The sequence below is a fragment of the Mesorhizobium sp. IMUNJ 23033 genome, from assembly GCF_044778005.1.
GTDB lineage: Bacteria > Pseudomonadota > Alphaproteobacteria > Rhizobiales > Rhizobiaceae > Mesorhizobium > Mesorhizobium amorphae_A.
Genome location: NZ_JBJACT010000007.1, coordinates 1 through 227560, shown reverse-complemented (window position 1 = coordinate 227560; position 227560 = coordinate 1). Strand labels below are relative to the sequence as shown.

207 protein-coding genes, 2 tRNA genes and 3 pseudogenes (1 of these 212 cut by a window edge) are annotated in these 227560 nt (G+C 62.3%); 85 read left to right on the top strand and 127 right to left on the bottom strand.

Annotation, left to right across the window (positions count from 1 at the left end; translation table 11 throughout):
• Positions 1-369, bottom strand: the beginning of a protein-coding gene (locus tag ACFX5Q_RS11660; RefSeq protein WP_404277842.1) for a GumC family protein. It extends 1806 nt beyond the left edge of the window; 369 of the gene's 2175 nt are visible here — the first part of the coding sequence; it begins with the start codon at positions 367-369; its stop codon lies beyond the left edge, outside the window.
• A gap of 271 nt (positions 370-640) precedes the next feature.
• Here ACFX5Q_RS11660 and ACFX5Q_RS11655 point away from each other — a divergent pair, with 271 nt between their 5' ends.
• The 4 genes from ACFX5Q_RS11655 to ACFX5Q_RS11640 all read left to right on the top strand — a co-directional run bounded on the left by ACFX5Q_RS11655 (position 641) and on the right by ACFX5Q_RS11640 (position 5255).
• A complete protein-coding gene (locus ACFX5Q_RS11655; protein ID WP_006201875.1) occupies positions 641-1204 on the top strand; it encodes a polysaccharide biosynthesis/export family protein in 564 nt (187 codons plus the stop codon).
• Positions 1205-1212: 8 nt separating this feature from the next.
• The gene (locus ACFX5Q_RS11650) at positions 1213-2343 is read left to right on the top strand and encodes a glycosyltransferase (RefSeq protein ID WP_404277839.1); all 1131 of its coding nucleotides are present in this window, start codon (positions 1213-1215) and stop codon (positions 2341-2343) included.
• Positions 2344-2451: 108 nt separating this feature from the next.
• Positions 2452-3987: an undecaprenyl-phosphate glucose phosphotransferase gene (locus tag ACFX5Q_RS11645; RefSeq protein ID WP_404277837.1), complete on the top strand. Its 1536-nt coding sequence runs from the start codon at positions 2452-2454 to the stop codon at positions 3985-3987.
• The gene (locus ACFX5Q_RS11640; protein ID WP_404277835.1) at positions 3984-5255 is read left to right on the top strand and encodes an O-antigen ligase family protein; all 1272 of its coding nucleotides are present in this window, start codon (positions 3984-3986) and stop codon (positions 5253-5255) included. Before ACFX5Q_RS11645 ends, ACFX5Q_RS11640 begins: the two co-directional genes overlap by 4 nt.
• A 103-nt stretch (positions 5256-5358) precedes the next feature.
• On the opposite strand, the gene ACFX5Q_RS11635 is transcribed toward ACFX5Q_RS11640, so the two are convergent.
• The 7 genes from ACFX5Q_RS11635 to ACFX5Q_RS11605 form a co-directional block, all read right to left on the bottom strand.
• The gene (locus tag ACFX5Q_RS11635) at positions 5359-6471 is read right to left on the bottom strand and encodes a tyrosine-type recombinase/integrase (protein WP_404277833.1); all 1113 of its coding nucleotides are present in this window, start codon (positions 6469-6471) and stop codon (positions 5359-5361) included.
• A complete protein-coding gene (locus ACFX5Q_RS11630; RefSeq protein ID WP_404277831.1) occupies positions 6354-6656 on the bottom strand; it encodes a helix-turn-helix domain-containing protein in 303 nt (100 codons plus the stop codon). The genes ACFX5Q_RS11635 and ACFX5Q_RS11630 overlap by 118 nt, the downstream gene beginning before the upstream one ends.
• 187 nt (positions 6657-6843) lie before the next feature.
• Complete coding sequence (locus ACFX5Q_RS11625) at positions 6844-8610, bottom strand: tetratricopeptide repeat protein (RefSeq protein WP_404277829.1); 1767 nt, start codon at positions 8608-8610, stop codon at positions 6844-6846.
• Between the two features lie 458 nt (positions 8611-9068).
• Complete coding sequence (locus tag ACFX5Q_RS11620) at positions 9069-9797, bottom strand: hypothetical protein (RefSeq protein WP_167480742.1); 729 nt, start codon at positions 9795-9797, stop codon at positions 9069-9071.
• A gap of 419 nt (positions 9798-10216) precedes the next feature.
• Entirely contained in the window at positions 10217-11431 is a 1215-nt protein-coding gene (locus ACFX5Q_RS11615; protein WP_404277826.1) for a hypothetical protein, read from the bottom strand.
• Between the two features lie 220 nt (positions 11432-11651).
• Positions 11652-12983 (bottom strand): TfuA-like protein, encoded by a 1332-nt coding sequence (locus ACFX5Q_RS11610; protein WP_404277824.1) that lies wholly within the window; start codon positions 12981-12983, stop codon positions 11652-11654.
• Positions 12980-14203 carry a YcaO-like family protein gene (locus ACFX5Q_RS11605; RefSeq protein WP_404277822.1) on the bottom strand — a complete coding sequence of 408 codons (1224 nt, stop codon included), beginning with the start codon at positions 14201-14203 and terminating at the stop codon, positions 12980-12982. Before ACFX5Q_RS11605 ends, ACFX5Q_RS11610 begins: the two co-directional genes overlap by 4 nt.
• Before the next feature lie 455 nt (positions 14204-14658).
• Here ACFX5Q_RS11605 and ACFX5Q_RS11600 point away from each other — a divergent pair, with 455 nt between their 5' ends.
• Complete coding sequence (locus ACFX5Q_RS11600) at positions 14659-14931, top strand: hypothetical protein (protein WP_404277960.1); 273 nt, start codon at positions 14659-14661, stop codon at positions 14929-14931.
• A 165-nt stretch (positions 14932-15096) separates the two neighbouring features.
• On the opposite strand, the gene ACFX5Q_RS11595 is transcribed toward ACFX5Q_RS11600, so the two are convergent.
• Complete coding sequence (locus ACFX5Q_RS11595; RefSeq protein WP_404277820.1) at positions 15097-15570, bottom strand: DUF995 domain-containing protein; 474 nt, start codon at positions 15568-15570, stop codon at positions 15097-15099.
• Positions 15571-16305: 735 nt separating this feature from the next.
• Here ACFX5Q_RS11595 and ACFX5Q_RS11590 point away from each other — a divergent pair.
• Positions 16306-16569 (top strand): hypothetical protein, encoded by a 264-nt coding sequence (locus ACFX5Q_RS11590; RefSeq protein WP_404277958.1) that lies wholly within the window; start codon positions 16306-16308, stop codon positions 16567-16569.
• Between the two features lie 354 nt (positions 16570-16923).
• The gene (locus ACFX5Q_RS11585) at positions 16924-17460 is read left to right on the top strand and encodes a cytochrome b (RefSeq protein WP_404277817.1); all 537 of its coding nucleotides are present in this window, start codon (positions 16924-16926) and stop codon (positions 17458-17460) included.
• A gap of 236 nt (positions 17461-17696) precedes the next feature.
• Here ACFX5Q_RS11585 and ACFX5Q_RS11580 read toward each other — a convergent pair whose 3' ends face one another.
• Entirely contained in the window at positions 17697-18155 is a 459-nt protein-coding gene (locus ACFX5Q_RS11580; protein WP_404277815.1) for a YybH family protein, read from the bottom strand.
• A gap of 563 nt (positions 18156-18718) precedes the next feature.
• On the opposite strand from ACFX5Q_RS11580, the pseudogene ACFX5Q_RS11575 reads away from it, so the two are divergent.
• Positions 18719-19045 (top strand): annotated as a pseudogene (locus tag ACFX5Q_RS11575) (thermonuclease family protein); the annotation flags it as partial.
• A gap of 109 nt (positions 19046-19154) precedes the next feature.
• On the opposite strand, the gene ACFX5Q_RS11570 reads toward ACFX5Q_RS11575, so the two are convergent.
• A complete protein-coding gene (locus ACFX5Q_RS11570; RefSeq protein WP_404277813.1) occupies positions 19155-19550 on the bottom strand; it encodes a hypothetical protein in 396 nt (131 codons plus the stop codon).
• Between the two features lie 261 nt (positions 19551-19811).
• On the opposite strand from ACFX5Q_RS11570, the gene ACFX5Q_RS11565 reads away from it, so the two are divergent.
• The gene (locus tag ACFX5Q_RS11565; RefSeq protein WP_404277811.1) at positions 19812-20096 is read left to right on the top strand and encodes a hypothetical protein; all 285 of its coding nucleotides are present in this window, start codon (positions 19812-19814) and stop codon (positions 20094-20096) included.
• 531 nt (positions 20097-20627) lie between these two features.
• Here the strand turns inward: ACFX5Q_RS11565 and ACFX5Q_RS11560 are convergent.
• The 3 genes from ACFX5Q_RS11560 to ACFX5Q_RS11550 all read right to left on the bottom strand — a co-directional run bounded on the left by ACFX5Q_RS11560 (position 20628) and on the right by ACFX5Q_RS11550 (position 23020).
• Positions 20628-21023, bottom strand: a complete 396-nt coding sequence (locus ACFX5Q_RS11560; protein WP_404277809.1) for a hypothetical protein — start codon at positions 21021-21023, stop codon at positions 20628-20630.
• A gap of 11 nt (positions 21024-21034) precedes the next feature.
• Complete coding sequence (locus tag ACFX5Q_RS11555) at positions 21035-21928, bottom strand: thermonuclease family protein (protein WP_404277807.1); 894 nt, start codon at positions 21926-21928, stop codon at positions 21035-21037.
• 684 nt (positions 21929-22612) lie between these two features.
• Complete coding sequence (locus ACFX5Q_RS11550; protein ID WP_404277805.1) at positions 22613-23020, bottom strand: nuclear transport factor 2 family protein; 408 nt, start codon at positions 23018-23020, stop codon at positions 22613-22615.
• A gap of 136 nt (positions 23021-23156) precedes the next feature.
• Here ACFX5Q_RS11550 and ACFX5Q_RS11545 point away from each other — a divergent pair, with 136 nt between their 5' ends.
• On the top strand, positions 23157-24014 hold the full coding sequence (locus ACFX5Q_RS11545; protein ID WP_404277803.1) for an RNA ligase family protein: 858 nt from the start codon (positions 23157-23159) through the stop codon (positions 24012-24014).
• Positions 24015-24117: 103 nt separating this feature from the next.
• Here ACFX5Q_RS11545 and ACFX5Q_RS11540 read toward each other — a convergent pair whose 3' ends face one another.
• Together ACFX5Q_RS11540 and ACFX5Q_RS11535 are read right to left on the bottom strand one after the other, a co-directional pair.
• On the bottom strand, positions 24118-25869 hold the full coding sequence (locus ACFX5Q_RS11540; protein WP_404277801.1) for an adenylate/guanylate cyclase domain-containing protein: 1752 nt from the start codon (positions 25867-25869) through the stop codon (positions 24118-24120).
• 443 nt (positions 25870-26312) lie between these two features.
• On the bottom strand, positions 26313-26606 hold the full coding sequence (locus tag ACFX5Q_RS11535; protein ID WP_404277799.1) for a hypothetical protein: 294 nt from the start codon (positions 26604-26606) through the stop codon (positions 26313-26315).
• A gap of 290 nt (positions 26607-26896) precedes the next feature.
• Here ACFX5Q_RS11535 and ACFX5Q_RS11530 point away from each other — a divergent pair, with 290 nt between their 5' ends.
• The 5 genes from ACFX5Q_RS11530 (at position 26897) to ACFX5Q_RS11510 (ending at position 32774) form a co-directional block, all read left to right on the top strand.
• Positions 26897-27391 carry a hypothetical protein gene (locus ACFX5Q_RS11530; protein ID WP_404277797.1) on the top strand — a complete coding sequence of 165 codons (495 nt, stop codon included), beginning with the start codon at positions 26897-26899 and terminating at the stop codon, positions 27389-27391.
• A gap of 204 nt (positions 27392-27595) precedes the next feature.
• Positions 27596-28777, top strand: coding sequence for a hypothetical protein (locus ACFX5Q_RS11525; RefSeq protein WP_404277795.1), 1182 nt, complete (start codon positions 27596-27598; stop codon positions 28775-28777).
• 1166 nt (positions 28778-29943) lie between these two features.
• Positions 29944-31401: a hypothetical protein gene (locus ACFX5Q_RS11520; RefSeq protein WP_404277793.1), complete on the top strand. Its 1458-nt coding sequence runs from the start codon at positions 29944-29946 to the stop codon at positions 31399-31401.
• Positions 31402-31472: 71 nt separating this feature from the next.
• Positions 31473-31985 (top strand): hypothetical protein, encoded by a 513-nt coding sequence (locus tag ACFX5Q_RS11515; RefSeq protein WP_404277791.1) that lies wholly within the window; start codon positions 31473-31475, stop codon positions 31983-31985.
• A 438-nt stretch (positions 31986-32423) separates the two neighbouring features.
• Positions 32424-32774, top strand: a complete 351-nt coding sequence (locus ACFX5Q_RS11510; protein ID WP_404277789.1) for a hypothetical protein — start codon at positions 32424-32426, stop codon at positions 32772-32774.
• On the opposite strand, the gene ACFX5Q_RS11505 is transcribed toward ACFX5Q_RS11510, so the two are convergent.
• The 10 genes from ACFX5Q_RS11505 to ACFX5Q_RS11460 all read right to left on the bottom strand — a co-directional run bounded on the left by ACFX5Q_RS11505 (position 32771) and on the right by ACFX5Q_RS11460 (position 51559).
• Positions 32771-33520, bottom strand: coding sequence for an NYN domain-containing protein (locus ACFX5Q_RS11505; RefSeq protein WP_404277787.1), 750 nt, complete (start codon positions 33518-33520; stop codon positions 32771-32773). The genes ACFX5Q_RS11510 and ACFX5Q_RS11505 overlap by 4 nt on opposite strands.
• Positions 33521-33606: 86 nt before the next feature.
• Complete coding sequence (locus tag ACFX5Q_RS11500) at positions 33607-35514, bottom strand: DUF262 domain-containing protein (RefSeq protein ID WP_404277785.1); 1908 nt, start codon at positions 35512-35514, stop codon at positions 33607-33609.
• Between the two features lie 39 nt (positions 35515-35553).
• Positions 35554-36060, bottom strand: a complete 507-nt coding sequence (locus tag ACFX5Q_RS11495) for a hypothetical protein (RefSeq protein WP_404277783.1) — start codon at positions 36058-36060, stop codon at positions 35554-35556.
• 21 nt (positions 36061-36081) lie between these two features.
• The gene (locus tag ACFX5Q_RS11490; protein ID WP_404277781.1) at positions 36082-37260 is read right to left on the bottom strand and encodes an HNH endonuclease; all 1179 of its coding nucleotides are present in this window, start codon (positions 37258-37260) and stop codon (positions 36082-36084) included.
• Positions 37261-37301: 41 nt separating this feature from the next.
• The gene (locus tag ACFX5Q_RS11485; protein WP_404277779.1) at positions 37302-41324 is read right to left on the bottom strand and encodes an Eco57I restriction-modification methylase domain-containing protein; all 4023 of its coding nucleotides are present in this window, start codon (positions 41322-41324) and stop codon (positions 37302-37304) included.
• On the bottom strand, positions 41324-44086 hold the full coding sequence (locus ACFX5Q_RS11480; protein WP_404277777.1) for a helicase-related protein: 2763 nt from the start codon (positions 44084-44086) through the stop codon (positions 41324-41326). The genes ACFX5Q_RS11485 and ACFX5Q_RS11480 overlap by 1 nt, the downstream gene beginning before the upstream one ends.
• The gene (locus ACFX5Q_RS11475; protein ID WP_404277775.1) at positions 44083-49263 is read right to left on the bottom strand and encodes a DEAD/DEAH box helicase; all 5181 of its coding nucleotides are present in this window, start codon (positions 49261-49263) and stop codon (positions 44083-44085) included. The genes ACFX5Q_RS11480 and ACFX5Q_RS11475 overlap by 4 nt, the downstream gene beginning before the upstream one ends.
• 187 nt (positions 49264-49450) lie before the next feature.
• Positions 49451-49882, bottom strand: a complete 432-nt coding sequence (locus ACFX5Q_RS11470; protein WP_404277773.1) for a hypothetical protein — start codon at positions 49880-49882, stop codon at positions 49451-49453.
• A gap of 257 nt (positions 49883-50139) precedes the next feature.
• Positions 50140-50379 (bottom strand): hypothetical protein, encoded by a 240-nt coding sequence (locus tag ACFX5Q_RS11465; RefSeq protein ID WP_404277771.1) that lies wholly within the window; start codon positions 50377-50379, stop codon positions 50140-50142.
• A 166-nt stretch (positions 50380-50545) separates the two neighbouring features.
• Positions 50546-51559 (bottom strand): hypothetical protein, encoded by a 1014-nt coding sequence (locus ACFX5Q_RS11460; protein WP_404277769.1) that lies wholly within the window; start codon positions 51557-51559, stop codon positions 50546-50548.
• 224 nt (positions 51560-51783) lie between these two features.
• Between ACFX5Q_RS11460 and ACFX5Q_RS11455 the strand changes: the two genes are divergently transcribed.
• Positions 51784-52485: a hypothetical protein gene (locus tag ACFX5Q_RS11455; RefSeq protein WP_404277767.1), complete on the top strand. Its 702-nt coding sequence runs from the start codon at positions 51784-51786 to the stop codon at positions 52483-52485.
• A gap of 350 nt (positions 52486-52835) precedes the next feature.
• Positions 52836-53159, top strand: a complete 324-nt coding sequence (locus ACFX5Q_RS11450; RefSeq protein ID WP_404277765.1) for a hypothetical protein — start codon at positions 52836-52838, stop codon at positions 53157-53159.
• A gap of 959 nt (positions 53160-54118) precedes the next feature.
• On the opposite strand, the gene ACFX5Q_RS11445 is transcribed toward ACFX5Q_RS11450, so the two are convergent.
• Positions 54119-54748 (bottom strand): hypothetical protein, encoded by a 630-nt coding sequence (locus tag ACFX5Q_RS11445; RefSeq protein WP_404277763.1) that lies wholly within the window; start codon positions 54746-54748, stop codon positions 54119-54121.
• 96 nt (positions 54749-54844) lie between these two features.
• On the opposite strand from ACFX5Q_RS11445, the gene ACFX5Q_RS11440 reads away from it, so the two are divergent.
• The 6 genes from ACFX5Q_RS11440 to ACFX5Q_RS11415 all read left to right on the top strand — a co-directional run bounded on the left by ACFX5Q_RS11440 (position 54845) and on the right by ACFX5Q_RS11415 (position 61214).
• A complete protein-coding gene (locus ACFX5Q_RS11440; protein ID WP_404277761.1) occupies positions 54845-56287 on the top strand; it encodes an ADP-ribosylglycohydrolase family protein in 1443 nt (480 codons plus the stop codon).
• A gap of 61 nt (positions 56288-56348) precedes the next feature.
• A complete protein-coding gene (locus ACFX5Q_RS11435) occupies positions 56349-56651 on the top strand; it encodes a hypothetical protein (protein ID WP_404277759.1) in 303 nt (100 codons plus the stop codon).
• 341 nt (positions 56652-56992) lie between these two features.
• On the top strand, positions 56993-57952 hold the full coding sequence (locus tag ACFX5Q_RS11430; RefSeq protein ID WP_404277757.1) for a helix-turn-helix domain-containing protein: 960 nt from the start codon (positions 56993-56995) through the stop codon (positions 57950-57952).
• Positions 57949-58302, top strand: a complete 354-nt coding sequence (locus ACFX5Q_RS11425; RefSeq protein WP_404277755.1) for a hypothetical protein — start codon at positions 57949-57951, stop codon at positions 58300-58302. The genes ACFX5Q_RS11430 and ACFX5Q_RS11425 overlap by 4 nt, the downstream gene beginning before the upstream one ends.
• Positions 58303-58313: 11 nt before the next feature.
• Positions 58314-59264, top strand: a complete 951-nt coding sequence (locus ACFX5Q_RS11420; RefSeq protein ID WP_404277753.1) for a hypothetical protein — start codon at positions 58314-58316, stop codon at positions 59262-59264.
• Positions 59265-59780: 516 nt separating this feature from the next.
• Positions 59781-61214: an exonuclease domain-containing protein gene (locus ACFX5Q_RS11415; RefSeq protein WP_404277751.1), complete on the top strand. Its 1434-nt coding sequence runs from the start codon at positions 59781-59783 to the stop codon at positions 61212-61214.
• Between the two features lie 180 nt (positions 61215-61394).
• On the opposite strand, the gene ACFX5Q_RS11410 is transcribed toward ACFX5Q_RS11415, so the two are convergent.
• The 4 genes from ACFX5Q_RS11410 to ACFX5Q_RS11395 all read right to left on the bottom strand — a co-directional run bounded on the left by ACFX5Q_RS11410 (position 61395) and on the right by ACFX5Q_RS11395 (position 64600).
• Positions 61395-61775: a cupin gene (locus tag ACFX5Q_RS11410; protein WP_404277750.1), complete on the bottom strand. Its 381-nt coding sequence runs from the start codon at positions 61773-61775 to the stop codon at positions 61395-61397.
• Positions 61776-61782: 7 nt separating this feature from the next.
• Positions 61783-63270 (bottom strand): 4-hydroxyphenylacetate 3-hydroxylase family protein, encoded by a 1488-nt coding sequence (locus tag ACFX5Q_RS11405; RefSeq protein WP_404277748.1) that lies wholly within the window; start codon positions 63268-63270, stop codon positions 61783-61785.
• A 14-nt stretch (positions 63271-63284) separates the two neighbouring features.
• Complete coding sequence (locus ACFX5Q_RS11400; protein WP_404277746.1) at positions 63285-63815, bottom strand: flavin reductase family protein; 531 nt, start codon at positions 63813-63815, stop codon at positions 63285-63287.
• A gap of 125 nt (positions 63816-63940) precedes the next feature.
• Positions 63941-64600: a GntR family transcriptional regulator gene (locus tag ACFX5Q_RS11395; protein WP_404277744.1), complete on the bottom strand. Its 660-nt coding sequence runs from the start codon at positions 64598-64600 to the stop codon at positions 63941-63943.
• A gap of 448 nt (positions 64601-65048) precedes the next feature.
• On the opposite strand from ACFX5Q_RS11395, the gene ACFX5Q_RS11390 reads away from it, so the two are divergent.
• Positions 65049-65660 carry a cell envelope biogenesis protein TolA gene (locus ACFX5Q_RS11390; protein WP_404277742.1) on the top strand — a complete coding sequence of 204 codons (612 nt, stop codon included), beginning with the start codon at positions 65049-65051 and terminating at the stop codon, positions 65658-65660.
• A gap of 449 nt (positions 65661-66109) precedes the next feature.
• Here the strand turns inward: ACFX5Q_RS11390 and ACFX5Q_RS11385 are convergent, their stop codons facing one another.
• The 3 genes from ACFX5Q_RS11385 to ACFX5Q_RS11375 all read right to left on the bottom strand — a co-directional run bounded on the left by ACFX5Q_RS11385 (position 66110) and on the right by ACFX5Q_RS11375 (position 68312).
• Complete coding sequence (locus tag ACFX5Q_RS11385; RefSeq protein ID WP_404277740.1) at positions 66110-66463, bottom strand: DUF2293 domain-containing protein; 354 nt, start codon at positions 66461-66463, stop codon at positions 66110-66112.
• A 267-nt stretch (positions 66464-66730) separates the two neighbouring features.
• The gene (locus tag ACFX5Q_RS11380) at positions 66731-67144 is read right to left on the bottom strand and encodes an XRE family transcriptional regulator (protein ID WP_404277738.1); all 414 of its coding nucleotides are present in this window, start codon (positions 67142-67144) and stop codon (positions 66731-66733) included.
• A 277-nt stretch (positions 67145-67421) separates the two neighbouring features.
• Complete coding sequence (locus ACFX5Q_RS11375) at positions 67422-68312, bottom strand: DUF1194 domain-containing protein (RefSeq protein WP_404277736.1); 891 nt, start codon at positions 68310-68312, stop codon at positions 67422-67424.
• Positions 68313-68425: 113 nt separating this feature from the next.
• Here ACFX5Q_RS11375 and ACFX5Q_RS11370 point away from each other — a divergent pair, with 113 nt between their 5' ends.
• Positions 68426-69529: a helix-turn-helix transcriptional regulator gene (locus ACFX5Q_RS11370; RefSeq protein WP_404277734.1), complete on the top strand. Its 1104-nt coding sequence runs from the start codon at positions 68426-68428 to the stop codon at positions 69527-69529.
• Positions 69530-69931: 402 nt separating this feature from the next.
• Positions 69932-70008, top strand: a tRNA-Pro gene (locus ACFX5Q_RS11365).
• Between the two features lie 728 nt (positions 70009-70736).
• Here the strand turns inward: ACFX5Q_RS11365 and ACFX5Q_RS11360 are convergent.
• Complete coding sequence (locus ACFX5Q_RS11360; RefSeq protein ID WP_404277732.1) at positions 70737-71000, bottom strand: helix-turn-helix domain-containing protein; 264 nt, start codon at positions 70998-71000, stop codon at positions 70737-70739.
• 308 nt (positions 71001-71308) lie between these two features.
• Between ACFX5Q_RS11360 and ACFX5Q_RS11355 the strand changes: the two genes are divergently transcribed.
• From ACFX5Q_RS11355 to ACFX5Q_RS11345, 3 genes are all read left to right on the top strand, one after another.
• The gene (locus ACFX5Q_RS11355; RefSeq protein ID WP_404277956.1) at positions 71309-71917 is read left to right on the top strand and encodes a hypothetical protein; all 609 of its coding nucleotides are present in this window, start codon (positions 71309-71311) and stop codon (positions 71915-71917) included.
• A gap of 172 nt (positions 71918-72089) precedes the next feature.
• Positions 72090-72281 (top strand): hypothetical protein, encoded by a 192-nt coding sequence (locus tag ACFX5Q_RS11350; protein WP_192182604.1) that lies wholly within the window; start codon positions 72090-72092, stop codon positions 72279-72281.
• Positions 72282-72843: 562 nt separating this feature from the next.
• On the top strand, positions 72844-73119 hold the full coding sequence (locus tag ACFX5Q_RS11345; protein ID WP_006201888.1) for a hypothetical protein: 276 nt from the start codon (positions 72844-72846) through the stop codon (positions 73117-73119).
• A gap of 72 nt (positions 73120-73191) precedes the next feature.
• On the opposite strand, the gene ACFX5Q_RS11340 is transcribed toward ACFX5Q_RS11345, so the two are convergent.
• The 7 genes from ACFX5Q_RS11340 to ACFX5Q_RS11310 all read right to left on the bottom strand — a co-directional run bounded on the left by ACFX5Q_RS11340 (position 73192) and on the right by ACFX5Q_RS11310 (position 78215).
• Positions 73192-73494: a hypothetical protein gene (locus tag ACFX5Q_RS11340; RefSeq protein WP_120015908.1), complete on the bottom strand. Its 303-nt coding sequence runs from the start codon at positions 73492-73494 to the stop codon at positions 73192-73194.
• A gap of 200 nt (positions 73495-73694) precedes the next feature.
• The gene (locus ACFX5Q_RS11335; RefSeq protein WP_120015907.1) at positions 73695-74237 is read right to left on the bottom strand and encodes a MerR family transcriptional regulator; all 543 of its coding nucleotides are present in this window, start codon (positions 74235-74237) and stop codon (positions 73695-73697) included.
• Positions 74238-74502: 265 nt separating this feature from the next.
• On the bottom strand, positions 74503-74826 hold the full coding sequence (locus ACFX5Q_RS11330) for an integration host factor subunit alpha (protein ID WP_006201891.1): 324 nt from the start codon (positions 74824-74826) through the stop codon (positions 74503-74505).
• A 102-nt stretch (positions 74827-74928) separates the two neighbouring features.
• Positions 74929-75900 (bottom strand): beta-ketoacyl-ACP synthase III, encoded by a 972-nt coding sequence (locus tag ACFX5Q_RS11325; RefSeq protein ID WP_404277728.1) that lies wholly within the window; start codon positions 75898-75900, stop codon positions 74929-74931.
• 9 nt (positions 75901-75909) lie between these two features.
• Entirely contained in the window at positions 75910-76980 is a 1071-nt protein-coding gene (plsX, locus tag ACFX5Q_RS11320; RefSeq protein WP_404277726.1) for a phosphate acyltransferase PlsX, read from the bottom strand.
• Between the two features lie 132 nt (positions 76981-77112).
• On the bottom strand, positions 77113-77661 hold the full coding sequence (locus tag ACFX5Q_RS11315; protein ID WP_404277723.1) for a YceD family protein: 549 nt from the start codon (positions 77659-77661) through the stop codon (positions 77113-77115).
• 11 nt (positions 77662-77672) lie between these two features.
• A complete protein-coding gene (locus tag ACFX5Q_RS11310) occupies positions 77673-78215 on the bottom strand; it encodes a ubiquinol-cytochrome C chaperone family protein (RefSeq protein ID WP_404277721.1) in 543 nt (180 codons plus the stop codon).
• A 115-nt stretch (positions 78216-78330) separates the two neighbouring features.
• On the opposite strand from ACFX5Q_RS11310, the gene ACFX5Q_RS11305 reads away from it, so the two are divergent.
• Entirely contained in the window at positions 78331-78846 is a 516-nt protein-coding gene (locus ACFX5Q_RS11305) for an outer membrane protein assembly factor BamE (RefSeq protein ID WP_404277719.1), read from the top strand.
• Between the two features lie 172 nt (positions 78847-79018).
• Here ACFX5Q_RS11305 and ACFX5Q_RS11300 read toward each other — a convergent pair whose 3' ends face one another.
• The 21 genes from ACFX5Q_RS11300 to ACFX5Q_RS11200 all read right to left on the bottom strand — a co-directional run bounded on the left by ACFX5Q_RS11300 (position 79019) and on the right by ACFX5Q_RS11200 (position 99466).
• Positions 79019-81160 (bottom strand): sodium-translocating pyrophosphatase, encoded by a 2142-nt coding sequence (locus tag ACFX5Q_RS11300; protein WP_404277717.1) that lies wholly within the window; start codon positions 81158-81160, stop codon positions 79019-79021.
• Positions 81161-81435: 275 nt separating this feature from the next.
• On the bottom strand, positions 81436-82185 hold the full coding sequence (locus tag ACFX5Q_RS11295) for an ABC transporter permease (RefSeq protein ID WP_404277715.1): 750 nt from the start codon (positions 82183-82185) through the stop codon (positions 81436-81438).
• Positions 82182-83120 (bottom strand): ABC transporter ATP-binding protein, encoded by a 939-nt coding sequence (locus tag ACFX5Q_RS11290; protein WP_404277713.1) that lies wholly within the window; start codon positions 83118-83120, stop codon positions 82182-82184. Before ACFX5Q_RS11290 ends, ACFX5Q_RS11295 begins: the two co-directional genes overlap by 4 nt.
• The gene (locus tag ACFX5Q_RS11285; RefSeq protein ID WP_404277711.1) at positions 83117-84292 is read right to left on the bottom strand and encodes an ABC transporter permease; all 1176 of its coding nucleotides are present in this window, start codon (positions 84290-84292) and stop codon (positions 83117-83119) included. The genes ACFX5Q_RS11290 and ACFX5Q_RS11285 overlap by 4 nt, the downstream gene beginning before the upstream one ends.
• Positions 84293-84335: 43 nt before the next feature.
• Positions 84336-85247 (bottom strand): ABC transporter substrate-binding protein, encoded by a 912-nt coding sequence (locus tag ACFX5Q_RS11280; protein WP_404277709.1) that lies wholly within the window; start codon positions 85245-85247, stop codon positions 84336-84338.
• A 157-nt stretch (positions 85248-85404) separates the two neighbouring features.
• The gene (locus ACFX5Q_RS11275) at positions 85405-86625 is read right to left on the bottom strand and encodes an MFS transporter (RefSeq protein WP_404277707.1); all 1221 of its coding nucleotides are present in this window, start codon (positions 86623-86625) and stop codon (positions 85405-85407) included.
• Positions 86622-87122 carry a transcription antitermination factor NusB gene (gene nusB / locus ACFX5Q_RS11270; RefSeq protein ID WP_404277706.1) on the bottom strand — a complete coding sequence of 167 codons (501 nt, stop codon included), beginning with the start codon at positions 87120-87122 and terminating at the stop codon, positions 86622-86624. The genes ACFX5Q_RS11275 and nusB overlap by 4 nt, the downstream gene beginning before the upstream one ends.
• A complete protein-coding gene (gene ribH / locus ACFX5Q_RS11265) occupies positions 87119-87613 on the bottom strand; it encodes a 6,7-dimethyl-8-ribityllumazine synthase (RefSeq protein WP_006201904.1) in 495 nt (164 codons plus the stop codon). The genes nusB and ribH overlap by 4 nt, the downstream gene beginning before the upstream one ends.
• Before the next feature lie 95 nt (positions 87614-87708).
• Positions 87709-88326 (bottom strand): riboflavin synthase, encoded by a 618-nt coding sequence (locus ACFX5Q_RS11260; protein ID WP_404277703.1) that lies wholly within the window; start codon positions 88324-88326, stop codon positions 87709-87711.
• Positions 88326-89456 (bottom strand): bifunctional diaminohydroxyphosphoribosylaminopyrimidine deaminase/5-amino-6-(5-phosphoribosylamino)uracil reductase RibD, encoded by a 1131-nt coding sequence (gene ribD / locus ACFX5Q_RS11255; protein WP_404277701.1) that lies wholly within the window; start codon positions 89454-89456, stop codon positions 88326-88328. The genes ACFX5Q_RS11260 and ribD overlap by 1 nt, the downstream gene beginning before the upstream one ends.
• 2 nt (positions 89457-89458) lie before the next feature.
• The gene (nrdR, locus tag ACFX5Q_RS11250; protein WP_006201907.1) at positions 89459-89938 is read right to left on the bottom strand and encodes a transcriptional regulator NrdR; all 480 of its coding nucleotides are present in this window, start codon (positions 89936-89938) and stop codon (positions 89459-89461) included.
• 86 nt (positions 89939-90024) lie between these two features.
• Complete coding sequence (locus tag ACFX5Q_RS11245; protein ID WP_404277699.1) at positions 90025-90354, bottom strand: GlpM family protein; 330 nt, start codon at positions 90352-90354, stop codon at positions 90025-90027.
• Between the two features lie 27 nt (positions 90355-90381).
• Entirely contained in the window at positions 90382-90984 is a 603-nt protein-coding gene (locus tag ACFX5Q_RS11240) for a hypothetical protein (RefSeq protein WP_404277954.1), read from the bottom strand.
• Positions 90985-91068: 84 nt separating this feature from the next.
• The gene (glyA, locus tag ACFX5Q_RS11235; RefSeq protein WP_006201910.1) at positions 91069-92382 is read right to left on the bottom strand and encodes a serine hydroxymethyltransferase; all 1314 of its coding nucleotides are present in this window, start codon (positions 92380-92382) and stop codon (positions 91069-91071) included.
• 175 nt (positions 92383-92557) lie between these two features.
• A complete protein-coding gene (locus tag ACFX5Q_RS11230) occupies positions 92558-94198 on the bottom strand; it encodes a Na+/H+ antiporter (protein WP_404277697.1) in 1641 nt (546 codons plus the stop codon).
• A 140-nt stretch (positions 94199-94338) separates the two neighbouring features.
• Complete coding sequence (locus ACFX5Q_RS11225) at positions 94339-95592, bottom strand: murein L,D-transpeptidase (RefSeq protein WP_404277693.1); 1254 nt, start codon at positions 95590-95592, stop codon at positions 94339-94341.
• Positions 95593-95975: 383 nt separating this feature from the next.
• Entirely contained in the window at positions 95976-96362 is a 387-nt protein-coding gene (locus ACFX5Q_RS11220) for a hypothetical protein (RefSeq protein WP_404277691.1), read from the bottom strand.
• Between the two features lie 199 nt (positions 96363-96561).
• Positions 96562-97077 (bottom strand): transcriptional regulator LdtR, encoded by a 516-nt coding sequence (gene ldtR, locus ACFX5Q_RS11215; RefSeq protein WP_006201915.1) that lies wholly within the window; start codon positions 97075-97077, stop codon positions 96562-96564.
• Between the two features lie 237 nt (positions 97078-97314).
• Positions 97315-97737 (bottom strand): DUF6163 family protein, encoded by a 423-nt coding sequence (locus ACFX5Q_RS11210; protein WP_404277689.1) that lies wholly within the window; start codon positions 97735-97737, stop codon positions 97315-97317.
• Positions 97734-98777 carry an enoyl-CoA hydratase/isomerase family protein gene (locus ACFX5Q_RS11205; RefSeq protein WP_404277687.1) on the bottom strand — a complete coding sequence of 348 codons (1044 nt, stop codon included), beginning with the start codon at positions 98775-98777 and terminating at the stop codon, positions 97734-97736. The genes ACFX5Q_RS11210 and ACFX5Q_RS11205 overlap by 4 nt, the downstream gene beginning before the upstream one ends.
• A gap of 131 nt (positions 98778-98908) precedes the next feature.
• Positions 98909-99466, bottom strand: coding sequence for a methyltransferase family protein (locus tag ACFX5Q_RS11200; RefSeq protein ID WP_404277686.1), 558 nt, complete (start codon positions 99464-99466; stop codon positions 98909-98911).
• Positions 99467-99650: 184 nt separating this feature from the next.
• On the opposite strand from ACFX5Q_RS11200, the gene ACFX5Q_RS11195 reads away from it, so the two are divergent.
• From ACFX5Q_RS11195 to ACFX5Q_RS11185, 3 genes are all read left to right on the top strand, one after another.
• Positions 99651-100475 (top strand): DUF2066 domain-containing protein, encoded by an 825-nt coding sequence (locus ACFX5Q_RS11195; protein WP_404277684.1) that lies wholly within the window; start codon positions 99651-99653, stop codon positions 100473-100475.
• A 75-nt stretch (positions 100476-100550) separates the two neighbouring features.
• Entirely contained in the window at positions 100551-101582 is a 1032-nt protein-coding gene (hemB, locus tag ACFX5Q_RS11190; RefSeq protein WP_404277682.1) for a porphobilinogen synthase, read from the top strand.
• Between the two features lie 186 nt (positions 101583-101768).
• Complete coding sequence (locus tag ACFX5Q_RS11185) at positions 101769-102413, top strand: dihydrofolate reductase family protein (RefSeq protein ID WP_404277680.1); 645 nt, start codon at positions 101769-101771, stop codon at positions 102411-102413.
• A gap of 213 nt (positions 102414-102626) precedes the next feature.
• Here the strand turns inward: ACFX5Q_RS11185 and ppk2 are convergent, their stop codons facing one another.
• Positions 102627-103547, bottom strand: a complete 921-nt coding sequence (gene ppk2, locus ACFX5Q_RS11180) for a polyphosphate kinase 2 (protein ID WP_404277678.1) — start codon at positions 103545-103547, stop codon at positions 102627-102629.
• Between the two features lie 268 nt (positions 103548-103815).
• Between ppk2 and ACFX5Q_RS11175 the strand changes: the two genes are divergently transcribed.
• A complete protein-coding gene (locus ACFX5Q_RS11175; protein WP_404277676.1) occupies positions 103816-104859 on the top strand; it encodes an aldo/keto reductase in 1044 nt (347 codons plus the stop codon).
• 23 nt (positions 104860-104882) lie between these two features.
• On the opposite strand, the gene ACFX5Q_RS11170 is transcribed toward ACFX5Q_RS11175, so the two are convergent.
• Complete coding sequence (locus ACFX5Q_RS11170; RefSeq protein WP_404277674.1) at positions 104883-105854, bottom strand: glycosyl transferase family 90; 972 nt, start codon at positions 105852-105854, stop codon at positions 104883-104885.
• 202 nt (positions 105855-106056) lie between these two features.
• Here ACFX5Q_RS11170 and ACFX5Q_RS11165 point away from each other — a divergent pair, with 202 nt between their 5' ends.
• On the top strand, positions 106057-106215 hold the full coding sequence (locus ACFX5Q_RS11165; RefSeq protein ID WP_006201924.1) for a hypothetical protein: 159 nt from the start codon (positions 106057-106059) through the stop codon (positions 106213-106215).
• A 42-nt stretch (positions 106216-106257) separates the two neighbouring features.
• On the opposite strand, the gene ACFX5Q_RS11160 is transcribed toward ACFX5Q_RS11165, so the two are convergent.
• Both ACFX5Q_RS11160 and ACFX5Q_RS11155 read right to left on the bottom strand, forming a co-directional pair.
• Complete coding sequence (locus tag ACFX5Q_RS11160; protein ID WP_404277672.1) at positions 106258-106518, bottom strand: DUF982 domain-containing protein; 261 nt, start codon at positions 106516-106518, stop codon at positions 106258-106260.
• 70 nt (positions 106519-106588) lie between these two features.
• A complete protein-coding gene (locus ACFX5Q_RS11155; RefSeq protein WP_404277670.1) occupies positions 106589-107254 on the bottom strand; it encodes a GntR family transcriptional regulator in 666 nt (221 codons plus the stop codon).
• A gap of 116 nt (positions 107255-107370) precedes the next feature.
• Between ACFX5Q_RS11155 and ACFX5Q_RS11150 the strand changes: the two genes are divergently transcribed.
• The 3 genes from ACFX5Q_RS11150 (at position 107371) to ACFX5Q_RS11140 (ending at position 109501) form a co-directional block, all read left to right on the top strand.
• The gene (locus ACFX5Q_RS11150; RefSeq protein WP_404277668.1) at positions 107371-108618 is read left to right on the top strand and encodes an MFS transporter; all 1248 of its coding nucleotides are present in this window, start codon (positions 107371-107373) and stop codon (positions 108616-108618) included.
• A gap of 60 nt (positions 108619-108678) precedes the next feature.
• A complete protein-coding gene (locus tag ACFX5Q_RS11145; RefSeq protein ID WP_404277666.1) occupies positions 108679-109059 on the top strand; it encodes a YkvA family protein in 381 nt (126 codons plus the stop codon).
• Positions 109060-109129: 70 nt separating this feature from the next.
• On the top strand, positions 109130-109501 hold the full coding sequence (locus ACFX5Q_RS11140) for a DUF423 domain-containing protein (protein WP_404277664.1): 372 nt from the start codon (positions 109130-109132) through the stop codon (positions 109499-109501).
• A gap of 22 nt (positions 109502-109523) precedes the next feature.
• Here the strand turns inward: ACFX5Q_RS11140 and ACFX5Q_RS11135 are convergent, their stop codons facing one another.
• Together ACFX5Q_RS11135 and ACFX5Q_RS11130 are read right to left on the bottom strand one after the other, a co-directional pair.
• Positions 109524-109673, bottom strand: a complete 150-nt coding sequence (locus ACFX5Q_RS11135) for a hypothetical protein (protein WP_006201930.1) — start codon at positions 109671-109673, stop codon at positions 109524-109526.
• A 62-nt stretch (positions 109674-109735) separates the two neighbouring features.
• Positions 109736-109879, bottom strand: coding sequence for a hypothetical protein (locus ACFX5Q_RS11130; RefSeq protein WP_404277662.1), 144 nt, complete (start codon positions 109877-109879; stop codon positions 109736-109738).
• Positions 109880-110010: 131 nt separating this feature from the next.
• Here ACFX5Q_RS11130 and ACFX5Q_RS11125 point away from each other — a divergent pair, with 131 nt between their 5' ends.
• Positions 110011-111093 (top strand): LacI family DNA-binding transcriptional regulator, encoded by a 1083-nt coding sequence (locus ACFX5Q_RS11125; RefSeq protein WP_404277660.1) that lies wholly within the window; start codon positions 110011-110013, stop codon positions 111091-111093.
• A 15-nt stretch (positions 111094-111108) separates the two neighbouring features.
• Here the strand turns inward: ACFX5Q_RS11125 and ACFX5Q_RS11120 are convergent, their stop codons facing one another.
• Positions 111109-112305 carry an OpgC family protein gene (locus ACFX5Q_RS11120; RefSeq protein ID WP_404277659.1) on the bottom strand — a complete coding sequence of 399 codons (1197 nt, stop codon included), beginning with the start codon at positions 112303-112305 and terminating at the stop codon, positions 111109-111111.
• Positions 112306-112523: 218 nt separating this feature from the next.
• Here ACFX5Q_RS11120 and ACFX5Q_RS11115 point away from each other — a divergent pair, with 218 nt between their 5' ends.
• Positions 112524-113195: an alpha/beta hydrolase gene (locus ACFX5Q_RS11115; RefSeq protein ID WP_404277657.1), complete on the top strand. Its 672-nt coding sequence runs from the start codon at positions 112524-112526 to the stop codon at positions 113193-113195.
• An 11-nt stretch (positions 113196-113206) separates the two neighbouring features.
• On the opposite strand, the gene sthA is transcribed toward ACFX5Q_RS11115, so the two are convergent.
• Positions 113207-114595: a Si-specific NAD(P)(+) transhydrogenase gene (sthA, locus tag ACFX5Q_RS11110; RefSeq protein ID WP_404277655.1), complete on the bottom strand. Its 1389-nt coding sequence runs from the start codon at positions 114593-114595 to the stop codon at positions 113207-113209.
• A 200-nt stretch (positions 114596-114795) separates the two neighbouring features.
• Here sthA and ACFX5Q_RS11105 point away from each other — a divergent pair, with 200 nt between their 5' ends.
• From ACFX5Q_RS11105 to ACFX5Q_RS11095, 3 genes are all read left to right on the top strand, one after another.
• Entirely contained in the window at positions 114796-115266 is a 471-nt protein-coding gene (locus ACFX5Q_RS11105) for an RDD family protein (RefSeq protein ID WP_192182643.1), read from the top strand.
• 139 nt (positions 115267-115405) lie between these two features.
• Positions 115406-116170 carry an arginyltransferase gene (locus tag ACFX5Q_RS11100; protein WP_404277652.1) on the top strand — a complete coding sequence of 255 codons (765 nt, stop codon included), beginning with the start codon at positions 115406-115408 and terminating at the stop codon, positions 116168-116170.
• Between the two features lie 127 nt (positions 116171-116297).
• Positions 116298-117194 carry a DMT family transporter gene (locus ACFX5Q_RS11095; RefSeq protein ID WP_404277650.1) on the top strand — a complete coding sequence of 299 codons (897 nt, stop codon included), beginning with the start codon at positions 116298-116300 and terminating at the stop codon, positions 117192-117194.
• Here the strand turns inward: ACFX5Q_RS11095 and ACFX5Q_RS11090 are convergent.
• Both ACFX5Q_RS11090 and parC read right to left on the bottom strand, forming a co-directional pair.
• Complete coding sequence (locus tag ACFX5Q_RS11090) at positions 117182-118402, bottom strand: AI-2E family transporter (protein ID WP_404277648.1); 1221 nt, start codon at positions 118400-118402, stop codon at positions 117182-117184. The two genes, ACFX5Q_RS11095 and ACFX5Q_RS11090, sit on opposite strands and share 13 nt — an antisense overlap.
• Before the next feature lie 268 nt (positions 118403-118670).
• The gene (gene parC / locus ACFX5Q_RS11085) at positions 118671-120923 is read right to left on the bottom strand and encodes a DNA topoisomerase IV subunit A (RefSeq protein WP_404277646.1); all 2253 of its coding nucleotides are present in this window, start codon (positions 120921-120923) and stop codon (positions 118671-118673) included.
• A 435-nt stretch (positions 120924-121358) separates the two neighbouring features.
• On the opposite strand from parC, the gene ACFX5Q_RS11080 reads away from it, so the two are divergent.
• Positions 121359-122546 (top strand): hypothetical protein, encoded by a 1188-nt coding sequence (locus ACFX5Q_RS11080; protein WP_404277644.1) that lies wholly within the window; start codon positions 121359-121361, stop codon positions 122544-122546.
• Positions 122547-122662: 116 nt separating this feature from the next.
• Here ACFX5Q_RS11080 and aspS read toward each other — a convergent pair whose 3' ends face one another.
• A complete protein-coding gene (gene aspS, locus ACFX5Q_RS11075; protein WP_404277952.1) occupies positions 122663-124453 on the bottom strand; it encodes an aspartate--tRNA ligase in 1791 nt (596 codons plus the stop codon).
• Positions 124454-124579: 126 nt separating this feature from the next.
• On the bottom strand, positions 124580-125338 hold the full coding sequence (locus ACFX5Q_RS11070; RefSeq protein WP_404277642.1) for a DeoR/GlpR family DNA-binding transcription regulator: 759 nt from the start codon (positions 125336-125338) through the stop codon (positions 124580-124582).
• A gap of 120 nt (positions 125339-125458) precedes the next feature.
• On the opposite strand from ACFX5Q_RS11070, the gene ACFX5Q_RS11065 reads away from it, so the two are divergent.
• Positions 125459-126691, top strand: coding sequence for an MFS transporter (locus ACFX5Q_RS11065; protein ID WP_404277640.1), 1233 nt, complete (start codon positions 125459-125461; stop codon positions 126689-126691).
• Positions 126692-126765: 74 nt separating this feature from the next.
• Here ACFX5Q_RS11065 and ACFX5Q_RS11060 read toward each other — a convergent pair whose 3' ends face one another.
• Positions 126766-127761: an ornithine cyclodeaminase family protein gene (locus tag ACFX5Q_RS11060; RefSeq protein WP_404277638.1), complete on the bottom strand. Its 996-nt coding sequence runs from the start codon at positions 127759-127761 to the stop codon at positions 126766-126768.
• A gap of 129 nt (positions 127762-127890) precedes the next feature.
• Between ACFX5Q_RS11060 and ACFX5Q_RS11055 the strand changes: the two genes are divergently transcribed.
• From ACFX5Q_RS11055 to rnd, 3 genes are all read left to right on the top strand, one after another.
• Complete coding sequence (locus ACFX5Q_RS11055) at positions 127891-128352, top strand: Lrp/AsnC ligand binding domain-containing protein (RefSeq protein ID WP_404277636.1); 462 nt, start codon at positions 127891-127893, stop codon at positions 128350-128352.
• 156 nt (positions 128353-128508) lie between these two features.
• Complete coding sequence (locus ACFX5Q_RS11050) at positions 128509-129753, top strand: MFS transporter (RefSeq protein ID WP_006205954.1); 1245 nt, start codon at positions 128509-128511, stop codon at positions 129751-129753.
• 73 nt (positions 129754-129826) lie between these two features.
• The gene (rnd, locus tag ACFX5Q_RS11045; protein WP_404277633.1) at positions 129827-130978 is read left to right on the top strand and encodes a ribonuclease D; all 1152 of its coding nucleotides are present in this window, start codon (positions 129827-129829) and stop codon (positions 130976-130978) included.
• Between the two features lie 18 nt (positions 130979-130996).
• On the opposite strand, the gene ACFX5Q_RS11040 is transcribed toward rnd, so the two are convergent.
• From ACFX5Q_RS11040 to guaB, 3 genes are all read right to left on the bottom strand, one after another.
• Complete coding sequence (locus ACFX5Q_RS11040) at positions 130997-131416, bottom strand: MAPEG family protein (RefSeq protein WP_404277630.1); 420 nt, start codon at positions 131414-131416, stop codon at positions 130997-130999.
• A complete protein-coding gene (locus ACFX5Q_RS11035; protein ID WP_404277950.1) occupies positions 131413-131961 on the bottom strand; it encodes a hypothetical protein in 549 nt (182 codons plus the stop codon). The genes ACFX5Q_RS11040 and ACFX5Q_RS11035 overlap by 4 nt, the downstream gene beginning before the upstream one ends.
• 61 nt (positions 131962-132022) lie before the next feature.
• Positions 132023-133525 (bottom strand): IMP dehydrogenase, encoded by a 1503-nt coding sequence (gene guaB, locus ACFX5Q_RS11030; RefSeq protein WP_404277628.1) that lies wholly within the window; start codon positions 133523-133525, stop codon positions 132023-132025.
• On the opposite strand from guaB, the gene ACFX5Q_RS11025 reads away from it, so the two are divergent.
• The gene (locus ACFX5Q_RS11025) at positions 133512-133655 is read left to right on the top strand and encodes a hypothetical protein (protein ID WP_404277626.1); all 144 of its coding nucleotides are present in this window, start codon (positions 133512-133514) and stop codon (positions 133653-133655) included. The two genes, guaB and ACFX5Q_RS11025, sit on opposite strands and share 14 nt — an antisense overlap.
• Positions 133656-133684: 29 nt before the next feature.
• On the opposite strand, the gene ACFX5Q_RS11020 is transcribed toward ACFX5Q_RS11025, so the two are convergent.
• Both ACFX5Q_RS11020 and ACFX5Q_RS11015 read right to left on the bottom strand, forming a co-directional pair.
• A complete protein-coding gene (locus tag ACFX5Q_RS11020; protein ID WP_404277624.1) occupies positions 133685-134140 on the bottom strand; it encodes a PIN domain-containing protein in 456 nt (151 codons plus the stop codon).
• A complete protein-coding gene (locus ACFX5Q_RS11015) occupies positions 134137-134382 on the bottom strand; it encodes a type II toxin-antitoxin system Phd/YefM family antitoxin (RefSeq protein ID WP_404277622.1) in 246 nt (81 codons plus the stop codon). Before ACFX5Q_RS11015 ends, ACFX5Q_RS11020 begins: the two co-directional genes overlap by 4 nt.
• A gap of 269 nt (positions 134383-134651) precedes the next feature.
• Between ACFX5Q_RS11015 and ACFX5Q_RS11010 the strand changes: the two genes are divergently transcribed.
• Positions 134652-136073, top strand: a complete 1422-nt coding sequence (locus ACFX5Q_RS11010) for an MFS transporter (protein ID WP_404277620.1) — start codon at positions 134652-134654, stop codon at positions 136071-136073.
• A gap of 37 nt (positions 136074-136110) precedes the next feature.
• On the opposite strand, the gene ACFX5Q_RS11005 is transcribed toward ACFX5Q_RS11010, so the two are convergent.
• Positions 136111-136848, bottom strand: coding sequence for an RlmE family RNA methyltransferase (locus ACFX5Q_RS11005; RefSeq protein WP_404277618.1), 738 nt, complete (start codon positions 136846-136848; stop codon positions 136111-136113).
• Entirely contained in the window at positions 136845-138188 is a 1344-nt protein-coding gene (locus ACFX5Q_RS11000; RefSeq protein WP_404277616.1) for a Ppx/GppA phosphatase family protein, read from the bottom strand. Before ACFX5Q_RS11000 ends, ACFX5Q_RS11005 begins: the two co-directional genes overlap by 4 nt.
• 244 nt (positions 138189-138432) lie before the next feature.
• Here ACFX5Q_RS11000 and ACFX5Q_RS10995 point away from each other — a divergent pair, with 244 nt between their 5' ends.
• Positions 138433-139362: a lysylphosphatidylglycerol synthase domain-containing protein gene (locus ACFX5Q_RS10995; protein WP_404277614.1), complete on the top strand. Its 930-nt coding sequence runs from the start codon at positions 138433-138435 to the stop codon at positions 139360-139362.
• Between the two features lie 151 nt (positions 139363-139513).
• Positions 139514-139587: transfer RNA gene (locus tag ACFX5Q_RS10990), tRNA-Gln, on the top strand.
• 213 nt (positions 139588-139800) lie between these two features.
• Here the strand turns inward: ACFX5Q_RS10990 and ACFX5Q_RS10985 are convergent.
• A complete protein-coding gene (locus ACFX5Q_RS10985; RefSeq protein ID WP_404277612.1) occupies positions 139801-139965 on the bottom strand; it encodes a hypothetical protein in 165 nt (54 codons plus the stop codon).
• A 153-nt stretch (positions 139966-140118) separates the two neighbouring features.
• Between ACFX5Q_RS10985 and ACFX5Q_RS10980 the strand changes: the two genes are divergently transcribed.
• Positions 140119-140403 (top strand): DUF2934 domain-containing protein, encoded by a 285-nt coding sequence (locus ACFX5Q_RS10980; protein ID WP_404277610.1) that lies wholly within the window; start codon positions 140119-140121, stop codon positions 140401-140403.
• Between the two features lie 1025 nt (positions 140404-141428).
• On the opposite strand, the gene ACFX5Q_RS10975 is transcribed toward ACFX5Q_RS10980, so the two are convergent.
• The 3 genes from ACFX5Q_RS10975 to ACFX5Q_RS10965 form a co-directional block, all read right to left on the bottom strand.
• Complete coding sequence (locus tag ACFX5Q_RS10975; RefSeq protein ID WP_404277608.1) at positions 141429-141617, bottom strand: hypothetical protein; 189 nt, start codon at positions 141615-141617, stop codon at positions 141429-141431.
• Between the two features lie 200 nt (positions 141618-141817).
• A complete protein-coding gene (locus ACFX5Q_RS10970; RefSeq protein WP_404277606.1) occupies positions 141818-143599 on the bottom strand; it encodes a putative bifunctional diguanylate cyclase/phosphodiesterase in 1782 nt (593 codons plus the stop codon).
• A gap of 201 nt (positions 143600-143800) precedes the next feature.
• Entirely contained in the window at positions 143801-144322 is a 522-nt protein-coding gene (locus ACFX5Q_RS10965; protein ID WP_404277948.1) for a molybdopterin-dependent oxidoreductase, read from the bottom strand.
• Positions 144323-144703: 381 nt separating this feature from the next.
• Here ACFX5Q_RS10965 and ACFX5Q_RS10960 point away from each other — a divergent pair, with 381 nt between their 5' ends.
• The gene (locus ACFX5Q_RS10960) at positions 144704-145009 is read left to right on the top strand and encodes a hypothetical protein (protein WP_006205931.1); all 306 of its coding nucleotides are present in this window, start codon (positions 144704-144706) and stop codon (positions 145007-145009) included.
• A gap of 88 nt (positions 145010-145097) precedes the next feature.
• On the opposite strand, the gene ACFX5Q_RS10955 is transcribed toward ACFX5Q_RS10960, so the two are convergent.
• The 8 genes from ACFX5Q_RS10955 to ACFX5Q_RS10920 all read right to left on the bottom strand — a co-directional run bounded on the left by ACFX5Q_RS10955 (position 145098) and on the right by ACFX5Q_RS10920 (position 155684).
• Positions 145098-147767 (bottom strand): molybdopterin-dependent oxidoreductase, encoded by a 2670-nt coding sequence (locus ACFX5Q_RS10955; protein WP_404277604.1) that lies wholly within the window; start codon positions 147765-147767, stop codon positions 145098-145100.
• 4 nt (positions 147768-147771) lie between these two features.
• Positions 147772-148101, bottom strand: coding sequence for a nitrite reductase small subunit NirD (nirD, locus tag ACFX5Q_RS10950; RefSeq protein WP_192182668.1), 330 nt, complete (start codon positions 148099-148101; stop codon positions 147772-147774).
• Between the two features lie 5 nt (positions 148102-148106).
• Positions 148107-150557 carry a nitrite reductase large subunit NirB gene (gene nirB / locus ACFX5Q_RS10945; protein WP_404277601.1) on the bottom strand — a complete coding sequence of 817 codons (2451 nt, stop codon included), beginning with the start codon at positions 150555-150557 and terminating at the stop codon, positions 148107-148109.
• Between the two features lie 20 nt (positions 150558-150577).
• Positions 150578-151879, bottom strand: coding sequence for a nitrate/nitrite transporter (locus ACFX5Q_RS10940; RefSeq protein ID WP_404277599.1), 1302 nt, complete (start codon positions 151877-151879; stop codon positions 150578-150580).
• A 57-nt stretch (positions 151880-151936) separates the two neighbouring features.
• Positions 151937-152134: a hypothetical protein gene (locus ACFX5Q_RS10935; protein ID WP_404277597.1), complete on the bottom strand. Its 198-nt coding sequence runs from the start codon at positions 152132-152134 to the stop codon at positions 151937-151939.
• A 389-nt stretch (positions 152135-152523) separates the two neighbouring features.
• The gene (locus ACFX5Q_RS10930; RefSeq protein WP_404277595.1) at positions 152524-153321 is read right to left on the bottom strand and encodes an ABC transporter ATP-binding protein; all 798 of its coding nucleotides are present in this window, start codon (positions 153319-153321) and stop codon (positions 152524-152526) included.
• An 11-nt stretch (positions 153322-153332) separates the two neighbouring features.
• The gene (ntrB, locus tag ACFX5Q_RS10925; RefSeq protein ID WP_404277592.1) at positions 153333-154229 is read right to left on the bottom strand and encodes a nitrate ABC transporter permease; all 897 of its coding nucleotides are present in this window, start codon (positions 154227-154229) and stop codon (positions 153333-153335) included.
• Between the two features lie 138 nt (positions 154230-154367).
• A complete protein-coding gene (locus tag ACFX5Q_RS10920) occupies positions 154368-155684 on the bottom strand; it encodes a CmpA/NrtA family ABC transporter substrate-binding protein (RefSeq protein ID WP_404277590.1) in 1317 nt (438 codons plus the stop codon).
• Here ACFX5Q_RS10920 and ACFX5Q_RS10915 point away from each other — a divergent pair.
• Positions 155671-155850 (top strand): hypothetical protein, encoded by a 180-nt coding sequence (locus ACFX5Q_RS10915; protein WP_404277588.1) that lies wholly within the window; start codon positions 155671-155673, stop codon positions 155848-155850. The genes ACFX5Q_RS10920 and ACFX5Q_RS10915 overlap by 14 nt on opposite strands.
• 191 nt (positions 155851-156041) lie before the next feature.
• On the opposite strand, the gene ACFX5Q_RS10910 is transcribed toward ACFX5Q_RS10915, so the two are convergent.
• Together ACFX5Q_RS10910 and ACFX5Q_RS10905 are read right to left on the bottom strand one after the other, a co-directional pair.
• On the bottom strand, positions 156042-157280 hold the full coding sequence (locus ACFX5Q_RS10910; RefSeq protein WP_404277586.1) for a CmpA/NrtA family ABC transporter substrate-binding protein: 1239 nt from the start codon (positions 157278-157280) through the stop codon (positions 156042-156044).
• Between the two features lie 2 nt (positions 157281-157282).
• Positions 157283-157879 (bottom strand): ANTAR domain-containing response regulator, encoded by a 597-nt coding sequence (locus ACFX5Q_RS10905; RefSeq protein ID WP_404277584.1) that lies wholly within the window; start codon positions 157877-157879, stop codon positions 157283-157285.
• Positions 157880-158126: 247 nt separating this feature from the next.
• On the opposite strand from ACFX5Q_RS10905, the gene ACFX5Q_RS10900 reads away from it, so the two are divergent.
• Both ACFX5Q_RS10900 and ACFX5Q_RS10895 read left to right on the top strand, forming a co-directional pair.
• A complete protein-coding gene (locus ACFX5Q_RS10900; protein ID WP_404277582.1) occupies positions 158127-159335 on the top strand; it encodes an ImmA/IrrE family metallo-endopeptidase in 1209 nt (402 codons plus the stop codon).
• Complete coding sequence (locus tag ACFX5Q_RS10895) at positions 159325-159846, top strand: DUF4411 family protein (RefSeq protein WP_404277580.1); 522 nt, start codon at positions 159325-159327, stop codon at positions 159844-159846. Before ACFX5Q_RS10900 ends, ACFX5Q_RS10895 begins: the two co-directional genes overlap by 11 nt.
• A gap of 38 nt (positions 159847-159884) precedes the next feature.
• On the opposite strand, the pseudogene ACFX5Q_RS10890 reads toward ACFX5Q_RS10895, so the two are convergent.
• A pseudogene (locus ACFX5Q_RS10890) lies at positions 159885-160133 on the bottom strand (aldehyde dehydrogenase family protein); the annotation flags it as partial.
• Positions 160134-160145: 12 nt separating this feature from the next.
• Positions 160146-160613 (bottom strand): GNAT family N-acetyltransferase, encoded by a 468-nt coding sequence (locus ACFX5Q_RS10885; RefSeq protein ID WP_404277578.1) that lies wholly within the window; start codon positions 160611-160613, stop codon positions 160146-160148.
• Between the two features lie 321 nt (positions 160614-160934).
• Here ACFX5Q_RS10885 and ACFX5Q_RS10880 point away from each other — a divergent pair, with 321 nt between their 5' ends.
• Positions 160935-162035: a YeiH family protein gene (locus ACFX5Q_RS10880; protein WP_404277576.1), complete on the top strand. Its 1101-nt coding sequence runs from the start codon at positions 160935-160937 to the stop codon at positions 162033-162035.
• Between the two features lie 50 nt (positions 162036-162085).
• Here the strand turns inward: ACFX5Q_RS10880 and ACFX5Q_RS10875 are convergent, their stop codons facing one another.
• On the bottom strand, positions 162086-162583 hold the full coding sequence (locus ACFX5Q_RS10875; RefSeq protein WP_404277574.1) for a GAF domain-containing protein: 498 nt from the start codon (positions 162581-162583) through the stop codon (positions 162086-162088).
• 88 nt (positions 162584-162671) lie between these two features.
• Between ACFX5Q_RS10875 and ACFX5Q_RS10870 the strand changes: the two genes are divergently transcribed.
• The 5 genes from ACFX5Q_RS10870 (at position 162672) to ACFX5Q_RS10850 (ending at position 168637) form a co-directional block, all read left to right on the top strand.
• A complete protein-coding gene (locus tag ACFX5Q_RS10870) occupies positions 162672-163667 on the top strand; it encodes a GlxA family transcriptional regulator (protein ID WP_404277572.1) in 996 nt (331 codons plus the stop codon).
• Between the two features lie 86 nt (positions 163668-163753).
• Positions 163754-165058 (top strand): M24 family metallopeptidase, encoded by a 1305-nt coding sequence (locus ACFX5Q_RS10865; protein ID WP_404277570.1) that lies wholly within the window; start codon positions 163754-163756, stop codon positions 165056-165058.
• Positions 165059-165736 (top strand): isochorismatase family protein, encoded by a 678-nt coding sequence (locus tag ACFX5Q_RS10860; RefSeq protein ID WP_404277568.1) that lies wholly within the window; start codon positions 165059-165061, stop codon positions 165734-165736.
• A gap of 17 nt (positions 165737-165753) precedes the next feature.
• A complete protein-coding gene (locus ACFX5Q_RS10855; RefSeq protein ID WP_404277566.1) occupies positions 165754-166731 on the top strand; it encodes an alpha/beta hydrolase in 978 nt (325 codons plus the stop codon).
• A 265-nt stretch (positions 166732-166996) separates the two neighbouring features.
• Positions 166997-168637 (top strand): ABC transporter substrate-binding protein, encoded by a 1641-nt coding sequence (locus ACFX5Q_RS10850; protein ID WP_404277564.1) that lies wholly within the window; start codon positions 166997-166999, stop codon positions 168635-168637.
• Between the two features lie 23 nt (positions 168638-168660).
• Here ACFX5Q_RS10850 and ACFX5Q_RS10845 read toward each other — a convergent pair whose 3' ends face one another.
• Positions 168661-169749: a LacI family DNA-binding transcriptional regulator gene (locus ACFX5Q_RS10845; protein WP_404277562.1), complete on the bottom strand. Its 1089-nt coding sequence runs from the start codon at positions 169747-169749 to the stop codon at positions 168661-168663.
• A gap of 259 nt (positions 169750-170008) precedes the next feature.
• Here ACFX5Q_RS10845 and ACFX5Q_RS10840 point away from each other — a divergent pair, with 259 nt between their 5' ends.
• The 4 genes from ACFX5Q_RS10840 to ACFX5Q_RS10825 all read left to right on the top strand — a co-directional run bounded on the left by ACFX5Q_RS10840 (position 170009) and on the right by ACFX5Q_RS10825 (position 175408).
• Complete coding sequence (locus tag ACFX5Q_RS10840) at positions 170009-170794, top strand: ABC transporter substrate-binding protein (RefSeq protein WP_404277946.1); 786 nt, start codon at positions 170009-170011, stop codon at positions 170792-170794.
• A 93-nt stretch (positions 170795-170887) separates the two neighbouring features.
• On the top strand, positions 170888-172417 hold the full coding sequence (locus ACFX5Q_RS10835; RefSeq protein WP_404277944.1) for an amino acid ABC transporter permease/ATP-binding protein: 1530 nt from the start codon (positions 170888-170890) through the stop codon (positions 172415-172417).
• A gap of 85 nt (positions 172418-172502) precedes the next feature.
• Complete coding sequence (locus tag ACFX5Q_RS10830) at positions 172503-173627, top strand: NAD(P)/FAD-dependent oxidoreductase (RefSeq protein ID WP_404277560.1); 1125 nt, start codon at positions 172503-172505, stop codon at positions 173625-173627.
• A gap of 95 nt (positions 173628-173722) precedes the next feature.
• Positions 173723-175408 carry a tetratricopeptide repeat protein gene (locus ACFX5Q_RS10825; protein WP_404277558.1) on the top strand — a complete coding sequence of 562 codons (1686 nt, stop codon included), beginning with the start codon at positions 173723-173725 and terminating at the stop codon, positions 175406-175408.
• 7 nt (positions 175409-175415) lie between these two features.
• Here ACFX5Q_RS10825 and ACFX5Q_RS10820 read toward each other — a convergent pair whose 3' ends face one another.
• Entirely contained in the window at positions 175416-176471 is a 1056-nt protein-coding gene (locus ACFX5Q_RS10820) for an ornithine cyclodeaminase (RefSeq protein WP_404277556.1), read from the bottom strand.
• Between the two features lie 203 nt (positions 176472-176674).
• On the bottom strand, positions 176675-177457 hold the full coding sequence (locus ACFX5Q_RS10815) for a hypothetical protein (protein WP_404277554.1): 783 nt from the start codon (positions 177455-177457) through the stop codon (positions 176675-176677).
• A gap of 149 nt (positions 177458-177606) precedes the next feature.
• On the opposite strand from ACFX5Q_RS10815, the gene ACFX5Q_RS10810 reads away from it, so the two are divergent.
• From ACFX5Q_RS10810 to ACFX5Q_RS10785, 6 genes are read left to right on the top strand one after another with little or no spacing between them, the layout of a single operon-like run.
• Positions 177607-178239 carry a DUF4129 domain-containing protein gene (locus tag ACFX5Q_RS10810; RefSeq protein ID WP_404277552.1) on the top strand — a complete coding sequence of 211 codons (633 nt, stop codon included), beginning with the start codon at positions 177607-177609 and terminating at the stop codon, positions 178237-178239.
• On the top strand, positions 178236-179438 hold the full coding sequence (locus ACFX5Q_RS10805) for a DUF4350 domain-containing protein (RefSeq protein ID WP_404277550.1): 1203 nt from the start codon (positions 178236-178238) through the stop codon (positions 179436-179438). Before ACFX5Q_RS10810 ends, ACFX5Q_RS10805 begins: the two co-directional genes overlap by 4 nt.
• Positions 179425-180381 (top strand): AAA family ATPase, encoded by a 957-nt coding sequence (locus ACFX5Q_RS10800; RefSeq protein WP_404277548.1) that lies wholly within the window; start codon positions 179425-179427, stop codon positions 180379-180381. Before ACFX5Q_RS10805 ends, ACFX5Q_RS10800 begins: the two co-directional genes overlap by 14 nt.
• Positions 180378-181688 (top strand): DUF58 domain-containing protein, encoded by a 1311-nt coding sequence (locus tag ACFX5Q_RS10795; protein ID WP_404277546.1) that lies wholly within the window; start codon positions 180378-180380, stop codon positions 181686-181688. Before ACFX5Q_RS10800 ends, ACFX5Q_RS10795 begins: the two co-directional genes overlap by 4 nt.
• 2 nt (positions 181689-181690) lie before the next feature.
• On the top strand, positions 181691-182698 hold the full coding sequence (locus ACFX5Q_RS10790) for a stage II sporulation protein M (RefSeq protein WP_404277942.1): 1008 nt from the start codon (positions 181691-181693) through the stop codon (positions 182696-182698).
• Positions 182691-183551 carry an RDD family protein gene (locus ACFX5Q_RS10785; RefSeq protein ID WP_404277544.1) on the top strand — a complete coding sequence of 287 codons (861 nt, stop codon included), beginning with the start codon at positions 182691-182693 and terminating at the stop codon, positions 183549-183551. Before ACFX5Q_RS10790 ends, ACFX5Q_RS10785 begins: the two co-directional genes overlap by 8 nt.
• Positions 183552-183830: 279 nt before the next feature.
• On the opposite strand, the gene ACFX5Q_RS10780 is transcribed toward ACFX5Q_RS10785, so the two are convergent.
• Positions 183831-184517, bottom strand: coding sequence for a D-lyxose/D-mannose family sugar isomerase (locus ACFX5Q_RS10780; RefSeq protein ID WP_192182701.1), 687 nt, complete (start codon positions 184515-184517; stop codon positions 183831-183833).
• A 139-nt stretch (positions 184518-184656) separates the two neighbouring features.
• Between ACFX5Q_RS10780 and ACFX5Q_RS10775 the strand changes: the two genes are divergently transcribed.
• Complete coding sequence (locus ACFX5Q_RS10775) at positions 184657-185715, top strand: D-TA family PLP-dependent enzyme (protein ID WP_404277542.1); 1059 nt, start codon at positions 184657-184659, stop codon at positions 185713-185715.
• A gap of 27 nt (positions 185716-185742) precedes the next feature.
• Here ACFX5Q_RS10775 and ACFX5Q_RS10770 read toward each other — a convergent pair whose 3' ends face one another.
• The 8 genes from ACFX5Q_RS10770 to hutI form a co-directional block, all read right to left on the bottom strand.
• Positions 185743-186495: a heme ABC transporter permease gene (locus ACFX5Q_RS10770; protein ID WP_404277540.1), complete on the bottom strand. Its 753-nt coding sequence runs from the start codon at positions 186493-186495 to the stop codon at positions 185743-185745.
• A 103-nt stretch (positions 186496-186598) separates the two neighbouring features.
• A complete protein-coding gene (locus ACFX5Q_RS10765; RefSeq protein WP_404277538.1) occupies positions 186599-188368 on the bottom strand; it encodes a glucan ABC transporter ATP-binding protein/ permease in 1770 nt (589 codons plus the stop codon).
• 355 nt (positions 188369-188723) lie between these two features.
• The gene (locus ACFX5Q_RS10760; protein ID WP_404277536.1) at positions 188724-197276 is read right to left on the bottom strand and encodes a GH36-type glycosyl hydrolase domain-containing protein; all 8553 of its coding nucleotides are present in this window, start codon (positions 197274-197276) and stop codon (positions 188724-188726) included.
• A 258-nt stretch (positions 197277-197534) separates the two neighbouring features.
• Positions 197535-198122 carry a HutD family protein gene (locus ACFX5Q_RS10755; protein ID WP_404277534.1) on the bottom strand — a complete coding sequence of 196 codons (588 nt, stop codon included), beginning with the start codon at positions 198120-198122 and terminating at the stop codon, positions 197535-197537.
• 85 nt (positions 198123-198207) lie between these two features.
• Positions 198208-199881: a urocanate hydratase gene (hutU, locus tag ACFX5Q_RS10750; RefSeq protein ID WP_404277532.1), complete on the bottom strand. Its 1674-nt coding sequence runs from the start codon at positions 199879-199881 to the stop codon at positions 198208-198210.
• Positions 199882-199906: 25 nt separating this feature from the next.
• Complete coding sequence (gene hutG, locus ACFX5Q_RS10745) at positions 199907-200722, bottom strand: N-formylglutamate deformylase (protein WP_404277530.1); 816 nt, start codon at positions 200720-200722, stop codon at positions 199907-199909.
• Positions 200719-202260 (bottom strand): histidine ammonia-lyase, encoded by a 1542-nt coding sequence (gene hutH / locus ACFX5Q_RS10740; protein WP_404277528.1) that lies wholly within the window; start codon positions 202258-202260, stop codon positions 200719-200721. The genes hutG and hutH overlap by 4 nt, the downstream gene beginning before the upstream one ends.
• Positions 202257-203492 (bottom strand): imidazolonepropionase, encoded by a 1236-nt coding sequence (hutI, locus tag ACFX5Q_RS10735; protein ID WP_404277526.1) that lies wholly within the window; start codon positions 203490-203492, stop codon positions 202257-202259. Before hutI ends, hutH begins: the two co-directional genes overlap by 4 nt.
• 96 nt (positions 203493-203588) lie before the next feature.
• Between hutI and ACFX5Q_RS10730 the strand changes: the two genes are divergently transcribed.
• Entirely contained in the window at positions 203589-204941 is a 1353-nt protein-coding gene (locus tag ACFX5Q_RS10730) for a formimidoylglutamate deiminase (RefSeq protein WP_404277524.1), read from the top strand.
• A complete protein-coding gene (gene hutC / locus ACFX5Q_RS10725) occupies positions 204938-205678 on the top strand; it encodes a histidine utilization repressor (protein WP_404277522.1) in 741 nt (246 codons plus the stop codon). Before ACFX5Q_RS10730 ends, hutC begins: the two co-directional genes overlap by 4 nt.
• Before the next feature lie 210 nt (positions 205679-205888).
• On the opposite strand, the gene ACFX5Q_RS10720 is transcribed toward hutC, so the two are convergent.
• Positions 205889-206233, bottom strand: coding sequence for a RidA family protein (locus ACFX5Q_RS10720; protein ID WP_192182714.1), 345 nt, complete (start codon positions 206231-206233; stop codon positions 205889-205891).
• A 235-nt stretch (positions 206234-206468) separates the two neighbouring features.
• Here ACFX5Q_RS10720 and aztA point away from each other — a divergent pair, with 235 nt between their 5' ends.
• From aztA to ACFX5Q_RS10700, 4 genes are all read left to right on the top strand, one after another.
• Positions 206469-207278 (top strand): zinc ABC transporter ATP-binding protein AztA, encoded by an 810-nt coding sequence (gene aztA, locus ACFX5Q_RS10715; protein WP_404277519.1) that lies wholly within the window; start codon positions 206469-206471, stop codon positions 207276-207278.
• Positions 207278-208153 (top strand): zinc ABC transporter permease AztB, encoded by an 876-nt coding sequence (gene aztB / locus ACFX5Q_RS10710; RefSeq protein ID WP_404277517.1) that lies wholly within the window; start codon positions 207278-207280, stop codon positions 208151-208153. The genes aztA and aztB overlap by 1 nt, the downstream gene beginning before the upstream one ends.
• Before the next feature lie 34 nt (positions 208154-208187).
• The gene (gene aztC, locus ACFX5Q_RS10705; protein ID WP_404277515.1) at positions 208188-209129 is read left to right on the top strand and encodes a zinc ABC transporter substrate-binding protein AztC; all 942 of its coding nucleotides are present in this window, start codon (positions 208188-208190) and stop codon (positions 209127-209129) included.
• 123 nt (positions 209130-209252) lie between these two features.
• Positions 209253-209591, top strand: coding sequence for a TIGR01244 family sulfur transferase (locus ACFX5Q_RS10700; RefSeq protein ID WP_404277513.1), 339 nt, complete (start codon positions 209253-209255; stop codon positions 209589-209591).
• Here ACFX5Q_RS10700 and ACFX5Q_RS10695 read toward each other — a convergent pair.
• On the bottom strand, positions 209588-210055 hold the full coding sequence (locus tag ACFX5Q_RS10695) for an Lrp/AsnC family transcriptional regulator (RefSeq protein ID WP_006205881.1): 468 nt from the start codon (positions 210053-210055) through the stop codon (positions 209588-209590). The genes ACFX5Q_RS10700 and ACFX5Q_RS10695 overlap by 4 nt on opposite strands.
• A 138-nt stretch (positions 210056-210193) precedes the next feature.
• Between ACFX5Q_RS10695 and hppD the strand changes: the two genes are divergently transcribed.
• Positions 210194-211309, top strand: a complete 1116-nt coding sequence (gene hppD, locus ACFX5Q_RS10690; RefSeq protein WP_404277511.1) for a 4-hydroxyphenylpyruvate dioxygenase — start codon at positions 210194-210196, stop codon at positions 211307-211309.
• Between the two features lie 211 nt (positions 211310-211520).
• On the opposite strand, the gene ACFX5Q_RS10685 is transcribed toward hppD, so the two are convergent.
• The 5 genes from ACFX5Q_RS10685 to hmgA all read right to left on the bottom strand — a co-directional run bounded on the left by ACFX5Q_RS10685 (position 211521) and on the right by hmgA (position 215886).
• Positions 211521-212057 carry a DinB family protein gene (locus tag ACFX5Q_RS10685; protein ID WP_404277509.1) on the bottom strand — a complete coding sequence of 179 codons (537 nt, stop codon included), beginning with the start codon at positions 212055-212057 and terminating at the stop codon, positions 211521-211523.
• A gap of 305 nt (positions 212058-212362) precedes the next feature.
• Positions 212363-212659, bottom strand: a complete 297-nt coding sequence (locus tag ACFX5Q_RS10680) for a hypothetical protein (protein WP_404277507.1) — start codon at positions 212657-212659, stop codon at positions 212363-212365.
• A gap of 10 nt (positions 212660-212669) precedes the next feature.
• Positions 212670-213677 carry a fumarylacetoacetate hydrolase family protein gene (locus ACFX5Q_RS10675; protein ID WP_404277505.1) on the bottom strand — a complete coding sequence of 336 codons (1008 nt, stop codon included), beginning with the start codon at positions 213675-213677 and terminating at the stop codon, positions 212670-212672.
• Positions 213674-214576, bottom strand: coding sequence for an MBL fold metallo-hydrolase (locus tag ACFX5Q_RS10670; RefSeq protein WP_404277503.1), 903 nt, complete (start codon positions 214574-214576; stop codon positions 213674-213676). Before ACFX5Q_RS10670 ends, ACFX5Q_RS10675 begins: the two co-directional genes overlap by 4 nt.
• Positions 214573-215886 carry a homogentisate 1,2-dioxygenase gene (hmgA, locus tag ACFX5Q_RS10665; protein WP_404277501.1) on the bottom strand — a complete coding sequence of 438 codons (1314 nt, stop codon included), beginning with the start codon at positions 215884-215886 and terminating at the stop codon, positions 214573-214575. Before hmgA ends, ACFX5Q_RS10670 begins: the two co-directional genes overlap by 4 nt.
• Before the next feature lie 148 nt (positions 215887-216034).
• Here hmgA and ACFX5Q_RS10660 point away from each other — a divergent pair, with 148 nt between their 5' ends.
• Positions 216035-216472, top strand: a complete 438-nt coding sequence (locus tag ACFX5Q_RS10660; protein ID WP_404277499.1) for a MarR family winged helix-turn-helix transcriptional regulator — start codon at positions 216035-216037, stop codon at positions 216470-216472.
• Between the two features lie 54 nt (positions 216473-216526).
• Here the strand turns inward: ACFX5Q_RS10660 and tdh are convergent, their stop codons facing one another.
• The gene (gene tdh / locus ACFX5Q_RS10655) at positions 216527-217561 is read right to left on the bottom strand and encodes an L-threonine 3-dehydrogenase (RefSeq protein ID WP_096456834.1); all 1035 of its coding nucleotides are present in this window, start codon (positions 217559-217561) and stop codon (positions 216527-216529) included.
• Positions 217562-217606: 45 nt separating this feature from the next.
• Complete coding sequence (locus ACFX5Q_RS10650) at positions 217607-218794, bottom strand: glycine C-acetyltransferase (RefSeq protein WP_404277497.1); 1188 nt, start codon at positions 218792-218794, stop codon at positions 217607-217609.
• A 298-nt stretch (positions 218795-219092) separates the two neighbouring features.
• Here ACFX5Q_RS10650 and ACFX5Q_RS10645 point away from each other — a divergent pair, with 298 nt between their 5' ends.
• Entirely contained in the window at positions 219093-221162 is a 2070-nt protein-coding gene (locus tag ACFX5Q_RS10645) for a putative bifunctional diguanylate cyclase/phosphodiesterase (RefSeq protein ID WP_404277495.1), read from the top strand.
• A gap of 116 nt (positions 221163-221278) precedes the next feature.
• On the opposite strand, the gene ACFX5Q_RS10640 is transcribed toward ACFX5Q_RS10645, so the two are convergent.
• Complete coding sequence (locus ACFX5Q_RS10640; RefSeq protein ID WP_404277493.1) at positions 221279-221725, bottom strand: MarR family winged helix-turn-helix transcriptional regulator; 447 nt, start codon at positions 221723-221725, stop codon at positions 221279-221281.
• Between the two features lie 112 nt (positions 221726-221837).
• Here ACFX5Q_RS10640 and ACFX5Q_RS10635 point away from each other — a divergent pair, with 112 nt between their 5' ends.
• Positions 221838-222245, top strand: a complete 408-nt coding sequence (locus ACFX5Q_RS10635; RefSeq protein ID WP_404277491.1) for a hypothetical protein — start codon at positions 221838-221840, stop codon at positions 222243-222245.
• Positions 222246-222385: 140 nt separating this feature from the next.
• Here ACFX5Q_RS10635 and ACFX5Q_RS10630 read toward each other — a convergent pair whose 3' ends face one another.
• Positions 222386-224431: an FAD-dependent oxidoreductase gene (locus ACFX5Q_RS10630; RefSeq protein ID WP_404277489.1), complete on the bottom strand. Its 2046-nt coding sequence runs from the start codon at positions 224429-224431 to the stop codon at positions 222386-222388.
• Positions 224432-224491: 60 nt separating this feature from the next.
• On the opposite strand from ACFX5Q_RS10630, the gene queF reads away from it, so the two are divergent.
• A complete protein-coding gene (gene queF / locus ACFX5Q_RS10625) occupies positions 224492-224953 on the top strand; it encodes a preQ(1) synthase (protein ID WP_192182732.1) in 462 nt (153 codons plus the stop codon).
• A 20-nt stretch (positions 224954-224973) separates the two neighbouring features.
• Here the strand turns inward: queF and ACFX5Q_RS10620 are convergent, their stop codons facing one another.
• The 4 genes and pseudogenes from ACFX5Q_RS10620 to ACFX5Q_RS10605 all read right to left on the bottom strand — a co-directional run.
• Positions 224974-225567 (bottom strand): hypothetical protein, encoded by a 594-nt coding sequence (locus ACFX5Q_RS10620; RefSeq protein ID WP_404277487.1) that lies wholly within the window; start codon positions 225565-225567, stop codon positions 224974-224976.
• Positions 225568-225571: 4 nt separating this feature from the next.
• Positions 225572-226048 (bottom strand): DUF3828 domain-containing protein, encoded by a 477-nt coding sequence (locus tag ACFX5Q_RS10615; RefSeq protein ID WP_404277485.1) that lies wholly within the window; start codon positions 226046-226048, stop codon positions 225572-225574.
• A gap of 201 nt (positions 226049-226249) precedes the next feature.
• A complete protein-coding gene (locus ACFX5Q_RS10610; protein ID WP_404277483.1) occupies positions 226250-227359 on the bottom strand; it encodes a mandelate racemase/muconate lactonizing enzyme family protein in 1110 nt (369 codons plus the stop codon).
• Positions 227360-227457: 98 nt separating this feature from the next.
• Positions 227458-227560 (bottom strand): annotated as a pseudogene (locus tag ACFX5Q_RS10605) (cobalamin-binding protein); the annotation flags it as partial.

The window sequence follows — 227560 nt, the reverse complement described above, 5'->3', positions numbered from 1 at the left end:
CCGGCCGAGTGCCGACATGTTGGCCGCTTCGTCGAACTCGGGCAGCCGTGACAGGTTCAGCTTGGAGGCCAGCTGCTTGAGGATGTCGGTCGAGGAAATGACCTCGACCTGGCTGGCGACGCCCTCCTCGTCCAGAATCGGCTTGTCGTTGTCGGCGGTGCCGTCAGGCCTGGTGAAGACCGATTCGCGCGTTTCGATCAGCAGCTTCGTCTGCGCCTTATAGTGCGGCGTGGCGAGCGAGGCGAATGCGAACGCCAAGCCGGTGACGGCAAGGGCTACGACAAGGATGCGCAACCAGTGCTTCGCCAGGCTGGCGAAGAGCTGCCTGAGATCGACATCGACATCTGCGGCCGCGGACTGGACGGACATGCATTTCTGCTCCGGTACTTGAGTCCGCTGCACCGTAAACAACTATGGTAACTCAGCCGTTAAGATCGCAGTAAGCATCCGTTAGGGTTTACTGCGCGGCCGCAAACAGAGGCTGTAAAACCATATAAATGAGTATGGGTTTTGCCATTTGCCGCCGCTTTGGGTTGTAGCCCTTTACCGGCCATTAACCCTAACAGGATGATAACGGGTCCGTTCCCTGAGGTTTGCCGCAGCACCTGGCGGCCAGAGCGATGAAGGTTCGTATCCGGTCATGAAAAGCACTGCTTCCCTCTTTCGTGCTCTGCTTGCCGTATCGATGCTTGCCGGCTGCTCCAGCTACCGGCCAACGCCGGCAGCCTTCCATGAAGTGCTCGACCAGCCCTACCGACTCGGCGCCGGCGACCGCGTCCGCGTCACCGTGTTCGAGCAGGACGGATTGACCAACACCTACAGCGTCGACCAGTCCGGCTACCTCTCCTTCCCGCTGGTCGGCTCGGTACCGGCGCGCGGCCATACAGCCCAGCAGTTGGAGAAGGAAATCGCCGACAAACTGCGGCAAGGTTACCTGCGCGACCCCGACGTATCGGTCGAGATCGACCGCTACCGGCCGATCTTCGTCATGGGCGAAGTGGGCGCCGCCGGCCAATATTCCTATGTGCCGGGCCTCACCGTGCAGAAGGCCATCGCCATTGCCGGCGGCTTCACGCCGCGCGCCAACCAGGAGAGCGTCGACATCACCCGCGACATCAACGGCAAGGTGATGACCGGTCGGGTGGTCACCTCGGACCCGCTGCTGCCCGGCGACACCGTCTACGTCCGCGAACGCCTGTTCTGACAATCAACGTGGCGGACCGACTCAGGATCGTCCACTGCTTTCGCTCACCCGTCGGAGGGATATTCCGGCATGTGCGCGACCTGACCGAGGCACAGCTCGCTGCCGGTCATTCCGTCGGTATTGTTTGCGATTCGACCACCGGCGGCGAATTCGAGGAACGCCTGTTCGGGCAGATGAAGGACTGCCTGGCGCTCGGCATCCATCGCACACCGATGCAGCGCCATGTCGGACCGGGCGATCTCGCCTCGGCCTGGCGCACCTACAGGATCATCAAGGAATTGCGGCCGGACGTGCTGCACGGGCACGGCGCCAAGGGAGGCACCTATGCCCGTCTGTTCGGCTCATTGTTGCGGGTTTCAAGGTCTCGCGTAGCCCGCCTTTATTCGCCGCATGGCGGCTCCCTCCACTATGACGAAACGACGGCCACCGGGAAGCTGTTCTTCGCCCTCGAACGTTTCATGGGCCGCTTCACCGACTGCCTGCTGTTCGTTTCGGACTATGAGAGGAAGACCTACCGCAGGAAAGTCGGCGAACCGCCGATCCCGAACACGCTGGTCTATAACGGCCTGCGCGCCGCCGAGTTCGAGATGGTGCCGACCGTACCGGGAGCGGCCGACCTGCTCTACATCGGCATGATGCGCGACCTCAAGGGTCCCGACATCTTCATCGATGCGCTGGCGCTGGCTGGCGCCAGGCTTGGCCGTCGCTTGAGCGCCGTGATGGTTGGCGACGGCGACGACCTGCCGCGCTACCATGCGCAGGTGAAGCGGCTTGGGCTCGACGGCCATGTCCGCTTCCTGCCGCCCATGCCGGCCAGGGATGCCTTTGCGCTGGCGGACCTGATCGTCGTGCCCTCGCGTGCCGAGGCGATGCCCTACATCGTCCTGGAGACGCTGGCCGCCGGCAAGCCGATGATCGCCACCGCCGTCGGCGGCATACCTGAAATCTTCGGCGAAACCTCGCCTGCCCTGATCCGCCCCGACCCGAACCAGCTCGGCGACAAGGTGAGCGAGGCGCTGGCCGACCCAGGCGCCTACAGAAGCCTGATGCCAGGGACCGCCGATCTGAAGGCGCGCTTCGGCGCCGACGTCATGGCCGCCGAGATCGAGAAGGCCTATTTCGCCGCGCTGCGGCGGTAGAGCCTGTTGCACCAGGTCAAACCGCAGACCGCTTCAAAGCCACCCGTTGTTTCAAGGGTTTCTTAGCTCTCTTTTGCTATTCACCTGAGGGAAGCTGCGGACAATCCCATGAACGAAATTGATCCCGCGCGCCGCTTTTCCCTGGATGCGGTGCGCAATTTCGACGGTCTGGCCGCGAGCGGGGCGGCTGGCGGCATGAATGAGGTCGCGCGCCAGGTCGCCTCGCAGTACCGGCGCGATACGATGTCGCCGATCATGGTCAGTGGCGTGCTGCGCATGGTCGAATTCGCGCTGCTGTTCCTGTCGGGCCTCTGCCTCTATTTCCACCATGTCGGCTTGTTCAACTATCTCCCCTGGCAGTACCCGCTGGCGATCGCCTCTGCCTCGTTCCTCGCGGTGGTGCTGCTCGACGTCTCAGACAGCTACCAGATATCGGCACTGATGCGGCCGATCGCCAATTTCGGCCGCATATTGTTGGTCTGGGCCGGCGCCTTCGCGCTGATGGCGCTGACCGCCTTCGCCATGAAGATGTCGGAGGATTATTCGCGCCTGCTGTTCGGCAACTGGTTCGTCGTCGGCTTCCTGCTGCTGTTCGGCCTGAGGCTGGTGATGTCGAAGCTGATCCGGCGCTGGGCGCGCAACGGACGCATGGAACGCCGCGCCGTCATCGTCGGTGGCGGCAAGGCAGCCGAGGTGCTGATCCGCTCGGTCGAGAAGCAGCCCTACAACGACATCCGCATCTGCGGCATCTTCGACGACCGCGGCGACAAGCGTTCGCCGCCCATCGTTGCCGGCTACCCCAAGCTCGGCACGATTTCCGAGTTGATCGAGTTCGCCCGAATCGCCCGCATCGACATGCTGATCGTGTCGCTGCCGCTGACTGCCGAATCGCGCGTGCTGCAGCTGTTGAAGAAGCTGTGGGTGCTGCCGGTGGACATCCGGCTGTCAGCGCATTCGAACGCGCTGCAGTTTCGCCCACGCGCCTATTCCTACATCGGCTCGGTGCCGATGCTCGACATCTTCGACAAACCGATCAACGACTGGGATTCGGTCGCCAAGCGCGCCTTCGACATCATCTTCTCGTTCATCGGCATCATCGTCTTCTCGCCGGTGATGCTGGTGACGGCGGTCGCCATCAAGCTCGATAGCAAGGGGCCGGTGCTGTTCAAGCAGAAACGGCACGGCTTCAACAACGAGACCATCGAGGTCTACAAGTTCCGTTCGATGTACACCGATCGGTCGGATCCGACGGCCAAGCAGACGGTGACCAAGAACGATCCGCGCGTCACCCGCGTCGGTCGCTTCATCCGCAAGACATCGATCGACGAACTGCCGCAGTTCTTCAACTCGCTGTTCGGCTCGCTGTCGCTGATCGGGCCGCGTCCGCATGCGATTGCCGCCCAGTCGCACAACCTCCTCTACAATGAGGTGGTCGACGGCTATTTCGCCCGCCACAAGGTCAAGCCCGGCGTAACCGGCTGGGCGCAGATCAACGGCTGGCGCGGCGAGATGGACACCAACGAGAAGATCCGCATGCGCACGGAATACGACCTCTATTACATCGAGAACTGGTCGCTGCTGTTCGACTTGCGGATCCTGTTCCTGACGCCGGTGCGCCTGCTCAACACGGAAAACGCCTATTGAGCGCCGTTGCCCATGAGCTGCCGCCGGGCGCGGTCAACGCCAAGCTGATCGCGCTGATTACGTCCAGCGCGGTCTTCTTCGGCATTTTCCTGTCCGGTTTCGTCATCGACGAGCCGGCGCCCTACGATCTCTTCATGGTCGGGCTGATCGCGGTGTGGGCACTGTTCGGCCTGCGCATCTCGCGCGCGGCGACGCCGCTGCTGGTGCTTCTGGTGACGATGAACATCGGCGGCATGATTGCGATGACGCAGATGTCGGACCTGGCAAGCACGCCGCTCTATCTCGCCGTCTCGATGTTCCTCGCCTTCACCGCGGTGTTCTTCGCCTCGGTGACCGCAGTCCAGCCCAGCCTCTACAGGCTGATCTTCATCGCCTATGTCGTGTCGGCGGTGATCACCTCGCTGCTCGGGATCGCCGGCTATTTTCACGCCTTCCCCGGGGCGGAGATCTTCACCAAGTACGACCGCGCCGCCGGCGCCTTCCAGGATCCGAATGTGTTCGGCCCGTTCCTGGTGCTGCCCGGCATCTACCTGCTCTATCTCCTGCTGACGGGATCGATCGCGCGCATGCCGCTGCTGGCCGTTCCGCTGCTGATCATCACCGCCGGCATCTTCTTCTCCTTCTCGCGCGGCGCCTGGGGCATGTTCGCCGTCTCGGCGGTGCTGCTCACCGGCTCACTGTTCCTGCAAAGCGCCAGCGGCATGTTCCGGCTGCGGGTCGTGGTCATGACCATCGCGGCAATCGCGCTGCTGGTCATCGCGATGATCGTCATCCTGCAACTGCCGGGCGTGGCGGAGATGTTCTCCAGCCGCGCTCAGCTGGAACAGAGCTACGATACAGCCCGCCTCGGCCGATTCGCCCGCTATGCAATCGGCTTCCAGATGGCGCTGGAGCATCCGTTCGGCATCGGCCCGCTGGTCTTCGGCACGATCTTCGGCGAGGACACGCACGACATCTGGCTGAAGATGCTGATGGACTATGGCTGGCTGGGCTTCGTCTCGTTCCTGGCGCTGACCTTGTGGACCATCGCCGCCGGCTTCCGTATCCTACTGCGCGACCGTCCCTGGCAGCCCTATCTGCTTTGCGCCTATGTCGCCTTCATCGGCAATATCGGGCTCGGCACCTTCATCGACATCGACCACTGGCGCCACGTCTATCTGCTGCTCGGCCTGATCTGGGGTGCCATCGCGCTGGAATACCGGCATCAGAAGGAGTTGCGGCTGGCGCCGGCACCTGCCGCGGCAGTGCCGTTTTCATCGATACGATAGCCGCCGAATTCGGTTGACCCGCACCGGGTTATCACGATACATCGCGACCCGGTCCGGAGTGTAGCGCAGCCCGGTAGCGCACTTGACTGGGGGTCAAGGTTGCTCAGGCCGATTTCTTCTTATCTTTCAAGTCTTTAGAAGCATCTTCTGCGGCTCCGGTGTGACTCCCGGTGTGATTTGCTGCTTCCATGGCAACGCGCATGTCCTCGATCATCGCGTGGGCGTATTTCGCCGTGGTGGCGATGTCTTCGTGGCCCAGCATCCTCTGCACGATCTTCATGTTACCGGTGCGCAATGTCCTCGTTGCCGCGGTGTGCCGTGTGTCGTGGAAGCGGAAGTTCTCCACGCCTGATTTGTCGCGGTAGCGTCGCCAGGCCGTCTTGAAGCCTTCCATCGTGATCGGGTATCGCGTGCCCCGCACGAGCTTGAGGCGCTTGTTCGTCCTCCGCGCAACGTAGGTAAACACGGAAGTAGCATGATGGCCCTTCAGGCCCCACAGGAGCTCGCGAACGGCCTCTGTCATTGGGAGGATCCTCGTTTTGTCGCCTTTACCCGTGACCGTGATTGTCCTGCCGATAAAGTCGACGCGGGACCACGTCAAATCGACGATTTCCATGCGACGGCAACCGGTCAGGAGTGCAAACCGAACGGCCGGCGCAAAGTCGTCGCGCATCGCATTCAGCAGGCGCTTCTCTTCGTCCTGGCTGGCTTCACGGACCCGCTCCTTCGGCTCTTTGAGCATATGCCTGCTCCAGTCGATATCGCCAACGGGGACCTTCCAGGTCTTCTTTGCACGCGTCATGATCCCGCGGAGAGGCACCGCGGCCGTGCGGTTGACGGTGGCGTTGCTGACGCCATCACCACGACGCCGTGACACCATCGCAGCGATCATCGAATCCGTGATCTGGTCGAGCGTGATGTGCTTTCCAAGATGGTCGAGAATCCAGCCAATAAAGCGGTAATAGTTGCCCGAGTTTGCGAGGTGCTGGCCCACCTCCAGCCAATAGCGGGATGCAGCTATCTCGAGCGTCATAGGCCCTTCGGCAGTGAAGCTGGCAGCCGTCTTAAGGTTGGTTAGAGCTTCCTGTCGCTTCTGCTCTAGGAAGCGTTCCGCTTGGCGCTTGTTGCTCGTGCCCGTGGGGCCGGAAAATCGACGACCGCGAAGCTTGAAGTCATAGGTGTATTCTGGTTTGCCGTGTTTTCGGTATACCGGCATGCCTTTTGGCTCCGCTTTTCAATGAACTCAGCAAGGTCGTCTTGTTTATAGCGACGGGTGGGCCGCTTCCCTTCAAGGCCTATGTTCACCCAGCGCAAAGCACCTTCGTTCGTCAATTCAAGCAGGTGCTTGGGCGTGACGGCGAGGAATTCAGCAGCTTGGGTAGGAGTGAGCAGGCTCGACATCTTTGACGGTATAGCTGTCGGTCGGCCGGCTGACTTCACGAATTGTTACAGCGCTTGGAGGGAACCTCAACGCCGTTCGACAGTCGCGCCTAAGCGCCATTCGCAGCCTCGGAATGACGAGCCTTGCGAAGGCAGCGACGCTTCGATCGGTGCCACCGGTGACCTTCTCCGGGGCTCTGTGACGGTGCTACCTTAACCCGGCTTTGCGCAAGCCTTCGATAAGTAGTTCAGTGTCCTCCGGATACTTGTGCGGAGGAACCTTGCGCCACTGCGCGGTTGTGAAGTTTGGGTGCACCTCCAATAGCGCTTGGGCATGCCTGTCCGCTTCCCGTGCGTTCCCGAGATAGGCATAGCTCGCTGCCATAAGCCGATGGCCCTCGGAGTCGTCCCGCATCTTTTGCAACGTCTCTATCGTTTTTTCATATTCGCCGAGCTGAAAATAGGCATCGCCGAGATACCAGAGATAGGAATCCGGATAATAAGGGTTGAGCCGCATCGCCTTCTCTAGCAGCCCCACAGACCGCTCCGCTTGACGAACGTAGACAAGGCAGTCACCCATCTCGGCTAGCAAGTCGGCGTCATTGGGATTGAGCTGCAGAGCACGTTCGTAGGCGGCGATCGCTGGATCGTGCTCCTTCTTGTAGAGGCGGGCCAAGCCTATTTCGGAATAACCGCGTGCGTCGAGGTCGTCATGCTGGACGGCCAGATTCGCCAGGTTTAACGCCTCGTTCAACGCGCCTTCCGGATCGTTGGTCCACGCATAACGCCATTCAACATTGAACGTCCGCGACATGGCCGCATAGCTGCGCGCATAGTGCGGATCGAGATCCCGCGCCTGTCTATAAAGTCGCCTGGCGTGCCAGTTGCTCTCCGGGCGGAAGCGGAAACTAAGATCCTGTCCTCGCAAGATCAGTCCATAGGCATCGACGTTGGGGTGGTTCTGAGCCGAAAGGCGGCGCTTTTCCGCCATGTCTATCTGGACGGCCAGGCGCGAGGCTGTGGTAGCAGTCACGTCGTCCTGGAAGGCAAATATGTCCTCGATCCCGCCATCGTAGCGTTCGGACCACATCGTATTCTCGGTCCGCGCCTCGATCAGGTCGACGGCGATCCGCAGCTTGTTTCCAACGCGCCTAAAGCGTCCAGACAGAAGGTATCGAACGCCGAGTTTATTGGCGATCTCGCGCAGCGACCGCGTCTGGGCGGTCGCTGCAAAGGTCGAATGACGAGCAATCACCATCAGGTTGCGGAAGCGGCACAGATCGGAAATCAAGTCCGCAACAACGCCCTGGCACAGATGGAGGTCTGCAGGATCGCCCGAGACGTTCTCGAACGGCAGGACGGCGAGCGAACTGTCCGGGACGGAACGCTGGGGTGCCGGGGCAAACGGCAGCGCCGACACTTTGGGCTCGGCATGAGTCCGACCGAAGTCTACGGCTAGGACTTCGACCTCGTCAGCTATGTTCTTCAGCTTCTGCTTTCCGAGCGACCGGAACGAGCATTCCGGCTCATTGCGCACGAACTGGTGAACCGATTCGGTAATACATATGCCGCCAGGCGACGCCAGCGCCTGAATGCGTGCGGCCATGTTGATGCCATGACCGTAGACGCCACGGTCGCCGACGATCGCGTCGCCTATGGTGATGCCGATCCGGTAGGCGATAGGCTCCTGGCCACCCGACCACACCGCGGCGTTCGACATCTCCCGCTGCATTTCGACGGCAAAATCCAGGGCTACGGTCGCGCTTGGAAACAGGGCGACCAGTCCGTCGCCCGCGGTATCGACAACCGACCCGCCATAGTCGCCGACGAGGCTGCTGATGAGACTCTGAGAGCGTATCAAACGGACGACCGTCCCCTCCTCGTCATTATCCACCAGGCGGCTGTAGCCGTGGACGTCTGCGTAGAGGATCGCTGACAGCTTGCGATTGAGTTTCTCGGTTCGCGCGAGGACCATGGCCCCCTTTCACCCCATTGTTCGCAGCCGCAATACAACCCGCCGTGCGATCCAGCATAGCACACAAATGGCCGCTCATGCAGAAGCCGGCGAGTTGGAATGAGGCGGAATGCCGGGGCGGCGGTGCGCCGTTCCTTCGAGGCTGAAACTCTAGCATCATCATTCTCGACGGGCGCGACATAGGCTGGATCGAGGTCACCGGGGCGCGACACCGCCTACAGTCGCGCGCAGGTGCCGTTGCTGGACGATTATTGCGGGCTCGGCATCGGCACGCGGCTGATCAGGGGCCTGCTCGACACGGCGGCGCGAGGAGAAGACGGTCTCGCTGTCGGTTACTCGCTTCCGTGCGATCAGTCTCTAGGAGCGGTTCGGCTTCCGCATCGTCGATCCCAAGCGTCGCCAATCCTCAGCATGGTGGGGCGAGCGCAAGCCCGCGTCAGGGACGCATTCCTTTCCGGTCAGTCGCCGTTGCCGCCGCGGGCGCTCATGCCGCGCGCGCTCATTCCCCTTGCACTCATGCCGCGCGCGCTCATCCCCCGCGCACTCATCCCGCGCGCGCTCATGCCGGCCGCATCCATGCCGCCGGGCCCGCCGCCGGGCCCGCCGCCGAACATCGCCGCAAGCAGCACATCCTCGAACATGCCTGTCTCGACATCCATGCGGATCGTGTAGTCGGCCTTGTCGTAGGACCAGACGCGCAGCCCATCGGAGAATTCGAAGTCGGCTGCGGCGAAGCCTGTAAGTCCAGTCGGACTAGGCGAACGGGCAGGGCTGAACTTACCAAGTTCCTCAGCGACAAGCTCCCCATCTCCGTGCACAAGGAACAGTATAGGTCTCCCAAGATCGTAGTAATTTCCCTCAAAACTAAAACCATATATTCTTGCGAACCTGCCACCCAGCAACTGATCCTCAAGGAAGCGATTCGGTCCGGCTCGGTTTCCAGCGCCTGGACGACGCCCGAGGAATTCGAATCCCTCCTCGAGTTTCATAAAATATCCGACATATCTATTCCCGCCGGCCACTCGTATTATCGCACCGGTAGCAGTGTCACCCTTGGTCCACGCCACAGCCGGGCCTGCGCCGTTTACGGTATAAATCTCATTCTGGTCTGAAATTTTTTGCTTCCAGACCACAACTAGGTTCGCATTGACTACGTTTACGCCATTCACATTCTTATTGTCGGACAATGTCGGTATATTTCTCGCCGACGCTACTTGAGCTACAATAGGAGCCAGAAGTGGATTTACCAATTGTAGATCGATTACAGTATGCCCAAATAAGTTTATACCTGAGACGCTAAGAAGACTTTCTACCATCGACATTCTCCTCCATTATTAAAGAAGTTCTCAAAGAATACGCTATAAAATGCACAACGTATCACGAACTACCCTTTGAACTTTTGGATCGACGTGCAACTTCTATTCCATGGACCACAACATATTTTCGATCGTTTTCACGCCATATTACGCTTATTAACTTACCAACATCTGCCGGTATGCTGTTAACGTGCGCTTGCAATAACTCTATGCTATCCATAATTTCTGTCACGAAGTATTGCATAAGATATTCCTCCTTTTGTTCGACTCAAAGAACGCAGATCCTGTTTCTAGCCAGGTTGTTTCGCGCCCTCGTATGTCTCGCAATACGATAGCCGCCTTGCACAACAAGCGTCCTGACGTGCCGGCACAAACACCCTCGGCAGATCGAAGTGGCTCTTCGGCCCGGGCGGCTTGAGTCTCGGCCCCGCGCTTGCAAAACCGATGGCTCGGCGTCCGAGATTTACATCGAGAATCCTGCGCCAGCGTCCGCCGGTCACTATGCGGTCGACGGCGCGCAGCGTGTTGCCGACGGCCGCATAGCTCAGATCGTCAGGTTCGAGCCGGCGCCAAGTTTCGGCGAGCAGCATGCCGAGTTCGTCGCGCGAGGCGACCAGCGCCTCGCGAAAATCTGCCGGCGCTGCGGCATAGGCCTCGTCGAAGATCGGCTGAATGATGCGGAAATAGTCTGGGCTGTCCTCGAGCCTGTCGGAAAGGTCTTCCTGTCCTTGGCTGATCAGCCCGCGCGCGACGAGCTCCTCGTGGAACAGGTCGACGAAGACGTCGAACATCGCGCCGGTGAGCGGCTGGGCGAGCGCGTGCTCGTCGTGCCAGCCGCGCACAAAATCGAGCATGGACAGGGGGTTGGCGGCGAGCCTAATCTGGTCGTTGCTGGACAATTCGGCGATGCGGTTGCCGAGATTGCGGGTGTAGAGATTTCCGTGGCTGGTCTCCAGCAGCTCGTCGATGACAGAATCGAAATGCAGGGCGGCGATCAGCGCGGTCAGGTCGGCGGCGGATTCATGGAAGCCGTAATATTCGGCGGACGCCGTTCCCGGATCGGGCACGCCGATGACCGAATAGATGATGCAGTGCCCGACCTCGTGCGCGATGACGTCGAAGTTCAGGCTGAAGGGCTCGATGCCGCCGTCCTCGCTCACATGGATGCCGACCTCCAGGAAGCCGTAGCCCATGAAGGCGTTTTCCAGAAGATTGCGCTGGATGACCAGCTCCAGCCGGTCGAAGTCGCGCCGGAAATGCCAGGCGATCGGATGGCCGAAATATTTCTCCCATACGTCGAGCGTGCAGCGCACCGAGCCGAACAGATGAGCAGCCTCGAACTCAGGATCTTCCGGCGCGATGTGGTCGAAATGTCCCTCGCGATTGGGAAGCGCAGGCGGAAAGATATCGCCCCGCCACGGCGGCAGCAGGTAGAGCGGGTCGCCGCGCAGATTTTCCACTAGTCCGTAAGCAAGCGGCTTGCCGATGGGATCGACGACATACATGCGATCATTACCAGGCCCTGGGCCTATAGTCCCGGCAGGCGACGATACGATAACAGTTTCAGGTTCGCGGAAAGGCGTAAGAAACGGCGCCTGGGCAAACAGCCTGAAGCGCGTTCCGTTTTTGACTACGCAGCCTTCCCCTCTAAATGCCATGCTCGTCCCACCTACGGACAGAGGCATCCACATTTTATTGGCCGCAGCATCACCGGCCGCGGCAAAGTCATGCTAACGAACTTTCGCCCGCGGCGCCAGAGTCATTCCCTAACGCGCGTTGGGTTGTGAAAGTATAGTCACGGGCCAAAAGCTCGTAGAACTTGTCCACGCTGACAAGCCCGATAGAGGCGGCATGGTCGGCAAGGTCTTCAGGAACGGCCTGGCCGAGGCATTTCTCGAAATACCAAACTGCCAACAGGGCACGCGGCACCGGCGCAGATGTCGACGCCGATCGCCGCCTGGCCAGAGCCTGCTCACGGTAGCCGCTGTAGAGATCGAGTTCGCGCAGCCGGTCCAGCATGCCCTGATGAAGGGCGACATCGCGATCTCGTGCCAGCGCCTCGATACGGGCGTTGTCCTCCAGAATAAGCTCCACTCCCGCGAGGTCCGTGCCGTTCTCTCCTGCCCAGCGGATTACGTCAGTTTGCCGCATGAACCCGCGCCGCGAGCGGAACTCACCGGTCGCGCGCTTTACGGCTTGGCGATCGGGCGCTGCATCGCCGTCATTCCGAGCCAGCAGTCGAAGCAGGGCATCGCGACGCACTTGCGCGTAGTCGCCCCGTAACCGAAGTTCGTCCAGGATGGCTTCCTCTTCGACCGTGGTCGCTTCGTCGTTCCTCTGAGTTTCGCTGCGCCAGTGTGCGTTGTGCCAGTTCTCGGTCCACTCGAAATGGAAGGTCGGTGGCTCGGGTTTCGCGCCGCTACAGATGAACGCGTCCATCTGGCTCAACAGTTCGAGCGCGTCGTCGCGCTTACGATCAACCTTTCCCGTTCGCAACCACTCGGAAAGCGCCTGCATCTGCTCCGGATCGCCCATATCCTCCAGCAGACCGCGCCAGGTTCTCAATTGATAAAAGCGTGCTTTCGCACCGGCGGCGAGACGTATTCCGGTGGCTTGGTCGATGATTCGTCCTTCGACCGCCTTTTCGAGCGTCGCGCGGATGTTGACCATCGGTTCGCTGAGGCGGACGTAACCGGTTTCCGGGGGGCCATGGATGAGCGCCACCTCATCGTCATCGGTGAGCTCGCCGTCCCGATACGCTTCGAAGATGCGGCCGACGCCGCGCATGCCGAAAGAATGGAGCTCCGCGGCCCGCAGCGCACCCATGCTGGATGCGCCGAACACCGCGATCCTGCGTGCCAGCGCCCATAGTATTTCCTTATGCAGCACCGCCGCCTGTCCGTCGAAATAGCCGTCGATGATGCCAATGGCTCTGGGACTCCGGCAGGCTGCTGCATAGAACTCGCCCTGACGCACCGGCGGCCTGAACTCGAAGCCGTCATAACCTGCTACATCTTCTGCTTTCACACTGGGGCCGCAGAAGACGACCGCGTTCACAGAGCGGCTCCCAGGGTGCGGCGGGCCCGTTCGCCCGGCACGTAGCCGCCGTGATCGTCCGGTCCTTCGAGGCCGGGTATCACCACTTTGACAACCGGCAAGCCGATGTCATCCTTACTGAGGTCGACGGCGACAACCTCCGTGACTCTCGCCGCTTGCAACCTATTGATCAACCAACCCAGATTCGACGCTATCCCGACCGTCGAGTCTTTTTCAGCGGGAGCAATCCGCCTGTCAGGAGAATGCTCGGATAAAAGTCTTTCAGCGAGCCGGTGGCGGTTCTCCCGATACGCTTCGCGATATTCCTCGGGCTGCAGATCGTCGCGCGCCCCAGAAACGTAAGTCGTTCGAACCTGCGCGGCCTCGATTAGCGCCTTGAGCAATGCGACTTCCGGCACCGGATGCGCTGCAGCGCCGATGCCGTGATGGCTGTTTCGATCACGTTGATCGGCGATCAGGCAAAAGAACGCTGGCACACCGATGTCCGAAGTCGTTTCCCACCCCGCTACGCGGAAGTCGGCGCGTTTCAGTTTTTCTAGCACGTCTCGGCAAGGACCGTCCGGCGCGCTGCCAAGATCGACCCCGGTGCTCCTTCGTTGGGCAGACGGCAGGCGGTTCCAAAGGGCGGTCGCATCGCGTTCGACAACCTCGCAGATTGCGTGATGGATCGCCTCGTCGTAGCTGCCGCCCGAGGCTAGCCCATTGCTGCTGCAATCAAAATATCCGCTTCCCGGCGGCGCAGGCACCGTGAAGTTTGCACGGACGCACTCGAACGGCAGCCACCTGCCTTCGTGCGAAATCAAATCCGTGCCCTCTATCCAAAGCGTCACGAGATCGCGGGTAAACTGTTCGCCGGCAACTCGCGGCAGACGATCAATTTCAGCAAAGCTGTGTGAATGCGAGAGTTCCGCCATGCTGCCGAGCTTTAGTGGAAGCTCTATGTGTTCGGCGTGGTAAAGTTCCACACTTTCCATCAACCCGGACGCGATCGCGGCATCCATGTCGGTGCCCTTGCCTTGCGATACCGCAAGCGACCGGGCATTCGGCCGGCACACCATCACCACAGGTATGCCAATACGATCGAGCCCGGTCAGGTTGGCGACCCGAGTAATCCCCATACGGGCCCAATGCGGTTTTACCCGCGCAATAGCTTTGCCTGCATCTCCTCCATATTGAGGAGTCTTTGATGAAACTAAAGGCGCGCCATCCACGGCTGACACTTCGAGCTCTGACCAACCACCACGAACATGGTGTGCTTAGGAGGCAGCCTAACGACTTTAATAGGTTCGTAACAGGGAGATTCACAGGCAACGCGGGTCGGCTCAAAGGAGGCAAGCATTGATCAGGTCGATTTCTTGCTGCTTAGTGGCCTGTTTCGAGCGGTTGCAGCTTCCATCGCAACGCGCATGTCGTCGATCATCGCATGCGTATAATTTCCGGTCGTCGCGAGATGCGGGGGTGATCGAGCATTGCACAGGGCCAAAGGTGCCCCTTATTGGGTCAATGCATCTGGCGCCGGCTGGGGCTGAATTATAGGCCTCTTCATGCATCATTGCTAATTTAGTAAAATGATCATGTTCCGTTCCCTAGCCGCCTATCGGACAAGCCTAGACTCGCTTCCATGCTTAGGCGGGCAGGCACCGGCTCCAGCCGGCTGGAGTTCATTGAGCCGTTGATGCCGACCCTGGTGGATAAGCCGCCCGAAGGGGACGGCTGGATTCACGAGGTCAAATTCGACGGCTATCGCTCACAGATCATCATCGACGATGCGGATGTTCGCATATTCACCCGACGCGGGCTCGACTGGTCGGCGAAGTATAGAGACCTGGTTGATGCCGCCAAAGGGCTGAAAGTCCAGAGCGCCATCATTGACGGCGAGATCATCGTCGCCAACGAGGCGAGGATCTCCGACTTCGCAGCACTGCGCAAGGCCATCACGCAGCGCTGAGCCCAGAGTCGCATCCGTGAGTATGCCTGACCGTCGGCAAAAGGCGCACGCACCATGCAGAATTTGTCGGGGCCAACTAGACCGCACCGTCAAAATTGCTCGCTTGGCGCGATCGATATCGCGCCAAGCATCGCGAAATTCACGCCCGTAGAATGCCTTGATTTCCTATTTTAGCTTGGTCTTGAGGGTGTCAATCTTTTTCGAGACAGAATCTCCGGCATTTAGATTTGGCTTGTAGGCGGCATAGTCGCCACCCTTGCTTATCTCTGCACGGTAAAGTTTCTTAGGGTTTTTCTTGTCGCGGGCCCAAAGCTGACAGTCGCTGGAGGCTGATTCGCCCCAAGAGCCCTTCCATCTGTTGGAAACGCACAGCTTGCCATCGCTCGCCTTCCATGTGCCGACGGCATAGGAGGGACCATTTCCGGTGTAGCCCAGCATTTTGCTATCAGAACCGAGAAACCACGATATACTCACAGCTTTCCCGTTCTTCGCCTTTTCTTTGAACGTATAGGTCTTGCCTCCAAACATCGAAGAGATATCGCTACTCGGTATAGGTTCAGCACCTTTTGGCATTGTTTCGGATCGGGCAGGTAGAGTAGCGATGCCCATGATCAAGGCGGCTAAAATTAGGGCTTTCATCCTAAGTTCCTCCGTTGAACCACCACGCGCAAAATGATGCCTGCTAGTTGTTCGTGCTGCAAGAGGTGCATTGGCAAAACTAGCTTTGCGGAAGCATGGCTTGCGGAGCGCCATCGTAGGGGCCAGAGCGCGCCGAAGCCCTCGCCGGTGTTAGGACAGCGGCCGGCCGAAACGCGCGCTGGCGGGCTCCTTTGTGTCGGCGATCGAAACGGAACGCAACGCGGGGCTAAGGCGTTGAAGAGGCGATGTTAATCGAAGTGGGGGCTGTAGATGAGCTCTCTTCGTGAAAAACCTAGTCTAGCGTTCCGTGCAGAAGCCGAACGCCAAGCCCGCCTCGAAAAGAACGCCCGTCTGAGGGAGCTGCGGTCTCACGCATCTTTGCTAGTGTTCGATCCTCATGCTCCGTTTCACGATGAGATCGATTGCAAAGCGATCTTCGAAGAGAAGACACCGCTGGCGCTCCATCATTTTAGCAAATCCTGAAACAAAAGCCGGGCCAGACCGTTTGCAATCTGCCAGACCACACTCTGGCTACTCCAGGTCCTCCCGCTGGCTTCGGCCGGCGGGCTCTTTTGTGTCCGCGATCAACGAACTGACCGAGCGACGCCCTGGCTTCGGCTGGACGCGATGCGCGCGGCCACAGGCGTGAGGATCATCTGCAAGAAACAACTCGACTTCTCACGTAAGCGATTGCTAAATTAGCAAAGGCTCCCGTAGCCTCGGGTAGTGCGCAAGATGCTTCTTCCGCGGTTTTTGGTTGGGATGTTCACCACGACGGCCGTTGTGGCGATCTGGACTTACATGGCAACGGGGTCATTCTGGAAGGCGCTCGCCTGGACCGCACTGACGTTGATTGTTTTGCAGGTTGGGTATCTCGTCCTGGCTTTCGGGCTTTTCTATCAGCGTTCAACCAAAAGCACGGACGCAGAAGCGGAGCCCGTCAGCCCTGCTAAACCGCTGCGTCGAGACGATGGTGTTTCATCCCCTGGCGGCCAATAGCAGCGAAAGCCCCTTCAATAGATGCGCTCGAGCAGCGATCGCCATGGTGAGGACGGCCGGCGCCTTTACAGCGCCTATGATGCTGCAGTCGGGAAGAAGCCGATCAACCGCGTCAACTGCGGCGCCGGTCATTGCTCATAGGCGGAGCATCAGTCGCTGCCGTGGTGAGCCTTTTGATATACTTGATATCGGCGGGTTAACCGGCGATCGCGATGCCTACGCCAATGGCGATGGCGATGGCGATGGCGAGGCCGATGAGGAGGAGGCATATTACTAATTCGTAATTTGGCGGCCACAAGTCTGCCAGGAAGACCACCGAAGGGGGAGATCCTTTTCAACGGGAGCCCTCGTCGAATGACCTCTACTGCATACACGTCGACCCAAAAGTTCCTGCACTGGGCTCTCTTCGTGCTCGTCCTCTTGCTTTACGCACTGACCTACGGCGAGGGTCTGTTGCCTCGTGGCGACCCTACAGTCGATGCCATCTGGCGGCTGCACATTTCGTTTGGTCTTCTGTTGGCCGGATTGCTGCTTTGGCGGGTTGTTCTGCGCGGCCTAAGGGGAGCACCCGGTCTTCCAGTCGAAATGTCTGGGCCCGAGCGGACCGCAGCCAAGATCGGCCACTTTGTCCTCTATGCGCTGCTGATCGCGATTCCAGTCCTCGGCATCCTACTGACTTGGTTTAGAGGTGATGCGTTGAGCTTCTTCGGCCTCTTCACAGTGCCGGCACCATTTGCACCCGATCGAACTACGGCTCGCACGATTCGAGAACTTCACTCGTTATGCGCCAATGGGATATTGATCGCGGCCGGCTTACATGCCGCAGCCGCGCTCTATCATCACTTCATCCGCCGCGATGCAATTCTGACGAGAATGCTCCCAAAGGGCTGAGCCTGGTGGCCCCTAACGCCGGGGCGGGCACCACGGCGCGCGTGGTGCTTCGCCACTGTAGGCCAAACACAGCGGCCGGCCGGAACGCGCGTTGGTGAGCCTCTGGGACGGCATACCAAGGCGCCCGGTGGGCCTGCCCCACAATGGGTGGCAAGCGTCCCCGCGCTCCCTTCCAGAGGTAAAGATACACCGGCTCCCTCAAACTCGTGGATCAAATGAACGGGAGTGATGGAACTCTACTTCTTAGCAGGGTTCGCATTCCAAATATCCCGATGCAGTCGCCATTCGCCGTCGGCGCCCTTCTTCCAAACGATAATGTATTTGCCGATTTCCTCACTGGTCTTGCCGTCACTGCCGGGAATCTTGATTGAGTAGATGCCCTCCTCATACGCGAGATTGCCACTCTCCTCGACCTGCGCCGCTTTCAGGGTCAGATCGGTCAATCCTGCATCGATCCAGCCCTGCCACATCTTCTGAACGCTTTCGCGGCCGGCGACCCGGTCTTCGTTTGGGGGAAACGCTACCGCGTCTTCGGTATAGTGTTGAGCCACACCTTTCGCATCCTTAGCGGCAAACTTCGCAACAAAGTCCGCATTGTTCGCCTCTATGCTTGATTGTGCTGTCTGGGCAGCGGCAGGTTCCCCACCGCAGATAACGAGTGCGACGAAACAAAAAGTGGCTAGAAAGTAACGCATCGAAGTCCTCCCTTTGACCTTTGAAAGCCGGCCAGCGAAGACCATGGGCAGGTGAAGACAACGAGGGCGAGTAATTGCCGGGGTGTTTTCGGACGGCGCCCAAGGAATGTCTTTACAGACGGGGCGTAGCAGGCCGCTTGCAGGGCTAATATGCGCTTACGCTAATACAATGACAATCCCGGCAAGGCTAATATCCATGGTTCCCGTCACACATACGCTGAACGCAAGCAGCCATTTCAGCATCACAATTTGAATGGGTGTTATAGCCGAGTGAGGTGCGGATCGAGGAGATCACGCCTGCCAACCCCCGCGCGGAAATTTTGAAACGGTCCACTTTTCCAATACGACGAGAAGGCGCAATAATCACATTGCTCGGCCATGTGTAGGTTGATCCTCGCTCTCGCCTTCGTGCTCACCTGTGGCCCTGTGTCCGCAGCAGAGCATTGGTTTGCTCATGACGGCGACACGCTGTGGCATGACAAGAAACGAGTTCAGCTGCTCGGTATCGATGCCCCGAACTTTCGCAGACGTGTCTTGATGCCGCTGACAAGTTCTGGCCCTGCGGCAGGTATGCGCGTGACCACATTCGCCATCTCATTGCCTCAGGGGATGTATCCTGCACCATCGAAGGCAAGGACCGCTATGACAACGATGTCGGCGTCTCCTTCGTGGGAGGCATCGATCTCGGACGCGATCTGGTGAAACACGGATTGGCGGTCGTCGACAAACAAGCGCCTCGATACCTTCCGAAGAGCGCGAAGCCCGCATTGCCAAACGTAAATTGTGGGCAGGGACCTTTATCGATCCCGGCGAATATGGACGGGGTGGACGGCCTCTACACGATGGCGGGTCGGGTGTCTCAAAATAGGTGGACTTTCCTCCAGGATTGATTTGACGCGCCAACCTTTGCGGTCGAGCGTTCGCAATAGGGCCCGGATCAAAGGTCCGATGCTTCAAAAAGCGGCCCAGGCGCTGCTCTACGACCCGATCAGTCGCCCCTCAAATAGTAAACAGCATCCAGAGTTGCACCAACCCAATCAAGACGATGAGACCTACCGTCAGCGCGGCGAACAAATCTGTCGGAACCTCGGCGACATACCTCGCATGGTGGGTTTCCAGTTTCGCCTCGGTATAATCTTGGTTGATTGCCTTGATCTCCTGGAGAGTTGACCTTCCTGCGAGAGCGCCGAAACAGGATATGTTAATAACTGACAAGGCTAGCGCCAGTTTTGCTGAAGCTGGCGCCATATGAGCGAAGCTGAACATCAGAAATAAATTCACGGCCGTGACCGCGAATGTTATGCCCATTACCGCCATATAGTGGCCAAGTCGAGCATTCGTCAGTGAGACTTGCTGATCTCTGGTGAGGTTTTCTTGGTCGGCAGTTGCAATCATACCAAAGTCCTCCGATCAAACCGCCAGCATCCGGGTCGATCGTACACCTATTGTTACGATCTGCAACGCACAGCAGAAAACATAACGAGCGACTTATCTTTTCCGCAGCTTCGCCCTTTGCGGTCGAACGATCGCAGTAGACCAGGAATGCCCTTCGCTCTCGCCAAAAGAGAGATCGGCTAAAATAGCGAAGCTTTCGCGGTGTTAACCACGTTGCAATGTTAGGTCGAACCAACGCTGTGTCTTTCCCGTTGACCACCCATGGAAGATCACAAAGCGAGATTCCGCTGTCGTCCCGAACCGTCCGGCACATGGATGGTCTGGGACGATGTCGATCATGCTCCGGCGAGCTTGGGAGGCTGCCTGCTTATCGGTCGCACCTGGCAGCGCGCCAAGGTGGGCTGCGATCTGCTAAGGCGCATTTATGACAACCGGCTGGAATCTCGATCGCTTGGCAGCAAGGGAAAGCCCGCAAACGATCAGGTCGACCGTGTCAACGACCTCATTTCATCCATCCGCAAGACCGGCACAAACAGCCACGTCTGAAAAATCCACGTGTTAGGCCCGCTGCTCGGAGCTCGGCAGCGGGCCATTTTTCGAATTAATAGGTCTTCATCGACCGATGCGGCATGCCGGCTTCTTCGAATTCGTCGTCATAGGCACGAAGCCGAGCTTCTCGTAGAGCGCGGTCTTGTCGGCCTGAGCCGTGAGATAGAAGCGGGTCTCGCTTCGGCGACTTTAAGAGCCGACACGTGGTCGGCCTTCATTGGTGCGAGCGATCGACCCGCTGTTGGTCAGTTTCAACGGTGTCGATGTGGCGACGATCGGTCCATCAGCGGATGTCCGCGCAACAGAACTCGCCGACAAGGGCATCGAGCCCGAAGATGTCGTTGGCGGCACGCTCGCGGCACGGATTGGAAGATCATCAGCCATCAACCGATTCCGGCGCCGACTGGTGGTGAGAGCAAGGGCGAGATTCGGCTCACGCTCTCCGACGGGGGCGGCCGATGACCTATCTCGCCTTCACTATCGCGTGCGGCGTCGTGCTGGCGCTGGCTTGGCCTCACTTAGTGGCGCCTAAGCTCGCTCTGCTTCGAAGCGTCCCGTTGCTTCATCTATTTTGGTAACCCGCATTTCGGGTCCAATCTTTCGCGCGACGATCCTGCTGTGCATGGTATCGCTCGCCGCAACAATTATCGAACGGAAGAGCCCGCCGCGTTTCGACATGGCGTGTTGAAGATGCTCGGCGCGACGACGGTTTTCCGGCCTATCAATCCATCCCTTTCCTGAGAGACCGAAGGTGCTGTAGCGCGTCTGCTCGACGTCCAGAAATCGATCTGTCCAGAGCGTAACCACCACAGCCTTTCCGTCATCGGTGACAGCAGACCAGGTGCGCCGTGGATTGCGGACCGTTGCACCTAGCCGAGCGTAGGCCTCTGTAAGGGTTTTGCATTCAGGATCGGTGGTCTTCATGTTTCTCTCTCCTATCGTCGCGCCTTGCGCCAGCCGGCGGCGCGCGCTTCGTCCTCGCTGCAGAACCACCGCTCGCCCTTGCTCGCTGTGATCACCGTCTCGTCGTAATGTTCTTGCCCCGGAAGATGGTAGATATGATCACCCGAGTTCACACTGACGTTGCCCTTGATGTTGCAGCCTGGGTTGCCGAGCACGCTCAAGCCGGATGACGGCTGGCTGACCTTTTCCACCTTGTCGGCGTTTGCTGCACGCCAATCCCAAGGCTGATCGAACCTGCCTTGCCAAACCCCGCGGCGAGCTGCCTTGGCAGTGCCTTGCTCGGTAGCGAAAGCCCCGCTGGAATAGCGCGGCCAGTCGAGGGCCAGACCCTGCCCGACAAGCCAGCGTTGGACGCTGCGGCCATCGGCGCGCTCGCAGTTTCCGACAAGGCGGCCGTATCGATCGCGGTCGACAAAACTGCAATGTAGTGGTCGCGAAGCTGCCAGGAACTCGTCCAGTGCTTGGGCAGCGCGGCGCCCGCAGGGATATTCGAAGCCCTTAGCGTCGTCGCAATACTGCCGGCTCTCCGGGGCGTCGATCCCGTTGAAACGGATGCGCTGGCCAGCAATCTCGACCGTGTCGCCGTCGATAACGGAGGCGCGGCCTTGCATCGGCCCAGGCAGGGGTTCTGTCCAATTTGCTATGGTGCTTTGGAGGCCAATGGTGGTTTGGAGACCAGAGGTGATCTGTTGGCCGGCGGTGCTATGGATAGCGAATTGAGTGACTGCTGCGGCAAGCGTGCCAACGCCCAGCAAAAGAAGCCCCAAGAGCGGTCGCGGCAGTCGCCGTGACAACCTTCTCCTGCCGGCCCGCTTTCGCCACCGGTCAGCCTGATTGGCACCTTGATGACGCTGGACCTTGCCCACGCCCCTCCTCCCCGAGGGGAGAATGCTTCCAACTCGCGGAAGAGTCCAGAAGCCTAGCCGGACTGTGGCGCCAACTCACAGCAGCGGAACCGCTCGCCGTTCCTGCTTCATCGCCTTGCGACGTTCGACCTCGCGCCACGCTTCATGTTCGGAAGGAGCGGCGACGGTGCCAATCTCGGGATCGAACAAGATGATTGTTCCTTCATGCGTCCAGATAGCGATCATGCGCGCCCCCCGGCGCTGAATCTCAGTCGATGAAAGATGCTCTCCGGCTAGATGGTCCCGCAAGCTGGACCCAAGGCCCCCCGGCGACGTGGCCACTTGGGCATGCCGATTGGACTTCGGTCGCACGATCGATTGGGACTGCGGGGGTGATCGAGCATCGCACAGGGCCAAATGTGCCCCTTATTGGGTCAATAGACTGGCACCGCAATTGGTGAGGCTTCGCATGTGCCCTACATCATATACGGTGGAAAATACCACACGAGAGCTTTGGCTTCCTCTTCGGGCGTCATCGGGCGAATCTCCCATGAGTCCGTTCTCGCGATGTAGCGTCGCCAAACGAGCCTGCCCGCTGCGTTGATGTCTTCATGCCAGCCAGTAAAACCCAACAGAGGCAACAGCACTTGTCGGATCGATCGAAGCCGCCTTGCTGCTGCCTGGCGCATTGGGTCGCCCTGAGGCTTATGCCCAGAATGTGTCCCAGGCGTAGAGGTCGTAGATATACTCCCGGCCGTCCATCGCCTTGCCGTTCTTGATGTCGAAGACGATACAAGAGAGCACATCCAGCCGTTTGCCGTTCCGCTCCGCAGTATCGCGATGGACGGCGACCACCGATCCGTCCTCGCTCTCTGTTACGTGCAAAAGATTGGATTTGAAGGTCCCGCGAGTTTCGCTCCCCAACCGGCCGAAGTGGCCAAAAATCGCTTCGTGTCCCTTGTAGTCTCCGGCGAGCGAACTCTTCCCCGGACTATGCCACGTGCAGGACGCGTCGATCGTTTGCGTGAGCGTTTCCATGTCTCCTGCGTCGAACGCCGCATAACCGCGCCGGACGAGATCTGAGTTCTGATTTTCTGGCGTCACGTCTGCCATAACTTCCTCCCTGACCGGCGAACGGGGTAGGCCCGGTTGGCAAATTATAGGCCGTTCATTCGAATATTCAATTTTGCTAAAATGCTTCGGAACTAAGGTTAGGCGCCACGCCTTGAATCGTTCCGTGAGTCTGTGCATGCGTTTGAAGTTCGTCCCGCCATTGATGCCGACGCTCGTCGACAAGCCGCCCGAGAGCGATGGCTGGATTCACGAAGTCAAGTTCGACGGCTACCGGTCCCAGATCGTCAGAGATGCCGACGGCGTGCGGATCTTCACTCGCCGCGGCCTCGACTGGACGTCGAAATATCGCGACCTCGCCAAAGCAGCAGCCGAGCTAGAGGTCGAGAGCGCCATCATCGACGGTGAGATCATCGTATTGAACGATGCCGGCCTGTCCGACTTCGGCGAGTTGCGCAAAGCCATCACGAGGCGCCAGCAAGACCTCTATTTCGTCGCCTTCGATCTGTTGCACCTCAACGGCCATGATCTGCGCGACATGCCGCTGGAGGATCGCCGCGAAATCCTAGAAGCGTTGATCCCCGAGGGCGGTCGCATCCAATTCAGTCAGGCGCTGCCGGGCGATGCAAAGGCGATCTTCCATCTCGTCGACCAGGCCGGGCTCGAGGGCATGGTTTCGAAGCGCAAGGACAGCAAATACCGAAGCGGCAACTCGACGGCCTGGCTAAAGACGAAAGCCTACAGCATCGACGAATACCAACTGCTCGGCGTCGAGCGGGAGCCGGGCAAGCCGGCATTCGCTCTCATGGCCGAGCGTGGCACAGGGCGATATGTCGGCACGGCTTTCATCACATTGAACCGCGAAATGCGCGAGCGTCTTTGGGAGCGTGTGCAGCAGCACGCCGGCGCCGCGCCAAAGGGCATGAAGCGTCCAGCGACGCAATGGGTCAAGCCGGGGATGATAGGTCGTGTGAAGCATCTGCGCGGCGAGGAGGACCTTCGCCACGCCTCGCTTCAGGATTTCCGTGAGGAATAACTGAAACAAACGTCTGGTTTGGCGATTCTTTTTCTAATGGAGAGGCGCATGACGGACGATCAGGAAAAGGTCGCAGCCGAAACGGGCCTGTTTGCTATGCTGTCTAGTCTGGCATGCCCGCAAGCCGCCAGCCATCGACGAAGGGCTCCGCAGCTGTAATACTCATAAAGGGCAAGTTCGTCGTGAAATCAGCGATTTTCCAATCTGGATTCCCAGCAAGAAATAGGCGGGCTTCCTCCTGTGCCTCAGAAACGCGGCCGGCAAGGGCAAGCGCGGGTATCAGGACCTCCCTCGAACCCGTCCCGTAGGTTTCGTCCCGGCTCAAGGACGCAACAGCTTCTCCGTAGTGACCGGAGGAAATTTGCGCCATTCCCATGATCCAAAAATACCAACCGGGTGGACGGGGATTTAAACGCAGCGACTCTGCACAAGCTATCAGCGCAGCTTGCGGGTTGCCTAAATAGATTTGAAGCTCACCCATCCATGCAACCGCATCGGCATTGTTGGGATTTTGCCGAACGGCAGCATCGAATTGGAATTTTGCTTCATCCCAATTGCGCTCATAAAGCTGCACGCAGCCCAGGATCGTGCGAGCGTGGGAATCGCCGGGGTCGATCTCTACGGCTCGTTGCGCGTGCATCAGAGCCTTTGCGCGGCCAGGTATCTGTGGCTCTCCCCAGAACATCCAGCCAAATAGCAGTGAGATGGCAAGATTGCTGTGCGCTTCGCAGTAGTTCGGATCGATGTGAACGGCACGTTCCAAATCAGCGCACGCCTCACTGTTGTCTGATCTCGAAATGTCGCATTTGCCTCGCGACCTAACACAAAGATCATAGGCTTCGAGATTTGACGGTCGGGAACGGGCAACAATATTCTTGACACCAAGCTTGCCAGAAATCGCTTCAACAACGCGTCGCGTGACCTCGTCCTGAACACCGAAAATATCGGCGAGATCGCGGTCAAAGCGTTCAGCCCAGACATGATTTCCACCGCCCGCAGCATCAATCAATTGGACATTGATCCGGAGACGCTCTGCCGAGCGACGCGCGCTCCCTTCAAGGATGTATCTCACCCCTAAATCGTGGGCGATTTGGCGCACGTCGATGGACTTGCCCTTGTAGGTAAAGGTGGAATTGCGGGCGATAACGAAGAATCCAGGCACATTCGACAGATCGGTAATGATGTCTTCCGTCAGCCCGTCGGTGAAGAACGCCTGTTCTGCATCGCCGCTCATGTTGACCAGCGGTAGGACCGCTATCGACAGCTTCGGCGGTGTTAACCCCGTCCTGCTCGTTGTAGATTCTGACGTTGCGGTCGTCGTCGACCTGGCGGCGCCAACCCGAAGCGAATAAACCCTGATGGGCTCGGCGATGTTCTTGAGCTGCGTGTTGCCGAGGTCGGTGACTGAGAGGTCGAGCCTCGCCCTGACCTGACGATAGGCATCCTCCGAGAGACAGATGGACCCAGGCGCCGCGACGCCCTCCAGACGCGAAGCGATGTTGACGCCGTCACCCATCAGGTCGCCGTCGCTTTCTTCGACCACGTCGCCCAGATGGACGCCGATACGGAATTCGATGCGGCGGTCCTGCGGCACGCCGGCATTGCGCTCGACCATGCCGTTTTGCACCTCGATGGCGCAACGCACGGCATCCACGACACTCCGGAACTCGACTAGCGCCCCGTCCCCCGTGCGCTTGATCACGCGACCTTTGTGCACGGCGATGGTCGGATCGATCAGATCGCTGCGCAGCGCACGCAACCGCGCCAAAGTCCGGTCTTCGTCCTCGTTGGCGAGCCGGCTGTATCCGACTACGTCTGCAGCCAGGATTGCGGCTAGCTTGCGATTCTCGCTCATCGCGCAACCTCCTCGCCGCTAAGATAGCAGGAAGACTGAGCGCCGGAGGGAACTTTCGTTCTCATGGGGAAAGCAGTTGGGCGCGATGGCAACCCAGCCAGGCACCATCCGCTTGGTCGACCGCTATTCATCAGCCCTATTGCAGAGGCGGTGGATGCCGCGCCAATCAGGGCGATGTAGAGCGGGACCAAGTTTGCCACTCAGCTAAAGGGCCTTCCCGGCGCACCATGGCTCTTGCGATGGCGCTTGGTTTCAAGTCTGTCGCTTTCCTCTGCGCCATGTTGTCGGCCGCGATGAGCCGGCGTAGAGACCGCATCACCCTCGCCGCGTTGCCAGCCCATTTCAAGCATGCAATCGACGATGGCTTGACAGCCGGGCTCCATGGCCTCTTGGCAATCCGATCGCGCGATCGGCATATTCGCTTGGGTGCCTGGGACGGTTGATCATGCATTTCCATCCACGCTGCTCTCCTCATCCAGAGCGTAGGGGACCGGCAGATACGCATTGGTCACGAGCCAATCGCCCACAATCGTCTTGATCAGATCCGATTTTGAGGCCCCCATTTCGGCCGCGAGGCCAGCAAGAGATTCATCTACATTCGGTTCCAAGACAATGCCCGAGACGTTCCTGAGCACGAGCGCTGCCCTGCGAAGCACGACCTGAAGATCAGCTCGCGAAACTTCCGCAATCTGATCGGCCGCACTTTCAAGCTCTTCTGCGAAGCTCAAGCGCGCCATTGCTGTCTCCTTGTCAAAGGAATCGTTCGCCCTCGGCACGGTGTTCGAAGCAAAACCAGCGTGGTGCCTGCTTCGGTTTGGCAAAGCCCCATCCTGCATCCTTGCCGCAGCCTGGTCGTTCGCAGAAATGGTGCTGGATGCCAGGAGCCGTGACGTGCTCTTGCCTGGGTGGCCTAATTTCGTCGCTCATATCGCCAGTGAACGAAATGAGAACAAAAGAGTCAAGCCGCGTCTTGACGAGGCAGGAATATGTTCCTTATTCCTCACGTATTGTGAGACGGGAAGGACGGTTGCGCGGCGCCAAGGCGCTGGCCGGCGAAGCTATGGCAAACACAGCGGAGGACAATTTTCGAATTGAAGTTTGGGATCGCGAAGAGAAGGCGCTCGTCGAAACCATCTCCCGATCGCCCGATTCCATGGTCAGCCAAGCCGCCTGGCAGGCGGCAATCAGGCGCCGGCCAGGGATGCTTCTAATCCACTACAACAGCCGGCATGTGATAGAGAAGATCCTGACACCAGGCGAGGTCAAGGCCGACCCACAGACCATCGTAGGGGGCAGCGTGCACGCGGGCCTCGATGTAGCTCTTGGCGACTTGCGCGAGTGGCACAAGTTGCGAGCCTGGTGCAAAAACTGCTCGCATCATGCCGAGGTAAAGCCTGCGGCCCTAATTCGGCGGTATGGCAAGGATGCTCTATTCAGCACGGTCGAAAGGGCACTGTTCTGCACCAGTTGCGATCGAGGTGGACCGGTAAGGCTGGAAATTCACAAGCTGCCCCGAAATTGAGGCCAGGGGAAACACGTCGGCGGGCGACGCTCAACGATGTGGCTCCAAGCTTAGCCCGACGATCGAATCCCTTGGCTGGCGCATTTTCGCTGCCAACGAGCGCGGCCTCCACGCGTCTTTCCACGCGATCGTTTCTGGCACGTTGAAACGACTCGCTTTTTGCCTCGTTCTCAGCTTCACTGAAGAGGGAGTGGGGGAAGAGAGATGGCACCAATATTAAAGCGGCCGTTGTGCGAGCTATTTTCTACATTTATCTTCGGCGCTGCACTGTTGATTTCCGGGTGTGCTACCCCTTACATCCCCCCGAAGGTTGAAGAGCTCGGCCTGAACAACGCATCCAGCTTTGGCGGCATTATGAGCTTTGCCAAGCAAGAAGACCTACGGGTCGTCTGGGTGCATGGGATGTGCACTCACGAAGAAGACTGGGCAGATAATCGTCATGCCCTTCTCCAACAGGCAATCCCAATTGGGTCGTCTAGGCGAAACACTGTGTATGGCCCAGAGCGCGCCGCGCGCGTTACGTTCAACCACAGTGTGAACGGACATGCACTCGAACTCCGTTTTCTCGTCTGGTCCCCGCTCGCTGCTGATGCAAAAATCGCCATTCGGCTCGACCACACCGATGAACTGAAGCGCGCCAGCCTGAACAAGACTCTCAAAAAGGGGCTGATCGACGACTGTTTTTCCGACGCCGTGATTTACACGGGCACGGCTGGCAACCCAACCAGATCCTGGATGCGTTCTGAAGTTTGTGACGCTCTGGGCGGCAATATTTCAGCCGCGGGCCGCTGCGCTATCGACGACAGCAAGCCGCGGCGGAAGACTGTGCTGGTCGCCGAAAGCCTTGGCAGCAAAATACTCTCCGATGCGATCGTCTCGATATGGCAAACCGCGCCGGCATCGGAACAGTCGCGGATTGCCCAGCGCCTTAGCGATGTCCAAATGGTTTTCCTGCTGGCAAACCAGATCCCCCTCCTGAACGCCGCAACCTACTCTCCAGGCACAGCCAGGATTGCAGCTGAGAAATCGGCGGACCGAGCCAGCGGATCTCTCCTTGACGTATTCGCCAGCGCGCGGGCTCGAAAGACCAAGGCGTTTACCGCGGAGCCCTCCGGCCCCATCCGCTTTGTCGCTTTCACGGATCCAAACGACCTATTGAGCTATCGGCTGTTCCCCAAAGCATACCTGCCGGAGGACATGAAGATTACCAACGTGATCGTCTCAAACGATCAGACATACCTTGGCCTGTTGGAGCGCCCGGACACGGCCCACTGCGGCTACGGCTGGAATCCAGCCGTGATAGCGACGGTTGCGGAGGGCTACGACGGCAGACACCTGGGATCGATCCCGGTCAATGTTCCACACTCTTGCGGGCTCGGGGGATAGCGCGCTGCCTCGCCGCCTCGGGGATCGCAACGCCGAATCTTTTCGACAGCTGCCGGCAGGATCCTAGAAGTCGTGCCGGTTCCGATTGGGCGCTAGGTAGCGAAAGCCTTCGCGTCGTCGCACGGTTGGGAGGATACCGGAGCGTCGATACCATCAAATCGGACGCGCTGCCCGTGGACTTGGATCGTATCGCCGTCAATGACGGAGGCGACGCCCCTAATCGTCGCTGCCGCACTGCATGACAAATTGCGCCTTGCTCTGGTGCCGTTCGCCACTGGTCAGAACAGTTATCGTGGCACACTGAAGGGCCGGTGAATTAGCCGCATCTGGACTTCAAACGCCGATGGTCGCAATCAGCCCTCCGGGAGAGAATGGGTGGACAGATCCCGTCATCGTGGGCGCCGGCTCATTGGCTGCCTATGAGGTTGGACTTCGTGAGGCAAGCCGTGGCCGGCCTGATCACGCCATTGGACCCAAGGCGCAGGCTTGCCCGTGACCTTCTCCACCGTCTGCAGCCTTGTGGCCCGCCGGTGAGCATGCAGCGCCAAAAGACCAACTCCGAAGTCGCCGACTTTCATTCCGGCACATGCACCGCCTCGTGCAGATAGGCTGAGTTGATGTTCCTGAGTCTGTTCCAAATTCTGGAGAGATATTTTCCGACTGCGGACCTACTTTATTCCAAGATTTTTTCCGTCGATTTGGAATGCAGTTTTCCTCACTCTGTCGTATATCTATTCGAACAACTGCCGGCGTGACCCTACAGCGCGGGCCTCTAGGAAACCAGTTTTCATGGGCTGCTTGAAAGGAGCACCGATGACACAGCACCAACACCTCAGTGATCATCCTCGCATGTCCCCGCACGCCGCGACGCGTGGGCAGCAGAGGGGAATCAAACCCTCAATGGTCAGCTTCATCCTGATGGAAAGCGACGTGGACCTCCACGCAGGGGGCGGTTGTAGGACATACTTCGTCAGCAAGAAGCGCCTTGCCCAGTTGGAACGCACATGCCCTCACGAACAGGACTTCGAAAAGCTGAATAAGATTGCTGTGGTTTGGTCCGAGCACACAGGAGAGGTCGTGACTGTTCTCCGGCACAGCGCTTGTTCGGGCCGAAGGTATCGGCGCCAGGGGCCGACCCGGAAAACTCGAAACGCGAGTAGATTCATATGAGCGATACCGAGAGCAACGTCATCTCATTTCATGATCGTCGGCGACATCAACCGGATCGTAAGCAAAGCTATGAGCAGCACATAGATCGAACGTTCGCAGCGTTGGAGGCCGAAACCCGACGCCGCCCGAAAATGGATCAGTCTGACCGACCGGTGGTTGCCGCGAACCTGCACCGCATCCTCGAGCGCTTCGAGACTGAATCAGGCCATAAGAAGATTGACGTAGTGCAAGCCCTGAACTTGGGGTCTGACACATCATCGACGAAGGTCCTTTGGAATTATACAATTTCTGAATCTAGCGATAGACCAGATAAATTGATCTCCAACATAAGAAACTACAAACTTTTGGCACAAAAGGCAGCTAATCTGGCGACTTGGAGCGAAAAAGAAACCATAATTGATTTATTTAAGGGCTCATCGTATAGTGAATTTAACAACAATGACTCTGACAAAGATTTCGATTTTTCTGAAGTTGCCCAGATGCTACACAAAATGACACAGTGGCTACGCAGACATACTGAAATAGATGACTATTATCGATACCTGGCGTCGTTTCCATTACATACCGACGAGGGAGACTTCGCTGTCAATACTGTGATGAGGTATAGTCTTCCTCAACACATTGAGAATGGAATGCCGGTTTGGCTGTATTTTTCAACAGCAATCCCCTCTACCGCTTTATACAGACGGAGCCTAGTCAGAGTCCCGGTAAAGTTTATCTCGGGCACCCACCTGCCGATTGAGCAGCGCTTTGAGGACGTTCCTCCGTCCGCCGTGGGGGCGCGAACACTTGAGTTTCGCAAATACCTGCAAGTGCGTCTAGGCATCGCTCCGCTGGGCAAGTCCCTTGATCCTCAGCCGGTGTTCGACTTGCGGACAACCGCCGAGCTTTGGGACGCCGAGGAGTTCGTCGCCACGATACCATACGGCGACAGCGTTCCACTTGTAAGGAATTGGACGTTGGTGGAATATCGAACGGCTCCGTTCCCAGAGGTCGCGGCTTATGATGACACGAATGATGCGGAAAAAGCACATAGTCACGATGGGATCGGATGGTTCCGTGTTCCAAGAGGAGTGGCGCTGAGCACGTTGACTGCGGGTGCCGAAGATTGGCCGACTTTCGAAAAGAGATGGGTGCAGGCGTTTGATCAATTGGTTGAGGAGGTGGACGCGTTGAGTTGTGCCCGTCATCTTGGCCGACGCCTCGATGCAACGATTGAATCGAACCTCTACAGATATCCATCACACCCCTTTAAGTCGCCGCCTAACACGATTGCCTCCCTCCTTGAAAGTAATCTCTATGACCGAGACGATTCTCCGGACAATGGGAGTATCGACCTGATCCTCAAACAGAATATTGAGCGCCGATTTCAGACGATGAAAACGGCAGTCGAACGACGCAGCCAACGTGTAGACTCTCATCGAAAGGAACTGGATGATTTTTGGGACAGCTAACCTTTGAGACAGCAAAGAGATGGCTGTTTTCTATGTCGGATTGATCTGTCACAAGCGAGCACGGAGGCGATATGCTCAGCGAGATACAGCGGATTCAGGCGTTAGGCCGATGGGGGGAGAACAAGACGCTCGCTCTGCTCAAACACGCAGGCTTCGTCCAAGAAAGAGATGTAAACGCCGAGACTTGCAACCATCCATTCGGCGACATCTATGCCGAGAGGGACGGGCTTAGGTATCTAATCAGCGTGAAGACCCGCAATAAATTTCAGACAAGCGGGCTCCTGAACCCCTCTTACAACGTGCGCAAGAAGGGTGCTGACGTTCTCTGTATTGCCCGGCGCTACCACGCGCAGCTCGCTTGGGTAACCGTTCAGGTCATCCCGGAGCGGCAGTTGTTCTGCGGCTATTTCGGCACGATTAACCAAATTCAGGTGCATGGCGAGCGCTTCTCCATTCCCATGCAGGCAAGCGCGACTTCGAGATACGAATGCCTGGCAGATGAAGTGACGGACCTGCGGATACGGCCAGAATGGACGAACGGTGGTTACAGCAGGAGCCGAGAACGCCCATTGATGTCGAATTGACCAGCGGAGCGCCGAGCCAAACCATTGGCGAGTGTTCCGACGCAAGATGGACCTAGTGGCAATGCTACGAGCAACTCCGATGTTCAAAACTCCCGCCATCCCGGCAGAGATAATTCAGTTGAAGGCACCCCGCGGCTTTGTGAACCCACTTAAGGACGGCGTCATAGGTCCAAACCTGTTCGGGACAGAGACGTTGTGTGGTGACTGGCATGGTGACTTGCTTCTGCTCGCTCAGGATTTTGCTCCGCGGCAGTTCTTGAAGCCGTTCTCAAGAAATACGGACCTGAATTGGCCTGGCGTCACAACGATGGCGACGGGCGCTACAAGGTGGGAAAGGACACAAATCCAGCGATCTGCAAGTTGCTCAGATCGATAGGCCGCGACGTCGAACTGAGTGGATCAAACGCGACCAATTGCGGCGTCCTATACGCGAACGCATTGTATTTTCTGAAGGCAGGCGGCGCGTTGGACGACGGAATAGCGGCCTCTCAGCCCATCTTCGACTTCGTCATCCGCGAGATGAAAAGCCTCAAGGTCATAGCTTGTTTGGGGAAGGTGTCGTTTGAGGGAGCAATGAGATTTCTGGGGTCCAATGCGGATTGGATATCTTATCGCTACGCGCAGTCTCCCATAATTGTCGACAAATACCTTGTGTTCGGGCTCGCTCATCCGGGGTATTGGGGCAGCTACCAGCGGCTACCCTCGGGCAACCAGGAAGAGCGTTTTCATGCGATGAAGGGCGACTGGAGAAAAATGGCGCGCGCTCTTGCGAAACATACCCATTGTTAGATGATCTCTGATGCCGCAGCGCGATAGATCGGCTTCAGGCGCACAGGGGGGTGGCCTGTCTCTGACTGGCTCACATCCAACGTCTCAATCTTGCGGACAAGATCACTGAGCTTTTTGGAACCGTAGGTTCGTGGGTCAAAATCAGGTGCGTGATTGGCGAGTAGGTTTCCGAGCTGTCCGAGGGCGATCCACCAATCCTCTCCTTCATTTTCAGACATGATCCTTTTGAGGATGCGCGAAGCGTGTGCCAGCGTCTCCAAAGGCTTTGTCGGCCCAGCCTTGGCGCCTGCAGTCGCCGCTTCCGGAAGGAGATTCTCCGTATAGATGAACCGGCGACATGCCTGTCGAAAGCTTTCTGGCGTTTTCTGCTCGCCAAAACCGTATGCGTCTACCCCCTGCTCCCGAATCCTCGCGGCCAACCGCGTAAAATCGCTGTCCGACGAGACCAAACAGAAGCCGTCGAACCTACCGCTATGCAAGAGATCCGTCGCGTCGATAACAAGCGCTATATCCGATGCATTTTTGCCTTTGGTGTTCGAGAGCTGCAATAGAGGGATGACGGCGTGCTTGGACAGAATTTCCGTCCAGGCTTTCAACCGCGGGCTAGAAAAATCGCCGTGAATGCGTCGGACGCTCGCCTCGCCGATCTTTGCGATTTCCTCAAAGAGGCCGTCTGCAATCTTGGCAGGTGCATTGTCAGCGTCAATCAGCACCGCCAGGCGACTTGGGCGCGGTTCAACGGACATAAGGTCCTCCGGTGCAACGGGCTAATTTTCTCGGCATTCCTCGAAGAAACCTCATCGTCTCGCATAAGCTGGCTGACGAGGCTGAGTCATACTGCAACAGACAAGCTGTTGTCAGTGTGCGTCGCTGGAGGTGGGTCTGCTTGCAACGGCTTGCCCGGCCTAGGCCATATCAGGAGCGCCGTTTCGAACAGCGCATTTGCTCGTTCGAGCATCTGTGGTTCGCTCCAAACATCCGGCCACCGATCAAGTAGCTTGGCATTCATTTGCAATTTCGAATGAGCTTTGAGCGCGACCGACTTGCAATTCGGCTTGCCGTCGGCGCGAGGCGGCAGCCTCCAGGCCGAGTTTGACAGCGACGGGTTTAGCGAGTCGCTGACCAGCGTAAGATTGCCAATGCCGTGAAGCGCGCGATCCCTGTTGACCCTGCCGGTCTCATCCCCATCGAAAGGCCAATGATCTCGCCATTTTTGCGGCATGATGTGCTCGATGGTGAGCTTGGAGAAATCGAAGCCCACGACCGGCTCGCCCAAAGCTCCCGGTGTCTGGTAGTGTTCCTCGAGAGCTTGCAGCATCATAAGAACACGCGCGCGGCGGAAATTGCCGTAGAAGACCCGACCGCACCAATCTGACCTAAACCGCTCGTCGTCGGGCCACCACAGAGCGCCGGCGAGAGCGCCAAGATAGTTTGATATCGTCGCAGCAACCGGCTCGGCCGCATTGACTGAGTTGATCACTCCAATCAGGTCAATCGCCAGATTACCGTAACCTCTGGTTTGGCCACCGCAAACCATCCGTCGGACAAGATAGCTTTCAAGGGCCGCGGCCACCAAATTCATGTCGTCTTCGGTCGATCCCTCACGACTCATGATCGCCATCAAGACAGGCTGGAACACCGACATATCCAGCGGTTTCAGCCGAGTGCAGAAGGTCGCGAAGCGGGAGCGTCCAACCGGTTGGTCGATCTGTCGGAAGAGGCTGCCGTGGACCTGGATGTCGTTCATAAGATCATGAACGGACTGCATGTCTTCAGGGGAGACCCGCTGCCCCGCGTATTTCAGGAATTGATCGTATAGGTGATTGGCCGAGACCGGCTGACGAACGCGGCAAATGAGCCAGTTTTGGAGAAAAGTGTCCACGCGTGCTCGGGCTGCGTGCCCAGTGCCTATCTTTTGGCGCCAGTAGCCGGGATCGCGATCGAAGCCGGCCCAGTATTTCTCATAGGGCTTGGCGGCATCATCGTTTCTTCGCGCGAATTGCCAGAGGAGCCAGTTCTTGATCAGGTCGGCCGGCAGCAGGGGCGTGCCGTGAGCGTTGAGGGTTTCGAAGATCGCCTGTGGCTCGTCCGAACTATCGAGGTCGAGAACAATCAGGCGGAGATGATCTTTGAGCGCGGACGAAAGCGCCGGCACGCGCTGCTCTGCGGGCCCCCTACCCAACCAGCTCCGCATCGACTCAACAAAAAACGCATAGGCTTCCGCCATGCGCGTCTTCACGCCCACGAGGCCTTGCGGGCCAGTTGCATCCATGACCTGCCGGAACGCGGCCCGATCCTCGTTCGTCGGCCAGACCTTGTATTTCTCTTCCTCTTCATATCCCGGCGGGTTCGAAGTCAGTGCTTCGAGCCGAGGAATCTCGATCCGAGCGGCCTTCTCCGCCGGCTCGTTGCCTGCGCCGATGATCTCAGCGAAAGCGTGCTTTGCCGCCTGGAGCACGATCTGCAGCGTCGTTAGACGCTGCTGGCCGTCGATGACTTCGCGCCTCGTCACGCGGCCGCTGGGCGTGTCGGCTTGCTCGAGAACGACGGTGCCGAGGAAGTGGCCAGCTACCTTCTTGCCGTCTGCCGTGACAAGGCGATCCGCCAGGTGAGAAAGGTCTTCCCAGAGGGGCTCCCATTGTTCTTCCCTGTTCCAAACATACGGGCGCTGGAACAACGGCACGAGGTGCCGTGTCTGCGTCCCAAAAATATTGGCAAGTGGATGATAGGCTGGTTGCATTTGAAATCCCCCCCGGATTCTCGTTGCCGATTGCAAAATCTAGTTCGTGCCCGCTTCATCAGTAGCAACGGTGTTCGCCCACTGGAATACTCTCTGTTGCTCTCGTATGAGAAATTCGACGGGGTCAAGGACAGGGATTCCAAAATCTCTCGCCATCGAAATGAAGCCGGCAAGGCTCTCTGGCTTCAACCTTCCCGTCTCAACATTGTCTCCGTTTACGACGATAGCCGACAGAAGCGGCCAGCCTTTCCTATGCGCGTATTCGCAAAGCCTTGTTAGATGATCCCCCATCTGCCAGTGGACCTTGGCCCAATTGGCGCCACTTTCATCCGCGACCTGCTTATAGGTAATAAATCGTCCTTCGGCTGCGGCGCGGCGAATAATGGTGAGCGTCGTCTGAAAATCGAGAGACGGGCTTTTCAATCGCTCCCTGGCGGTCAAAATTTCTGGAAAGACCGGATCGCTTTCCCGGCCTTTTCGTCGATAATTCGCGATCAGGTTCTCGAGTTCTTCGAGCGAATAGGCAGCGAGCTTTTTCTCGTCCACGATGATCCCCAATCCAACGCCTTACGCAAAGCCATGACGAGCGCGATGCCAGGCGAGGTTCTTGCAGTGGCCGGGCGTTAGATTGAGCAAGGGAAGCGTGCCTTCGGTCCGCATTGCATGGCGCGCGTCTTCACCCATCGATGGCGAGAATAGCGCCAGGCCTTCATCACTGAACGAGACTAGACCGGCGTCAAAAGCGGCGTCCCACAAGGCCGACAGGAGCAGCCCGTTGTGCACATCAAGCCGCTGGGCATCGTTGTCGCACAAGGCCCACGGGACAATGTGTGAGGCGCGAAGCAGCGCTAGTTCGTAAATGCCTGTCAGCGGACAACGATCTCGCCAATATCGGAGGAGCGACCTCCGAAAAATGTCCTGGCCGATGCGCTGGAGCACGGCCCGTTGGACCTCCGTCGTTGCCGGAAGATCTTTGACGGCCGTTTCAAACTGCTGGAGGGGAGCATCCGGCAGGCTGTCGCCTAGACGGTAGGCTTGATCGATCGCTTCGTAGAGCCCGGACAATGTTTCGAATCGGTATCGCGCTAACCCAGGCCCGGCCATATCCGCGTTAGGTAGCGCGAGCTCGGCAACAACGCCGGGGTGATCGAAGGCCGCGAACCAAGGCCCATGGATACCCGCGCCCGCGAGAAACGCTTGGCCATGGGCGGTAGTTGATGCGTAGGATTGCCAACCATTGGTCTCCCCACGTTCGATCCTGAACCCTTTGGCGTAGGCAGCTTTCCGCAACTCAGTCGCGACCATTGAGCCCGGAGGGCTTTCGGGCAAGCTAGTTGCCACAAGGGACTCGCTCTTCAGCTTCTTAAGCTTGGCGCGCGCGTTGAGGTCTTTTCCGTAAGTTGCGAGAAGGCGGTTCAGTTCAGTGAACACATCCGCGTCTGTCGCCCTATCTAACAAGACGAACGCGTCGTTCAACGGCCCGGCCTTCGCTTCCGTATCCCAACCGTGCAGCTCGCCATTGCTTTCCCGACTTTCAAGATACCGCTCGGCGGTCATGTCGCTGTATCCAATGAACTTGGAAGGGCCGAACAACCAGCCGACAAGTCCATCGGGTATCGCATACCAATTGATGTGGTTGCTGAGGCGGGTTTGGAGTTCCGCAGATCCAGCCAAATCGCGATTGTATCGGCGGATGTTGTCGGTCACTTCCTCCAATCGATTTACCAACTGAAGCTGATCACTCACGCCACTTCCCCAAGAATCCCTCGTGGTCTCTGTTCCCTAAGTCATCGACGATCTTGCCGCTCGCCTTCCATTCTGTCCCAAGCTTCGAGCACCATGCGCTGCGTGCGGTATTCGGCAAATTTCTTGATCTCGTTATTCTTCAACACGCGGAAAGTCTCGGAAGGATAGTCGGAGCCTTTCACATCGGAGGGATCGAGGATATAGCGGAGTTCGTCGCGCGTCAGGCCGTAGGCACGCGCATAGAAGGCGTCGAGTTCGGCTCGCAAAAGGGCGCGGCGTGCCTCATCCCACGCAAAGGGCGGGCCGTCGAAGCCTAGATCGTTCGCAAAATACTTCATTGCATAGCTAGTGTATATCAACTCTAGCACGCGCATAACAATAAACGCAATATCTTCATCTGTATAAAAAGAGCGCGGAATAACCGGCAACTGCTTGAATATATTATACTTTAGATGAAGTCCACTAACTTTCTGTCGTGCTGTATAGTCGCAAACAATAGAAGACCAGTTTGCTAGCAAAAGAGCCGCAGATTGCGCTTCGTTCGAACCTGTAAAAGCTAATAGAAAAGTATCCCCGCAAGCAAAACGAGGAACTGCGGCCGGAATAAGTGTCCGCTCGCTGCTAGCAGTAGTTATATCCTTCCAGCCGATAAGCCAACGATTTTTCCAACCGCGTCCTTGCAGGCGTTCTTCAGTTGCATCCGTGGCCACCCAATAAAATGGCTCGATCTCGTAGCTTGGGGACGCGTGCTCAGTTTCGCTCACAGCCGGGAGAACACGAAAGCCACGATCATCTCCCCGCTCCCCATACGATGTCGCTCGATGGTCGTAAAATGAAACCATCTTGGCCTCATAGAGCGGCACATAGCGCTGAGCATGCTGAACCCCACGGCCCGACACATCAAGATTCAAGCCCTCGCGCTCAAGCGCGAATTGATTTGGTCGCGGGCTTTCAGGCGTTATCCAGTCGGTCCCGTCGCGCACCAGCCCAGCCGCTAGGAGCTGGGCCGCAGTGCGGAATTGTCCGCTATCGTTCGACATGTGGAACATCGCCATAAATGACACGCCCCACGGGTTGCCTTTGTCGCCCTTGCTGTCGTCGATCAGCACCGGCACGCAGCTGTAGATCTTAGCCGTTAGTTCGGCGTCTGCTCGCGCGCGGAATATCGGAGCTGTCTTGGTGTTCGGGCTGATTGCAGCGATCTGAGTTGCAGAAAGCTGGAACCGGCGTTCCCTATCTTCAAACTCTTCAGTTCCTCGTAAGAAGAAGCAGAACTCCGGATCCGCGCTAAGCGACCGCGACAACGTTAGAAGACAAAACCGAAACGAATGGTGCACACCAGGAAAAATGAACGCTTCGTTCTCGAATGAAGTGAGGCTCACAAGCCGTTTTTGATCAATCAACTCACCAAAGAACAGTGCTGTCGTCGCGTCGGTCGCTATGCCGGTTGGAACGATAAGTCCGGCGCGTCCGCTCGGCCCGACGACCGTGGCAAACAGTTCTGCAAACAGCGCATAGGTGTTGACGTCGCCCCGGCCTGAGAGTGGGAACCGGCCGCCGTCCTCGCCAGGAATGCGCATGAAAACGGATGCGGCTTCCGCTACGCGTTTCGCAAGTTCGAAAGCCTGGTGAAGATTGCGTTCGCGCGAGCCGGCCTCGGCTTTCGCAAGCGCCGCGATCAGCTTGCCGCGTGCCGCCGCATTCGGCGCCTCGGAGATCTCTGGATCAAGGGAAGCGAAGAATTCCTGCTCCTGAAGTTTGATCCGCTCCCACGGGGGGTTGCCGAGCACGCAATCGAACCCGCCACGCTCCATAACGTCGGCAAATTCCAGTGGCCAGTGGAAGGCGCGCGCTACGCCAGCAAGATCCTGAGCACGTCCGACCAGCGGACCCCAGACTGTGCCTCCCGCAAGGGCCTGCCAGACCTGGCCAGTGGTCGGGATCGTCACCTGCACGCGGTTTTGCGGCAGGCCGCCGGTCTTCGGTGTAAGGAAGGCGGCAACATAAAGATCGGCGGCGATACGCCAGGCCCAGCGTCTTGGATCGCGCTCTGCGGCGGCCCAGCTTTTCCGTTTTCGCTCGACCTCCTCCACGGTATCCTCGGGCAGCGCGCGCAACGCCTCGGCGGCCCGGGCAAGCGGCGGCGCAACGGGCAGGCGTCCGCCGCCGCCAGCGAAGTCGAGTGAGCCTTGGCCCTTTTTCTCGGCCTTGTTGCGAGCCGCGAAATGTTTTGCCGTTTCCTTGTCGTCGCCGGTGAGCGGCTTATAGGCCCCGTCCGGTATCCCCTCTTTCAACGCATCGAGATGGAACAGACCGAGCAGCGCGTCGCCACAACGTATGTTGGCCTCGAAGAAGCCGAGCGGCTTGCCCGGTTCCACGGTCTCAATCCAAAGCGCGACCTTCGTCAGTTCCACCGCCATCGGGTTGCGGTCGACGCCGTGGATGCACGACCGGGCTACATCGCGGAGCGCATGGCGATAGTCCGCCGCACTCGCAACGCCGCCAGATCGTGCACGCGCCAGCCGCGTCGCAATCCGTCTGGCGGCGGCAAGCAGAAAATGACCCGATCCACAAGCCGGGTCGATGACCGTCACTTTGGAGAGCGCCTTGGCCGGATCCTCGGCGTCGGCCTCAATGCGGTCAAGCACCGGATCAAGCGCGGAATCCAGCAGCGTCTGCACGAGGCTGTCCGGGGTGTAATAGCTGCCCGTCGTCTTGCGCTGGTTACCCTTGGTCTCGGCGCCTTCGGCGAAGAACATCGCGCGGCCGTCATCAGTGAGGCGTGGGGTAAGCTCCAGCAGGCTTTCATAGACCGAGCCGAGTTCTTCGGTTTCCATGTCACGCCAGTTGACCGGCTGCAGCGACGACGCGTCCTTCAGCCAGGCGAGGCGATAGATCGCCTCCATGAGCGCCTTATTGGACAAGCGCGCATGCTCGAGGTCAGGAACCTCGCCGCGCGCGAAAAGGCCTCCTAGCGCCGGCAGCCCAAGCAGCTTTTCTCCGCGGTCGAGCGAGGCAAAGGTGATCTTCAAGCCCTCCCAGCGATCATGATGGCTGTCCCATGCAGAGCGACGAATAGAGCGCTCGCGCAAGGCTGCCAGCGAATAGCCTTGCGTATAGAGCTTTCTTGCTGTTGCTGGGGCTGCGGGCGGATGCAGCAGGTCGCGGTCCTCCGCCGCCATCAGGAAGATCAGCCGGTAGACGAGCCGCAGAAGCTCCGAAAAGAAATCAACCAAAGGCAATTCGCCGGATGTGACACGCTCACGCAGCGTCGGATTGTCGACTAGAAAACCTGTGCCCAATGCAACCAGCGATGCCTCAACGCCGTCGCGGAGCCTGTCACGCGCGACGAGGCCCTGTTTCGCGCCCTGCTCGCGCCAATGCTCCAACGCGCAGTCGGTGGCGGGCGCAGACGGTTGGCCGAACCGGCTTGCATGCAGAAGCAGCCAGAGCGCCGCGAAACTGGCGAAATCCTCGGCCTCGAAGATCTGGCGCAGATTGGCCTCGATGTAAGTCGGCCGCGTCAGGCTCTGGTTGTCACGCATCAGGCGCAGCTTCTCGCCATTGGACGTGAGGCCCCAAAGTGCTGCGTCCGAATGGTTGAGCCAGTCCTGCATCGCGGTAGCTGCTGAACGTTTGCGGCCATCAGTCGGCAGGCTGTCGCTGGCATGGTCGATGTCATCCGACGGCGGAACGACAATGACCGGAACTCGACCTGTGAGGGCTTCGAGCGTCACAGCGAAGAGCCGGCCGTTCTCGGTGCGACTTCCCACGTGGACGATGGTGGAGAAGCCGAAGACCTGGCTGAGAAGCTTTTCGACGAGGCGGGTCGCGGCGAGCGACGATGGCGCGTCCACCTTGGCAAAGTCCTCGAACAATGCCTGGCCGATGCGGAAGTAGCGCGCGATCTCGTCGCGGATGGTGAGACCTTTGGGCACGCCATAGTCGGCCTCGGCCTGATTGCCGGCGGTTCGCCGGTCGATGGCCGACAACATGGCAGGCGAAATCAGGTTTCCCTCGATCTGGAGTGCCGTGAATTCGAGCGCGACGGGTTTCTTCTTCATCAGTTTACGCCGGGCACGAGGACGTAGAGGCCGATGACATCAGCCGGGTGAACGGATTCCACCGACACGCGCGAAATGAAGCGGCTGGCGTCGGCGCCTGCTCGACGTAGACGCTCGTGATCTTCGGCAAGTGCCTCGGCGCGAGCCTTGGCGTGCTCGGCAATCGGCCCCTCGATCAGCGAGGCAATGCGGGTCAGAGCAGCTTCAATGAGACGCAGCCGCGCGACATCCGCCAGGTTGCCGGCGGCCTCTCCGTCAAGCAGTTTTCGCGCCATCTCGCCGGAAGCGACAACACCAGCAGGGTCGAACGCAATCGCACTCGCCTCCTCCACCAGCAACATGCGTTCTGTCCTGCCACGAACGGTGAGCTTGAAGCGAAGTCGCAAAAGGGCAACGGTCGTGAGGATCTTGACCGCGGATGACGACCAGGCGCCGGCACGGCCTATAGGGTTCAGTGGGCTGGACACCGGATCCAGCGCGCCCTCCAGCAGGGATTCGGCCAGCGTCGCGGGAAGCGGATGGCTGCGCGTAACGACGGTGTGACCGGGCGACGGCGGCTCTTCGAAAGACAGCTTGGCGGTGCCCTCAAGGCCACGGGAGGCCAAGCGCTCGGCAATCTGCTTTGGCAACTCGCTCAGATGAGCCCGATAGGAATTGTGCTTCTGCATTTCGAGTTGCACGTTGAGCCTGCCCATCGCGCGATTCGTAAAGCGAAGCAACTCCGCCGGCCCACCCAACAGATCGCGCCATTTCCTCCATTCCGGCGCCACTTCCTCAGGCTTCATGGCGTTCTGCGCGAAACGTGCTCGCGACGCTTTCTCGCCTTCCTCGGCATCGCGCCATCGCGTCTCGAAATTTCTGGCATCCTGGTCGAAACCAAAGTCGAGCGACAACTGCCGGGTGCGACCCTTTCGCAGCAGCACCGCGTTCATAAGCGCGCCGGTTACTGCGCCACGCTCTTCCGGCAGCGGAACGCTCACACCTGTGGCCTTCCGGATGGCTTCCGCCTTGCGCAGGATAACCTCCAGCACCGCTCCGTCGATGGCGCTATCAGGCGAGAAGAGGAGAACCGAACGCACCAGAGGCGCCGACTGGCCGAAACGGTCGACACGGCCCTCGCGCTGCTGATGTCTGGTCGGGTTCCAAGAGAGATCGTAGTGGATCACCGCGTCGAACAAATGCTGCAGGTTGATGCCCTCGGACAGGCAATCCGTGGCAACCAACAAGCGGTGCGCGTCGTTGGCCATGGCCTCAACGCGAGCACGGCGTTCGTCCCCGGTAAGGGCGCCAGTGACCACTTCGATTTGCAGTTTGGGGAATGCCTTGCGCAGACCGTCGGCGACGTGATCGGCGGTGGCGATGTAGCGGCAGAAGACAACGGGATTGGCACCGGCCTTGATGAGTGGCTCGAGCACCTTCACGATCGCCGCAATCTTGGGATCCGGCAAACGGGCCAAGTGCTCCGCCTGCGCGACGAGGGACGCCAGTGGCCCGGCATCGAGCCCAGAAGCTGGTTCGACATCGATCGCATCCTCGTCCTCCCCGTCATCGTCGAAAACGTGATCCCCCAGGCGATCGGGGTCGGACTTTAAGCGGTTGCGGAGTGCGCTCGCAGCGGCAGCCGGAGATGAGCCGACGCACCGCATAAGCGCGAGCGTGCCCCAGAAGGCCAGCCGTCGCTCGCGCTGGCCCGACCCGGCACCCTCGACCACACCAAGGCAATAGTCGAGGACAGCGTCGTGGAAGGCGCTGTGCGCATTGTCGAACCTGTAGGAACTTTCACTCGTCTCGTGACGCGGGAAGGAGCGTTCCTCTCCCCACTCCCGCGAAGTGACGTCGATACGGCGGCGCTGCACAAAATGACGGGCGAGGCGGATGCGTGAACGTTCGTCCTCGAACGCCCGGCCGGAAAACTCCGCATCGATGAGTCCCAGGAGACGCTCGAATGCCTCCTCATCGCCACTATGCGGCGTGGCGGTCAGCATGATCATGTGGCGGGTCGCCTCCGCGGAAAGCCGCTTCAGCAACTCGAACCGCTGTTGACGGCCCTGATGCGTGCCGACACAGGCATGCGCCTCGTCCACGACAACGAGATTCGGGCAGGCCCTTGCGAAAGAGTCGCGACGCTTTTCGGCTTTGATATAGTCGAGGCTGACCACCGTCTGCGGATGCGCATCGAACAGCGTCATGTGCTGGGGCAACCCGCGCTCGAGCCTGGCGGCCGAAGCCGCAGTTACGGCAACCGCGTCAATGTCGAACTTTTCTTTGAGTTCGCCCGTCCATTGCTCGACTAGATGCGGCGGGCAAAGGACGGCGAACGCTTCCGCCTCACCACGGTCGATCAATTCGCGGAGGATCAACCCCGCCTCGATTGTCTTGCCGATACCCACATCGTCTGCAATCAGCAGCCTGACCGTCTGCAGCCTGAGCGCCATGATGAGCGGAACGAGCTGATATGCACGCGGCTCGAACGACAGGCGAGCGGCGGAACGGAAGGGGCCGGCGCCCCGACGTAGCGACAGGCGCAGGGCTTCCGATAGGAGCTGCGCAGCGGACTGCGTGGCTAACGGCTCTCGTTCTGGCAGCGCAAACTGGGCGGGCCGGGGCTTGTCGGTCTCGAGATCAGGGTGAATGAGTTGGACGTCAGCCTCCGCGCCCGAAAGCGGCCGAAGGCAAAGCCAACCCTCGTCCGGCGAAGGCAGAGCCACCCACTCGCGACCTCGAGCGTAGACGAGGTCTCCGGGAGAAAACGTAGCCGTCAATCCGATACTCCCAGCAAACCCCGCAACTCCGCCAACGCCGATGGCGAAGGCATATGCCGCAACTCGACAAGCGCAAATCCAAGCGCCTCGATCTCGGCGAGATCTTCAGATCCCACCGGGGAATCGCTTGCCGCCACAAGATGTGTCCGCCATACGAATGGCAATGTTTGCGAGCCGATTTTCAGTGGCTCGGTGTCATGACTGGGGATGCCTGCTTCCTTAAAAGCCATGGCCCAGGTTCCGCCCGCCGCGTCCGGCGTGCTAACCGATGCCGGTCGGACCTCGCTGCAGGCCAATCGCAACAGCGCGCGCTTCGCATCGTTGTCGGTCCGATCGATAAGTTCCTGGTCCGGCTGGTTGTAGTAGGAAAGCAGGCAACGATAGCACCCCTTCACGCAATTTGCGTCCGGCACATCCACCAGCAGGCTGGGATCGCGGGCGGCGATGGCTTCCTCCAGTCCCTGAAAATGCATGAGTTGCAGCGCTGTCCTTGCAACTCTCCTGATGGCCTCGGGTTCTTCAACGATCCGTCCGAGAACGCCAGCGCCGCCCTCGGTAGCCTCGAAGGCGAGGATGGCTCGGCGGTTTTCGCGACCGGGCACCGGCTCAGTGAGGACTTCACCTTCCTCGAGCTGGAACGCGATCTCGATGCCGCGCGTCAGGGCGTGCTGGACCGTGGTAATGGAGGTTTCGCTCATCTGCTCGTCCGCAAGACGAAACAAGGCAGCGTTCTTGTTGTCCTGCACGATCGGCACAACCCGCTGCGTGACGGGGCCATCCGGCGTGTCGGCCTCGTCGCCGTCGTCATCAGGTGTCTTCGTCCATCGCCCGGTGGCGGCATCGATGCCGAAACCGAGAATCGCCTTTTCTTTCCTCCGGCGAAGGCCCTTATTGATCCGACTTATAAGAGCGCCGTGGGCATAGTGGACGTTGGCGATCGGGCCATCCTGATCCGACATAGTCGTAGAGGTCACATCGACCTGGCCGTCGCGTGAGGGCCAACTGAAGACGGTTTGTATCTCGAAGCCTTGTCTTTGCCGATCCTCATCGTTTGCCGTTATTCGCTCGGCAGGCGTCGTCTCGACATTGTCGATGCGCAGGATGCTGCGGATCGGATGGATCCCCGCCATGAGCGCGCCACAGGCATGGCATCGATCCTGTTCGTGATCATGGGCAGCGCCACAGGCGTCGCAGATGTAGAGCTTTGTTGTCGTCAGCTTGCCGTCCGTGGTGCCGCGCATGTCCGGCGACAGCTTGGCCTTATAGACGCGATAGGCACGACCCTCGTGATAGATAAGACTTCGCGGTCCAAACTCGGCTATGGCAAGGAACCGTGCGCGCTGCAGATAGGCGGCCTTGGGGCCGCCGGCGCCGATGGCCGGCACGTAGGCGTAGAGCGGCAGCCGGGGGAAGTTGTAACCCGGGAGGAACCCTTCGGTCGCCAGATAGCGATAGGTATAGAAATCGGAGCCGCCGGTTGCTTTCCCCCTCTCCAGAAGAGCGAGTTGTTCGTTGGCTTGCGCCTGGGCAATCTTGGCGTCTCTTCGCTCCTGCTTGTCGAGACCGTGCATTTCCGATTTGCGATTGGCTTCGATCAATTGCGTGCGCGCACCTTCGTAAAGCTGCCGCCAGCGTTTGAACGCAGCGGAGAATTGCGTGCTGGCGTTCGCGACCACCGAAGCGAGGAGTTCCTCCCGATTGGCAGCCCAACTGGCCTGGGAAGCCGAGAGTTCAAAGTCGATGCTGTTCAGAACGCGGCGCATCGGGCCAACAGCCCGCTCGGCGAGTGCGCTACTCGCGAAGGTCTCAGCAATTTCCCGGCTTACCGGCAAGCCCGACTGGGAGAGGTCTAGGACATGCGGAATGTCAGGCGACAACTCCTGGCCGGCCTCGGCTATCCACACCGCATGCAGGTGGGCCTCGACCAGTTCGCGATTGGCAAGGTCGAGCGCCGGCGGGCGCACGATCCCGCCGACCATCTGATCGCGGCGAGAAAAGTAATACTGGTCATGGGGGCTTTGAGCTGCGCAATAGGTGACGACAAGCGCCGCCTGACCCGAACGTCCCGCCCGTCCGGATCGCTGGGCATAGTTCGCCGGCGTGGGAGGCACGTTTCGCAGATAGACGGTGTTGAGTGCCGAGATATCGACGCCCAGCTCCATCGTCGGCGAGCAGAATAGCGTCGGAAGGAACTGATCCGGTTCCATCGCGATCCGCATCGCTTCGCGATGTTCGGCGATGCGCTCTTGGTCGTCTTGCCCGTAGCGAAACCGCCATTCGCGCCATTCTCGCCGCTCCTGATCGACTTGGGCGGTGTGTTCGCGGCTTTCCAACCCGAACAGGCCGTCACCATCACCGTCAAGTGCCGCAGCCAGATAGTTGTAGAGGTCGAGAAAATAGGGGTTCGGTTGCTTTTTTCTATGGGTGCTTCCAGCAACCAACCGGACCGCGCTGGCCGCCAGCTGCCATCCCTCGACGTCAAAGACCGTCGGGACGCGACGGACAAGCTGATAAGTAGCGGCAGCGCTTAGCAGCGCTTCGAGCACCTCCTGATATCTGCTACCGGAGAGCCGTTCGCCCCAGATGCTGGACCGGTTCAACTCCTTTGCAAGCCTACTCCGCGGTCCGCCGCGAATTATCAAGGACTCGCTGCGAAGGTTGGTTTCGCTCTTCTTCGGCGCGCCGACGATCAGGGCAGCTGCCGAGCGGAGGTTTTCGCGCTCCGAAATGGCCCAAGGCTCGCGCAGAAACTGTCCCGCAGAGCGCATCGTCGTTTCGAGCGTCTGCTGCTCGAGCGCTTCCGCTGTGATCGCTAATCCATGCCGGAGCGCTTCGAACAGAATGCGCAGGGCTTCCTTTCTTCGATCGGGCGCTAAATTGCGGAGCTCAGCCGGTGCATTTGCGAATGCGTCCTCATCCTGGGCCAGCTCGTCCAACGCCGAGTATACCGCCGATATTAATCCCAGCTCTTCGAGATTAGGATTAGTGAAGCGCCAACCGCGCTTCTGGTCGGCCCAGACCCGATAGGTCAGAACGCGTGAAAGGGCACGTTCGGCATCCTGACGATGGATACCCTTTGTCTCCGGAGCGATCATCCATTCCTGGCGGCGATCGTCCCTGCCAGCGAGGAAGCCCAGCTTTGCCTGCACCCGGCGCCCGAATTCGTCGTCGCCTAGCCCCTCGCCGCCGGCGTCGCGGACCGCCGCGAGTATCGCTGCCCTCAGCAAAGTCACGAATAGGGAGTCGTTGAAGTTGCCTGCCTGTAGCGCTGCGTCCTGTCGGTTGTCCGTGAAACCGAGGAGCTTTCGCTTGTCGAGCGGAATGCCGTGTTCGCGCTTGTTCATCCAACGCAAGGTGCTCGAAACGAGCAGTGTCGTTGCTGAACTGCGCCCCTCGGCGGATAGGCTTGCGAGCTTGTTGATCTCCCGAGCCCTAGCGGATGGCTGGTCGGCGCACGCGGGGCAAAACCTGAACTTTCCGGATATGAACAAGCCATGCCTGCCATGTTCACGGGGTTGCCCATCGACCTGAACACTCAACGCTCTTGGGATCCACTTTCGCCTGTCTCTTCTCAGCTGGAGACCGCTTGCGGTGGGCTCCGTCCAATCCTCGGGAAAGTCTTCGGGCGCCCCACCGAAGGTGAAATCGGCGTCGCCCTCGGGTATCGGCATGAAATAGCCGGCCTCGTCTTCCACATCCGGGTCTTCGATCGGCGTTTCGTCGATCGAGCGCGGCAGCATCCGCCGCACGCCTTCGTCATCGGCGAGCGTTACCGAATGGAATTCCTGGCCGCACTCCCTGCAGAAGAAGGTCGGATAAAGCCTGGCTTCCTCGTCGTCGGGATCAAAGCGTTGCCCCTCCAGAGTGACATGCCGATCCCTTCCTCGCAGGGTCGCGTAGACACGCCCAGCGCCAGAAAAGAACCTATGCAGCTTGAACGCCAGGAATGCCCGCTCACCCGAGCCGCCTCGGTCTTTCTCGGCCAGGCTCATCAAGGTTAGCATCGTTTCGATCTGCTTGCGGCAAATGTCTTGGGCGCAACTCGTGAAGTCCGCCAGCTTTTTGGAGGCCTGCGAGATCGTCATCGGCGGCCGGCGGCTTAGCGTCTGCTTGTCGAGCAGCCCGATCTCAAGTTCGATCCAGGCGGCGAGCGGGTGTTTGTAGAGTGCCGCATCGTCGAGGTGCGCGGGGATCTCGCCATTGATGATATCGACCAGACTGGCCTTCAACCCATCTGCCTTGATCGACTGGTCGGTAGCCCGCTGCAGGGTTTCGTCGATCACCGCATCTGGCGAGACGCTCGTCCCGAACAGCCTGGTCGCGACGCTAGCCACCACTTCCGCGCGTTTCGCCTCCGATCCTTCGCTGGCCATAGTCGCGGACGTGCCAATGCACACGGGTTCCTTGTCAGCGCAAAGCCTATCCCTCACACGACGGACAAGCATTGCCACGTCCGCACCTTGACGGCCGCGGTAGGTGTGCAGTTCGTCGAGGACAATAAAATCCAGACCCCGTGCATTTGCGATGACCGTCTGGTCGAGCCTATTCTGACGGGTCATCAACAGTTCGAGCATCATGAAATTCGTAAGCAGGACATCGGGCTTCGCTCTGCTTATCAGTTCGCGCTCCTCCGCAGATTCCTGGCCCGTGTAGCGGGCAAAGGTCGGGCGCAGCCTGCCGTCGAGTCCCGACTGATCGATGAACTTCTTCAGTTCGGCCATCTGGCTGTTGGCTAGCGCGTTCATCGGATAGACGATGATGGCGCGCGTTCTCTGCGGCTCACCTGCAGCCCGGGCGCGAACCGCCGCGTCAACTATCGGCACGAAGAAGCACAGGGACTTGCCCGATCCGGTTCCCGTAGTGACGACGAAGGATTTTCGGGAGACCGCCTTCGAGACCGCCTCCTGCTGGTGGCGATGCAGCCTGATTGGTGTGTCGGCGACGCGAAAGATCTTTCCCGTATTAGGGTGAAGGGTGCCGTCACGCACCAGGTCGTCTATCCTGTCGCCGCTTTCGAAATGCGGGTTGATCGAGATCAGTGGCTCGGGCCAGAATCGACCGCTGGCATAGATTTCATCGACGCTCCGGCGAATATCCTCGGCCCTGATGCGCGTGAACGACCGGGAAAAGCGCTCGTAGTCGTTTACGAGAACTCTGTCCAACTCAAATACATTCATCGAATCCCCCGCAGCAGATGCTGCAAACCCCATAGCTCCATCTTGGCGAAAACGATGGTCGGGTCAATGTGCACACCGCGAAGGTTCATTGGCTCAAGCCTCTGGTAGCCTGCTTGCGCGGCTCACTGAGCCCAAGCGCTGGAAGTGAAGAATGTCGCGTTCGTTCGATGGCTAGGGGTCGCGATAGTCATTCTAGACCCTGGGCCAGAGCGTAGGGCGAAGGTCCGTCGGGCGTATTCGCCAGATAGCATGTAAACTCGTGCTCTAGCCTGACCATGGCCAAGTCTTTGCCCGCCTCTCGCCCTCGCCGGCCGCCGGGCTTGCGCCAGCGGTCGTCATTGGTGCTGATCCACCAAGTCCAATGCCCTGCGTAACGAAAGCCGGTCTCGGCTCTTATCCTGCCAATGCTCTCGGACCCGAGGAAGCTGGCGCAATAGTCACTGGACGTGGATGGGTCGGCGACGGCGCGGCTCCAGTCGAGCTGGAAACGCGCTGCAAAACCTCGCACGTAACGCGCCGCATAGACAATAGTAGCGCAAATGGCGATGGGCTTGCCGTCGTAGTCAAGCACCTCATAACCGTCACCGACATCGCGGATCTTCAATCGTTCTGCTGTCATGACTTTCTCCATGCCTCTTCAGGCTGTAAACGCCCACGAGCTGGCGGCAGCCGTTTGTTCAAGGAGTGATGTCGGGCAGACCTATGTGCTGCTTCTTGCTTCTCTTCGACGTAGGGGCTCCCCCATCGTCGGTTATCACGCGGCTTGTCCTAAAGGTGCCAAGGGCCGCTTCTCTCAAGGCACGCTGCAAAAGCGTATCTACCCCTTGCAGGCAGTCAAGAGGCTGTCACGCCGTCAATCTTTCTCGCGAAAGTCCTTCAGCCTTCCTCGCGAAAGTCCTTCAGCGACGCGTGACGTAGATTTTCCTCGCCCTTGAGGAACTTGACCCGCCCCACCGAGCCGCGCTCAAGCCTTTCGGCCTTCTTCTTCGCCAGCCCCCTTGGCGGAGGTGCGCCGGCTTTGCCCTGCACCCGGTCCCACAGCGCCTGCCGCTTGTCTGCCTTGTCAATTCCAACGGCAGCAGTGCCCAGCAGGTCTGCCGGAGATGTAAGCGTCACCTAGTTTCGTCCTTCTTAAAAGAAGCAATCAATAATAGGCAACGCTTACTAAATGCCCTCCCCGGCAACTCCTTCTTCTTATAAGCAGGTAAGGTAAGCGCCTCCTATTGCCTATGAGTCTTTATAAGAAGAACGACAAATAGGCAGCGCTTACTCAAGCACACACTCAACGGGAAGTCTGCGGCGCGGAAGGACTCGCTCGGGAGACCGTCGACTTCCTCGCTCGATGGGCCGCCACGTTCCTGCGGTTGCGTTCGCGGTCGGCCTCATCGACCGGTGAACGGGACCCTGTCCTGCCCATGGTCTCGGCCGCGGCTCGTTCAGCGGTAACCGCGCACTCGTCGTAGAGCGGACAGGTAGCGCAAGGCTCTTTAGCAAGGTCGACGCTCTCCAGGACGCCAAAGCATGCGACATGAAAGTCCTCGTCGTCGAGAGCCTCAACCGGCGCAGCGATCCAGCGACCCCGTTGGACGTCGCCCAGAACACGAGCTTTGATATCTGCTCGCTCGTCCTCCGGAATGAGCGCCAGGCAATCATCAAGGGAAAGGACCCTATTCTCGATGGCCATGGTGCCGACTCGTTCGGTCCAGTGGCTCGTCAATTGTCGGAAGTGGGTCTGCATGAAATCGCGGAAGAAGCTCTGGGGGTGCAAGCCATGGTCGTGCTCAATGCGAAATTGTGGGCGCTGGTTCAGTTCATGCAATCTGACTCCCAATTGGTCGTTGGCATATTCAAGCCACATTGAGAGCCAGGCGTCTCGCTGCTTTTCCGTTGGCTTCAGTTGGCCAGGCAGGGGGGACCAAGTCCGCTTACGGTTGCTGGCGAACTCGAAGCAAAAAGCCAAGAACATATCGTATGGAAGCCCCCATTCGTCAGCGAACTGGCGCGCCTGCCACAGCTGCGTAAACGACCCCGTTCGCTGCCTAGGGAGGTGCTGTTGCACCCCCTTAACGCGCCGGGCCAGCTGCGTGTCGAAGTTAACCCGCACGTAGAACTGGAGCGCAGCCGTGTAGTGCGTCCTGAACAACTCTGTTGCTTCCAGGGGGCTCATAAACCGGTAGTTGGGCCATTTCGAATTCATCAGCTCCGCCTCTCGGCGCAGGAGCTTGGTGGAAATCAGGGTGCGCATCTTGATCAGTTGTTCGAGGCGCTCTTGAGATTTCACGGGATTACTGGACATAGGTTCTCCTTCGGGCGCCCGGCCCGTTAAAGTGGTTAAAGTCGTTGTTGACAGATGGCGTTATAACGATCGACGCTCGGGTCGTCGGACGAGCACGCACTTTTTTGCGGGCGGGCGCATTGGTCCCGAATCACCCACGCGACCCGCCGACTGCTCGGCAGCGCTTTGGTGAGCTCCTGGCGTGAATAAGCCCAGGTGTAGGAGTTGCTGGCGCGGTTGTAGCGGTGTTGCCATCGTCGTTCGCAAACGGTGCCAACAAAGATCAGGATAATGGCGAAGAGCAGAGCCGCAAAATTTGCGTCGGCTATCCAGAACTCGCCAACGTGCGCCCTGTCGAGGCGAGCTTCTGCGGCGCTCGGCGCTTGCTGGGTATTCACAGGCTCGCTAGCCTGGCATTGCCCATTGTAGCTACCGCAATCAACCATCTCAAGGCCATGCCGAAACCACAAAAGCGCGATCGGGACTATTACGAGGGCAGGTTGCGAGACGAGTTCCCGTCGATCTACGCGGACCTCCAGGCTGGCAAGTTCAAGACCGTCAACGAGGCTGCGAAGGCGGCCGGTCTCGTGAAGCCGCCACGCGCAGTGAATGCTCTCAAGAACGCCTGGAAGAAGGCGAGCCTCGCCGAACAGCGAGAGTTCCTGGCGTGGGTCCGTAGCCGGACAGCTGCCAAAAAAACCCCGCCGACTGTCGTCTCGAAAGCAGTGGTGGACGCGGATAGCTATGTCCTAGAATGGGCGAAGAAACGCGTCGAAACCATCATGGGAAAGCGCGTCATCAACGAAACCCAGGTGATGCATGAGCTTGGCTTTAAGCCCCTAGACGCGTCGCTCTGGAAAGCGATACGGCGTTCGCCGCCTTCCCGCATAAGGCCTGCACTGGCGACCGCCCTCGAGGAGTGGATCCGCAAATATCAGCATGTTTGAGCCGATTGGTAGAGCGCTCTACCGAAACCCATACTTCCGTAGAGGACTCTACTGAGGCCATGGTCGACGACAGGAGAGGCACGCTGCTGGACTGACACTACCGGCGGCAGGCGACTGATGCCCGGAGTGCGATCGGAGCGCTCAACAAAGTCGGCGTTGTCGGCTTGTTTTCGGCCGCTGCGGTTCGAGGCGGTTTCGCGTCTGGTAGATAGGGAGGCGCTTGTTGAACGCTTTGCCTGGATCAGACCAGGTCTACCGGCCTTTTCTTTTCTCACGTCGCTTCACATTCCCGTTGAGCCTGCGTATGTGGGCGGCGGCACGTTTGGTGCCCATAGAAGGACTTACAGCAAATGAGAATGAAACTCGTGGCGGCGGGCGCAGTGATGGTTGGACTAGTCTCATCAGCGGCTTTCGCTGACACCTTCGTCAATGGCTACTACAAGCAAAGCGGCACCTACGTTCAGCCGCACTACAGATCCAATCCGGATGGCTATTCGAGCAACAACTATTCGACGCAGGGCAACACGAACCCCTATACCGGCGCGCAAGGGACGAAGCCAAACAGCTATGGCAACAGCTACGGCACGGGCAATTCCGGAAGTGGCTACGGCCAGAGCGGACTACAAGTTGCGCCCGGCCTCAACACGAATTGCGCCTATTCGCTCTCCTGTTAGAGCGTCGGGCGACGGACTGTTAGAGACGTGGCGAGCGCCGGGTAGAATGGAGCTTTGAGCCTCCTGGTGCTCGCACCGCGTTTTCGATGTCGGTGCCTATCGGCATCCGATAGAAAGCGGCTCGTAGAGGACTCTACTTAAGCCGACGACAAGGCGAGCACCACCGCGGGGGATCAGACGGTGTGAACCGACAACAGGCTACAGCACGTTAGGGATGTGATGTCCCACGTCTCGGAGGCGAGCCTACGATAGGAGAGGCGCCTGGTCGAATTTCAAGACGTTGAAGGCAATGAGGCGGTGCTGAAATTCCAAAGGTAGCGCAGTCGATGTATCTATTCCGGACGAGCCGTTCGATGGACTCCACACGCCAGATTGCGCGCCGACAGCGGCGCTAATGTGCGTCTCGGATCCCTTCTGAGTGATCTTCTGACACTCTGTCAGGCGTTAGCCAAGCGACCCGTTCGAATACCTATTCGCCTTGGATTTCCGGCGTCCTAGGTTGCTGCCACGACTATCGCTCGGACAAGGCACCTGTTGTCCGATTAGCTATTTGGTCAGTCTGTCCTGCGCGTCGATTTTCAAGATGGCGCAAACAAGAAGCGCCCTTTAACACTCGACTGGGAACCGGGCGAGTTTGGTTTACATCATTGGGGAAATTTCTTTTGGAACCGCCAGATGTCAACTTAGGGTAAACAACGGTAAACCAAAAATCGAAAATCATCTTCCGATCGATGATGATTGAACAGGATTTGGTTGACATAGGGCAACCTTAAGAGGTGGCACCGTCAATCCGTCCTACAAGGCGAGGTGCTTCCGAATTTATGTATGCTGAGGCGCCAGCCCATCCGAGTCGGCGAGGGATAGCTGGGCTCAAGGGGCTGTCTCGAATCCTCCAGACCCTATCTATATCATCGATTCTGCAAGACGTTGGGCCGGTTCAAGTCGAGCCCACTCCGCCTTCAACCTCGAGAGGTCGACGCCTTGAATTTTCTGACGGTCTCGTCGGTCCACGGCAAACCAGTCAAGGTCGTTATGCCCAGATTATTCAGGTAACCCGCGATGGCCTTGGGGCGTCCCCTACCCTCTGGAATTCGCTCCTCGGCCTCGGCAAATACGCGACGCACTCTGCGTCTGTGTTCATCTCTGCGGAGAAATTCGGTATTCCGCCAGTCTTGGAAGTGGCTAATCGGATCAAACAACCGTCCATCTATATCGATGGAGTCCGGAGGAAGACCTATCGGCTTTAATCCGCTAACTCTCAAAATATCCCTCATATAGCTATGCCTTCGCCACATTTGCACAGCGCCGAAGTCGACGTGAACTAATGTGCATTGACGCTCGAGGCATACCTCAATTGCCTTCCCTAACTCCACACGGATCGAGGATGTGGCTTCTTCGGGGTCTCTCTCGATGAAAACGAATTCGCGGACGAGAATTCCAGCATTGCTCCTCACCCAGCGTCGAACGCGCTCGCACTGGTATCGGATGGTTTTGCTCCGCTTTGCGGCCTGCTCGACATCCTTGGGCAACTTGCGAAAGCCAGCCCAGTTTACCGGTCTCGTCCAGTAGAAACCAACAAACTCTTCCATGGCACTCGAATCCGGAAAAAAGGGGAGATCCTATACCGCAGCCTTGGGCCCCAGTTTATTTTCGCGTCATTAGTTTCGCTTCAGAGGAGAACCGATGTGCCGGAAGAAATCAACAACTCGCTTAGGGTCGACGACGTCCCCGCCGCCTGCGGGTTGATCGGGATCACGCTCGCCCCAGGCAAGTGCGGCCCGAGCTTCTATGGCGGTGTGCATCAGCGCGACCTCGGATCAGACCTCGATGCGGTGGCTCGGTGGGGTGCCTCGGTCGTTGTCACGCTTATCGAAGACCATGAGTTCAGGATGCTGAAGATCGAAAACCTTGGGCAGGAGGTGCGCCGCCGCCACATGGAATGGCATCATCTGCCGATCCCCGACGTTGACGTGCCTGACGCACAGTTTGAAGAGGGATGGCCCGCACATTCGGCCGCGCTTCGAGGCTTGCTCAAACGGGAAAACAAGGTGCTCATCCATTGTCGGGGCGGCATCGGGCGGGCCGGCATGGTTTCGGCGCGATTGCTGGTCGAACTTGGTATGGATCCGAATGAGGCGCTCGCGGCAGTGCGTCAGGCGCGACACCCGAGGGCCGCGGAGACGAAAGCTCAGGAACGATGGATTGCTCGCGGACGACCGGCCGACGACGCCAAGCCATCTCGGGAACTTGAAGACGTCCGCGACCGCGCGATTGGTGCTTTGCTAGGTCTCGCGGTAGGCGACGCGGTAGGAGCAGCGATCGAATTCAGCAGCAAGCCGGAGTTCACCTTGATCGAGGACATGATCGGAGGCGGTCCGCATGGCCTTAAATCGGGCGAGTGGACAGACGACACCGCGATGGCGCTGGCGTTGGCGGAGAGCCTGGCGGGTAACGGAGAGCTCGACCCAGGCGACCTTATGGACCGCTTTGTCGACTGGTGGAGAAACGGAACCTATTCCTGCACGGGATCCTGCTTTGATATCGGAATCACTACGCGAGGCGCCCTCGACCGCTATCGTCGCACTGGTGATCCCTACGCTGGGTCCCCAGATCCAGGTGCCTCCGGTAACGGGGCCCTTATGCGGCTCTCACCGGTGGCGATTCGTCATTGGCGCAGCCTTGAGACGGCTCTCGATGTCGCCCGGCGGCAGACGCGCACCACCCACGGCTCGCCACCGACCATCGAAGCCTCGTCTATCCTCACGCACCTGTTGGTGAAGGCGATCGAAGGCCGCCCCCTGACCGAAGTCCTTACAGGTCCTGAGGCAGGTGCAGTAGGAGGCGGCTTTCGCAGCCTGCACCGGGACGAGATAACCGGTTCCGGTTATGTGGTGAAGTCGCTGCAGGCGGCACTGTGGGCTGTCAATAGAACGACCGATTTCCGGTCAGCGGTCCTTCTGGCAGCCAATCTCGGTGATGACGCGGACACGACGGCGGCCATCGCCGGTCAGCTCGCCGGTGCCGCCTACGGTGCATCGGGAATTCCCATGGAATGGCTGACCAAACTTGCCTGGCGAGATCGGCTCGAGCGCGCGGCCGACCGGTTGTTCGAGGCGAGCCTCAATTAGACGAAAAAGCTTGCGCGGAGAATGCCCAAGCCCAGCAACAAGTGCAACAACGGAGGTATCAATGAGCATCAGCCTGCACGTCATCTGCCCCAACGGTCACAATCTGAGGCACCTCGGCGAATTCGTCTATGAGACTGGCCGATGGCTGGTCAGCGAAGAAACTGCCCGCCAGGTTACTCGCGTCCACATCCATGAGAAGCAGAAACTGCCTGCATACCAGGGTGGCAACGTCATCAGCTGGCGCGCAGATCCGGAAGGAACGGGCCGCTACTACTTCACTTATCGCGCAACCGAGGATGCGAGGATCCCCTGCAGCGGTGGTTGGGGTCAGGAGCTCGCAATCGTCCGCCATGTTGAAGGATGATTTAAACTAGCGAACCCGCCGATGGGGCCAGGAAAGCGCCTGTCCTGGTGCTTGGATTCCTGGCGAGTTTCGATACCGCGCGCCGTTTAATTGGCCACCACGTCAACAAACGTCATCAGCCGGATGAAGGCTCTTCACACTAGCCTGCGAGCGTAGTCGCGGAGAGCGGGGGTGGCTCGACAGCTGACCGGCCACGAATGTTGAACCGCAAACTGCATGCCCTATGAACTAACTTGCATTACCATATCAAATTGTCCCAGCCTTAATGCATAGTTTTACGCATTATCGCTTGCCTCTGGTTAAAATTGTGATATTAATGCATTTAACAAGAGGGCTACGCGATGCAAACGGAAATAAACCCTGTCAAACTGCGCATTGAGCGCGATTTGCGAGACTGGACGCAGCAGGGACTTGCGCAGCGAGCAGGACTATCTCTCCGACAGATAGCTGCGCTGGAACAGAAGCGGCCCGACGACGGCGGCCATCCGGTCCGTCAAAGCACGCTGGTAAAGCTCACCGAAGCACTGAACGTAGATCCGAGTGCACTGACGCACGAAAGCGGCGCATCGACCGCTATGCGCAGGCAAGCGCTGCATATTCCGATGCCTGCCCATGTTCAGTTGCAATTCGACCTGATCAAAGAGCGCTACGGCATCTCTATGCTCAACCTGGTCGAGGCTGCACCGATGCTGCTCATGCTGGCGGCACGCATGAGTCTCTCCTGGAGGCGTGAAAGGCTTGCGGAAGCGCTTGCGCATCTCAATGGGGTCACGGCCTCAATGGGCTACGTCCTGACGGAAGCCCAACGCAAGATGCTTGCCTTGATCGAGGCAGGCCTTGCCGCTGAGGCGGAAGCCATCGAACAGGGGGCACTTTTCACGCCGTCCGATTTTTCCGCTCAGCTATTCGAGTCCAACCGCTTCCTGGACTGGGTTGATGCAACAGCTGACGATCCGGACGACATCGAGCTCATCGGACTTCGAAAAGTATCAATGGCACCCGAAGGCCTTAGCGTGCCGCGCAACGTCTGTCGCAAGACCCTCTACGACATCGCCGGTTATCCCGGCGAGCCGGGAGCAAGCCGCGCAATCTATGCCTTGGTCAGCGGAGAGGTGCGGCTGCACGACATCCCGGAGGACCTGCGCGACGCTGAAAAACGCCCAGAGCGAATTGCCTGGTTGGGCGAACAGGTCGATGGCCCCGAGGACGAGGAATGGTGCATCGACACCTATCCTGGGTTGCATCCGAATACCGCACGATATTCGACGCGCGACCACCGAACAGATGTGACAGACAAATGAACAACACTGTCCTTTTGCGCCACGCGGGAATTCGAGCCAATCAAAGGGGTATCCGGAAAGGCGTTATCAAGACGATTGTCGAACACGGCAAGGACTTGGGGCGTAACCGTTACAATCTGGATCCGGACGAAGCATCCGGGCGCATCGCGGAGCTGAAAGCGGAGCAGTCCGCCATAATGCGCGGGCCGTGGACGAGGCAAAAAGCCGAACGTATGCGCGAGTTGCGTGAAACAGTTCGATCGTTTGAGCGGGCGTTGAATACGATCGTGGTGATTTGCGGGAATTCTATCGTGACGACCTATCACGGCCGAAAGCGGCGCGACCACAAACCGCTTGGATATCTTTGCTGAGGAGTTCCGACATGACCAAAGACCTTTGCCATATCCATAAGTTCCAGGAACGGGATATTGACCTCCTTCTTGCCGAGGAACTACGCATCAATGAGAAATTCGCTGCCTGGTTCATAAGCCGGGTCGCTTCCGGCTCGCTCGTTGTGGGCCCAGCGTTCCGGACCCGTGTATCGGTGCTCGAAGACGGAACCGAAGCCGACGTTGTTGCCTGTTTCCATCGCGCGGACGGCGGTATTCACCGCGTTTTCGTGGAAGACAAGATCTCGGCACCATTGATGCCTGAGCAGTTGCAGCGTTACCAGCGGAGGGCGTCCGCAGAGCATCTCCGTGGGGAAAGCAACAGCTTCTCGGTGGTTCTGTTCGCTCCGGCCGCTTATGGCGCAGTCTTGCCTGACGGTGTTGTGCGGCTGACGTTCGAGGAGGCAGCTACAGCCCTCGAGCAATCGAACGATGACGACCGCACCACCTACAAAGCCGGGTTCCTTCGTAGAGCTCTACCACTAACGTCGCCCGCTTCAAGGGATGCGCACGCTGCTGATGTCGAACCCTTCGTGGCCGACTGGTGGGAGGCCGTCTATGTCATGCTAGGACGCGAATTTCCGGGTTTCTTTCTGCCACCGAAGACAAGATATCCGCGAGGCGTCTATTTTGCGCCGCGGACGAACGGCATGGCAGACTACCTGCGCGTCGATTTCAAGGGCCACCTCGGCGAGGTCGATCTCGCCGTAAAGAACGTCAATTATCCCGATCTTGCGTCGGCTCTAAGCGGACTGCATTTGCCCGGCAGCATTATCGAGAACGGCAAATCAACTGCGATCAGGATAGGCGGCCTCGAGAAGTTCGTAATCGCGGACGGAATCGCCGTCATCAATACAAAAGTCCGCGCTGCTTACGCGGCTGCTGCCGAGCTTTTGACTTTTTGGAAGGAGAACCGGAACCGTTTCGATAGCTTGGCGCGATGAAAGCTGGTCTTCAGCCAGTAGGCGTCTCCTCCGAGCCTCGGACCGCCGATAGCAATCCCACCGGCAGAGGTGGATCCATATTTCCCAATCTCTGGGCGCCAAAAGGCATCCGGATAAAAGGACCACGGTGCCCCTAGGACTTCCATCCGTTGGAACCGTTCGAAGAAGAATGTCGGTTGGTTCCTAGGGGGCGCATTTTCCGGCGACCCATGCCCGCTAACCTTCTCGGTTCAGGGGCCGACAAACGTTGCGCTTGTCGATGAGGCGCCGGCGTGGACAGAAGCCATCCGGCTGGGTCGATGTCGACAACAGGCGGCGATGACCCCAGCGATGATAGAGGCCCGGCGCCTTCGAAGGCATTTCACTTGGTGGACAGGTCGACCGGCTGAGGTCCCGATTGGCGCCTCATTGCCCTCTTTCTCCACTCATGCTTCAGGGCTCTCCAGCTCGCGTGGGCGGGGGCGATCTTGTCATCCGAATAGGTATTCGTGCATTACATGACTTGGGCGGGCAATGATGGCTTTCATTTTCTACGACACAGAAACGACCGGAGCTGATCGATCCTTCGATCAGATTCTGCAGTTCGCGGCAGTTCTGACTGACGACGATCTCAATGTCATCGATAGCTTTGAGATCCGCTCTCGGCTGCTCCCACACATTGTTCCGTCACCAGGCGCCATGATGGTCACGGGCGTCAGCGTTGAGCAGCTATTCGATCCCGCCCTGCCCTCTCACTTCGAGATGTGCCGGAAAATCCATGAGGTGATGACCTCGTGGTCCCCGGCGACCGTGGTTGGCTACAATTCAATCAGTTTCGACGAGGAGATGCTCCGGGGAGCCTTCTACACATCGCTCCTGCCAGTCTATTTGACCAACACTAGCGGCAATTCGCGCCTCGACATCCTCCCCCTTATGATCGCCACGCAAACGTTTGCACCTGATGCCTTCCAATGGCCTGTGAACGAGAAGGGACGCGTCAGTTTCAAGCTCGATCGGCTGGCGCCAGCCAACGGCTTTGATCATAGCGACGCCCATGACGCTTTGGCCGACGTTCACGCGACGATACATCTGGCAAGGCTCGTTCGTGCCCGTGCGCCGGTGATCTGGCAATCGGCGATGGCCTATCGGACGAAGGCGCTTGCGACCGAATACGTTGAGGATCGATCTGCGTTCGTGGCCACTCTGTTGCGATTTGGGCTGTGTGCTCCGAGCCTGGTTACCGCCCTTGGGCTCAATCCCGAGAACTCCAGCGAGCTCTTCACGCTCGATCTCAGGCAGGATCCGGCGCTGCTCGCAGCAATGACGGCCGACGAGCTTGCCACCCACATCAAGTCCAAACCAAGGCCCGTATCGTCGTTCAAGCTGAACGCTTGCCCGCTGCTCTTGCCGATGGAGGTCGCCGGCTCAAAGGCGACAGGTTATGAACTTGGTCTGGAAGAGATCACTCGACGCGCCGAAAAGGTCCGAGCCGATGAATCCCTCAGAAACCGCCTGATTGAAGCCATTGCGTCCAGCCGAGCTCCGTTCCCCGAAAGCCCTCATGTCGAGGAACAGATCTATGGTGGCTTCTACTCCCGGTCAGACCAATCGCTGATTGACGAGTTCCGCGAGGCGGGTTGGCCGCGTCGGCTTGAACTCTCTGGCCAATTTGATGACCGGCGCCTCAGACGGCTGTCGAGGCGCATCATCTACTTTGACGCGCCTCACGTCATGCCGGCGAAGATGCGCGCTGATTATGCCCATGCGATTGCCGTCCGAATTCATTCGCGGACCGATCGATCCGGCCGGTGGACCACGCTGGACGAGGCGATTGAAGATGCCCACGAATTGCTAAACGATGTTTCCCCGGACCGTGAGGCGATCCTGCGGGAGCACCTTGCCAGATTGACTGCCTGGCGTGAGGAGGCCGGTCTGATTTTGCACGGCCCGAACACGAGCGAAAAAACCTAACAACGTTGAACGACCGAGTTCGGACCCTTCTGTGCCTTTGGTTCGGAGAAGTTGAAGGGGAAGCAGTGACCGCAACAGACGTTCGGAACGTCAGAGACGCACTATTGCCAAATGTTGTATGGCTCGGTGACAGCGAGAAGGTCCGCACGCGGTTGGGAGCGGAACATCATTCGAAAAAAGTTAAGTCTCGTAGTAGTGAAGCTCGAACAGCAGGCATCCGGTATGCGACCGGAAGGGGCCGTGATAGACGCCAGGCGGCCGGCAGGCGTAGGCGTTCGGGGCAAAACTCAGCGACGGCTCTTCTACAGAAGATCCGCCGACGATGAGGTCTCCTGATACGAGAAAGACCTCTTCCCAGTATTCATGCACGAACGGCACCGTTGTATAGGCACCCGGGGCAAACCGTAGCAGCCGCGTGCGGTTCCCGGTCTTGCCCGCCTCGTCGAGCCGGCCGGCAAGAATCTTCTGCTCGATGCCGGGCGGGTAGCCAGGCGGCGAATGCCAGCCCTCGCCGGTCATGTCGATCGTGTGAAATTCCTTGTGTTCCTTTCGGATCGGCATGGCAACCTCAAGCGGCAACCAGAGCGGCGCGGTCGACCTCGTCCTCAAGCGAATAGCTATCCAGCATATGGTCGACGAGCTGCGTGCAGCGATCCCAGTCGAAGGTGCGGAAGCTGTGTCCCTTGGTCACGAAGGTGGCGCCAGCATAGAACATCTCGTATTGCGTGTGGCGCGAGGCGAATTCCGAGCCGACCGCATCCCAGGCCAGCTTGAAGAACTTTACCCGGCCCTCCGACGAAGCGACCGGCGATTGCTGCGTCCTTTCAATCAGATTGTGTAGCTCCGGATCGGCGAAATCCTGGACAGAGGACGGCAGCATGATCAGTCCGCCGCCCGCAAGTTCGCGCAAGGCCAGAATCACCCCGGCATAGAGTTGCTGCGTCAGCACCTGAGCCGAATAGAGTGTATGCGCGTCGGGCACGAAATAGCCGCCAAGCATGTGGCCCTTCACCTCCATGGCGTGCACCAGCGCGTCGACCATGGTGTTCTGTGCCGCAAGCGCTCCCAGCGTCTCGCGCACCTGCGGAAAGTTGATGACGCCATTGGTCTCGGCGATGCGCCGTGCAATGCCGACGAGGAAACGCATCTTCACCATCAGACGGATCTGCGCCTGGTAGTTCTGGAAGACATGCGCTGGCGTGGCATGGAACTGCCGTTGGCACATGGCGATGTCCTGGCTTACGAAGACGCGGTCCCAGGGAACTTTCACATCGTCGAAGTAAAGCACGGCATCGTTCTCGTCGAAGCGGCTGGCGAGCGGATTGTCGAAGACACTGACGGCGCTCTGCTCGTAGGATTTGCGTGACAGGATCTTCAGCCCGCCGGCATTCATCGGCACGGCGAAGGACACCGCATAGGGTTCGTCGCCCTCGCGCAGGGGCTGGATGCAGGTGACGAACACCTCATTTGCCATGATGCCACCGGTCGCCAGCATCTTGGCGCCGCGGATCGTCAGGCCTGCGGCGTCCTGGTCGACCACGCCGGCGGTCAGGAAGCGGTCCTGCTGCTCACCCGTGGACTTCGAGCGGTCGGCCTGCGGATTGATGATGACATAGGTGAGATAGAGCTCATTGTCCCGGGCGTAGCGGTAATAGTCGGCAAGTGCCGCGGCGCGCGCCTTGTCGTAAGCCTCGAAGACCTCGATCCCCATGAACATGCCGGAAATGCAGGAGGCGACATGATCCGGCGCGCGGCCAAGAAAGCCATAATGAAGCTCCGTCCAGGCTTCCAGCGCCTTGCGACGCTCGACGAGGTCGGCATGGCTGTGCGGCAACTGCCAGATGCGGTTGGCCCGCTGCCCGCCGCTTTCGGGCACCTCAAAGGTCATCAGTTCCCGGTTGTCCGACCGCGCTTGAAAATCATAGAGCGCGCCGACCGACCGGATCGTCTGTCGGAAGGCGGGATGCGTGGTGACATCACCAGCCGTCTGTCCATTGATATAGGCCTGCCTGCCATCTCTCAGCGTCTCGATATGCTGCTCTCCGGTCTTGATCATCTTGCCCTCCGCGGTCAGTAGTGGATGTCGAGCGGCCAAAGCGGCGCCGTGAACTCCGTTGGCTGCAGTGATGCGTAGCGCCCCTTGCCGAAAACCAGCGGCTGCCGGTCGGCGAAGGACCGGAAATGCTTCACCCTGGCGATGAACAGCATATGGTCGCCGGCCTCGTGCCTGGCCCACGGCTCGCAATCGAACAACGCCGCCGCGCCGGGCAGCACCGGGGCGCCAGAGCTGCCCTGCTCGAACCGCACCCCCTCCCACTTGTTGGAAAGCGGCTTGGCGAAGCGGTTGGAAATGTCCTTCTGGTTTTCCGAGAGAACGTTGACCGCGTAACTGGCAGCCTTCTGCCAAAGCGGTAGGCTGGCTGAACGACGATCGATGCTGAACAGGACGAGCGGCGGGTCGAGAGACAGCGAGTTGAACGAGCTCATCGTCATGCCGAGTTGCTCGCCGTCGGCCAGACAGGTGACGACGCAGACGCCGGTCGGAAACTGTCCCAGCGCCTGCCGGAACGCGCGCACGTCGAAAGCCGTCTCGATGATCATGTCCCGACCCTTCGGCACCGATCTGTTAAGTCACTTTAATTCACCCAATCCGTTGCCGCACTGCCTGCCGCCACTAATTTCTGCCGTTCGACCGCGGCGCCCATGCGGACGCCACAAGCCAGCTCTTACTGTGCCGCCACCGCCAGCCTGCGTTCCGTTGCCGCCGACCCCCAGCTTGCCGCCACCGGCAGCCGCAAGGCAACGAGCGTCCGCGCCAGATGCTCGGCGACGGCTGCCGACGCTTGTTCGGGCTGCCCGCAGCGTATGCCCTCGACGATCGCGGCATGCTCGGCGAGCACGCTGTCGCCGCGTCCGCCGGAGATCATGATAACGTGCACGCCCATCCGCAACTGGCGATCCCGCAGGCTCTCATAGAAGTCGGCGAGCACCGGATTGCCGGCAGCGCGCACGATTGTGCGATGAAACTCCCGGTCGCATTCGATGAACGCAACGGGATCGTGCCGCACCTCCACCTGTCGGGCGATCAGCCTGTCGAGTTCCGCAGCAAGCATGTCGCCGAAGCCGGCTGCCCGCCCTGCGCACCACTCTTCCACCAGGCCGCGCGCCTGCATGACCGCTTCGATCTCGGCCTCGGTGATCGGCGGCACGTAGGCGCCCTTCTTCGGCACGATCTGCAGGAGACCGTCGGCTTCGAGGCGCAACAGCGCTTCGCGCACCGGTGTCCGAGACGTTCCCGTTTCGCGACAGACCTCCGCCTCTGTAAGGAACGTGCCCTCGCGGCTGGGCAAGGTGAGCACGTGCTGCTTCAGCCAGCGGTAGACCACGTCCTGCGCAGCATCGCTTCGTTGCCCTATTGCAGGGCGTTCTGATTGATCTCGCTCACTCATAGACACCATGTATACATGTTGTCTACGAGAAATTCAAGCCAACTTGCGACTTGGCTGCGCTGAGCCCCAATCGATCTCTTCTTCAGTCATTTCGCCCACGCATTCGGCGTCGCTTCTCATTGAGCCTCTTCTCCAGCGGCCATGCCGTGATGATTTGCTTGCCGCCACGCGGTTTTCCGCTCGACTCCGCGCCCCGGCGAGATCGAGCGGGTGCCGTGAGGGAGCGGACCGTGGCCTGTGCGGGCTGAATGGTCAGGCTTTGACCCGAGGGCCGATGCCATCTGTTGCACTGCACCCATAGCGGTGTTTCACTCTTTCCCTCGCGGGTGCAAAGGTCCACAGACAGCGCTATCCGAGAAGTGGCGCATGTAAGGGTCTCTATCGGATGGCGAAGAAACTCAAAGTCTATCAAACCTCCATCGGCTTCTTTGAACTTGCCGTCGCCGCACCGTCGATGAAGGCTGCCGCGGAGGCCTGGGGGTCGGACCCCGACATCTTCAAACGCGGGTTCGCGAAACAGACTGAAGACCCCAAAGTAGTGGAAGCAACGATAGCCACGCCAGGCGTTGTGTTGCGGCGGCCGGTCGGATCGCATGGCGAATTCACTGAAAAGGCTATGCTTCCGAAAGCACCCGAGGGGCGTCGGCGGGTTCCGGAGGATCGTGCGAAACCCGCGGACGCCAGCAAGAAAGCCGACACGAAATCCAACGAGAAATTGGAACTGAAAGCGGCGGCCGCTCTCGAAAAGGAAAGGAAGCGTGAGGCCCTCGATCGCTCAAAAGCGGAGGCCGAGCGCGAACGTGCGAAGAAGCAACGCGAGCGGATGATCGCCAAAGCTAATGCCGCTTTCGAACGGGCCCGTAGCCGCCATGAAGACACCGTGGACTCCATCAGGCAGCGACGAGTGGAGCTGGACAAAGAGGAAGCCCACGAGAACGAAAGATGGGAGCGGGAGCAGCAGGAGCACGACGACGCGATGAAGGAGACAAAGGCGTAGGCTGCGAGCAAGGGCGTCGTCCGATCGACGGCATCGGATCGCGTCGGGCTCTCCGGAATTGGCGCAATTGGCCGGCGATCAGGTCGGCCTCTGGTTCGGCGGATTCTCGACAGCTTCCATTCGCTTTCCCCTTCCTGCCACGCTGGCAATTCCAGGTGGCATCAATAATCTGTCGGGTCATTCCCATATGGACCCAATGGTGAGGGGGCAACAAATGTGCGCTACCGATCACCCGTCTAACATGGAACGCTTTGGCGAAGGCCAATACGGAAGCCGTTGCTGCAGGGTGGCTTCGCTACGGCATAGGCCGACGATATCGACCTGGGACACCCGCAAGCGTCCTTTATGTTGGAATGAGCGCCGGTCCAAAAGCAGAATCCGTTGGCTCGGGCCTAACGCAACTGGATAGCTCAAAAGCGTCTCGGGGCTGGCACATGCTTCTTCCGCATTCAGGCTTCCCGCTCCGTTCGCGCCACGCGAAGTTTCAGTCCGGGCTTGCGCCACACGCGAAGAATTTCCTCGACCTGCGGCGCAATGAAGGTCCGCGCCTCCTCGCGCGTCATCATCTTGGATCGAAGCAGTTCGTCGTAATCAGTAAGGGAATGCCGGACGTATTTCTGCAGCTCGATGCCGACAGCTGCGCCCAGTCTTACATCTTTCCACTCTCTGGCGCTGACCCGCGCCGCTATCGTGAGGCGCGTCTTCTTCGGGCAACCGAGATGATGGACACGCATGTGTCGCACCACGGCCTCGAAGGAAAAGGTGCCCGGTGAATTCGGTTTCGGCTGGTCGCTATCTGACATCGTCAATCAATCAACAATTTGTTTAACCGGAGCGGAAGCCCGGGCACACGAAGGCGCCACGCCCGAGTAATTTCGTGTTCTGGGAAAACCTCAATCAAGGCTGAAAAATCTGCCTCAACCTTTGCACCTGGTCGAGCGTCGGAGGCGGGTCGGTATCCCCGCTAGCGAGCCGGATGAATTCGATCCAGCTGCGTTCGTTTGACGTGATCGTTAGTTCCGAGGCACGCTTCTGACGAACAATCAGGGAGACTTCGTCCTCAGGCCGGGTCATTTGCCGAAAATCCCGCGAAGAGCAGCCCTCGACCTGGATGTGAGGCTCGGATCCGAATAGTCGGACGCTTTGCGGATTTCCTCCAGCCAGGCGGTCTCGTTTTCAGTCACAAGGGTGCCGAAGATCTTGCGGATGGCCAACTCCGTTGTGTCTCCGCCGAGCTGCTCGACGGCCATCATGAAGAGCAAGGCTGGATCGCACTCAAGTGCCTTCGCTAGGGCTGGGACGCGATCGAGCGGCAGCTTGCTGTTGCCAGCCTTGATGTTCGTCAGCATGTTGTGTTGCGCAAACCCAGCCTCGCTTGAAATGAGCGACTGCGTTTTGCGCGGCTTCAGCTCCAGAATTCGCCTTTCGACGAACTTAGCCAGCCTTGTTTCGGAGTAAGGCTTAGTTGTTGTTTGTCTAACCATCGATATTCTCTCTCAGCCTCACAGCATCAACACGCTGATTGATGAGAGTTATAGCGATCGACTGATGGGTTATTTCGCGGTTGGCACGGCGTAACGCTTTACTGTGACGTTCTCCAGCACGTTTTTTCTGCGTGACTCGATGATGTCACGCGCAAGCCGAGCTTGAGATCTCAGCCTTAGAGTTAGAGGCACCAGGACCACTGATCTAGAGGTGTCAGACCGCTTCTGAACGCGGACCTTCCGCTATCGGACTATGCGAGGTCCGCCCGACGCAGCCCTATCGTCCAGGGGCCGATCCGATCGTGACGCAATCGACGACAGCTCGTGAGCGGATCCGATAGGTCGCAGGCTGCACACCGGCGGACAGACCGGCTATTTCGTTCACGAGCTTCTTCCGAATAGCCCTTGCAAACTCGGCTGTGCTGTCGACCCTGACGATGAAAGCGTCGGAACCGCCGATGACGCAGCTCTCATAATATAGCTCGACATAGCGCGGACCAAAGCTGTCGAGCGTGTCGGCCGCGTGCAGCGAGATCACCAGTCCGTTGATGGTCACGCCGGCGGCAATGAGTGCGTCGTGCACCGGTTGAAGCGGCAGACCGGCATTGTTGGGACCGTCGCCAGAAACATCAATTACCCGGCGGTCGCTTCCCGGCCCTGCGGCCAGTAGCTTGCCCGCCGCCAAGAGCGCCCCCGAGATTGAGGTGCCGTGTCCTCTGGCGATCGGCTGAGCCCGCAGCACCTCGCCGAAGGCGGCGGCATCTTCGGGCCTATCGAGGACGGTCCATGGTATCAGCACGCTCTGGTGATTTGGGCCGGCCCACTCGACATAGGCTACGGCAATTCTGCCACGCCGGCCGGATTCAATGGACTGCAACACTGCGGCATCGTGCAGTGCGTTGACATATCCTTCCCGCTGCAAGCGTTGTTCCGCCTCGCTCATTGAAGACGATACATCGACGCAAAGAACAAGTTCGAGATCCACCGAGGAAACCTGCTCCGCTGTGGCCGACAGCGACGTTGCCAGGCTCACCGCCAGAGCGAATAGCACGCCTCGTGCGCGTCCGGGTTTTTCCTGCCCAGCGAAGCGTGGAATGAAGGACATCATCTCGGCGCGCCCATCCCGTTGGTCAAACGGGAGGATGCTGCCGGGGACTTTGTCCTGCATCACCCGTATGGGTGAACCGAGCTCCGCTTTTGCTGGTAGTGTGAGCCCGCGCGCTGTCTCTCCGCGTCACTACGTGCTACTGTATCTTACCTGCCCGACCACGGAGTTGGTCGATGCCTATGGGACGAACTGAGCGGGCCATCGAGGCCTGTTACGATGCGGTCCTGGCGCCAGCCGAGTGGCCTCGCGCCTTGCAATTACTTGCAGAGTCGCTAGGCGCCGAAAGCTGCACCTTCTTCTCAGACGATGAAGAGGTGCCGCCCAAGATGCCCATCTCTACCGGACACGCCGAATTCCACGAATTGTGGCTGCGCAACGAATGCAATGCTCCGGATCCGCACGTCAGAAGAGCGCCTGCATTGCGCCGGGCAGGCCATACGACGCTCATCGAAGATCAGATCTCCACGGAAGAAGAGCGCAGGAGGCTGCCCTATTACCAGGAGATTGCGCGTCCCGGAGACCGGGATTGGTATGCGTCAACACCCTTCATGGTCGATGAACATCGCTGGAGCCTGCCGCTTTATCGCAGCGCGCGTCGTGGCAGGTTCTTTCCCGAGGAGACCCGCTGCTTCTCGGCAGTTGGCCCCCACCTTGGCAGGATCGTAAGGCTCGCCAAACGGTTCGCATGGTTCCATCAGGCCTCGGAACTGTCGTCGCTTGAACGAGCAAGTTGCGCGGCCATTTTGCTCGACGAAAAGGGCCGCGCGAAGGACCTGAACCTTTCTGCACAGAAGCTGTTTGGCGAGGAGTTCTACCTTGTGAGTGGTCGCCCGGCGACCGATGACCCCAGCAGCAACGAACGGCTGCGGCGGCTGCTCGCCGGCGGTCTGCGCGGCCGGCGGGACGGAGCGCCTCCGGCCGCACCGGTGGTCATCAACCGCGGCGAAAGGCCCTGGCTTCTGGCGGAGGTAATGCCGCTGAGTGCATTCGGCAGTGATCTGTTCGCGGTCGGCTGTGCCGTCCTCCTGTTGACCGACCTGAGGTCTCTGGCGCGCCCGAATGAACTGCGCCTGCGCGCTGCATTTGGCTTGACGGCAGCCGAGGCCCGGCTGGCCGCTCGCCTCGCGTCGGGCGATGGCATCAATGCGGCGGCAATTGCCCTCGGCATCAGCCGCGAAACCGCGCGCACCCAGCTCAGAGCGGTATTCGCCAAGACCAACACACACCGCCAGGCCGAACTCGCCACGCTCGTCGCCCGTCTTCGACTGCACGCATGACGACCGATTGGTAGAGCGTATCGCCGATCGGACGCTCCGGCCCTGGGCGAGCAGAACGCTCGATTAACAGATGGCGGGCCGACGACCGTCTTAAACCGATGCCGCCATCCGCGGTTCGGCTGAACGCCCTCAGGGATCACCTTGAGGGATTGGAGCCATTGGCTTACGCGACCGGCAAAAGTAGTCAGAGTCTAGACGCTGCTTAGCGATCGCTTAGGGGAACGATGAGTTCATGTCCCAGCTGCAGACGCATGGAACATACAGCGAACATCCGGTGTGCTTTTCGGTGTGCTTTTTGGTCACGAAAGGCACACCGGGACACCGTTTGTTCTAATTCCCTCGAATTTGTTCCGACAAGGCTCTTGCGCTACACCCCTTGAGAATATAGGGCTTTGCGCGGTCCGGAGTGTAGCGCAGCCCGGTAGCGCACTTGACTGGGGGTCAAGGGGTCGTCGGTTCGAATCCGGCCACTCCGACCATTTTTCCTTGAAATCCCCGGCTTTTATCGAAGGCGCCCTGCGGCGCCTTTATTGTTTTCGGAACGAAGGCGCTCAATTCGCTGTAATCACAGATGCTGCGAACTGGTGATGTTGGGACGAGACGCGGGCCGATGGAACCAGGCCAACCGCGTTCGCGCCTTGATTTTCCACTTCGGCACAAGGCGCCAGTGGGTCCTGCTCAGGGGCGAATAGGGATCCCGCGAGCCTCCTCTCCTGTCGAAATGCACCGCGAGTGCTTGGTCTAGGGCGCACAAAACGGCGTATCGTTCAATCTGTTCGTCGGATAGCTCGCAGTCGGGAACTTTGTCTCGCACCGACTGAACGGCCGAATAGGTCGAAATGATACGTCCTGGACCAGCGCAGTCGATATATCGCTGCACAGCGTCAATGACGTCGTCGGGAACAGGAAAGTTGAATTGGCGCAAACTGGTTGTGGTGGGAGTTACGATCCGCTTTAGCATTTCGCCCTCTGAAAGCCCCGGGCGACGCTGCGCCGGGATGGATGCATCAGCAAGCGCTAATGTTAGGCGCAAGGGCGTAATGCACCGAAATCTGATGCCGGGCGCGCTCTTCGGCGAATCTTGTTCGGGATAAGCGCGTGGGGCGGCCGCTATTCGCAAGCGCCAGCACCCCGCCCCGCCTGCCTGGGATTAAGAAAGCCCGCCAGGGCAAACCATGGCGGGCTCGCTGGGTGGACCCAAGGTCGACTATTGCATGGGCTGATTTTCGGCCGCCGGCATGTCGATCAAAACGCTTTCTGGCACCTGAAGCGCCAAGGCTATTCGTCTGAGCTTCGACGGATCGACATCCTTGCCGTTCTCAATGTCGGCAATCTCATGGACCGAGAGGCCGCATGTCAGGGACAGCTCTTCGACGCTGTATCCCCTGGTTTCGCGGACGGCCTTGAGGGCGCTGTAGCCGGACGTGGCAATCAATTCGGGCGGAACTTCGCGTGTTGCAGTAGCGGGCATTGGCAACTCCGTGGGCTGAAAGGTCTGATCAAATGATGGGTTGCCTGAGACGAGCGGGAGAATGCCCGCTCGCGGGCGATTTGCCAAGCGCGAAAACAAGCGTCACGGCAACGTGAATTGCCGCGAGGGAATGGCTTGCCGGAGCGGAAACCGGGCAAATGCGCCATCTCTCCCGTCATGACTTCCAATCAAGTTCTTTTGAAGAATCGAACGCCGAGTTGATCGACGTTTTCGCGCCCGCGTTCGTTACGCAGATGTCGCCGGCACCGACAGGTCGGGCCGGCCATTTTCCAGAAGGATCGAATCCCATGAACTTAAAGATATTCGCGATCGTGCTCGGCACGATTCCAGGCCTTGCCGCTGCGGCAGAGGCTCAGGCGGCAGACACGATGCGCGTGCGCGGCACGGTCGTCGGCCTTGCCGGATCGACGCTGACAGTGAAGGACCAGGCGGGCAAGACAGATGCGATAGCGTTGGCGCAGGGGTGGAAAATCTCCGGCGTCGCCAAGGCATCGGCCGCCGACATCAAGCAGGGTGATTTCCTCGGCATTGCATCCGTCTCCAAGGCCGATGGTGGCAGCGGCGCGCTGGAAGTCGTGATCTTCCCGGCCGCATTGAAAGGCACGGGAGAAGGCGACCGGCCATGGGACCTGCAACCCAACAGCCGGATGACCAACGGCACAGTCGCCGACGTGACCGATATCGATGGCCGGACGGTGACGCTGACCTATGACAATGGCCAGAAGAAGCAGATCGCGATTCCGCAGTCGACGCCGATCGTGACCTTCGCGACCGCCACGCAGGCGGACCTCACGCCCGGTGCGGCGGTATTCGTCACTGCCGAGCGCAGCAGCGACGGCACACTCACGTCGCGACGGGTCGTCGTCGGCAACCATGGCGTCGTTCCGCCGATGTGAGGCGGCGCCTGCACGGGACGACCAGGGCTTCAGACACAATCCGGAAACAAAATTCTACAGTCGGGAAAAATTGTCGAAAAAATCCAGGACGATAGTCCCGATCGCGGCGCTCGAGTCATCGATATGGTCCGGTGATCTCCAGATTGCGGCCCGCACAAAAGGAAACAATGTCATGAAGAAGTCCCTCCTCTCCGCCCTTGGGCTGGCTTTTGCCCTGGCTGTCTCGATGCCGCTCCTCGGCGCGACCAGCGCTGATGCTGCCCCGGTGCATCACAAGCATCACCGCCATCATCACCGCAAGCATCATCACCACCGTCACCATCACCACCACCACCACAAGAAGGTGGAAGCGAAGAAGGCCTAAGCATACCGGCTTACCCCGACAGGAAGGCCGGTTTTGGTTTTGGCCAAGAGCGGTTTTCCTGACGGGGCCCTGCACCTCGCGGGATGAAGGACGAACCCAAATTCCCGGCCTTCTCGCCCGCCTCGCCACGCGGCTCGGCTATCTGCCCAATCCCGCCTCCATCACGAGCGTATGCGCTGGCGAAAAAACGTCGACCACGATCCATTCTTTGCGCCGCCGACCGACAAGCTCGCGGCCAAAGCCTGCCAGTTCCCGAAACGCAGTGGGCCGGGCGCGTCCTGCCGAGATCCCGGCCTGACTGCTCGCTGCCGACGTTGTGGTGCCAACGCGGTGGACGCCAGATAGGTCGTCGACGCTGGCAATCGCTGACCGGCGTCAGCCGTCCCGATACCCTCGAACCGGATCGACGATCGCTGGCGTGGCGCGGCAAAAAAACCGAACCGAGGCATGAACCTTTCCTCTCTGGGCCGCACTAAACCGGCATGGACGCCAAGAAGGCGATCCCCAAACCAGAAGGACGCCATGACGGCGATCCTCAAATCAACGAGAAGGAAATGCTCAAATGACCAACTTCACCAACTTCAAGCGCATCTCGCTCGCCGCTGTCATCGCCGTCTCGGCGTTTGGCTCGGTTTCGGTTCCGAGCTCGGCTTTCGCAGGCACGCACCCCACCGGCGACGGCGGCGCGGTCTGCAAGGGTTCGGGATCCTGTCTGGTGCTGCAGCTCGACTGCAAGGGCACCTACACCGATGCCACCGACAAGAACGGCACCGTTTACGGCAAGTGCAGCCAGGTCATGAAGATCGACCCGAAGACCCGGCTCAAGCTCGCCAACTGATCGCCTGTCGTCGAAGAAAATGGCGGCCGTCCGCGCGACGGCCGCCATTTTCTTGTCTGTTAGCTTTGAGATTCAGCGTCTGCTGAGGACGAGGCTGGCGATGAGCCCAACGACAACCAGCCCCACCGCAGCCGCGGTCGCCGGATGGTCGCGTGCCGTCCTTTCGATCGCCCTGCCCTTGTTCCTGATCGCGGGCAGCGCATCCGTGAGGCGCCCGGCCAGTTCGGAATAGTAGTCGGAAGCAGCGTCGCGACCGTCCTCGTAGTAAGCGCCACCTCGTTTGGCTACGGCTTTCCGCAAGGCCGCGAGCTCCCTGGAAAGGGTCGCGACCTGCTTTTCGAGGTCAAGATCGGAGAGGGTCGAAAGCGATGCCATGATTGTCTGTCCTTCCTTTTTCAGAGAAGGCCAAACGCATGGCCGCAGAAGCGGTTCCGGTTTTGCCGGCGGGATGTCCCGTGGCGGCGGGTCGAGGGTTCAGAACAGCTCAGCAATTGATAGAATTGCTGAGCTGCTCTGTCTCTTTGCCTTTGCGCAATTCCGGACGGAAAACCGTTCACACTTTTCCTGGAATTGCGCTAGCGCACCTGGTCGAGCAGGCGCTTGCATTCCAGAAGGTCGAACAGCGCCTCCTGCAGCAAGGCGCGATTGTCGCGCGACAGTTTCGACGAGCCCGGCTGCACCGGTCCCTCGTCGTCGCTCTTGCCCATGCCGAAAAAGCGGCGGCTCGGCTTCACCTTGGGCTGGCCGACCAGCATCTCGTCATCCGCGCCACGCGGCTGGGCTGCCGGCGTCAGCGGCACCTGATCGGCCTGACGGCGCTGTGCGATCGCCTCGACGGCGGCCATGTCGCCATTGCCGATGGCGACCAGGAAATGATTGCCGTTCTCGCGCAGCAGCTTCTGCACGCCCTTGATCGTATAGCCCTGGTCATAGAGCATGTGGCGGATGCCCTTGATCAGCTCGACATCCTGCGGCCGGTAGTAGCGGCGGCCGCCGCCACGCTTCATCGGCTTGATCTGGTTGAAGCGCGTTTCCCAGAAGCGCAGCACATGCTGCGGCAGATCGAGATCCTCCGCGACCTCGCTGATGGTACGGAATGCATCGGGGCTCTTGTCCATGGGCGAAATCCTCCACGCTGGACGGCGATTGGGCCTGTTGTGCCGAATCGGGTATCATTTCAGCGGTTTATGAAACAACATTCAAGCCCGGCGTCAAAATCGACCGCCGTTTTCAACCGAAGCTTTCTATATATCCTTGTTTTTACGCAATTCTGGAAATCCGAACGGAAAACCGCTTCCCACTTTTCCTGGAATTGCGTCCTTGTTTTTACGCAATTCCGGACGGAAAACCGCGTCACACTTTTCCTGGAATTGCTGTAGCCGGCTATTTGCCGCCCTTGGCCTTGCTGTTCTGATGCGAGCGCAGGATACGGCTCTTCAGCACATTCGACGACTTGAAGGTCATCACCCGGCGCGGCAGGATCGGCACTTCCTCGCCGGTCTTGGGATTGCGGCCGATGCGCTCGTTCTTGGAACGAACATGGAAAGTGGCGAAGGACGACAGCTTCACCGTCTCACCGCGAACGATGGCCTCGCAGATCTCGTCCAGGACCGCTTCGACGAGTTCGGCCGATTCAGTTCTCGACAAGCCAACCTTGCGGTAAACAGCTTCGGCAAGGTCGGCGCGCGTCAGTGTCTTTCCCCCCATGCGACCGTCCCATCAGCTCAAAAACATAAATCGATACAAGCAGCGGCAGAGCCTAAGTAATTGATCCGTCAAGGTCAAGGACCGAACCCATACGTTCGGCACTTACCAGCGAACCAAAACCGCGCCCCAGGTGAAGCCCCCACCCATCGCCTCGAGCAGCACCAGGTCACCCTTCTTGATGCGGCCGTCGGCGACGGCCACCGAGAGCGCCAGCGGCACGGAGGCAGCCGAGGTGTTACCGTGCAAATCGACCGTAACCACCACCTTTTGCTCGGCAATCCCAAGCTTCTTGGCGGAAGCGTCAATAATCCGTTTATTGGCCTGATGCGGCACGAACCAGTCGAGGTCGTCGGCGGTGATGCCGGCCTGCGCGAAGGTCGCCTCGATGACATCGGTGATCATGCCGACGGCGTGCTTGAACACTTCGCGGCCTTCCATCCTGAGATGGCCGACCGTGCCGGTGGTCGAGGGTCCGCCATCGACGAAAAGCTTGTCCTTGTGGACGCCGTCGGAACGCAGGCTGGCCGCAAGCACACCGCGGTCGGCGACGCCGCCAACCCCCTCGCCCACTTCGAGGACCAGCGCGCCGGCGCCGTCACCGAACAGGACGCAGGTCGAGCGGTCGCTCCAGTCGAGGATGCGCGAGAAGGTCTCCGAACCGATCACCAGGACGCGCTTTGCCAGGCCGCCGCGGATGTAGAGGTCGGCGGTCGCCACCGCATAGACGAAGCCGGAGCACACCGCCTGCATGTCGAAGGCAAAGCCGTGATGCATGCCGAGCCGGTTCTGGATCTCGACTGCGGTCGCCGGAAAGGTGTTGTTGGGCGTCGAGGTGGCCAGCACGATGAGGTCGATGTCGGCGGGCGTCAGCCCGGCGCTGTCGAGGGCTGCGCGTGCCGCCGCCTCGCCCAGCGAGGCCGTCGTCTCGTCGTCGGCCGCGACATGGCGCTGCCGGATGCCGGTGCGCTGGACGATCCACTCGTCGGAGGTCTCGACCATGCCTTCGAAATCGGCATTCTTCATGATGCGGCGGGGCAGCGCGGCGCCCGAGCCGCGCACGACTGATCTGATCAAAGCTCTTTCCTATTCCTTTGCGTCGACGGCGACGTCGGATTTCCTGTTTGCCTGGGCATGCGGATTGCGCGCATGGAACAAATCGAGATCGGCCTCGATGCGGTCAAGCAGATTGTTGCGCACCATGTCGTAGCCGAGCTCGATCGCCGCCGCAAAGCCGTCCGAATCGGCGCCGCCATGGCTTTTCACCACGATGCCGTTGAGGCCCAGGAAGACGCCGCCATTGGAGCGGCCGACATCCATCTTCTCACGCAGCCGGTCAAAGGCGCCCTTGGCGAAGACATAGCCGATCCTGGCCATCAGCGTGCGGCTCATGGCGGCACGCAGATAGCCGCCGATCTGCCTTGCGGTGCCTTCCGCCGTCTTCAGGGCGATGTTGCCGGCAAAGCCCTCGGTGACGACCACGTCGACCGTGCCCTTGCCGATGTCGTCGCCCTCGACGAAGCCGCGATAGTTCATCGAGGCCATGTTGGCCTCGCGCAGCATGCGGCCAGCCTCCTTGACCTCTTCCTGGCCCTTGATCTCCTCGACGCCGACATTGAGCAGGCCGACGGTAGGCCGTTCGATGCCGAAAACCGAGCGCGCCATGCCGGTGCCCAGAATGGCGAAATCGATGAGCTGGTGCGCATCGGCGCCGATTGTGGCGCCGACGTCCAGCACCACGCTTTCGCCGCGCGTATTCGGCCAAAGGGCCGCGATCGCCGGGCGATCGATGGTCGCCATGGTGCGCAGGCAGAATTTCGACATCGCCATCAGCGCGCCGGTGTTGCCGGCCGAGATGCAGGCCTGCGCGGTGCCCGATTTGACCGCCTCGACCGCCTTCCACATAGACGACTTCCAGCGGCCGTGGCGCAGCGCCTGGCTCGGCTTGTCGTCCATCCTGACCGCGATCTCGCAATGGACGAAATCGCTGATCTCGGCCAGCTTGGGGAACTTGGCAAGCTCGGGGCGAACCGCTTCCTCACGTCCATAAATGATGAAGCGGATGTCGGGGCGGCGGATGGCGACGGTCATGAGCGCCGGGATGACCACGCTCGGTCCGTGATCGCCGCCCATGGCATCGATGGAAATCCTGATCACGCGGTATTCATCTCACGGTTTGCCTGGCCTGCGACTGAGGGCTTGCCAAGGTACGGGGGGCTCGCGAAGGTTCGGCGAAAATAGCGGTTTTGGGCTGCCGCACAACCAGCTTTTCTAATATCTCGTCCGCTTTCAGGATTTTCCAAGCAGGGACCGCAGCTTTTGCTGGAATTCGCTTTCGGCGGGCTCGGTATCGCCGGCGGCCTCCACCGATGCCCCCGCCTTGCGCGGATAAGGATCGATCGCCAGGCCGAAAAACTGCTCGGCAAGCGCTCCGACGTCGATCGTATCGCCGGAAAAAGTCTCCGGGCTGTCGGGCCCGTCGGCATCCAGCACGATCTCGCCACCGCCTTCGAAACCCTGCCGCCCGAGCTTGGACTGCTCCGGCAGGAACAGCGCCTCGACCAGCTCGTCGATATGTGCCGCCACCGGATCGAGAGTGACGATGCAGGCCTGGGTGATGTCGGCTTCGACACGGCCGCTGACCTTGACGCCGTGCCGCTTCCACGGTGCCACCAGAAGCTCGGCGCGGTAGCGTTCGACCGAAAGCAGTTCGTGCTCGGTGGCGAGTGCGGCGCGCTGCCGGTCGTCGGCATCGATCACTACAGGCAGCCCCTTGTGCGGCAAGCGGGCGACGTTGGCCACAAAGGACACAGGGCTTTGGGCATCGGCATGTTTCATCTTCCCCTCCTTCAAGCTGGCTTGGCCAAGGGAAACACCACCGTGCCGGAAACGATCGATTCGGCCGGCTGCGCCGCGAGCTGTCTGGAAGCGTCGGCGACATAGGCTGCCAGCAGCGGCGCCTGCGGCCAGGCGCCGACATCGGGCCGGACATTGCGGGCAAGCGCGGCAGCGAGCGCCTCGCGGTCGTCACGCTCCAGCGCATCGTCATAGGCGGCCGTGCGGCCGTAGAACATTTTTGCCAGCTTCTTCATGCGCTTGGGTACACCGACATCGCCTATGCCCAGTTCCCTCAGCGAATGCTCGACATCGAGGAAGAACTCGTCGATCAGCACCTGCGCAAGCTCGGTCGCAGCACCGCTCTCGCCGCGCAGCCGGTGCTGGAACAGGAACATGTGCAGCGACAGCATCTCGAAACGGCCGAGCGGCGTGTCCGGCACATTCCAGTCGGAATAAAATATGGTTTGCCGCGCCGCTGCCACGATTTGTGCGTAGAGCGCCTCGGTGATGGCGCGGTTGGCGTGGCGTTCGCGGCCAAAAAGGCGCTGGAACATTGAGGGTGGTCTCCCGGGGACCGTTTGTTTGAATTGGCCTTGTTGCATCGGCAGGCAAGCTGGTTTACCGGTTTTGCCGCCCAGCGCAAGTTGCGGCCAGCTAATGGAGTTGTTGTTGCGCGCGCTGAAATTCAAGTCGTCTTTTTTGCCCAGGCCCGCCGGCATGGTCTCGCTGCTGGTGGTGGCTGCAGCGCTTTCCGCCTGCAATACGTCCAAGATGGTCGGTGACCTCAATCCCAGCGAGACGCTGACGCAAGGTTATGTGATCGACCAGCAGGCGATCGATTCGGTGCCGGTCGGCTCCAGCCGCGAACAGGTGCTGCTGGCGCTTGGCACACCGTCTACGACGGCCACCTTCGACAACGAGGCCTTCTACTACATCTCGCAGACACGTAAGCGTTACGTCGCCTTCGACAAGCCGCGTCTGGTCGACCAGAAAGTGCTGGCTGTCTATTTCGGCGCCGACGGGCGCGTCACCCAGATCGCCAATTACGGCCTGAAGGACGGCAGGATGTTCGACTTCATCTCGCGCACCACGCCGACAGGCGGCAAGGACCAGAACTTCCTCAGCCAGATCATCAACGGGGCCAGCAAGCTGGCGCCCGGTATTCCCGGCGGCGGCACGCCCTGATCTGTCCTTCATTCCCTTTCTTGCTTCTTCCCTGAAGCAGCAAACATCTCAGGCAGCCAAGAGCCCGCGGGAGCAATCCTGCGGGCTTTTGTTTTGACGAGGCATTGATCGTCGCAAGAAAAACCCGCGGGGTCGCTCCCGCGGGTTTTGTTTTCGAGCGATGGCTCCGTGCTCAGCCGTGCGCGAGCACGGCCAAGAGCAGCAAGGCGACAATGTTGGTGATCTTGATCGCCGGGTTGACCGCCGGGCCGGCGGTGTCCTTGTAGGGATCGCCGACCGTGTCGCCGGTGACCGAGGCCTTGTGCGCCTCGGAGCCCTTCAGGTGCTTGACGCCGTCCTTGTCGACAAAACCGTCCTCGAACGATTTTTTCGCATTGTCCCAGGCGCCACCGCCCGAGGTCATCGAGATGGCAACGAACAGGCCGTTGACGATGACGCCGAGCAGCGAGGCGCCGAGCGCTGCAAAGGCCGACGCCTTCGAACCCGAAATCAGCAGCACGCCGAAATAGACGACGAGCGGCGCCAGCACCGGCAGCAACGAGGGGATGATCATCTCGCGGATCGCCGCCTTGGTCAGCAGGTCGACCGCGCGCGCGTAGTTCGGCTTCGAGGTTCCGGCCATGATGCCCGGATCCTCGCGGAACTGCTTGCGCACCTCCTCGACAATGGCGCCCGCCGCGCGGCCGACGGCCGTCATGGCGATGCCACCGAACAGATACGGGATCAGGCCGCCGAAGATCAGGCCGGCGACGACGTAAGGGTTGGAGAGGTCGAAGGAGATTTCGCCCATACCCTGGAAGTAAGGATATTTGTCGCCATTGGCGGCAAAGAACTTCAGGTCGTTCGAGTAGGCCGCAAACAGCACCAGCGCGCCGAGACCGGCCGAACCGATGGCGTAGCCCTTGGTCACCGCCTTGGTGGTGTTGCCGACCGCGTCGAGCGCATCGGTGGAGTGGCGCACTTCCTTAGGCAGGCCGGCCATTTCGGCGATGCCGCCGGCATTGTCGGTGACCGGGCCGAAGGCGTCGAGCGCGACGATCATGCCGGCAAGGCCGAGCATGGTGGTGACCGCGATCGCCGTGCCGAACAGGCCGGCGAGCTGGTAGGTGGAGATGATGCCGCCGACGATGACGATCGCCGGAAGTGCGGTCGATTCCAGCGATACCGCAAGGCCCTGGATGACGTTGGTGCCGTGGCCGGTCACCGAAGCCTGGGCGATCGAGTTGACCGGGCGCTTGTTGGTGCCGGTGTAGTATTCGGTGATCACCACGATAAGGCCGGTCACCAGAAGGCCGATCAGGCCGCAGATGAACAGGTTCTTGCCGGTAATGGCCATGCCGGCAACCGTGCCGATCTCGCCCCAGCCGAGGGTTGCCGAGGTGGCGACGCCGAGCCCGACGATGGACAGCAGGCCGGTGACGATCAGGCCTTTGTAGAGCGCGCCCATGATCGAGCCGTTGGAACCGAGCTTGACGAAGAAGGTGCCGACGATCGAGGTCAGGATGCAGGCGCCGCAGATGGCCAGCGGATAGAGCATGGCGGCGCCGAGAACGGGAGTGCCGCCGAAGAAGATGGCGGCGAGAACCATGGTGGCAACGACGGTCACCGCATAGGTCTCGAACAGGTCGGCGGCCATGCCGGCGCAGTCGCCGACATTGTCGCCGACATTGTCGGCGATGGTGGCCGGGTTGCGCGGATCGTCTTCGGGAATGCCGGCTTCGACCTTGCCGACGAGATCGCCGCCGACGTCGGCGCCCTTGGTGAAGATACCGCCGCCGAGACGGGCGAAGATCGAGATCAGCGAGGCGCCGAAGCCGAGCGAAACCAGCGAGTCGATGACGATGCGGTCATTGGGCTGAAGGCCCATGAAATGGGTCAGGATGAGGTAGTAGATCGAGACGCCGAGCAGCGCCAGACCCGCCACCAGCATGCCGGTGATGGCGCCCGACTTGAAGGCGATGTCGAGGCCGGCAGCCAAGCTGTTCGACGCCGCCTGCGCGGTGCGCACATTGGCGCGCACCGAGACGTGCATGCCGATGAAGCCGGCGGCGCCCGAAAGCACGGCACCGATCAGGAAGCCGATCGCGGCGGTGATCGACAGCAGCCACCATGCAAGCAGCAGGACGACGACGCCGACGACGGCGATGGTGGTGTACTGGCGCGCCAGATAGGCCTGCGCGCCTTCGCGGATGGCCGCGGAGATTTCCTGCATGCGTGCATTGCCCTGATCGGACGCGAGGACCGATCGGGTCGCCCAGATTGCGTAAAGGACTGAAAGCAGGCCGCAGGCGATGACGGCGGAAATGATGGTCATTGCCGAATTTTCCTCGATTGATGGCCCAAAAGAACCCCTCCCTGGGCCGTTGAGACGGGGAGCGGCATTCCGCCAGGCGGATTCCGTCCCTTCGCAGCGGTGTATGCGAAACAGGGCTCGGAACGTCAAGATATTGTTCGGTTTTTGCCCGGCTTTCGGCCAAAAGGTCTATGTGCCAGCCTAACGGTTGAAGCCCTCGTCGAATTAGATCGATTGAAAAGACGTTACGGAATCAGTCCCGGCTGAGATCGCCGTCGGTCTCATCTCAGGCGGCGCTACGCCGTCTGCTGCCCCATGCGACGCGCGGTGTAACGCTCGATGGCCGAAAGGCCGTCATAGATCAGTACCGCAAGGGCCGCGACGATCAGGCCGCCCTGCAGGACAAAGGCGAGGTTGTTCGACAGCAGGCCGGCAATGATCACCTCGCCCAGCGTCTTTGCCGCCACGGTCGAGCCGATGGTGGCGGTGGCGAGGCTGATGACCACCGACAGCCTTATGCCGCCGAGGATGATCGGGGCGCTCAGCGGCAGCTCGACCTTGGTGAGCCGTTGCCAGCCGGTCATGCCGGCGCCGCGCGCCGCCTCCATGACATTGGCGGGCAGCGTCGTCAGACCAGTCAGCGCGTTCTCGAAGATCGGCAAGAGGCCATAGAGAAACAGCGCAATAAGCGTCGGCTTTTCGCCGAAGCCGACTGCCGGCACGGCCAGCGCCAGCACCGCCACCGGCGGAAAGGTCTGGCCGATATTGACCAGGCTGCGCGACAGCGGCAGGAACTCGGCGCCGGCCGGCCGGGTGACGAGGATGGCGAGCGCCACTGCGACCAGGGTGGCAGCCACCGTGGCAATCAGTACGGTCCTCAGATGCAGCAAGGTCAGCGTCAGCAGGCTGCCCTGATTGTAGATCGCCGGCGCGCCGTTCTCGGTCAGCGGCTTCAAGAGTGGCTCGAACCAGCCGGGATTGGTGACGAAGGCGACGAGCAGCACCACCAGCAAAAGCCTGAGCAGCGAGGGCAGCCAGGCCTTCATGCCGGCCTCGCCGCGCGCTTAACCAGGCCATCAACCGTGACGCGACCGAGCGGCTTGCCGTCTTCGCCCTTGACCGGCAGCGCCGGGCGGCCGGACCAGAGCAGCTCGGCCAGCGCGTCGCGCTGACTGGCGTCGCCAGGGATCGCCTCGCCTTCGGCGGACCCCTTCTCCACGGCGTCGCGCACGCGGCCGAGCGACAGCAGCCTGAACGGTTTTTCGCTGGCGCCGACAAGAGTCTCGACGAAGGCGCTGGCCGGCTTCGCCAGAATCTCGGCCGGCTTGGCATACTGAACAAGCTTGCCGGCATCCATGACGGCGATCTTGTCGCCCATATGCACGGCCTCTTCCATGTCATGGGTGACGAGGATGATGGTGGTACCGAAGCGTTTTTGGATCGCCAGCAGATCCTCCTGCGCCTTGGTGCGGATGATCGGGTCGAGCGCGCCGAACGGCTCGTCCATCAACAACACGTTGGGCTCGGCGGCGAGCGCGCGGGCGACGCCGACGCGCTGCTGCTGGCCACCGGAGAGTTCGTGCGGATAGCGCGGCCCGTAGGCCTCGGGATCAAGCTGGTAGAGCATCATCAGTTCGTCGACGCGCGCCTTGATACGCGCCTTGTCCCAGCCGAGCAGCACCGGCACGGTGGCAATGTTTTGCGCCACGGTGCGGTGCGGAAACAGGCCGTGGCCCTGAATGGCATAGCCGATGCTACGGCGCAGCTCATAGCCCGGCAACGAGCGGTTGTCGGCGCCATCGAGCCTGATCACGCCCGCGGTCGGCTCAACCAGCCGGTTGATCATGCGCAACAGCGTCGTCTTGCCGGATCCGGAGGTGCCGACGATGACGCAAAGCGTGCGCGGCTCGATCACCATCGAAACGTCGTCGACGACGGTCGTTTCGTCATAGCGCTTGGTAATGCCTTCGATCTCGATCATGCCGTTTCAACCCTGCGCTTGGTGGCGGTCATTTCGATCACTGCGTCGAGGATGATGGCCGCGGCAAAGGCCAGCGCCACGGTCGGCACGGCGCCCAGCAGCACCAGATCCATCGCCGTCTGGCCTACGCCCTGGAAGACGAACACGCCAAAACCGCCGCCGCCGATCAGCGCCGCGATGGTGGCGAGGCCGATATTTTGCACCAGCACGATGCGGATGCCGGTCAGGATGACCGGAAAGGCCAGTGGAAACTCGACACCGAACAGGCGCTGGCGGTCGGTCATGCCCATGCCGCGCGCGGCGTCGTTGGCGGCGCGCGGCACGCCGGCGAGGCCGACCACCGTGTTGGCGACCACCGGCAGCAGCGAATAGAGGAACAGCGCGACGAAGGCGGGGGCTGTGCCGATGCCGCGAATGCCGACCGCGGCAGCACCCGGCACATGGGCGGCGACCCAGCCGAGCGGCGCGATCAAGAGGCCGAACAACGCGATCGAGGGGATGGTCTGGATGATGTTCAGCACGTTGAGCACCCCTGCCCGCAATTTTTCGATGCGGTGGCAGAGAATGCCGAGCGGCAGGCCGACAATCACTGCGGCGGCCAGCGAACCCAGCGCCAGCGTGACGTGCTTGGAGCCTTCGGCCCAGAAACTGTCGGCACGGTTGGCATATTCCTTGAGGATCGACAGGCTGTTCCATTGCCCCGATATCAACAGCAGGCCGATGGCCAGAGCCGCAACGACCAGCACGCCGACGCGCGCCCAGGGTGATAGGTTCAGACGCGTCAGCACGTCGGCCAGCAGAAGTGTGAAGGCGAAGATGAGCAGCCAGAAGCCGGAGGCCGGCGAAATGCGAGCGAAGGTGTTGCCCGCCGGCGTGAGAAAGCTGCCGGCGATGCCGATCAGGATGGCGAGCGCCGCGAGCGCGACTACGCTGGCGGCAAGGCGCAGGACGAGCGGCGTTTTCAGCAAGGCAATGAGCGCGCCGACGATCACGATCGCCAGCAGCAGCGGCCCGACCGCCGTCGGCAACGCCTCGAGGATGGAGCGCGCCTCGCCGGGCACGATGCGGTTGGCGCGGAAGGTGGCGAACGGCGCAACGAGCGCCGCATAGGTTGCGATCGCGGCGATGACCACGCCGAGCTTGTCGAACCGAATGCGCACGCCCTCTCCCATCAGTCGATACGGCGCTCCCCCGATAGGGCGCGCCGCAATCGCCTCACTTGAGGAAGCCGTTCTTCTTCAAAAAGTCCTCCGCCACCCCCTTGACCGGCTCGCCGCCGACCTGGACGCGGCCGTTCAGTTCCTGCAGCGTCACGAGGTCGAGCTTGGTAAAGACCGGCTTCAACAACGTCTCGATCTCGGGATGCTCCTTCAGCACCGCCTCGCGGATGATCGGCGCCGGCTGGTAGACGGGTTGCACGCCCTTGTCGTCGTCGAGCACGACAAGACCGGAGGGCGCGATGCCACCGTCGGTGCCGTAGACCATGGCGGCATTGGCGCCATTGGTCTGGTTGGCCGCCGCCGCAATGGTCGCGGCGGTGTCGCCACCGGAGAGCGTGATCAACTGGTCGGGTTTCAGCGTGAAGCCGTAAGTGGTCTGGAAGGCCGGCAGTGCAGCCGCCGAATTGACGAACTCTGCCGAAGCCGCGAGCACCACCTTGCCGCCGCCGGCGACGTAATTGCCGAAGTCGGAGAGCGACGCCAGCTTGTTCTCGTCGGCGACTTCCTTGCGCAGCGCGATCGCCCAGGTGTTGTTGGCTGGCGACGGCGACAGCCAGACGATCTTGTTGGCGTCATAGTCAAGCTTCTTGGCGGTCTCGTAAGCCTTGGCGGCGTCCTTCCACACCGGATCGTCGGCCTTCTCGAAGAAGAAGGCGGCGTTGCCGGTGTATTCGGGATAGATGTCGATCTCGCCGGCGCTGATCGCCTTGCGCACCACCGGCGTGCCGCCGAGCTGGATGCGGTCGGTGGTCTTGATGTTGTTGGCGTTCAGCACAAGCTGGATGATGTTGCCGAGCACGCCGCCCTCGGTGTCGATCTTCGACGACACGACCACCTGGGCATTTGCCGAGGCCGCGGAAATACCGAGCGCAAGCGCGGCGCCGGCCAGAAGCTTGATTGAAAACATTATGGGAATCCCTTGCTGTGAACCGGATTACGGTCGCCGCATATGAGCATGGCTTCAACGCTCCGTCGGGGCACACGGTTTCATAACAAGAGGGATGCACGCAATAATTTTGTGCGGGCTGGCCCAATCCGACGCCGCCCATCCAGACAAGGTGGTGTCAGGTGGCCGGGCGCAAGCTCGTCATCTTCAGCGCACCCAGCGCCACGAAGCAGAGCGCGGTAACCGGGAAGACGATCCAGTTCAGCATCTCCCAGCCCCAGGCGTTGTAGACCGCGCCCGACATCAGCGAGGCGAAGGCGACGGAGCCGAACAGGACGAAGTCGTGAAAGCCCTGCACCTTGCCCTTTTCCGATGGCCGGTAGCTGTCGGCGACCATGGCTGTGGCGCCGATGAAGCCAAAATTCCAGCCAAGGCCGAGCAGGATCAGCGCCGTCCAGAACTGCCATAGCGCCAGACCCGACAGAGCTACCACGGCGCAAGCAACGAGCAGGATCAGGCCGGCGGCGACGATGCGTTCGGCGCCGAAGCGGTGGATCAGCGAACCGGTGAAGAAGCTCGGCGCGAACATGGCCATGACATGCCAGGAAATGCCGAGCATCGCATCGTCGGTCGACAGGCCGCAGCCGACCATGGCGAGTGGCGCGCCGGTCATGACGAAACTCATCAGCGCGTAGCTGCCGACAGCGCAGAAGAGCGCCGCGACGAAACGCGGCCGGGTGACAATCTCGGAGAGCGGCCGCGCGTCGTTGTCGGCGATCTCCGCCTTGCCGGGAGCCCGGGACGGAATGCGCAGGAACGAGAGGATGATGGCGCCGACAGCCGCCAGCACGAGGATGGACGCGAACGAGCCGGCGAACATCACCGGCGCGAACAATTCGCGGGTGAAGATGACGATCTGCGGCCCGAGTATGGCGGTGACGATGCCGCCGGCCAGCACGAAGGAAATGGCACGCGCCTTGAATTCCGAAGGTGCATTGTCGGCGGCGGCGAAGCGAAACTGCTGGACGAAAGCGCCGCCGATCCCAAGCACCGCCAGGCCGAAGGCGAACAGCCAGAAGTTCGGATGGAAGAGCGCCAGCGTAGCGACCAGCCCGCCGAGCGCGGTGATGATGGTGCCGGTCATGAAACCGCCGCGCTGGCCGAGGCTGCGAATGATTGCGGCAGCCGGCAGTGCGCCGAGCGCCACACCGACATTGAAGCCGGTGATCGGCGCCGTCGCCAGCGACTTGTCGGCGGCGAGCAGGTATTGGCCGGCCAGCCCGCCCACGGAAATGGCGATAGGTGCGGCCGAACCGATGATCGCCTGCGCGGCGGCAAGGATGAATGCCGTGCGGCGTGCTTCCCTGCTTGCCTCGGCGACGACAGCCGCGGCCGTCACGAAGCGTCCTTGCCGCGGCCCTCGCCGCGCACCCGGCGTGACACGCGATCGAGCACGGCGTTGGTAAGCTTCGGCTCATCTTCCTCGTAGAAGGCCTTGGCGATATCCACATATTCCGAAACGATGACGGCGACCGGCACGTCGTCGCGCTTCATCAATTCATAGACGCCGGCGCGCAGGATGGCGCGCAGCGTCGAATCCAGCCTCGACAGCGGCCAGTCGTCGGTCAGCGCCTGGCGGATGACCGGATCGATGGTCTTCTGGTTTTCGACGACGCCGGTGAGGATGGCGCGAAACCACTGCGCGTCGGCCTCGCGATAGAGCGCGCCGTCGACCTCCTTGCCGAGCCTGAAGGCCTCATACTCCGCCGTGATCTCGAAGATGCCGCTGCCGGCCACGTCCATCTGGTAGAGCGCCTGCACGGCGGCGAGACGGGCGGCGCCGCGCTTGTTGGCGTGGCGTATCGCGGGCTGGCCGGGCGCAGCGGGTTCGCTCACGATCGCGCTCCCAACTGCTCTTTGAGAGCGATCATGGTCAGCGCCGCACGCGCGGCAAAGCCGCCCTTGTCGCCTTCCGAACGCTTGGCGCGCGTCCAGGCCTGCGCATCGTTCTCGGTGGTCAGGATGCCGTTGCCGATGCAGACCGAATCCTGGACCGAAATGTCCATCAGCGCACGGCTGGATTCATTGGCGACGATGTCGAAATGATAGGTATCGCCGCGGATGATGGTGCCAAGCGCAACAAAACCGTCATAGCCGGTGCCACCGTCGGCAGCACCATCGAGGGCGAACGTGATCACGGCTGGAATCTCCAGCGAGCCTGGAACGGTGACGACATCATAGGTCGCGCCGGCTTCGTCCAGCGCGCTCGTCGCGCCTTCGAGCAGCGCGTCGGCAAGGTCGTCATGGAACCGCGCCTCGATGACGAGAAGGTGGGCCTTCTTCTTCGGGCGGATAAACGCTTTGCCGTGTTGGGATGTGCCAGCCATAGATGTCTCCGGGGATCGCCGGTGACTTAGGCCGAAGCGGCCGCATTCGCAAGCTTTGTCGGACGTTCAGGCCCGGTCTAATTTCCCATAGTGGCTCAAAGCCCCTCTTTCGCCGCTTCCACCAGGCGCGCCGCGTAGCGGGCCATGGTGTCGATCTCGAGGTTCACGCGGTCGCCTACCTGACGCTCGCCCCAGGTGGTCACGGTCAGCGAATGGTGGATCAGCAGCACATCGAAGCGGGTGCCTTCGACCTTGTTGACAGTGAGCGAGGTCCCGTCGAGGGCGACGGAGCCCTTTGGCGCGATGAACCTGGCCAGCTCGCGCGGCGCTTCGAGCGTAAAGCGTACGGCATCGCCCTCGTCCTTGCGCGCCACGATCTCGGCCGTGCCGTCGACATGGCCGGAGACGATGTGGCCGCCGAGCTCGTCGCCGATCTTCAGCGCCCGTTCGAGATTGATGCGCGTGCCCAATTTCCATCCGGCGGCTGTCGTCAACCGCAATGCTTCTTCCCAGGCCTCGACCTCGAACCAGCGCGCGTTCGAACCACCGTCTGGCAGCGCCGTTACCGTCAGGCAGACACCTCCGCAGGAGATCGACGCACCGATGGCAATGGTCTCGGGATCGTAGGCGGTGTCGATGCGCAGGCCCACCCCTTCCCTGAGCGGCCTGACGGCAGCGACGCTACCGACATCGGTGACAATTCCGGTGAACATCAGATGTCCCTCACCCACTCCAGATAGCTGTCTTCGCCGAACTGCATGTCGCGCAGCTTGCGAAAGCCCGCCGGGATATGGTTGGCGTCGATGGGCGATGCAATGCCGCCCTCGCCGATCGCCTCAGGTCCGTGGAACAGCACGATGCGGTCGACCAGTCCGTCGGCGAGGAACGCCTTGGCCACCTTGGCGCCGCCCTCGACCAGCACGCTGGCCATGCCGAGCGCCGCCAGATCTTCCAGCAGCTCGGGCAAGGCAACGCCACCCTCATGAGTCTCGGTGCCGATGAAGCGGACGCCGGCGCGCTCGAGCGCGGCGCGCCGGTGCGGGTCAGCCTCCAGGCAAGCGGCGACATAGAGCGGGACGCGGTCGACACCGGAGACCAGTTTCGCGGCTTCCGGCAAGCGTATCTGACGGTCGAGCACGATGCGCGCCGGGGAACGGTTCTCCAATCCGGGCAATCGCACGGTGAGCGCCGGATTGTCTTCCAGCGCGGTGCCGATGCCGACCAGGATGCCGTCGGCCTCGGCCCGCATCAGATAGACTTCGCGCCGCGCGATCTCGCCGGTGATCGCAACCTGCCCCTCGCCTTCCACACCGATCTTGCCGTCGCTGGAAAGCGCAAGTTTCAAAATCACTTCCGGGCGTTTCTTGAGCGACCGAATCAGATAGCCGGCCATCTGCTCCGAAGCCTCCGCCGCCAGCACTTTTTCGACCACCTCGATGCCTGCGGCACGCAGGATCGCGTAACCCTGGCCGGAAACGCGCGGATCGGGATCGCTCGCCGCACCAACCACGCGCGCGACGCCTGCGTTAACCAGCGCATTGGCGCAAGGCGGCGTGCGACCGTGATGGGCGCAAGGCTCCAGAGTCACATAGGCGGTGGCGCCGCGAGCCAGTTCACCGGCCTCGGCCAAGGCCTCGGTCTCGGCATGCGGACGCCCGCCGACCGCGGTGACCCCGGTGCCGACGATCATCGGCCCGGTACCGTCATCGAGCACGATCAGCGTGCCGACGGAAGGGTTGGTCGAGGTCCGGCCGGCATTCTTGCGCGATAGCCTGAGTGCTGCCGCCATGAAGCGGCGATCGAGGGCCTGCTGTTCGGCCGGGCTGAGCGTCGGGCTTGCCATGCTCAACCGGCGTCCTCTTCGCTCTTCAGCTCGTCGCCCTTGAGCTCGCCCAGCACCTCATGAAAATCCTTGGCCTCGCGGAAATTGCGGTACACCGAGGCGAAGCGCACATAGGCGACGTCGTCGAGCGACTTCAGCGCCTCCATGACGAGACGGCCGACCTCGCCCGAAGCCACTTCCGTCTCGCCCGAACTTTCGAGCTGGCGCACGATGCCGGTGACGGCGCGGTCGATGCGTTCGGGGTCGACATTGCGCTTGCGCACCGCGATCTCGACCGAGCGCAGCAGCTTGTCGCGGTCGAACGGCACCTTGCGGCCGGATTTCTTGACCACGACGAGATCACGCAGTTGCACGCGCTCGAACGTGGTGAAACGACCGCCGCAATCGGGGCAGACGCGCCGCCTGCGGATCGCCGCGCCATCCTCGGCGGGGCGCGAATCCTTCACCTGCGTATCTTCGGACTGGCAGTAGGGACAGCGCATGGACAGCCTTCGGTTCGCGATTCTCGTGAGACGGAAGGCTTAGAGGGTTTTGCCGCAATGGCAAAGCACGGACGGCCTTCCGTGCCTCAGAGATAGCGAGGCGCGAGGAAGATTGCCAGCGCCGCGACCAGCCACACCGCGATGCCGCCGAGAACGGCGAGCCGGTAGTCGATGCGGTCGATGAACAGCCAGCAGGCGCCGAGGAAGGCGAGATAGGCAGGGATCGTCTTGAAACCGGCAAGGCAGGCTTCGCGAAAACCGGTCGGGTTGCCCTTGGCGCCGACGGCGAGCAGCGCGATCACCGCGAAGGTCGGTGCCAAAGGCAGGATGCCGGGCAAGACATTGCCGCGCTTCGAGGCCCAGACAATCAGCGCGGTGACCAGGCCGCCGACCACACCTTTCCAGAGGATGTCCATGGCGCGGCTCCTTGCCGGCGCGCCGCGTCAGGGCGCGACGTCGGTGGTCGGGAAGCCGCAGGATGCGCCGAGGCTGCGATAGGCCTTGGTGAAGCCGTCCATCGAGATGGTCGCGACCGGCGCGTTGGCGAAAGCGACGTCGAGCGCGCCGGCGCGGCGCATGGCGCGCAGGACTGCCAGCGTCGTCTCGGCCTTGTTGTTCATCATCCATTGGTCGCCGGCGCTGACCGTCGCCTTGACCTTGCCCTTGTCGTCGCCGAACACCGCGGGAATGTTCTCGCCGGTCGGCAACTCCTTGTTCCTCAAGGCAATGATGAGGCTCGGATAACCGTTGGGCGGCAGCACGTCGCCGTTGGAGATGGCGAGCGTCAGCGTGCCGCTGGTGCCGTTCGCGTCAAGGAAGGCGGTCGAAGCGGCGCAGGTCTTGCGCACATCCTCGCCGGTGTTGACCTCGTCGACGATCGTCGACCATTTGCCGAAGGTTTCCGTCTTGGGTGTGGTGGCTTCCGGTGCCGCGGGCTGGGGTGCCGTGGCCTGGGGCGCAGGCTGGGTGGTCGTCTGCGCCGAGGCGACGCCGGCCAATTGCAGCATGGCCAGTACGCCAAGGCCGGCAAGTCGAAGAAATCGCATCATCAAGGCTCCTGTCCGCAACGCCGCTCCAGCAGGAGCGGCGCTTCTCGTCATCGCCAATAAGGGATGAGGCGGGGCGTCAGGTCAACCGAGATAGGGATAGAGCGGGAAGCGATCGGTCAAAGCCACGACCTTGGCCTTCACCGCCGCCTCGACAGCCGCATTGCCTTCGTCGGAATTCGCCACTTTCAGCCCGTCCAGCACCTCGGCGATCAGCTTGCCGATCTCGCGGAACTCGGCCTGGCCGAAGCCACGCGTGGTGCCGGCTGGCGTGCCGAGGCGCACGCCCGAGGTGACGAAGGGCTTTTCCGGATCGAAGGGGATGCCGTTCTTGTTGCAGGTGATGTTGGCGCGGCCGAGCGCCGCCTCGGCGCGCTTGCCAGTGGCGTTCTTTGGGCGCAGATCGACCAGCATCAGATGGTTGTCGGTGCCGCCGGAGACGATGTCGAGGCCGGTTTCCTTGAGGCTGGAAGCCAGCGCCTTGGCATTGGCCGCGACGCTCTCGGCATAGACCTTGAAGCTCGGCTTCAGCGCCTCGCCGAAGGCCACCGCCTTGGCGGCGATGACATGCATCAGCGGGCCGCCCTGCAGGCCCGGGAAGACGGCCGAGTTCATCTTCTTGGCGATGTCCTCGTCATTGCACAGGATCATGCCGCCGCGCGGGCCGCGCAGCGACTTGTGCGTCGTCGTCGTGACGACATGGGCATGCGGCAGCGGCGACGGATGGACGCCGCCGGCAACGAGGCCGGCGATGTGGGCCATGTCGACCATCAGATAGGCGCCGACCGCATCGGCGATCTCGCGAAAGCGCTTCCAGTCCCAGACGCGCGAATAGGCGGTGCCACCGGCCAGGATCAGCTTCGGCTTGGTCTCATGCGCGGTCTTCTCGATCGCGTCCATGTCGAGCAGATGGTCTTCCTTGCGCACACCGTAGGAGACGACCTTGAACCATTTGCCGCTCATGTTGACCGGCGAGCCGTGGGTCAAATGGCCGCCGGAATTGAGGTCGAGGCCCATGAAGGTGTCGCCGGGCTGCAGCAGTGCCAGGAACACGGCCTGGTTCATCTGGCTGCCGGAGTTCGGCTGGACATTGGCGAAGTTGCAGCCGAACAGTTTTTTGGCGCGCTCGATGGCCAATTCCTCGGCCACGTCGACGAACTGGCAGCCGCCATAGTAGCGCTTGCCCGGGTAGCCCTCGGCATATTTGTTGGTCATGATCGAGCCTTGCGCCTCGAGCACGGCGCGCGAGACGATGTTTTCCGACGCGATCAGCTCGATCTCGTGGCGCTGGCGGCCGAGTTCGTTGCGGATGGCGCCGAAAATCTCCGGATCGGCATCTTCCAGCGTGGTTTCGAAGAAGGATTCGAATTTGTTCGACACTGCCGCTGCTGTAGCCATGGACTGAAATCCTCGGGGTTCGGGGGCAATTTGTTTATGCATATCGTGGCCCCAAAACCGCTGCACACTTTTGGGCGACATGCATTGCCGCGCCATTAACACAGTTGTTTTCGCCTCGCCACGTTTGCGGCGCGAAATTTGCTGGCCGAATTGCGCCAGGAAGGCTGCGCGGCCTCTATTTCCGCTCCTGCCGGCCTTTCAGCAGGGCCTCGGTCAGCGTGATCTCGGCAAACAGCGCCTGCGCCGTATGGTCGTTGATTTTGCTGCTGCGCAACATGGCGCGCACGGCCGTGCGCTCGGCCTCGATGGCGGCGAAGCGGAGTTCCAACTCCAGCCGCCCGGCTTCGCGAGCCTCGGCGCGGGCTTCATCGGCCTCGTCGGAGGCGGCGATGCGGCGACGGTAGCCGGCGACGATGCTGTCGGCGACGGCCAAGCGGGCATCGGCCGCCTCCCCTTCGCTTGCGTCATTGGCGATAATCTCGATGCGGGCGATGGCCGCATTGGCCGCGCCGACGCGTGCCCGGCGCTCCTCGGCGGCACCCGGATCCTCGCCCGGCTCGACCAGCCCGCGCGCGATCTTCGGCAAGGCGAGGCTGGCGATGGAGAGCGAGCAGATGATGACGCCGGCGGCTAGGAAAATGACGATGTCGCGCGCCGGAAAGGGCGAGCCGTCAGGCATGGCCAAAGGCAGCGACAGGATGCCGGCCAAAGTGATCGCGCCGCGTACGCCGGCCACCGAGCCGGCAAGCCGCACGCGCAAACCGAACGGTTCGGCCTTGCGCTTGCCAAACCGCGCGGCAAGGCGCTGCGCAATGTCGCCGACCCAGATCCACAGGAAGCGCAAGCCGATCAGGCACAGGGTGAGGATCAGCACCGTGGCGACCGGCTCGATCAGCCAGTGCCGGCTCGAAAGCTCGGGCGGCACCTTGCGGATGATATCGGGAAGCTGCAGGCCGAGCAGGATGAACAGCGCGCCGTTGAAGACGAAGGACAGCGTCGTCCATAGCGACATGGTCTGCATGCGCGCCGAAACGCCGAGATGGCGGAATATGCCGGAGCCGCTGGTGAGCACACCGGCAGTGACCGCCGCCAGGATGCCGGAAGCGCCGGCATGTTCGGCGCCGAGATAGGCGATGAAGGGGATCAGGATCATCACCAGCACCTGCGCCTCGGCCGGCACGCCACCGATGCGGTTGAGGAGCTGCAGTGTCTTTGCGGCGACGATCAACGCCACCACGCCGGCCAGGATGCCCGCCGCCACGGCGTAGAGGAAGCCGAGCGACGCGGCGCCCAGGGAAAAGCTGCCGGTCAGCGCTGCTGCCACGGCGAAGCGGAACATGACCAGGCCCGATGCGTCGTTGAGCAGCGACTCGCCTTCGAGGATATGCATCAGCCGCGCCGGCACCACATTGCGGTCGACGATCGAGGACACGGCCACCGCGTCGGTCGGCGACAGCACCGCGGCCAGCGCGAAGGCGACGACCAGCGGGATGCTCGGCACCAACCAGTGCAAGGCGTAGCCGAAGCCGACGATGGTGAAGAAGACGAGACCGATGGCAAGGTCGAGAATCGGGCCGCGCAGTGCCAGCAATTCACGCTTCGGCGCGGTGGCGGCGTCGCTGAACAGCAGCGGCGGGATGAACACCAGGAGGAACAGTTCGGGGTCGATCTCGACATGCAGGCCGCTCGCCGGCCAGGCAAGCGCGGCACCGATTGCAATCTGCAGCATGGGCAGCGGCACCCGCACCAGCCGCACCAACGCGCCGGAAAGCGCGACGAAGGCGAGCACGACCAGGATGAAGATGGCGACATGCATGGTGCGATTCCGAGTGTTGGCGGACCATGCGCAATGGAAACCGCGCCGTCCAGCCAGGTCTCTGGCGAAGGCCGTCAGCCTGTGGCGGAAAGCAAAAAGGCCGCCCAGTCGGCGGCCTTTTCGAAAAAGATATCAGCTATTTACAACGAAGACGTGATCTGCAGCTCGTCGTTGCCGTCGAGGCCATAGATGTCGTCGCGGAACTGTACAACGCCAGGCCCCGTCGACCAGGCCGACAGATAGAGGAAGTGGACCGGCACCGGGTTGACGACCTGAACCGGGGTGTTCTCGCCGGTCTTGATCGTGCCCTCGAAATGCTGGCGGTCCCAGCCGGGCGTGTCGCGCAAGATCCAGGTGACGAGGTCGCGCACGTTCTGGACGCGCACGCAGCCCGAGGAATCGAAACGCATCAGCTTGCCGAACAAGCTCTGCTGCGGCGTGTCGTGCATATAGACGCCGTCCGGGCTCGGGAAATTGATCTTCACCGAGGCCATGGCATTGCCGGCGCCCGGATCCTGGCGGAAACGGTATTTTTCCGCATCGTCGGTCGACCAGTCGACTGTCATCGGATCGACCTCGCTGCCATCCGGCGCGAACAGGCGAATATGGCTGTCCTTGAGATAGTTCGGGTCCTTGCGCATCAGCGGAATGATGTCCTTGCGCACGATCGAGACCGGAGCGTTCCAGTAGGGATTGACGATGATCTCGTTGATCTTGGAATTGACGATCGGCGTCTGGCGATCGATCTTGCCGACGACTGCGGTGTGGCGAAGCACGACGCGGTCGTTCTCGACCGCCTCGACCTGGGCAGCCGGGATGTCGACCAGCACGTAACGGTTGCCGAGCGTGCCGGCCTTTTCACGCAGACGCTGCAGGTTGGTCTGCAACTGACCGAGCCGGATCTGTGCCGAGACGTTCATCGCCGTATAGGTGTATTTGCCCATCGCACCGTCGGCGGGTAGGCCGTGGCGCGCCTGGAAACGCTTGACCGCGGCATCGACATAGGAATCGAAGGCGGTCGAGATGCCGGCGCTCTGCGCCAGATCGCCAGACATCATCAGGCGCTTGCGCAGCGGCACCACATCCGGGTCGTCGACGCCGAGCTGCAGCTTCTTGGTCGCGGGAACCTCGCCCCAGCCGCCTTGGGCGACGATGTTCTGATATTGCGCCACCGCCTGCTCGGTGAAGGCGACGGTCTGCAGGCTGAAGATCGGCAGCGTCGAAGCCACCTTGCCGCCCTCGCTGGCACGGGCGTCGAACTGGTCGTCCCAATTGCCGCGGCCCGAGGACTTCAGGATATCCCCGATGACGTCCTGAGCGCTGGCGCTGTTCGCCACAAGAGCGGCGGCGAGCGCGGAGGCTCCGGAAAGGAAGAAACGGCGGCTGGTTCTCATGGACGTTCCAGACATTTTAGCGGTGTTCGATCTCGCTCAGTTCGCTCTAACGGGCGATTACGCCCGCACTCTAGGGCTGGCAATGTTAACAATTAGCCAACCATGACCTGCATCACTTGGGCGTGAAACGCGCTGTCGCGATGCCGGATCGAGTGAGCGCAAGCGCTGGCCCGCAGCATCACCCGCATCCTCGCTTCCACTGGGATTATGGCGGCAACGTGGCCTTGGCCCGCGATTTGCATCGGGCGGCGCCGCGAAAAGAAAGGACCGGTGCTTTTCGGCACCGGTGACAGAAGCGGGTCTTAGACCTGCCCCCCACAGTCGCGCGCCGACGATCGCCGCGCGTAGTTGCAGGCTATCTCATGCCCCCTCAGCGCGAAGTTTCAACCTTTGGGGACCGGACTTGGCTGCGCCTTCAATTCCGAGCATCTTTGCAACACCTCATTTTGAGGATAGCGCAGGACTTTGTTGTCCAGTTTGAGCAGCAGCTCCCGTCTCTTGTCCGTGCTCTCGCCGTCCGTACATCTCATGTCCAGAATGACGACATCCAGGCGGTTGATCTTCTGAACCTTGTCCAGCGTGCAGCGGACCTCCCACATCTCCACTGCCTTGTCGGTAAACGTCACGATCGAGTCATTGTTGTCGCACTGGGTGCTGCCTTCCGTGGCGAAAGAATCCTTCCACCACTCCTCGGCGAAAGCCGTTTGCGAGACCCACAAAAGCATCACGGCAACCGAGCAAATCTTCGAGTGTCTTCCCAGATGCATCATGCGCTTCCCCACCAAGCCGTGACATTAGGCACTGCTGCAGCGAAAGCAAACCTGGCAAAGATCGTGCCGACGGGGCGGTCAGAGTTTTGCAACAGGTTTTCCGCACCACAAAAGGAAGGACCGGTGCTTTTCGGCACCGATCCTCTGCTGTTCCCCGGCCGCGCTTCTGTGGCCCGGCTTCGGTTGTGATGCGGATGACTTACATCCGATAAGCGATCGTATCGTTCCAGAATCGATCCAGCCGCTGCAGCGCGCGGTTCATCTGCTTGAACTCGTCGGTGTTGATGCCGCCGACCTGCTCGATGGAGCCGACATGGCGCTCGTAGAGGCCGGCGACGACGTCAGCCACCTCGTTGCCCTTCGGCGTCAGCGAGACACGGACCGAACGGCGGTCGATGCGCGAGCGCTGGTGGTTGATGAAGCCGAGGTCGACCAGCTTCTTCAGATTGTAGGAGACATTCGAGCCGAGATAATAGCCGCGCGAGCGCAGTTCGCCGGCGGTCAGCTCGGAATTGCCGATGTTGAACAGCAGCAGCGCCTGGATGGCGTTGATGTCGGAACGGCCGTTGCGGTCGAACTCGTCCTTGATCACGTCAAGCAGGCGGCGGTGCAGGCGCTCCACCAGCTGCAGCGATTCCATGTACAGCGAACGGATCGCCTCGCGGCGGTCGTCGGATACGGTGGCGGGCTTCGCCGCCGGACGCGAATTGATCATTGTCTTTGCCTCTCGTTTGTCGCCCGGTGATTTTTTGTTTTTCACCTTGATCGCGACACTATCGAATACTCATAAAATTCGACTTAAACGCCAAGGCTAACAAGAGCTTACCGGTAAGAGGTTTCGAAAGAGGCTTAACGATCGGTCACCCGAGCAAGGATAATTAACCTAAAGATTTAGCCAATGATTTCGGGCGAATCCTGGCAGGTTCAAAATTGGGCGGTCTGCTGGCGGCGGCTACCGACGGGCCCGGCGCTTCTGCAGCCAGATCACCACCCGGAAGACGATGTATAGCAGCGCCACCGCGGCATGCGAGGCAATGATCAGCAACCGGTGGCCGAACAGGTTGGGAAAGCCGGCATACATGACGACCTCAGTCGCCGCGCAGATGAACCAGATCACCGGGCCCCAGGAGGCGAGCATCCAGAGGCCGGCGGCGGCGAAGGGAAAGAAGACGGCGAGCATCACCGCCGCCACCTGCCAGTGCACCGGCATCAGGTCGAAGCGCCACAGCGGGCCAGGATAGAAGCCGATCAGCCGGATCCAGTAGAGGATGCCGAACAGCAGGCAGTAGCCGGCGACGACGCGTTGGAACCAGGCGAAGATGATTTCGGTGGTCGAGGGCTGCAGCACGACGCGCCTGGAGGTGACCTCGCTCACAGGTCGAGCTCCCGGTCGCCGAGCCGCACGAAATAGGCGTCGACGTCCGCTGCCCGTACCGCATCGAGGCTTTCCGGGAGCCATTGCGGTTTCGAGCCCTTGTCGATGATGGCGGCGCGGATGCCCTCGTAAAAATCGTGGCCCGCCAACATCCGATTGAGGATGCGGAATTCCATCTTCATGCACTCGTCCATCGACAGCGTCAGCCCGGCGCCGATCTGTCGCCAGGCGACGTGCAGGCTGGTCGGCGAGCGCGTCCTGATCGTCGCCAGCGTCTTTGCGGCGAACTCGTCGGCAGGCGCCGCCCGCTCCAGGCTGGCGATGATATCCGACAGAGACGGCTGTGCGAAATGGCGGGAGATCGCCTCCAGCACCGGCCGGTCGGTCTCGCGCTTTGCCGGGACGAAAAAGCCGCGCAGCACCGTTTCCGGATCGCCGGTCGCGCAGAGCCGATCGAGAAAACCCGACTGGTCCTCGGCCTTGATGGTGTGGGTGGCCAGGCCCGACCACAGCGCATCGCCATGGCGGATGCGGTTTCCGGTCAGCGCCAGATACATGCCGAAGCTGCCGCCGAGGTCGGGCAAAAGGTGGCTGGCGCCGACATCGGGGAAAAAGCCGATGCCGACTTCCGGCATCGCGAACTGGGCGTTCTCGGTCATCACGCGCTGCGAACCATGGAACGAGATGCCGACGCCGCCGCCCATGACGATGCCGTCGATCAGCGCGACATAGGGCTTTTTGAACCGGTTGATGCGGGCATTCAGCCGGTATTCGTCGGCGAAAAACTCGACCGGGGGCTGTCCGGCCCGGCCCGCTTCGTAGATGTGCAGGATATCGCCGCCGGCGGAGAACGCCCTGCCCTCGGCCTTGACGATGACGACATCGACACCGTCATCGCGCTCCCAGGCGCGCAACGCCTTGTCGAGCGCCTTGACCATGCGATGGGTGACGGCATTGAGCGCCTGCGGCCGCGTCAGCGTGACGACGCCGGCCCTGCCCAACCGTTCGAAGCGAATCTCGTCGCCTCCATCAAAATCCATCGCCAGAGAATCCCTCCCCCGCTTGTGCGGGTCTGAAGTGCTAAGCGGCGACTGGACGAACGTCAATTGTCGGATGCCGCGATAGCTGGCTTCGCATGGTCCGAATCGCGGTGTCGTTTGCGACCAGCGCGCTACCACTCGAACGGGATCAAAGCCTTGGTCCGTCTCGCATAGTCGGGGAATTCTTCGGGAAACTGCCCTGCCAGAAGCCTGTCTTCCGCGCCGACGCGCCAGAGGAAGATCGCGCCCAGCAGGACCAGCAGAAAAACGAAGCCGCCGCCCACCACGATCTCCGAACCAAAGCATGCGACCAGGCCGCCAGTGTACATGGGATGGCGCACGAAGCGGTACGGGCCCGAGGTCACGAGTTCATGTCCTTGCTTGGACGAAACGATCTGGCTCCAATTGCCGCCAAGGCTTTGTCGTGCCCAGACCAGGAAGGCCATCCCGGCAACCGTTACGACGACACCGATGCTGCTCAAGACGGCGTTTACAGGGGCGAAGTTGACGAACCGGAATATCGACAGACGCGGCAGCAGGAAAGCAGCAATCATGGCGACCATCAGGCCCAGGCGCTGCGGCATGTGCTGCTCGGTATCGCGTTTCGCGCCGAACGCCGAGACAGTCAGATAGACGATCAGCAGGATCCAGGCGGCGTATACGAGCCAGATGAAGGCCATAGGGTTCATGGCGTTGCTCCTTCTTCGCCCCCGATTTGACGCCCCAGGGAAGTTGGGGCTGATGCGAAGCCCCAGCGGGCTAGATGTGAGTGCGGCGCTCGGGCGCGTCAATGCCGGCGGCGCAAGCGCGGCGTCTTGGCGGCCGGCCTTGCCCGGTGCTAAAAAGTGGCCGCCTCGAACCGGACGGCAAGCCATGCTTGGGTTTTCGCGCTTTGTGCTTGCGATGATCGGCCTGACGGCCGCGCTGTCGATTGTTCGGCCCGCAGACGCGGCAGGCACGGCAGAGCTCTACCAGACGCAGACCATCGTCACCGGCCAGGGCGAAGTGAACCGCCAGATCGGCTTCAGGGACTGCCTGGACCGGGTGCTGGTCAGGGTTTCCGGCGATCAGCGCCTGCCGCAGAAGCCGGAAATGCTGGCTCTGCGCGACAAGGCCGGCGATTTCGTCGACTCTTTCCGCTACCGCGACCGGCTGGAAGGCATTCCGGTGCATGACGAGCAAGGCACGCATGACCGGCCGCACGACCTCACCTGCCTCTACAAACCGGAGGTGATCGACAAGCTGCTCACTCAGCTGGGTAGCAAGCCTTGGCTTGGCGAGCGGTCGCGGCTCGCCGTATTCCTCGCTACCGAACAAGGTGCCAAGCGTTTCGTGCTGACGGCCGACGATCCGCGTGCGCAGGCGATGCGGGAATCCTTCGTCAATGCCACCGGACCGCTCCTGATGCACATCGTCTTTCCGCCGGCAGTGCTGCTTTCCAGCACAGACGAAAAGGCGCTGCGTGCCGCTGACATCACCATGCTCGACCAACTCGCAAAAAAGGCCGGAGCCGACCGGGCGTTGGCCGGCAGCATCGTGTGGAGCGACAAGGAACTGGGCTGGATCGCCGATTGGCGGCTGGCCATGGAAGGCAAGACCTATGCCTGGCAAGTGCGCGGCGTAAGTTTTGACGAGGCATTCCGCGTTGCCACGCGCGGAGCCGCGCAGGTGCTGTCGGGGAACGGGCAGCCCGATTGAAGCCTGGCACAATCGTGTCGCATTGGTCAGCGGCGGAGGTGCGTGGTAAAAAGCCGGCCAAACGAGAGTTTGGCGATGAACAGATTCACCCCCGCAAAGCCTGCCGGCGCGCGCAGCGTCGACGAGATCACCGGCAGCCGCCGCTTGCGGCGCATGCGCAAGGCCGACTGGTCGCGCCGGCTGGTGCAGGAGAACCGACTTTCGGTCGACGATCTGATCTGGCCGATCTTCGTCGTCGACGGCAGGAATGTGCGCGAGCCGATCGCCGCCATGCCCGGCGTGTTCCGCCTGTCGCTCGACCATGCGGTCAAGGAGGCCGAACGTGCGGCGAAGCTTGGCATTCCGGCGATCGCCACCTTCCCCAATGTCGAACTTTCCCTGCGCGACCAGACCGGCTCGCACATTCTCGATCCCGAAAACATCGTCAACCGCGCCACTCGCGCCATCAAGCATGCGGTGCCGGAGATCGGCCTCATCACCGACGCCGCGCTCGACCCGTTCACCAGCCACGGCCATGACGGCATCCTGCGCGACGGCATCATCGTCAATGACGAGACGGTGGAACAGGTCACCGCCGCAGCCGTCATCCAGGCTGCCGCCGGCGCCGACATCATCGCGCCTTCCGACATGATGGACGGCCGCATCGGCGCCATCCGCGACGCGCTCGACGCCAACGGTTTCCAGGACGTGGCGATCATGTCCTATGCGACGAAATTCGCCTCCGCCTTCTACGGCCCCTATCGCGAAGCGGTCGGCACCGCCGGACTGCTCAAGGGCGACAAGAAGACCTACTATATCGATCATGCCAATTCCGACGAAGCGGTACGCGAGGCGGTACAGGACCTCGCCGAAGGCGCCGACATGCTGATGGTCAAGCCCGGCCTGCCCTATCTCGACATCATCCGCCGGCTGAAGGACGAGCTTCAGATGCCGACCTTCGCCTATCAGGTGTCTGGCGAATATTCGATGATCAAGGCCGCGGCCGCCAATGGCTGGATCGACGGCGAAAAGGCGATGCTTGAGAGCCTGCTTGCCTTCAAGCGCGCCGGCTGCGACGGCATCCTCACCTATTTCGCGCCGCAAGTGGCGGCGATGCTGAAGGGGTAGTCCCTTCCGGTCGCGCCAACCGGCTGGCCGACCGCGATGTCTCGATCCAAGACCCGATCGTCACTGCACGAGCGACCGCTTCCCGCAGCGGCTGATCGCATCCCATAAAAACCGCTTGCATTTCGCAATCGGTGCGATTAGAAACTAACTGCTTGCAGATCACAACTGGTTATGGAGGAGGCTTTCATGTCCAAGCTTCGTGTCAATGCTTTCACCCTGTCGCTCGACGGCTATGGCGCCGGGCCTGATCAGAACCTGACCAACCCGCTCGGCGTCGGCGGGGAGGCCCTGCACAAATGGATGATCGGCACCCGAACCTTCCGCAAGATGACCGGCAAAGACGGCGGCACCACGGACACGGACGAAGCTTTCACGGTGCGCAGCTTCGAGAATGTCGGCGCCTGGATCCTCGGCCGCAACATGTTCGGGCCGATCCGCGGCGAATGGCCGGATGACAGTTGGAAGGGCTGGTGGGGCGATAACCCACCCTACCATGTGCCGGTTTTCGTGCTGACCCACCACAGGCGCGAACCAATCGTCATGGAGGGTGGCACGACGTTCTATTTCGTCACTGACGGCATCCACGCGGCGCTCGAACAGGCGAAAGCGGCGGCTGACGGCAAGGATGTGCGGGTAGGCGGCGGCGTCTCCACCATCCGGCAATATCTCCAGGAGAAACTCATCGACGAGATGCACCTGGCGGTCTCACCGATGCTGCTCGGTTCCGGCGAGAACCTCTTCGCCGGCCTCGATATGCTCAAGCTGGGCTATGGGTGCACTGAGCAGGTGGCGACGACGCTTGCCACACATGTCATCGTCAAGCGCGCTTAGGTCTTGTAAGGCTCCCCCTTCTCCCCCTGTGGGAGAAGGTGGCCGAGCGAAGCTCGGTCGGATGAGGATGCTCCAGCTTGGCATCACCCATCGTCCAGAGGGGAGGCACAATGACAGGATTGTCAGCGCCGCGTTTCTTCCAACACCCCTCATCCGTCTCGGCGCTGCGCGCCGATCCACCTTCTCCCACAAGGGGAGAAGGGAGCGCGCGCCTCAATACTTCTCCGGCACGTAAAGTTCGCGCGGCAGCGTCTGGCGCTCATATTCGGGATTGAAGACGCGTTCTGGCAGCGTGATCTCCTCGTGCGGCACCTCCTCGTAAGGCACCTGCTGCAAGAGATGGTCGATGCAGTTCAGCCGCGCCCGCTTCTTGTCGTTGCCCTCGACGATGAACCAGGGCGCTTCCGGGATGTTGGTGCGGGCAAAGGTCTCTTCCTTGGCTTTTGTGTACTGTTCCCAGCGCACGCGCGACTGCAGATCCATGGGCGACAGCTTCCACTGCTTCATCGGATCGTGGATGCGCATCAGGAAGCGCATCTGCTGTTCCTCGTCGGTGATGGAGAACCAGTATTTCACCAGCGTGATGCCGGAACGCACCAGCATGCGCTCGAACTCCGGCACGTCGCGGAAGAATTCCTCTACCTGGTCCGACCCGGCGAAACCCATCACCCGCTCGACGCCGGAGCGGTTGTACCAGGAGCGGTCGAACAGCACGATTTCACCGCCGGCCGGCAGATGCGGGACATAACGCTGGAAATACCATTGCGATTTCTCGCGCTCGGTCGGCGCCGGAAGTGCGACGACGCGGCAGATGCGCGGGTTGAGCCGCTGGGTGATGCGCTTGATGACGCCGCCCTTGCCTGCGGAATCGCGGCCCTCGAAGACCACCACGACCTTCTTCTTGTGATAGGCCACCCAGGACTGCAGCTTGATCAGTTCGGACTGCAGGCTGATCAGGTCGCGAAAATACTGCATGCGATCGATCGATGGCGGATGCGCGTTCTTGTAGATCTTGGCGATCTCCATCGACAGCGCGGGCTCCGACATTTCGAGCTCATAGTCCTCGTCGAGCGTGTCGGCGAGCTCCGCTTCAAGCCAGTCCTTGGCGGGAGAATTCTGTTTTAGCTCGGTCATTTTGCGCTGCTCCGCTTGCAAGCCCTGTCGGGTCATTTCCGGCGCCTCGAGCCCTGCCCGCGGCTGGAATGGAAACACCTTGAGCCGACTTCAATATAGGCCGGCAATGACGGTTTTATTGCAGTGACCCGGTGCGCCGTCCGTCAAGCCAATCGGTGAGATTGTAATCGGCCAGGTCCAGCGGAGGGGCGACAAGCGGCGGGAATTGTCCTACAAATGCGACGAGCTCACCCGAGCCCGCTTCTCAATCAAATCGCGAGGACCTGACATGGAATACCGCACCCTCGGCCGTTCCGGCTTGAAAGTTTCGACGCTGACCATGGGCACCATGACCTTCGGTGGCGCCGGCGCATTCGCGGCGGTCGGCAAGACCGATCTCGCGGAAGCAAAGCGAATGATCGACATGTGCATCGATGCCGGCATCAACCTCATCGACACCGCTAATGTCTATTCGAACGGAATTTCGGAAGAGATCATCGGCGAGGCGCTCGGCGGCAAGCGCAAGGCCGATGTGCTGATCGCCTCCAAGGCGCGCATGCGCATCGGCAACGGCCCCAACGACGAAGGCCTGTCGCGCCATCACCTGATCCGCGAATGCGAGAGGAGCCTGAAGCGGCTCAAGACCGATGTCATCGACATCTACTTCCTGCATGAGTGGGACGGTGTGACGCCGCTGGAGGAGACCATGGCCGCCCTCGACACCTTGGTCGGCCAGGGCAAGGTCCGCTATGTCGGCTGTTCCAATTATTCCGGCTGGCAGGTGATGAAGGGGCTCGGCATCAGCGACAGAAGCCACCAGCCGCGCTTCGTCACCCAGCAGATCCACTACACGCTGGAAGCGCGCGAGGCTGAGTACGAACTGCTGCCGATCTCTGTCGACCAGGGCCTCGGCGTTCTGGTGTGGAGTCCGCTGGCCGGCGGATTGCTGTCCGGCAAGTACCATCGCGACAGCCCCACCGCCCGCCAGGTCGGCGGCTGGTCGGAACCGCCGATCCGCGACGAGGACCGGCTGTGGCGGATCGTCGACGTGCTCACTGAGATCGGCAAGGCGCGTGGCGTGTCGGCGGCGCAGATCGCGCTCGCCTGGCTGCTCGGCAGGCCGGCCGTCGCCTCGCTGGTGATCGGCGCCCGCAACGAAACCCAGCTCAAGGACAACATTGCCGCCGCCAGCCTGACGCTGTCCTTTGACGAGCGCCAGCGCCTCGACGCCGTCAGCAGGCCACCGGTGCTCTATCCCTACTGGCACCAGCAATTCACGGCCAAGGAGCGCTTCGGCGCGGCCGATCTGGTTCTCGACCGCAGCGGCCTCTGACAAGGCCACGTGGTGAGCCTCGTCTAGCTCGAGATAAAACGCCAAACGTCGGGATCGGGCTCGACCTGGCCGCTGAGCACGAAATATTTGTAGAGCACGAGCAGGGAAATCGCCTGCTCGTCCCGCTCGTTGCAGAACTTGCGGCAATACGCGTTGGCTGCGCCAATGATGCGCTCGGCCTCGGCCGGGTGCCGCTCGAAATGGCGCACCTTGTCGGCAAGGTCGGCAAAGTCCGACTCGAGCGGCACATAGTGGACGTTGGCCTCGATCTGCCCTTCAGTGAACCAGGTCTCGTATGTCGGCGGCGGCATCAGGCACAGCGAGTTCGAACTCATGATCCATTTGAGGTTGGTCGCCACGTCGTTGCCTTCGAGCGAAACGATGTAGCGGTAGTGCCGCTGCTGCTCGATGGTGAGGTAGGGCTTGCGATATTGTTCCGCCGCTGTCCGTTTGGGTGTGCCGACGTCGCAGAAAGACAGGTTGCGCGTGGCCTCGAGAAACACGGTCCGTATCGGATTGTTGAGCTCGCCGCGCCAGACCAGGGCCGGACGCTTGTCCGCGAAATGCATCCTGTCGGCCGGCATGTGGAAGTGACGGAACTTGTCGAGCTTCATCAGGACGGCATTGCTGTTGTCGTGGTTGATCGGTCGATCCTTCACGACCGCCGGCATCCTGGGCACGTTGATGACGTCGCCGAATTCCACATCGATGAGCAATCCGGGATCGAAGTAGCGCGCAAACTCCTTCAGGTCGTAGTAGTACATGCTCGGCGAAAACGGCAGTCGGCTGACAGGCACCGCAGCCGGGCTCGGCACGAAGGCGTGCTGCAGCCTGTTGTAGTACTTCAGCCGCTCGCGGACCGTGGCGTCCGAGAGCCTGACCTGGTCAAGCCAGCCGGTGAGCCTGCGACGGAACAGTGCCTGCGGCACGATATCGCGCGCGGCATTGCGTGCGTAATAGAACACCTTTACCGCGTTGCGCAGAGCTGTGGCCATCGGTCACTTTGATCAAAACAAAAAGGGCGGCTCCCACAAATCTCGGCCCCCCGGTTCTCTCCTACACCATTGTGCCACGCATCTTGCAAGCCCGGAACCGTGCAGGAGCAAACTGCCGGCACCATCGCTTCAGCTGTTGTGTTTGCCGACCAATGCTCCTAGGCAGGGTCAGGAGCCTCCGGGCATACGAAAGGGAACCGATATGGCGCGAGCACCGAATTACGGACAGGAACGCAAGGAGCGTGACCGCCAGAAGGCCGCCAAGAAGGCTGAAAAGCTGGCGGCCAAGGTCGCGGCAAAGGAACGCGATAAGCCTGAGGACCGGACCAGCGTTGAAGCCGAGGCGGAAACCGCAGAGTAGCAAAGCATCCGAGTGGGGATGCCGCTCAAGATTCAGCTGTGTTCAGGCCGGCGCCTTGTCGCTGACGAAGACGTTCACTTCGCGCGCAGCGGCAATGAAGGCGCGCCTTGCGTTCATGGCCGGCTTGTCGCCGGCCAGCGCATCATGACAGGCCTGCAGCGCTTCGCGATGCTTGGGACTGCGCTTGCCCGGCCAGTTGTTGAGCAGATAATCGGAAGCCTCACGCGCCGAACGCAAGAGCTGATTGGGTCCGGCCGCGGCCGACTTGACGGTCACGGGTGTTTCAAATCGGTTGTTTTCCATCGCCGCTCTTACGCCATCGGCGGCGGCGAAGCGAGACCGAAAGTGCGTTTGATCGTCGGGTGCCGGCTTTTCACGCGGCGACGACGGCGAAGCCCCTGGCGCGCAGGCCACGCCGGTCGTTGTGAAGCGATGTCACCAGCCGGTCGCGGCTGCCGATGATGTGAGCCGAGAGCAGCCGCGCCGCCTCATCCGCGTCGCCGGCGCGCACCGCCGCCAGGATAACATGGTGCTCCGTCCAGGCACGGCCGAGGGCGGCCTCGTCGCGAACCTCCAGCCAGCGCGCGCGCGACAGCCGCGTCATGGCATCGCGTACCGCCCGGAATAGGAAGTCGTTGCCCGACAGGCGCGAGAGCTCGATATGGAAATCCATGCCGACACGGTGCCATTCCTCGCGCGGGGTGCCGGCATCGCAGGAGTCCAGCATCGCCTCGATGTCGTCGATGACGCTTTTGTCGCTTAGCGTGCAGGTCAGCCGCACCGCGGCGACCTCGACCGCTTCGCGGTAGACCGCGATCTGCTCCAGCTCGGCCAGATTGATCGGTGAGACCGTCCAGCCGCGCCCATCACGGCAGATCAGGCCCTCGGTCTCGAGCCGCAGCAATGCCGCCCTGACCGGCGTGCGCGAGGCGCCGAAGCGGCTTTCGATCCAGCGCTCGGTCAGGCGCTCGCCGGGACCGATCTCGAGGCCGAGGATCATCTCGCGAAGCTGTTTTTCCACGCTCTGCATCTGCGACATGGTGGTTCCGTTCGTATCGGCCGCATTGACAGCGACAGGGCTGAGGTAGAAGACGAATACCAGCTTGGTATCCCAAAACGGTATCCGCAACAATCCCCGGTATGGGTAGGCAGGGCATGGAACAGGACGGCACCGAACAAAGCACCTACAACGTCCACTGGCGGCGCAATCTCGCCGTCTGCTTTGCAGGTTCGTTCAGCACGCTCATCGCCATGACCCTGCTCTTGCCTTTCCTGCCGCTCTACGTCGAGCAGCTGGGCGCCGAAGGCCATGCAGCGATCGTGCAATGGTCGGGGATCGCCTATGGCGCGACCTTCCTTGCCGCCGCGCTCGTTGCGCCGCTGTGGGGACGGCTCGGCGACCGCTACGGCCGCAAACTGATGCTGGTGCGGGCCAGCTTCGGCATGGCCATCTGCATGTCGCTGACCGGCATGGTCGAGACGGTCTGGCAACTGGTGCTGCTGCGCCTGCTGATCGGCTTTGCCGGCGGCTATTCCTCGGGCTCGACCATCCTGGTTGCCATGCAGACGCCGAAGGATCGCTCCGGCTGGGCGCTCGGCGTGATGTCGTCCGGCATCACCGCAGGCGGCCTGGTCGGCCCGCTGCTCGGTGGCGCGCTGCCGCCGCTGATCGGCATCCGCGCCACCTTCCTGTTGTCGGGCGGCGTCATTTTCCTCGCCTTCCTGGCGACGACCTTTCTCATCAAGGAGAACCCTCGCCCGCCGGCCGCCAAGACGGCAGCGAAACCGCAGAGCGGCTGGTCGCAGATCCCCGACAAGCGTCCCGTCGTCGCCATGCTGGCGACCGGCATGCTGCTCGCCTTCGCCACCATGTCGATCGAGCCGATCATCACCGTCTATGTGCAGCAGCTGATCGAGGATCAGAGCCGGGTGACGATGGTCGCCGGCGTCGTCATGTCTGCAGCAGCACTCGGCGCCATCCTGTCGGCCTCGTGGATGGGCAAGCTTGCCGACCGCATCGGCCATTGGAATGTCGTCGTTGCAGCACTTTCTGTCTCGGCCCTGCTGCTCATTCCGCAGGCCTTCGTCACCGAGGGCTGGCAACTCATCGGCCTGCGCTTCCTGATGGGGCTGGCGCTGGGCGGCCTGCTGCCCTGCATCACCAGCGTCATCCGCCACAATGTTCCCGATGGCGTCGGCGGCAACGTGCTGGGTTTGTCGATCTCGGCGCAATATGTCGGCCAGGTCGCCGGACCGCTGCTCGGCGGCTTCGCCGGCGGCCATTTCGGCATGCGCTCGGTGTTTCTCGGTACGTCGGTGCTGATGGCAGGCGGCGCGGCCTACAACTGGATTGTCCAGTCGCGCCGCACGCGCAACATGCTGGCGCAAGCCGGCAAATCCTGACGCTGTTTCGGTGTCCCGGTTTGACTGGCAGCCGTCACCTATTGCGGATAAACCCGCCCCATGAACGGAAGGCTGAAAGACTGGGCACGCACGATCAAGCGAGACGTGCACGCGATCTACCTCGCAGCCGGCGATCCCCGCACCCCGTGGTATGCGAAGGCGCTGGCGCTGTGTGTCGCCGGATATGCGTTGTCACCAATAGACCTGATTCCCGACTTCATACCGGTGCTGGGATATCTCGATGACGCGATCATTGTGCCGCTCGGCATTCTGGCCGTGCTGAAAATGATCCCGCCAGAAGTCATGGCAGAACATCGAGCCGCCGCCGCGCTTGCAGCACAGCGCCCGGTTAATCGAACCGCCGGCGTCGTGATTGCCTGCATCTGGGGAGCATTCGCCGCATTGGCAGCGTGGCTCGGCTATCGCTACTTCACCGACTGAGTTCAGCGACACTATCAACATCCACGCTTCGCAACACCGCATTCGTCGTTTGACAATTCACGGAGGCATCATGGACACACCTGAACAACCGGCAGGCTACAGCCGCCTCCTTGTGCTGGCCGGTGGCCTTTGCGGCGCGGCGGGGGTGGCGTTGTCAGCCGCTGCCGCGCATTTGGGCGGCGCCTTCGTGAGCACCGCCGCGTCCTTCCTTTTGATGCATGCGCCGGTCTTTCTCGCCGTCGGCCTTGTCGGCGCAGGCCGGGTGCTGCGGATCGCAAGCCTTATCCTGCTTGTCGGGCTGGTGCTTTTCTGCGGTGATCTTCTCGCCCGCGATTTCATGGGTTCGCGGCTGTTTCCGATGTCGGCGCCGATCGGCGGCACCTTGCTCATCGCCGGCTGGCTGGCGATCGCCGGCTCGGCGCTGCTGCGCCCTCGCCCCTGAAATTGCCTGGGGCGCGAAAAGCTCAATCCTGCCGGCGTTCGCGCCTGGCCAGCAATTCGCGGTCACGCGCGGCCGGTCCTGTCAGTCGCCGCCGCTCAGGCCGGTCGGAAGCCGGCGAGATGCCCCAATAATTGCGATAGATGTCCTCGAACAGATGGCTGATCGGGTGCATGGCTTGGTCTCCTTTCTTGACTTGAATCGATCCAATCAACGGTCGCGAAAACGGCAGCCTGTTTAGCCGCGCTTGCGTTCCACGAGGATTCGCAGGTCGCGCTTCCAGGCGCTGGTAGTGCCACGGCGCTTTTCGGTCCTGGCGATCAAGGCGAGGCCCCAATCGTTGCGGTAGATGTCTTCGAACAGGTAATTGACGGGATGCATGGCACCCTCCTCTCGGTTGGCCCAATCAATGCGATTGGATCGATTCAAAAATAGGCCTCGGCACGCCAATGTCAAGCAAAAATTTGAATCGATCCAACGAAAGTGCTAAGTGGGGTCCGGAGGCAGCAAAAATGGCATCACTCGTCACAGGCAACCCAAGACCGGTCCGGCTGGCCGACATAGCCAAGGCCGCGGGCGTATCGCACGGCACGGCGTCCAATGTCTTCAGTCGTCCCGAGATCGTGCGCGAGGAAGTGCGCGAGCGGGTCAAGGCCGTGGCGGAATCGATGGGCTATGCCGGCCCCGATCCCAAGGGCCGGTTGCTGCGCGCCGGCAAGGTCAATGCGATCGGCGTCGCCTCGACCGAGCCCCTCTCCTACTTCTTTGACGACCCGTTCGCGCGCGTCATGATGGCCGGCATCTCCGAGGCCTGCGATGCCACCGGTGCTGGAATTGCACTTGTGTCGGCAGGCAACCAGGAGAAGCTTGCCTGGAATATCCAAAGCGCGCTGGTCGACGGTTTTGTTCTGTTTTGCATCGACGGCGGCACCCGCCTGGTCGAGCTGACGCGCGAGCGCAAGCTGCCTTTCGTCGCGCTCGAGCTCGGCTTCGAGGACGACACGGTTTCGGCGATCGGCGTCGACAATGTCGCCGGCGCCCGCCTTGCGGCGCGCCATCTCTGCGAGCTTGGCCACCACCGTTTCGCCGTGCTGTCGCTGCAGTTCGCCGATGACAGAACCGGTCTTGTTTCGGCCGAGCAAGTCGAGGCCGCGGTCTATACCGGAACCCGCGACCGCCTCACCGGCTATTTCGAGGAACTCTCACGCTTCGGCGTCGATACCGCCAAGGTACCGGTCTACGAGACCGAAAACGAAGAAGCCAGCACCAGGGCTGGCCTCGAAACGATTTTCGCCGGCGCCGAGCCACCCACCGCCATACTGGCGATGTCGGACCGGATCGCCATGGTCGCGATCGAATGGCTGACCGAGCGCGCCATGAAGGTTCCCGGCGATGTCTCCATCGTCGGCTTCGACGGCGTGCCGGATGGCGCGCTGTGCGATCCTCCGCTGACCACCATCGCCCAACCCATCACCGAGATCGGCCGCCGGGCAGCGCGCATGATCCTCGATTTCGACGGCGCGGTGCGGCGCGAGACGCTCGATGTCGAGCTGGTCGTCAGGGCGTCGTCCGGACCTCCGCCCTCAGGCAGCTGAACCTGCTCCCTGCTTTCAACGATTGACCACCGTTGCCGGCTGGGCGCCGAAGGCGGTGCGTGCGGGTGCTGTCTCGCTGCGAACAGGCTTCTTGCCTGACGAGCCGATGCCCGAAAGCCATTCGAGATAGAAGGCAAGCGCGAATTGCATGGCTATGCCGGCCGCGATCAGCAGGGTGTCATAGGCAAGGCCGCCAGGATTGATCAGCTTCATCACCTGCGCCACCATGGCGATCACCGTGCCGGCGATAAAGACCGGCAGCGACCGTTTGCCGAGTATGGCCAGCGGATGGTCGGGCGCGGTGCGGAACAGATTCGAGACGGCCGGAATGGCCACGATCAGGTAGCTAACCGCAAGGATGTGCAGCAGCCGCGGCAGCGACAGGAACGTCTTGTCGAAACCGCTCAGCACCACCGGCAGGTCCAGCCACGACACGTGCCCCCAAAGCGGGCTGTGCACCCAGATGAGCGCCCCGGCGACATAGGTTGCGGCAACGCCGACCAGCCAGCGATTGACCGGAATTGTGCCGCCGCGCCTGACATGCAGCATGACCGCCAGGCCGATATTGAACAGGAACTGCCAGGACAGCGGATTGAGGAACCAGAAGCCGGGCTCGGGATAGTTGGGCGGGGCGATCTGGTAGATGCCTGCAAGCAGCCACAGCGCTCCGGACACGGCGAGCGCCGCCAGCGGCCGGTAGCTGACGAAGAGCAGGAACAGCGGCGCCAGCAACAGCAGCACCGCATAAACCGGCAGGATGTTGTTGTAGCCGAGCTGATGGCCGAGCGTGACGATGCCGACCAGCACTTCCGGCGTGTTCTTCATCAGCGGCTCGATGTTGATCAGCTTCAGCAGATCCGGGCGCTTGGCAAACACCGCCGCCGCGCAGAACATGGCCATCACCACCATCGTCGTAACGATATGGGCGGTATAGAGGACACCTGCACGGCGCCACATCTTGAGCGTCGCGAGCAGCCGGCCTCCCGGCTGGAATTTGCCGCCATAGGCAAGAGCGACGGACATGCCGGAAATCAGCACGAAGGCTTCCGCCGCGTCCGAAAAGCCGAGATTCTTGTAGGTCAGGGTTTCAAAGACGGTGCCCGGCACATGGTCGATGAAAATGGTGAGCAGCGCGAGAGCGCGAAACACATCGATGCGCGTGTCGCGCTCCGGGATACGCACACTGCGATCCGGCGAAATCTGGGTGGTCATCGACAAAAGGCCTCAAAGGGAGAGCAGAGGATGCTCTCGTTGTTCACACCAGCAATGCGACCGCCCGGCGCATCGCTTCGATTCCTCCCGCAGGAGCATATCCGCGAAGAAACGGACTGAAATGCGCCCGGTTCAATCAACTTTCGCGGAGCAAGAAAATATTCCGTTTTGAAGCCGGCAAACCAACAAAACGGCCATGGAATCAATAGGATATAAGCATGCCTGAATATACCGACGAGAACGGCTTCCTGCACCGCGATCTGGCCTTCCCCTACCGCATCTTCAGGCCAGCACACGCAAGCGGCGAATGCCTGTTCCTGCTGCATGGTTCCGGCGTCGACGAGACGACATTGATGCCCTTGGCGAGGCAGATCGCACCCAAGGCTACGCTTGTCGCAGCGCGTGGCCGCATCGCCCAGGAGGACGGTTTCCGCTGGTTCGCTCGGATCACGCCGACCCGCTTCGAACAGGAAAGCATACTGACCGAAACGGCCGCCTTCGCCGCGTTCGTGGCAGAGGCGGCGAAGCGCCATACGTTCGATCTCGCGCGGGCGACTTTCTTCGGCTATTCAAATGGCGCCAATCTGGTTTCGAGCCTGATGCTGCTGCATCCCGGGCTTGTCGAGCGGGCAGCATTGCTCAGGCCGATGCCGGTCCTGGACGAGGTGCCTGCGACCGACCTGACCGGCACGAAGGCACTGATCATCGCCGGCGCCGTAGACCTCACCTACGCGCCTTTCGCGCCGGCGCTGGTCACGCTGCTCAGCCAACACGGCGCTGAGGTCGATGCGCGGATCGTTTCATCAGGTCATGAATTCGGCGATGCGGACGCCGCAATCGTCAGGCAATGGATGGGCGGCAGGACAATCGCGGTCTCGCCGGCAAGCTAGCGGTCCGGGATCTATCCCTGCCCCATCCTGTTCCAGGCATCGAGCCCGGCGATCTTGTAGGCTTCGGCCAGCGTCGGATAGTTAAAGGTGTTGTTGACGAAGAAGTCGACGGTGCCGCCGAGATTGATCACCGCCTGGCCGATATGGATCAGTTCGGTCGCGCCCTCGCCGACGATATGGGCGCCGAGCAGCCGACGCGTTTCGACCGAGAACAGAAGTTTCAGGAAGCCGGTGTTGACGCCCATGATGTGGCCGCGCGAGGTCTCGCGAAAACGCGCCACGCCGACCTCGTAGGCGGCGCCGCTCTCGCGCACCTGCTCCTCGGACTGGCCGACGGTGGAGATCTCCGGCACGGCGTAGATGCCATAGGGAAAGGTTTCGGGCGGCGGCGGCAGCGCCACACCGAAGGCATGGCAGGCGGCCACCCTGCCCTGCTCCATCGAGGTCGAGGCAAGGCTCGGGAAGCCGATGACGTCGCCGGTGGCATAGATGTTCGGCGCACTGGTCTGGAAGGTTTCCGGATCGACCTTGATGCGGCCTCTGGAGTCGGCCTCGATGCCGACCACATCCAGCCCGAGGCTGCCGAGATTGCCGCTGCGGCCGGCGGCATAAAGTACGATCTCTGAGCGGATGGTGCGGCCGTCGGCAAGCGTTACTTCGGCATAGTCGGGCTTCGAGGCGATTTCCTTGACCGTGCTGCCCAACCGGATGGTCATGCCGCGGTCGCGCATCTGATGGATGAAATCGTCGACGATTTCGCGGTCGACGAAATCGAGGATGGTGTTGCGCGGCTCGACCAGCGTTACCGGAACGTCGAGCGCCGAAAAGATCGTCGCATATTCGACACCGATGACGCCGGCCCCGATCACCGTCAGCGTGCGCGGCAATCGGCCGAGTTCCAGCATTTCGTCACTGTCGAAGATGCGGGTCTGGTCGAAGGGCACGTCGCGCGGCCGGTGCGGCCTCGTGCCGACCGCGATCAGCGCATTGGCGAAGCCGACCTCGCTGTAGTCGCCATTGTCGCTCGTCGGGCTGACCTTGTTGGGGCCGAGGAATTTCGCCGTGGCGCGCACGCTCTTGACCGCGTTGCGCATGAACTGGTGCTGCAGCACCTCGACCTCGTGGTCGAGCGTCTTGTGCAGGCGCTCGACCAGATCGCCGATGGAAATGTCCTGCTTGACCCGGTAGCCGCGGCCGTAGAAGCCGCGTTCGCGCCAGCCGGACAGGTTGAGCACGGTCTCGCGCAGCGTCTTCGACGGGATGGTGCCGGTGTGCACGGAGACGCCGCCGAGGCGCCGGCCCCTGTCGACCACTAGGACCGATTTGCCGAGCTTGGCCGACTGCACGGCAGCACGGCGCCCGGAAGGGCCGCTGCCGATGACCAGCATGTCGTAATCCATATTGCCCCGTCCCTCGTCTCCCCTGCGCTTTGTTGCGCCGCAGCAAGCTAATGCCATCCGCGCGGCAAATTCAACCGATTCGAAGGGCGTTGGCGTAGCCGCCGGGCTAAAGGCGCCGATCTTGATTCCGCAGCAGGCCTTCACCATTTCATCAGCAGTGCGCCCACACCCTATTGTGGGCCAGGTTACGAGGATATGACATGAACGCGCGCGTTCTCGACGGCGAAATCATCACCAGCAGGCTCGACGATGTCAGGGCCTATGACGGCGTGCGCACGCGGCGCATCCTGGCCTTCATCATCGACTATTGCATTGTCGCGCTGCTCACCATCCCCTTCGCGATCCTGGTGCTCCTGCTTGGGCTGCTGACGCTCGGCCTTGGCTGGATGCTGTTTTCCGTCCTCGTGCCGGCGGTCGCCATCCTCTACATCTGGAACACGCTGGGCAGCCGCGATCAGGCCACGACCGGCATGAAGATGATGGGCATCCGGCTCGATCGCCTCGACGGCACCCGCATCGACGGGCTGACCGCCGTCGTGCATTCGGTGCTGTTCTGGGCCGCCAACGTCATCCTGACACCGCTGGTTCTTCTGGTGACGCTGTTTTCCGACCGCAAGCGCACGCTGCACGACCTGCTGCTCGGCACCGTGGTCAGCCGCAGGGATCGTTGAAACAGCATTTCGAGAGGCTGCGCGGGCGCTTATGAGCAAATATGACGGCCTTCGGTCGGCCGCTGCTTCACAATCCTGTTGAATTTTTCGCCGACCGGGCCAAAGGTAAGGCGATTCGCAGGAGTGTTTTCTAGACTCGATGACGCAGCACCCGACCCAGTCGCCGCAGTTCTTCCTGACCGCGCCGTCGCCGTGCCCGTATCTCGAGGGCCAGTTCGAGCGCAAGGTGTTCACGCACCTGGTCGGCGACAAGGCGCCGGAGATGAACGATCTGCTGACGCAAGGCGGGTTCCGGCGCTCGCAGAACATCGCCTACAGGCCGGCCTGCGAAACCTGCCGTGCCTGTGTTTCGGTGCGCATCCTGGCGCAAGAATTCACCGCCAGCCGCAACATGAAGCGGGTGATCCAGCACAATTCCGACCTTATCGGCGCCATGCACGACGCGCAGCCCTCCACCGAGCAGTATTCGCTGTTCCGCGGCTATCTCGATGCCCGGCACCGCCGAGGCGGCATGTCCGACATGACGGTGCTCGATTACGCCATGATGGTCGAGGACACGCATGTCGACACCAAGATCATCGAATACCGGCGGCGCGGCCCCGACACCTTCATCACCGGCAAGGGCCAGGGCGAGCTGATCGCTGTGGCGCTCACCGACAAGATGGCCGACGGCCTGTCGATGGTCTATTCCTACTTCAATCCTGATTTCGAGGACCGCTCGCTCGGCACCTTCATGATCCTCGATCATATCGCCCGTGCCAGGGCAATGGGTCTGCCCCACGTCTATCTCGGCTACTGGGTCAACGGCTCGCGCAAGATGAATTATAAGATGCGCTTCATGCCGCAGGAGCATCTCGGCCCGAAGGGCTGGGAACGCTACGACCACGAAGCGGTTTCGCGCTGACTTTTCCTTCCGCCATTCATCTCTAAACTGTTTCAAGGAGGAGGATGCTGGTCTTCCGGCCGCGTGGCTGGAAGACAGGCGACGGGCCGATATTGCGGCCTGCCTCCCCATTCATTGCGAGATCGGCATGTCATCCCACCACGATCATCAGAAGGGTCTCCTCATCACCGCCATCGGCGGACTGACGCTTACCATCGACATCCCGCTGATCCGGCTCGCCGACGGCAGCCCATGGACCATCATGATGTTGCGCAACGCCACGACCTTGATCGCCGCACTCGTGGTCTGGGCTGTCTGGCGCAGGCTGAGCAGGAACGCGCCACAGCTCATCCCAGGCCGGTCAGGCTTGGCGGTGGCCATATGCTATGGCCTGACCGGCATCACCTTCATCACCGCCGTCTTCCACACCTCGACCGCCAATCTGGTCTTCATCCTCGCCTTCAGCACCGTGTTCGCGGCGCTCTTGTCCTGGCTGTTCCTCCGGGAGCGGCCGCGACTGGTGACGCTCGTGACGATGCTGGTCATGATCCTTGGCGTGCTGATCATCGTCGGCGGTTCGGTCGGCACCGGGCACCTGTTCGGCGATTTCATGGCGCTCTGCTCGGCCTTCTTCGTCGCTCTAGCCATCACCATCTCGAGCGCCAGCGGCAAGGACATGGGCTTCACCTCGCTGGTCGGCGTCGTCCTGCCGCTGGCGGTTGCCGCGTTCATGGTCTCGGGCGAAGGCTTTCACGTCAACGCGCCATGGTGGATCATCTTCAACGGCGCCGTGACCATGCCGATATCGTTCTTCTGCCTTGCCAACGGACCGAAATACATTTCCGGACCGGAGGTGGCGATGTTCTATCTGCTGGAAACCGTGCTGGCGCCGGTCTGGGTGTGGATGATCTTTGCGGAAACACCGTCGCGCAACAGCCTGATCGGCGGCGTCATCCTGATCGCCGCGCTGGTCGCCCACTCACTGTGGCAGCTGCATGAAGGACGCAAGCGCCGTGCCGCGCTCGCCGTCAGTCACCCGGCTTGACTCTTTTTCGGCACGCCGTGATCGGCGGCGATCTCGATCTGCGGCGGATGATCGTCCCGTTCCTCAGGTGCTGCAGGAGCGGCCTCGTCCATCAGCTCGACCTCGCGCAGCCATTCGCGCCAGATCGCGACCAGCAGCGCCATCAGCACCGGACCGATGAACAGGCCGAGGAAGCCCATCGTCTTAACGCCGCCGATCAAGCCGAAAAAGGTCGGCAGGAAGGGTAACTTGATCGGCCCGCCGACCAGCTTCGGGCGCAGCGTCTTGTCGACGATGAAGAGTTCGACCGCGCCCCAGATGAACAGCGCGAACCCCGCCACCGGCGAGCCGCTGGCGGCGAGATAGATCGAGACAAGCGTGAAGGACAGCGGTGCGCCGCCTGGGATCAGTGCCATGACGCCGGTCAAGGCGCCGAGCGTCACCGGCGAAGGCACGCCGGCCAGCCAGTAGGCGATGCCCAGCACCAGCCCCTCGCCGATGGCGATGATGGTCATGCCGGTCACGGTCGAGGAGATGGTCGCCGGTACAACCCGCGAAATCCGCTCCCATCTCATCGGCAGGATGCGCTCGCCGAGGCGGTCGACCTGGCCGGCGAAATGCTCGCCATCGCGATAGGCGAAGAACAGCGCGATCATCATGAACAGCAGCGTCAGCAACAGGCCGAAGGCACTGCCGCCGGCCGCCAGCACGCCGCGATAGATGCTGCCGATGTTGGCGCCGCTGACCAGCTGGATCAGTTCGCCGATGCCGCCGGGATGGCCAAAATTGGTCGTCCATTGCTCGTTCAGCCACTCGCCGATGATGGGCATTGTGGCGATCCAGTGCGGCGTCACCGCGCCGTGCCGGTTGGTCTCGATCGCCCAGGCGACCCATTCGCGGACTTCGTTGATGGCATAGGTGCCGGCGAGCGCGATCGGCACCACCAGGAAGGTCAGGATAAACAGGATCGCGAAAGTCGCGGCGATGGTGCGGTTGCCGCCGACGGCGGCAAGCAGCCGGCGGTAGAGCGGCCAGCTGGCGAAGGCGATGACCAGTGCTGCCAGCACCGGAAACAGGAAGCCGTGAAAGAAGTAGACGCCGGCGGCAACGATCAGCACCAAAAGCCAGCGCGCCGCCGACAGCGGCGGGATGACGGCGGATCTCAGCGGCGCCGACAGGCCGAACAGGCGCTGCTGCCGCTCCGGTTTCTGGATCTCAGTCCGCTTCAAACCCTGTGCCTCTCCTGCCCGCAGCAATCATGCAGCATGATAGTGCAGCAATCGTGACGATAGTCCAAATGTTTGGGTGGCGGCTCTTCCCTTCTCCCCTTGTGGGAGAAGGTGGATCGGCGCGAAGCGCCGAGACGGATGAGGGGTGCTGGAAGAAACGAGGCGTTGGTTTCGTGTCCCCTGGCGCACCAAGCTGGAACACCCCTCATCCGACCGAGCTTCGGTCCGGCCACCTTCTCCCACAAGGGGAGAAGGAAGAGGCGCCTTGCTACCCGAACTTGCCCGTCCTCGGAAAACCCTTCGGCACCATCCGTCCGGCCGACGCCCGGGGGCCGATCCACTCCACCAGTTCATCGCGCGACTTGATGAAGGTGCGGTCGGCCGAATCCTGCCAGGACAGGCCGCTTTCGAGTGTGAACGTCTTGAGATCGAGTACGCCGCCGTCCTTGTATTTCTGCAGGCGAACGCCCTTGCCGCGGCCCATTTCCGGGATCTCGGCCAGCGGGAAGATCAGCATCTTGCGGTTCTCGCCGACGATGGCGAGATGGTCGCCGGTGACCGGCAGGCACCGCTTGGCTTCGTCCGGTGCCTTGACGTTCATCACCTGCTTGCCCTTGCGGGTGTTGGCGACGACCTCCTCCTCCGGCACGACAAAGCCGTTGGCGTCGTAGGACACCAGAAGCAGCTTGCGCTTGGGATCGTGGATGAAGGCGGTGACGATGTCCTGGTCGTTGTCCATGTCGACAATGATGCGGATCGGTTCGCCATGGCCGCGCCCGCCCGGCAGCCGGTCGGCGCCGATGGTGTAGAACTTGCCGCCGGTGGTGAAGACCAGGATCTTGTCGGTGGTCTGGGCATGGAAGGCGAGCTTGAGGCTGTCGCCCTCCTTGAAGGTGAGCGTCGAGTGGTCGCTCAGATGACCCTTCATCGCCCGCAGCCAGCCCTTTTCCGAGACGACCACGGTGACCGGCTCGCGCTCGATCATGGCGTGCGCGATGTCGGTCAGGTCATGCTCGGGCGCATCGGCGAACTGGGTCCGGCGTTTGCCGAGTTCGGTCTCCGGTCCGAACTTGTCGCGGATGCTGGTGACTTCCCACTTGATCGTCGCCCATTGCTTGGCGTTGGACGCAAGCAGCGCCTCGATCTGCTTCTTCTCGGCGGTGAGGCCGTCGAACTCCTTGCGGATCTCAATCTCTTCGAGCTTGCGCAAGGCGCGCAGGCGCATGTTGAGGATGGCTTCAGCCTGGGTGTCGGTGAGCGACCAGCGGGCCATCATCACCTGCTTGGGCTCATCCTCCTCGCGGATGATCCTGATCACCTCGTCGATATTGAGATAGGCGATCAAATAGCCGGCGAGGATTTCCAGCCGCCTTTCGATCTCGCCAAGCCGATGCTTCGAGCGGCGAATGAGCACGTCGCGGCGATGCTCCAGCCACTCCTTGAGCACGCCCTTCAGCGACAGCACGTTCGGCACCTTGCCGCGCGACAGCACGTTCATGTTGAGCGGGAAGCGGCTTTCAAGCTCGGTCAGCTTGAACAGGGATTCCATCAAGATGCCCGGATCGACCGAACGGCTCTTCGGCACCAGCACGACGCGGATGTCCTCGGCGCTCTCGTCGCGGATGTCTTCCAGAAGCGGCAATTTGCGCGCCATCAGAAGCTCGGCGATCTTTTCGATCAGCCGGGCCTTCTGGACGCCATAGGGAATCTCGGTGACGACGATGCTCCAGGTGCCCCTGCCCTGGTCCTCCTGGCTCCATTTCGCCCGGACGCGAAAACCGCCGCGGCCGGTTTCATAGGCTTCGAGGATCGAGGCGCGGCTGTCGACGATGATGCCGCCGGTCGGGAAATCCGGCCCCTGGACAAAATCCATCAGCGCCGTCACCGGCGCGTCCGGATGCTCGATCAGGTGCAGTGCCGCATCGCAAAGCTCGGCGGCGTTGTGCGGCGGGATCGAGGTAGCCATGCCGACGGCAATGCCCGACGAACCGTTGGCCAGCAGGTTCGGGAAGGCGCCGGGCAGCACGACCGGCTCCTCGTCCTCCTCATTGTAGGTCGGCCGGTAGTCGACCGCGTCCTCGGTGATGCCGGCAAGCAGCTCCGTCGCCACATCGGTCATGCGCGCTTCGGTGTAGCGCATGGCGGCGGCGTTATCGCCGTCGATATTGCCGAAATTGCCCTGCCCGTCGACCAGCGGGTAGCGCATCGAGAAATCCTGCGCCAGGCGCACCAGCGCGTCGTAGATCGACTGGTCGCCATGCGGGTGGAACTTGCCCATCACCTCGCCGACGATACGGGCGCATTTGGCGAAACCCTGGTCGGGATTGAGCCTGAGCAGCCGCATGGCATGCATGATGCGGCGGTGCACGGGTTTCAGCCCGTCGCGCACGTCCGGCAGCGCCCGGTGCATGATGGTCGAGAGCGCATAGGCGAGGTAGCGCTCTTCCAGCGCCTTCTTCAGATCGACCGGTTCGACGTGGTCACCGCCGCCATCTTGAGGCGGCAAAAGCCTTTTTCCCATGGCGCTGCACTAGCCGAGCGGGTGATTCGCAGCAAGACGCGGGTGTGGGAATCCGCACGTCGTAAGGCCTTGGGGCGGTAATTAAGGGCGAAGCCCGGGCGGCGACGGCACCTCAAATCCACCATAGGGGTGTGATGGACTTCACGGAATTGCCGGCACGGCCACGTCTATGTGCAACAGCATCGGAAGCGGTGCCGGCGCCGGCCAACATCAATCTGTTACAAGCCCTGTCTAAGGCATGACGCGATGACGCATGGAAATCCGATCTTCATGACAAATTCACCGCACCACGCAAAGACCGAGGATCGGGTTTGCCTTTCGCCGTGATTTTCGACCATTCTGTCCGACAACGCCTTTATCCCGTCCAGTTCGTCTCAGAATGGTGATGGCGTAACCGATGAAGACAATTTTTCAGGACATCTCAGGGGACTTGCAATGACAATCCAACACTCATTCCGCAAACTCGCTTTTTCGACCTTTTTGCTGACGCTGCCGCTGAATGCCGCTTTCGCGCAGGACACTGCCGTCGCTGACCGGCTCAAGGCGACGCTTGCCGCTCAGGGCGTCGACATTTCCTGGACCGGAGTGACCGGCGACGCCACCAGCATGGTTCTGCAGGGCGTGTCGGTGAAACCGGCGGCCGAGAAGGAGGCGCTGCCGATCGGCGACGTCAAGCTCGAGGGCGTGACCGAGGCCAATGGCGGTTTTGACATCGCGACCGTGTCGACCGCGGCGTTCCAGCGTACCCAGGACGGCATCACGCTCGATCTCAGCCCCTTCGTCATCCATGACATGACCATTCCAGCTGACGGCGCCACCGGACCGACGGGATCGATGCTGATGTACAAATCGGCCGAACTCGCCAACATGACGGTCAAGGTCGCCGACAAGTCCGCCTTCTCGATGGACGGCCTCGCCATCGAAATCACACCGCCCGCCGACGGCAAGGCGATGGAATTCACCGGCACGACGGAAAAGTTCAATGCCGACCTGACCCTCGTCGAGGATCCGAAGTCGAAGGAGGTCATCGACGCGCTCGGCTACCAGAACATCACCGGCAATATCGACGTGGCCGGCACCTGGCAGCCTTCGGACGGCAAGGTGGAACTGTCGAAATACGACATAGCGGTCGACAATGCCGGCAAGTTCGGCATGACCTTCGACCTCGGCGGCTACACACTCGATTTCGTCAAGTCGGTGCAGGAGATGCAGAAGAAGATGGCGGCGCAGCCCGAAGGCGCCGACAATTCGGCGCAAGGCATGGCCATGCTCGGCCTCATGCAGCAGCTCTCCTTCAACGGCGCCTCGATCCGCTTCGACGACGATTCGCTGACCGGCAAGGTGCTGGAGTATGTCGGCAAGCAGCAGGGCATGTCGGCCAAGGACATCGCCAACCAGGCCAAGGCGATCGTGCCGTTCGGCATGGCGCAGCTCAACAATCCGGAACTGACGGCCGAAGTGACGGCCGCGGTAAGCAAGTATCTGGACGAGCCGAAGAGCCTCGAGATTTCGGCCGAGCCGCCGGCCTCGGTGCCGTTCGCGCTGATCATGGCGGGCGCGATGTCCAACCCGCTCGACCTGCCGAAGACGCTGGGCGTCAAGGTCAAGGCGAACGAAGACTGATCGAGACCGTCTCACGAGATGAAAAAGCCCGGCAGTGATGCCGGGCTTTTTTGTTGGATTGTCGAATCGAAAGAATCGGTTCCGGCCGTTTTTTAAAGTGCCGGCCGAAAACGGGATCAGGCGTCCTTCTTGGTGGGCGCAACGCGCAGCGCCAGTTCGCGAAGCTGCTGCGGGCTGGCTTCGGAGGGCGCGTTCATCAACAGGTCGTAGGCCTGCTGGTTCATCGGGAACATGGTGACTTCGCGCAGGTTCTTGGCCCCGACCAAAAGCATGACGACGCGGTCGATGCCGGCCGCCATGCCGCCATGCGGCGGCGCGCCGTACTGGAAGGCGCGGTAGAGGCCGCCGAAGCGTTCCTCGACCGTCGCGCGGTCGAGCCCGACCGTCTCGAAGGCCTTGACCATGGTTTCCGGCAGATGGTTGCGGATGCCGCCGGAGGCGATCTCGAAGCCGTTGCAGACCATGTCGTACTGGAACGCCTTGATGCCGAGCAGATCCTCGCCGCCCAACGCCTCGATACCGCCCTGCGGCATCGAGAACGGATTGTGGGCGAAGTCGATCTTCTTTTCCTCCTCGTTCCATTCGAAGAACGGGAAGTCGACGATCCAGCACAGTTCGAAGCGCTCGCGGTCGACGAGGTTCAGCTCTTCGCCAGCACGGGTGCGTGCGGCACCGGCGAAGGAGACGAATTTCTTCGGGTCGCCGGCGACGAAGAAGGCGGCGTCGCCATCGGCAAGGCCGAGCTGCAGGCGGATCGCCTCTGTGCGCTCCTCGCCGATGTTCTTGGCCAGCGGTCCGGCGCCTTCGAGTTTCTCGCCCTCCTTGCGCCAGAAGATGTAGCCCAGGCCCGGCTGGCCCTCGCCTTGCGCCCAGGAATTCATGCGGTCGCAGAAAGCGCGTGAGCCGCCGGTCTTGGCTGGAATGGCCCAGATCTCCGCCTTCGCATCGTTGGCGAGGATGTTGGCGAACACCTTGAAGCCGGACTCGCGAAAATGGTCGGAGACGGCCTGCATCTCGATCGGGTTGCGCAGGTCCGGCTTGTCGGTGCCGTATTTGCGCATGGAGACATCATAGGGAATGCGCTGGAATTTCTGCGTCACCGGCTTGCCGTTGGCAAAGGTCTCGAAGACGGCGCGCAGGACGGGCTCCATGGTCGACAACACGTCATCCTGCTCGACGAAGCTCATCTCCAGGTCGAGCTGGTAGAATTCGCCCGGCAGCCGGTCGGCGCGCGGATCCTCGTCGCGAAAGCACGGCGCGATCTGGAAGTAGCGGTCGAAGCCCGACACCATGATCAGCTGCTTGTACTGCTGCGGCGCCTGCGGCAGCGCGTAGAAAGTGCCGGGATGAATGCGTGACGGCACCAGGAAGTCGCGCGCGCCCTCGGGCGAGGACGCGGTCAGGATCGGCGTCGAGAATTCGGTGAAGCCAACCTCGCCCATGCGCTTACGCATCTCGGCGATGATCTTTGTCCGCGCCACGATGTTCTTGTGCAGCGTCTCGCGACGCAGGTCGAGGAAACGGTATTTGAGGCGGATGTCCTCGGGATAGTCGGGCTCGCCGAACACCGGCAGCGGCAGCTCCTTGGCCGCCGACAGCACTTCGATCTCGCGCGCGAAAATCTCGATCTCGCCGGTCGGCAGATTGGCGTTGGTTGTCTCGGGCAGGCGCGCCTTGACCTCGCCGTCGACGCGGATCACCCACTCGCCGCGCACGGTCTCGGCGATCTTGAAAGCCGGCGAATCCGGATCGGCGACGATCTGGGTCAGGCCGTAATGGTCGCGCAGGTCGATGAACAGCAGGCCGCCATGGTCGCGCACACGGTGCACCCAGCCGGACAGGCGAACGGGCGTGCCGACGTCGCTCTTTCTCAACTGGGCACAGGTGTGGCTGCGGTAACGATGCATTGTCATGGGTGAAGTCCGGATGCTGGGTTGCGGGCCGTGCGCCCTGCTCGAAATTTGCGCGAAAAGCGCATGAGAGGCCGGCTTTGTCAAGGCAAGCGGGCGGTTCCGGTGCGGCGCGCCAACTGTTCAGGCGAAGTGGATTTCAGCGCCCTGGTGTTCGAAATCCGCGAGGATCGCGGCCGGCGCCGTCTTTTCGACCACCAGATGGCGGATCGCTTCGGGTCCGGCGACGCGGTAGGGCGCCGCCGTGGCCAGCTTGTCGTTGGTGACGGCGATGACGATGCCGGCGCTGTTCCTGGCCATGGCCCGCTTCACCTCGGCCTCCGCCGAATCGAAGGCCGTCACGCCGCGCGAGGCATCGAGACCGCAGGAGCCCAGAAAAAACAGGTCGGCGCCGAGCTGCGCGACGGCAGCCAGCGTATCGGCGCCGACGCAGGTTCCGAGGTCGCGGTCGAACCTGCCGCCCAGCACAATCAGCTCGACCAAGGCGTGATCGGAGAGAGCCGAAGCGACGCCGAGGGAATTGGTGGCTATGGTCAGTTCGAGGTCGCGCGGAATGGCGCTGGCGATCGCGGCATTGGTGGTGCCGCCGTCGATGAACAGGCTCTGACCGCTGGAGAGCAGGGTTACCGCCGCGCGCGCCAGCCGCATCTTCTCCTCGACCGCATGGCCACCGCGCAGGCTGACCGGCGCGGCGGCGAAAGGTGCGGCCGCGACCGCGCCGCCATAGACGCGACGGCATTGCCCGGCCTTGGCCATTTCCCTCAGGTCGCGTCGGACCGTATCTTCCGAAACGCCGAAGCGGCTCGCCAGTTCGCCGGCCAGCACCCTCCCCTCCGCCGCAAGCCGGTCGCGGATGAGTTGGTGCCGTTCATCGGTGAGCATCGCATGATCCTATTTCTTACTGCACGTTCTTGCATGTTTTGCATGTTTGTGCAAGAAGCGGCGTGTACCGAGCCGTTTGACAAACCAACCGCCGGTTTCTCTTTCGTTGAAAGCACCGCGATGACCTTTGGCCTCAGCCTTGCCCCTCAACACCGGGTCTATGCCGGGTTTGCGATCTATTCGTTCGCCATGGGCAACATCTTTCCGCGGCTGCCAGACATCAAGCACGCCATGGGCATAGAGGACGGCACGCTCGGGCTCAGCCTGATCGGAACGCCGATCGGCACCTTGACCGCGCTGACGCTGGCGACGCCGATACTGGAGCGGGTCGGCTTCCGTCGCGCGCTGCTCGGGCTGGTGCCATTGGTGGCCGCAGCCTATGCCATCGCGGTGCATGCGCCGGGGCCTGTAGCGCTGTTCCTGATGCTTTTTCCGGTGGGCCTGATGATCGGCAGCATCGAGATCATGCTCAATGTCGAGGCCGACAGAACGGAATTCCTGCTGAAACGCCGGATCATGAACCGGGCGCATTCGTTCTGGAGCATGGGCTTCTTCGGCGCCGGCCTGTTCGGCGCGGCGCTCGGCCATCTCGGCATATCGCCGCAACTGCATCTGGCTCTTGTCGTGCCGATGGTGGCGATATCGATGGCGCTGTTTCTCGGCGGCTACGAACCGGCGCCGAGCCGCTTCGCCGGCAATGGCGACAAAGCGCCCAGACTGGCAAGGCCGACACTGCCGATCCTCGTGCTCGTCGCGGTGACGCTGTCGGCGATGCTCCTGGAAGGCGCCAGCATCGACTGGTCGGCGATCTACATGCGCACCGTGTTCGACTCGGGCCCCTTTGTCGCCGGATTCACTGTGGCGCTGTTCGCCTTCTCGCAGGCGACTACGCGCTTCTTTGCCGACAGCTTCGTCGACCGCCACTCGCCAAGCGGCGTGGCTCGTGTGCTGTTGGCCAGCATGGCAGCGGGCGTGCTGCTCGTCTTCCTCTCGCCTGCCCCGTTCGTGTCCATGCTGGGCTTCGCCCTTCTGGGCATCGGTAGCAGCGCGCTGTTTCCACTGGCGATCTCCGCGGCCGCCCAGCGGACGGATCGCCCCGCGGCCATCAATGTCGCAGCGCTGTCGCAGATTTCCTTCGTCGCCTTCCTGCTCGGCCCGCCGCTGCTCGGCTTCGTCTCGGACCATTGGGGGATCCGCTCGGCCTTTGCCATCGGCATCCCGTTCATAGCGCTCAGCCTGCTGACCGCAGGGTCGCTTGGGCGAAGGGCGCCCTCGGAGAAGGCCGTAATGCCAGCGGGCGAAGCGCCTGACCCGAGGCAGAAGAAGATACTGGCAGAGGCCGGTGAGGCGTGAACGGCTCGCCCATCATCAAGTCGATCGCCATCACGGCCCGCTTTCCCATATGTGGCGCATCGTGGCGGCCACCCCTACAGCGAAGCGACGCCCCCGATTCCCCGGCGAATCGCCTCGCGGTAGGCGAGGTCGGCCGTCACCATGTCCTCCATGGCAACGCCCATTGCCTTGTAGACGGTGATCTGATCGGCGCTGACCCGTCCCGGCCGTAGCCCGAGCAGTAGCTCGCCGAGTTCGGTTCCGGTTTCCGGGTCGATCCCGGCCAATTCGCAGGAGCCGACCGGCGTCGGGGCGAATGCGTCGCTTGTCTCGACGAAGAGGCCGGCCTTGCCGACAAGCTCGACCGGCAATTCGCCGCCGGGTGGCGCGACGCCGACCGACGAGACGTGGGTGCCGGGTCTCACCCATTCGGCTGAAATCACCGGCTCATAGGAATGCGTTGCCAAGCAGACGACATCCGACGAGCGCACCGCGGCCTCGACATCGCTGACGGCAACAACACCCGGATGTAGTGCGGCAAGCGCCTGCGCATCCACGAACTCCTTCGCGACAACGCGGATCTCGGCGAAGTCGCGGACCAGTGGCAGAAGGCGCAGGTGCTGGCCGGCCTGGACGCCTGCGCCCACCACTGTCGCGACCTTGGCGTCGCGCCGGGCCAGTTCGCGCACCGAGAGCACGGCCGAGCCGGAGGTGCGTACGGCGGTGATGTAGGTGCCGTCCATGACGCAGACCGGTAATCCCGTCTGCGGGTCGAACAGATGGATGGTGGCGAGATGGCTGGGGATACCTTTGGCGATATTGCCCTCGAACACGTTGACGATCTTCACCGTCAGATGCATGCCCGCCATCCAGGCCGGCATCGCCAGCGAATAGCCTGCCTGGGGAATGTCGAGCTGCGGCCGCGCCGGATTGACGACCTTGCCGCCAGACAGCGCCTCGAAGCCGTCCGCCAGCACGTCGAGAAGCTGACGGAGGTCGATGCAGGTTTTCACCTCGGCCTCGCTCAAGATGAGCACTGGCGTGTCGCCCTTGGCCTGAGCGTTGCGGGAGTTCGATATGGCTGATGTCATGGGTCTTGCCTTGGCTGGTTGAGTTGCCCGCCAACGGTATTGCCACCTGACAGCGTGATGAAATATGTTGTTTTGACTATTTTAGCGTGACTATCACGCTATTCCTGGCCAAAAAGTGTGAATCCTGAAATGGACAATCTCGACCGTATCGACCGCTCGCTGTTGCGTTTGTTGCAGGAGGATGGCCGCCGCACGACGCTCGACCTGGCCCGCCGGGTCGGGCTGTCGCCGACGGGCGCCTCGCAGCGCATCAAGCGGCTGTTCAGTGAAGGCTTCATCCGGGCCGTGCGGGCCGTCCTCGACCCGGCCAGGATCGGGCAGGCACAACTCGTCTTCATCGAGGTTCGGCTCGACCATACGGCGCCGCATGTCTTCGACCGCTTCGCCGAGGCGGTCTTGCAGGCGCCCGAGATCATCGAGTGCCACATGGTGGTTGGCGGCTTCGACTACCTAGTCAAGGCGCGCATCGCCGACATGGCAATGTTCCAGGACTTCCTGCAACGGGTAATCCTGCCGCTGCCCGGGGTCCGGGAAACGCACACCTACGCCTCGATCGCCAATGTGAAGCCCGACGCCTTGTTGCCGATCTAGATCAAATGTGTGGTGTAGAGGCAACGTCCGCCTTCCCCAAAGCCGAAATTCAAGCCAAGGCGCCAATCGTCTCGTGACCGCCGCGGGGAATTGCCGCTGGCATTGGAGGGGGCGATGGTTCAATAAGAGGCAAAGACAAGTGAACCACCTCCCTGCATGTCCTCCATCCGCCCGCTGATCCCGCTCCTCATCGCCGCCGGCATTCTGCTCGGCGGCAATGGGCTGCAGGGCACGCTGATCGCGCTGCGTGGTGCCCAGGAAGGGTTTTCCGCCACGATCATCGGCCTGCTGGGCACGTTCTACTTCGCCGGCTTCCTGCTCGGCTGCCTGGCCGTCACCCGCATCCTCAAGGCGGTCGGCCATGTCAGGACCTTCGCCGCGCTGGCGGCGACCGCATCGGCCGGCACGCTGCTGCTGGTTTTGGTCATCGACCCGGTGATGTGGTGCGCGGTACGCTTTGCCGGCGGCTTCTGCTTCGCCGGCCTGTTCACCGTCATGGAAGCCTGGCTCAACTCCGGCGTCACCAATAAGGACCGTGCGCGCGTGCTTGCCATCTACCGCATGGTCGATATCGGCTCGGTGACATCAGCGCAGTTCCTGATCCCGGTCTTCGGCGCCGGCGGATTCACCATCTTCGCCATCATGTCGATGATGATCACGCTGTCGCTGGTGCCGGTGTCGCTCGGCGACCGCTCCAACCCGACGCCGCCAGAAGACGTCAAGCTCGACCTTGCGCGCGTCTGGCGGATTTCGCCGCTCGGTTGCTTCGGCTGCATCTGCGTCGGCGTCACCAACAGCGCCTTCCGTACGCTGTCGCCGGTCTATGCCGAACAGCTCGGCATGTCGGTGGCCGACGTCGTCACCTTCGTCAGCGTCGGCATCTTCGGCGGGGCCCTCATCCAGTATCCGCTGGGCTACCTCTCCGACCGCCGAGACCGGCGCACGGTGCTCCTGGCGACGACTTGCTGCGCCATGCTCGCGGCGCTGGTGCTGGCGTTCATTCCCGGCAACGACCCGTTCCTCAACTTCGTCATCGTCTTCATCTTCGGCAGCTTCGCCATGCCGCTCTATTCGCTGTCGGCGGCGCATTCCAACGATCGCGCCGACAAGGGCGAATTCGTGCTGATCAACGCGGCGCTGATGCTGTTCTATTCCTTCGGTGCCATCGGCGGCCCGTTCGCGGCCTCGACGGCGATGCAGTATTTCGGACCGGGCGCCCTGTTTGTTTTCACCGCTGTCGTGTACGCCATTCTCATCATCGTGATCCTTTACCGGATGCAGGTGCGCTCCGGCGTGCCGGCGGGCCACCGCAGCCGGTTTACCGCGCTGTTGCGCACATCGACGGTGTTTGCGCGGCTGGCGCGGCGGAACGGTGATTCCGATGGATCGACGGACACATGACCGTGCGGCGGCTTGACGAAAGCCCGCGCGGCTGAAATTGAAAGAGACCTAATATGTTGCCAAAAGCGATTTGATGCACGTCATCACCACCCAAAGTGAACTCGAGACCGTTGTCGCCGCGTTCGAAAAGTCGGATTTCGTCACCGTCGACACCGAATTCATCCGCGAAACGACCTTCTGGCCGATTCTCTGCCTGATCCAGATGGCGGCGCCCGGTGTGACGGCGCTGATCGATCCGCTGTCGCCGGACATCGACCTGAAACCATTCTTCCGGCTGATGGCCAACGAAGCGGTGGTCAAGGTCTTCCACGCGGCGCGGCAGGACATCGAAATCATCGTCCATCTCGGCGATCTCGTGCCGCATCCGGTGTTCGACACACAGGTGGCGGCGATGGTCTGCGGCTTCGGCGACAGCGTCTCCTACGACCAGCTGGTGCAGCGCATCACCGGCGCCCGGCTCGACAAGTCCTCTCGCTTCACCGACTGGCGCCATCGTCCCTTGTCCGACAAGCAGCTCGACTACGCGCTGGCCGACGTCACCCATCTGATCGAGGTCTACCAGCACCTCAGCGCCGAACTGGTGCGGGAAAACCGCGCCCATTGGCTGAACGAGGAAATGGAGGTGCTGACCTCGCGCGAGACCTACGATCCGCATCCTGAGGACGCCTGGAAGCGGCTGAAGATGCGGCTGCGCAAGCCGCAGGAGCTGGCGATCGTGCAGGCGGTGGCGGCATGGCGCGAGCGCGAGGCGCGCGAACGCGACGTGCCGCGCGGGCGGGTGCTGAAGGACGACGCGATCTACGAGGTCGCGCAGCAGGCGCCGCGCGATGCGGCGGGACTTGGCCGCCTGCGCACCACGCCGAAAGGCTGGGAACGCTCGGCGACGGCAACCGCCCTGCTCGGCGCGGTCAACACCGCGCTGGCGCTGCCGAAGGAAGCGATGCCGAAGCTGCCGAAGAGTTTCCAGCCGCCGGAAGGCTCGAATGCCGCGTCGGAGCTGCTGAAAGTGCTTTTGCGCATCGTCGCCGAAAAGGAAGGCGTGGCGTCGAAGGTGCTGGCTTCCAGCGACGACATCGACCGCATCGCTGCCGAGGGCGAGGCCGCCGACGTGCCGGCCCTGCAGGGCTGGCGGCGCGCGGTGTTCGGCGAAGCGGCGCTCAAGCTGGTGCGCGGCGAGATCGGCATCAAGTTCGACAAGCGCAAGATCGCGCTGTTCGATCTGTAGCGACTGCGCTGGCGCGGCTCAGACCGCCCCGAGTAAATGAAACGCGAACCAGATCCAGGCCAGCAGCAGGACAACCGCGCCGAAGAAAAAGGCGCGGCTGCGCAGCATCACCCGATTGCTGGTCAGATGCACCCAGGCATGGACATAGCGCGACAGGATGAAGATCCAGGTCAGCGCCAGCGTCAGGAAGTTGACGCCGTTGGTGACGAAAAGCGCCAGGCAGAGCGCGTGGAACAGCACCGGAAGTTCGAACTGGTTGATCAGATTGTTGGCGACGGTGACGCTGGAGGCCGGCTCGGTCGAACGCACCTTGTACTGACCGACCTTGGCCTCGCCGGACTTGACGGCGAAATACCGGCGACGGGCCATCACGAGATAGACGATATAGACAAGCAGCACATGCGCCAGGACAGGCCAGAAGATCGCGGTCTGGTTCACGATTGCTCCCCGCCCCCAGCGGATCGCCGCTGCCCCGCCAGGTAAAAGACCGCGATGACGGCGAAGGGTATCGCCAGCAGCGCGAATTTGGTGACGGTCAGCGCCGAGGCGAAAGCGAGCGAATCGGGATTGGCCGACTGGAAGTCGGACAACAGCCGCGCCACAGCGAAGTTCTGCGCGTAATCGGCGAGCGTGTAGGGCAGCACGAGCACCAGCGCGAACAGTGCCTGAACCGGCGCGATCATTGCCCGGAAATTCCTCAGCTGCCGTCCGGTTGCCAGAATCAGGCTGACCAGGGTCAGCGACAGCAACGCCGGGAACAGCAGATCGAAGGTCAGGTAGTGCCAGACCAGAATGATCTCGCCGCCGCGCCGGCCAAGCGCCGTCAGCCAGGCCATGCCCTCGTCGGGGGTGAAGCCGGTAAGGCGCATGTCGAGCGACGGCAGCCCGCCGCTCAGGCTACGGAAATAGAGGAATTCCAGTGCCGTCATGGCGACGAAGACCGCCGCCGTCGCGATACAAAGCGCGGCGGCGTGGCGCGACAGCCTGAGCACAGTCGCCGTCAGATTACGCCAGAATGCATAGCGATCCCGTTGATCGGCCTGATCAAAGTCCACCCGGATAATTCGGGCTTTCGCGGGTGATCGTGACGTCATGGGCGTGGCTTTCACGAAGTCCGGCGTTGGATATGCGCACAAAAGTGGCGCGGTCGCGGAAATCGGCAAGATCGCGACCGCCGACATAACCCATAGCGGCTTTCAGGCCGCCCGCAAGCTGGTGCAGTACGCCGGACACAGGTCCTTTGTAGGGAACCTGCCCTTCAATGCCCTCCGGAACCAGTTTCAGCGTGTCGCGGACCTCGGCCTGGAAGTAGCGATCGGCGGAGCCGCGGGCCATGGCGCCGACCGAGCCCATGCCGCGATAGGCCTTGAAGGAACGTCCCTGGTGCAGATAGACCTCGCCCGGGCTCTCGTCGGTGCCGGCGAGCAGCGAGCCGATCATGGCCGCACTGGCGCCGGCGGCGAGCGCCTTGGCGAGATCGCCCGAATATTTGATGCCGCCGTCGGCAATCACCGAGACGCCTGATTTGTGCGCCGTCTCGACCGCCGACATGATGGCCGAAAGCTGTGGCACGCCGACGCCGGCGACGATGCGGGTGGTGCAGATCGAGCCCGGGCCGATGCCGACCTTGACGGCGTCGGCGCCGGCATCGATCAGCGCCTGCGTGCCTTCTGCGGTGGCGACGTTGCCGGCCAGGATGCGCACCGAGTTGGACAGCTTCTTGGCGCGGGTGACGGCATCGAGCACCCGCTGCGAATGACCGTGCGCGGTGTCGATGACCAAGAGGTCGACGCCGGCATCGATCAGCCGCTCGGCGCGCTCGAAGCCGTCATCGCCAACGCTGGTGGCGGCGGCGGCGCGCAGGCGGCCCTGCGCATCCTTGGTGGCGTGCGGGTTGAGCTGCGACTTCTCGATGTCCTTGACGGTGATCAGGCCGACGCAATTGCCATTTTTGTCGACGACGACCAGCTTTTCGATGCGGTGCTGATGGAGCAGACGCTTGGCCTCGTCCTGGTCGACATTCTCTTTGACCGTGATCAGGTTCTCACGGGTCATCAGTTCGTAGACTTTTTGCGCAGGGTCGGAGGCGAAACGCACGTCGCGGTTGGTCAGGATGCCGATCAGGCGGCCGACCGTGTGGCCGCCCGCGCCGCCGTTCTCGACCACCGGAATGCCCGAGATCGAGTAGGTCCGCATCAGCGCCAGCGCGTCGGCGAGCGTGGCGTCGGGACCGATGGTAACGGGGTTCACCACCATGCCGGATTCGAATTTCTTCACCTGCCGCACCTGCTCGGCCTGCTCGGCCGGCGAGAAATTACGATGGATGACGCCAATACCGCCGGCCTGCGCCATTGCGATGGCGAGCCTCGCCTCGGTGACAGTATCCATGGCGGCAGAGAGAATCGGGACGTTGAGGTCGATGTCGCCGGCGATGCGGGTGCGGATGTCGGTCTCGCCGGGCATAACCTCGGAATGGCCGGGCTGCAGCAGCACGTCGTCAAAGGTCAGCGCCAGCGCGCCGGTGGACGTTTCGATGATTTTTGCCATGGCCAGCCCTCGGAATACAAAAAAGCGCTGGACCGTAATGGACAGCGCCGACTCGTTTCTTCCCTTTCAGGATTGGCGCTGGCTGGTAACACGTCGCGGCGCCGATGAAAAGCCGATCATTGCATTGTGATGCGGTCGGATCGCCCGGCGCATTCTGGCCTATTCGACGGGCTTTCCCAGGAATGCATCCAGCAACGCATGACGCCGCGATGCAAAAGGATCGACAACCGTTACACCGCCCCAGGTGAAGCCGTCCTGCAGGTCTTCCGAAAGCAGCAGCCGGCAACCCGTTTGTGAGGCGACGGAGAGAATGGTGGCATCCCAGATGCCGAAATGGTGATCGGTCGCGAGATCCGCTGCCATCATCATCACCTCGGGCGTAGTCCCGACAACCGGGAACGCATCGCGCCACCCGAGAAGAGCGTCACGGGCCTCGGCACGCGTTCTTCCGGCCTTGCGCACGAGAACGTTGAACAGTTCACCGAGCACCTGAACAGGGATGAAGGCAGCCTCTTGTTGAACGTCGCGGAGCAATTCGAGAACGATGTCGCGCTTCCCGGCGCCGTTGACGCCCTCCGCATAGGCAAGGATATTCGTGTCGAGCGCGACCTTCACCCCTCATCCTCGTAGAGCTCGTCGCGTGTCCAGCGTCCGGCATCGACGACGGGCTGGCGTTCCAGGCGCGACAGCAACGTTGTGCGCGATCTGGAAGCCACGCCCTCGTGCCTGTCCGCAGGCACGATCCGCGCGACAGGCCGCCCGTGGCTGGTCACAACATAGCTGTGTCCTTCGCGGACACCGCGCAGGATGAGGGAGAATTTGCGGTTGGCATCGGCTGCAGAAACGGCTTCTTCCATGGTACGCTCATATAGTAGTTATATTCACTACAGTAGTGACGAGCGCCACCTTTCGCAAGCGATTCTTGGTTGCGTGGCCGCAGAGGTCCCCCGCGATGACGGTCTCATCTCCGGGTGTGATGGTGTGCCGTTTCGAGAAGTGCCGTTTGGCACGGTCGCACAAAAGTGACAGCAAATTAATGCGACATCCGGACCGAGGCATGATAACCGCCCCCTGGTGTCGGCTTGCCCCCGGTTACGACACAGAGAATCAAGTCCGGACGCGTTTTGTGAACCGCACCATTCCGCTCATCCTGGCGGTCGCTCTTTTCATGGAAAACATGGATTCGACCGTCATCGCGACGTCATTGCCGGCGATCGCCATCGACATCCACACCAGCCCGATCGCGCTCAAGCTGGCGCTGACCGCCTATCTGGTGTCGCTGGCGATCTTCATTCCGATCAGCGGCTGGATGGCGGACCGCTTCGGCGCCAAGAATGTCTTTCGCGCGGCGATCGCGGCGTTCATCGTCGGTTCGGTCGCTTGTGCCGTTTCCAATTCGCTGCCGGCCTTCGTCGTGTCGCGCTTCCTGCAAGGCATAGGCGGCGCCATGATGACGCCGGTCGGGCGGCTGGTGCTGGTGCGCGCGACGCCAAAGAGCGAACTGGTCGCCGCCATGTCATGGCTGACCGTTCCGGCGCTGGTCGGACCGCTTGTCGGGCCGCCGATCGGCGGCTTCATCACCACCTATTTCACCTGGCACTGGATCTTCCTGATCAACGTGCCGATCGGGCTCATCGGCATCTGGCTTGCCACGCGCTTCCTGCCGGAAACCGAAGCAACCGAGACGCCGCCGCTCGATTTCATCGGCTTCGTGCTGAGCGGGCTGGCAGCGTCAGGCGTCGTCTTCGGCCTGTCGGTGGTCAGCCTGCCGGCCCTGCCGCCGATTGCCGGCTTGATCACCGTGGCCATCGGGCTGATCTCGGGCGCCCTCTATCTCGTGCACGCGCGCTGCGCTCAAAACCCACTGCTGGCGCTCGAGCTGTTCCGCAACCAGGTGTTCCGCTCGTCCGTGCTCGGCGGCTCACTGTTTCGCATCGGCATCGGCGCGGTGCCCTTCCTGCTGCCGCTGATGTTCCAGATCGGCTTTGGGCTGACCCCGTTCCAGTCGGGCATGATCACCTTCGTCTCGGCGATCGGCGCCATCGGCATGAAATTCGTCACCGCGCTGATCTTCCGAGTGGCAGGCTTCCGCCGCGTGCTGATCGTCGGCTCGCTGGTGGCGGCGGCATCGATCGCCGTCTACGGGCTGTTCACGCCCGACACGCCCTATGTGCTGATGCTCGCCATGCTTTTGGTCGGCGGCTTCATCCGCTCGATGTTCTTCACCGGCGTCAATGCGCTGGCCTATGCCGAGGTTGCGGCCGCCGACACCAGCAAGGCGACGCCGATCACCGCGGTTTTCCAGCAGCTGTCGATCGCGCTCGGCGTGGCAGTCGCGGGCGGCGTCCTGGAAGTGTCGACATCGATCCACGGCGGACCGCTGACGCTGGGTGATTTCCACATCGCCTTGTTCATTGTGGCGGCGATATCGGCGGCCGCATCGCTGTCGTTCATGCGGCTGGCGCCCGATGCCGGCAATGCGGTGTCGGGACATGGCAGGCTGACAACGCCGAAGGAGCTTGAGCCGGTCAGCACGCCGGGGAACTGATCCACGACTTCGTCATCCCAGGGTCTCCGCGACGTCGCTACGCTCCTGCTTCGCCCTGGGATGACGAAGGTGGGAGTTCTCGCCCTTTGAAATCCTTCGCCAGCAGATACAGCTCCACCGATTCATCCCGCGACGCCGGCGGCTTGACGTGATGGACCGAGCGGAAATTCCGCTTGAGCATGGCGAGCAATTCGTTCTCGGCGCCGCCCTGAAAAGTCTTGGCGAGGAAATGGCCGCCGGGCTTCAGGACCGAAAGCGCGAAGTCCGCCGCCACCTCGCACAAATGCATGGTGCGGATATGGTCGGTCCGCTTGTGGCCGGTGGTGGGGGCGGCCATGTCGGAGAGCACGATATCAGGATCGCCGCCGAGCGCCTCGGCGAGTTTCTGCGGCGCCTCGGGGTCGAGGAAATCCATCAAAAGCACCGGCGCGCCGGGCACGGCATCCATTTCCAGATAGTCGATGCCGACGACATGCGGATTGTCAGCCGTGGACTTCGTCCGCGCCGCCGCAACCTGGCACCAGCCGCCGGGGGCGGCACCGAGGTCGATGACCTTCATGCCGGGTTTCAACAGATGGTGCTTGTCGTCGATCTCGATCAGCTTGTAGGCCGCGCGCGAGCGATAGCCATCAGCCTTGGAGCGCTGCACATAGGGGTCGTTGATATGGCGCTGCAGCCAGCGGCGCGACGATTCCTTGAGGCCGCTTTTCTTCTTGATCCGCGTCTTCAGGACGCGGATGCCGGCTGAACCTGGCTTTTCCGGTTTCTTGCTCATTGCCGGCCGCGCCCATCGTTCCGCCAGACGCCGTCATCGGCCATCAGCTCGCTCAAGATGCCTTCGCGCAGGCCGCGGTCGGCGACGCGCAGCCGCTCGGACGGCCACACGGCCCGGATCGCTTCCAGTATGGCGCAGCCGGCGAGCACCAGGTCGGCGCGATCGGCGCCGATGCAGGGATTGGCGACGCGTTGCTGGAAATCCCAGCCGACCAGTTTTTCGACCATGCGGTCAACACTGTCGCGATCCATCCACAGCCCATCGACGCGGCGGCGGTCGTAGCGTTCGAGGTCGAGATGGACGCCGGCCAGCGTCGTCACCGTGCCGGAGGTGCCGAGCAGGTGGAAATTCGGACTGGCGAGCACATGTGCCAGCCGGTCGCGCCCGTCGAAGGCCTTCAGCCGGACCGCGACATCCTCGACCATAGCGGTGAAGATCTCGCGCGTCACGGTACGACCGCCAAAGCGCTCGGCCAGCGACACGACGCCGACGGGCAGCGAGGTCCAGGAGACGATGTGGTTGGCGAGCCGTGGCGAACGATGCCCGGTGAGGTCGATCAGCGCGATTTCGGAAGAGCCGCCGCCGATGTCGAACAGGACGACGCCTTGCGTGTCTCGCTCGACCAGCGAGCCGCAGCCCGATACCGCAAGCCGCGCCTCGGTCTGGCGGTCGATGATCTCGAGCTTCAGCCCCGCCTCGCGCTCGACGCGCTCGAGGAATTCGACGCCATTGTCAGCCGAGCGACAGGCTTCGGTGGCGATCAGCCTCGCCTTCCTGATCTTGCGGTTGCGCAGCTTGTCGCCGCAGACCTTCAGCGCCTCGACGGCGCGGTCCATGGCGGCCTGACCGAGGCGGCCATTGGCGGTGAGCCCCTCGCCCAGCCTGACGATGCGCGAAAAGGCATCGATAACCCGGAACTGGCCATGGCGCGTCGGCACCGCGACCAGCAGGCGGCAATTGTTGGTGCCGAGATCAAGCGCGGCGAACACCGGCAGTTCCTGCATCGGCGGCCGGCCGTGCTGCGGCCGGGCCGCTACCGGCGAAGGCGCGGCTTCGGGCTGACGGGTGACCGGCGCGACACTGGCGGCTGGCGCCGGTGCCTTCGCGGCAGGATTGTCGTCGCGGGCGAAAACCTTGCGGCCGCGCCGGCGCTTGCGCCGTTTTCTTGATTTGCCTTTCTGGTGCTGGGCCCCGCCCGCCTCGTCAGCATGTCTGCTGCCTGGCCCCGCATGGCGATCGTGATGCCGCCCGGCGGATGGGCTTGCCTGACCTAGCGGCGTCGGCGATGCCCTGGACACGCCCACTGCCGGCGCACCAGCGCCGGTGTCGTGGTCTTCCACTTCAGTTCCTTCCGGCGCCGCGCGAACCGGAGACCGGACGCAGCAGGCGCTTAAATGTTTCAAGTTGCGGCCAGACTAACAGCGCCGGGCCGGATCACCAAGAGCGCACGCGGGTGAATTTTCGCGGCGCAATGCGCCGGCAGCGCTTGCCTGTTGAATAGCCGGCTTCAATCAGGCATGTCTGAAATCGAGGGCGGACTGGGAAAGAGATGCGGGGCCAAAGCCTGACGATGAGCTACGACGCATGAACTGGAGGCGCTATCTCTGGCCGGTCATCGGCATTGCGGCGGTCATCTTCTCGCTCCTGCTTTTGTGGCACGAGTTGCGCGGCATCTCGATCGACGATGTCTGGGACGGCATCGTCGCGATCCCGACGCGCGGCTGGCTGCTGGCAGGCTTGAGTTCCGTCATCGCCTATGCCTCGCTCGCCGGCTACGACCACATTGCGCTTTTGCATATCGGCAAGAAGGTTTCGTGGCTGTTCGTCACCTTCTGCTCCTTCACCACCTATGCGCTGTCGCACAATATCGGCGGTTCGGTGATCTCGGGCGCCGTGATCCGCTACCGCGCCTACGGCACAAGGGGGATCAGCGGCCAGGATGTCGGCGTACTCGTCGCCATCTGCTGGATCACGTTCGTGCTGTCCAGCCTGCTCGTGGGCGGCCTCGTGCTGGTGTTCGAACCCGAGATCATCGACCGTTTCTCCGGCGCCCCGCACCACGGTCTGGCGATCGCCGCCGGCCTCGCCATGCTGATCCTCGTCGGCGCCTATATCTTCGGCAGCTGGCTGCATCTGAAGCCGCTCAAGATCGGCAGCTTCCAGCTGCATTATCCGGCGCTGCCGATCGTGGCGCGGCAATTGCTGATCGGTCCGATCGAGCTTTTGGCGGCGGCAGCGATCATCTTCTTTGCCCTGCCCGCCGGCAACCCGGGCTATTTCGTCGTGCTCGGCGTCTTCCTGGTGTCGTTCTCGGTGGCGCAGATCTCGCATGCGCCGGGCGGGCTCGGCGTGTTCGAGGTGGTGTTCCTCGCCGGTCTGTCGCATATGGACCCGGTCGGCGTGCTGGCGGCGCTTCTGGTGTTCCGCCTGTTCTATCTGATCATCCCGCTGCTGATCGCGCTCTGTGTCGTGCTGTTCTTCGAACACTCGCAATACAGCCGGAGCGAGAGTTGAGGCGCGCTCGCGTCAATAGCTGAGCCGGAAGCGCCAAAAGGCAGCGATTGAAACGCAGCGCGGGGTTGACTATTTTCCGGCGGCGGCTACAAGGCAGCGCTCGCGGCACACAGCCGCCCGCTTCGCACGGTTCGTTACCGACCGCGCCTGCTGGGGAATAGGTTAACGGTAGACCCACGGACTCTGACTCCGTTAGTCCTGGTTCGAATCCAGGTTCCCCAGCCAAACAAAATCAAGCACTTAGCTATCAAATCCTGGCAAAAACCATGTTGCTAGCCCTGAAACGCGTAGCAACATAAGCCATTGATTTGTAAGGCGTGGTAATGAGCGGAGGCTGCGAATAGCAACATGCTTGGCAACATGGCGACATGAGAAAGCCCGCCGAAGCGGGCCTTGTCGTTGCGGTGTGGCGGTGCGTTAGGCAAAGCCCGTACCGAGCTAGCCCTCGGCCTTGAAGTTCTTGGCCGCCTCCTTGCCCTTAACTTTGCCGTGCTCCGCAACCAGGTCCTTCGCCTGCTTTGGGGACACGTCGGTTGTCTCCGCGATCTGCATTGCTTCCTTGTCTGATATGCGATTGTCCTTCTTGCCTTGCTTGGTGGCCATTTCGGAATCTCCTGATCATCGCCGGAGTAACGGACTCAGGCGCTTGTCCGTTCCAGGCCGTCTCGCAAGTTCTACCTATCCAAAATCTCCGTTCCGAGCTGGATCGTTCCAGCTTTCTCTGCGTTGGTTGACATCCCAACAAGGAGAAGCGCCATGGGCGACACACGGCACGAAAAAATTCAGCAACGGGCTTACGAAATCTGGGAGCGCGAAGGCGGCGTACATGGCGTCGACCAGCGGCAATGGCTGCAAGCAGAATCCGAAATCGATAGAGAGGAAGGTCTGCCCAAACCCCGCGAGATATCCAGCACAGACGTTTTGACGGTCGAAGCTCTGGCGATGCGCACCGGCATAACCGCCGAACAGGCCCAAGACCTTCTCGACCGGCTGGGTAACGACCGCGCCGCGATCGAAGAGGCCGCGCGGAGTTTGGCGTAGGGCAACGGAATTTCAGTAAATAGGAAGCAGAGCCTTGTTTCTAACACCTTTCACAGCCATATACCCGCTAGCAGCCAGTGACGGTCGGAACGTCCCTTCAGATAGTTGGAGAGGTTCCCCAGAGATCCAGGCAGCATTTGAGCCGATTGACGGCGCGGTGACCATGAATGTACCGGCACCACGCATAAGTCTCGGTAACGAAGGGAAGCGGGCGAGAGCCCGCTTTTTGTTGTGAAAAACCCCGCCGAAGCGGGGGTTCTGTCGTTCGCGGTGTGAGGGCCGGTTAGGCTGCGACTAACGCTTCACCTAGGATCATCAGTTCCGGCACCCCGCACTCCTCAAGGCGCCTCACCCCGTAAATTTCGTGTCCCTTGCCTGTGCGCGCCCGCGTCAGAACCTCGGACAGCATGGGCTGATCACGATGGGTTATCTTTGCTCCGATTTCGAACTTCCAAGATTCAGTATCAACTGTCTGCACCCCGTCCATCAAATTTCACCCCTTCTTTCCCCAAGCGGGCCCCCATTTCGGCCACGCTCAGAAACGATGCGCCACTGCTCAGTGGAAGTCAAAAGGATTTTGACCTAAGTATCTGATATAAAAGCAAAATATGCGTCTACACATTTTTCAAGCGGGAAACACATCGCCCGCTGTTTGGCCTATGGCGTTTACACAACTGCGCGTCGACATGACGCAGCGTAAAGACTCTGCTATCGCTTGGAGGTGCGGGCGGACCTGATTCTGCCTGGCCGGCGCCTTATCGGGCAACCTCCACCACGGCGCCGGCCATCTTCCTCTTGTTGAAATCGTCAAGCGCTCCCTTGCGAGTGCGGAGCTTGCGTTTAGAGGATGCCGGCGATTGCTGAATGCGTCGGGTCCGCTGCCGGGGAGACAGCGGACTCAAACTAGGGCCGAGAGGGGGCAAGGCCCTTTATGATCCCTATGCGGGGATCAGGGTGATAACACCGGGCGGGCACAAAACGTTCCGTCGGCTGAAAGATACATCCGGCCCGCTTGTGACAGCGCGCTAGCGATTGCCATCAGCACGAGGCCATATCTGCCTGTCGCCCAGCATTAAGCGGTAGCGCCGGTCCAGATGACGGATGACCTCGTTCGCTTCGGCCGTCGTGTAAAAGATGGCTATGCCTTCCACCGATTTGCCGTCGACGCGCTCAAGGCGATAAGCATCCTGCCGCGGAGTGTCTTTGTAGGCCAATGATAAACGCTCCCCAAGCGGGGCATTTTAGGCGCGTTTGATGAACATCAAAAGCCCTGCGGCATTAACCACTTGCACCGACAAGGCGGAGCCAAACCAATGTGCAAGGGTTACCCGCACATGGAACACTCCATTCAAGTCCGTCTCGCTTGAACCCAGGTTCCCAGCTCAATCCAGCGATGAAAGCTCAAGGCAAATGATCAGGCCGAGAGGTTTAGCCTGGACCTGGCCTTGGCTTTGAGGCTGCCTCGCCGTGCGATCAGCTGATTTGTCAGCACTTTCACGTCGATGGGTTCCGACATGAAAAACCCTTGGGCGCCGTGGCATCGTTCGGCGATCAGGAAAGCCAGCTGCCCTTCTGTTTCGACGCCTTCGGCCATGACGACCAGGCCAAGGGAATTGGCCAATGCAATGATCCCCCTGACCACGTCCTGCTTCTTCCCGGACGACTCCAGATCGTTCAGGAACGATCGATCTATCTTCAGGCGATTGAGGTCGAGGTCGGCAAGGTAGCCGAAACTCGAATATCCGGATCCGAAATCGTCGAGCGCCAGACTAACGCCGAGGTCTCGAATTTTCGACAAAGTGTCCAAGGCGTCCCTGCTGTGGATGAACACCCCTTCCGTTATTTCCAGCTGCAGGCGCGACGGCGGCAATCCGGTCCGCCGCAGCACGTCGACGAGGTGCGTGAAGAAAGCATCCTCCTGCAGACTCTTGCCCGAAGCATTCACCGCGCAGACGAAATCGTCGGCGGAAATCGACATCCAATGCGATGCCTGCGCGCAGGCCTTGCTCAGCACGATCTTGTCGATTTCCAGTATCAAATCACTCCGTTCCGCTGTCGGAATGAATGAGTCAGGCAAGCGCACCGCTCCCGAAACGCGGTCGCGCCAGCGGACCAGGGCTTCGGCGCCGATCATGCGCCCGGTCGCCAATTCGAATTGCGGTTGCCAGACCAGGAAGTACTCGTCGCCATTGAGCGCTCGCTTGATCGCCGCTTCCTCGCCAAGCTGCACGTCGATCTTGCTGAGCATCGCAGGCGAGTAGGTCACGAACCCCGAACGTCCCTCCGCTTTCGCGACATAAAGCGCGCTGTCTGCGTTGCGCAGCAAGGTGGAGATATCCGCACCATGGTCCGGGAAGGACGCCATGCCGATGCTGGCGCCGATGCGCACCTGGTGGCCGTCCAGATCGGCAAAGCGGTTCAACTGCTCGCGAAGACGATGTCCCAGATCCGCCGAGTGGCTATCCCCGATCGCCATGACGGCGAACTCGTCTCCGCCCAGACGGACGGCGGCCACTTCACCGGGACGTTCGACCGACTGCAGGGTTTCGGCAACGGCTCTCAGCAGCAGATCGCCGATGTGATGGCCGAACGTGTCGTTGACACTCTTGAAATGGTCGAGGTCTATCAGGAACAGCCGAAGTTCCTTGCCGGCCAGCCTCGCCCGCTCCAGCAGCCCGTCCCGGTTGGCAGACATCCAGGCGCGGTTCTTCAACTCCGTGGTCGCGTCTTGCCAGGCGAGGAATTCGAGTTTCCTGATCGTCTCACGACGACCGATCAGCAACACGGCGGTTCCTATCGCGAGCGCCGACAAGACGGTCAAGGCAAAGGCGATCTGGTAGTTGAACCTGTTCAGGTTCTTCTCCGCCGAATAGAGATCGACGTTAACTTCCTCCCCATATTTGTAGTATTCATCGTTCATGCGAGCGACAATCTGGTCGAGCTCGTTTCCCACCTCCTTCAGGCTCTTTTCGTCCAGAGGCACGCCGGCCGCAATGACGACGTCAAGCTGCTTCACCGCGTCGTTGACCCGCGGCACGATACCGGCATAGGCGGGGATTTCGCTGATGGTGTCGCCGCCGTCGATGCGCTCGAAGCGGATGTAGATCAGGTCGTTCGCAATCGACAGGTGCTCGAGGCTTTCCGGTGATTTGGGAGCCGCCTGGGCAAGCGAAATCATGTCCCGTAGATGCGTCACGTCGCGTATTGCAATGTGAAACTCACGAATGGCGAAGAAGCCGAAACGCGGCATCGCGGACTCTATCCTGCTGATGCTCGTGAAGAGCACCGCGATCAGCGCGGCTGAGCAGATGGCTGCCGATGCCGCCGCGGTCGCGTAGGTTGCAGGAACCCGCCAGGCTGTGCCTCTAAACCACATGGCTGGACGTCGCGCTTGGGTTCAATTGGCTGGCGCAATCGTCTTTATCAACCAGATCCATCTCGGCTTGCGAACCGGCGTATCAAAGGCCGGATGGTCGTCGAGAGGGTAGATCAGCCGCGTGGGACCTTGCGTGCGCCTTGTCAGCAACTGGCCGTCCTGGCGCGTTGCAAGAAGAAGCGGACCTTCCGTCCAGTCTTCCTTCGGGATTGTCTGCACATAGTCGTCCTGCGCCCGCAGCACGACGGATCCCTCGCCGTCCAATCCGATCAGCTTGAGCACATCCCGGAACAGAACACCCTGAAACTTCAGTTGCCCCTTTTCAAAGGGACTTGGGGTGGAAACGCTGTAAAGGCCGAGCTTTTCAAGCTGCCGCAATGTGACCGGGATCGATTCCCCGTTCTTCTCAACCTTGAAGGCGACGGTGTCGGGCGGCTCCGGATATTTGGCTGGCTCCAGGGCGAATGCCGGCAACACGCCGATTGCGAAAACAACCAGCAGGATCAGGCTGCGACGAAAGGCGAATAATCTCCCTTTGAGCATCGACACAACGCAGTCCTTTCCATTTTATGGTCAGTACCAACCGTTGCCGGCTCGCCGATACTGTCGGCGGAACAGCCATCTTTCCATCGAATGATTGTTTTTCAGTTAGCTTTTGGTTTCACGCTGTCTTGCTGACTTGCGGCTGCAAGGCAGCGCTTGCAGCGTAAGCAGCCGCTTCGCAGGGTTCGTTGCCGCCCGGCTTTCGGCCCGGCACCGGCCGCCCCCAACAAGCAAACCGTCAAGCCGGCGAATATATTAGCGATCAACGATATATTAACGGCTGTGATGCAGCCTTTCGGCATTGGGGGCAGGAACCAACCTCCGATCGACGTTCCAGCACCCCTCTGGGCCGGGACGTTCGACCGATGCGGAGCAAAACGCATGAGTGTCGAAACAGCACTGGCACAGTTGCTGCGGATGATCCACTGCCGCGCCCTGACTTTGGCGGCGTTGCCGGACGATGAAAGAGATCTGCACTACGATCTCATCCGCCTGTCATGTTGCGGAGCCGCCGAACAGATTGGGCAAAGTCCCGACAAGGCCGCCGTCACTGCAAACAGTGTGGTTGAATTTACGCGCGCAATGGTCGGGGTCATTGAGGCAGGCCGCGGGCCAGACGCAGGGCGAAGCGCCAATTGGCCGCTGGGCGACAGTTCGACAGTTTGGCAGCCTGGGCGATCGCAGTAGGCGTAATCGCCGGTCGCCTCGCCCATGCCTGCCAGCCTCCAAAAAGGGCGACGCGTCACCAAGGCCCAGAGGCCTGCGCTGCGCCCCTTCACTCCGCCGCCTGCACCCGCCTCGCCTCGATAATCGCGCGGATTTCGGCGCGGCAGGAGCCGCAATTGGTGCCGGCCTTCAGCGTCTCACCGATGGAAGCGACGGTCGTGCAGCCGGCCGCCACCGCCGCCGCGATCTGATTGGCGCCAACGCTGAAGCAGGAGCAGACCGTGGCGCCGGCATCCGGCCGCTCGGCGCCGGCGCGGCCGGCGACGATGCGGAAGCGCTCGCGCTGGCCGGCATGGGTTTCTTCGAGCTGTTCGGCGGCCCAGCCACGCGACACCGCGACCGGGCCGGGGGCGACGAACAGCGCGCCTGCGAGGCGCTCGCCGTCGAAGGCGGCGATGCGATGCTGGCCGGCGTCGCGGTCGTGATAGGCAAGCATGTCGGGTGACGCGCCGAACAGCGCAGCGGCAAAGCCCGCCCAGTCGATGTCGTCGTCGGCGAAAGCCAGTTCGACCCGCCAGCCGCCCCGGCATTTGGCCACGGCCCAATAGGTCGCGGCAACCGGCGCCGGGCGTTGTCGCATAACCGCAAAGCCGAAGGCTTTGGCCGCGAACTTCTCGATGCGCACCGCGACATGTTTCAAAGCCGGCTGGCCGGAAACGGGATCGGTGAGCGACGCCGTCAGCGCGTCGAGCCGGCCCTTGGCGGCAAACTGGTCGGTCCAATGCATCGGCGCAAACAGGCTGCCCTGGCGTTGGCGCGATGTCACCAAGGCTCGCACGAGCACCTCGCCACGCGGGCTGGAGATACGCACGATGTCGGCATCGCCGATGCCGAAGTGCTGCGCATCCGCCGGGTGGATTTCGACGAAGGGTTCGGCGATGTGCTGGGATAGGCGCGGGCTTTTGCCGGTGCGCGTCATGGTGTGCCAGTGGTCGCGGACACGGCCGGTGTTGAGGATCAGCGGGAATTTTTCGTCCGTGCGGGTTTCTGCGACGGGGCGAATGGGGATGAAGCGCGCCCTGCCGTCGGGCGTGTAGAAGTTGCCGTTGGCGAAGAAGCGGGTGGAAGGACTACGCGCTGCCTGACCATCCTTCTCTGGCCATTGGAAAGGCGCCAGCGCGTCGTATTCCTCCGCATCGATCCCGGCATAAGCACCAATATCAAAGTCCCGCGCACCGTCATTCTCATACGCCGAGAGCGCTGCGTGCTCCGCAAAAATCTCCGCCGGCGTTGCATGGGCAAACCACTCGCCAAACCCCATCAGCCTCGCTACCTCGGCGACGATCCACCAGTCCGGCCGCGCCTCACCGGGCGCGGGCAAAAAGGCCCGCTGGCGCGAGATGCGGCGCTCGGAATTGGTGACGGTGCCGTCCTTCTCGCCCCAGGCGGTTGCGGGCAGCCGGACATGGGCGTGGCGGACCGTGTCGGTGCTAGCCAGAACGTCCGAGACCACGACAAAGGGACAAGCCTTGATCGCCGCTTCGACGGCATCGGCATCCGGCATGGAATCGACCGGATTGGTGGCCATGATCCACAGCGCCTTGATGCGCCCATCGCCCACCGCCTTGAACATGTCGACCGCTTTCAGACCGGGTTGTTCGGCCATAGAAGGCGCGTTCCAGAAGCGGCGCACGCGCGCTCGATGCGCGGGGTTTTCGATCTCCATATGGGCAGCGAGCATGTTGGCCATGCCGCCGACCTCGCGGCCGCCCATGGCGTTGGGCTGGCCGGTGACCGAAAACGGCCCTGCCCCGGGCTTGCCGATGCGCCCGGTGGCGAGATGGCAGTTGATGATGGCGTTCACCTTGTCGGTGCCCGAGGACGACTGGTTCACCCCCTGGCTATAGACGGTGACGGTTTTTTCCGTCCGGGCAAATAGGCTGTAGAAGCGGCCAAGCTCGTCCTCGCTGAGGCCCGTGGCTTCCGCGACGCCGGCAAGGTCGAGGTTCGAGGCGGCGAAAAGGGCCCGGTCGAAGCCGGTCGTGTGCTCGGTGATATAGGCGCGGTCCAGCGCATTGTGCTGGCCAAGATAGGCGAGCAGCCCGGTGAACAAGGCCACGTCGCCGTCCGGCGCGATCGCCAGATGCATGTCGGCGATGTCGGCGGTCATGGTGCGGCGCGGGTCGACCAGCACGATCTTCATCTCCGGCCGCTTTTCGCGCGCCGCCGCGATGCGCTGGTAGAGTACCGGATGGCACCAGGCGAGGTTGGAGCCGACCAGCACGATGAGATCGGCAAGCTCGAGATCCTCGTAGGTTCCCGGCACCGTGTCGGAACCGAAGGCGCGGCGGTGGCCGGCGACCGAAGAGGCCATGCAGAGCCGCGAATTGGTGTCGATGTTGGCCGAGCCGACAAACCCCTTCATCAGCTTGTTGGCAACGTAATAGTCCTCGGTCAGCAACTGCCCGGAGACATAGAAGGCGACCGAATCCGGGCCATGCTCGGCGATGGTCTGCGAAAAAGTCGAAGCGACGCGGTCGAGCGCCTCGTCCCAGCGGACGCGGCGGCCGTCGATCTCCGGATGGAGCAGCCTGCCGTCGAGGTCGATGGTCTCGGCAAGGGCGGAGCCCTTCGAGCAGAGCCGGCCGAAATTCGCCGGATGGTCAGGATCGCCGCGGACCGACACTTGCCCGTCCGCGGCGACCTTCGCCAGCACGCCGCAACCCACCCCGCAATAGGGGCAGGTGGTCCTCACCTCGCGCGCTGCGTCGATCTCCATGATTTCAGGCCGCGCGGCTGGCCAGCGCTTCCAGCGCGATGAACAGACGCTCGCCATCGATGCGCACCGGGATGGTGCGCACAACGCCCTCATCGGCGCCGAGCGCCTTGCCCGTTTCCAGCGAGATCACCCAATTGTGCAGCGGACAGGTCACCGCCGCGCCGTGGACGATGCCCTGGCTGAGCGGCCCGCCCTTGTGCGGGCAATGGTCGTCGATGGCGTAGACCTGATCGTCCGCGGTGCGGAAAACGGCAATTTTGCCCTCGGGCGTAGCAACGCAGCGCGCACCGCGCCGGGGGATGTCGGAGAGCGTGCCGATAGCGATCCAGTTCATCATGCTCACTCCGCTGCCTCGGCGAACCCGACCGATGCCATCGGCCGGAATTCGTGCTTGTCCTTGCCGGAGACGCGCTCCGACCACGGGTCGACCTGGGCGAATTTCTGCGAGAAGACGAAGCGCTCGTAATAGGCCTTGCGCTTCTCGCCATCGTCCATGATCTGGCGCTTGATCTCGGGGATGCCGATGCGCTTGGCCCATTTGTAGATGCGCTCGAGATAGCGGCCCTGCTCGCGGTACATCTGCGTCAGCGCCACGATATGCTCCAGCGCCTCGTCCTCTGTCCTGACCAGGCCGAGCACTTCGGTGCCCTTGATGTCGAGGCCGGCGGCTCCAGCGAAATGGATCTCGTAGCCGCTGTCGACGCAGATGACGCCGACATCCTTGCAGGTCGCCTCGGCGCAGTTTCGCGGGCAACCCGACACCGCCATCTTGACCTTGGCCGGTGTCCACGAGCCCCACATGAACTTCTCGATGCGGATGCCGAGACCCGTCGAATCCTGCGTGCCGAAGCGGCACCAGTCGGAACCGACGCAGGTCTTCACCGTGCGCAGGCCCTTGGCGTAGGCATGGCCGGAGACGAAGCCGGCCTGGCCGAGATCGGCCCACACCGCAGGCAGGTCTTCCTTGCGGATGCCCAGCATGTCGATGCGCTGGCCGCCGGTGACCTTGACCATCGGGATCTCGAACTTGTCGACCACGTCGGCGATGGCGCGCAGCTCGGAGGCGCTGGTCACGCCGCCCCACATGCGCGGCACCACCGAATAGGTGCCGTCCTTCTGGATGTTGGCGTGGACGCGCTCGTTGATGAAGCGCGACTGATAGTCGTCGGCGTAGTCGTTCGGCCAGTCGCAGACGAGGTAGTAGTTGAGCGCCGGCCGGCATTTGGCGCAGCCGCAGGAGGTTCTCCATTCCAGCTCCTGCATGACGGCCGGAATGGTCTTCAGGCCCTTGGCCTTGATCAGCCGGCGGACCTCGTCATGGCCGAGCGTGGTGCAGCCGCACATCGGCTGCACGGCGGCCGGGTTGTAGTTGTCGCCGATGGTCAGCACCATCAGCTTCTCGACCAAGCCGGTGCAGGAGCCGCAGGAGGCAGACGCCTTGGTGTGCGCGCGCACATCGTCGAGTGAGGTCAGGCCCTTGGCCGTGATCGCGCCGGTGATCTTTCCCTTGCAAACGCCGTTGCAGCCGCAGATTTCCGCATCATCCGGCAAGGCTGCAACGGCCGCCATAGGGTCCAGCGGGGCACCCCCCTGGTAGGACTGGCCGAAAATGAGCGTGTCGCGCATCTCCGATATGTCGGTCTGCTTCTTCTTCAAATCATTGAACCAGGCGCCGTCGGCCGTCTCGCCATAGAGCACGGTGCCGATGATGCGGTCGTCCTTCAGCACTAGGCGCTTGTAGACACCGGCCGCAGCGTCGCGCAGCACGATCTCCTGGCGGTCCTCGCCCTCGGCGAAGTCTCCCAGCGAGAACAGTTCGATGCCGGTGACCTTGAGCTTCGTCGGCGTGTCCGAATGGACGAAGGCCGCAGCCTCGTCGCCGGCAAGCTGGCTGGCCGCGACACGCGCCATCTCGTAGAGCGGTGCCACCAGCCCGTAGACCATGCCGTTGACCTCGGCGCATTCGCCGAGCGCGAAGATGTCGGGGTCGTTGCTGCGCATGCCGGCATCGACGACGATGCCGCGGTTGACGGCGATGCCAGCCTCCTTGGCCAGCGCCGCGTTCGGCCGGATGCCGACCGCCATCACCACCAGCGTCGCCGGGATTACGGTGCCATCGGCAAGTTCCACCTGTTCGACCTTGCCGTTGCCAGTGATCGCCTGGGTATTGGCCTTGGTGATGACCTTGATGCCGCGCTCTTCCACGGCGCGCTGCAGGAGGTAGCCAGCGGCCGGATCGAGCTGCCGCTCCATCAGCGTCGGCATGACATGCAGCACGGTGACGTCCATCCCTTGCGCGTTGAGACCGGCCGCGGCTTCGAGCCCGAGCAGGCCGCCGCCAATGACCACGGCCTTGGCCCGCGACTGGGCGGCAAGCATCATCGCGCGGACGTCGTCTAGGTCGCGATAGGTCAGCACGCCCGGCAGATTGTGGCCCGGCACCGGGATGATGAACGGCACCGAGCCGGTGGCGATGACCAGCTTGTCGTAGGGCTCGGTCACGCCGTGATCAGAGGTGACGGTCTTGGCCTGTCGGTCGATGGCGACGATCTTGTGGCCCTTGTAGAGGGTGATGCCGTGCTTGATGTACCAGCCATCGCCATGGATGATGATCTCCTCATAATCCTTTTCGCCCGACAGAACCGGCGACAGCATGATGCGGTCGTAGTTCACGCGCGGCTCGGCGTTGAAGATGGTGACCTGGTAGCGGTCTGGCGCCTTTTCCAGCAGATGCTCCAGCATGCGCCCGGGGGCCATGCCGTTACCGATGATGACGAGTTTTTCGGTCATATTCCTGATCCGCTCCAGTCTCACTCAGCCGCGTAGGAAAGGGCTGAAGTTTCGGCAGATGCCGCGCGCTCCATCCGCCGGATGGAGACGTGCATCCAGGCAAAGCAGGTGGCGACGATGACGAAGAGCAGCATGAAGCAGCTCGACCATACGCCCGTGAGGTCGTTGAGGGCGCCGAAGGCGATCGGCAGGACAAAGCCGCCGAGCCCGCCGATCATGCCGACAACGCCGCCGACCGCGCCGACGCTGCCTGGATAATAGGCCGGAATGTGCTTGTAGACGGCGGCCTTGCCCAGGCTCATGAAGAAGCCGAGTATCGAGGCGACGGCGATGAAGGCGACCGGCCCGATGGCGAAGTGGAAGGGGATCGGCCCGCTGATGCCGTGAACGACATAGTCGGCCGACGGCAGCGACAGGATCAGCGTGGCGACGGACGACACAGCGAAGGTCCAGTAGAGCACGGTGCGAGCGCCGATCCGGTCGGAGAGCACGCCGCCATAGGCGCGGAAGATGCTTGCCGGGATCGAATAGGCAGCGCCGATCATGCCGGCTGTCGCCAGCCCGAAGCCGTAGACCCCGATCAGGTAGCGCGGCAACCACAGCGACAGCGCGACGAACGCACCGAAGGCGAAGAAATAGTAGAAGGCGAAGCGCCAGACCTGCAGGTTCTTCAGCGGCGCGAATTCCTGCCAGAAGCTTCTCGCGGGCGCCGCCTTGCCGGCGCGGCGCTCACGGATGACCGGATCGTCGCTGGTAGTGAACCAGAAGACGACGGCCATGACGACGAGTGCCGCCGCCCAGATCAGCGCGACCGACTGCCAGCCCCAGGAGAGAAGCACGAACGGAGCCAGGAACTTGGTGACCGCGGCCCCGACATTGCCGACACCGAAGATGCCGAGGGCCGTGCCCTGCTTGCCGGCGGGGAAGAAGCGCGAGACATAAGCGACGCCGACAGCGAAGGAGCCACCGGCGAGCCCGACGCCGAGCGCGGCGACCAGCATCTGCCCGTAGGTGTGCGCAAAGGCGAGCAGGAAGGTCGCGACCGCCGCCGCAAGCATGGTCGCGGTGTAGACCAGCCGTCCGCCAAAACGGTCGGTCCAGACGCCGAGCACCATGCGCACGAGCGAACCGGTGAGGATCGGCGTGCCGACGAGCAGGCCGAACTCCGTCTCGTTCAGCCCCAGTTCCTGCTTTATGCGGACGCCGATGATTGAAAAGATCGTCCACACCGCGAAGCAAATAGTAAAGGCGATGGTGGACATCATGAGCGCCTGCCTGGGGGCACTATCCTGGCTGGGCGCGGCTGGGAGATTTGCGGTCATTTCAGGCTCCGGTTTGCGGCGTGGGAGGCACCGCCCTTGTCTGTTCGTTCGCGATTGTCAGCGGCGCGGCATCGGCGAGCTGGATGAAACCGAGCTCTGCGAGGTCACCGCGGGACCCTTGCCGTCGGTCTTGGCGCCTGCGGGAAAGAGGAGGAGCGCGGCGGTGAACAGTGCTGCCGTCAGCGCGCTGCTGGCCAGAAAATCGCGGCGCGTGAAGTCCGCGAGGGACGCGCCATTTCCGATCCGTTTCGTCATCGTCGTCTCCGTTGGGCGCCGCTTGGGACCAGCGCCGTCGATTGCGTGTTCGGTCAAAACAAAAAAGCTGCCGGCCAGGCCTCGCGCGTCCGCCCATCGGGATCGCGTGTTGACCTGAGCGGCAGCTTTGCCTGTGGCGCCCGTCATTGGACGCCGTGTCTCTTGGCCCATGCGGGCCTGCATTCTGAAAAGCAGGAAGCGTGCCAATTCGACAGCGCGCTGGATTATCGAATGAACTCAATGCGAAGCCGCAGCAACGCGACTTTTCAAGCCCGGCTGCGGATCAAAGATTAGTCAGAATGCCTTGCACGGCAGCATAATATTTGTGCAATGCGGTATATCGCCTATTGCCGATGCAGATTCCCCATTGCCGATGATCGGTCATGGCCCTACTCCGCGGCTTCGACGAAGCGGTGGCGTTCGTAGAGGAACTTCAGCACCGCCTCGCGGCAGCGCAGGAAGGTGCGATCGGAAGAGAGCTCGACGCGGCGGCGCGGCCGGACCAGCGGCACGGCAAGCACCTCGCCGATGGTCGCCGCCGGACCGTTGGTCATCATGACGATGCGGTCGGAGAGCAGCACCGCCTCGTCGACATCATGGGTAATCATGATCGTCGTCGAGCCAAGCCTGGAATGGATGTCCATCACCGCATCCTGCAGATGGGCGCGGGTCAGCGCGTCGAGCGCGCCGAAGGGCTCGTCGAGCAGCAGGATCTTCGGCTCCATGGCCAGCGCCCGCGCAATGCCGACGCGCTGCTTCATGCCGCCAGAAATCTCGGCCGGTCGCTTGTCCCTGGCATGCGCCATCTGCACGAGGTCGAGATTGCGCATGATCCAGTCATGGCGCTCGGCTCTGGTCCTGGTCGAGCCGAAGACCTTCGACACCGCCAGGTTGATGTTCTCGTAGACGGTGAGCCACGGCAGCAGCGAGTGGTTCTGGAACACCACGGCGCGCTCCGGTCCGGGGCTGTCGACTTCCTTGTCCTCGAGCAGCACAGCGCCGGCGGAGACCTTGGTCAGCCCGGCGATCAGGTTGAGCAAGGTCGACTTGCCGCAGCCGGAATGGCCGATGATGGAGACGAATTCACCCTTGTCGATGGTCAGCCGAATGTCTTTCAGCACCTCGCTGACCTGGCCACCGCGGGCAAAGGATTTGTCGATATGGTCGAGCTTCAGATAGGCCGTCATCGCCCCTCTCCTCACTTTGCCGTTGTGCCGCGGGTGACGAAGGCGCCGACCGCCGCGACCAGCCGGTCGAGGCAGAAGCCGGTGACGCCGATGTAAGCGAGCGCGACGATGATGTCGGGCAGGCGCGACGAGTTCCACGCGTCCCAGATGAAGAAGCCGATGCCGACGCCGCCGGTCAGCATTTCGGCGGCGACGATGGCGAGCCAGGACAAGCCGATGCCGATCCGCAGACCCGTGAAGATGTAGGGGGCCGCCGCCGGCACCATGATCTTGATGAAGAACTCGATCTGGTTGAGCCGCAGGATACGGGCGACGTTGCGGTAGTCCTCGGGGATGTTGCGGACGCCGACGGCGGTGTTGATGATGATCGGCCAGATCGAGGTGATGAAGATGACGAAGATCGCCGACGGGCTGGAATCGCGGAACGCCGCCAGCGACAGCGGCAGCCAGGCGAGCGGCGGCACGGTGCGCAGGATCTGGAACACCGGGTCGAGGCCGCGCATCGCCCAGATAGACTGGCCGACCAGGGCACCCAGCGCGACGCCGACGACAGCCGCGAGGCCGAAGCCGATGGCGACCCGCTGCAGTGAGATCAGCACCCGCCAGGCGAGCCCGATATCCTGCGGGCCGTTGTCGAAGAACGGATGTGCGATCAGGTCGTAGGCCTCGTTCCACACCTGGCTCGGCGGCGGCAGGCTGGCGGTCGGCGACGAGCAGGCGACCTGCCAGACGACGAGCATGAGGACGATGACGACGGCAGGCGGCACCAGCGTGCTGGCCAATTTGCTCACGATCGCAAGCGGATCGACACGGCGCCGCGCCTTGGAGGCGAAAGCGATCACCTTCGACGGCTCGGCCGGCGCTGGAAACGCCTTCACCTTGGTGTCCTCGATGGCTTGAATTGACATGTCTTCGCAAAACTCCGTGGTCGGATCTGGCGACAAGCGGCGGTGACGCCGCTTGCGTTTGCGACAACGGCGCGCAGGGCGCCGTTGCGCGTTGCTCTCGCTGGGAGCGACAAACGGCGCATCTGGCGCCGTTTGCGCTTATGCCGATGCCTTGATCTTCAGGCTGTCGAGATAGGCCGACGGATTGGCCGGATCGAAGGTCTTGCCGTCGAAGAAGGTCTCGACGCCGCGCGACGACGATGCCGGAATATCAGCAGCGGCGACGCCGAGGTCCTTTGCCGCCTCGCGCCACAGATCCTCGCGGTTGACCTGGTCGACCAGCGCCTTGATGTCGGTGGTCGGCGCGAACTTGCCCCAGCGGATGTTTTCGGCGAGGAACCAGCTGTCATGGCTCTTGAACGGATAGGACACGCCGTCCTTCCAGAACTTCATGTAGAGGTCGGTGCCGCTGGCGACGCGGCCGTTGCCATAGTTGATGTCGCCCTTGAGGCGGCCGATGACGTCGGCGGTCGGCACGTTCATCCACTGCCGCTTGCCGATGATGGCGGCCATCTCGTCCTTGTTCTCCTTGGCCTCGCACCACTGCTGGGCTTCCATGACGGCCATCAGGATCGCCTTGGTGGCGTTCGGGTATTTCTCGATGAAGGCGGCGCGCAGGCCGAGTGCCTTTTCCGGATGACCCTTCCACAATTCGCCCGTGGTGGCGGCGGTGAAGCCGACGCCCTGATGGACGAGCTGCTCGTTCCACGGCTCGCCGACGCAGAACACGTCCATGTTGCCGACCTTCATGTTGGCCACCATCTGCGGCGGCGGCACGACGATGGTCGAGACGTCCTTGTCGGGATCGATGCCGCCTGCGGCCAGCCAGTAGCGCAGCCACAGGTCATGCGTGCCGCCCGGGAAGGTCATGGCGGCTTTCACTTCCTTGCCCTCGGCCTTCTTGGCGGCGAAGGCCTCCTTCAGCTTGGAGGCGTCGAGGCCGACGCCGGTCGCGGCATATTCCTGCGCGACCGAGATGCCCTGGCAGTCGTAGTTGAGCCGCGCCACGATCGCCATCGGCAGCGGCTGGTTGTTCTGCGTCACCTTGCCGGTGTGCATCAGGTAAGGCATCGGCGTCAGTATGTGGGCGCCGTCGATGCCGTTGGCCTCGCCGCCGAGCATCAGATTGTCACGCGTCGCGCCCCAGGAGGCCTGCTTCAGCACCTCGACATCGGGCATGCCGAACTTGGCGAACAGACCCTTTTCCTTGGCGATCATAAGCGGGGCGGCATCGGTCAGCGCGATGAAGCCGAGCTTGGCGCCGTTCACTTCCGGAGCGGACGGCGCCGCATAGGCGCCGGAGGGCAGCAGCGCACGCGCCGCCGCCAGGGTTGCCGCGGTGGCAGCACTTGCCATCAGGAAATTGCGGCGGGTCATGCCCTCGAGAGGGGCTTCGGTCTTGATGCGTTTCGTCATCGTCATCTCCGGTTGGGCGCCGCTTGGGATCGGCGCCGTCGATTGCGTGTTCGGTCAAAACAAAAAAGCCGCCGGCCAGGTTCTTCGCGCCCGAGAGACCGGGATCGAATTTCACCTGAGCGGCAGCTTTGCCTGTGGCGCCCGCCATTGGACGCCTGTTCCGTGACCCTAGAAGAGCCTGCCTATGACCAAGCAGGAACCGTGCCAGTTTCGATCTGGACCGAAAATATCAATAAAATCAGTGCTGCATGCCGATTGCGAACACGCCGGGCCGCAAATCAAACAGGCCAAAGATTGTTCATTAGCACCATTGCACGCACAATTTTTGTGCAATGCACAAGAATGGCGCGAAAATGATCAGGCCTCGGCACGGACCGATTTCTGGCCGGCAATGTAGGCATCGATCTGGTCGGGATCGAAGATCTGGCCGTCGAAGAAACCGTCCGGGCCAAGCACCAGGCTTGCCCCTGCCGAACCGACCGGCGTCGAGGCCTTCAGCGCGCCCTCAACCTTGGCATTGGCGCCGGGCAACGCCACGCCGAGCGGCTTCAGCGCCGAGCGGTAGAGGTCCGGCCGATAACAATCCCTGGCGATGGCGAGGTTCCCCGGCGTGTGCGCGACATGCTCCCAGCGTACCATTTGCGTGTAGAACCACAGCGCGTGGCTCTTCCAGGGAAAATTCGCCGCCTTGTCGAAAGGCACGAAGAAATCGTCGATCGCCTGCTCCGCACCGCCGCCCAGATTGAGATGCCCAGTCAGGATCGGCATTTGCACTGCCGGCGGCAGGCCGAGGAAGCCGGGCTGCGCCATCAGCGCGGCCAGTTGCTGGTGGTTGGCCGGGTCCTGGCACCAGCGGGCCGAATGATGCAGCGCGCGCAGCAAAGCCGCCAGCGCCTCCGGGTGCTCCTGCGCCCACGCCTTGCGCACGCCGATCACTTTTTCCGGGCTGTTGCGCCACAGCAGCGCCTTGACGGTGACGATATGGCCGGTGCCGGCGGCGACCGAGGCGCTGTTCCAGGGTTCGCCGACGCAGTAGCCGTCAATGCGGCCGGCGGCCAGCGCATCGGCCATGAAGGGCGGCGGCACGATGACGATCTCGATCTCGTGCGTGGGATCGATGCCGCAGGCGGCGAGCCAATAGCGCAGCTCGTAATTGTGCCCGGAATGCGGATGCACAACGGCAAAGCGCAGCGGATCGCGGCCGGCCCCTGCCCGCTCCCGGATCAGCGCGCGGAGCGCTGCACCCGCGCGCGCCGGTTCGAGATCTGGCTCGGCGCCATGCGCCGCCATGCCTTGCCAGACGGCGTTAGAGACGGTGACGCAATTGCCCCCCAAGCCCAGCGAGAACGGCACGATGGTCTCGGAGGCAAGCGGCGTCAGGCCGAGATTGCAGGCCAGCGGCATCGGCCCCAGCATGTGCGCCAGATGGAAATGGCCGATGGCGATGCGGTCGCGGATGTTGGCCCAGGAGGTCTCGCGGTGCAGCGTCAGCTCGATGCCTTCGCGCGCGGCAAAGCCCATCTCGCCGGCCGCGACCAGCACGGCGCTGTCGAAGAGCGGCATGAAGCCGGCGGTGATCTGGTGCGCAGCAGTCATGCCTATTCGTCCTCCGAGAGCAACCCGGCGGCCGTCACCAGGCTCTGGGCGATGTCGCTGATCTTGCGGTTCTGGTTCATCGCCGTCTTGCGCAGCAGCGTGTAGGCCGCCTCCTCGCTCAAACCGCGCGACTTCATCAAAATGCCCTTGGCGCGATCGATGACCTTGCGGCTCTCCAATTCGCTGCGCGCCTCCTCCAGCTCGCGCGCCATGCGCGAGAAGGCATTGAAGCGGCTGACCGCCATGTCGAGGATCGGCTTGACGCGCTCCTGTCTCAGACCATCGACGACATAGGCCGACACGCCGGCATCGACCGCCGCCTCGATCGAGGCCTGGTCGGAGCGGTCGACAAACATGGCGATCGGCCGCTTAACCGCGCGCGACAGCTGGAACATGTTTTCCAGCATGTCGCGGTTCGGGTTTTCGAGATCGATGACGATGACATCAGGCTCGATCTCGCCAATGCGCCGCGCGATGCCGGCGACGTCATGGATGACAGTGACCCGCTCATGGCCGGCCTCACGCAAGCCGGCCTCGATGATCGAGGCACGGATGCGGTTTTCGTCGATCACCAGAACGGCGAGTGAGGAGCGGACCATGGCTCCAATATCGCCAAGCGGGGGAATTGTGCAATGCGGCATGGAGATGGCGGCGCAGCCGCTTTGCTGCGAATGCGCGCTGCACTGACGATGTCCTGCTTAACGACAATCCGTTTTGGTCGACAACGAGGGCCGTGGCGGAGATGTTGACCCCCTCCTAAATATGTGTCCACTTCGTAACGAAGCGTTCGCTAGCGGGTTATATCTTGGCGCTGGTCAGAAACGGGCAAGCGGCAAAGGGTGAGGAATGCCAAACGTCAATCCTGACGTCTTACGATGGGCTCGCGAAACCGCTGGGCTCGATCTAGACGAGGCGGCCAAAAAGCTCGGAATAAATGACACACGAGCCATCGCCGGCCCTGATCGTCTTGCTGCGTTAGAAAAAGGGGATGGCGAACCCTCCCGCCCCTTGCTCTTGAAGATGGCGCAGCACTACCGCCGTCCTCTTCTTGCGTTTTACCTTCCCGCACCGCCGCGGCGGGCTGAGCGAGGCGAAGATTTCCGAACGCTACCCGAAGAGTACGGGCAAAGAGACGCCGCGCTTGTAGATGCTCTGTTGCGTGACTTGAGGGCAAGGCAGGAGATGGTCCGATCCCTGCTTGAGGTCGAGGATGAGGCGAGAGAACTGCCATTTGTGGGCAGCTTCGATATGAGCGGCGGTTCGAAGGCGTTGAGTGAAGTAATCACCCAGGCCCTTGGCTTTGACATCACCCAATTTAGGCGCGGGGGTCGCAACGAAGCTTTTGCTTATCTTAGAGAACTCGCCGAGAAGATCGGCGTGTTTGTATTGCTAATTGGCAATCTCGGAAGCCACCACAGCACTCTGGACGTTGAGCTTTTCCGAGGGGTTGCGCTGGCCGATCCTGTAACACCCTTTGTTGTCATAAATGATCAGGACAGTGAGGCGGCTTGGTCCTTCACGCTGCTCCACGAGCTTGCACACGTCTGGATTGGTCGCACTGGCATTAGTGGCGCTAACCCATCCACGGCGATCGAAGTTTTCTGCAACGACGTGGCAGGCCAAGTTCTCATGCCTGACGGCGAGGCATTGCGTGAAGATGCTCTGCGAGGGGCCTCTTCCGACCAGGTAATCGTGAGAATAAGGCAGCTTGCAGACGTTTGGCAGGTGAGCCATTCCGCCGTCGCCTACAAGCTGTTTCGAGAGGGAATCATATCCCGCGATATATGGGCCGAAGTCAGCGGCATATTTCGGAGACAATGGCTTCAGAATCGGGCGGCGGCACGAGAGCGCAATAAGGATATTGAAGGCGGCCCGGACTATTATGTCGTCCGAAGGCACCGGCTCGGCAACCGCCTGGTAGGTTTGTCTCGGCGGATGCTAGCAGAAGGTGCCCTCTCACCATCGATGGCCGGCCGAATTCTAGGAGTAAAACCGACCAATGTTTACGCATTGACGGGCGCACCATCCGTTGGTGCCTCCGGACGTGCAGCTTGAGGGGGCGACAATTTATCTCCTCGATGCCAATGTCTTGATTACCGCTAAAAATTCATACTACGCATTCGACCGCGTTCCCGAGTTTTGGGAGTGGCTCTTGCACTGGGCGGAGCGAGGCGCAATCAAAATGCCAGTGGAAATCGTCGAAGAAATTGTCGGCGGGTCCGATGATTTGGCCCAGTGGCTTGGTGACAAAGACAATCGAAAGGCGTTGTGCCTCGAAGAGGACGTTAACGTTGCGCGGGTCCAGGAAGTTCTCGCCAACGCCTATGCCGCTGACCTCACAGACGCCGAGATCATTAAGATCGGACGTGACCCATTCCTGATTGCACACGCTTTATTCGCCCCGGACGTTCGAACAGTCGTTACCACCGAAGTCTCGAAACCAACGACCCAGCGGGCAAATCGCAGAATTCCCGACGTGTGCGATCAAATGCGCGTCAGATGGTGCGACAGCTTCACCCTAGTGCGAGATCTAAACTTCTCGACCAAATGGCGTGACCGCCTCTAGAAGCGGGCTCTGGCGCGTGGTCGAGATTGAGGCGTGCCCTACTCCGCCGCCTCGTACCCGGCGATGCCCTTGATCTCGAGGAAATCCTCCAGCCCGTATTCGGCGTATTCGCGGCCGTTGCCGGATTGCTTGTAGCCGCCGAAGGGCAGGCCGGCGTCCCAGGTCGGGTATTTGATGTAGACGTTGCCGGTGCGCATGCGGGCTGCGACTTCGCGGGCTTTCTGGATGTCCTTGGCCTGGATGTAGGAGGCCAGGCCGTAGACGGTGTCGTTGGCGGTGTGAAGCACCGGCCGCCTGCATCAGCCTGTCAACCGCTTGCTCATATAGACGGTTATCCCGTTCATGAATTCCTCTTCCCGGTCGATCGTGTAGCCTTGCTTGCGATAGAGCAGCACGTTGGCTTCGAACGCGCCATTGGTCAGCAGGCGAAGCTCGGCGCAACCGGCTTCGACGGCCCTGCGCTCGGCGCAGTCGAGCAGCAGCCGGCCAATGCCCCTGCCCTGCGCGTCAGGCGCGACGGCAACATTCTCGATCCAGAGGTGGTCGTCATGCCGCATGGTTTCGATCAAGCCGACGATCTCGCCCTTCTCGATGGCAAGGTCGAACTGATGCTCGCGGACGGCCCTGTCGTAGTCGGCGCGCATCGGCAAGGGCTCGCGGCCTATCACCGGCACCCATCTGGCATAGGCGGCGCGCACGATGTCCCGGATGGCGGCGGCTTCCGCCGGCTCGGCCAGCCGAAATTGGATGGTAGGGTCAAATGTCATTCAAGTGCTCCAAATGCAAAAAACCCGCCGATCCGTTTTGGATGGGCGGGGCTGGGGACGAACAGACCGGATTGTCGACTAGCCGGCCTCTATCTTCGCGCAATCAGCTTGCCGCTCGTGAGAACGGCGGCGTCGCTTCGAGTTTGCGGGAAAGGCGAACATGGCGGCAAGCTGGAGCAGAAACGGCGAAGCGTCAAGCCGTCTGCCGAGGCGGATAGAGGCAGTTGCGAAGCCCTATCATCCGCAGTCAATTCGACGGCCTCGCAATCGTTCGTAAAAATCGATCATTGTGATGCGAATAATTCGTTGGAAAGATCGGTAATGGAATGGCATTCCACTGGCGAATTCGTCTGGAGAATTTCCTTGTCTTTCCTGTCGACCACCGCGAACGATCTTCCAATCGTACATGAAGCCGCCGTTGAAACGCGCACAGGCGCGACGGCGGTCAATTGGGCCGGCGTGGTGCCCGGCATCGTGCTGGTGGCGATGATCACCAGCGTCGCCTACTCGGCCCGCAGCGTTTCAGGCTTCGCACTGTTCAGCCCGATGATCCTGGCCGTGGTCGCCGGCATGATCTACTCCAACGTGCTGGGCACGCCGGCGCATGCCAAGGCCGGCATCGCCTTTTCGCAGCGCCGTCTGTTGCGCTTCGCCATCGTGCTGCTCGGCTTCCAGTTGACGCTCGGCCAAGTGGCGGCGATCGGTGCCGGCGGCGTCGGCATCGTAGCAGTCACGCTTGGCGCCACCTTCGTCTTCACCGTCACGCTCGGCCGGCTGCTCGGCGTCGACCGCAAGCTGGCGCAGCTGATCGCCGCCGGCACCTCGATCTGCGGCGCCTCGGCCATTGTCGCCACCAACATCGTAACGGACGCGCGCGACGAAGACGTCACCTACGCCGTTGCCGCCATCACGCTGTTCGGCACCGTTGCCATGCTCGGCTTTCCGCTGCTGGCGCCGGTCTTCGGCCTCGACCAGCACGCGTTCGGCCTGTGGGCGGGCGCCTCGATCCACGAGGTGGCGCAGGTGATCGGCGCCGGCTTCCAGAATGGCACGCAGGCCGGCGAGACCGCAACCGTCGCCAAGCTGACCCGCGTCGCCATGCTGGCGCCGATGGTGCTCGCGCTCGGCCTGATGGCGCGCCGCGGCAGCGCCGATCCGTCGGCGGCGAAGGCGCCCATGCCGTGGTTCGTCGTGGCGTTCATCGCGGTGGTGGCGCTGAACAGCATGGTCGCAATGCCTGCCGAAATCCATTCGGCGATCGCTTTGGCCACCCAGATCATGCTGACCATGGGGCTCGCCGCCGTGGGCCTTCAGGCCGATATCTCGCAGCTTCGCTCGCGCGGCCTGCGCCCGCTGATGCTGGCCCTCTTCGCCTTCCTGTTCGTCGGCGGCTTTAGCCTGATGCTGGTGAAGTTCGTTTAGGGCATGTTGAGATTCAGGTCAGGCCGGGCTCTGCTGAATATCAATATGCCCTAGTCCTCGAAGGAGCTCGCCGCTACATAGATCGCCGCGAGCTGTTCGATGCCGGCCTGATCTTCCTTGTCGAAGCGGCCGGGCGTCGGGCTGTCGAGATCGAGCACGCCGAAGACGCCGTCATTGTCCCTGAGCAGCACGACCAGTTCCGAGCGCGAGGCCGCGTCGCAGGCGATGTGGCCGGGAAAATCGTGCACGTCCTTGACCAGCATCGACATATCCAAATCGACGGCGGTGCCGCAGACACCCTTGCCGACCGCGATGCGCACGCAGGCCGGCTTGCCTTGGAAGGGGCCGAGCACCAGTTCCTCGTCGGATGCCAGGAAATAGAAGCCGGCCCAGTTGAGATCGGGCACCATCTGGAAGATCAGGGCGGCGGTGTTGGCGGCGTTGGCGATCGAGTCGCGCTCGCCCTCCAGCAGCGCCTTCAGCTGGGTGGCGAGATCGCGATAGAACGCTACCTTGTCGCTGCTGTCGATGGTTTTTGCCGCAAACATGGTCGCTTGTCTCCGTTGCCAGCGGCTGGATACGCCCGCTACAGTTCCGTTCTCTGCCACCAATGATGCGCCTGGGAAATACACAATCGTGAGTGCCCCCCTCGCCAACCGAAAACGTGAGCGTGCGCAGCCGGCGGCGGCCGAAGCCCCCCTCACCTTCGCCGTGCTGGTCTTCCCCGGCTTCCCGATGATGGCGTTCAGTTCGCTGATCGAGCCGCTGCGTGCGGCCAATGTGCTGGCCAAGAAGGAATGCTATCGCTGGGTGATCGTCGGCGCCGGCAAGGGTCCGGTCGAAGCCTCGAACGGCGTCGTCATCCAGCCGGGCTTTTTTGCCGGCGATGCACCGAAGGTCGACCGCATCGTCGTCTGCTCCGGCGGCGATGCCGACCATCTCGTCGCCGACGAGGCGGTGAGCTGGATCCGCAAGAGCCTCAGGGGCGGCGCCGATATTGGTGCCGTGGCGGATGCGGCGTTTTTCCTCGCCCGCGCCGGCCTTCTCGACGGCCATGCCTGCACGTTGCACTGGACCAGCCAGGCGGCCTTCACCGAAGCGTTTCCGGACATCGAGCTGAGACGCGATCTCTATGTCATCGACCGCAAGCGGTTTACGTCGGCCGGCGGCGTCGGCAGCCTCGACATGATGCTGGAGATCATCACCCGCGACTATGGCGCCGAGCTCGCCGCCGGCGTTGCCGAATGGTTCGTGCACAGCCCGCTGCGCTCTAGCGTCGACCGCAAGCTGATGCCGCTCAGGCTGCGCACCGGCGTCCAGAACGAGCTGGTGCTGTCGGCCATCGCCATCATGGAGGATGCGGTGGAGGATCGGCTTGGCATGGCGGAGCTGGCGACACGCCTTGGCGTTTCGCCGGACAAGCTCGAGCGCAATTTCCGCACCGAGCTCAGCATTTCGCCCAATGGCTACTATCGGCGGCTCAGGCTGAAGCGCGCCGCCGATCTGCTGGCGCATTCGACGCTGATGGTGCGCGACGTGGCGCTGGCCTGCGGCTTTGCTTCGATGTCGAGCTTTGCCCGGGCGTTTCGCGAGGAACATGGGCATGCGCCGAAGGCGGTGCGGCGGCATTAGGGTGCGGCATCCGGCACGACATTTGCGGGATTCGGCACAGCCTTTGCATGACGCTTGGCCCATCTTCGCCGCTTCAGGAGGCACCCATGAGCATCGTCGTTTTCGACCCCGACAGCACCGAGGACGTGGACTTCAAGGACCGCATGCGCCACCCAGCGGCGGCCGATCCGGCCGGCGGCATGTGGCTTTCGGACACCGAGCCGTCCTTCATCGATGCGGATGCGTTGCGCAAGGGGCGGCTGGCCAAGCTGCGCGCCTGGATGCGCGAGGCCGGCTATGGCGGCGTCGTTTTGTTCGACCCCTACAACCAGCGCTACGCCACCGGTTCGCGCAACATGTTCGGCTATTTCCTGCGCAATTCGACCCGCTATTTCTTCATCCCGACCGAAGGGCCGATCGTGCTGTTCGAATATCCGCAGAGCTACCATGTCTCCATGGTGCTCGACACGATCGACGAGGCGCGGCCTTCCAAGCTGGTGTGGTCGTCGGTGTCGGGCCGCGACGACGAGACCGCCGGCCCGTTCGCCGACGAGATCGCCGAGCTCCTGAAAAAGCACGGCGGCGGCTCGATGAAGCTCGGCCTCGATCGCTGCGGCCATCTGCAAGCGCTGGCGCTTGAAAAGCGCGGCTGCGAGGTCAGGGATTGCCAGGGCGAAATCTTGGCGGTGCGCGCGGTGAAGACGCCGGAGGAAGTGAAATGCCTGCAGGTGTCGATGGCCGGCGCCGAGGCTGCCGTGTCAGCCGTGCGCGAGGCAATAAAACCCGGCGTTTCCGAAAACGACCTCTTCGCCATCATGTACCATGAGGTGATCCGGCAGGGCGGCGAGTTCATCGAAACCCGCCTGCTCACTTCGGGCCAGCGCACCAATCCGTGGTTCAACGAGGCGAGCGGCCGCAAGATCAGGCCGGGCGAGCTCTTGGCGCTCGATACCGACACGATCGGCTGCTACGGCTATTATTCCGACTTCTCGCGCACCTTCCGCTGCGGGCCGGGCAGACCGACCGACTATCAGAAATCGCTCTACCGCATGGCGCATGACCAGGTTCAGCACAACATTTCGATCGTCAAGCCTGGCATGGCGTTTCGCGAGATCGCCGAAAAGGCGTGGAAGATCCCGGACCGTTTCATCGACCAGCGTTATACGTCGGTGATGCACGGCGTCGGCATGCATGGCGAGACGCCGTTCATCGCGCATGCCATGGATTACGAGACCTATGGCCGCGACGGCATCATCGTGCCCGGCATGGTGGTCAGCGTCGAAAGCTATATCGGCGAGAAAGGCGGCCGCGAGGGCGTCAAGCTGGAGGACGAGATCCTGATCACCGAGACCGGCACCGAGCTTCTGTCGCGCTTCCCCTATGAGGATGATTTCCTTGACAGGCACGTTTGAATGAAGCGCCCGATCTCGATCAGCAGAGGCACTGTGGCGGCGATGTTCATCGATCTCCAGGAGGAGCATCGCCAGGACAAGCGCTATCTGGTCGAAGGGTTCGGCGACATACTCGCCAACGTCCAGCGTCTGCAAGAAGCAGCGCGGCGCAATTTCGTGCCGCTCTACCACTGGGCCTATATCGTCGATCTCGCCAAGGCACGACCGTTCCATCCGGTCGATGCCGATGGCAAGTCGGCCTTCTCCGACAAGGACGATCCGCTGACCGCGATCTGCCCGGAAGTGGCGCCGGCTGCCGGCGAGACGATGCTGATCAAGACCGAGGCCAGCGCCTTCGGCAAGGGAAATTTCGCCGACCGGCTCAAGGCCGCCGGCATCGAATGGCTGGTGATTGCCGGCGTGTGGACCGAGGCCTGCATCGACGCCACCGTCAGGGACGCTGTGGCGCTCGGCTTCCGCGTGCTGCTGGTCAAGGACGCCTGCGGCAGCGCCAGTGCCGCCATGCACCAGACCGCCATCCTCAACCTCGCCAACCGGCTCTATGGCGGCGCCGTCGCCAACACCCTGGATGCCTGCCGGCTGTTGTCGGGCGATGCGGTCGGCGTCTGGCAGGTCGAGGGTTCGGTGCCGCTGCGCTTCACCTATGAGAACGCGGCCGGGCTCTACGACGACCTCTGACCCAGGGATCGGATGCGATGGGCACGGTCCACCACATGACCAAGCGCGGGAAATACGCAAGGCGGCTCGATCCGGCTTTGTGGGTCTATATCGACCGGGTCAACGAATGGTATCCGCCCGAAATCGCCGAGCTGCCGATCGCCGAGCAAAGGGCGGTCTATGACGCGATGTGCCGGGCCTTCCACCAGGGCCATCCGTCGGGTGTCTCGGCCGATGACGGCCTAGTCACCACCGCCGATCACGACATTCCCGTCCGGCACTACCAGCTCGCCGGCAAGGCGCCGCAGGCGATCGTCGTCTACTATCATGGCGGCGGCTTCGTGCTTGGCGGGCTGGACAGCCATGACGACATCTGCGCCGAGATCTGCGCAGCCACCGGGTTCGAGGTGCTGTCGGCCGATTACCGTCTGGCGCCGGAACATCGCCATCCTGCCGCCTTCGACGACGCGCTGGCCGCGTTCGAATGGGCGGCCGCGACGAGCGCCCTGCCGATCGTGCTGTGCGGCGAGAGCGCCGGCGGCACTCCGGCCGCCGCGGTCGCGCATGCGACGCGCCGCCACCCGCGCCGCGCGGCCGGACAGGTGTTGATCTATCCCGATCTCGGCGGCGACGGGACCGGCCGCTCCTATGTCGAGCATGCCGAGGCGCCGCTGCTTTCGCTCGGCGATATCGATTTCTATCGCCGCATCCGCTCCGTACCGGGACAATCGCCCGACGATCCGACCTTTTCGCCGCTCAAGGACAGTGATTTCTCCGGCCTGCCGCCGACATTCATCATTACGGCCGAATGCGATCCGCTGTCGTCGGACGGCGAGGCCTATCGCGACCGCATCGTTGCCGCCGGCGGCTCGGCCTGGTGGCAGGAAGAGCCGCGCCTCGTGCACAGTTTTTTGCGCGCCCGCAAGAGCGTGCCGCGCGCCGGCGAGGCTTTTCTGGATATCCTCTCGGCCATCGCTTCCGTCACCATGCTGGGCAAGAACAACCAGCCGTCCTGAGCGCCATCTCGTTGTCTCGCCGCGCTCGCAACCGTTGCGGAACAGCGCACAAGAACTGCGGAAAAGCGAACATTTCCCTGCGTAAGCCCGCCCTATCATCGCCTGAGGCAATGGCGCTCCGGTGAACCGCATCCTCCCACGCGTCTGGCGGCAAACCGGAGCGACTTGGTTTTTCGTGCATGTCGTTGCCCAAAACCGCAGCGCACCCTCGGGTCAGGCCCGAGGGCATGCTTTTGGCGACATGCACCAACAGGAGGGAACGACGATGAAGTTCATGCTGACCGACCGAAAGCTGCACCCGCGCGCAAAGCCGATCGCCGACGATTTCAAAAAGGGCGGCATGAACCGGCGCGAGTACCTCGCCCTGATGGCCGGGTTCGGCGTCAGCGCCGCCGGGGCGCTGGCGCTCGGCGGCCTTGCGCCCTCGCCCGCCCGCGCAGAGGAGCCAAAGCGCGGCGGCACCTTGCGCGTCGCCATGAACGTCAAGGGATTCAAGGATCCGCGCACCTTCGACGGCGTCGAAATGTCGAATGTCGCGCGCCACTGCAACGAATATCTGGTGCGCTGGAACACCAACTTCAGCTTCGAGCCGTGGCTGCTCGAAAGCTGGGAGACCAGCGACGACGCCAAGACGCTCACGCTGCATGTGCGCAAGGGCATCACCTGGTCGAACGGTGATACGTTCAACGCCGACGACGTCGTCCACAATCTGACGCGCTGGTGCGATGCCTCCGTCGCCGGCAATTCGGTCGCCGCGCGCATGGGCGCGCTGGTCAATGCCGACACCAAGAAGCCCGTCGACGGCGGCATCGAGAAGGTCGACGACTTTACGGTGAAACTCAATTTGCCCAAGCCCGACATCTCGCTGATCGCCGGCATGGCAGACTATCCGGCGCTGATCATGCACCGCTCTTATGAGGGCGACGGCGACCCGATGAAGGCGCTGGCGATCACCACCGGTCCTTGCGAGCTGGTGAAATGGGATGCCGAGACGAGTGCGGAGGTGCGGCGCAAGGACAAGCCGTGGTGGAAGGGCGAGTTCCATCTCGACGGCATCACATGGGTCGATTACGGCTCCGATCCCAACGCCATGCTGTCGGCCTTCGAATCCGGCGAGATCGACACCGACCACGAGACCGCCTCCGATGCCGTGTCGCAGACCGAAGACATGGGGCTTGAGAATTCCGAGATCGCCACCGGCTCGACCATCGTGGCGCGCTTCAATGTCGGCAATGCGCCCTATGACGACGTCAAGGTACGTCGCGCCGCCCAGCTTTCCGTCGACAATTCAGCCGTGCTGAAGCTCGGCATCGACGGTCGCGGCAAGCCTGCCGATAACCACCATGTCGGCCCGATGCACCCCGAATATGCCGATATCGGCCCGGCCAAGCGTGATCTGGATGAGGCAAAGAAGCTGCTTGCCGAGGCCGGCAAGGCCGACCACGAGTATGAGTTGATCTCGGTCGATGTCGAATGGCAAAAGAGTACCGGCGATGCGATCGCCGCGCAGATGCGCGAGGCAGGCTTGAAGATCAAGCGCACCGTGCTGCCGGCCGCGACCTTCTGGAACGACTGGAGCAAATACCCCTTCTCCTGCACGGAGTGGCTGGGACGGCCGCTCGGCGTCCAGGTGCTGGCGCTCGCCTACAAGTCAGGTGCGGCCTGGAACGAAAGTGCCTATGCCAACAAGGAGTTCGACGAACTGCTCGACAAGGCGCTGGCAATGCCCGACGCCAAGGCGCGCAAGGAGATCATGGCCAAGATCGAGCAGAATTTGCGTGACTCCGGCATCATCATCCAGCCCTACTGGCGCTCGGTCTATCGCACCTACCGCAAGGGCGTGCATGGCTGCGAGCAGCACCAGTCGCTCGAGCAGCATTTCGAGAAGGTCTGGCTGGAGAGCTGATCTGTTGATCTATTGTGGGCGCGTCAGGCGGTGGCTTGCCTGACGACGTCCGGAACCTGCGCGACCGACATCCGCTCGATGATGGTCGTCGGCAGGATAATCCTTTCGGGCGGCCGGTCATCGCCTTTCAGGCGGCGTATCAATAGCTCCGCCACGGATTTTCCCAGCGCATAGACCGGCTGGTCGATGACAGTGATGGGCGGCGTGGTCACGCTCGTCCAGTCGGCATCGTGGAAGGTGATCAGCGACATGTCCTGCGGAATGCGCAGGCCGCATTCCCGGATCGCCTTGAACAGTTCGAGGGCCACGACGCTGTCCGATGCGAGAATCGCCGTCGGCCGGTCTGGGCTCTGGAGCAATTCGTGCATCGCGGCCCGCGACGTCTCGGATCGCCCGGAGCCAAAATGGATGTTGCGTTCGGCTCGCTCTATGCCGGCTTCCCGGCAGGCATCGAGAAATCCTAGAATGCGCTCACGCACGGTGGACGTGTTGATCCTCGACTCGCCACCGCGAAAATCCCCCGACAATACCGCGGCGGTCATATAGGCGATCCTGGTATGCCCTGCCCGCGTCAGGATGCGGGTGGCGCGCAAGGCAGCATTGCGGTCATCGACGGTGACGGTGTCGACATCGAGGTCCGGCAGCGCCCGGTCGAGCAGCGCCAGGGGACAGGTGCCGCGCGCAATCTCCACGAGATGGGCGATTTCTCCGGATTGGGCGGGCGTGACGATCAGACCGTCAACCTGCTTTGCCATGAGAACGCGTATTGCATTCTTCTCGGCTTCGACCTGTTCGCCCGAATTGGCCAGGATGACGTTGATGCCCGACAGGCGCGCCGCGTCGCTGATGCCGCGCACCGCCAGCGAGAAGAACGGGTTCTCGATGTCGCCGACGACCACGCCGATACTGCCTGACCGTCCCGTCGTCATGCTGCGCGCCAATTCGTTTGGACGATAGTCGAGCGCCTTCGCCGCTTCGAGTACTGCGGCGCGCACCGTCTTGCTCACCCGGCCATAGCCACCCAGCACGCGCGCTGCAGTCGCTTTCGAGACCTTCGCCTGGCGGGCGACATCGCTGACGGTGATGGAGGGAGCCTTGGGCGGACGTTTCATTGTGGAAAAAATCGCTTCCGAATTCGTTGACGGATGGTCATTCCCGTGACTACAAATGTCAAGAGACCGGTCTCATTTACATTTGAGACCGGTCTCACAAGAAAAAGAGCGCCTGGAGGCGTCGCATCGCAAGCCGTATTGAAAATTGGCGCGTGTCCGCCGTGAAAGCAGCGCCCCCGCGGACCGATCTTCAGAGTGGAGAACAACCATGAGCATCAGAGGTCTTTTCACATCGAGCCCGCGGCAGCGCATCGGCTCCATGATCTTCGCCGTCACGCTGGCCGCCCTGTCCCTGCCCAAGGCCTGGGCCGCGGACAACCCGTATAATCTGATCGATGCCAAGACCATCAGTGTCGGCACAATGGGCGATGCAAAGCCCTATGCCTTCACGACCGCCGACGGCAAATTCACCGGCTTCGACCTCGAATTCTTCCTGAACGTGGTGGGGCGGATGGGATTCAAGGCGGATCAGGTGACCTTCACCGGCCAGGAATTCTCCGCGCTCATGCCCTCGGTCGCCAATGAACGTTTCGATGTCGCGGTCGCCGCCATCGGCACGACTGCCGAGCGGAAGAAGAACGTCGATTTCTCCGACGGCTACCTGGCCGGATACCTTTCGGTACTGACGTCTGACGCCAAGATCACCGGCGCCGAAGGCCTGGCCGGCAAGCGCCTCGGCGTCGTTCAGGGAACGCTGCAGGAGATCTATGCCGCGAAGAATTTCAAGGACACTGACCTGGTGAAATTCCCTGACAACAACTCCGCCATCGCCGCACTCAACAATGGCACGGTCGATGCGCACTTCCTCGACTATGAGGCGGCGAAACAGTATGGCGAGCGCTATCCGGCGTTGAAGGTCGCGATCAATATCCCCTCCTTCGATGCACCGGCCGGCTTTGTCGTTCGCAAGGGCAACGACGCCTTCCGTGAAGCGCTCAACAAGGGCATTCACGAAGCGATGCAGGACGGCACCTGGAGGGATCTCTACCAGAAATGGTTCCCCGGATCGCCGATGCCGGAGCAATATCTCCCCAAGAAGAACTGAGCCGCGTGAGGCCGCCGGCGCGAATGCCGGCGGCCTCAAACAGGCATGAGCGATCACGCGGTGGCTTTGCCGCCGCGCAAGGCAGGTTGGCAGATGAACTGGCTCGAGAACCTTCAGCGCAGCTTTTTCGACTGGGACGCGATGGCATCGGTCCTGCCGGCGCTGCTTGCCGTCGGGCTGAAAAACACCCTGATCCTCGCGGCGGCTTCCACCGTGCTCGGCATCCTCTTGGGCATGATCCTTGCGGTGATGGGCATTTCGCGCTCCGCCTGGCTGCGCATCCCGGCACGCATATACACCGACATCTTTCGCGGCCTGCCGGCCATTCTCACCATCCTGCTGATCGGCCAGGGGTTCGCACGCATCGGCCGGGACATCTTTGGCCCCTCCCCCTACCCGCTCGGCATCCTGGCGCTCAGCCTGATTGCCGGCGCCTATATTGGCGAAATCTTCCGCTCGGGCATCCAGAGCGTCGAAACCGGCCAGATGGAAGCGTGCCGCGCGCTCAGCATGAGCTACGGCCAGGGCATGCGACTGATCGTGATCCCACAGGGTGTGCGCCGCGTGCTCCCTGCTTTGGTCAACCAGTTCATCGGCAACGTCAAGGATTCCAGCCTCGTCTACTTTCTCGGCCTGCTGGCGTCCGAACGAGAGATTTTCCGCATCGGCCAGGACCAGGCGGTGGTCACCGGAAACCTGTCGCCACTACTTCTGGCCGGCATGTTTTATCTCATCATCACCGTGCCGCTGACCCATGTGGTCAACACCATCGACAATCGCCTGCGGCTCGGCAAGCAGAAGCCCGGCGGCGTTGTCAGCGGCCTTGTCGAGGTCGGCGAACTGGAGAACACAGCCGGCAAAACCTCAGCATTGCCCACAGCCGCGCCGTCGGCCGTCAAGGCCGGCAGCCTGGAGGTTCTCGATCTCGACATGGCCTATGGCGAGCTTCAGGTGCTCAAGCAGATCCGGCTCAAGGTCGAGCCGGGGGCGGTCACCTGCGTCATTGGACCTTCGGGCTCCGGAAAATCGACGCTGCTGCGCTGCCTCAACCGGCTGGTCGAGCCGAAGGCCGGCGACGTGCTGCTCGACGGCGAGAGCATCCTGGCGACGAGACCGGAGACGCTGCGCCGGCGCGTCGGCATGGTTTTTCAGCATTTCAATCTGTTCCCGAACCATACGGCACTCGAGAACGTCATGCTCGCCCTCACCAAGATCAAGGGCATGGCGACAGACCAAGCCAGGCGCCAGGCGGAAGCGCGCCTTGCCGAAGTGGGCCTCGCGGCGCGAAAGGACTACCGGCCGAGCCGCCTGTCAGGCGGTCAGCAGCAGCGCGTGGCGATCGCCCGCGCGCTGGCGATGGATCCCGAAGTCATCCTCTTCGACGAGGTGACGAGCGCGCTCGACCCCGAACTCGTCAAGGGCGTTCTCAACCTGATGGCCGATCTCGGCCGCCGCGGCATGACGATGATCGTCGTCACCCATGAGATGGGCTTTGCCCGCAAGGTGGCGGACCAGGTCGCCTTCATGGACGAAGGCCGTATCGTCGAGGTCGGACCACCGGCGGAGCTATTCGACAGGCCGAAGAGCCCGCGGCTCAGGCAATTCCTCGCTGAGGTCCTATGAACGATGCCGCCGCGCCAAGCTGGCCGGGCCAGGCGCAGGGCATGACCCCGAAAAACCACTCGTCCGACCATCGAAAGCTGCATTCATGACCCACAATCCTGCCCTCAAGGTCGCCGTCATCGGCGGCGGCATCTTCGGCGTCTCCACGGCCGTCCATCTCGCCCGCCTCGGCGTGGAGACGACGATCGTCAATGACGGCCCGCTCGCCAATGGCGCGTCGTCGCGCTCGCTCGCCTGGCTCAATTCGGCGCGAAAGCGTTCGGCCGCTTATCACAAGCTCCGCATGCAGGGCCTCGATCGCTACCGGAAACTGGCCGCCGGCAACGATTGCGGTGCCTGGCTGCGCTTCGATGGCGGCCTCACCTGGGATGCCGACAATGCTTCCAACCAGATCCCGGAAATCTCCCGTCATGAACAGGCGATCGGCTATGAAACGCGCCTGCTCGCGCCTGGCGATATCGCCGCTGTCACCCCGGGTGTCGATGCAAAGGCGGTTTCGCGTCAGGGTGCGATCTTCAATGCCGGCGAAGGATGGGTCGACCTGCCCTCGCTCATCGGCCTGCTGCTGAAGGAGTTTCGCGAACGCGGCGGCCATGTCATCACCGATGGGGGTTCCGCCGACGTCTCGCTTGCCAACGGCCGTGTCAGCGGCGTGAGGACGGCCTCCGGCCAAGTGGTCGATGCCGATGCTGTCGTGGTCGCGACAGGCTCGGCGGTGCCGGGCATGGCGGCGAAGGTCGGCAAACGCATAGGTGACGGCACGACACGCGCGCTGCTTGTCCTCACCAAGCCGCTGCAGCACCCGCTCCGGGCCGTGCTGAACACGCCGCTCGTCGCCATCCGGCCGACGCCCAACGGCGCCTTCGCGCTCGACTCGGCCTGGTCCGAAGATGAAGTAATCGTGGGCGACGACGGCACGTACGAGGCGAAGCTGTCGACCATTGCAGGATTGCTCGATGAAGCCTCCAAGGTGCTGGAGGGAAACCCGACGCTCGCGCTGGCAAGCTATCACACCGGGCCAAAACCAATCCCCTCCGATGGCGAGCCGGTGATCGGCCAATTGACCGGCATTCCGGGCTATCACGTCGTCTTCAGCCATAGCGGCGCGACGCTTGGCCTCGTCGCGGGAGAATTGCTGGCCGGAGAAATCGTCAGCGGGACGCCAAATTCGTTGCTTGAACCGTTTCGCCCTGGACGGTTTGACAGCTGAGCGGAAGCAAGCGCCCGCCGAATGCCATTTGCCATGCGCGAGAATTTTGGCACAGATTGCGCCTGACTGACCATCGGCGCGAGAAGCAATCAGGCATGGATCATTTCGACCTCGGCTCCTACCGGCGTCCCATCTCCACCCATTCGGCGGAGACGCAGCGCTGGTTCGATATCGGGCTGAACTGGTGCTACGGCTTCAATCACGAGGAAGGGATAAGATGTTTCGAGAAGGCGCTGGAAACGGACCCTGACTGCGCCTTCGTGCATTGGGGCATCGCCTATGCCGCCGGACCTTTCTACAATCTGACCTGGAAGGAGCATGGCGAGGCCGAGGCGAACAGGGCGACGAAACTCTGCTTTGATCACATCCAGCTTGCGCGCGCCAATACCGATCAGGCGAGCACGGTCGAAAGGCGGCTGATCGAGGCGCTGGCCTGCCGTTTCCAGAAACCGCACCGCGTGCCGCCAGCGGAATTCGAGCATTGGGACGACGCCTATGCCGCCAAGATGCGGACGGTCTACCGCGACTTTCCCAACGACCACGATGTGATGGCGCTCACCGTCGAGGCGCTGATGATGCGCACTGTGCGGCGTCTGTGGGACCTCAAGACCGGCAAGCCGGCGCCGAACTCGGACGTGCTGGAGGCGCTCGAGGTCTGCGAGCGGTCGATCAAACTCTCAGACGAACGCGGTGTCGCGCAGCATCCGGCGATCGTCCATCTGCACATCCATCTGCTGGAAATGTCGACCATACCTGAACGCGGCATGCGCTCAGCCGACCGGCTCGGCACGATGTGTCCCGATGCTGGCCACATGAACCATATGCCGGGGCATATCTATGTTCTATGCGGTGAATACGAGAAGGCAAAACTCGCCAGCGAAAAGGCGGTGCGCGCCAACGACCTCTATCTGGCCTATGCGCAGGAGACTTCCTATTACCTGCTCGGCTGCTGCCACGACCTGCACCTGATGATGTTTTCTTGCATGTTCCTCGGTCAGCACAAACCGGCCCTGTGGGCGGCCGACAAGGTGCGCAACCTGGTGACGCGCGAGGTCGTGAGCATCCCGGACCGGCCGAAGCTGACGCAGACCGTGGAAGGCTACCACGCCATGAAATCGCATGTACAAGTGCGCTTCGGCCGCTGGCAGGAGATCATCGACGAGCCGATGGTTGGAGAGCCGGAGCTCTATGTGCTGACCACGGCCATGCAGCACTACGCCAAGGGCGTCGCGCATGCGACTCTTCGGGATTTCAAGGCAGCCGAAGAGGAGCGCGAGCGCTTCCACCTTCACCTGAGCCACATACCGCCGGAGCGGCGTTTCCTCAGTAACCCGACCCTCGCCTCGCTCGCCGTCGGCGCTGCCCTGCTCGACGGCGAGTTCGCCTATCACCAGGGCCGGCACGAGGAGGCCTATGTCCATTTGCGGCGAGCGGTCGAGCTCGACGACAATCTCTCCTACACCGAACCCTGGGCGTGGATGCACCCGCCGCGCCATGCGCTGGCCGCGCTGCTTTTGGACCAGGGGCACGCTGAAGAGGCCGAGCAGGTCTACCGCGACGATCTCGGCCTGAGCGGCACCGTGCAGCGCTGTGCCCAGCATCCGGACAATGTCTGGGCGCTGCATGGGCTGGTCGAATGCCTGAAGCGGCGCGGCGACACTGACGAGCTGTCGCTGCTGCAGGCAAGGCTCGCCGCCGCGCTGGCCCGAACAGACGTGCCGATCACCTCGTCCTGCCTCTGCCGAACAAGCGTGCAGTCAGCGCATAGCTGCTGTCATTGAAGATGGCCTAAGCCACCTTCACCGGTGCCGCCGCTCTCAGCAGCATGCCGAACAGGTCGCGCGGCTCGTCGGGGTCGGCCAGCATATCGAGCTCCTGGTAGAGGCCAGTCGATGCGAGTTGATCGCGGACATAGCGCAGCGCCGAAAAATCCTCGATGGCGAAGCCGACGGAATCGAACAGGGTGATCTGGCCGGGCTCGTGCCGCCCTTTGGCCACGCCGGCAATGACCTGCCACAGCTCGGTCACCGGATGGTCGGCAGGAAGCTGCTGTATCTCGCCCTCGATGCGGGTCTGCGGCGGGTATTCGACGAAAATGTCTGAGCGCAGCAGGATGTCGCGGTGCAGCTCGGTCTTGCCGGGACAATCGCCACCGACCGCGTTGATGTGGACACCGGAGCCGACCATGTTGTCGGTGAGAATGGTGGCGTACTGCTTGTCGGCGGTGACGGTGGTGATGATCGGAGCGCCCTCGACTGCCTCTTGCGCGGTTCCGCAGGCCACCATATCGAAGCCGAGGCCGGCGAGATTGCGGATGCATTTTTCCGTCGCCGCGCGATCAATGTCGAAGAAGCGCAGCTTGCGCACTCCGAGCACGGCCTTGAAGGCCAGCGCCTGGAATTCGGCCTGGGCGCCGTTGCCGATCAGTGCCATGCAATCAGCATTGGGCGGCGCCAAGTGCTTTGCCGCCAGCGCCGACATCGCCGCCGTGCGCAGCGCCGTCAGTATGGTCATTTCCGACAGCAGCACCGGATAGCCATTGTGGACGTCGGCCAGCATGCCGAAAGCGGTCACCGTCTGGCGGCCCTCGCGCATGTTCTTGGGATGGCCGTTGACATATTTGAAGCCATAGACCTCGCCATCGCTGGTCGGCATCAGTTCGATGACGCCCTCGGCGCTGTGCGAGGCGACGCGCGGCGTCTTGTCGAAGGCCTCCCAGCGGCGGAAGTCGTCCTCGATGTAGCCAGCAAGCTCGGTAAGAAAACGCTCGACGCCGATCTTCAGCACCAGCTTCATCATGTGATCGACGCTGACGAAGGGAACGATGTTGAGATTGGGGATCATGGTCTCGCGTCCTCCCGCCTTTGCCGGCGGCAATCAGTCATTGCGCTGCGTATTATACGCCTTCATCACGGAAGCGAGTGCAGGATCGCGCGCCTCGAGCGGCCAATCGCGGCGCTGGTGGCCACGAACAGGCGCGGCCTTCAGCCATGTTCGGGCTGAAGGCCAATGTGCAGGAGTTCATGATGTGGTGAGAACCCTCCCCGTCAGGAGAAGATCTCCGCCAGTTCGTCGACGCTGGTGCCTTCCTTGACCTGGCGCAGCTCGACATAGCTGACCGCGGCGGCGACCGACAGCAGCATCGACATCACGCTCTGCACCAGCCCGGCCACGATCGTAGCGATAGTGCCGTGAAACAGGTAGACAACCACGCCAACCGCCGCCTGGATGACCATGGCAATGATGATCAGGACCAGGAACAGGCCGAACAGCGACCAGCGGCTGCCCTTGGTCAGGGCGCGGCTGCGCGACATGGAGCCGAACACGCCGAGCCGTTCCTGGATCAGAACCGGCACCGAAACCGACCAGCCGAGCCACAGGATGATGCCGGGCACGATCAAGGCGATCATGGCCAGGCCCGACCCCAGAGCAACGAGGAAACCTATCGCCAGCGTCGGCAGCAGAAAGCGAATGGCGATCTGCAGGCAGTCGCCAAAGGTCGGACGCTTGCCGTTCAAATCCTCGATCGTGGCCTGCACAAGTGCTGACTGAAGCAGCAGCGCTAAAATGGAGCTTATGAAAATGGCGACAAACGTGACCCAGGAATTGCGGAGCGCGAAGGTGGGATCGGCCGCGGCGCCTGGATCGGCCTGCAGGATCGCTTGCATGCGCGATTCGGTCCACAGCTGGATAAGGATCGTCGGCAGGCCTGAAAACAGCAAAGCCAAACCCACGTAAAGTCCGATGTTGCGGCCAACAACGGCAAAGGTGTTGTTGAACACCCTGCCGACCTGAAATTTTTCGGGCCGTTCCAGTGTCGTCGAAGTCATGATGCACCCCCCGTGCTCACCGCCGCGTGTAGACTGGCGGACTCGATAGTAAATTTGCCAAGATTGAAGGTCGCCGTCCAGCCCACTTGCAATTCTTATTCTGCATTGCCACTGTCGGCGCGGAACCGCAGGTTGCAGGGGGCGAGCGGGTGGCAAATGCAGGGCTGGGCACAGCGGACGCCGAATGGCTGGCCAAGATGCACAAGCAGTTGCTTGCGGATGATTCGATTCAGTTCGGCCTGCCGGCCCTTGTTCAGCCTGAACCGCCCGAATGGCTGAAGCCGTTGCTGGAGATGCTGGAGCGGCTCGGTCCCTATATGATCTATCTGTTCTGGGCCGCGGTGATATCGGGCGCGGCCATCATCCTGCTGTTGATCGTGCTTGAAGTGAGAGGCGTCGCCTGGCGCCTGCCGTGGCGGCGCGCGCGCAAGGAGACCGAGGCGGAAGAGGCATGGCGCCCCGACGCAGGCGAAGCCCAGATCCTGCTGTCGGAAGCGGACGCGCTTGCCGCGCGAGGCGACTATGACGAAGCCGTCCATCTTCTGCTTCGCCGCAGCGTCGCCGACATTGCCGGCCGCCTGCCCGACTTCCTGCGGCCGTCTCTGACCTCGCGCGACATCGCCAATGCGCCTTCCCTGCCGGCGCGGGCCCGCGGTGCCTTCAGCGAGATAGCGCGCATCGTCGAGGCCGCGCTGTTCGCCCGCCGGCCGGTCGGCGCCGAAGGCTGGCAACAGGCGCGCGGCGCTTATGAGCGATTCGCCTTCCGGGACGCCTGGGCATGAGCGCTTCGGCAGCCGAGGCGGCACAGGAACCGTTCAGCCGCAGAACGCTGTTCTGGGGTATTTTCGCCAGCCTGCTTGCGGCGGCCGGTTTCTTCCTGCTCTCCACCTATGCCCCCGATTTCCGTACGCCTGGCAATGGCGGGCCAACGCCATTGTCCAAGGGCGGCTCCGGCTATGCCGGCCTGGTGGAATGGCTGAAATTGACCGGCGAGCCACCGTCGATGGCGCGCAACGAGGACGACCTTGCCAGCGACAAATTGCTGATCGTCACCATCTCGCCCGAGAGCGACCCGGAGGCGCTCACCCGGATACTCGATCTGCGCAAAGACCTCAGCACGCTCTTCGTGCTGCCGAAATGGCAGACGTTCCCGCTGCTGGAGCACGAAGGCTGGGAGACCAAAGTCGGGCGGCTGCCCGACACGGTCGTAAATGAATGGCTCGGCCGGATCACCAAGGCAAAGCTCGGCGTCGGCCAAAGCACGGTCGAGAAGCTCGACATCGAAAGCAGGCTGGTAGCCGCGCCCGAGGATATGCAGTGGGTGGCCGAGGAGCATCCGCTGATCGCGGCGGGCAACGGCAAGGCCGTTCTCACCGAACTCGCCGACAAGCCTTTCTACATCCTGACCGACCCCGACCTGATCAACAACGCCGCGCTCAAGGACCCGGACAAGGCTGCAGCGGCGCGCGACCTGATCGCCTTCCTGACACCCGACGAAGGGACGGTCATGTTCGACCTCACCCTGCACGGCGCGGGGCGCAAATACGATCTCGCCAAGCTCCTAGTCGAGCCGCCGTTCCTGGCACTGACGCTGACCATCCTCGCCGCTTCGGCGCTGGCCTTCCTGCACGGCCTTGGCCGTTTCGGGCCGCCGCGTGCCGAGGAGCGCGCTATCGCCTTCGGCAAGCGGGCGCTGGTCGACACCACGGCGATGCTGCTCAGGCGCGCCGGACGGCTGGAGGAGCTGGGCGACCGCTATGGCGCCCTGGCGCGGGCGCGCGCCGCGGCACTGCTCGGCGCGCCGCACGGCCTGCAGGGCGAAGCGCTCGACCACTGGCTGGATTCCCGCGACAAGGACGAGGCCGGCGGCTTTACTGTGCGCCTGCAGGCCGCAAACGATGCCAGGACCCTAGCGCAAATGCATGAGGCAGCAGAACGGCTGCATGACTGGACGGCAAGGAGGCTCAGTGAACGTCGATGATGTGAAGACCCTGGCGAATGCGATCAGGGAAGAGGTGGCGAAGGCGATCACCGGCCAGCATGACACGGTCGACCTGATGCTGACGGCCTTGTTCGCCGGCGGGCATATCCTGCTTGAGGGACCGCCAGGCACCGCCAAGACGATGACGGCGCGCTGCTTCGCGCAGGCGCTCGGCGTCGCCTATGGGCGCATCCAGTTCACGCCCGACCTGATGCCCGGCGATATCGTCGGATCGAACATCTACAATTTCCAGACCGGGCAATTCACGCTGACGCGCGGCCCGATCTTCTGCGACCTGCTGCTCGCCGACGAGATCAACCGCACGCCGCCGAAGACGCAGGCAGCGCTGCTGGAAGCCATGCAGGAACACGCCGTGACCTTTGACGGCACCACGCATTCGCTCGGCCAGAACTTCATGGTGGTTGCGACGCAAAACCCGATCGAGCATCAGGGCGTCTATCCGCTGCCGGAAGCCCAGCTCGACCGCTTCCTGTTCAAGCACCGGGTGAGCTACCCCGACGCGCAGGAGGAACGCGCCATCATCGTCCATCATGGCGGCGGCTCCGCCTCGCATGACATCAAGCAATACGGCATCGAGGCGCAGACCGACCGCAAGACGCTGGAGAAGGCGCTTGCCACCGTCGGCGATGTCACGCTCGTCGACGATGTCGTCGGCTACATTGCCTCGCTGGTGCGCGCCACACGCCAAAGCCCGGAACTGGAGGTCGGCGCCAGCCCGCGTGCCGGCGCTATGCTCGCCCGGGCAGCGCGGGCGCGGGCGGCGTTGGACGGACGTGCCTATGTGATCCCCGACGACGTCAAAGCGCTCGCCGTGCCGGCGCTCCGCCACCGTGTCATCCTGTCGCCCGCGGCACAGATCGACGGGCGGCTGGTCGAGCAGATCGTGTCCGACCTTGTCGACCAGACGGAAGCGCCGCGTTGATCTATCCCAGCGGCAGAGCGATCTGGGCAGCGGCGGCGGGGGCCATCCCTGCCTTCCTGGTGGCGCTGGCATTGCCGTCGCTCTGGTATCTCGGCTTGCTGTGGATCTGTCTGTTGCTTGCCTTCCTGGCGGTGGATGCGGCCGCCGGACGCGGACGGGCATCGCTCAGCGCCAGCCTCGACGCGCCGCCGCAGATCGGCGTCGGCGGTCGCTTCAACCTGCAGATCGCCGCCCGCTTTGCCGGCCGGCCGCGGGCACTGCAGGCGCGGGTCGGGCACGATACGCGGCTAACGCCTGTCGCAGGCAGTGGCGGCGCGCTGGCTCCGACCAGGGACGGCGGAACGCTCGACCTGCAGTTCGAGGCATTGCGGCGCGGCATTGCCAGCTTCGATCGCCTGTGGCTGCGCTGGCGCGGACCGTTCGGGCTGGTCTGGAACCAGGTCGTGCTGCCGATGGACAAGAAGGTGGCGGTGCTGCCCGATGTCAGCAGTGCCCGCGACGAGGCGATCACCCTTCTGCAGCGCTCGGCACTGGCCGACGGCCATGCCCAGCGCCGCGCCGGTCAGGGCCGCGAGTTCGAGTCGCTGAAGGACTACCAGCCCGGCATGGGCCGGCGGATGATCGACTGGAAGCGCAGCGCCCGCCATGGCAAGCTTTTGGCGCGCGAATTCCGGGTCGAGGAGAACAACAACATCGTGCTCGCCATCGACAGCGGGCGCCTGATGTGCGAGCCGGTCGACGGCGTGCCGAAGGTCGACCGTGCCGTGACGGCCGCACTTTTGTCGGCCTTCATCGCGCTGAAGGGCGGCGACATGGTCAGCCTGTTCTCGTTCGATGCGCGGCCACGCGTCACCAGCGGCGCGGTGCGCGGTTCCGCCAGCTTCGCGATGATCCAGAAGCGCGCGGCCGAGATCGACTATTCCAGCGAGGAGACCAATTTTACGCTCGCGCTGACCACGCTGTCGGCCAAGCTCGACCGCCGCTCGCTGGTCATCGTCTTCACCGATTTCGTCGACCCGATCAGCGCCGAACTGATGCTGCGCACCGTCGGCCGGCTGACCGAACGGCATCTGGTGCTGTTTATGATGATGAAGGATGTCGAGCTGGAAACGCTGGCCGACATGCCGCCCGCCGCCCCCGAAGACGTCGCGCGCGCCGTCACCGCCGGCAACCTGCTCAGGGAGCGGCAAGTGGTGATCGGCCGGCTCAGGCTGCTTGGCGCGCATGTCATCGAGGCCAGCCATCAGCGGCTTGGCCCGGCGCTGGTCGAGCGCTACCTGCAGCTCAAGCAGGAGGATTTGCTGTGACGATGCAAGCCGGCACCAATGCCGTACGCCAGTCGCTGGCCAGCTTCCGCCAGGAGCGCGAGGCGGATTGGAAGGCGTTCGAGGCGCTGCTGGCGCGTGTCGAGAAACGGGCGCCGCGCGCGCTGTCGGAGGAGGAATTGCTGTCGCTGCCCCTGCTCTACCGGTCGGCACTGTCTTCGCTCTCGGTGGCGCGGGCGACATCACTCGACAATGCCCTGGTCTCCTATCTCGAATCGCTCTGCCTGCGCGGCTATTTCTACCTCTACGGCGCGCGCCGCGGCCTGCGGCAGCGCATCGGCGATTTCTTCCTGCATGACTGGCCGCACGCCATTCGCGACCTGTGGCGCGAGACGCTGGTGTCCGTCGGGCTGACCGCGGTAGGCGCCGGCGCCGGCTACTGGCTGGTGGCGTCCGACAAGGGCTGGTACGACGCCATCATCGCGCCTGGCCTGGCCGGCGGGCGCAATCCGGATTCGTCGGCCGAGATGCTGCGCAGCGTGCTCTATGACGGCGCCAGCAGCGAATTCCTGTCGAGCTTCGCCGCCTATCTTTTCACGCACAATACGCAGGTGGCGATCCTGGCCTTCGCGCTGGGCTTCGCCTTTGCCGTGCCCAGCGTGCTCATCATCCTGATGAACGGCTGCATGCTCGGCGCGATATTCCAGATCTACGCGGCCAAGGGGCTGGGCTTCGAACTCGGCGGCTGGCTCTCCATCCACGGCACCACCGAGATGTTCGCGATCGCGCTGGCCGGCGCCGCCGGCATGCGGATCGGCACGCGCATCGCCTTTCCCGGCGAACTGCCCCGCATGGCGGCCGCCGCCCAGGCCGGGCGGGTGGCCGCGACGGCCATGGTCGGTGTTGTGGTTATGCTTTTGTTTGCCGGCCTGCTCGAAGGCATCGGCCGGCAGACGATCACCAGCGATGGCGCGCGCTATGCCATAGGCGGCGGCATGCTGGCGCTATGGAGCGCCTATTTCTACCTGTTCCGGCTGGTGCGACATGGCTAGACGCGCTGCCTTTGTCGCGGCACGACCGCTGATCACGCCGGAGGGTGTCGATCTCAGGGTCAGGCTTGCCGACGCCGGCACGCGGGCTTCCGCCTTCCTGCTCGATGTCGTGATCATCTCCACCGCGACGGTGGTGATCACTATCGTCGCGCTGTTCGGGTTGAGAGGCCTTGGCGCCCACGAGCTGCAGCCGCTCTTCATAGTCTGGATCATCCTGATCTTCCTGCTGCGCAATGCCTATTTCATCGCCTTCGAGGCCGGCCGGCGCGCAGCGACACCCGGCAAGCGGATCGTCGGCATACGGGTCGCCTCGCGCAGCGGCGCGGGTCTCACGATCGATCAGGTGATCGCGCGCAATCTGATGCGCGAGATCGAAATCTTCCTGCCGCTGTCCATCCTCGCCGGGCGCGGCGGCGCCGGCGTCGCCGACACGCTGACGACGATCTTCGGGCTGGTGTGGGCGCTGCTGTTCGCGCTCTTCCCGCTCTTCAACCGCGACCGCCTGCGCATCGGCGACCTGCTGGCCGGCACTTGGGTGGTCGAGGCGCCGAAGCTGGCGTTGGTCGAGGATCTGTCGCTGCGGCAGGATCCGGTCGCCAACGCGTTTCACTTCAGCCAAGCCCAGCTCGACGCCTATGGCATCGCCGAACTGCACAAGCTGGAAGAGGTGCTGCGCCGCGACGACTATTTCGCACTAAGGGCCGTCGCCGATACGATCGGGCGCAAGATAGGTGCAGCGCCGCAAGCTCACGACGCGCGCGCGTTCCTGACCGCCTATTACGGAGATCTCAGGGCGCATCTCGAGCGCAAGCTTTTGCTCGGCACCCGCAAGGCCGACAAGCACGCGCGGTAGCAACCGCCGAACCGGCGATGATGGCTCCAAGTGCCTGGCGCCAAACGTGGAAACGTCGGCGCTGCCCCTCATCCGCCTGCCGGCACCTTCTCCCCGTATAGTGACGGGGAGAAGGGGGATTTATCGCGACGTTGGCGCCTATTCCGCAACGCTGGTAGTTGGCGAAGCCATCTGCGACAGCGTCTTTCTCCCCGTCACCATACGGGCAGAAATGCCCGGCAGAGCAATGAGGGGCGGCGCCGACTTGCGATATCCGATGCCCTCTCGGCGCTCTTGCTCCTACCCCACCCACTTCTCGTAATCGGACACCAGAAGGTGAACTGGTGCGACGTCCTCGTCGATGTTCGAAAAACGGCCGATCGGCTCGCGGAAGACGTTGTCGGTGAGGTCATCGTTGACGGTCGAGACTTCGCCGATCAGCACATCCTTGCCCTCGGCCCAGAAGGCGTGCCAGACGCCCGGCATCAGCGTGACGCTCTGGCCCGGATCGAGCTTCAGCAGCCCGCCGGCCGGCAATCTGTGGATGGTTCCGTCGACAGGCACCGACACTTCGGCCTTGGGATCGATACCGCCGTCGCGATCGTGCATGAACAGTTCCAGCACCAGCTTGCCACCGCCGCGGTTGATGATGTCCTCGGCCTTGATGTTGTGGCGATGCATTGGCGACAGCTGGTCCTTGCGCGAGATCATGATCTTCTCGGCATAGAGCATGCCCATTCCCTTTTTCATGTCCGCGTAAACGCCGTTGCGCACGGTGAACAGGAACAGGCCGAGTTCGTCGAACTTCTCCTGGCCGTAGTCGGTGATGTCCCAACCGAGCCGCGAGGTGAAAATGGCCGCGGAGTCAGCCTTGCGCGCCTTCATCTCTTCCGGGCTCCAGTAGGCGAAGGGCGGCATGATGTAGCCGAACGAGCGGATGAAGGCGTCGGCGTCGCGGATGATGTCGTTGATGGTGGAGCGTTTCATGGTCGTGATCCCTTCTTCAGGCGGCGCCTACAGCGCATAGCCGAACACCGATCCGGTGTCGACGCAAACTCTATACTGGCCTCATGACATCCGGACCGATCGGGGCCATAAGTCCAGCCAAATCCCAAGGTGACAATCCATGCGCAGCATAGACGACCTCGATACGCCGGCGATCCTGATCGATGCCGCCCGCGCCGAAGCCAACATCAAGCGGGCGCAGGCGCATGCCGACCGCCATGGACTGAAGCTCAGGCCGCATATCAAGACCCACAAGCTGCCCTATTGGGCGAAGAAGCAGGTTGCGGCCGGCGCGGTCGGCATCACCTGCCAGAAGATCGGCGAGGCCGAGGTGATGGCCGATGCCGGGCTGACAGATATTTTTCTCCCGTACAATATCCTCGGCCGCGCCAAGCTGGAGCGACTGAAGGCGCTGCATGGCCGCGTCACGCTGTCGGTGACGTCCGACAGCAGGGAGACGCTGGAAGGGCTCGCCGCCACATTCACCGATGCCGGCCATCCGCTGCCGGTGCTGGTCGAATGCGACACCGGCATGGGCCGCTGCGGGGTGCAGACGGCCGATGAGGCGGTCGCGCTGGCGCGCGAGATCGACAAGGCCAGGGGCCTTCGCTTCGGCGGGCTGATGACCTATCCGGCGGCCGGCCGCGCGGCTCAGGCCGAGTCGTGGCTCGTAGATGCCAAACAAGCGCTGGCGGCAGCAGGTCTCGCCTGCGACCGCATCTCCAGCGGCGGCACGCCCGATATGTGGCGCTCGGGCGAGGACAGCGTCGTCACCGAATATCGGCCCGGCACCTACATCTATCTCGACCGCTACCAGGTCGCCAAAGGCGTCGGCAGCCTCGACGATTGTGCGCTGACGGTGCTGTCGACGGTGGTCAGCCATCCGACGCTGGCGCGCGCCATCCTCGATGCCGGCAGCAAGGCGCTGTCCAGCGACACGCTGGGGCTGGCCGATTTCGGCGAGCTGCTGGGCATTCCGGGCGCGAGGATCGCCGGATTGAGCGAAGAGCATGGCAATGTCACGCTTTCAGATGGCGCCAAGCTTCGCATCGGCGAGCGCGTGCGCGTCGTGCCCGACCATTGCTGCGTCGTCACCAATTTGTTCGACCAGGTGCATCTGATCGACGGCGACAAGGTGCTGGAAACGCTGCCGGTGGCTGCGCGCGGCCGGATGGGGTGAGGAGCGGTAGCTGATCTTCGACTGAGGTCAGTTAGCCTGCCGCGCCGCCACACGGCGCATCGAGATGACGCGGCGTCGGCGGATTTCCGTGCGCATGGCCATCAGATGCAGGGCGAAGAACAGCACGGTGAAGCCGAGCGCCATCACCAGCAGCGGTCGCAACATCGAGGGATCGATGGCCGAGCCGCCCATGCGGAACACCGAAGCCGGCTGATGCAGCGTGTTCCACCAGTCGACCGAGAATTTGATGATCGGGATGTTGATGAAGCCGACCAGCGTGATGATGGCAGCGGCCCAGGCGGCGCGGCTTGCGACATCGAGTGCCCGGGTCAGTGCTATGATGCCGAGATACATCAGGAACAGCACGAAGACCGAGGTTAGTCGCGCGTCCCACACCCACCAGGTACCCCACATCGGCTTGCCCCAGATGGAGCCTGTGATCAGCGCAAGTGCCGTGAAGACGGCGCCGATCGGAGCCGCCGATTTCAGCGCCACATCGGCCAACGGATGGCGCCAGACCAGCGTGCCCAACGCCGAGATCGCCATCAGCGTGTAGCACATCATGGCGAGCCAGGCGAAAGGCACGTGAATGTACATGATGCGCACGGTGATGCCCTGCTGGAAGTCCTCAGGTGCTGCGAAGCTCATGTAGAGGCCGGCAGCGAGCAGGATGGCGGCGACCGAAGCCAGCCACGGCACGAGCCTATCGGCCAGCCCGACGAAGCGCGTCGGGTTGGCAATATCCATCCAGCCGGCAAGGCGTGAGGTGGTGTCGCTCATGCGGCCTTACATAGACCGGCGGCGTGTTTGGGGCAATCGAGTGGTTGTCGCAGGCGAGGCAGGCTCTTCCTTCTCCCCGTGGGAGAAGGGAAAGCCGTCCCGCTTAAGCCGCTTCGTTCACTGTCCGGCTGAGGCGACGGACTTCTTCGTCGTTGAGCAGGCCGCCGGCGCGCAGCAGGCTGGCGAAGCGGCCGTTGCGCAGCGACAATTCGGCAAAGCCACCGAACTCGACCACCCTGCCCTTGTCCATGAACACGACCAGGTCGGCGTCGCGGACCGTGGTCAGGCGGTGGGCGATGATGAAGGTGGTGCGATCGCGGCGCAACTCGTCGATCGCTTCCTTGACGCGGTCCTCGGTCTCGACGTCGAGCGCGCTGGTGGCCTCGTCGAGGACCAGGATCGGCGCATCCTTGAGCACGGCGCGGGCGATGGCGATGCGCTGGCGCTCGCCGCCCGAAAGCTGGCCGCCGCGCTCGCCGACCACCGTGTCGTAGCCAGCGCTCTTCGACAGGATGAAGTCCTGCGCGGCGGCGGCATTGGCGGCGGCGTGGACCTCGTCATAGGTCGCCTCGGCGCGACCGACGCGGATGTTGTCCTCGATCGAGCGGTTGAGCAGGCCGGCATCCTGGAACACGGTGGCAATCGAATGGCGCAGGGACTTGCGGGTCACCGAACGCGTATCGATGCCGTCGATCAGGATGCGGCCGTTGGACGGCGTGAAGACGCGCTGCAGCAGGTTGATGAGCGTCGTCTTGCCGGCGCCCGTCGGGCCGACGATGGCGACCGTCTGGCCTGCCTGGACTTCGAACGACACGTCGTCGACACCCTGGCCGGAATTGGCGAACTCAAAGCCGACATGTTCGAAACGGACGTGACCGGTGACGTTGACGAGGTCGCGCAGACCGTCGGGCTCGGCGGTTTCGGCGGCCGAGTCCTCGAGGCGGTAGAAGTCCTCTAGCTTGGCGCGGGCCTCGGAGATCTGGTTGGCGAAGGCCGACATCTGGTCGAGACGGGCGATCAGCAGCGTGGCGAAGCCGGTAAAGGCGATGACGTCACCGATGCGCAGTTGGCCATGGGTGACCAGATAGGCGCCGATCAGCAGCACAATCATCATCGAGATGGTCGACGACAGGCGATGCAGCGCGTTGGCGATCGCCCACCAATCGAGCACCGGGTTCTGCGCATCGAGCAGGTTCTTGACGTAACGCTTCAGCGCCTCGGTCTCATGGCCGATGCGGTTGTAGCTCTGCAGCACGGCGACGTTGCTGACGGAGTCGGTCACATGCGCGAACACGGTGTGGTAGTGCCGCTCGACCGCTGCCTGGCCTGCCTTGGTGCGGCGCATGACCAGCCGGCCGATGCCGACATAGAGGGCGCCGAGCGCAAGCAACACCATCGACATGCGAACGTCCATGCTGAGCGCGGTCGGGATCAGCAGCGCCAGGGCGACAGCCGTCGACAGATGCTGGCGCATGAATTCGAGCCACAGGCTGAACAGGGTCTCCACCGCGCGCAGCAGCGTGTGGAGCGAATTGGAGGTGCCGCGCTGGTGATGCCAGGCGAGCGGCATCGTGATCACGCGCTCGAACGACTGGCACAGAACTTCGCTGCGCCGCTTATGAGCGAAACGGTCGGCGCCGCGCGCCACCAGCACGAAGGCGACGATGTTGAAGGCACCAAGGCCGGCCCACAATCCCAGCGTCGAGAACACCGAGCCATGCTCGGAGATGGCATCGATCACCCGTCCGAACATGATCGGCTCGAGGATGGCGATAATGGCAAGCGCGACGTTCGCGCCGCAGATCAGCGCGACGCGCTTTCTGTCGGCCGCGAGATAACCCAGCGCTCTCCAGTAGATTTGCAGAAGTGACACTTCAGCTACTCCGCCAAAAGTTTTATTGTGCACCGCACCATTTCTTGACACGTACCGGTTAACGCGTCGCAAAACAATGCCCGTCTACCTCTTCCGTTCCCAATTCGCGAACAAAAGATGACGACGCTGCGAAATCTGTCGTGATCACCTAACGGTTTGAGATAAAAGGTGAAATGTCAGCCTTGCGGCAAAATCATGGCAGCGCCGAAGCGCTGCCACATTTTTAATCACCGGAAGCTTGCGTAGCTGGGTCTAATAGATCGAGCCGGCCGTTCGCCAAGATGATCCGCAAATAAAGACGAGAGAGTACTGCCCGCCCCGAAGGACGTGCAGATAGTGCTTCAAGCCTTTGATGTCACGCAGGTATCCTGACAACCACCTCGACCTTGTCGCCGGCCTTCGGCTCAAAGGACGAGGATTTTGTCTTGGTTCCATTGACCTCGAGCGAGATGGATTTGGCCTTTTTGTCGCGGATGACACGAACCTTGACCTCGGCCTCCAGCATCTTGAGCGTCGCCGCATAGCCGTCCCAATGGCCGGGGAGTTTCGGCCGGAACGTGATCTGCTTGCCGCGCCGCTCGATGCCCAGAATGCCTTCGACCGCAGCCCGGTAAAGCCAGCCGGCCGACCCGGTGTACCAGGTCCAGCCGCCACGACCGCCCTTGCTTTCCCCGGCATAGATGTCGGCCGCCACGACATAGGGCTCGACCCGATAATGCTCGGCGGTAGCCTCGTCGGCGGAATGGTTGACCGGGTTCAGCATCGAGAAGCATCGGTAGGCGTCGTCGGTGCGGCCCATCTCGGCCAGCGCGATGACGAACCATGTCGCCGCGTGGGTGTACTGGCCGCCGTTCTCGCGTACGCCCGGCGGGTAGCTCTTGATGTAGCCCGGGTCCTTGTCGGTCCTGGAGAAGGGCGGCGTGAACAGCTTGACGATCTTGAGCTCGTCGTCGACGAGCATCTTTGTCGCCTGCTGCATGGCGGTGGTCGAGCGCGCCGGATCGCCCTCGCCCGACAGCACGCTCCACGACTGAGCAATGGAGTCGATCTTGCACTCTGCGGAGTTGTGCGAGCCGAGCGGGCTGCCGTCGTCGAAGCTGCCGCGGCGATACCATTGGCCGTCCCAGGCGGTGCTTTCCAGCGCCCGCTTCAGCGCGTCGGCGTGCTTTGTCCAGGTTTGTGCGCGCTTGGTGTCGCCCTGCGTCTTGGCGATGGGGGCGAAGTCGCCCAGCGTCTTCAAGAGAAACCAGCCCAGCCAGACGCTCTCACCCTTGCCGCCTTCGCCGACGCGGTTCATGCCGTCGTTCCAGTCGCCGCCGAGGATCAGCGGCAAGCCGGCGGGGCTGCTGCGCTTGATGGCAAGATCGAGCGCCCGCGCGCAATGGTCGTAGAGCGAGGCATGCGTCTTGGAAATCTCCGGCGTGAAGAAGGCATCGTGCTCGCCTTCGCCGAGTTCCTGCCCGTCGATGAACGGCAACTGCTCCTTCAGGATGCCGGCATCGCCGGTCACGTCGATGTAGCGGCTGGTGGCGTGGGCGAGCCAGACCACGTCGTCCGAGATCATGGTGCGCACACCGGCGTCGGTGCGCGGCAGCCACCAATGCTGCACATCACCCTCGGGGAACTGCCGGCGCGCCGCATTGAGTATCTGGTCGCGCGCCAGCTTTGGATCATGCGCCAAGAGCGCCAGCGTGTCCTGCAGCTGGTCGCGGAAGCCGAAGGCGCCGCTCGCCTGGTAGAAGGCGGACCGGGCACGGATGCGGCAGGCGAGGCTCTGGTAGGGCAGCCAGTGGTTGACCATGGCGTCGAGCGCCTTGTCGGGCGTTTCGACCTGGATGGTATCGAGGAAGCCGCGCCAGACGCGCTCATTGTCGGCCAGACGCTGGTCGAAATCCTTGCCGCGATGGGTCTGCACCAGCGCGCTCGCCTCTTCGACAGAGGCCGCGTCGCCGAGCAGCCAGAACAGCGTCACGTCGCCGCCGGCGGGGATGTCGACATCACTGGCGATCGCGGCACAGGGATCATCACCGGCTTCGACGCGGTCGGACAGGTTGGCACCCGCCAGCACCGCCTGCGGATACTCGCTGCTGCCATGCCTGCCGATGAACTCGCTGCGGTCCGCCGTCACCGAATGCACCGGGCCGCCGGCGGCCAGGAAGGCCACCCGCTCGCTGAAATCGAGCCCATAGGGATTTTTCGCCAGCAGCGCGCCGGTCGCGGCATCCCGCGACGGGACGATGGTCGCCGCTGTGCGCGAGCGATGGCCGCCAAGCACCCATTCGGCGTAGGCATAGATGCGCAGCCGCGCCGACACCGAGCCGGAATTTTGGATACGCAGCCGGGTGATCTTCACCGGATCGTCCGCGTCCACCACATGCGTCAGGTCCATCGACAGCGGCCCACGCTTCGAGCGGAAGGTCGAAAAACCCTGTCCGTGCCATGTTTCGTAGGTCATGGCGGGATCGCGCAGCACGGCGGCCGTCGGCGAGAATGCCTTGCCGCTGGCGTGGTCGTAAATGTAGATGCCCTCGCTCGGCCGGTTCGAGACCGGATCGTTCGACCATGGCGTCAGCTGGTAGTCGCGACTGTTGCGGCTCCAGGTGAAGGCCGCGCCCTCGGCCGAGACATGGAAGCCGAACGAGGCGTTGGAGATGACGTTGATCCAGGGCTGGGGCGTTGTGCGGTGGCCGGTCAAACGGGTGACGTAGTGGCGGCCGTCGCCGTCGAAGCCGCCAAAACCGTTCCAGAGGCTCAAGCCGCTGCCGTCGGCGCTGCTTTCCGCCGAGGCGCGCGCCATGAAGGCCGGTGCCGGCAGTGATGGCTCGCGAGGGCCCGCTGCGCCCGGCGCCGGCTGCAGGGCATCACGCGCCTGCAGCGCCGCCGCCTCGGCGCGCTCGATCTGGTCGAAGATCGTGCCGTTGCGCGTGTGCAGCACGACACGGGCAACCGCGAGCAAGGTCTTGTAGGTGGCCTCGTCCATCAGGTCGCGGCGTACGGCGAAGATGTGCTGGCGCGGGCCGAGCTCCTTGCCGCGCAGGCGGGCGTTTTCGCACAGCGTCTCGACTGCCCTTTGCAGGTCCTGCACATAGGAGGACGCCTGTTCGTTGACGACGACGAAGTCGATCATCATGCCGCGGGCGCGCATATATTCCTGGAAGCGCAGCGCCTGGGCGACGATCTCCAGATCGGCGACGTCGCCGATGCGGACCAGGAAGATCGGGAAGTCGCCGGAGATGCTGGTCGGCCACAGGCTCGACTGCTTGCCAAGACCCGACGCGATGGATTCGGCCGGCAGGCGCAGGAAGGAATCAGGATAGACCAGATAGCGCGCCAGCTTCTGCACATTGGCGGCGTCGGTCAGGCTAAGGCCGAGATGGCGGGTCTGCACCTGGCTGCGGGTCCAGGCGAGCATCGCCTGGCGGGCGAAGCTTTCCGGATGGTCGAGCCGGGCGATGGCTTCGTCGAGCTCGGCGCGGTTGGCGCCGACGACGGTCCAGAAGGTCAGCGAGATCTTCTTGTTGGCGGGCACGCGCACCTGCCGGCGAAGGGCTGCGACCGGATCCAGCGTGAAGCCGGAATGGCCCCCAAGCTTTGCGCCGGGATCGAAGGCAGCCGCATCGACGATGGTGCGGCCGCGGCCGATGAAGGCGCGCCGGTCGGTCTCGGCCTCGGCATCGCGCGCCGGTCCCGAAGGATCGGTGACGAAATGCGCCATGGTGAGGTCGGGTTCGTTCTTCTCGCGCTTGCGCCTGGTGGCGAGGATGGCGCCCTTGTTGGGCGCGATCTCGGTCTCGACGAACATTTTCGAGAAGGCCGGATGGGCGTAGTCCGAGGCTTCGTTGCCCAGCACCAGTTCGGCGAACGAAGTCACCTCGATATGCCGATCGACGGCGCCGTCATTGTAGAGCGTGACGCGGCGGCCTTCGCCATTGCCTTCCGAGATGACGATGCATTCGACTTCCGAACGCAGCGATCCCACGGATTTGATGAAGCTCGCCTTGTCGTCGGAAAACAGCGTCTGGACGCGCTCGTTCTCAGCCCGCCTCGGCTCTGATGTCGCCGACCACCAGTCGCCAGTGCCGGCATCGCGCAGGAAGACGTAGGAGCCGAGCCGATCCTCGGTCGGGTCCGGCTGCCAGCGGGTGACGGCCAACTCGCCAAAGCGGCTGTAGCCCGAGCCAGTGGCGGTGACCATCACCGAATAGCGGCCGTTGGACATGACGTTGGTCGAGCGCAGCGCGCGTGCCGGATCGAGGATGATGCGCGTGTCCGGGCTTTCGGTCTCGGTCTCGTCCTTGGAGCGCTCGTCGGCCTCGGTCCTGACGGTGGCGGTCGGGATGTCGCGCGGCGCCCTCTCCTGCAGCAGGAGTTCGGCCGACTCGATGACCGGGTCGCTGTGGAAGCGGTCGCGCAGGCGGCCCTCGAAGATGGCGTCGGCAACGGCGGCGATCGACATGCCCGAATGGTGAGCCATGTAGTTCAGCACGACGGCGTGGTCGGAGCCTTCGGGCACACGCTGCGGCGTGAAATCGACGGCGTCGTAAAAGCCGTGCCGGCCAAGCGCGCCAATGGCCTTCAACCTTGCCAGGTTCTGGACGGATTCGCGCGGCGTGAACTGCGCCGCCAGGATCGTCGCGTAAGGCGCGATCACCGTGTTCTGGCCAAGGCCGCGCTTCAGCCCGAGCCCGGGCACGCCGAAATTGGTGTACTGGTAGGTCAGCTCGCGGTCGCGCGCGTTGTAGGCGGCTTCCGAAATTCCCCACGGCACGTTCTTCGAGCGGGCATACTGGATCTGGCGCTTGATGATCAGCTTGCTGGTCTGGTTGAGGATACTGCCTTGCGGCTCCTTCATCACCAGCGGCGGCATCAGATACTCGAACATCGAGCCCGACCAGGACATCAGCGAGCCCTGGAAACCGATCTCGACGATCGGCCGGCCAAGACGGAACCAGTGCTCGGTCGGCAGGTCGCCCTTGGCGATGGCGAACAGGCTGGTCAGCCGCGCCTCGGAGGCGAGAAGGTCATAGCAGCTTTCGTCGAGCTGGTGTTCCTCGACCCGGTAGCCGATCGACAGGAGCTTGCGCTCCTGCCGCATCAGGAAGGAGAAATCCATCTCGAAGGCGTAGCGGCGCGTGCGCTCGCGCAGTGCCAGGAGCCTGGCGCGCAAGGTTTCGACGGCGTTCTCGTCATTATGCGAGTCGTGGACATGCGCCTCGCAGGTGGCCTCCAGCCGCGCCGCCCAATCGGCGATGACATCGCTGCGCGGCGACGCGGCCTCGGTGTGGATGGCGACAGCAAGCTTGCGGATCTCGCCGGCGAGCACGGCAAGGTTGATGGTGCGGATCGACGCCATCTCGGGCTGTGCCTTGATGGTCATCACCGCGCGCCGCATGCCGTCGAGACGATCGGCCAGCCGCTGGCGCAGCGGCCTGAGCTGGCGGCGGTCGTCGGGCAATTCCTCGAGGCTCTCGTCGAGGATGGTCACCGTGTCGAGAATGCCCTCGAAGTCGCCCTGCAGGTGAACGGAAGGCGCCTCCGCCCATTCGGCACAGGCTGCCGCCACCGCCACCAGATGGCCGGCGAGGTTGCCGCTGTCGACGGCCGAGATGTAGAGCGGATACAGCGGCTTCAGCGTGGTCGTGTCGTACCAGTTGTAGAGATGGCCGCGATCGCGCGGCATGCTCTCGATGGTTGCCATCGTCGCATCGATACGGGTGATGGCGTCGGACAGGCTGATCCAGCCGAAATCGCGCGCCGAAACCACCGACAGCAGGTAGACGCCGATATTGGTCGGCGAGGTGCGCGGCGCCACCACCGGCGCCGGGCTCTCCTGGAAATTGTCCGGCGGCAGATTGTGGTGCTCGGCGGTGACGAAAGTCTCGAAGTAGTGCCAGGTGCGCCGCGCCACGGTGCGCAGCGCATGGATGTCGGCGGCCGAGATGCGCAGCCGGTCCTCGGTCTCGGCCGAGCGGCTGATCCAGCAGGCGACCGCCGGCGAGCCGATCCAGAAAATCGCGAAGAAGAAGGCGACGAAGGCGCCGGTGGAATCGGCGAGTACTGGAATGGCCAGGCCGACGACGCCGATAATCACGGCGCCATACATCATGCCGTAATAGGCTGCGAGATCGCTGCCACCGCTCTTGTGCGCCTGCGAGGCGGTGCGCCATTCGAGCAGGTTCTGCCGGCTGACAAACAGGCGGTAGACCGTACGCACGATCGCATCGCCCATCATCCAGGCGTTATGCGCCATCAACAGGATCTTAAGCGCCACGAGGGCCGTGCCGAAGACGGTGTCGCGCGCCAGCGCCGAGAAATGGCCTCGCGGCGTCTGGTCGCCGCTCTTCGGCAGGATGCCGTTGACGATGTCGAAGGTCGGCGCCATGAACAGGCTGAGGATCAGCAGCGCCTGCCATTGCGCGGCCTGCGTGAAGGGCAGCAGCGTCCAGCCGGCGATCGCCGCCATCACCCAGAAGATCGGCGTCAGCGAGCGGCGCAGATTGTCGACCATCTTCCAGCGCGACAGCGCCGGCACGCCGGAGCGCGGATTGAAGATGAAGCCGAGCAGTTGCCAGTCGCCGCGCGCCCAGCGGTGATGGCGGGAAGCATCAACTGAGTAGCGGATCGGATAGTCCTCGACCAGCTCGACATCAGTAACCAGCGCCGAGCGCGCCAGAGCGCCTTCGAGCAGATCGTGACTGAGGATGGTGTTCTCCTCGATGCGGCCCTTCAGCGCCGCCTCGAAGGCATCGACATGATAGAGGCCCTTGCCGGTGAAGGAGCCGTCGCCAAAGACGTCCTGATAGACGTCCGAAACGGCAAAGACGTAGGGGTCGAGGCCGCGATTGGCGGAGAAAATCCGCTGGAAGAACGAGGCGTCGTCGCCGCTGGTCAAAGAAGCGGTGATGCGCGGCTGCAGGATGGTGTAGCCGGCGGTGACACGACGCTTGGCCGCATCGAAATGCGGCCGGTTGAGCGGATGGCTGAGCTTGCCGGCCAAGGTGGCGACGGCATCGCGGGTGGTGCGCGTGTCGGCGTCGAGCGTCATCACATGGACGACGTTTTCCGGCAGTGGCACATCAAGCGGCAGGAAGGTGGTGTCGCTGTCGCCGCGCAGCAAAAGGTTCAGCTCGTGCAGCTTGCCGCGCTTGCGCTCCCAGCCCATCCAGCAGCCTTGCGCGGCATTGTAAAGCCGGCGCCGGTGCAGCACATAAAAACGCGGCGCCCCTTCCGACGGATAGCGGGCGTTGAGCCGGGCGATCTCGTCGCGGGCATATTGCAGGATCTCGATATCGGCGGCGTCGATCTCGGTCTTGGAATCCGGCCAGTCCGAAAGCAGCGCGAAACGGATCTCGTCGGCCGTGTTGGCGAGGTGGTGCACCTCGATGTTGCGGATGTTTTCCTCGACATCGTCGCGCGAGCCGATCAGCGAGGGCACCACGACCAGGGTGCGCGCCTCGGCCGGCACGCCCCCATGCTTGTAGTCGTAACCGACGAGCCGCGTCGGCTTCAGGAAAAGCGACACGACGGTGTTGAAGAATGCGAGCGCGCCCTCGCTGGCCGGCACGGCGAACAGCGCCAGCATCAGCACGATGGACGGCACCGAAAGGCCGAGATGGGCAAGCGCGTTGCCGGCGAGCGCCAGAAGCAGGACGGTCAGCGCAAACACCGGCACGACGACACCCAGCCAGCCGGTGTTGGCGAAGGTCCGCTTGACGGTGACGCTGACGGTCGGCCGGTAGCCAATCGCCTTTTCCAGCTCCAGCCGGCGCGGACCGACGAGGAAGAAGCCGACATCCGTATGCGCTGCACTCTCGGTGGCGCCGGTAGCACGGCCGGCGAGCTCGATCGCCTTCTCGGCGACGCGGTATTCAGAAAGCTCGGAGCGGCGCGCCAGCTCCTCGATGGCGGTGCGGTACTGGTCGCGCGAGAAGAAGTCGAGCGCCGCGAAATCGGTGCGCTCGCGCAGCAGCGTGTCGATGCGGCTGACGCCTTCGAACCACACCGTCCAGTCGACGTCGTTGATCAGACGCAGGCCGCGGATGATGTTGCCGGTGGTGACATTGCCGCTGGACAGCGTGTGGTGCTCCGAGATGATGATTTCCTCGGCATCGGAGCCGGTCTTCTCGAGCTCGCCCTCCAGCCATTCCAGCGCCCGGCCGGCATTCTGCGAACCGTCGCGCAGGCGGTAGAGCAGTTGGGTGGCGAAGGTTGTGTCCTGCGCATGGGTGACGTAGTGCGACAGGATCGCCTGGCGGTCGGCGTTGTCGTCGGTCGCCAGCACGCGGTCGGCGACTTCGTTGGCGATCTGGCGCATCTGCCGCGTGCGGTTGACGCGCACGGCGATGCGGCGAAGGTTTTCGATCAGCACGAAGCGCAGCAGCGACGGCAGCGCCCAGAGCTCGCCGATCTTCAGCGGCTCTACCGACTGGAAGCCCTCGACGATCGACTTGAACATGGTCGCCGAGACCGAACTGTCGGAATGCGCGACATAGGTCCAGGCCACCGCCAAAGCGCGCGGCACGCTGGTACCGTCGGACAGTTTCAGGGTCGGCAACTGGCGATAGAAGCGGCGCGGCAGATCGCGCTTGACCTGGAAGATCGTCTCCTCGACCAGATAGTTGTTGTCGAGCAGCCATTGCGCCGCCGGCGTGATGGTTTCGCCCTTCGCTTGCGCGGCATTGGTCGAGCGGTAGACTTCGAGAATCCGTTTCGCGCTGTCGCGGATACGGGCCTGGAATTCGAACAACGTCAGCCCGAACAGGTCCCCGACTTCGCCCTCGGCAAGGCCGCTGCCCAGCGCACGCAGCCGGTCCTCCGGCAGGAAATTGGAGCGGATCGGCTCTTCCGTAATGGCCGGAAAGGCGGCGCTCGTCTTTTCGATCTTGGCGGGGTTCGTCTGTATGTTCATTGAAAATTCCGTATAGCGGGCGCGATGCGGCGTCCCCGCCACGGCAATGTCCCTAAAAGCGATTCAAATGCAATTGGTTGCATGGCGACATTGGTCGAAATGTTGTTTCCGCGCGCGACAGGGCGCCGTCTCTCGACAACTTCCGGATGAGCGCCCCTCGCACCCATTCGGATTTGATCGGATTCAGGCTTTTTCGTGGTACGGGCAACAGCTTACGCGATATTTCGCCGGCAGCGCGATCATGTTTGGAGACAGGCGTTAACCGTTGCCGGCAACACGACCGATGCGGACGACGAACAGAGCCGCCGTCCGTGTGGGCTCCAAGCGCAGTTCCGAGGCGCCCTGCCCCAGCAGAACCGCATCCAGCGGACCCAGGCGCGCCGGCGCGGCGCCGTGCACCGCGAGTTCGCCGTCGAGGCAGAGGACGAGCGTCGCATCATCGGCCGGCGAAACGTCGATCGCGGTCGAAATCAGCAGCCGCTCGACAGTGTGGGTCATGCGGGTGCGGCGGGTCATGACGTTGAGATCGGTGACCGGACCGGCGATCAGCTCGGCTCCGGTCGGCACGTCGGCCGGGAAGGAAAACGGGGCGGAGGCGCTGGTCAGTTTCTGCGGGGCCTGACCGGCGATATCGAGGATGATGCCCTCGCCTTCCAGTACGGCCAAGGTGCGGTCGACGCCAGCAAAGCTCGAAAACGGCCCGCCGGCCTCGACGCGCGCCATGGAGACGCGCCAGTCGAAATCGTCGAGCCCGACGCCGTCAGGTGAGACGGCGATTTCGGTCGTCGTGCCGCCGCCGTTCTTCCACGGCATGACGCGGTAGTCGGCGGCACGAAGGATGCGCATGCTTAACCCTCCGCAATGGCTACGGGCGTTCGAAACGCGAAAAGCCGCTTCTGCGGCTTTTCGCCTGCCTGCGGCCGGACGTTTCTCACCCCAAAATGCCCGGCAGGTTGAGTTGGTGTTGCTTGGCACAGTCAACAGCGATGTCGTAGCCGGCGTCGGCGTGGCGCATGACGCCGGTCGCCGGGTCGTTCCACAACACCCGCTCCAGCCGCTTTGCTGCTGCGGGCGTGCCATCGGCGACGATGACCATGCCTGAATGCTGCGAAAAGCCCATGCCGACGCCGCCGCCATGGTGCAGCGACACCCAGGTGGCGCCGGACGCGGTGTTGAGCAGCGCGTTGAGCAGCGGCCAGTCGGAGACGGCGTCGGAGCCGTCCTTCATCGCTTCCGTCTCACGGTTGGGCGATGCGACCGAGCCGGAATCGAGATGGTCGCGGCCGATGACGACGGGCGCCTTGAGCTCGCCCTTGGCCACCATCTCGTTGAAGGCGAGGCCAAGCCGGTGGCGGTCGCCGAGGCCGACCCAGCAGATGCGCGCCGGCAAGCCCTGGAAGGCGATGCGCTCGCGCGCCATGTCCAGCCAATTGTGCAGGTGGGTGTTGCCGGGAGTGAGTTCGCGCACCTTGGCGTCGGTCTTGTAGATGTCCTCGGGATCACCAGACAGCGCCGCCCAGCGGAACGGGCCGATGCCGCGGCAGAACAGCGGGCGGATATAGGCCGGGACGAAGCCGGGGAAAGCAAAGGCGTTCTCGAAGCCCTCTTCCTTGGCCACCTGACGGATGTTGTTGCCATAGTCGAGCGTCGGCACGCCGGCATTCCAGAACGCCACCATGGCCTCTACATGCTCGCGCATCGACGAGCGGGCGGCCTTCTCAACCGCCTTGGGATCGGACGTGCGCTTCTCGCGCCATTCGGCCAGCGTCCAGCCCTTGGGCAAATAGCCGTTCAGCGGGTCATGCGCCGAGGTCTGGTCGGTGACCATGTCGGGGCGCACGCCGCGCCGCACTAGTTCCGGCACGATATCGGCGGTGTTGCCGACGAGGCCGACCGACTTCGCCTCTCCGGCCTTGGTCCAGCGCTCGATCTTTTCCAGCGCCTCGTCCAGCGTGTCGGCGCGCTCGTCGACGTAGCGGGTGCGCAGCCGGAAATCGATACGGTCGGGATCGCATTCGACGGCCAGGCAGCAGGCGCCGGCCATGACGGCCGCCAGCGGCTGGGCGCCGCCCATGCCGCCAAGGCCGCCGGTCAGGATCCACTTGCCCTTGAGATTGCCGCCATAGTGCTGGCGGCCGGCCTCGACGAAGGTCTCGTAGGTGCCCTGCACGATGCCTTGCGTACCGATATAGATCCACGAGCCGGCCGTCATCTGGCCGTACATCATCAGGCCCTTCTTATCGAGCTCGTTGAATTTCTCCCAGGTCGCCCAATGCGGCACCAAATTGGAATTGGCGATCAGCACGCGCGGCGCATCCGGATGGGTGCGAAACACCCCGACCGGCTTGCCGGACTGGACCAGCAGCGTCTCGTCCTCGCCGAGCGTCTTCAGCGACGCGACGATGCGGTCGAAATCGTTCCAGGTGCGCGCGGCGCGGCCGATGCCGCCATAGACGACCAGTTCGTTGGGGTTTTCGGCAACGTCGGGATCGAGATTGTTCATCAGCATGCGCAGCGGCGCCTCGGTCAGCCAGGTGCGGGCGTTGAGCTCGGCGCCGCGCGGGCTGCGGACTTCGCGGATGTTGTGGCGAGGATCGGTCATCATTGTCCCTTTCGAGTAAGGCGGCGCGTCAGCGTCCGGCCCAGTCAATCGCGGTTTCGAGGATCTTTTTCAGCGTGGCGCGGATCGGTGCTGCAAACTCGGCATCATAAGGAGCCGGCCAATTGTCCGGCGCGCCCTTGCCTTCGGGCTCGCGCATGTAGCCACGGTTGGAGAGCTCCATCTGCAGCGCATGCACGTTGTTTTGCGGTTTGCCAAAATTGCGCGTGATCCAGCCGCCCTTGAAGCGGCCGTTGATGACGAAGGTCTCGCCGGTTTCGGCGAGGATCTGGCCAACCATCGCCTGCAACGCAGGATCGGCGCTCTTGCCATCATTGGTGCCGAGGTTGAACACCGGCAGCGTGCCCTCGAACAGGCGCGGCAGCACCGAGCGGATCGAATGGCAGTCATAGAGCACGATCTTGCCGTGCAGGCCGCGCAGCCGGTCGATTTCGGCCTGCAAGGCGGCATGATAGGGCATGAAGTATTTTTCGCGGCGCTCATCGATCTCCGACGGTCCCGGCTCTTCGCCTTCGCGGTAGAGCGGATCACCATCGAAACTCTCGGTCGGGCAAAGGCCAGTCGTCGCCTGGCCCGGGTAGAGCGATGCGCCGGACGGGTCGCGGTTGACGTCGATGACGGTGCGCGAGATCGCCGTATGGACGATCGTCGCGCCGAGGCCGGCAGCAAAATCATAGAGATTGTCGATCCACCAGTCGCAGTCGCGGCGGCCGAGCCAAGGCGAGACCAAACGGTTCTCGAGGCCGGCGAGATCGATGCCGGTGTGCGGGATCGACACCAGCAGCGGTGCCGTGCCGTCCGTTACCGTGAGCCAGTCGGCCATCATGCCGCTCCCGAAATCGCGGGCAGCGCCACCGCGCCCGCCGCCTCCACCGCCGCACCACTGCGCACAATGGCGATGGCCTTTTCCATGTCGGGGTGGAAATGGCGGTCATTGTCGAGATGCGGCACTTCCGCCCTGACCAGCTTGCGGACAGCTTCGAGCGCAGTGCTCGAAGGCAGTGGAGAGTGGAAGTCGCAGCCTTGCGCGGCGGCCAGCAACTCGATGCCGATGACTGCCGTGGCATTCTCCACCATGCCGATCAGCCGGCGTGCGCCGTGTGCTGCCATCGAGACGTGGTCTTCCTGGTTGGCCGAGGTCGGGATGGAATCGACGCTCGCCGGATAGGCCTTCTGCTTGTTCTCGGAAACCAGCGCCGCGGCGGTCACCTGCGGGATCATGAAGCCGGAGTTCAGCCCCGGCTTCGGCGTCAGGAAGGCCGGCATGCCGGACAGCGCCGGGTCGACCAGCATGGCGATGCGCCGCTCCGACAGCGAGCCGATCTCGCAGACGGCAAGCGCGATCATGTCGGCGGCGAAGGCCACCGGCTCGGCGTGGAAATTGCCGCCGGAAAGAGCCGTGTCATCCTCGGCGAAGATCAGCGGATTGTCGGTGACGCCATTGGCCTCGGTGCCCAGCGTATCGGCGGCCTGGCGCAGCACGGCGAGTGCGGCACCCATCACCTGCGGCTGACAGCGCAGGCAGTACGGGTCCTGCACGCGCTCGTCGCCGACGCGGTGCGATTCTCGGATGGCGCTGCCGGCCATCAGATTGCGCAACGCGTCCGCCGTCTCGATCTGGCCGCGATGCTTTCTGAGCAGATGGATGCGCGGATCGAAGGGCGCGTCGGAGCCTTTTGCCGCATCGGTCGACAGGGCGCCGGCGACCAGCGCCGACTGGTAGAGGACCTCGGCCTCGAACAGGGCGGCCAAAGCGTAAGCGGTCGAGAACTGGGTGCCGTTGAGCAGCGCCAGCCCTTCTTTGGCCCCGAGCGTGACCGGCTCCAGCCCGTGCGAGACGAAGGCGACCTTGGCCGGGAAACGGCCATGCGGTGTAAAGCATTCGCCGACGCCGATCATCACAGCGGTCATGTGCGACAGCGGTGCCAGATCGCCGGAAGCGCCGACCGAGCCTTGCGCCGGCACCACTGGGATGACGTCATTGGCGAGCATGGCTTCCAGCAATTCGATGGTCTGCGGCTGCACGCCGGATGCGCCCTGCGCCAGGCTGGCGAGTTTCAGCGCCATCATCAGCCTGGTGACAGCGACCGGCATCGGCTCGCCGACACCGGCGGCATGCGACAACACGATGTTGCGCTGGAGGGTCTCGAGGTCGGCGGCGGGAATGCGGACGCTCGCCAATTTGCCGAAGCCGGTGTTGATGCCATAGACCGGCTCACCCTTGGCGACGATCCTTGCGACGGCCTCGGCGCTGGCCTTGATCTTTGGCCGGCAGGCGTCATCCAGCCTAGGCACGGCGCCGCGGTAGATGGCGCGCCAGTCGGCAAGCGTCGCATTGCCGGGCTTCAAAACGAGTTCGGTCATTGTCCTCTCCAGATGCGGGCATGCAGCGGGTTGAAGCCCATGCGGTAGACGAGTTCGGCCGGGCGCTCGATGTCCCAGATCGCGAGATCGGCGGATTTGCCGGCCTCCAAGGTGCCGGTCTTTTCCAGCAGCCCGAGCGCGCGGGCCGCTTCGCGGGTGACTCCCGCAAGGCATTCCTCGACCGTCAGGCCGAACAAGGTCGCCGCCATGTTCATGGTCAAGAGCAGCGAGGTCAGCGGCGAGGTGCCGGGATTGCAGTCGGTCGCGACCGCCATTTTGACGCCGTGCTGGCGGAACAAGGCGACCGGCGGCTTCTTGGTCTCACGGATAAAATAATAGGCGCCGGGCAGGATCGTCGCCACGGTGCCAGCCTTGGCCATTGCGGCCGCGCCGGCCTCATCGGTGTATTCAAGATGGTCGGCAGAGAGCGCGCCATAGCGTGCGGCGAGTTCTGCGCCGTGCAGATTGGACAACTGGTCTGCGTGAAGCTTCACCGGCAAGCCCAGCGCCCTGGCCTTGTCGAAAACGCGAGACATCTGCTCGGGCGAAAAGGCGATGCCTTCACAGAATCCGTCGACCGCATCGGCGAGACCTTCGGCGGCAACGGCCGGCAGGATCTCCTTGGCGACGAGATCAATGAAAGCGTCCTTGTCGCCTTTTGCCTCGGGCGGCAGCGCGTGGGCGGCGAGGCATGTGGTGCGGACCGTCACCGGGCGTTTGTTGCCCAGCTGCCGCGCGGCCCGCAGCGACTTTGTCTCATTGGCTAGGTCGAGGCCATAGCCCGACTTTACTTCTACGGTGGTGACGCCTTCCGCCATCAACGCATCGAGGCGCGGTAGCGTCTGGGCGACAAGTTCGTTCTCGCTGGCGGCACGCAAGGATTTGACCGACGAGACGATGCCGCCACCGGCTTTGGCGACCTCTTCATAGGTGGCGCCGGCCAGACGCATCTCGAACTCGTTGGCGCGGTTGCCGGCATAGACAAGATGTGTATGGCAGTCGATCAGGCCGGGCGTGATCCAGCGGCCATCGCAGTCGATGCTCTCGGCGCCCTGAGCGAGGCTGGACGGCATCTCGGCTTCCGGGCCGGCATAGACGATCAGGCCATCGCGCGCGGCGATCGCGCCCTTTTCGACGATGCCCAGTCCGGACGTGTTTTCGGACAAGGTCGCCAGGCGCGCATTGCGCCAAAGGTGAAGGCCCCCTGCCCGGCTTTTCATTTGTGCCGCCATCATCTTTTCCGTTTCAATGGATGGCAATTATGTATATACATATTGAAACGCACTGCAAGTGCTATCGTGAATGGAAAGCGGGATTCGGAGAAAAACGTGACGGCGATCTTTGCGGAACAGGCGCTGCTGCCCGACGGCTGGCACGGCAATGTCAGGATATCACTGGCTGACGGCCGCATCGTGACAGTCGACGCAGGTGCATCGCCGCAAGCCGGCGACGAACGACACGCCATCCTGTTGCCCGGCATGCCGAACCTGCACAGCCATGCCTTCCAGCGCGGCATGGCGGGTCTCGCCGAATTGCGCGGCCCTTCCGCCGACAGTTTCTGGAGCTGGCGCGAGGTGATGTACCGTTTCGCGCTGTCGATGACGCCCGACCAGGTCGAGGCGGTCGCCGCCCAGCTCTATGTCGAGATGCTGGAAGCCGGTTTTTCACGCGTCGGCGAGTTTCATTATCTTCATCACGATCGCGACGGAAAACCCTATGCCAACATCGCCGAGATGGCGGAGCGCATCGCGGCGGCGGCCGGCGAGACAGGCATCGGGTTGACGCTGCTGCCGGTGTTTTACGCGCATTCCTCCTTCGGCGGCGCGGCGCCCAATGAAGGCCAGCGGCGATTCATCAATGATGTGGAGAGGTTCGCGCCGCTGCTTGAGAAAAGCCGGGAGTGTGTTCGCGCTCTGAATCAAGCCGTCGTCGGCGTCGCCCCGCACAGTCTGCGCGCCGCGACGCCGGATCAACTCGCCTCGGTCGCCGCCATGGCGCAAGACGGGCCGGTTCACATCCACGTTGCCGAGCAGGTGAAAGAGGTTGAGGACTGCATCGCCTGGTCCGGCGCGCGCCCGGTCGAATGGCTGCTCGCCAATGCCGGGGTGGACCAGCGCTGGTGCCTGATCCATGCCACCCACATGACCGAGGCCGAGACGGTCGGCATGGCCAAAAGCGGTGCCGTTGCCGGTCTCTGCCCGATCACCGAGGCCAATCTCGGCGACGGTACCTTTGCCGCGCCGCTGTTCACCGAACATGGCGGACGCTTCGGTGTCGGTTCGGATTCCAACGTGCTGATCGGCCTGCCTGACGAATTGCGGCAGCTCGAATATTCGCAGCGCCTTGCGCATCGCGCCCGCAATGTGCTGGCGGTCGCCGGCGGCTCGACCGGGCGCGCCTTGTTCGATGCGGCACTAGACGGCGGCAGCCCAGCACTGGGCGCTGGCCCTTCGCGGATCGCAGCCGGCGCCGCTGCCGATTTCGTCTCGCTCGATGCAGATCATCCATCGCTGGCCGGAAAGGCCGGCGATGCGATCCTCGATGCCTGGATCTTCGCCAATGGCACCAAAGTCGATTGCGTCTGGGTGCATGGCAAGAAGCAGGTCAGCGACGGCAGGCATGCAAAACGCGAGGCGATTGCCGCGCGGTTTCGCAAAGTGATGACGGCGCTTTCGGCATGAGCCTGATCGAGACAGCGGTGGTCGAAGGCGGCGGCTCGCTGCACCAGCGCATCCTGTCCGACATCAGCGAAAAAATCCTGTCAGGTGCCTGGGCGCCCGGCCACCGCATCCCGTTCGAGCATGAACTGACGTCTGAGTACAATTGCTCGCGCATGACGGTGAACAAGGCGCTGTCGCAGCTGGCCAAGGCCGGACTGATCGAGCGCCGCCGCCGCTCGGGCAGCTTCGTGCGCCGGCCGCAGTCGCAAGCCGCGGTGCTGGAAATCCACGACATCCGGATCGAGGTCGAAGCGCTCGGCCTGCTTTATCGTTATGAAAGGCTGGCGCGGCTGAAGCGGCGCAGCAGCGCCGAGGACCGCGCCCTGCTTGAGCTAACCGCCGCAGGGCCTGTGCTGGCGCTGGAGTGCCTGCATTTCGCCGGACAGCGGCCGTTCGCACACGAACAACGGCTGATCAATCTGACCGCCGTCGTGGAGGCTGGCGAGGAGGAATTTCTTGAAATCGCACCCGGCCCCTGGCTGATCGGCCGCGTGCCTTGGAGCGAAGCCGAGCATCGCATCCGCGCCATTGCCGCCGACCAGCACATTGCCGATGCCCTCGACATCGAGCCCGGCGCGCCGTGCCTGGTGGTCGAACGGCGGACATGGAGCGCCGAGCATCCAGTCACCCATGTCCGCTTCACCTATGCGGCCGAGAGCCACACGCTGGTGGCGCGGTTCAGGCCATCGCAGGGGTAGTGCCACACCCCTTCTCCCCTTGTGGGAGAAGGTGGATCGGCGCGCAGTGCCGAGACGGATGAGGGGTTGCTGGAAGAAATGAGGCGTCAAAAGATCAAGCAGTTTTAAGCGCTTAGTTGTTCAAGGTGGCGATCAGTCCAACACCCCTCATCCGACCGAGCTTCGCTCGGCCACCTTCTCCCACAAGGGGAGAAGGTAAAGCGCCATGCCTCAAATCGCAGCGGTAATAATCATCTCGACCAGGTATTCCGGGCCGGCGAGCTTGGCTTCGCCGGTGGCGCGGGCCGGCGTGTGGCCCTTAGGCACCCACTTGTCCCATTCCGCATTCATCTCGGCGAAGGTGCCCATGTCATCCAGCCAAATGATCGCCTGCAGGATCTTGGTCTTGTCGGTGCCGGCCTTGGCCAGCAATTCGTCGACGGTCGCCAGAATGTCGCGGGTCTGCGAGGCAACGTTGCCGCCGGGCTCGCCGACCTGGCCGGCCAGATAGACGGTGTTGCCGTGGATGACGATCTGGGTCATGCGCGGGCCTACATCGATGCGACGAATGCTCATGGGATGTTTCCTTCCTTTTGTGGGTCGCGCCTCTTTAGAGTTGCGGCTTGCTTCGGGCAAGGCCGCCTGGGCGAATCCTTCTTGAGCCAAGGCGGTGGGCGCGAGGCCAGCCGTACACGGCGAGTTGACCGGGGCGCCGCAATTCCGCCGGAATGGCTTGTTGACTAATGTAATAACATCACATATCGACTTGGCCGCCTGCAGCAGCGCGGATTTCCGCGCCACGGATCGTTTGATGACAAATGCCTGCCTGACCTTCCGCGACCTGACGCTCGGCTATGGCAGCCACCCGGCGATCCATCATCTCGACGGCACCATCCGCAAGGGCTCGCTGACCGCCGTCGTCGGCGCCAATGGTTCGGGCAAGTCGACGCTGATGAAGGGCATCGTCGGGGTTCTCAAGCCGATGGCCGGCAGCGTGATCCGCGCGCCCGGCGTGCGCGCCGCCTATCTGCCGCAGCAGTCGGAGCTCGACCGCTCCTTTCCGGCGCGGGTCGTCGATCTGGTTTCGTTGGGCCTCTGGCCAAAGCGCGGCATGCTAGGCCGCTATACAAAAGAGGATCGCGACTCCGTCAGCCAGGCGCTGATGGCCGTCGGTCTCGGCGGCTTCGAGAAGCGCCCGATCGACACTTTGTCGGGCGGCCAATTGCAGCGCACGCTGTTTGCCCGCGTGCTGCTGCAGGACGCCGATCTCATCCTGCTCGATGAGCCGTTCAACGCCGTCGATGCCAAGACCGTCGGCGACCTGATCGCGCTGATCAAGCGCTGGCATGGCGAGGAACGCACTGTCATGGTCGTGGTGCACGATCTCGACCTCGTCAGGCAGAATTTTCCAGAAACGCTGCTGCTCGCCCGCCAGCCTGTGGCCTGGGGCGAGACCAAGGAAACGCTGCGGCCGGAGAACCTTTTGCGCGCCCGCCGCTTCCATGAAGCGTGGGAAGAGAATGCGCCGTGGTGCGAGCCGGAAGGCCATGATCACGGGCATGTCCACGGGCACGATCACGTTCATGAACACCATCATGGCTCCGGGCCGAGGGCGGCCTGATGGACGCGCTCTACACCCTCTTTATCGCCCCCTTTGCCGATTTCGGCTTCATGCAGCGGGCGCTGATCGGCTCGCTGATGCTGTCGCTCGGTGCTTGCCCGGTCGGCGTCTTCCTGATGCTGCGGCGCATGAGCCTGTCGGGTGACGCCATGGCGCATGCCATCCTGCCCGGTGCCGCCGCCGGCTTCCTGTTCTATGGGCTGGAAATCCTGCCGATGACCATTGGCGGGCTGATCGCCGGCGTCATCGTGGCGCTCGGCGCCGGTGCCGTCTCGCGCTTCACGATCCAGCGCGAGGACGCCTCGATGGCGGCCTTCTATCTCATCTCGCTCGCCATCGGCGTGCTGATGGTGTCGATCCGCGGCTCCAGCGTCGACCTCATGCATGTGCTGTTCGGCACCGTGCTGGCGCTCAACAATGAGGCGCTAGCGCTGATCGGCGGCATCGTCGCGGTGACACTGGTCTGCCTCGTCATCTTCTGGCGGGCGCTGGTCGCGGAATGCCTCGATCCGCTGTTCCTGCGCTCGGTCAGCCGTCTCGGCAGCCCTGTGCATTTCATCTTTCTCGGCCTCGTCGTGCTCAACCTCGTCGGCGGCTTCCAGGCGCTGGGCACGCTGCTGTCGGTCGGGCTGATGATGCTGCCGGCGGCGGCCGCCCGCTTCTGGACCGTGCGCGTCGAGCCGATGTGCGTGCTGGCGGTGCTGATCGGCTTCGCCTCCTGCATTGCCGGGCTGTTGCTCTCCTATCACGCGTCGCTGCCGTCAGGTCCGGCCATCATCCTGTCCGCCGGCGTCGTCTACTTCGCCTCGATCCTGTTCGGCACGCGCGGCGTGCTGCGCGCCCGCATCGTGCATCACCGCCACCGAACCGCCTGATCCTCACCCCCCGCCCTACAAGGAGATCTTCCCAATGCTGAAATCGATCCGCGCCGCCCTGACGATGAGCGTTATAACATTAAGTGCCTTTGGAGGCTCCTCGGCCTTCGCGGCGCCGCTCAAGGTGGTCGCCAGCTTCACGGTCATTGCCGATTTCGCGAAAAATGTCGGCGGCGACCGGGTCAACATCACTACCATCGTCGGCCCGGATGGCGATGCGCATGTCTACGAGCCGAGCCCGGCCGATGCGGTGGCGATGGCCGGCGCCGATGTGGTGCTGGTCAACGGACTGCATTTCGAAGGCTTTTTGCAGCGCCTGGTCGACGCCAGCGCCACCAAGGCGACGATCGCGGTGCTGTCCAAGGGTGTGACGCCGATCGATTTCAAGCCTGAGTTCGCCGATGCCGACGCTGCCGAAGGCGCCGGCACGGGTGGCGGCAAGACGGTCACCGACCCGCATGCCTTCCAGTCGATCGCCAACGCAAAGATCTATGTGAAGAACATCGCCGATGCCTTCTGCGCCGCCGATTCCGCGGGCTGCGTCAGCTACCAGAGCAACGCCGCCGCCTACACCAAGAAACTCGATGCGGTCGAAGGCGAAGTGAAGACGGCGATCCAGTCCATCCCGGAAGAAAAACGCGTCGTCATCACCTCGCATGACGCCTTCGGCTATTTCGAACACGAATACGGCCTGACCTTCCTGGCGCCGCAGGGCGTGTCGACCGATTCCGAGCCTTCGGCCGCCGACGTCGCCAAGCTGGTCAATCAGGTCAAGCAGGATAAGGCGGCGGCGATCTTCGTCGAGAACATCACCAATCCGCGCCTGATCGAGCAAATCGCCAGCGAGACCGGCATCAAGGTGGGCGGCACGCTCTACTCCGACGCGCTGTCGCAGCCCGACGGCCCGGCCTCGACCTATATCGACATGATGCACAACAACATCGCCCAGATCAAAGGCGCCATCCTCGGCAGTTGAGCAAGGCCGGTTGGATTCCTCGCCGGAAATGTCTATGTGCGCAGGGAGATTTCTTCCCTGCGCGGATTGCCGGTCCGACCGGGGAGTGGCAAGACTGCCGCCAAATCGGATTGCGAGGACACCATGGAATACCGCCAGATCAGCGAAGACTATTCGGTTGCGGGGCAGATCCAGCCCGAAGACGTCGCCGCCATCAAGGAAGCCGGCTTCAAGAGCGTCATCTGCAACCGGCCCGACAATGAGCAGCCCGGCCAGCCCTCGGCCGACAGCGTCAAGGCAGCCGCCGAAGCGGCAGGACTCGCTTTCCGCTTCGTCCCGGTCATCAGCGGCCAGATCACCATGGAAAATGTCGAGGACCAGGCCAAAGCGCTAGACGAACTCGAAGGCCCCGTCTTCGCCTATTGCCGCTCCGGCGCGCGCTGCACCAATCTTTATGGGCTGGTCCAGCAGCAGAAGGCTTAGATCGGCAGCGCGCCGGTTTCCTTCAGTGTCTCCAGCACGATCGCCGTCTTCACGTGCTGCACGGATTCGTGCGGCAAGAGCACGTCGTTGACGAATTCCGACAGCGACTTCAGATCCGGCGTCACCACCTTCAAGATGTAGTCCATCTCGCCGGTCAGCGCGTGCGCCTCCTGCACTTCCGGCAGCCGCGCCAGCAATTCGCCGAAGCGCCTGGCATTGTCGCGGTTGTGGGTGGCCAAGGTCACCGAGATGACGTTGACCAGCGAAAAGCCGAGCCGGTCGCGATCGAGCACGGCGCGATACCCCTTGATATAGCCGTCCTCCTCCAGCCGCTGACGGCGGCGCGAGCATTGCGACGGCGATAGATTCACCCGGTCCGACAAATCGCTGTTGGTCAACCGCGCATCGGCCTGCAGCAGCGCCAATATCTTGCGGTCAAATTGATCAATGCGCACATCATCCACGGTCGTTCTCCTCTCTGTGCACGTTTCACGCATCAGATGAACATTTCAAGCGTTTGAATGCAAGCTCTGTGCGGTTGGTTGGCGCTATAATGGGCAAGGATGGCCAAGAGCGGCCAGAACAGCTTTCGGAGACCTGCCATGGGCCCCTTCCCGCACGACGCACCGCCCGCCAAGATCAGCAAGACCAATCCCGCCGGCACCGACGGCTTCGAGTTCGTCGAATTCGCGCATCCTGAGCCGGAGAAGCTCGCCGAGCTTTTCACCCGCATGGGCTATGTCGCGGTTGCCAAACACCGCAGTAAGAACAACACCGTCTGGCGCCAGGGCGACATCAACTACATCGTCAATGCCGAGCCCGGCTCGCATGCGATGAAGTTCGTCGACAAGCACGGCCCCTGCGCCTCCTCGATGGCGTGGCGGGTCGTCGATGCCAGGCACGCTTTCGACCATGCCGTGGCCAAGGGCGCCACGCCTTACGAAGGCAAGGACAAGGCGCTGGACGTGCCGGCCATCGTCGGCATCGGCGGCTCGCTGCTCTATTTCATCGACAGCTATGGCAAGAAGGGCTCGGCCTATGACGCCGAGTTCGAATGGTTGGGCGAGCGCGACCCGCGGCCGCAAGGCGTCGGCTTCTATTATCTCGACCACCTCACCCACAATGTCTATCGCGGCCAGATGGACAAATGGTGGGATTTCTACCGCGAGTTGTTCGGCTTCAAGCAGATCCATTTCTTCGACATTGACGGCAAGATCACCGGCCTTGTCAGCCGGGCCATCACCTCGCCCTGCGGCAAGATCCGCATCCCGCTGAACGAGTCCAAGGACGAGACCAGCCAGATCGCCGAATATCTGAAGAAATACAATGGCGAAGGCATCCAGCACATCGCGGTGGGCACCGACGAGATCTACGGCGCCACCGACAGACTGGCGGCCAACGGGCTGAAATTCATGCCGGGTCCGCCGGAAACCTATTACGACATGTCCTATGACAGGGTGAGCGGCCATGACGAGCCGATCGAGCGGATGAAGAAGCACGGCATCCTGATCGACGGCGAAGGCGTGGTCGACGGCGGCATGACCAAGATCCTGCTGCAGATCTTTTCGAAAACCGTGATCGGCCCGATCTTCTTCGAATTCATTCAGCGCAAGGGCGACGAAGGCTTTGGTGAGGGCAATTTCCGTGCGCTGTTCGAATCGATCGAGCAGGACCAGATCAAGCGCGGCGTGATCAAGGTCGACGGCAAAGCGGCGTAACGGTCAAATTGCCGACGTACAGCTGCCCCTCACCTGCCTGCCGGCATCCTCTCCCCGTAAACGGGGCGAGGGACGCTATCGCCGATGCTTTCGCCAATTGTCAGCATTGCAGAAAATGGCGCCGGGTTGCGGCCAGCCTCTTTCTCCCCGTTTACGGGAGAAATGCCCGGCAGGGCAATGAGGGGCGGCGCCAATATCGGGGATTGGTCGATCACAATCCCAACCGCTCTACCTCTTCTTTCCTCAGCTTCACATCATAATCGAGCAGAAACTCGTCCAGCTGCGGCGGCGCGACGGAGGTGCCGGACAGCATGGCGTGCACCTGGCCGCGATGGTGGATGTCGTGCAGGAAGACGTGGGCGAGGATGTCGCCGATTTTTTCCGGAATCATGCCGTCCTCGCGCCGGTCGGTGATGACGCGGCGGTCGAGATCGGCCTCTGACAGGGCGTCGCAGAAGGCGATGAGCCTGCGGTCGGCCGCGACCTGGGCGGCAAACAGCGCCTGAGGTTTATCGAACGGCACATAATCATCATAGGCAGCAGCACCAACGCCACCCTCCTCCAGGAAATCGAGATAGAGATAGTCGACCGCGAGGATGTGGTTGAGCGTCGCCTTGATCGACGGGAAGAAGCTGGTGCGTTCGGCTTCGAATTCGCCAGGCTTGAGCTGCAGCACGGCACGGTAGAGCCGGTCGTTCGACCAGAGATTGTTGCCGGCCATGCGGCTGAAGTGGGTGAGAATATCCATGCTATGCGCCTGCCCAACCGGTCCAGGCAACCAAATTTGTAATGCCGGCCAGGGTAACTATACCCGTAAGACGAGCGTTCATGCTGCGCCGCAGCGCCTGTGTTTCGGCGTCGCTTGCGACGTCCCGGTTCAAAGCAACATGAATAAGCTTCGGTAGGCGCGCCACGCTGCTGAAATTGCGCAGCCTTTCAGACCGGTCCTCGACCTGCCGGCAGAGCCGAATTGCGGAGATCAACAGCCAGCCGGTTGCGACGCTGCAAAGTCCGATCCAACAAAGATAGGGAACGGAGTACGGCATCTGCCAGTCAAGCGCCCGTCGACCGCACCAGATAGAGGCCCGCCCACATAACCGCGAAACCGGCGACAACGATCAGCAGCAGCCGGTTCATGCGCCGGCGCATGGCCTGCGTTTCCTCGTCCCGCGCGACGTTCAGATTGGTGACGGTGTGGAACATCATCGCGTTGCGTGGAAAGCCGCTGCGGTTGGTGAGGTCAGGCGAGCGCGCCTCGATGCGATAACTCAGCCGGATCGCCTGGATGAAGATCGCCAGCATCACAAGCGCCCAGACGCCGCACAGAAGATAGAATGCCCCGCCCGTCATTCCCTCACCTCTAGTATTTCTCGACCTTCTGCTCGATGGCGCCGAAGATCGAACTTCCCGCCTTGTTCTTCATCTCGATGCGCACGGTGTCGCCGAAGCGCAGGAACGGCGTTTTGGGTTCGCCTGATACAATGGTCTCGATCATGCGCAGCTCGGCGATGCAGGAATAGCCGGCGCCACCTGCCGACACGGGTTTGCCCGGACCACCGTCGAGTTTGTTGGAGACGGTGCCGGAGCCGATGATGGTGCCGGCGGCGAGCGACCGTGTTTTCGCGGCATGGACGATCAGCGCCGGAAAATCGAAGGTCATGTCGATGCCGGCGTTCGCCCGGCCGAACGGCTTGCCGTTGAGATCGGCGAGCAGTGGCAGGCTGACCTTGCCGCCATCCCAGGCGTCGCCCAATTCGTCCGGCGTCACCGCGACGGGCGAAAAGGCAGAGGACGGCTTTGACTGGAAGAAGCCGAACCCTTTGGCGAGTTCCGGCCCCGTGAGGGCGCGCAGCGTCACGTCGTTGACCAGCATGACCAGCCGAATAGCGGCTTTTGCCTCTTCGAGGCCTGCGCCCATCGGCACGTCGTCGACGATGACGGCGACTTCCGCCTCCATGTCGATGCCGAATCCGTCGTCCGCCATGCGGATCGGATCGCGCGGCGGAACGAAGCTGTCGGAGCCGCCCTGGTAGATCAGCGGATCGGTCCAGAAACTTGCCGGCATCTCGGCGCCACGCGCTTTCCGCACCAGTTCGACATGGTTCACATAGGCCGAACCGTCGGCCCATTGATAGGCGCGCGGCAGCGGCGAGTGGGCGTCATGCTCGTGGAAGCGCGCCGACGGCACCGCATTGTTCTCCAGCGATTCCGCCATGGCGGCGAGATGCGGCGCGATGCGGCTCCAGTCGTCGAGCGCGGCCTGCAGGGTGCGCACCAGAAACGAGGCATCGGTAAAGCGCGTCAGGTCACGCGAGACGACGACAAGTTTCCCGTCGCGCGTCCCGTCCTTCAATGTGGCAAGCTTCATGCGGTTTCCTCTCCTACTGCGGCTTCGGCGCAGCTTAAGCCCACAACAAGGCCGTCGCGGGCAATCGTCAAGTCGCCAGACCAAGTTTTCCTGACGGCGGTGATCCAATCGGCTTCGCCGATCTCGGGATCGTCGGCCGGGATGAGGTGGTTCAGCACCAGTCTTTTGACACCGGCGTCGGTGGCGATGCGCCCCGCCTCATCGGCAAACGAATGACTGGCGAGCAAATGTTCCCTCAGCCGCGCGCCGTTACCGGTCTTGGCGACCAGCCTCTCGATGCCTTGTTCCAGCATCGCCTCGTGGACAAGAATGTCGGCACCCTTGGCGAAATCGGCCAGCGGTGGAAAGAACGCTGTGTCGGCCGAGAAGACAACGCTTTTCCCGCCTTGCTCGAAGCGCAGCGCAAAACAGTCGGTCACCGGCGGATGGTCGACGCGCAGCGCCGTCACCTTCAGTCCGTAGTCCTCGATAACCTTGCCCTCGCCGAACTCGACGACCGAAACCAGCTCGCGGATATCCGGCCGGCCTTCGTCGGCGATGCGGATCTCGATGTCGAATTCCATCGCCTGGCAGAAGCGCCTCCAGTAATGGCCGGTGCCGGGTGGTCCGAAGACGCTGACCGGGCTCGCCAGACCGGCCGTCCAGGCGGTGTGGATGAGCGGCCCGAGTTCCAGCACGTGGTCGGAATGGAGATGGGTGATGAAGATGAGGTCGAGCGCCTTCAGGCCGACTCCTGCGTCAACAAACGCCCGCGTCACGCCCAGCCCACAGTCGACGACAATGGTGCGGCCGCCGAGCTCGAGCAGCGACGAACTCGGCCAAGGCCCGCCTGGCCGTACCGCCGGTCCGCCCTTGGAACCCAGAAGCACCAACCGATCGCGCACCCGGTCGACGCTCAAGACCAGTCGCCCTCAGGCGTGCCATTGAAACGCTTCTTCAGATCGGCCCAGCAGTCGATGTAATTGTCCTGCCGGGTTTCCAGCTCGGCGCCGTAGCGGGTCAGCATTTGCGGGAATCGGGTCTCGAACATGAAGGCCATGGTGTTGTCGAGCTTGACCGGTTTCAGCTCCGTGCGCGAGGCCTTTTCGAAGCCAGGGGCGTCGGGCCCGTGGGCCAGCATCAGATTGTGCAGGCTGATGCCGCCAGGGACAAAGCCTTCCTCCTTGGCGTCGTACTGGCCGTGGATCAGGCCCATGAACTCGCTCATGATGTTGCGGTGGTACCAGGGTGGCCGGAACGTATCCTCCGCCACCAGCCAGCGCGGCGGGAAGATGACGAAGTCGATGTTGGCGGTGCCCTCCTCGCCGCTCGGCGCCGTCAGCACGGTGAAGATCGACGGATCGGGATGGTCGAACAACAGCGCACCGACCGGCGAAAACGTCGCAAGATCATATTTGTAGGGTGCGTAGTTGCCGTGCCACGCCACCACGTCCAGCGGCGAATGGCCGATCTCGGTGACATGGAAATTGCCGCACCATTTGACGATCAGCCGGCAGGGCGTCTCCTTCTCCTCGAACCAGGCGCAAGGCGTCTTGAAATCGCGCGGATTGGCGAGGCAATTGGCGCCGATCGGGCCGCGGTCGGGCATCGTCAGCTTGGCGCCGTAGTTCTCGCAGACATAGCCGCGCACTTCCTTGTCGACCAGCTCGACCTTGAACACCAGACCGCGCGGCAGAACGGCGATCTCGCCCGGCCTGAGCTCGATGACGCCCATTTCGGTGACGAAGCGCAGCGCGCCCACCTGCGGCACAATCAGCAACTCGCCGTCGGCGTTGAAGAAATGGTCGTCGACCATGGAGCGGTTGGCAACATAAACATGCGCCGCCATGCCGGTCTGCCCAAGCACATCGCCGGCCGTGGTCATGCTGCGTATGCCCTGAATGAAATCGGTCGGCTCCTTCGGCATCGGCACCGGGTTCCAGCGGTACTGGCCGAGCGCCAGTTCGTGGTCGCCGACATTGGGGGCAGTCTTCCACAGCGGATAGCTCACCGGTTTGAAGCGGCCGGTGTGTTTTACGCTCGGCCGGATGCGATAGAGCCAGGAGCGCTCATTGGTGCCGCGCGGCGCGGTGAAGGGCGAACCGGAAAGCTGTTCGGCATAGAGGCCGTAGGCCGGCCGCTGTGGTGAATTTCGTCCCTGGGGCAGCGAGCCGGGCAAGGTTTCGGTTTCAAAATCGTTGCCGAAGCCCGGCATGTAGGAAAAGGCCATTGCGTCCTCCTCAAGCATGATCCCCGGATTGCCATTTCCACCCAGCGATGGCGTCTGGCGCTCCGCGGGTTGACCAAACTGGTTTCATTTGTAACCATCTAAAATGTAACTATCAATGCCGCGATGGCGTTGCGAGGACTAAGCAACCATGGACATCCTCGAACTGGAAAGCTTCCTGCCCTACCGGCTCTACCGCCTTGCCGATGCGGTCAGCCACGAATTCTCGAAGATCTACAAGGACCGCCACGGCCTGACGCGGCCGGAATGGCGCACGCTTTCCGGCCTAGGCCAGCACGGCACGATGACGGCGACGGAGCTCGGCGAGCAGTCAGCCATGCACAAGACCAAGGTGTCGCGCGCCGTCGCCGAACTCGAGCGGCGTCGCTGGCTGACGCGCACGCCCGACGAGAACGATCGCCGCGTCGAGCATCTGACGCTGACCAAAGCGGGGCTTGCCGCCTATCGCGAGATGGTGCCGCTGGCGAAGGCGTTTGAAAGGGAATTGCTGGCGAGGCTGGGCGCGGAAGAGCGGGCGGCGATTGTCCGCGGGGTGGCGGCGCTGGAGGCGGCGTTGGCCGACGGCTAGGTCAGCAAACAGAATTGTTGATACGCCGGCGGGACAGCATCTCTTATTCCGCCTTCACCAGTCCATCACCACCTTACCCGAACTGCCGCTGCGCATGGCATCGAACCCTGTCTGGAAATCGTCGATGCCGATACGATGGGTGATCAGCCCGGAGACGTCGAGCGGGCCCTGCACCAAAGCGATCATCTTGTACCAGGTCTCGAACATCTCGCGGCCATAGATGCCCTTGAGATGCAGCATCTTGAAGATGACCTTGTTCCAGTCGATCTCGAAGCCGGTCGGCGCGATGCCCAAAATGGCGATCTTGCCGCCATTGTTCATGGTGTCGATCATGTCGCGGAAGGCGGGAGCCGCTCCCGACATTTCGAGGCCGACGTCAAAGCCCTCGGTCATGCCGAGCGCCGGCATGACGTCGCGCAGCTTTTCCTTCGAGGCATCGACGACATGCTGGACGCCGAGTTTTTTGGCCAGCGCCAGCCGTACCGGGTTGATGTCGGTGATGACGACTTTCCTGGCACCAACGCACTGCGCCACCAGCGCGCCCATGATGCCGATCGGCCCGGCGCCGGTGACCAGCACGTCCTCGCCGACCAGGTCGAAGGACAGTGCCGTGTGAACCGCATTGCCCAAGGGATCGAAGATCGCGGCGATCTCGTCCGGCACGTCGTCGGGGATCGGCACGACATTGTGCTGTGGGATCGCCAGATATTCGCCGAAGGCACCGGGGCGATTGACGCCAACGCCGAGCGTGTTGCGGCAGAGATGCCCTCGCCCCGCCCGGCAGTTTCGGCAATGGCCGCAGACGATATGGCCTTCGCCCGACACGCGCTGGCCGACCTTGTATTCGGTCACCGCCGCACCGAAATCGGCGACCGTGCCGACGAATTCATGGCCGGTCACCATCGGCACCGGCACTGTCTTTTGCGCCCACTGGTCCCAATTGTAGATGTGGACGTCGGTGCCGCAAATCGCCGTCTTCCTGACCTTGATCAGCACGTCGTTGGGGCCGATCTCCGGCACCGGCACCTCTTCCATCCAGATGCCCGGCTCGGCCTTGGCCTTCACCAGCGCCTTCATCATGTTCGACATTCTTTTGTCCCTTGAATCCCTTGATTCGGAATCGCTTTCGGCGGCTCAGGAGATGACACCCAGCTCCTTACCGACCGCTCCAAACGCCGCCACCGCGCGGTCGATATCGGCGCTGGAATGGGCGGCCGACATCTGCGTGCGGATGCGTGCCTGGCCCTTCGGCACCACCGGAAAGGAGAAGCCGATGACATAGATGCCGCGCTTCAGCATGCGTGCCGCCATCTCCTGCGCCAATGCGGCATCGCCCAGCATCACCGGGATGATCGGATGATCGGCACCGGCCAGCGTGAAGCCGAGCTTGCTCATCTCGGAGCGGAACCGCGCGGCGTTGTCGTAGAGGCGCCGGCGCAGCGCATCGCCGTTGCGGACCATCTCGAACACCCGGATAGAAGCGCCGGCGATCGCCGGCATCAGCGTGTTGGAGAACAGATAGGGCCGCGAGCGCTGGCGCAGCCAGTCGACCACCTGCGTCTTGCCCGATGTATAGCCGCCGGAGGCGCCGCCCAGCGCCTTGCCGAGCGTGCCGGTGATGATGTCCACCCTGCCCTCGACGCCGCAATGCTCGGCCGAGCCGCGGCCGTTGGCGCCGACGAAGCCGACCGCATGGCTGTCGTCGACCATGACCATGGCGTCGTATTTGTCGGCGAGGTCGCAGACGCCCCTGAGATTGGCGATGATACCGTCCATGGAAAACACGCCGTCGGTGGCGATCAGCCGGAAGCGGCAATCCTTAGCCTCCTTCAATCGCGCCTCGAGCTCGGCCATGTCGTTGTTGGCGTAGCGGAAGCGCTTTGCCTTCGACAGCCTGACACCATCGATTATCGAGGCGTGGTTCAGCGCATCAGAGATGATCGCATCCTCCTCGCCGAGCAGCGTTTCGAACAGGCCGCCATTGGCGTCGAAGCAGGAGCCGTAGAGGATGGTGTCGTCCATGCCGAGAAAGGCGGAAATCGTCGCCTCCAGCTCTTTGTGCTCCTCCTGCGTGCCGCAGATGAAGCGCACCGAGGCCATGCCGTAGCCATAGCGGTCGAGCGCCTGCTTGGCCGCCTCGCGCAATTCGGAACTGTCGGCGAGCCCGAGATAGTTGTTGGCGCAGAAATTCAGCACCTTGTCGCCGCCGACTTCGATCTCGGCCGACTGCGTCGAGGCAATCACCCGCTCGGATTTGTAGAGGCCGGCCGACTTCAGGCCTTCAAGCTCGCTGTCGATGTGGGAAAGGAATGCCGCGCTCATGGTCAGGCCCTGTTGAGATCGATCGGACTGTCGCCCCGCCGGTGAGAAAAATCCATCGCAAAAACGACGGCTTCGGTGACGCCGCGAACGTGCGACCGCGATCCTTCGTGACAATCAAGTGACGATGAACTTAAATGCAGTGCTGCCGCGAAAGAACATGATAACCATCTTGGCAGCTTTCCATCCCGGCCTTTCCGGCCAGCGTCATCGTTTCCGGACCTGTTAACCCTTTCAAGCCAATGGTCTTCTCGCCAGGAATTCACGGCAGGAATCCGTCGACCGGAGGGGTCACCTAGAAATGTCGCAGCAGCCAGTGCATAGCGTGTCACGCAAGCTGATACTGCTGATCAAGAGCGGCTATTGGCTGGCGCTGCTGATCATCGCCACCATGGTGATGGCCTCCTTCATCCTGTTGCAGCAGATGATGGCAGCACAGCAGCATAACGACGCACTGCTCAACATCGTCAGCACGCAGAAGGCCCTGTCGCAGCGGATCGTCTTCCTTGCCGGCGCAACGGGCGCAGCCGCGCGCGACAAGCAACCGGCGCTGGTTGCCGCGCTCAAGCAGGCGACCGCCGAGTTCGAGACGAATTACGACCTCCTGCTCGACCAGACGGGCGCCGATCCGACGTCGCCGGCACGGCTCGATCCGAAATCGATCGAGAATGTGCTGTTCGCCAAGCCGTTCCACCTCGACTATTTCTCGGTCGGGCTGATCGCCAATGGCGAACGCCTGATCTCATCCTTCGAATCGAAGCTGGCAATCGGCGGCGAGGGCTACAAGGGCGGCGCCGAGCGCGTCAATCTCGACGCCTCCGTCGCCAACGCCACGCTGTCGGGCTATGCGGCACTTGGCCAGCGCATCAGCGCCTATGCCGACGAGCGCTCGGGGCAGCTGCTCGATCTCCACCGCACCCTGTTCTTTGCCACCCTCGGCGTCATCGTGCTGGTGGCGCTGTTCATCTTCCGCCCGATGTCGAACGCCATCCTGCGCAAGACGCGTGAGCTGGTCGACGCGCGCAACTCCATGGCCTTCATCGCCGTGCATGACGGGCTGACCGGCCTGCACAACCGCACTTTTCTCACCGACCATTTCGACACGCTGATCAAGGGCGCCCACCGCCGGCGAGAGCGGCTGGCCGTGATCCAGCTCGACCTCGATCGGTTCAAGCAGATCAACGACACGCTCGGCCACGCCGCCGGGGACTATGTGCTGGTGGTCACCGCGCAGCGTATGCGCGATTCCTGCCGGGCATCGGATCTGTGCGCGCGCCTCGGCGGCGACGAGTTCGTGATGATCCTCAATGGTGCCGGCAGCACCGAGGACATCCATATGCTGGGCAGGCGCATCCTGGAGCAGATCAACGAGCCGATCGTCTTCCAGGGCACGACGATCCTGCCGGGCGCCAGCGGCGGCATTGCCGTCTATCCCGTCGACGCCGACAATGCCGAGGACCTGCTGGTCCATGCCGATCTGGCGCTTTACTCCGCCAAGAAGCTCGGCGGCGGCAACTTCTCGTTCTTCTCCGAGGAGCTCAGGCGCGAACTCGACTATCGCAAGCAGCTCGAGCACGACATCCGCACCGCCATCGCCGATAAGGCCTTCGAGGTCTATTTCCAGCCGCAGGTGTCGCTGGCCAGCGGCACTATCAGCGGCATCGAAGCGCTGGTGCGCTGGAAACATGCCGATCGCGGCATGATCTCGCCGGGTGAATTCATTCCGGTCGCCGAGAAATGCGGCTTCATGCCCGAAATCGGCCGCATCGTCATTGGCAAGGCAATCAACGAAGCGGCCGAATGGGACCGCGCCGGCATCGCCTTCGGGCGGCTCGCCGTCAACGTCTCCGGCACCGAGTTGCGCGAGCCGGACTTCGACAAGTTCCTGTTCGACACGCTGGAGAAGGCCGGCCTGGCGCCGCAGAAGCTGTCGCTTGAAATCGTCGAATCCGTCATCCTCGACGACGAGAAGACGGGCATCGCCGCGAAGCTCAGGCACATCCGCGCCGCCGGCGTGCATCTAGAACTCGACGATTTCGGCACCGGCTATGCCTCGCTCAGCCACGTCAACCCGAACGAGATCGACCGGCTGAAGATCGACCGCCGCTTTGTCCAGAACATCAACGAGAATGGCGACAACTCCAAGATCGTGCGCGCCATCACCGAGCTGGCGCGCGGCCTCGGCATCTCGATCGTCGCCGAGGGCGCGGAGACCGAAGCCGAGCTCGACTCGCTGATGGCGATCGGCTGCGACCAGGTGCAGGGCTATTCCATCGCCTTCCCGATGCCGCAGGACAAGGCGCGCGAATGGCTGATGGCGCGCAGCCCGAAGAAGGCCAGGCTGAAGGTGCTTCAGGGCAGCCTCGCTTAAGGCGTGTCGATATTCAGGTAATGCCGGCCATAATGGTTGAGCAGTTCATAATTTGACGTTGCGAGCCGGTTTTCGGGAACGAGGCAGGATATCGTTCTTGTCACCCGGAAAATCCGCTAGCAGTCGCCCGAAGCTCGGGCTTCGACATTTGCCCTGAGCGCCGCCAGTACCTCGGCAAACTCCGCCAGCCTGTCGTCCGGCAATCCCACTCTCAGTTGCTTGTCGAAGGCGAGTGCTGCGGTGCGCAATGTCTCGAACAGCGCTTCGCCGGCCGCGGTCAGCGCCACCTGGTGAACCCGGCGGTTCTCCGGATCGCGCCGGCGCGTCAGCAACCCTTGCGCTTCCATGGCGTTGAGATGGTGGGTCAGCGTCGCACCCTGGATGCCGATCATGCCGGCAAGTTCGCGCTGGTTGGCAAGTTCGCGCGACTTGACCGACAGCAGAGTGACCCAGACTGGCAGCGTGCCGCCGGCCTCGACAAGCGCCGCGTCAAAGGCCTGCGCCACCAGCTTGGCGGTACGGGCGAGGTTCATTCCGACGGGCGGACGGTCAAAAGGCGTCATGATTCGACACTAATGCATCAAACGGATCGGCGAAACTCGACTCATGCATTGACATCGAACCATTCGACATCTAACTTTTTTGTCAGCGGCGGGCAAAAGAGGAAATGCGGTCATGCAATATATCTTCATTGCCGTCCTCGGCCTTCACGTCATGGCCGGCGTGTTCTGGGCGGGCACCACCATCGCTGTCGGCCGTGACCCGGAGATTCGGGCGGAGCGGTTCTTCCGACCGCAAATGGGCGCGGCCGGCCTGGCTTTTCTCACCGGCATATTGCTTTGGTACTTCTTCCACGAGGGCGTTTTCGGCTCGATGGAAAAGGTGCTGGCGCTGGGCATCGTGACCGCCCTGATTGCCGCCGGCGTGCAGGGCGCGTTGGTGGGCTCCGCCAGCAGGCAGCTTGCCGGCGCCGACCAGGCAACGGAAAGCCAGTTGCGTGCGAAGATGACAAGGGGCGAGCCTATTGCCGGGGGGCTGCTTGTCATCACCGTGCTCTGCATGGCCACCGCCAGGATGTTTTGAGCAACGGCGCAAGCACCGTCTACAATATCGTACAGTGCCCGGCGCCAGCCGGCACCGTGCGCGGCGCGCACCGGGCCAACGCGGCAGGTGGCTCTCCCTGCGAAGGTCCGGCGCGCGTCACCAACCGTTCGTACTGCTCGTCAGATCCGCAAGCCGAACCTAATGCCGTCATAGATGGCGGCGTGGATGTTGCGCGAGGCCACCGCATCGCCGATGCGAAACAGCACGAAACCGCCTTCGGGATTGCGCCTGGGGAAGATGTCGCCGCCACTGACCAGCCGCTCGTAGTCGACCGCGCCGCCATTCCGCGACAGCGGCTTCAGCGAGAGGTAGAGGTCGTCGAGGGGTGCCGTGCCATGCTCGACCACCACCTGGTCGACCAGCCGCTCGCCGCGCCAGCCATCGGCGAAATCCGAAGCCAGTTCGGCGACCAATTGGTTGCCCTCGCGCCGCACCGACCGCAGCCTGGTGTTGATGGTGATCGTGACGCCCTTTTCCTGGAAGGCGCGCATATAAGGCACATGGTTCATGCCGCCCATCTCGGGAGCGAAGAAGCGCTCCGGCGAAACCAGCTCGAGCTTCGAACCGGCAGTCGCGATCAGTTCGGCCGCGCCCATGCCCTGATGGCCGCCATTGTCATCATAGAGCAGCACGTTCTCGGCCGGCTTGACGGCGCCCGCCATGATGTCCCAGCTCGAGGTGACGAGATTGTCGCCCGCCGTCAGCGGCGGGTTCTGCGGCAGGCCGCCGGTGGCGACCACCACCACATCGGGCGACAGCGCCAGCACGTCGTCCTTCTCGGCCCAATTGTCGTAGCGGATCTCGACACCGAGCCGGTCGAGTTCGGCCAGTCGCCAGTCGATAATGCCGATCAGCTCCTTGCGGCGCGGGTTCTGCGTCGCCAGCCGCACCTGCCCGCCGGCCTGGCTGGAGGCTTCGAGCACCGTCACCTTATGGCCGCGCTCAGCGGCGACGCGCGCCGCCTCCAGCCCACCGGCGCCAGCGCCGACCACGACCACCTTGCGCTTAGGCCCCTCCGTCCTGGGGATGATATGCGGGATCTCGGCCTCGCGGCCGGTTGCCGCATTGTGGATGCACAGCGCCTCGCCGCCCTCATAGATGCGGTCGAGGCAATAGGTGGCGCCGACGCAGGGGCGGATCTCGTGTTCGCGGCCTTCCATCACCTTCTTGATGATATGCGGATCGGCGATGTGAGCGCGGGTCATGCCGACCATGTCGAGCTTGCCGGTGGCGATGGCGTGGCGCGCCGTGGCGACATCGGAAATGCGTGCCGCGTGGAAGGTCGGGAACTTCGTCGCCGCCCTCACCTCGCCAGCGAAGTCGAGATGCGGCGACGAGCGCATGCCGGCCATCGGGATGACCTTGGTCAGCGCCGCATCGGTCTCGATCGAGCCGCGGATGATGTTGAGGAAATCGACCTTGCCGGAGCCGGCCAGCCGCCTGGCGATCTCGACGCCCTCGTCCTTCGACAGACCCTTTTCAAAATCCTCGTCGGCAACCATGCGGATGCCGACAATGAACTTTTCGCCAACCACCACGCGCACCGCGTCGAGCACCATGCGAGTGAAGCGCAAGCGGTTGTCGAGCGAACCGCCGAACTCGTCATCGCGCTGGTTGGTGGCCGGCGACCAGAAACCGTCGATCAGATGGCCGTAGGCCTCGAACTCGATGCCGTCCAGGCCGGCGGCCTGGCAGCGCTGGGCGGCCGACGCATAGTCGGCGACGATGCGCTCGATATCCCAGTCCTCGATGGCCTTCGGGAAGGCGCGATGCGCCGGCTCGCGCACTGGCGAGGCCGACAGCACCGGCAGCCAGTCGGCCTTGTTCCAGCCGGTGCGGCGGCCGAGATGGGTGATCTGGATCATCACCTTGCAATCATGCTCGTGGCAGGCATCCGCCAGTTCCTTGAGCCAGGGCACGATGCGGTCGTCATAGACATGCAGATTGCCGAAGGCAGCCGGGCTGTCGCGCGAGACGATCGCCGAACCGGCGGTCATGGTCAGCGCCATGCCGCCCTTGGCCTTTTCGGCATGGTAGAGCCGGTAGCGCTCCTTCGGCATGCCGTCCTCCGAATAGGCCGGCTCATGGCTGGTCGACATGACCCGGTTCTTCAGCGTCAGGTGCTTGAGCTGGTAGGGCTGGAGAAGCGGATCGTTGCTTGTCATCGTCTTCCTACTGATTCATTTTGTGCTAATGAGCTGCGAAAATTGAGAAGAGACCCACCCATGATCGACACCAAAACCCTCACCCAGCTCGGCGCGCACGTCGAGACGCCACAGAGCCCCGAGGCAGCGGTCCTGGAAACCGTGCCGTTTGCGCGCGGCGACGGCCCGCCGGCCATCGTGCGCTTCGTCTGCCCGGAATTCACCTCGCTCTGTCCGGTCACCGGACAGCCGGATTTCGCCCATATCGTCATCGACTACGCACCCGATACGCTGCTGGTTGAATCGAAATCGCTGAAGCTGTTCATGACTTCGTTTCGCAACCACGGCGCCTTCCATGAAGAATGCACCGTCATGATCGGCCGCCGCATTGTGGCCGCGACCAAGCCCCTGTGGTTGCGCATTGGCGGCTATTGGTATCCGCGCGGCGGCATTCCGATCGACGTGTTCTGGCAAACCGGCGCACCGCCAGAAGGCAGCTGGCTGCCCGACACGGGTGTTGCACCCTATCGCGGGCGGGGCTGACGAGATCACGCTAACAATACTCATTCGCACTGATATTGGCTGAGCGCCCATTCGCCGGTCACCGACAGAAGGTCAGTTATCTTCCAGGCGCCGCCGACCTTCTTCAGCTTCCATTCGAGCCGGTGCTGGTGACCTTCGACGACAAAGGCGACGACCACCTTGGCCTCGTCGCCATTGACGGCCTCGATGGTCCGCAGGCTCTTGTCGATGGCGAGCTTGTCGTAGTCGGCATTGTCGAGCGCCATGTTGGGGTCGAGGCACTCGCCCTGCCCCGAGGCGCGCAGCGCATCGCTCTTGTCGAGAACAGTTTTCGCCGGATCGATGAAGTTCTTGCGCTGAGCCGGATCAAGCTCCAGCCCGAGATGCTCGTAGAAGGGTTTCACCACCGCCGTCGGCGATCCCGGCAAAACGGGCGCGGGCGGCGGCAGTTCGGCCGACTTGGTTCCCGGCGCGGGCGTTCCTTCCAGCGGCGGCGATGTGTCATCCGCCGGCGCGTTGTCGCCGGACGAGGCCTTCGGCGGCGCGCCGAACAGGCCTTGCGCCGAGGCGCTGCCGTTCAGCCCCGCGGCCAGCATAGATAGGGTCGACAGCGCGACGACAAGACGACGGAGCACAGCATCACTCCGCCGAGGGGGCCGGCATGCATTCCAAGGCACTCAGGGTCCAGTTGTTGGTTTTGGATGTGATGTCGGCGACCTTCCATTTGCCGTCCACCTTCTTCAACGACCACACCATTTCGCGTTTGGAATCATCGCCTTCCGGGAAAAGGCTGAACGTCGCCGTTACCTCGGCCGTATCGCCATCGACCGTTTCGGCAAGCTTCAGCGTCTTCGTCACCGTCTTCTGGTCAAAATCCTGCGCGTCGAGACCGGGATCGAAGTCGATGCAGGAGACCTCGTCGGGCTTCTCCTTCTGCGCCTTGTCGTTGAGCTCGAACAGCTTGGTCACCGGATCGGTGAAGCGGTCGCGATATTTGGCGTCCGCCTCGAATTTCACCGGTGCGTAGAAGAACTTCACGGCGTTGGAAGCCGGCCCAGCGAGTGCTGCGGCAGGCAAGGCAATCGACATGGCAGCGGCCAGCACTATCGGTCTCATGCAGGATCTCCGGATGTTCGGCGGCGTGGTGGCAAGATCACCACCACGCATCCTGCATATCGGCTTTTTTGCGGCTCATGAAGCCCCGCAGCGCCAGCCTCAGGCGCCCCGCCAGACGTTCTGGAAGTTCGCAAAAGCGCTTCCGAGGCTAATTGCCAACGATACTGGCCAGATACAATCGCTGCGAACATCACAGGATCCTCAGCCTCCGAAAGTCGCGACAGGCGCTTTGAGTTGGGAGCGCTCGGGCTTGACACCGAGCCCTGGCATCTGCGGGACACGGATATGCCCGTTTTCGATGACGATGGGGTTTACGGGATCGGTGTGCCCCTCGATGTATTCCTGCGCGATCCAGGCGCCCTCAAGAAGTCTCGGCTCGGCGGTAGCGGCAAGGTGCACGCATGCCGCGGCAATGACGTCCCCGCCCCATGTATCGTCACAGCTGTGCGGAAGAGATCGTATTGCACACAGATCGCGGACCGTGACCATCTTGGTAAGGCCGCCAAGGCGAGTGACCTTCAATCCGAATCCGTCCGCGATACCTGAAGAAATTGCCCGCAGGACGGCATTCAAATCCTCGGTATTCTCATCTAGGTAGACCGGATGGGTAACGCGTCCCTTGAGGCTCGCGACTTCCTCCATGGTGTTGCAAGGCTGTTCAAACACGAACGGGATTGCCTGGCAAAGCCGATCGATGTGCAGCGCGGCCGCGGCGGTGAGGCCACGATTTGCGTCGACGGCTATCCGGGCCTTGAATCCAACCGCTTCCCAGACCTTGTGCACGGTGGCGACGTCTTGCTCGAGATCCCGTCCGCCTATCTTGATCTGAAGCCGTGGGTAGCCGGCCTTGACCTTGTCGACGGCAATGCGCGCAGTCTCATCCGGTGCACCGACAATAGTCGAGTAATAAGAGGGCACACGATCGGTGAGCGCACCGCCCAGAAGTGTTGAAACCGGAACGCCCAGCCGCTGGCCGGCGAGGTCGAGGAGAGCGATATCCAAGGCTGCCTTGGCATAGTTGTGACCGTTCAACCGCTCCTCCATTCTTGTCGCGAGGCGGCGCATGGACGTGGTGTCTTCGCCGACCAGTCCAGGCGCTATTTCTGCAATCGCCGCTCTCGCACCCAAAGCATGTTGGGGCTGATAAACAGGGCCGACCGGGCAGGTCTCACCCCAGCCTGACAGTCCGTCCTCGGTGGTCACTTCAACGAGCGTGCTATCCAGATCCTGCACGGTGTCGCTGGCCATCCGGTAGGCACCGCCTTTGACAGGCAGAAGCACCTGATAGACTTTAATCGACTCGATACGCATACGGACTTAGCTCCCTTCGAGCCAAGCGATTCTGGCCATCTTGCCATTCCAGTGCATGACGGCGCTCTCGGTCACAAACCTGGATCGCACTGCTGTGTTCAAGCGCGCACATTGTGCTTGCGCTTCATGAAGTCCTTGGCGGTCTCGACCGCCACCGCTGCGTCGCGGCAATAGGCGTCGGCGCCGACGGCCTTGCCGAAT

Bases quoted from the DNA above. Each gene is read 5' to 3' on its own strand.
- ACFX5Q_RS11655 (WP_006201875.1), top strand. From the start codon at position 641: ATGAAAAGCACTGCTTCCCTCTTTCGTGCTCTGCTTGCCGTATCGATG.
- ACFX5Q_RS11645 (WP_404277837.1), top strand. From the start codon at position 2,452: ATGAACGAAATTGATCCCGCGCGCCGCTTTTCCCTGGATGCGGTGCGC.
- ACFX5Q_RS11635 (WP_404277833.1), bottom strand. From the start codon at position 6,471: ATGCCGGTATACCGAAAACACGGCAAACCAGAATACACCTATGACTTC.
- ACFX5Q_RS11630 (WP_404277831.1), bottom strand. From the start codon at position 6,656: ATGTCGAGCCTGCTCACTCCTACCCAAGCTGCTGAATTCCTCGCCGTC.
- ACFX5Q_RS11625 (WP_404277829.1), bottom strand. From the start codon at position 8,610: ATGGTCCTCGCGCGAACCGAGAAACTCAATCGCAAGCTGTCAGCGATC.
- ACFX5Q_RS11615 (WP_404277826.1), bottom strand. From the start codon at position 11,431: ATGTATGTCGTCGATCCCATCGGCAAGCCGCTTGCTTACGGACTAGTG.
- ACFX5Q_RS11600 (WP_404277960.1), top strand. From the start codon at position 14,659: ATGCCGACCCTGGTGGATAAGCCGCCCGAAGGGGACGGCTGGATTCAC.
- ACFX5Q_RS11595 (WP_404277820.1), bottom strand. From the start codon at position 15,570: ATGAAAGCCCTAATTTTAGCCGCCTTGATCATGGGCATCGCTACTCTA.
- ACFX5Q_RS11590 (WP_404277958.1), top strand. From the start codon at position 16,306: ATGCTTCTTCCGCGGTTTTTGGTTGGGATGTTCACCACGACGGCCGTT.
- ACFX5Q_RS11585 (WP_404277817.1), top strand. From the start codon at position 16,924: ATGACCTCTACTGCATACACGTCGACCCAAAAGTTCCTGCACTGGGCT.
- ACFX5Q_RS11580 (WP_404277815.1), bottom strand. From the start codon at position 18,155: ATGCGTTACTTTCTAGCCACTTTTTGTTTCGTCGCACTCGTTATCTGC.
- ACFX5Q_RS11570 (WP_404277813.1), bottom strand. From the start codon at position 19,550: ATGATTGCAACTGCCGACCAAGAAAACCTCACCAGAGATCAGCAAGTC.
- ACFX5Q_RS11565 (WP_404277811.1), top strand. From the start codon at position 19,812: ATGGAAGATCACAAAGCGAGATTCCGCTGTCGTCCCGAACCGTCCGGC.
- ACFX5Q_RS11560 (WP_404277809.1), bottom strand. From the start codon at position 21,023: ATGAAGACCACCGATCCTGAATGCAAAACCCTTACAGAGGCCTACGCT.
- ACFX5Q_RS11550 (WP_404277805.1), bottom strand. From the start codon at position 23,020: ATGGCAGACGTGACGCCAGAAAATCAGAACTCAGATCTCGTCCGGCGC.
- ACFX5Q_RS11545 (WP_404277803.1), top strand. From the start codon at position 23,157: ATGCGTTTGAAGTTCGTCCCGCCATTGATGCCGACGCTCGTCGACAAG.
- ACFX5Q_RS11540 (WP_404277801.1), bottom strand. From the start codon at position 25,869: ATGAGCGAGAATCGCAAGCTAGCCGCAATCCTGGCTGCAGACGTAGTC.
- ACFX5Q_RS11535 (WP_404277799.1), bottom strand. From the start codon at position 26,606: ATGGCGCGCTTGAGCTTCGCAGAAGAGCTTGAAAGTGCGGCCGATCAG.
- ACFX5Q_RS11525 (WP_404277795.1), top strand. From the start codon at position 27,596: ATGGCACCAATATTAAAGCGGCCGTTGTGCGAGCTATTTTCTACATTT.
- ACFX5Q_RS11520 (WP_404277793.1), top strand. From the start codon at position 29,944: ATGAGCGATACCGAGAGCAACGTCATCTCATTTCATGATCGTCGGCGA.
- ACFX5Q_RS11515 (WP_404277791.1), top strand. From the start codon at position 31,473: ATGCTCAGCGAGATACAGCGGATTCAGGCGTTAGGCCGATGGGGGGAG.
- ACFX5Q_RS11505 (WP_404277787.1), bottom strand. From the start codon at position 33,520: ATGTCCGTTGAACCGCGCCCAAGTCGCCTGGCGGTGCTGATTGACGCT.
- ACFX5Q_RS11500 (WP_404277785.1), bottom strand. From the start codon at position 35,514: ATGCAACCAGCCTATCATCCACTTGCCAATATTTTTGGGACGCAGACA.
- ACFX5Q_RS11485 (WP_404277779.1), bottom strand. From the start codon at position 41,324: ATGAAGAAGAAACCCGTCGCGCTCGAATTCACGGCACTCCAGATCGAG.
- ACFX5Q_RS11475 (WP_404277775.1), bottom strand. From the start codon at position 49,263: ATGAATGTATTTGAGTTGGACAGAGTTCTCGTAAACGACTACGAGCGC.
- ACFX5Q_RS11470 (WP_404277773.1), bottom strand. From the start codon at position 49,882: ATGACAGCAGAACGATTGAAGATCCGCGATGTCGGTGACGGTTATGAG.
- ACFX5Q_RS11460 (WP_404277769.1), bottom strand. From the start codon at position 51,559: ATGTCCAGTAATCCCGTGAAATCTCAAGAGCGCCTCGAACAACTGATC.
- ACFX5Q_RS11450 (WP_404277765.1), top strand. From the start codon at position 52,836: ATGAGAATGAAACTCGTGGCGGCGGGCGCAGTGATGGTTGGACTAGTC.
- ACFX5Q_RS11445 (WP_404277763.1), bottom strand. From the start codon at position 54,748: ATGGAAGAGTTTGTTGGTTTCTACTGGACGAGACCGGTAAACTGGGCT.
- ACFX5Q_RS11435 (WP_404277759.1), top strand. From the start codon at position 56,349: ATGAGCATCAGCCTGCACGTCATCTGCCCCAACGGTCACAATCTGAGG.
- ACFX5Q_RS11430 (WP_404277757.1), top strand. From the start codon at position 56,993: ATGCAAACGGAAATAAACCCTGTCAAACTGCGCATTGAGCGCGATTTG.
- ACFX5Q_RS11425 (WP_404277755.1), top strand. From the start codon at position 57,949: ATGAACAACACTGTCCTTTTGCGCCACGCGGGAATTCGAGCCAATCAA.
- ACFX5Q_RS11420 (WP_404277753.1), top strand. From the start codon at position 58,314: ATGACCAAAGACCTTTGCCATATCCATAAGTTCCAGGAACGGGATATT.
- ACFX5Q_RS11415 (WP_404277751.1), top strand. From the start codon at position 59,781: ATGGCTTTCATTTTCTACGACACAGAAACGACCGGAGCTGATCGATCC.
- ACFX5Q_RS11410 (WP_404277750.1), bottom strand. From the start codon at position 61,775: ATGCCGATCCGAAAGGAACACAAGGAATTTCACACGATCGACATGACC.
- ACFX5Q_RS11405 (WP_404277748.1), bottom strand. From the start codon at position 63,270: ATGATCAAGACCGGAGAGCAGCATATCGAGACGCTGAGAGATGGCAGG.
- ACFX5Q_RS11400 (WP_404277746.1), bottom strand. From the start codon at position 63,815: ATGATCATCGAGACGGCTTTCGACGTGCGCGCGTTCCGGCAGGCGCTG.
- ACFX5Q_RS11390 (WP_404277742.1), top strand. From the start codon at position 65,049: ATGGCGAAGAAACTCAAAGTCTATCAAACCTCCATCGGCTTCTTTGAA.
- ACFX5Q_RS11385 (WP_404277740.1), bottom strand. From the start codon at position 66,463: ATGTCAGATAGCGACCAGCCGAAACCGAATTCACCGGGCACCTTTTCC.
- ACFX5Q_RS11380 (WP_404277738.1), bottom strand. From the start codon at position 67,144: ATGGTTAGACAAACAACAACTAAGCCTTACTCCGAAACAAGGCTGGCT.
- ACFX5Q_RS11375 (WP_404277736.1), bottom strand. From the start codon at position 68,312: ATGCAGGACAAAGTCCCCGGCAGCATCCTCCCGTTTGACCAACGGGAT.
- ACFX5Q_RS11370 (WP_404277734.1), top strand. From the start codon at position 68,426: ATGCCTATGGGACGAACTGAGCGGGCCATCGAGGCCTGTTACGATGCG.
- ACFX5Q_RS11360 (WP_404277732.1), bottom strand. From the start codon at position 71,000: ATGCCCGCTACTGCAACACGCGAAGTTCCGCCCGAATTGATTGCCACG.
- ACFX5Q_RS11355 (WP_404277956.1), top strand. From the start codon at position 71,309: ATGAACTTAAAGATATTCGCGATCGTGCTCGGCACGATTCCAGGCCTT.
- ACFX5Q_RS11350 (WP_192182604.1), top strand. From the start codon at position 72,090: ATGAAGAAGTCCCTCCTCTCCGCCCTTGGGCTGGCTTTTGCCCTGGCT.
- ACFX5Q_RS11345 (WP_006201888.1), top strand. From the start codon at position 72,844: ATGACCAACTTCACCAACTTCAAGCGCATCTCGCTCGCCGCTGTCATC.
- ACFX5Q_RS11340 (WP_120015908.1), bottom strand. From the start codon at position 73,494: ATGGCATCGCTTTCGACCCTCTCCGATCTTGACCTCGAAAAGCAGGTC.
- ACFX5Q_RS11335 (WP_120015907.1), bottom strand. From the start codon at position 74,237: ATGGACAAGAGCCCCGATGCATTCCGTACCATCAGCGAGGTCGCGGAG.
- ACFX5Q_RS11330 (WP_006201891.1), bottom strand. From the start codon at position 74,826: ATGGGGGGAAAGACACTGACGCGCGCCGACCTTGCCGAAGCTGTTTAC.
- ACFX5Q_RS11315 (WP_404277723.1), bottom strand. From the start codon at position 77,661: ATGAAACATGCCGATGCCCAAAGCCCTGTGTCCTTTGTGGCCAACGTC.
- ACFX5Q_RS11310 (WP_404277721.1), bottom strand. From the start codon at position 78,215: ATGTTCCAGCGCCTTTTTGGCCGCGAACGCCACGCCAACCGCGCCATC.
- ACFX5Q_RS11300 (WP_404277717.1), bottom strand. From the start codon at position 81,160: ATGACCATCATTTCCGCCGTCATCGCCTGCGGCCTGCTTTCAGTCCTT.
- ACFX5Q_RS11295 (WP_404277715.1), bottom strand. From the start codon at position 82,185: ATGAAGGCCTGGCTGCCCTCGCTGCTCAGGCTTTTGCTGGTGGTGCTG.
- ACFX5Q_RS11290 (WP_404277713.1), bottom strand. From the start codon at position 83,120: ATGATCGAGATCGAAGGCATTACCAAGCGCTATGACGAAACGACCGTC.
- ACFX5Q_RS11285 (WP_404277711.1), bottom strand. From the start codon at position 84,292: ATGGGAGAGGGCGTGCGCATTCGGTTCGACAAGCTCGGCGTGGTCATC.
- ACFX5Q_RS11280 (WP_404277709.1), bottom strand. From the start codon at position 85,247: ATGTTTTCAATCAAGCTTCTGGCCGGCGCCGCGCTTGCGCTCGGTATT.
- ribH (WP_006201904.1), bottom strand. From the start codon at position 87,613: ATGGCTGGCACATCCCAACACGGCAAAGCGTTTATCCGCCCGAAGAAG.
- ACFX5Q_RS11260 (WP_404277703.1), bottom strand. From the start codon at position 88,326: ATGTTCACCGGAATTGTCACCGATGTCGGTAGCGTCGCTGCCGTCAGG.
- ribD (WP_404277701.1), bottom strand. From the start codon at position 89,456: ATGGCAAGCCCGACGCTCAGCCCGGCCGAACAGCAGGCCCTCGATCGC.
- nrdR (WP_006201907.1), bottom strand. From the start codon at position 89,938: ATGCGCTGTCCCTACTGCCAGTCCGAAGATACGCAGGTGAAGGATTCG.
- ACFX5Q_RS11245 (WP_404277699.1), bottom strand. From the start codon at position 90,354: ATGGACATCCTCTGGAAAGGTGTGGTCGGCGGCCTGGTCACCGCGCTG.
- ACFX5Q_RS11240 (WP_404277954.1), bottom strand. From the start codon at position 90,984: ATGCGATTTCTTCGACTTGCCGGCCTTGGCGTACTGGCCATGCTGCAA.
- glyA (WP_006201910.1), bottom strand. From the start codon at position 92,382: ATGGCTACAGCAGCGGCAGTGTCGAACAAATTCGAATCCTTCTTCGAA.
- ACFX5Q_RS11230 (WP_404277697.1), bottom strand. From the start codon at position 94,198: ATGCATGTCGCCATCTTCATCCTGGTCGTGCTCGCCTTCGTCGCGCTT.
- ACFX5Q_RS11225 (WP_404277693.1), bottom strand. From the start codon at position 95,592: ATGAGAACCAGCCGCCGTTTCTTCCTTTCCGGAGCCTCCGCGCTCGCC.
- ACFX5Q_RS11220 (WP_404277691.1), bottom strand. From the start codon at position 96,362: ATGATGCATCTGGGAAGACACTCGAAGATTTGCTCGGTTGCCGTGATG.
- ldtR (WP_006201915.1), bottom strand. From the start codon at position 97,077: ATGATCAATTCGCGTCCGGCGGCGAAGCCCGCCACCGTATCCGACGAC.
- ACFX5Q_RS11205 (WP_404277687.1), bottom strand. From the start codon at position 98,777: ATGGATTTTGATGGAGGCGACGAGATTCGCTTCGAACGGTTGGGCAGG.
- ACFX5Q_RS11200 (WP_404277686.1), bottom strand. From the start codon at position 99,466: ATGAACCCTATGGCCTTCATCTGGCTCGTATACGCCGCCTGGATCCTG.
- ACFX5Q_RS11195 (WP_404277684.1), top strand. From the start codon at position 99,651: ATGCTTGGGTTTTCGCGCTTTGTGCTTGCGATGATCGGCCTGACGGCC.
- hemB (WP_404277682.1), top strand. From the start codon at position 100,551: ATGAACAGATTCACCCCCGCAAAGCCTGCCGGCGCGCGCAGCGTCGAC.
- ACFX5Q_RS11185 (WP_404277680.1), top strand. From the start codon at position 101,769: ATGTCCAAGCTTCGTGTCAATGCTTTCACCCTGTCGCTCGACGGCTAT.
- ppk2 (WP_404277678.1), bottom strand. From the start codon at position 103,547: ATGACCGAGCTAAAACAGAATTCTCCCGCCAAGGACTGGCTTGAAGCG.
- ACFX5Q_RS11175 (WP_404277676.1), top strand. From the start codon at position 103,816: ATGGAATACCGCACCCTCGGCCGTTCCGGCTTGAAAGTTTCGACGCTG.
- ACFX5Q_RS11170 (WP_404277674.1), bottom strand. From the start codon at position 105,854: ATGGCCACAGCTCTGCGCAACGCGGTAAAGGTGTTCTATTACGCACGC.
- ACFX5Q_RS11165 (WP_006201924.1), top strand. From the start codon at position 106,057: ATGGCGCGAGCACCGAATTACGGACAGGAACGCAAGGAGCGTGACCGC.
- ACFX5Q_RS11160 (WP_404277672.1), bottom strand. From the start codon at position 106,518: ATGGAAAACAACCGATTTGAAACACCCGTGACCGTCAAGTCGGCCGCG.
- ACFX5Q_RS11155 (WP_404277670.1), bottom strand. From the start codon at position 107,254: ATGTCGCAGATGCAGAGCGTGGAAAAACAGCTTCGCGAGATGATCCTC.
- ACFX5Q_RS11150 (WP_404277668.1), top strand. From the start codon at position 107,371: ATGGAACAGGACGGCACCGAACAAAGCACCTACAACGTCCACTGGCGG.
- ACFX5Q_RS11145 (WP_404277666.1), top strand. From the start codon at position 108,679: ATGAACGGAAGGCTGAAAGACTGGGCACGCACGATCAAGCGAGACGTG.
- ACFX5Q_RS11140 (WP_404277664.1), top strand. From the start codon at position 109,130: ATGGACACACCTGAACAACCGGCAGGCTACAGCCGCCTCCTTGTGCTG.
- ACFX5Q_RS11135 (WP_006201930.1), bottom strand. From the start codon at position 109,673: ATGCACCCGATCAGCCATCTGTTCGAGGACATCTATCGCAATTATTGG.
- ACFX5Q_RS11130 (WP_404277662.1), bottom strand. From the start codon at position 109,879: ATGCATCCCGTCAATTACCTGTTCGAAGACATCTACCGCAACGATTGG.
- ACFX5Q_RS11125 (WP_404277660.1), top strand. From the start codon at position 110,011: ATGGCATCACTCGTCACAGGCAACCCAAGACCGGTCCGGCTGGCCGAC.
- ACFX5Q_RS11120 (WP_404277659.1), bottom strand. From the start codon at position 112,305: ATGACCACCCAGATTTCGCCGGATCGCAGTGTGCGTATCCCGGAGCGC.
- ACFX5Q_RS11115 (WP_404277657.1), top strand. From the start codon at position 112,524: ATGCCTGAATATACCGACGAGAACGGCTTCCTGCACCGCGATCTGGCC.
- sthA (WP_404277655.1), bottom strand. From the start codon at position 114,595: ATGGATTACGACATGCTGGTCATCGGCAGCGGCCCTTCCGGGCGCCGT.
- ACFX5Q_RS11105 (WP_192182643.1), top strand. From the start codon at position 114,796: ATGAACGCGCGCGTTCTCGACGGCGAAATCATCACCAGCAGGCTCGAC.
- ACFX5Q_RS11100 (WP_404277652.1), top strand. From the start codon at position 115,406: ATGACGCAGCACCCGACCCAGTCGCCGCAGTTCTTCCTGACCGCGCCG.
- ACFX5Q_RS11095 (WP_404277650.1), top strand. From the start codon at position 116,298: ATGTCATCCCACCACGATCATCAGAAGGGTCTCCTCATCACCGCCATC.
- parC (WP_404277646.1), bottom strand. From the start codon at position 120,923: ATGGGAAAAAGGCTTTTGCCGCCTCAAGATGGCGGCGGTGACCACGTC.
- ACFX5Q_RS11080 (WP_404277644.1), top strand. From the start codon at position 121,359: ATGACAATCCAACACTCATTCCGCAAACTCGCTTTTTCGACCTTTTTG.
- aspS (WP_404277952.1), bottom strand. From the start codon at position 124,453: ATGCATCGTTACCGCAGCCACACCTGTGCCCAGTTGAGAAAGAGCGAC.
- ACFX5Q_RS11070 (WP_404277642.1), bottom strand. From the start codon at position 125,338: ATGCTCACCGATGAACGGCACCAACTCATCCGCGACCGGCTTGCGGCG.
- ACFX5Q_RS11065 (WP_404277640.1), top strand. From the start codon at position 125,459: ATGACCTTTGGCCTCAGCCTTGCCCCTCAACACCGGGTCTATGCCGGG.
- ACFX5Q_RS11060 (WP_404277638.1), bottom strand. From the start codon at position 127,761: ATGACATCAGCCATATCGAACTCCCGCAACGCTCAGGCCAAGGGCGAC.
- ACFX5Q_RS11055 (WP_404277636.1), top strand. From the start codon at position 127,891: ATGGACAATCTCGACCGTATCGACCGCTCGCTGTTGCGTTTGTTGCAG.
- ACFX5Q_RS11050 (WP_006205954.1), top strand. From the start codon at position 128,509: ATGTCCTCCATCCGCCCGCTGATCCCGCTCCTCATCGCCGCCGGCATT.
- rnd (WP_404277633.1), top strand. From the start codon at position 129,827: ATGCACGTCATCACCACCCAAAGTGAACTCGAGACCGTTGTCGCCGCG.
- ACFX5Q_RS11025 (WP_404277626.1), top strand. From the start codon at position 133,512: ATGATTTTTGCCATGGCCAGCCCTCGGAATACAAAAAAGCGCTGGACC.
- guaB (WP_404277628.1), bottom strand. From the start codon at position 133,525: ATGGCAAAAATCATCGAAACGTCCACCGGCGCGCTGGCGCTGACCTTT.
- ACFX5Q_RS11015 (WP_404277622.1), bottom strand. From the start codon at position 134,382: ATGGAAGAAGCCGTTTCTGCAGCCGATGCCAACCGCAAATTCTCCCTC.
- ACFX5Q_RS11005 (WP_404277618.1), bottom strand. From the start codon at position 136,848: ATGAGCAAGAAACCGGAAAAGCCAGGTTCAGCCGGCATCCGCGTCCTG.
- ACFX5Q_RS10995 (WP_404277614.1), top strand. From the start codon at position 138,433: ATGAACTGGAGGCGCTATCTCTGGCCGGTCATCGGCATTGCGGCGGTC.
- ACFX5Q_RS10985 (WP_404277612.1), bottom strand. From the start codon at position 139,965: ATGGCCACCAAGCAAGGCAAGAAGGACAATCGCATATCAGACAAGGAA.
- ACFX5Q_RS10980 (WP_404277610.1), top strand. From the start codon at position 140,119: ATGGGCGACACACGGCACGAAAAAATTCAGCAACGGGCTTACGAAATC.
- ACFX5Q_RS10965 (WP_404277948.1), bottom strand. From the start codon at position 144,322: ATGCTCAAAGGGAGATTATTCGCCTTTCGTCGCAGCCTGATCCTGCTG.
- ACFX5Q_RS10960 (WP_006205931.1), top strand. From the start codon at position 144,704: ATGAGTGTCGAAACAGCACTGGCACAGTTGCTGCGGATGATCCACTGC.
- ACFX5Q_RS10955 (WP_404277604.1), bottom strand. From the start codon at position 147,767: ATGGAGATCGACGCAGCGCGCGAGGTGAGGACCACCTGCCCCTATTGC.
- nirD (WP_192182668.1), bottom strand. From the start codon at position 148,101: ATGAACTGGATCGCTATCGGCACGCTCTCCGACATCCCCCGGCGCGGT.
- nirB (WP_404277601.1), bottom strand. From the start codon at position 150,557: ATGACCGAAAAACTCGTCATCATCGGTAACGGCATGGCCCCCGGGCGC.
- ACFX5Q_RS10940 (WP_404277599.1), bottom strand. From the start codon at position 151,879: ATGACCGCAAATCTCCCAGCCGCGCCCAGCCAGGATAGTGCCCCCAGG.
- ACFX5Q_RS10935 (WP_404277597.1), bottom strand. From the start codon at position 152,134: ATGACGAAACGGATCGGAAATGGCGCGTCCCTCGCGGACTTCACGCGC.
- ACFX5Q_RS10930 (WP_404277595.1), bottom strand. From the start codon at position 153,321: ATGACGGCCTATCTGAAGCTCGACCATATCGACAAATCCTTTGCCCGC.
- ntrB (WP_404277592.1), bottom strand. From the start codon at position 154,229: ATGTCAATTCAAGCCATCGAGGACACCAAGGTGAAGGCGTTTCCAGCG.
- ACFX5Q_RS10915 (WP_404277588.1), top strand. From the start codon at position 155,671: ATGCGTTTCGTCATCGTCATCTCCGGTTGGGCGCCGCTTGGGATCGGC.
- ACFX5Q_RS10920 (WP_404277590.1), bottom strand. From the start codon at position 155,684: ATGACGAAACGCATCAAGACCGAAGCCCCTCTCGAGGGCATGACCCGC.
- ACFX5Q_RS10910 (WP_404277586.1), bottom strand. From the start codon at position 157,280: ATGACTGCTGCGCACCAGATCACCGCCGGCTTCATGCCGCTCTTCGAC.
- ACFX5Q_RS10905 (WP_404277584.1), bottom strand. From the start codon at position 157,879: ATGGTCCGCTCCTCACTCGCCGTTCTGGTGATCGACGAAAACCGCATC.
- ACFX5Q_RS10900 (WP_404277582.1), top strand. From the start codon at position 158,127: ATGCCAAACGTCAATCCTGACGTCTTACGATGGGCTCGCGAAACCGCT.
- ACFX5Q_RS10885 (WP_404277578.1), bottom strand. From the start codon at position 160,613: ATGACATTTGACCCTACCATCCAATTTCGGCTGGCCGAGCCGGCGGAA.
- ACFX5Q_RS10880 (WP_404277576.1), top strand. From the start codon at position 160,935: ATGGAATGGCATTCCACTGGCGAATTCGTCTGGAGAATTTCCTTGTCT.
- ACFX5Q_RS10875 (WP_404277574.1), bottom strand. From the start codon at position 162,583: ATGTTTGCGGCAAAAACCATCGACAGCAGCGACAAGGTAGCGTTCTAT.
- ACFX5Q_RS10865 (WP_404277570.1), top strand. From the start codon at position 163,754: ATGAGCATCGTCGTTTTCGACCCCGACAGCACCGAGGACGTGGACTTC.
- ACFX5Q_RS10860 (WP_404277568.1), top strand. From the start codon at position 165,059: ATGAAGCGCCCGATCTCGATCAGCAGAGGCACTGTGGCGGCGATGTTC.
- ACFX5Q_RS10855 (WP_404277566.1), top strand. From the start codon at position 165,754: ATGGGCACGGTCCACCACATGACCAAGCGCGGGAAATACGCAAGGCGG.
- ACFX5Q_RS10850 (WP_404277564.1), top strand. From the start codon at position 166,997: ATGAAGTTCATGCTGACCGACCGAAAGCTGCACCCGCGCGCAAAGCCG.
- ACFX5Q_RS10845 (WP_404277562.1), bottom strand. From the start codon at position 169,749: ATGAAACGTCCGCCCAAGGCTCCCTCCATCACCGTCAGCGATGTCGCC.
- ACFX5Q_RS10840 (WP_404277946.1), top strand. From the start codon at position 170,009: ATGATCTTCGCCGTCACGCTGGCCGCCCTGTCCCTGCCCAAGGCCTGG.
- ACFX5Q_RS10835 (WP_404277944.1), top strand. From the start codon at position 170,888: ATGAACTGGCTCGAGAACCTTCAGCGCAGCTTTTTCGACTGGGACGCG.
- ACFX5Q_RS10830 (WP_404277560.1), top strand. From the start codon at position 172,503: ATGACCCACAATCCTGCCCTCAAGGTCGCCGTCATCGGCGGCGGCATC.
- ACFX5Q_RS10825 (WP_404277558.1), top strand. From the start codon at position 173,723: ATGGATCATTTCGACCTCGGCTCCTACCGGCGTCCCATCTCCACCCAT.
- ACFX5Q_RS10820 (WP_404277556.1), bottom strand. From the start codon at position 176,471: ATGATCCCCAATCTCAACATCGTTCCCTTCGTCAGCGTCGATCACATG.
- ACFX5Q_RS10815 (WP_404277554.1), bottom strand. From the start codon at position 177,457: ATGACTTCGACGACACTGGAACGGCCCGAAAAATTTCAGGTCGGCAGG.
- ACFX5Q_RS10805 (WP_404277550.1), top strand. From the start codon at position 178,236: ATGAGCGCTTCGGCAGCCGAGGCGGCACAGGAACCGTTCAGCCGCAGA.
- ACFX5Q_RS10790 (WP_404277942.1), top strand. From the start codon at position 181,691: ATGCAAGCCGGCACCAATGCCGTACGCCAGTCGCTGGCCAGCTTCCGC.
- ACFX5Q_RS10785 (WP_404277544.1), top strand. From the start codon at position 182,691: ATGGCTAGACGCGCTGCCTTTGTCGCGGCACGACCGCTGATCACGCCG.
- ACFX5Q_RS10780 (WP_192182701.1), bottom strand. From the start codon at position 184,517: ATGAAACGCTCCACCATCAACGACATCATCCGCGACGCCGACGCCTTC.
- ACFX5Q_RS10775 (WP_404277542.1), top strand. From the start codon at position 184,657: ATGCGCAGCATAGACGACCTCGATACGCCGGCGATCCTGATCGATGCC.
- ACFX5Q_RS10770 (WP_404277540.1), bottom strand. From the start codon at position 186,495: ATGAGCGACACCACCTCACGCCTTGCCGGCTGGATGGATATTGCCAAC.
- ACFX5Q_RS10760 (WP_404277536.1), bottom strand. From the start codon at position 197,276: ATGAACATACAGACGAACCCCGCCAAGATCGAAAAGACGAGCGCCGCC.
- ACFX5Q_RS10755 (WP_404277534.1), bottom strand. From the start codon at position 198,122: ATGCGCATCCTTCGTGCCGCCGACTACCGCGTCATGCCGTGGAAGAAC.
- hutU (WP_404277532.1), bottom strand. From the start codon at position 199,881: ATGATGACCGATCCTCGCCACAACATCCGCGAAGTCCGCAGCCCGCGC.
- hutG (WP_404277530.1), bottom strand. From the start codon at position 200,722: ATGATGGCCGACTGGCTCACGGTAACGGACGGCACGGCACCGCTGCTG.
- hutH (WP_404277528.1), bottom strand. From the start codon at position 202,260: ATGACCGAACTCGTTTTGAAGCCCGGCAATGCGACGCTTGCCGACTGG.
- hutI (WP_404277526.1), bottom strand. From the start codon at position 203,492: ATGGCGGCACAAATGAAAAGCCGGGCAGGGGGCCTTCACCTTTGGCGC.
- hutC (WP_404277522.1), top strand. From the start codon at position 204,938: ATGAGCCTGATCGAGACAGCGGTGGTCGAAGGCGGCGGCTCGCTGCAC.
- ACFX5Q_RS10720 (WP_192182714.1), bottom strand. From the start codon at position 206,233: ATGAGCATTCGTCGCATCGATGTAGGCCCGCGCATGACCCAGATCGTC.
- aztA (WP_404277519.1), top strand. From the start codon at position 206,469: ATGACAAATGCCTGCCTGACCTTCCGCGACCTGACGCTCGGCTATGGC.
- aztB (WP_404277517.1), top strand. From the start codon at position 207,278: ATGGACGCGCTCTACACCCTCTTTATCGCCCCCTTTGCCGATTTCGGC.
- aztC (WP_404277515.1), top strand. From the start codon at position 208,188: ATGCTGAAATCGATCCGCGCCGCCCTGACGATGAGCGTTATAACATTA.
- ACFX5Q_RS10700 (WP_404277513.1), top strand. From the start codon at position 209,253: ATGGAATACCGCCAGATCAGCGAAGACTATTCGGTTGCGGGGCAGATC.
- hppD (WP_404277511.1), top strand. From the start codon at position 210,194: ATGGGCCCCTTCCCGCACGACGCACCGCCCGCCAAGATCAGCAAGACC.
- ACFX5Q_RS10685 (WP_404277509.1), bottom strand. From the start codon at position 212,057: ATGGATATTCTCACCCACTTCAGCCGCATGGCCGGCAACAATCTCTGG.
- ACFX5Q_RS10680 (WP_404277507.1), bottom strand. From the start codon at position 212,659: ATGACGGGCGGGGCATTCTATCTTCTGTGCGGCGTCTGGGCGCTTGTG.
- ACFX5Q_RS10675 (WP_404277505.1), bottom strand. From the start codon at position 213,677: ATGAAGCTTGCCACATTGAAGGACGGGACGCGCGACGGGAAACTTGTC.
- hmgA (WP_404277501.1), bottom strand. From the start codon at position 215,886: ATGGCCTTTTCCTACATGCCGGGCTTCGGCAACGATTTTGAAACCGAA.
- ACFX5Q_RS10660 (WP_404277499.1), top strand. From the start codon at position 216,035: ATGGACATCCTCGAACTGGAAAGCTTCCTGCCCTACCGGCTCTACCGC.
- tdh (WP_096456834.1), bottom strand. From the start codon at position 217,561: ATGTCGAACATGATGAAGGCGCTGGTGAAGGCCAAGGCCGAGCCGGGC.
- ACFX5Q_RS10650 (WP_404277497.1), bottom strand. From the start codon at position 218,794: ATGAGCGCGGCATTCCTTTCCCACATCGACAGCGAGCTTGAAGGCCTG.
- ACFX5Q_RS10645 (WP_404277495.1), top strand. From the start codon at position 219,093: ATGTCGCAGCAGCCAGTGCATAGCGTGTCACGCAAGCTGATACTGCTG.
- ACFX5Q_RS10640 (WP_404277493.1), bottom strand. From the start codon at position 221,725: ATGACGCCTTTTGACCGTCCGCCCGTCGGAATGAACCTCGCCCGTACC.
- ACFX5Q_RS10635 (WP_404277491.1), top strand. From the start codon at position 221,838: ATGCAATATATCTTCATTGCCGTCCTCGGCCTTCACGTCATGGCCGGC.
- ACFX5Q_RS10630 (WP_404277489.1), bottom strand. From the start codon at position 224,431: ATGACAAGCAACGATCCGCTTCTCCAGCCCTACCAGCTCAAGCACCTG.
- queF (WP_192182732.1), top strand. From the start codon at position 224,492: ATGATCGACACCAAAACCCTCACCCAGCTCGGCGCGCACGTCGAGACG.
- ACFX5Q_RS10615 (WP_404277485.1), bottom strand. From the start codon at position 226,048: ATGAGACCGATAGTGCTGGCCGCTGCCATGTCGATTGCCTTGCCTGCC.
- ACFX5Q_RS10610 (WP_404277483.1), bottom strand. From the start codon at position 227,359: ATGCGTATCGAGTCGATTAAAGTCTATCAGGTGCTTCTGCCTGTCAAA.